A 225,682-nucleotide genomic window follows, 5' to 3' on the forward strand; every position below is an offset into this window, starting at 1 on the left:
ACGGAATATCCAGCGCCAGCGCTTCAATCTGACCCTGCGGCTGTAGCGCCCGCCAGTTATCAAACATCGCCGGAGAGAGGGGCTGGAACAGCGGCACCAGCGGTGCCAGACGTTGCAGATCCAGTTGGGTGGCACGCACGCGGATTTCCGGCGCGTTATTCGCCCCAAGCAACTGTTTATCTTCCGGTCTCCACAGCAGCGAGAAATGTCCCGGTGCCCAGGCGACACCATCGGTGCTGAGACGGGTTTGTGGTACGGACAGCATCCAGCCATTCTGGAAGCGCGACAGATGGGCCGTTAAGCCGTCCACCTGCAACTGATGATCGCCCTGATCGCCACGCCAGCGCGCCCCGCCCTGACGTAACAGCAAATCGCCAGCATAGACATCGCCATCACGCAGGTTGACCCACGCGGCAAGACTGAAACGTGCACTTTCGAGGCTGGTGTTATCACGCAGCCAGCGGCCAATCCACGGGCGCACATCCACGTCATCCGCCTGCATCCAGATACGCCCGGTATCCAGCAAGCCATTATTATCGCTGAGGTCAAGACGTACCTGTACCACGCCATGCTGCCCGGTAAAACTGGACAGGCTCACTTCCCCTTCCGCACGGTGGCGCGTTTTTTCGTTCAACCAGGTCAGGCGAGGGATCGCCAGCTCGGCGTGTTGTCCGGAGGGCGTGAGAAAACGGATACTGCTGTCACGCAGGTCGAAGTGGTCAAACTGCCGCAGGAAAAGTTCGTTGATTTGCGTGGGTTTGAAGCTGTTTTTCTGTTCATCGCTGGTCAGGAGTTGGCGATTGAGTTCAAGGCGCATCTGCCAGAAGGTGAGATCACGAAACTGCCAGCGCCCCTGAAGCAACGACTGCCAGATATTCAGCGCCAGGTTGACCCTACCAATATGCATTTGCCCCTGATCTTTCAGGGCAATGTGCAGATCGCGGATCTGTAACGTGGGGCCGAAGTTTTCCCACCGGCCCTGCAACTCACTGGCCTGTACCGGCACGCCAGTGACGCGCGATACGGCTTGCAAAATGTCGCTGCGGTAGCTGTTGAGATGCGGCATGACGAGGCGCAGCCCGCTGACCAGCAGCGCCACAATAACGATGATTGTGGCGAGCAGCAGTAACAAAATCCTCGGCAACCGCCTCACACACCTCTCCTTGTCTTCCGCCGGATTACGGATCGATACCTCTCATGCCCTGACCGTTATCAGTGCGGAACAATCGGGACGAAAGCGCATGTTAACCCAAAAAAGGGGGTATTTTTAGCCCGATTCCATGACAAAACGTCGTGCAAGGCCAGCATTAACAAGAAAATTACATCATCACAACGTCAAACTGCTCCTGCGTGTATAGCGGCTCAACATGGACTTTCACCTGTTTGCCGACGAAGATCTCAACTTCGGCTAACGCATGTGATTCATCGCTCTTCAGCGCTTCCCCCACCGCCGGTGACACGTACACCAGGAAACGGTCTGAATCGTAGGCATGGTGGACACGCACGATCTCACGCATGATCTCGTAGCAAACAGTTTCCACCGTTTTCAGCGTGCCGCGTCCTTTGCACACCGGACAATCAGCACACAGCACATGCTCGATACTTTCGCGCGTGCGTTTGCGGGTCATCTCAACCAGCCCAAGCGCTGAGAAACCGTTGATCCCGGTTTTAACCCGATCTTTACTCAACGCGCTTTCCAGCGAATGCAACACCCGGCGGCGATGGTCATCGTTACTCATATCGATGAAATCGATGATGATAATGCCGCCAAGATTGCGCAACCGTAGCTGACGAGCAATTGCCTGTGTCGCTTCGATATTGGTGTTGAAAATGGTTTCGTCCAGATTGCGATGGCCAACAAACGCACCGGTATTGATGTCGATGGTGGTCATGGCTTCGGTTTGATCGATGATCAGATAACCGCCGGACTTCAATTCAACTTTGCGATCAAGCGAACGCTGGATCTCATTCTCCACATCGTAGAGATCAAAGATGGGTTGTTTGCCGCTATACAGCTCCAGCTTGCTGGCCATCTCCGGGATATATTCACCGGTGAATTCCACCAGCAGATCGCAGGTCAGACGCGAGTCTACGCGGATGCGGTCCAACGCGGCCCCGGCGAAATCTCGCAACACACGCTGCGCCAGCGCCAGTTCGCCATACAGCAGGCAACGGGTCTGGTTACGCTTTTTGCGCTCACTGACTTTGGTCCACAAACGCTTGAGGAATGCAGCATCCTGCGCCAACTCTTCCTCGCCAATGCCTTCAGCAGCAGTACGGATGATAAAGCCACCAAGATCATCACAATAGGCGGCCACTACCGCTTTCAGGCGTTCGCGCTCCGCTTCGCTTTCAATACGCTGAGAAACGCCAACGTGTGAGGCTCCCGGCATAAATACCAGATAACGCGAAGGCAGGGTAATGTCGGTGGTCAGGCGTGCACCTTTGGTGCCAAGCGGATCTTTGACCACCTGTACCATCAGGTCCTGCCCCTGACGCACCAGTTCGGCAATATCGCGTACGCTGAAATTCTTCTGCTCATCACCGGCAACACATTCGGTGTGCGGCATGATATCGGAAGCGTGCAGAAAGGCAGCCTTATCAAGGCCAATGTCGACAAACGCCGCCTGCATGCCGGGTAGCACACGGCTGACGCGTCCTTTATAGATGTTGCCCACAATGCCACGGCGCGCTTCGCGCTCGATGTGGATTTCCTGCAAAATGCCGCCATCAATATAGGCGACGCGCGTTTCAGAGGGTGTCACATTTACCAGCAGTTCAGCCGTCATCTTGTCCCCTTAGCGCACGCAGCGACTGGAAATTGCTGAGCAACTCTCCGGTCTCAACCAGCGGTAACCCCACCACTGCGTGATAGCTTCCATTAATTTTGCGGACAAAGTTTCCGCCAATGCCCTGTATCCCGTAAGCGCCGGCTTTATCCATCGGTTCGCCACTGGCGATATAGTGCGCAATTTCTTCTGCCGTGATCTTGCGGAAAGTCACGTCTGTAACAACCAGGCAATCCAGCTGTCGCTGACGATCGGCCAACGCCACTGCGGTCATAACCTGATGTGTCTGCCCGGAAAGCTTACTCAGCATCTGCTGAGCATGGTCGGCATCGCGTGGTTTTTCCAGCACTTCGCCATTCAAAACCACGATGGTGTCAGCACCCAGTACCGGCAGATCCTGCAGGGCAACCTTCACACCAGCCGAAGCTTTATCACGCGCCAGACGGCAGACATAGGCTTCAGCAGCCTCTTCAGGCTGACGCTGCTCTTCCACATCCGTGATCAGACGTTCAAATTGCAGGCCAAGCTGCGTCAACAGCTCACGTCGACGCGGTGAACCGGAAGCCAGGTACAGGGTTATCATAGTTTTCCTTACTGAACAGCGAACTGACGGCGAATCTTTCTCATTAATAAGAATAGCCAGGGCCAGAGAATGCCGTCGACAACGCTACTCCAGAAGATTTCCGGACGAAAGGAGACATTGATCACCAAAAATTCCGCCCAGAAAACAATAACATCCACCGCCAGCGATAGCACCATAACCATTAATGCCTGCTGCCACAACGCTAAGTTACGGAAAAGCTGGAATTTAAAGGCTACCAGATAGGCGATGATACTCAACGCCAGCGCACGTACGCCCAGCGTTGAGCCTGCCACCAGGTCCATGATGGCACCCAGCACGAAGCCAGTACCCACATTCACCCGATGTGGCAGCGCCAGTACCCAATAGATCAGGATCAGCAACAACCATGATGGCCGGAACATGTAGATTTGTTCGGGCCAGGGCATGATTTGCAGGATGAGGGCAATCAGAAAGGACAGCCAGATAACCCATCGGCCCTGGCTGCGATAGCTACTCAAGGCTGGCCTCCACGCGAGTTCGCCGGTGTTACCTGCGAACTACTGCCACTATTGGCAGGTGCGGGTGGTCCCATTTGTTGACTGGCTGGTGCAGGTGGCCCCATTTCACCGGCGGGCGGTAACACTTGCGGCATCATCTGCATTAAACGTTCATTAGCGACACGATGCACTTCATCCGGCGCCATTGGCATATCGCCGTTACGATCGGCACCCCACAGCAGCAGCAGATAGCGCAGACGCTGTAAGCCCGCCGTTGGATGGGCCTGGATAATGGTGTACGCACGCTGCGTATCCACTTTCACCGATGACACCACACCCACCGGATAACCTTCCGGGAAGCGACCACCCAAGCCCGAGGTCACCAGCACATCACCCACACGAATGTCGATGTTGCCCGGTAAATGTTCGAGTTGCAGGTCTTCATTACAGCCGTTACCGGCCGCAATCACGCGGATATCATTACGCAGCACCTGAATAGGCAGCGCATGGGAAGCATCACAGATCAGCAGCACACGGCTGGTCACCTGACCTACCGCCACCACCTGTCCGACAACACCTTTATCGCTGATCACCGGCTGGCCTTCGTAAACGCCGTTTACGCTGCCCTTGTCGATAACCACCTGATCGGTGTAGGGATCGGTGCCAGTGGAGATCACCTGCGTCACCATTTTGTGTTCATCCTGACGCAGCGGTGAGCCAAGCAGCTCGCGCAGACGCGCGTTTTCCTGCTTGTATTGCCCCAGCATGAGCAGGTCGCTGTTCTTCAGGAAGAGTTCACGGCGCAGTGCTTTGTTTTCCTGCTCCAACTGCTGGCGAGATGCCAGTGTGGCAGAGACGCCGTCAAGCAGCTCTCTTGGCCCGTTTGCCAGGAAGTAAAAGGGACTGACCGAGGTGTCCAGGTAGTTGCGGATCTGGGAAAAAGAGCCCACGCGACTATCAGCGATAATAATCGCGATCGCCACAATGACTGCCAGAAAAAGGCGCAACTGCAGGGATGGCCCCCTGCTAAAAATCGGCTTCATAAAATCTGCGTGTTCCTCGACATCAGGGAAGAAGCGCGGGTGTTAAGACCTGCGCCTCCATGGCTGGACGCATCATAGTCATATCCCCTTTCTTCAAATTGCAGGTACGCGGATTACATGCGTTCCCACAGCCTGAATAAGGGGTCAGGCGCTAATTCCCTGCGCAATTTGACCAGGGTCACAGCCGATGAGGATTTACTCCTCGCTGAACAAATCGCCGCCGTGCATGTCGATCATTTCCAACGCTTTACCACCACCACGCGCTACGCAGGTCAGTGGATCTTCGGCCACGACCACCGGAATACCGGTTTCTTCCATCAGCAGGCGATCGAGGTTACGCAGCAACGCGCCACCACCCGTCAGCACCATACCGCGCTCGGAAATGTCGGAAGCCAGTTCTGGCGGGCACTGCTCCAGTGCCACCATTACCGCGCTCACGATGCCGGTCAGTGGTTCCTGCAACGCTTCCAGGATTTCATTGGAGTTCAGCGTAAAGCCGCGAGGCACACCTTCAGCCAGGTTACGCCCGCGCACTTCGATTTCGCGCACTTCGTCACCCGGATACGCAGAACCAATCTCATGCTTGATACGCTCAGCGGTCGCTTCACCGATCAGCGAACCGTAGTTGCGGCGTACATAATTAATGATAGCTTCATCGAAGCGGTCACCACCAATACGTACTGAAGAGGAGTAAACCACACCGTTCAGCGAGATGACGGCCACTTCAGTGGTACCACCACCGATATCAACCACCATCGAACCGGTTGCTTCAGATACCGGCAGACCGGCACCAATCGCGGCGGCCATCGGTTCTTCAATCAGGAATACTTCACGAGCACCTGCACCCTGCGCAGATTCACGGATGGCACGGCGTTCAACCTGGGTTGCACCCACCGGCACACACACCAGCACGCGTGGGCTGGGGCGCATAAAACTGTTGCTATGCACTTGCTTGATAAAGTGCTGGAGCATTTTTTCGGTCACGAAGAAGTCAGCGATAACGCCGTCTTTCATCGGGCGAATAGCGGCGATATTGCCTGGTGTACGACCAAGCATCTGTTTAGCGTCATGACCAACGGCGGCTACGCTCTTTGGGGAGCCGGCACGATCCTGACGAATGGCAACCACGGAAGGCTCGTTTAGCACGATGCCTTGTCCTTTTACGTAAATCAGGGTATTCGCGGTACCCAGGTCAATGGACAAGTCATTGGAAAACATGCCACGAAATTTTTTAAACATACTAAGGGATAATCCTGCAAGCTGGGGGCGGAAAATAAAATCCGCCTACTTTACCAACCACGCGAAGCCGCTACAAGGCGCAAAAACGTTCCGCTTCGGTGAAAAAATGTGCTAGCTAAATTTTACAGCATTGTATGCCACGGTTAGCTAACGATAAACGGCGCTAAGCCGCCGCTTTTACGGCTATTCGCCCAGCCAGCACGGGCGATTCTGGACATAAAATCTAACATTTCCCATCATGCTGGAGATCGAGAAACTTCACGTTTACACCTGGAAACAACTATCAGCGTCGTTATCAGGCTTAGAAGGACTATATCCGGTAACGTTGCGAATGCTTTTTCACGTTACTGTTCACCGGCAGCGACGGCGCAAAGAAATCGCCCTGCCCGCCGGATACGCCTAGCCCCGCCAGCGTTTGCCACTCCGCACGCGTACGTACGCCAGCCGCAAATACCTGAGTCGGCGTGGACTTACACACCTCCAACAGGCTTTGCACAAAAAGCTGATTTTCCGTGCGTCGTTCAATATTGCGCACCAGACCGGGGTCCAGTTTGATTAACTCAACGGGAAATTGCTTGATGTAGGCGCTGCTTACTACCGTTAACCCCGCCTGGTTGACGGCGATGCGACAACCAAACGCACTGAGCATTTTGAAAACCGGCACTAAACGGTTGATGTGTTGACAAACATCCGCCTCGGCAAGTTCAAATAAAAAGCGTTTTCTTTGCGATTTACTGCACTGGAGTAAAAGTTTTTGCAACCAGCGCTGAAAAGAACGCTGTACCAGTGAATCAATATTCACCGGCAACGCCAGCGTTTCATCGGGCCACACCTCTGATAACGCAGCGATACGGGTCACCATCTGACGGTCCCAGCTTTCAGCCATGCCCAGTTGCTGTACCAACGGCATGAACTCCGCCGACACCACTTCTTTATCACCATCAAAGACGCGAGCCAGCATCTCACGGTGATGGACTTTACCGTCCAACAACACGGCGGGCTTCTGATACAAACGTGGTCCACCACGGCTCTGGGTGTTCTCCAGCAAGGTGCGCCAGCGCACGCTGCCACGTCCCATCTCAAGAGGGTTGCCCTCGCCAATTGACCAGCTGTTCCCCCCTTGCAACGCCGCACGACGGGTCGCCATTTCAACATTTTCCATCACCTGCGGCACGCTTTGCCCGCTGCGCCAGGCGCTGATACCAATATGGATAAGATCATCGCGATCCAGCATGCGCATCGGTGGCAATGAATCCACCGCATTGATCAGTTGATCGGCAATACTGTTCGCTTCTTTCAGGGTGCGGTGCGGCAGCAGCACCGCGAAGTCGCTGCGGAAATAGCGCGCCAGCAAGGCGCCAGGATAACGCAGCACAAAGGTCGACAACATGTTAATCAGGTCAAAAAGATACTCTTCAGCCAGTGCCGGACCGAGGGTTTCATGATGCGTTTCGAGATCGGGCAAACGTACCATCATCACCACGCCATGCGTGCCGACATCTTCCTGATCTTCTAACAGGGTCGCCAGTTGGTTGTCGAAGAACAATCGATTATTCAGACCGGTACGGGAATCCTGCGCGGCAAAGGTGCGAATTAAAGTGTCGATACGCAGTCGCTGTTCGCCTGCTTCGCGTAAATCATGTAGCAGCAGATCAATGGCGTGGCTGGCTTTGGGCGGCCATTCCGACTCCTCTCCAACGCGCGACTGACGATCGCCCGCCAGAATACGTTCCGAGCGCGCTTCCAACCGCTCCATATTGCGCCAGTGACGGTTCAGCCAGCGATGCGTCATCACCAACAGCGAGGCCATGATCAGCACCACGCTAAAAATAACGATCAAGGTGTAGGCACCCGTGAAGGAACGAAACCAGGTTTTGGCCGGGTCCAGTACCACAACGCGCAGCGACAGACCGGATGAGTGCACCAGCGGCAGATCAAACTGAATAAAGCGGTTTGGCTCATCCTCCAGCATCGGGTTTTCATGGCGAGCCAGGCGAAACAACGTGCGGTCACCGCTGTGTAATTCGAGTTGTTCAGCATTGATAACCGGCATCAGACGCGTCAGCCATTGCGTCAGATCCTGGGGCGACTGGGTGAGCAGGGCTTTGTCGACTTCGGTAGCCAGCGTTTGTACGCGGGTTTCAACGCGCTGCTGTGATAGCCAGATAAAACTAAAAGCGCAGCCGACCAGCATCAGTAACATCGCCAGTAAGCTTAATAATGTAATAAACGCAGAAAACTTCGTGGTTAATCGCATCCCTGTGCCTGTAATCACTGCGGTTATGAATGGAAAAGAACCGTCTGCACGAGCCTCACTGGCGCAAACCTGAGCAAAATAGCATAAATCACCGTCTGAAACAGCGTTCCGCCGAGATCGCGGTGCAGACAAAGGCGAGTATAACGACAAACATCGTCCACCTGACTTTCACCGGATTTTTTTCGTCCTATTCTCAAGATAAGCGCAACCAGGAAATTTCACATTTTGCCGCACTTACTGGCAGGCTGCGCAGGGTTTGATCATGCTTGCTTTATTTATGCAGCCGGAGAATTCCATGAAGACAAAGCATTCCCTTTCTGAAGCTGATGTCACGCCAGAAAGCATCTTTAATATGCAGCGTCGTCAGGTGCTGAAAGCGCTCGGATTAGGTGCCGTTGCTGCCAGCCTGTCGGGCGGCGCCCAGGCCGATGTCCTGAGTTGGTTTAAAGGTAACGATCGTCCCGCAGCCCCGGCCGGTAAAGCGCTGCAATTTAGTAAACCGCCCGCCTGGCAGGCCGATTTGCCGTTAACGCCATTCGATAAAGTCGCAGGCTACAATAATTTCTACGAATTTGGCCTGGATAAGGCCGATCCAGCGGCCAATGCCGGGACATTAAAAACCGATCCCTGGCAGTTACGTATTGAAGGTGAAGTCGCCAAACCGATCACGCTGGATATGGATGACATCTTTAAACGTTTTGCGATGGAGCAGCGGATATATCGCATGCGCTGCGTAGAGGCCTGGTCAATGGTGATCCCCTGGGTGGGATTTGAGCTGAACAAGCTGCTGAAACTGGCAGAACCCACCAGCAACGCCCGTTTTGTTGCGTTCCAGACGTTATATGCCCCGGATCAAATGCCCGGTCAGAAAGACCGCTTTATTGGCGGTGGACTGGATTATCCCTATGTTGAGGGGCTACGTATGGATGAAGCCATGCATCCGCTCACTCTGCTCAGCACCGGCGTGTATGGCAAAGCATTACCTCCGCAAAATGGTGCCCCAATCCGCCTGACGGTACCGTGGAAGTATGGTTTCAAAGGCATCAAGTCGATTGTCAAAATTACCCTGACGCACGATCAGCCGCCCACCACCTGGAACCAGATCGCCGCAAATGAATATGGTTTCTATGCCAACGTTAACCCGCATGTTGACCATCCGCGCTGGTCACAAGCTACCGAGCGTTTTATCGGTCCGGGAGGTATTTTGAAGGTCGAACGGCAACCAACGCTGCTGTTTAACGGTTATGCCAAAGAGGTCGCTTCGTTGTATCACGGGCTGGATTTACGGGAGAACTATTGAGTGCGCCTGACATTACGTCATATCACCTGGCTTAAAGTGGTGCTGCACCTGGCGGCTTTTTTACCGTTCGTCTGGTTGTTTTTCGCCGCTAATCAGGGTTGGTTAAGTGCCGATCCGGCCAAAGATATCCAACATTTTACCGGCAGAATGGCGCTTAAATTGTTGCTGGCGACCTTGCTGGTCAGCCCGTTAACCCGCTATGCCAAACAACCGCTGCTGATTCGTACCCGCCGCCTGCTGGGTTTGTGGTGCTTTGCCTGGGCCTGTCTGCACCTGACAAGCTACTACTTGCTGGAACTTGGCGTCGATAATCTGCGATTACTCGGCAGCGAACTGGTTTCCCGACCCTATCTGACCTTGGGGATTATCTGCTGGATGATCCTGTTCGCATTGGCCGTCACCTCCTTCCAACGCGCACAACGCAAACTGGGACGGCGCTGGCAAACGCTGCATAATGGTATCTATCTGGTGGCGATCCTCGCCCCCATTCACTATCTTTGGTCTGTTAAAGTCCTGTCACCACAGCCGTTGATCTATGCCCTGCTGGCGCTACTACTGTTAGCCTGGCGTTACAATAAGTTGCGAAAACTCCTGTCCAGATAATTCCTGCAAGGTTGTCTTCCGGCTGCAATTTCTGTTAAAAGGTGTGGCCTTCAGGCCGCATCCGATCATCTTCGCAGATAAGACCAGTATTTTGCTGCGAATTGCGACGAAACGGATATAATGCCCGGCTTTATTGCAAGACACGTCTTCTTTTTCACTCCGAAGAGTGACAAAGCAAGAATGTCGCGGTATTTTACGCGATGCCTGAATAATTGCAGGAGATAGCAGCAAGATGGCGCACAAATTTCACATACTGCTTTTGAACGGACCCAACCTGAATTTACTGGGTACGCGCGAGCCTGAGAAGTATGGTCACACGACACTGGCGCAAATTGTCAGCGATCTGACGCAACAGGCCGATCAGCACCATGTGAAATTGAGTCATCTGCAATCGAACGCGGAGTTTCAGTTGATTGATCGTATCCATGAGGCCAGAGGCAATGTGGATTACATCATCATCAATCCTGCCGCGTTCACGCATACCAGCGTCGCGCTGCGTGATGCCCTGCTGGCGGTGAGCATTCCTTTTATCGAGGTGCATCTCACGAACGTGCATGCCCGCGAACCGTTCCGCCATCACTCCTATCTTTCCGATGTATCTGCCGGCGTCATTTGTGGACTTGGCGTTGATGGATACTCGTGGGCTTTACAAACGGCGGTCAAACGCCTGACACATTCCAATTAAACAGAGTACGGAACCACACTCATGGATATTCGTAAAATTAAGAAACTGATCGAACTGGTTGAAGAGTCCGGCATCGCTGAGCTGGAAATCTCTGAGGGCGAAGAGTCCGTTCGCATCAGCCGTTCACCTGCCAATGTCGGTTATCCTGTTATGCAGCAGGCTTATGCTGCACCTGCACCGCAGATGGCTCCTCTGGCCGCTGCTGTTGCCCCAGCTGCTGCCCCAGTAGCCGCTGAAGCTGCCAAACCAGAAATCACTGGTCACATCGTGCGTTCACCGATGGTCGGCACCTTCTATCGTACCCCGAGCCCGGATGCGAAAGCCTTTATCGAAGTCGGCCAGAAAGTTAACGTCGGCGACACCCTGTGCATCGTTGAAGCGATGAAAATGATGAACCAGATCGAAGCCGATAAATCCGGCGTGGTGAAAGCGATTCTGGTGGAAAGTGGCCAGCCGGTTGAATTTGACGAGCCGCTGGTTGTCATCGAATAACGAGGCGAACCATGCTGGATAAAATTGTCATTGCTAACCGCGGTGAGATCGCGCTGCGCATTCTGCGTGCCTGTAAAGAGCTGGGCATCAAGACTGTGGCGGTTCACTCCACGGCAGACCGCGACCTGAAGCACGTACTGCTGGCTGACGAAACCGTCTGCATCGGTCCGGCGCAGTCGGTCAAAAGTTACCTCAATATTCCGGCCCTGATCTCCGCCGCCGAAATCACCGGCGCGGTCGCGATCCATCCGGGATATGGCTTCCTGTCTGAGAACGCCGATTTTGCCGAGCAGGTCGAACGCTCCGGCTTTATCTTTATCGGTCCGAAAGCCGACACCATCCGCCTGATGGGTGACAAGGTATCGGCGATCACCGCGATGAAAAAAGCGGGTGTACCGACCGTACCGGGTTCTGACGGCCCACTGACGGAAGACATGGAGAAAAACCGTGCCTTCGCCAAACGCATCGGCTACCCGGTGATCATCAAAGCCTCCGGTGGCGGCGGTGGTCGTGGTATGCGCGTGGTGCGCAGCGACAAGGATCTTGAGCAGTCCATCAACATGACGAAAGCGGAAGCCAAAGCGGCTTTCAACAACGACATGGTGTACATGGAGAAATATCTCGAGAATCCGCGTCATATCGAAATCCAGGTGATGGCCGACGGTCAGGGCAACGCCATCTATCTGGCGGAGCGCGACTGCTCGATGCAGCGTCGTCACCAGAAAGTGGTGGAAGAAGCGCCGGCACCGGGTATCACCCCGGAACTGCGTAGCTTTATCGGCGACCGCTGTGCCAAAGCCTGTGTCGATATCGGCTACCGTGGCGCGGGCACCTTTGAGTTCCTGTTCGAAAACGGCGAGTTCTACTTTATCGAGATGAACACCCGTATTCAGGTAGAACACCCGGTCACTGAGATGATCACCGGTGTTGACCTGATCAAAGAGCAGCTGCGCATTGCTGCCGGTCAGCCGCTGTCCATCCGTCAGGAAGATGTGGTGATCCGCGGTCATGCGGTGGAATGCCGTATCAACGCCGAAGACCCGAACACCTTCCTGCCGAGTCCGGGCAAGATCACGCGCTTCCACGCGCCGGGTGGCTTCGGAGTGCGCTGGGAATCGCATATCTATGCCGGTTACAGCGTGCCGCCGTACTACGACTCCATGATCGGCAAGCTGATCACCTACGGTGAAAACCGTGACGTGGCGATTGCGCGCATGAAGAATGCGCTGGCGGAGCTGATCATCGACGGTATCAAGACCAACGTCGAACTGCAGATGAAAATCATGTCCGACGAAAACTTCCAGCAGGGTGGGACTAATATCCACTACCTGGAGAAAAAACTCGGCCTGCAAGAGTAATTCTTGCAGCGCAGAGATCCTTTGAGGCCGGTTAAACCGGCCTTTTTCATTTTTGTTGCCTTTGAGGTTGCATGATGGATTGGCGTTTTGTGCAAGCGAATAAAGAGGCGCGCTGGGCGTTGTATCTGGCGCTGGCGTATCTCGCCGTGTGGGGGCTTTCCGCCTGGCTGGGTGGCGATGCCACCGGTATCACCGGGTTGCCACACTGGTTTGAACTCTCCTGCCTGTTTGCCCCTGTGCTGTTTATTGCGTTGTGCTGGCTGATGGTGCGGGTGATTTTCCGCGATATGTCACTGGAGGACAACGATGGAAAGTGAAATCATTCTTCCCCTGCTGGCCTATCTGGTGTTGATCGCCGGATTGTCGGTTTTTGCCATGCGCAAGCAGCGCGCGGGTAACTTCCTCACCGAATATTTCCTCGGCAACCGTTCGATGGGCGGCTTTGTGCTGGCAATGACCATCACCGCTACCTACATCAGCGCCAGTTCCTTTATTGGCGGGCCGGGTGCAGCCTACAAATATGGGCTGGGGTGGGTGCTGCTGGCAATGATTCAGGTGCCTGCCGTGTGGCTGTCGCTCGGCGTACTGGGAAAGAAATTTGCCATTCTGGCGCGCCGCTACAATGCCGTGACGCTCAATGACATGTTATATGGGCGCTACCGCAGCCCGCTGCTGATTTGGCTGGCCAGCCTGAGCCTACTGACGGCGTTTATCGGTGCGATGACAGTGCAGTTTATTGGTGGCGCACGTCTGCTGGAAACCGCTGCGGGCATTCCTTACGACACCGGACTGCTGATTTTTGGTGGCACCATCGCACTCTACACCGCCGTCGGGGGCTTCCGAGCAAGCGTATTGAATGACGCGATGCAGGGGCTGGTGATGCTGATTGGCACCTTCCTGTTGCTGTTTGCCGTTATTCATCAGGCCGGTGGGCTGGAGACGGCCGTCACGAAACTGCGCACCATCGATCCACAGTTGGTATCACCAGAAGGGGTGGGTAATGTCATCACTCCCACCTTCCTGAGTTCGTTTGCCGTGCTGGTGTGCTTTGGCGTGATCGGTCTGCCGCATACCGCCGTGCGCTGTATCTCGTATAAAGACAGCAAAGCGATGCATCGCGGCATTATCCTCGGCACCATTGTAGTGGTGATCCTGATGCTGGGCATGCATCTGGCTGGCGCGCTGGGTCGGGCGATCATCCCGGATCTTACCGTTCCCGATCGTGTGATCCCGACACTGATGATCACCGTTTTACCACCTATGGCCGCAGGGATCTTTCTTGCTGCGCCAATGGCGGCGATCATGTCGACCATTAACGCGCAGCTGCTGCAATCCTCCGCTACCCTGATCAAGGATCTGTATCTGCGCATTGCGCCGCAGCACAGCGAGAATGAGGCGCGTCTGCGTCTGCTCTCCGGCACCATTACCTTTGTGCTGGGCATCATGCTGCTGCTGGCAGCATGGAACCCGCCGGATATGATCATCTGGCTGAACCTGCTGGCCTTCGGCGGCCTGGAAGCGGTGTTCCTGTGGCCGCTGGTGCTCGGTCTGTATTGGCAACGCGCTAACGCTGCCGGTGCGATTAGCGGCATGGTGGTTGGCGCCGCATGCTACACGCTGCTCGCCAGCCTGAAACTGGAGCTGTGGGGCTTCCACCCTATCGTTACTTCCCTGATCCTTAGCCTGCTGGCCTTTCTGGTCGGTAATCTGTTTGGCACCGCGTCTGACCAACCTGACGCGGCCCTGGAATAAAGAGAAACGCTATGCCGTGGATTCAAATTAAAATTAACAGCTCTGGTGAGTACGCCGAGACTCTGAGTGATGCACTGATGGAGAGCGGCGCAGTATCCGTCACTTTTCAGGATACCCACGATAACCCGGTTTACGAACCGCTGCCGGGCGAAACGCTTTTATGGGGCGATACCGATGTGATTGGCCTGTTTGATGCCGAAACTGACATGAGCGACGTGGTTGCAGAGTTAAGCCAGCATCCGCTGCTCGGCCAGGGTTTCCGCCATAAAATCGAGCAGATCGAAGACAAGGACTGGGAACGCGAATGGATGGATAACTTCCACCCCATGCGCTTCGGTGAACGTTTATGGATCTGTCCGAGCTGGCGTGAAGTGCCGGATCCAAACGCCGTCAACGTGATGCTGGATCCCGGCCTGGCATTTGGCACCGGGACACACCCAACCACCTCGTTGTGCCTGAGCTGGCTGGATGGTCTCGACTTGCAGGGCAAAACCGTGATCGATTTCGGCTGTGGCTCCGGCATTCTGGCTATCGCGGCCCTGAAACTGGGTGCAGCCCAGGCGATCGGTATTGATATCGATCCGCAGGCGATTCAGGCCAGCCGTGATAATGCTGAACGCAATGGCGTCGCCGACCGCCTGTCCCTGTACTTACCTCATCAGCAGCCAGAGAACTTGCAGGCCGACGTGGTGGTCGCCAATATCCTTGCCGGCCCGCTGCGTGAGCTGGCACCGTTGATCAGCGTATTGCCAAAAGCCGGTGGACATCTCGGCTTATCAGGCGTGCTGGCCAGCCAGGCGGAAAGCGTGTGTGAAGCCTATACCGAGCGTTTTGCTCTCGACCCGGTGGCCGAAAAAGAAGAGTGGTGTCGCATCACCGGTGTACGTCGCTAATACCGCATAATTAGCACCATTCACTCTTGACTCCCCGCCACATCTCTTGCGAATCCGGTGATGTGGCGTTTTTTATGTTGTGATTTGGCTCAAGTTTTCAGAAAAACTTTTGTTCACAATTTCAGCGTATTTTTTTAATTATATGAATAATATAGGTATTTCTTATAGTTGTTACTGATCGGTCCGATTTCCTTGATCTTTACCTGCTAATTGTTCAAAGTTTGGCCTTTCATCTTCGTGAAAAAATGCGTAATATACGCCGCCTTGCGAACAGTTAGGGTCACTTCTTTTTCATGCGCATTGGACATTATCAGCTTCGTAATCGACTCATCGCTGCGCCTATGGCCGGGGTTACCGACAAGCCATTCCGCACCTTGTGTTACGAGAACGGCGCTGGCATGACAGTCTCCGAGATGTTGTCATCAAACCCGGAAGTATGGGCCAGTGACAAGTCCCGTTTGCGTATGGTGCATAGTGACGAGCCCGGTATTCGTGCCGTGCAAATAGCCGGTTGTGATCCCGATGAAATGGCGGCTGCCGCGCGCATTAATGTAGCGTCAGGCGCGCAGGTCATTGACATCAACATGGGCTGCCCGGCGAAGAAAGTGAATCGTAAGATGGCGGGTTCTGCGCTGCTGCAACATCCGCAACTGGTTGAGTCTATTCTCACCGCGGTAGTAAATGCAGTTGATGTACCCGTTACGCTGAAGATTCGCACTGGCTGGGACAAAGAAAATCGTAATTGTGTAGAGATTGCCCAATTGGCTGAACGCTGTGGCATTCAGGCCCTCACCATTCATGGACGCACTCGCGCCTGTTTGTTTGAAGGGCAAGCTGAATACGACAGCATTCGGACAGTTAAGCAGAGCGTTTCCATTCCGGTTATCGCGAATGGAGACATTACTGACCCGCATAAAGCCAGAGCAGTGCTCGATTATACAGGAGCCGATGCTCTGATGATCGGTCGCGCTGCTCAGGGAAGACCGTGGATCTTCCGGGAAATCCAGCATTATCTGGACACAGGGGAGCTGCTGGCACCGAAGCCGCTGGCTGAAGTGAAGCATATGCTGATTGGACACATACGGGAGCTGCACGACTTTTACGGTCAGCGCAAGGGATACCGTATTGCCCGAAAACACGTTTCCTGGTATTTGCAGGAAAATGCCCCTGATGACCAGTTTCGGCGCACATTCAACGCCATTGAGGATGCCAGCGAACAGCTGGAGGCGTTGGAGGCATACTTCGAAAATCTTGCGTAAACGAAATAAAGAGCTGAAAGAACTATGTTCGAACAACGCGTAAATTCTGACGTACTGACCGTTTCTACCGTTAACTCACAGGATCAGGTGACGCAAAAGCCTCTGCGTGATTCGGTTAAACAGGCACTGAAGAACTATTTTGCTCAACTGAACGGTCAGGATGTTAGTGACCTGTATGAACTGGTACTGGCTGAAGTCGAGCAGCCTCTGTTGGACATGGTGATGCAGTACACCCGTGGCAACCAGACCCGTGCAGCTCTGATGATGGGTATCAACCGTGGTACTCTGCGTAAGAAGCTGAAAAAATACGGCATGAACTGATTTCAGTTTGTTGCTGCGATAACGCCAGCCCTCGGGCTGGCGTTTTTGTTTCTGTTTCCCGCCGTTAACTACGCATGAAACAATTGTCACCATAATGGTAACATTAGTTGCAATTGCTCCAGTGATATTCCACGGCGAAACCCCTTCGCTTAATGTCCCATTTTGGCTCAGTTCTCCTCGACTTTTCTCTGCATCTTTGCCCGCCAGCCCTGTTTCTCTGTGATCCTGAACCGCTCCAGCCGCAAACGTGCAAATTCATACATTTTGTCCTGCGTCCCCGCTCACACTGCTTCCATATAGTGAAACTTTTTGCACTGTTTGTGATCGAGGCGACTCGCTTTGCTTCCTTTTGGTGCGCGATAGTAGTCAGAACTTTCTGAATGCTTCAGGTTATGAAGAGATCTTTCTAATGAATTCAGGATTCTGCAAACCTGGCATCAGCTTTGCAGAGTCTGGAATGGCTGACCGCCACAGACAGGAAAAGCGCACTTAAAAGTGTGCAACACAACCACATAACAACACGATTTCGCCACACAGGATGCTTTATGAAAAAGATGATGCTCTCCACCCTGGTCGCTGCAGCTTCTCTGTTCGCTGTTGCTCAGCAAGCGCATGCAGGCACCACGTTGGATGCAATTAAGAAGAAAGGGTTTGTTCAGTGCGGTATCAGTGATGGCCTGCCTGGCTTCTCTTATGCCGATGCCAGCGGCAAATTCACCGGTATCGACGTTGACGTCTGCCGCGCCGCTGCGGCTGCCGTATTTGGTGACGCCAGCAAGGTGAAATACACCCCGCTGACAGCAAAAGAGCGTTTCACCGCACTGCAATCAGGTGAAGTGGACATTCTGTCCCGTAACACCACCTGGACTTCATCACGCGATGGCGGCATGGGCTTCCTGTTCGCAGGCGTGAACTACTACGACGGTATCGGCTTCCTGACCCATAAAAAAGCCGGTCTCAAAAGCGCTAAAGAGCTTGATGGCGCCACCGTATGTATCCAGGCCGGTACTGATACCGAGCTGAACGTGGCGGATTACTTCAAAGCCAACAACATGCAGTACACCCCTGTGACTTTCGACCGTTCTGATGAGTCAGCGAAAGCGCTCGACAGCGGTCGTTGTGACACCCTGGCTTCTGACCAGTCTCAGCTGTATGCGCTGCGTATCAAGCTGGGCAAACCAGACGAATTTATCGTTCTGCCGGAAGTGATTTCCAAAGAGCCGCTGGGCCCGGTAGTGCGTCGTGGTGATGATGACTGGTTCACCATCGTTAAATGGTCACTGTACGCCATGCTGAATGCGGAAGAGATGGGTATCAACTCTAAAAACGTTGATCAGCTGGCAGCCAAACCGTCTAACCCGGACATGGCGCACCTGCTGGGCGCTGAAGGCGACTTCGGCAAAGACCTGAAGCTCGACAACAAGTGGGCATTCAACATCATCAAACAGGTGGGTAACTACCAGGAAAGCTTTGACCGCAACGTCGGTAAAGACAGTGCTCTGAAAATCGCGCGTGGTCAAAATGCGCTCTGGAATCAGGGCGGTATCCAGTACGCTCCGCCGGTACGTTAATTCTGCCTTCCAGTCGGGCACCGCACCCTGCGGTGCCCAATGCGTTTTCTTCACTGAGGTTTCAACATGTCACAACGCCCAACCGTAAAAAGGGATTTTTCGTTCGGTAATCCTACGGTTCGCGCCTGGCTTTACCAGATCGTCGCGATTGTGGCCGTGCTCGCTGTAGTGGGATATCTCATCCACAATACAGTGATCAACCTGGCCAATCGTGGCATCACATCGGGTTTCGGCTTTCTGGAACGTAGTGCCGGTTTCGGTATCGTCCAGCATCTGATTGATTACACCGAGGGAGATACCTACGCGCGCGTGTTTATGGTGGGGTTAACCAACACCCTGCTGGTTTCCGCACTCTGTATTATCTTCGCTTCTATTCTCGGATTTTTTATCGGTCTCGCGCGTTTGTCAGATAACTGGCTGCTGCGCAGGCTCTCTACGATCTATATCGAGACGTTCCGTAATATTCCGCCGCTGCTGCAAATCTTCTTCTGGTACTTTGCGGTGCTGCGTAATCTACCCGGCCCACGCCAGGCATTGAACGCCTTCGATCTGGCATTTGTCAGCAATCGTGGGCTTTATATCCCCTGGCCGACCTATGCGCCCGGCACCTGGCCATTTGTTATCGCGTTGATGCTGGCGATTGCCGTCAGCGTGGGACTGTTCCGCTTTAACCGCAAACATCAGCTTAAAACCGGTCAGCTGCGCCGTACCTGGCCGATTGCCAGTGCGATGATCATTCTGTTTCCCTTGATCGCTCATGCGATGTTCGGTGCGGCAACGCACTGGGATGTGCCGGAACTGCGCGGGTTTAACTTCCGTGGTGGCTTCGTGATGATCCCTGAGCTGGCTTCGCTCACGCTGGCGCTGTCGATTTATACCTCTTCGTTTATCGCAGAAGTGATTCGTTCAGGTATTCAATCGGTACCCCATGGACAGAATGAAGCTGCCCGCTCGCTTGGTTTGCCAAATCCCGTCACCATGCGCCAGGTGATTATTCCCCAGGCCATGCGCGTGATCATTCCACCGCTGACCAGCCAGTATCTCAACATCGTGAAAAACTCCTCACTGGCGGCCGCTATCGGCTATCCAGATATGGTGTCGCTGTTTGCCGGTACGGTACTGAATCAGACGGGACAAGCGATTGAGACGATTGCGATCACCATGGCGGTCTACCTGATCATCAGCCTGGTCATTTCACTGCTGATGAACCTCTACAACCGCAAAATCGCGCTGGTTGAGCGTTAAGAGAACGGGATTATTATGTCTGTTACCACACACGAAACACCGCCAGTACCAACCAATCCCGTCAGCAAAGCCTGGGTTTGGGCACGTAAAAACCTGTTCTCCAGCTGGTTTAACACGCTGCTGACGCTGCTTTGCTTCTGGATTATCTGGAGCGTGATTCCGCCCGCGCTGAACTGGCTGGTCTTCCAGGCCAACTGGATTGGATCAACCCGAGCCGACTGTACCAAAGAAGGTGCCTGCTGGGTGTTTATCCATGCGCGCTTTGGTCAGTTTATGTATGGGTTGTACCCGCATGAGCTGCGCTGGCGTATTAACCTGGCGCTGGTGATTGGCCTGCTTTCAATCATCCCGATGTTCATCAAATCGATGCCACAGCGTGGCCGCTATATCGCTTGCTGGGCGGTGGCCTATCCGATCATCGTCTGGTTTCTGATGTATGGCGGCTATTTTGGCCTCGACCGCGTTGAAACTCGTCAGTGGGGTGGCCTGACGCTGACGTTAATTATCGCGTCGGTCGGGATCGCCGGTGCCCTGCCTTTGGGTATTTTGCTGGCGCTGGGGCGTCGTTCGAAGATGCCAGTTGTACGCACTCTCTCGGTGATTTTTATCGAGTTTTGGCGTGGCGTACCGTTGATTACCGTGCTGTTTATGTCCTCAGTGATGCTGCCGCTGTTTATGGCAGAAGGCACCACCATCGACAAATTGGTGCGTGCATTAGTCGGGGTGATTTTGTTCCAGTCTGCCTATGTAGCGGAAGTGGTACGCGGTGGCTTACAAGCGTTACCTAAGGGACAGTATGAGGCCGCCGAATCACTGGCGTTGGGTTACTGGAAAACACAGATTCTGGTGATTCTGCCGCAGGCGCTCAAACTGACCATTCCTGGTCTGGTAAACACCATTATCGCGTTATTTAAAGATACCAGCCTGGTGATCATCATCGGCCTGTTTGATCTTTTCAGTAGCGTACAGCAGGCAACCGTTGACCCCACATGGCTTGGGATGTCGACAGAAGGCTATGTTTTTGCTGCCCTCGTCTACTGGATTTTCTGTTTTAGCATGTCGCGCTATAGCCAGTATCTGGAGAAGCGCTTTCACACCGGGCGTAAATCGCACTGAGGTTTTACATGACACAATCTATGACTAATTCTGCTGACGCAATGATGATTACGCTCGAAAACGTGAATAAATGGTACGGCCAATTCCATGTGCTGAAAGACATTAACCTACAGGTGAAGCCGCGTGAGCGTATCGTCCTCTGCGGTCCGTCAGGTTCAGGAAAATCGACTACCATTCGCTGTATCAACCATCTGGAAGAACATCAGCAGGGCCGTATTGTCGTCGATGGCATCCATCTGAATGACGATGTGCGCAATATTGAGCGTGTAAGAACCGAAGTCGGCATGGTATTCCAGCACTTTAACCTTTTCCCACATCTGACCGTGTTGCAGAACTGCACCCTGGCTCCGATTTGGGTGCGTAAAATGCCGAAGAAAGAGGCAGAAGAATTGGCGATGCATTACCTGCAACGCGTACGTATTGCTGAACATGCACATAAATTTCCGGGGCAACTGTCCGGTGGTCAGCAGCAACGTGTAGCCATTGCCCGTTCACTCTGCATGAAACCCAAAATTATGCTGTTTGATGAGCCTACCTCTGCGCTTGATCCGGAAATGGTGAAAGAAGTACTCGATACCATGATTGGTCTGGCAGAAGATGGCATGACTATGCTGTGCGTGACGCATGAGATGGGCTTTGCACGCACCGTGGCTGACCGGGTGATCTTTATGGACCGTGGTGAGATTGTCGAGGTGGCACCACCGCAAGAGTTCTTTGCTAATCCTAAGTCTGAACGTACCCGTGCATTCCTGTCGCAGGTTATTCATTAAGAGAAGTATCTGGCGATGCTTTTTACCAACCCTCTGCTTCGGCAGGGGGTTTTTTATTGTCTGATGGTGTTGCGGCGCGATTTATCGCGCGCATTTCAGCGCAGCTTCACGTAAAACCTGCGCGATAAATCGCGCCGCTACGGGGATATTGACTGGTTTCCAGACGTAAAAAAGCCCTGAACTTTCGTTCAGGGCTTCTTCACTTAATTGATGCCTGGCAGTTCCCTACTCTCGCATGGGGAGACCCCACACTACCATCGGCGCTACGGCGTTTCACTTCTGAGTTCGGCATGGGGTCAGGTGGGACCACCGCGCTACAGCCGCCAGGCAAATTCTTTTGAATCCGAACTCATGCCATAACTGGTGCTGATACCCAGAGTCGAACTGGGGACCTCACCCTTACCAAGGGTGCGCTCTACCAACTGAGCCATATCAGCACACTTAAATTGATGCCTGGCAGTTCCCTACTCTCGCATGGGGAGACCCCACACTACCATCGGCGCTACGGCGTTTCACTTCTGAGTTCGGCATGGGGTCAGGTGGGACCACCGCGCTACAGCCGCCAGGCAAATTCTGTTTATCCGTACCGCCCTCACAGGCCATACGAATCAATCCGTTCGAACAATGCTGAAAATTTTCGCGTCTCTCAACTCAAAACGCCTCTGGCGTTGTAAGGTTAAGCCTCACGGGTCATTAGTACCGGTTAGCTCAATGCATCGCTGCACTTACACATCCGGCCTATCAACGTCGTCGTCTTCAACGTCCCTTCAGGACTCTCAAGGAGTCAGGGAGAACTCATCTCGGGGCAAGTTTCGTGCTTAGATGCTTTCAGCACTTATCTTTTCCGCACTTAGCTACCGGGCAATGCCATTGGCATGACAACCCGAACACCAGTGGTGCGTTCACTCCGGTCCTCTCGTACTAGGAGCAACCCCCCTCAATTCTCCAGCGCCCACGGCAGATAGGGACCGAACTGTCTCACGACGTTCTAAACCCAGCTCGCGTACCACTTTAAACGGCGAACAGCCGTACCCTTGGGACCTACTTCAGCCCCAGGATGTGATGAGCCGACATCGAGGTGCCAAACACCGCCGTCGATATGAACTCTTGGGCGGTATCAGCCTGTTATCCCCGGAGTACCTTTTATCCGTTGAGCGATGGCCCTTCCATTCAGAACCACCGGATCACTATGACCTGCTTTCGCACCTGCTCGAGCCGTCACTCTCGCAGTCAAGCTGGCTTATGCCATTGCACTAACCTCCTGATGTCCGACCAGGATTAGCCAACCTTCGTGCTCCTCCGTTACACTTTGGGAGGAGACCGCCCCAGTCAAACTACCCACCAGACACTGTCCGCAGCCCGGATTACGGGCCTACGTTAGAACATCAAACATTAAAGGGTGGTATTTCAAGGTTGGCTCCACGCAGACTGGCGTCCACGCTTCAAAGCCTCCCACCTATCCTACACATCAAGGCTCAATGTTCAGTGTCAAGCTATAGTAAAGGTTCACGGGGTCTTTCCGTCTTGCCGCGGGTACACTGCATCTTCACAGCGATTTCAATTTCACTGAGTCTCGGGTGGAGACAGCCTGGCCATCATTACGCCATTCGTGCAGGTCGGAACTTACCCGACAAGGAATTTCGCTACCTTAGGACCGTTATAGTTACGGCCGCCGTTTACCGGGGCTTCGATCAAGAGCTTCTCCTTACGGATAACCCCATCAATTAACCTTCCGGCACCGGGCAGGCGTCACACCGTATACGTCCACTTTCGTGTTTGCACAGTGCTGTGTTTTTAATAAACAGTTGCAGCCAGCTGGTATCTTCGACTGGCTTCAGCTCCGGGAGCAAGTCCCTTCACCTAATGCCAGCGTGCCTTCTCCCGAAGTTACGGCACCATTTTGCCTAGTTCCTTCACCCGAGTTCTCTCAAGCGCCTTGGTATTCTCTACCTGACCACCTGTGTCGGTTTGGGGTACGATTTCGTGTTACCTGGAGCTTAGAGGCTTTTCCTGGAAGCAGGGCATCAGTTACTTCATCACCGTAGTGACTCGTCATCACGCCTCAGCCTTAAAGCATTCCGGATTTGCCTGGAATGCAAGCCTACACGCTTAAACCGGGACAACCGTCGCCCGGATAACCTAGCCTTCTCCGTCCCCCCTTCGCAGTAACACCAAGTACAGGAATATTAACCTGTTTCCCATCGACTACGCTTTTCAGCCTCGCCTTAGGGGTCGACTCACCCTGCCCCGATTAACGTTGGACAGGAACCCTTGGTCTTCCGGCGAGCGGGCTTTTCACCCGCTTTATCGTTACTTATGTCAGCATTCGCACTTCTGATACCTCCAGCAGACCTCACAGTCCACCTTCAGCGGCTTACAGAACGCTCCCCTACCCAACAACGCCTAAGCGTCGCTGCCGCAGCTTCGGTGCATGGTTTAGCCCCGTTACATCTTCCGCGCAGGCCGACTCGACCAGTGAGCTATTACGCTTTCTTTAAATGATGGCTGCTTCTAAGCCAACATCCTGGCTGTCTGGGCCTTCCCACATCGTTTCCCACTTAACCATGACTTTGGGACCTTAGCTGGCGGTCTGGGTTGTTTCCCTCTTCACGACGGACGTTAGCACCCGCCGTGTGTCTCCCGTGATAACATTCTCCGGTATTCGTAGTTTGCATCGGGTTGGTAAGCCGGGATGGCCCCCTAGCCGAAACAGTGCTCTACCCCCGGAGATGAGTTCACGAGGCGCTACCTAAATAGCTTTCGGGGAGAACCAGCTATCTCCCGGTTTGATTGGCCTTTCACCCCCAGCCACAAGTCATCCGCTAATTTTTCAACATTAGTCGGTTCGGTCCTCCAGTTAGTGTTACCCAACCTTCAACCTGCCCATGGCTAGATCACCGGGTTTCGGGTCTATACCCTGCAACTTAACGCCCAATTAAGACTCGGTTTCCCTGCGGCTCCCCTATACGGTTAACCTTGCTACAGAATATAAGTCGCTGACCCATTATACAAAAGGTACGCAGTCACACCCGAAGGTGCTCCCACTGCTTGTACGTACACGGTTTCAGGTTCTGTTTCACTCCCCTCGCCGGGGTTCTTTTCGCCTTTCCCTCACGGTACTGGTTCACTATCGGTCAGTCAGGAGTATTTAGCCTTGGAGGATGGTCCCCCCATATTCAGACAGGATACCACGTGTCCCGCCCTACTCATCGGACTCACAATCTGTGCATTTTCATGTACGGGGCTGTCACCCTGTATCGCGCGACTTTCCAGACGCTTCCATTAACACACAAACTGATTCAGGTCCTGGGCTGTTCCCCGTTCGCTCGCCGCTACTGGGGGAATCTCGGTTGATTTCTTTTCCTCGGGGTACTTAGATGTTTCAGTTCCCCCGGTTCGCCTCGTTAACCTATGTATTCAGTTAACGATAGTGCATAAATGCACTGGGTTTCCCCATTCGGACATCGTCGGCTGTTGCGGTTCATATCACCTTACCGACGCTTTTCGCAGATTAGCACGTCCTTCATCGCCTCTGACTGCCAGGGCATCCACCGTGTACGCTTAGTCGCTTAACCTCACAACCCACAGGCGTTTTCACGCATGCAGACTGCAAGCATTTGAGAGACTCGAACACATCGTTTTCATTTCTTATTACGGAGAAATGAAACAACGTGTCGTTTCAAATTTTCAGCTTGTTCCGGATTGTTAAAGAGCAAATACTTCGCAGTATGCTGAATCAGCACACTCTGAAGTATCGTGGGTAACGCCTTTCACTCATTACCAGCAAGTGGCGTCCCCTAGGGGATTCGAACCCCTGTTACCGCCGTGAAAGGGCGGTGTCCTGGGCCTCTAGACGAAGGGGACACAGGGGGTGTCGTCGTCAAGACGGCTTGCTCATGACTTTTATCAGACAATCTGTGTGAGCACTTCGAAGGAAGGTATCTTCAGGTAAGGAGGTGATCCAACCGCAGGTTCCCCTACGGTTACCTTGTTACGACTTCACCCCAGTCATGAATCACAAAGTGGTAAGCGCCCTCCCGAAGGTTAAGCTACCTACTTCTTTTGCAACCCACTCCCATGGTGTGACGGGCGGTGTGTACAAGGCCCGGGAACGTATTCACCGTAGCATTCTGATCTACGATTACTAGCGATTCCGACTTCATGGAGTCGAGTTGCAGACTCCAATCCGGACTACGACGCACTTTATGAGGTCCGCTTGCTCTCGCGAGGTCGCTTCTCTTTGTATGCGCCATTGTAGCACGTGTGTAGCCCTGGCCGTAAGGGCCATGATGACTTGACGTCATCCCCACCTTCCTCCGGTTTATCACCGGCAGTCTCCTTTGAGTTCCCGACCGAATCGCTGGCAACAAAGGATAAGGGTTGCGCTCGTTGCGGGACTTAACCCAACATTTCACAACACGAGCTGACGACAGCCATGCAGCACCTGTCTCACGGCTCCCGAAGGCACTAAGGCATCTCTGCCAAATTCCGTGGATGTCAAGGCCAGGTAAGGTTCTTCGCGTTGCATCGAATTAAACCACATGCTCCACCGCTTGTGCGGGCCCCCGTCAATTCATTTGAGTTTTAACCTTGCGGCCGTACTCCCCAGGCGGTCGACTTAACGCGTTAGCTCCGGAAGCCACGCCTCAAGGGCACAACCTCCAAGTCGACATCGTTTACAGCGTGGACTACCAGGGTATCTAATCCTGTTTGCTCCCCACGCTTTCGCACCTGAGCGTCAGTCTTTGTCCAGGGGGCCGCCTTCGCCACCGGTATTCCTCCAGATCTCTACGCATTTCACCGCTACACCTGGAATTCTACCCCCCTCTACAAGACTCTAGCCTGCCAGTTTCGAATGCAGTTCCCAGGTTAAGCCCGGGGATTTCACATCCGACTTGACAGACCGCCTGCGTGCGCTTTACGCCCAGTAATTCCGATTAACGCTTGCACCCTCCGTATTACCGCGGCTGCTGGCACGGAGTTAGCCGGTGCTTCTTCTGCGGGTAACGTCAATGATGATGCGTATTAAACATCACCCCTTCCTCCCCGCTGAAAGTACTTTACAACCCGAAGGCCTTCTTCATACACGCGGCATGGCTGCATCAGGCTTGCGCCCATTGTGCAATATTCCCCACTGCTGCCTCCCGTAGGAGTCTGGACCGTGTCTCAGTTCCAGTGTGGCTGGTCATCCTCTCAGACCAGCTAGGGATCGTCGCCTAGGTGAGCCGTTACCCCACCTACTAGCTAATCCCATCTGGGTTCATCCGATGGTGTGAGGCCCGAAGGTCCCCCACTTTGGTCTTGCGACGTTATGCGGTATTAGCTACCGTTTCCAGTAGTTATCCCCCTCCATCGGGCAGATCCCCAGACATTACTCACCCGTCCGCCACTCGTCACCCAAGGAGCAAGCTCCTCTGTGCTACCGTTCGACTTGCATGTGTTAGGCCTGCCGCCAGCGTTCAATCTGAGCCATGATCAAACTCTTCAATTTAAAGTTTGATGCTCAAAGAATTAAACTTCGTAATGAATTACGTGTTCACTCTTGAGACTTGATATTTTTTAAGTCCGTAGACTTTTGATATCAATCCTGCGAGTGCCCACACAGATTGTCTGATAAATTGTTAAAGAGCAGTGCGAACAGCGGGTTAACCGTCTGTCGCGAGGTGGCGTATATTACGCTTTCCTCCTTCAGAGTCAATCTCTTTTTCGAGATTTTTCTCTGGCGGGATGAATCACTTCGTCCCTCGCTGACCGTCTGCGTTGCCGCTTTGCCGTGTCAGTGGAGGCGCATTATAGGGATCCGAATTTTTTGCACAACCCCTTTTTTCGATCTTTTCATCCGAGTGGCGAGTTTTCATCCTTTCTGCTGAGATCACGAACGATCCGCTCAAAAATCAGCTTGTCTGCCGCCCTGATCGCGCTCAGGCTAGGGATAAATGAGTAAAAGGAGAAAGATCATGTCAACAGCCTTACGTCCCTATAAAAGCAGCTACCCACAAATTGGCGATCGGGTAATGATCGATAAAAGCAGCGTTGTGGTCGGCGATGTCATCATGGGAGACGATGTCAGTATCTGGCCACTGGTCGCGATTCGCGGAGATGTGAATCAGGTGATCATTGGCGCGCGCACCAACATTCAGGATGGCAGCGTACTTCATGTCACGCATAAATCAGCCAGCAACCCGACAGGCTATCCGCTGGTGATTGGAGAAGACGTTACCGTCGGCCATAAAGCCATGTTGCATGGCTGTACCATTGGTGATCGTGTTCTGGTTGGCATGGGTTCGATTCTGCTGGACGGCGTAATAGTAGAAGAAGATGTGATGATTGGGGCAGGTAGCCTGGTTCCCCCCGGAAAACGCCTGGAAAGTGGCTACCTCTATTTAGGCAGCCCGGTGAAGCAAATTCGGCCACTGAATGAAGCTGAGATTGAAGGATTGCGTTACTCGGCAAACAACTATGTTGGCTGGAAGAATGATTATCTTGCGCAGGAAAGCCAGACCCAACCTTGAGGATCGACTTCATCATTCAGGATAAGCTGTTCGGCTTCCTCTTCCAGATCCCAGCGATTGGCGCTAAACAGCGCCATCGCTTCCCCCTCGCCGAATCTGTCATGCAGTTCATACGCCGAGATCGCACACATCAGTCCCATACCGTTGACCTGTACAGGGAAACATATCGCCAGACGCGCCTGATCCCACTCTTCGCGATCAGGGAACTGGATAGCCTGATTCACGACTGCATCGCTTCTTTTAACTGTTTAATGACAGGCGCGATTTCTGGCATCACACCATGCCACAACTGGAAAGCATGCGCCGCCTGCCCCACCAGCATGCCTAACCCATCGGCGAGTTGCTGCGCTCCGTGTTGCTGACACCAGAGCAAGAATGGCGTCAGACCTTGTTGGTAGAACATGTCATAGCAACGAGTATGGTGAGAAATCAATGAAACCGGTAATGGCGGCACTTTACCCTCCACTCCGCTGGAGGTGGCGTTCACAATCAGATCGAATGACTGCCCCGCCAGTGCCTCGAAACCACAGGCATGGATGGCACCGCTGTGGCGGAAGATTTCTGCCAGCAACTCTGCCTTTTCAACCGTTCTATTTGTGACCGTGAGTGAACAACCTAATGAAAGCAGAGGCAAAATGACACCACGCGCCGCGCCACCCGCTCCCACCAGCAATACACGATCGCCAGGGCGGATCATGTCCAGTCGTTCAAGATCGCTCAGTAAACCAATGCCATCGGTGTTATCACCAATAATCTGCCCCTGCGCATCTTTCTTCAACGTATTGACTGCGCCGGAAAGCGCAGCGCGCTCACTGAGCTCATCCGCAAACTCCCAGGCCTGTTCTTTGAAAGGCAAGGTTACATTGGCGCCCTTCCCTCCTGATGCAAAGAACTCGCTAATGGCCTGTGGGAACCCATCCAATGGCGCACATATCCGGCCATAGCGGTGATCGATACCCGTTTGCTCAGCGAACAAACGATGAATAAAAGGCGATTTGCTGTGCGCGATTGGGTTACCAAAAACGGCAAAGTTGTCCATAAATTAGCCCTGACGGATAAGTTCGCCGCTGATCACATCGCGGATTTCTGAAGGATTGAGACGGCCCCCGGTTTCTCCCACCAGCACCGGAAATTCCGCGCCGAATTGCTGAGCGACCTCAGCTGCGGTGCGGCAAGGCGGCTCGCCGGACAGATTGGCGCTGGTTGAAACCAGTGGTTTACCAAAACGCCGACACAGCGCCTGTACATCAGGGTGATCACTAACACGAATCGCCAACGAGTCAAAACGTCCGGTTAACCAACGTGGCGTATGTGGCGACGCCGGAACCACATAAGTCACCGGCCCAGGCCAGCTGGCAAACATACGCTCACGCTGCACCACCGAAAGCTCCTGATCGGCCACATACGGTTCCAGCTGGGCATAGTCAGCAGCAATCAGGATCAGTCCTTTTTCAACCGGGCGCTGTTTCAATGCCAACAGTGACATCACCGCGCTTTCACTATCCGGGTCACACCCCAGACCAAAGACCGCCTCAGTGGGATAAGCGATAACCGCCTGCTGTTGCAGTTGTTCAATACAGAAATCGACACTGCCCGGTAAAGCATGTTGTTGCGTCATAGTCATCAGTTGTCCTGCACTACGGCTTTGCCGCAGCACTTACTGGCGCAGAAACGTTTCATGCCCTGCGCGGTTTTCTTTTCAATTAATAAAGGGAACTGACAGTGCGGGCAAACACCTTCAACAGGCGTCGCGTTCACGGCAAACTGGCAGTCGGGATAGCGATCACAGGCATGAAAAGTTTTGCCATAACGCGAGCGGCGCTGCACCAGCTTGCCACTTTGACACTGTGGGCACGCGATCGCGGTCTCATCAGGCTTATCGATCGTTTCGGTGTAATCACATTCAGGATAGTGGCTACAACCAACAAACATACCAAACCGCCCCTGACGCAGTACTTTATCAGCACCACATTGTGGACAGGCATGTCCCTCCAGCACTTTGACGATATGACCGTCACCCTGATTTTTCAGCGGGCGAATATAGTCGCAGGTTGGATAGTTGACGCACCCAAGGAATGGGCCATGTTTGCCGGCACGTATCACTAATTCTGCCCCGCAAGCGGGGCAGGGGTCGTGTTTACGCACGGTAAAAAGTGCTGATTTACTCATATAACCCGATGCATTAATCGCAAGTTAATGCAGCATACCTTCATTGACGTCGAATAACAGTTCTTCCATCTGCTGGTAGGCATTTTCACATCCGGGGATGTTGAACAACACCATCAGCACCACCCATTTGAGATCTTCCAGATCAAAATCGAGGGTATCGAGTGCCATCACTCGTTCGATAACCATTTCGCGTGTTTCCATATTCAGCACCTGGATCTGTTCCAGGAACAGAATAAAACCGCGGCATTCAGCATCTAAACGCTGGCCCTCTTCTTCCGTGTAGATACGCATTGAGAGCGGGTCGTTCGCCAGCAATACCGGCGCAACCAAGCCATCCTGGTAATCAGCCAGTCTCTCAAGCCAATTCAACGCATTATAGATATCTTCACGATGAAAACCGGCATCGGTTAAATCATCGGTCAGTTTATCCTGGTCAACGCGCATTTCGGCTTCGTTATGGATATAGGTCTCAAACAAGTACATAAGTACGTCGAACATGGCATGCCCTCCTTAATCGGACATAGCCGCCGGGTACAGCTGCGATCCATCCTGCTAACTCCAGCTCCAGCAACTGGGCTGAGATAACTGGCACAGGTTGGCCGGCACGTTCAGCGACGACGTCAACAGGTGTAACCTCATCACCTACGTTAGCCAACACGTCCGCAAATGGCAATGGAACATCGTCACTGTCTTGTGAATATATTGTTTCTGGTTGAGTTGAGGGGAGCCAGTGAAGGGACGAATGAAGATCGTCGAGAATCTGATCAGGATGGGAGACCAGCAATGCACCTTGCTGTATCAGCCAGTGCGTTCCTGTACTGCCTTCACTCCCCAAGGAACCGGGTAACGCATAGACATTGCGATTTTGTTCCAACGCATAGCGCGCCGTAACCAGTGAGCCGCTTTTCAAGGAGGCTTCCACCACCAATACCCCCATGCTCAAACCACTGATGATGCGATTGCGGCGTGGAAAATTCGTGGCATAAGGAGGCGTATCCAACGGGAATTCGGAGACCAGGGCACCTTCATTGTTCATGATCTCCTGAGCCAAATTTTGATGGTTTCTGGGATAAATGTGCTTCAACCCACTTCCCAGCACGGCGACGGTTTTGCCGGAGGCGTTGAGCGCCGCACGATGTGCAACGCCATCAATCCCCCGCGCCAGCCCACTGGTTAGGGTTAACCCCTTCGCCGCCAGCTGCTGTGAAAACCAACCACCCCACTCCTTGCCATAATGTGAACATTGGCGACTGCCGACAACGGCAAGTTGCGGAGTATGCAAGGCTGCGGCATTGCCCATCACATATAACAAGGGTGGGAAACGGCTGATTTCAGCCAATGCCGGGGGATAAGTATTATCCAGAACAGAAAGCAGCTGATGCTGTGGATTTTCCAGCCAGCGCCGGGTTCGCGTGAGTTGTCGTGGACAGAGTGTATTAAATTGTTTTCGCTGCGTTTCGTTTAGCCGTTGCATCGTCAGCAAATCATCATCCACATGGCTGGCGCTATGCAGCATATTCGCCAGGCGAAGAATTTGATGGCCACTGAGGCCTTTCACATTCGCCAGCCTGAGCATCCACTCAATTTTATCCATGTCTCACTCCCTGTTCGACCTGTGCCTTGATGCGGTGGAATGCTGTCAATCATGCCTCAAAAAGTCTACAATATGAGGCAGTAATCTTTTCTTTAACGCATACAGATCTGGATATTTATGTCAGTTTTGCAGGTATTACATTTCCCTGATGATCGCCTTCGCAAAATCGCGGCGCCGGTAAAAACCGTAGATGCCGGGATACAGCGTATCGTCGACGACATGTTTGAAACAATGTACGCCGAAGAGGGCATCGGCCTGGCGGCAACGCAGGTGGATATTCATCAGCGCATTATCGTGATTGATGTGTCAGAAAGCCGTGAAGAACGCCTGGTTTTGATCAACCCAGAGCTGCTGGAGAAAGGCGGCGAAACCGGTATTGAAGAGGGCTGTCTCTCCATTCCGGAACAACGTGCCTTTGTCCCGCGTGCTGAATGGGTGAAAGTCCGTGCTCAGGATCGTGACGGTAATACTTTCGAACTGGAAACCGATGGCTTGCTGGCGATCTGCATTCAGCACGAAATCGACCACCTCGATGGCAAACTGTTTATTGATTATCTGTCACCGCTGAAACGTCAGCGCATCAAACAGAAACTGGAAAAACTGGCACGCCAGAATGCACGCGCATCCTGAGTGCAAACAGAAGGTTAAACTGTGTCTGCACCGTTAAAAATCATCTTTGCCGGTACACCTGACTTTGCAGCGCGTCATCTTGACGCGCTGCTTGCTTCTGAGCATCAGGTGGTTGGCGTGTTTACCCAGCCCGATCGTCCTGCCGGACGAGGCAACAAACTGACTCCCAGCCCGGTAAAAGTGCTGGCGCTAGCGCATGACGTTCCGGTTTTCCAACCAAAGTCACTCAAACCTGAAGAGAACCAGCAACTGGTTGCCACATTGCAGGCTGATGTGATGGTGGTGGTGGCTTACGGCCTGATTTTACCGAAGGCGGTGCTGGATATGCCGCGCCTTGGTTGTATCAACGTCCACGGCTCATTGCTGCCGCGCTGGCGTGGTGCCGCCCCAATTCAACGTTCACTCTGGGCTGGCGATGCTGAAACCGGTGTGACCATCATGCAAATGGATGTGGGCCTGGATACCGGTGATATGCTGCATAAACTTGCCTGCCCGATTACCGAGCAGGACACCAGTGCCACTCTGTATGACAAACTGGCGCTGCTCGGCCCTGAAGGGATGCTCAAAACGCTGAAGCAGTTGGCAAATGGCAGCGCACAGCCAGAAAAACAGGATGAAGCACTGGTCAGCTACGCAGAGAAACTGAGCAAAGAAGAGGCTCGCCTCGACTGGACGCTTTCTGCCGCGCAACTTGAACGCTGCATTCGTGCCTTTAATCCCTGGCCGATGAGCTATTTCATGGTTGATGATCAACCGGTGAAAGTCTGGCAAGCCAGTGTACTGCCGCATCAGGGAAAACAGCCCGGCGAAATCCTCCATGCCGATAAGCAAGGTATCCAGATTGCGACCGCTGACGGCGTTCTGAACCTGCTCTCGCTGCAACCTGCCGGTAAAAAAGCCATGTCTGCACAGGATCTGCTTAACTCACGTCGTGAATGGTTCTCGCCTGGCAGTATTCTGGCCTGATCCCGTAGCCCGGTTAATACCGGGCTTTTTGTTTAATGAATGAATCGCATGAAAAAAAACACAAACCTGCGTAGCCTCGCCGCGCAATTAATTGAACGCGTAGTGGATAAGGGCGAATCGCTCAGCGCCATTTTGCCCGGCGCACAGAAAAATCTGTCCGATAAGGACGGGGCGCTGCTACAGGAACTCTGCTTTGGTGTAATGCGTACCCTACCGCAGCTCGAAGCATTGATTGGCAAGCTGATGGAGCGGCCTTTAACAGGTAAGCAGCGTGTTCTTCATTATCTGATCATGGTCGGCCTGTATCAGTTGCTTTATACCCGCGTCCCTCCGCATGCCGCACTGGCTGAGACCGTGGCTGGCGCGGAAGAGCTAAAACGCGCAAACCTGAAAGGCTTGCTGAATGGTGTGCTGCGCCAGTTTCAACGGCAGCAGGAAACGTTGGTTGCAGAAGTTGATCAGGGTACGCAACGTTATTTACATCCGGGTTGGTTGCTCAAACGTTTACAAACCGCATGGCCCGAACAATGGCAGCAGATTGTCGAAGCCAACAATCAGCGTCCACCGATGTGGTTGCGCGTCAACCGTCAACATCACGCCCGTGATGCCTGGTTGGCACTGCTTGAAGCGACAGAAAAACATGCCTTCGCCGGAGATGCTCCGGATGCCCTTCGCCTGGAAGCGCCAACCGCAGTCGGCCAACTGCCTGGTTTCGAGCAGGGTTGGGTAACGGTACAGGATTTATCCGCACAACGCTGTGCTTTGCTGCTTGAACCACAAGATGGCGAATCGATTCTTGACCTGTGTGCTGCGCCTGGCGGCAAAACCACCCATATCCTTGAAATTGCACCGCAGGCGAACGTGCTGGCCGTCGATGTTGATGAACAACGTCTGACGCGCGTGAGAGAAAACCTGCAACGTCTCGGCATGCAGGCGGATGTGCGTCAGGGTGATGGGCGAACGCCAGCTGACTGGTGTGGTGAGCAACAATTTGACCGTATCCTGCTGGATGCACCCTGCTCGGCAACGGGTGTGATCCGCCGCCATCCCGATATCAAATGGCTGCGACGCGATCGTGATATCGCTGAGCTGGCCAGCCTACAACAGGAAATCCTCAACGCAGTCTGGCCTCGGCTGAAGCGTGGCGGCACGTTGCTTTATGCAACCTGTTCAGTTCTGCCGGAAGAGAATCATCAGCAAATCAGTGCTTTCCTGGCAGCACATCCCGATGCCATTGCAGAAGCGCTGCCGCAAGGTCAGGATAATGGCTGGCAGGTGTTTCCTGCGACAGATGGCGGGGATGGTTTCTTCTACGCTAAGCTGATGAAAAAATAGTACGGCGCAATCTGACAAGAGCTTAAAGCGATGAAAATTATAATCCTTGGCGCCGGCCAGGTCGGCGGAACCCTCGCGGAAAACCTGGTCGGGGAAAACAATGACATCACCGTGGTGGATAGTGATCCCACGCGTTTACGTCAGTTGCAGGACAAATTCGATCTGCGCGTGGTGCACGGTCATGGTTCTCATCCGCGCATCCTGCGGGAAGCGGGTGCTGAGGATGCTGATATGCTGGTTGCGGTTACCAGCTCAGACGAAACCAACATGATCGCTTGTCAGATCGCTTACTCATTATTCAATACCCCCAATCGTATTGCGCGTATCCGTGCTGCCGACTATTTGCGCGATGCAGACAAGTTGTTCGTGCCAGAAGCTGTCCCTATCGATCATTTGATTTCGCCTGAGCAGCTGGTAATCGACAATATTTACCGTCTGATCCAATATCCCGGCGCTTTGCAGGTGGTTAATTTTGCCGAAGGGAAAGTGAGCCTGGCAGTGGTGAAGGCGTATTACGGCGGCCCGTTGGTCGGTAACCCACTTTCTATTCTGCGCGAGCATATGCCGCATATTGATACGCGTGTGGCGGCGATCTTTCGCCAGGATCGTCCCATTCGCCCGCAGGGTTCGACCATTGTCGAAGCCGGTGATGAAGTCTTCTTTATCGCCGCCAGCCAGCATATTCGCGCCGTGATGAGTGAGATGCAGCGGCTGGAAAAACCGTACAAACGCATTATGCTGGTGGGCGGAGGCAACATCGGCTTTGGCCTGGCACAACGGCTGGAAAAACAGTACAGCGTTAAGCTGATTGAACGAAATCCGCAGCGTGCAGCAGAACTGGCGGAGCAGCTTCAGGATACGATCGTTTTCTACGGTGATGCTTCCGATCAGGAGTTACTGGCGGAAGAGCATGTTGATCAAATCGATCTCTTCATCGCTGTCACCAATGATGATGAAGCCAACATCATGTCAGCGATGCTGGCAAAAAAAATGGGGGCGAAAAAAGTCATGGTGTTGATCCAGCGTCGTGCCTATGTCGATCTGGTGCAAGGCAGCGTGATCGATATCGCCATCTCACCACAGCAAGCCACCATTTCTGCATTGCTCGGGCACGTCCGTAAAGCAGACATTGTCGGTGTTTCCTCATTACGTCGTGGGATTGCCGAAGCGATTGAAGCAATCGCTCATGGTGAAGAAACCACTTCACGCGTAGTTGGACGTCTGATCGAAGACATCAAATTGCCACCGGGTACGATTATTGGCGCAGTGGTACGCGGTGATGAGGTGATCATCGCCAATGCAAATGTGCGTATCGAGCAAGGGGACCATGTGATTATGTTCCTGACCGATAAGAAATTTGTGCCCGATGTGGAACGCCTGTTCCAGCCGAGTCCCTTCTTCCTTTAATCGCCGCGGGCAGGCTTTGGTTGCCCGCCGTGATAATCCAACTTAATCCTTTGTTGTCATGGCAAATGTTAAAAGGTTTGTTAGACTTTAGACATTGGCCAAGGCAAGGAGATAACAATGAGTTTTTTCAAAGAGTTTCGTGATTTTGCGATGCGCGGCAACGTGGTTGACCTCGCAGTCGGTGTAATTATCGGTGCCGCGTTTGGCAAGATTGTTTCATCGTTGGTGGCGAATATTATTATGCCACCGCTGGGGTTACTGATTGGTGGGGTCGATTTTAAACAGTTTAAGTGGATCATAAAACCAGCGGAAGGCACAGCGCCTGCCGTGATCATGGAATATGGTGTTTTTATTCAGAGTATTTTTGATTTCGTAATCGTCGCGTTGGCTATTTTTATCGCCATCAAACTGATGAACAAACTGTACAAGAAGAAAGAAGTAGAAAAAGCCGATCCGAAGCCAACAAATGAAGAGTTGTTACTGACGGAAATTCGTGACCTGCTCAAGCAACAAAACACCAAAATCTGATAGAGAAAACCGCCTGACCAGGCGGTTTTTTTTATCCTTAAAACCAGAAGGCCAGTGGTAAACTTCTTTGCTTACCACTGGCCTCCCAGTTACCTCGCTTCGCGTGTTTGTCTTTACGCCGATAGCTGCCTTTCCCTTTCTGATTCTGCTCAATACGCTGGCGAAACAGCGGGTCGTGTAATAACGCCTCGATGGCGTTGTCTTTTATCTGCCCTTTTTGATGCTGATAACGGCTCATATTTCCTCCAATGATTGACAGCGCAACTATAGGCTTATCCACGTTAAATACAATCCTTGCCACAACAAATTTCCGGATGCGGTTCTTCACCTTTTTCGAGAGCTTCGAGAATTGAGCAGCAAGCGCTGCTATGTAAATCACCGCAGCAGGTTTCAGACAAGCGTTGCAGTGAACGCTGGATCGTTTGTAACTCAACGATCATCGTGCTGACTTCATCAAGGCGCTTCGCCACAATGGCTTTTGACTCCTGGCAAGTGTGATGTTCGGGATCGATACGGATCGATAGCAATCCACGAATAGCATCAAGGCTAAAACCTAGCTGACGTCCGTAACGGATAAAGCGCAGGCGCTGCAAGTCACCGTCACTATACAAACGGAAACCACCTTCAGTGCGTACCTCATGATCCATCATTTGTTGTTTTTCATAAAAGCGGATGGTGTCAGGGGTAACATCAGCCATCTTCGCCAACTGACCGATACGGTACATATTATTTCTCCTGCCTCAGATGCTGCTTAATAGCCTCACAATAATCCCCATGCAGAAATGCAGTACTCATTCCTGCCTGACGCAGTTTCAGTTCCAGTAAGCTCAGTTTCTTCGACAGCTCGCGGGCCTGATGATCGTCAGGATCCAGCTCACGAAGAAGATCTTTTACTTCCAGAGCTTCGCGACGCATTTCCAGCTCTGGCGGCAAAAAACCGGCATTTTTTAATAACCGATATCCCATGCGCAGCTCTTCGGGTATCGCGCTGTCGTCTTCCAACTGCAATGGTGCACCCTCACCACGCAAATTGCTCAGTTCGCCTTTTTCCTGAGCAGCAAGGATGTGTTGTTCTGCGAGTTGATCAATTAGCCACATGAGGTGCTCCTGACAGGGATAACTGCCATCAGCATAGCGGAAGGGGGGAAAATGGGAAGAAACTGCAGGCAATAAAAAACCCGCCGAAGCGGGTTTTTTACGTTACTGCAAATTACTCTGCAGCAGCTTCTGCTTGAGCTTCTGGACGATCAACCAGCTCGATGTATGCCATCGGAGCGTTGTCACCAGCACGGAAGCCACACTTCAGAATACGAGTGTAACCACCGGCACGGCTCGCGAAACGCGGGCCCAGCTCGTTAAACAGTTTTGCCACGATCTCGTTATCACGAGTGCGGGCGAATGCCAGACGACGATTAGCTACGCTGTCGGTCTTGGCAAGAGTAATCAGCGGCTCAACTACGCGACGCAGCTCTTTGGCTTTCGGCAGAGTCGTCTTAATGATCTCATGACGAACCAGAGAACCAGCCATGTTGCGGAACATAGCCTGACGATGGCTGCTGTTACGGTTCAGTTGACGACCACTCTTACGATGGCGCATGACCTTATCCTTCTCAGTGAAACCTTAACCTGTGATCGGGTTATTCATCAGCGATGCTTGCCGGCGGCCAGTTTTCCAGGCGCATGCCCAGAGACAGACCACGAGAGGCCAGCACGTCTTTAATCTCGGTAAGAGATTTTTTACCCAGGTTAGGCGTTTTAAGCAGCTCAACCTCGGTACGCTGTACCAGATCACCGATGTAGTGGATAGCTTCTGCCTTAAGGCAGTTAGCAGAGCGGACAGTCAATTCCAGATCGTCAACAGGGCGCAGCAGGATCGGATCGAATTCTGGTTTCTCTTCTTTCACTTCCGGCTGACGTACATCACGTAAGTCAACGAAAGCTTCCAGTTGTTCTGCCAGGATGGTTGCCGCACGGCGAATCGCCTCTTCAGGATCGATTGTGCCGTTGGTTTCCATTTCGATGACCAGCTTGTCCAGGTCGGTACGCTGTTCAACACGCGCAGCTTCAACATTGTAGGCGATACGGTCTACAGGGCTGTAGCAAGCGTCTACTAACAGACGGCCGATTGGGCGCTCATCTTCTTCCGAATGAATTCGGGCAGAAGCCGGCACATAACCACGACCACGTTGAACTTTGATACGCATGCTAATAGATGCGTTTTCATCGGTCAGGTGGCAGATCACATGCTGCGGCTTGACGATTTCGACATCACCGTCGTGGGTAATGTCGGCTGCAGTCACAGGGCCAATGCCAGATTTATTCAGGGTCAGGATGACTTCATCTTTACCCTGAACTCTTACCGCCAGCCCTTTCAGGTTAAGCAGGATTTCCAGGATATCTTCCTGTACGCCCTCTTTGGTGGAGTACTCGTGGAGCACGCCATCAATCTCAACCTCGGTCACCGCGCAACCCGGCATGGAAGAAAGCAGAATACGGCGCAGTGCGTTGCCAAGAGTATGGCCAAAGCCACGCTCTAACGGCTCAAGGGTCACCTTGGCGTGCGTCGAACTCACTTGCTCGATATCTACCAGGCGCGGTTTTAGAAACTCTGTCACAGAACCCTGCATTGTGTCCTCTCTTTGGTACTAAGCTTTACTTAGAGTAAAGCTCGACGATCAGGTGTTCGTTAATGTCCGCAGACAGATCAGTACGCTCAGGAATACGCTTGAACACACCTTCCATCTTAGTCGCATCAACTTCCAGCCAGGTTGGCTTTTCACGCTGCTCAGCCAGCTCCAGAGCGGCCTTCACGCGAGATTGCTTTTTGGCTTTCTCACGGATGCTTACGACATCATTCGGAGATACCTGATAAGAAGCGATGTTAACAACGCGGCCGTTCACCAGGATAGATTTGTGGCTAACCAGCTGACGTGCTTCTGCACGAGTGGCACCAAAACCCATACGGTAAACTACGTTATCCAGACGACCTTCCAGCAGAGCTAACAGGTTTTCACCGGTGTTGCCTTTCAGACGCGCTGCTTCTTTATAGTAGTTACGGAACTGACGCTCCAGCACGCCGTAGATACGACGAACTTTCTGTTTTTCACGTAACTGACCGCCGTAATCAGACAGACGCGGTTTACGCGCACCATGCTGACCAGGGGCTTGTTCAATTTTGCACTTGGAATCGATCGCGCGAACACCAGACTTAAGGAATAAGTCAGTGCCCTCACGACGGCTCAGCTTGAGCTTAGGACCCAAATATCTTGCCATTTTCTTTCTCCAACTATCCTAAAAACGAGGCGTTATACGCGACGTTTTTTCGGCGGACGACAACCGTTGTGAGGGATCGGAGTCACATCAGTAATGTTAGTGATGCGGAAACCAGCGGCGTTCAGAGCACGAATAGTAGATTCGCGACCCGGACCCGGACCCTTAACCATAACTTCCAGGTTCTTAATACCGTAATCTTTCACGGCTTCTGCACAGCGCTCTGCAGCGACCTGAGCAGCAAACGGAGTAGATTTACGTGAACCGCGGAAACCGGAACCACCGGCGGTTGCCCAACCCAGTGCGTTACCCTGACGATCAGTAATGGTAACGATGGTGTTGTTAAAAGAAGCATGGACATGAGCCACGCCATCTGAGACTTGCTTTCTTACACGTTTACGTGCACGAACTGGTGCCTTTGCCATTATTTACTCACCCCGATTATTTCTTGATCGGTTTACGCGGACCCTTACGGGTACGTGCGTTGGTCTTGGTACGCTGACCGCGTACTGGCAGACCACGACGATGGCGCAAACCACGGTAGCAACCAAGGTCCATCAGACGCTTGATGCTCAGGGTGATTTCACGGCGCAGATCACCTTCTACAACGAATTTAGCAACTGCATCACGCAGCTGATCAATTTGTTCTTCAGACAGCTCACTGATCTTAACATTTTCAGCGATGCCCGTTTCAGCACAGATAGCTTTAGAACGGGTTTTGCCGATACCGAAAATCGAAGTTAATGCGATAACGGTGTGTTTTTGATCAGGAATGTTAATGCCTGCTATACGGGCCACTATGCACTCCTATAATTAAATAAATGCGAACCATGCTGAAAAGCCCGTTTTCAGGATACTCAAATGGAAACGCATCGACATACAAAAGATTGGCTGGCTAATCTAGCCAGCTCAACCCGACTTTGCAAGAAAAATATGTGAGAAAATCAGCCTTGGCGCTGTTTATGCTTAGGCTCGGCACTGCAAATCACACGTACGACACCGTCGCGACGGATGATTTTGCAGTTACGACATAATTTCTTGACGGAAGCACGAACTTTCATTTTTACTCTCCGTAACTTCTCAAGCGCCTGAATTAACGGCCGTAGCCTTTCAGGTTAGCTTTCTTCAATGCAGACTCGTACTGACTTGACATCATCAGAGTTTGCACTTGAGCCATAAAGTCCATGATGACAACCACTACGATGAGCAGTGAAGTACCGCCAAAGTAGAAGGGAACCTTCATGGCATCACGCATGAACTCCGGGATCAGGCAGATAAAAGTAATATACAGTGCGCCGATTAAGGTCAGACGTGTCATTACTTTATCGATATACTTCGCCGTTTGCTCTCCCGGACGAATTCCCGGTACGAATGCACCAGACTTCTTCAGGTTATCTGCTGTTTCACGCGGGTTGAAAACCAACGCCGTGTAGAAGAAACAGAAGAAGATGATTGCAGTCGCATAGAGTAGCACATAAAGCGGCTGTCCTGGCTGCAAATACAGCGAAATTGTTGTCAGCCAGTTCCAACCGGTACCGCCCCCGAACCAGGATGCTATCGTCGCCGGGAACAGGATAATGCTGGAAGCGAAGATTGCCGGGATAACCCCTGCCATATTCACTTTCAACGGTAAATGTGTGCTCTGTGCAGCATAAACACGACGACCTTGCTGACGCTTAGCGTAGTTCACCACAATGCGGCGTTGACCACGTTCTACGAAAACAACGAAGAAGGTCACTGCAAATACGAGAACTGCAACCAACAGCAACAGAAGGAAGTGCAGGTCGCCTTGCCGCGCTTGCTCGATGGTATGGCCAATGGCCGGCGGGAGACCCGCAACAATACCCGCGAAGATAATGATCGAAATACCGTTGCCGATACCCCGTTCAGTAATCTGTTCGCCCAGCCACATCAGGAACATTGTCCCGGTAACCAGACTTACAACAGCGGTAAAGTAGAAGGCAAAGCCCGGATTAATCACCAGGCCCTGCATTCCAGGCATATTCGGCAGACCGGTAGCAATACCGATCGACTGGAATACAGCCAGAACCAGCGTGCCATAACGGGTGTACTGGCTAATCTTACGACGGCCAGCCTCCCCTTCTTTCTTAATCTCCGCTAACGCCGGATGAACCACCGTTAGCAGCTGGATAATAATAGAGGCCGAAATATACGGCATAATACCCAGCGCGAAGATTGAGGCACGACTGAGAGCACCACCAGAGAACATGTTGAACATTTCAATGATGGTGCCACGCTGTTGCTCAAGCAGTTTGGCAAGTACAGTGGCATCGATACCAGGGATCGGAATAAAAGAGCCAATACGGAAGACAATCAGTGCACCGATAACAAACAAGAGTCTGCGCTTCAGTTCACCAAAGCCACCTTTGGCACTTTGAAAATCTAATCCCGGTTGCTTAGCCATCTGCTACTTATTCCTCGATTTTACCGCCAGCAGCTTCGATTGCAGCACGAGCACCTTTGGTGACACGCAGACCACGAACCGTTACCGGTGCAGAAACTTCACCAGACAGAATCACTTTCGCGAATTCAATCTGAACACCGACGATGTTTGCTGCTTTCAGCGTGTTCAGGTCAACAATACCGCCTTCAACTTTCGCCAGGTCAGACAGACGAACTTCTGCAGTGACCATTGCTTTGCGAGAGGTGAAACCGAATTTCGGCAGACGACGGTACAGAGGCATCTGACCACCCTCGAAACCACGACGTACGCCACCGCCAGAACGAGACTTCTGACCTTTGTGACCACGACCGCCGGTTTTACCGAGGCCAGAACCGATACCACGACCCAGACGCTTAGAAGCGTGTTTAGACCCTTCGGCCGGAGACAGAGTGTTTAAACGCATCTCTTACTCCTCCACTTTCAGCATGTAGGAAATCGCGTTGACCATACCGCGTACTGCCGGCGTGTCTTCACGCTCTACGGTGTGACCAATACGACGCAGACCCAGGCCAACCAGAGTGGCTTTATGCTTAGGCAGGCGGCCGATTGAGCTACGGGTTTGTGTAATTTTAATAGTCTTTGCCATCGTGATTACCCCAGAATTTCTTCAACGGATTTACCACGCTTGGCAGCGACCATTTCCGGAGACTTCATGTTGCCCAGGCCGTCGATAGTTGCACGAACCACGTTGATCGGGTTGGTGGAACCATACGCTTTAGCCAGAACGTTATGAACTCCAGCGACTTCCAGAACGGCGCGCATTGCACCGCCGGCGATGATACCGGTACCTTCAGAAGCCGGCTGCATGAACACGCGAGAACCCGTGTGTGCACCTTTAACCGGGTGCTGCAGGGTGCCGTGCGTCAGCGCGACGTTAATCATATTGCGACGGGCTTTTTCCATCGCTTTCTGGATCGCTGCTGGAACTTCACGCGCTTTACCGTAACCAAAACCGACGCGACCGTTACCGTCACCTACCACAGTCAGTGCTGTGAAGGAGAAAATACGACCACCTTTAACAGTTTTAGATACACGGTTTACCGCGATCAGTTTTTCCTGCAGTTCGCCAGCTTGTTTCTCGATGTGTGCCATCTTAGACCTCTACCTTAGAACTGAAGGCCAGCTTCACGAGCAGCATCTGCCAGTGCCTGGACGCGACCATGATATTGGAAACCGGAACGGTCGAAAGAAACATCTTTGATGCCTTTTTCGATAGCGCGCTCAGCCAGAGCTTTACCTACAGCTGCAGCGGCGTCTTTGTTACCGGTATACTTCAGTTGTTCAGCGATAGCTTTTTCTACAGTAGAAGCAGCAACCAGAACTTCGGAACCGTTCGGGGCGATTACCTGTGCGTAAATGTGACGCGGGGTACGATGTACCACCAGGCGAGTAGCACCCAGCTCTTTGAGCTTGCGACGTGCACGGGTCGCACGACGGATACGAGCAGATTTCTTATCCATAGTGTTACCTTACTTCTTCTTAGCCTCTTTGGTACGCACGACTTCGTCGGCGTAACGAACACCCTTGCCTTTGTAAGGCTCAGGACGACGGTAGGCGCGCAGATCAGCTGCAACCTGACCAATCAGCTGCTTATCAGCGCCTTTCAGCACGATTTCAGTCTGAGTTGGGCATTCGGCAGTGATGCCAGCCGGCAGTGCATGGTCAACAGGGTGAGAGAAGCCCAGGGCCAGACTCACAGAGTTGCCTTTTACAGCTGCACGATAACCAACACCAACCAATTGCAGCTTCTTGGTGAAGCCTTCGGTAACACCAATAACCATGCCGTTCAGCAGCGCACGAGCAGTACCTGCCTGTGCCCAACCATCCGCATAACCTTCGCGCGGAGCGAAAGTCAGGGCGTTGTCTGCATGCTTAACTTCAACAGCTTGGTTGATAGTACGAGTCAGCTCGCCGTTTTTACCTTTGATCGAAATTTCCTGACCGTTGAGTTTTACCTCTACGCCGGCAGGAACAACGACAGGTGCTTTTGCAACACGAGACATGTTTTCCTCCGATTACGCTACGTAGCAGATAATTTCGCCACCAAGACCAGCCTGGCGCGCTGCACGATCAGTCATAACACCTTTAGATGTAGAAATTACAGCGATGCCCAGACCAGCCATTACTTTTGGCAGCTCATCTTTTTTCTTATAGATGCGCAGACCTGGACGGCTAACACGCTGAATGTTTTCTACAACAGCTTTACCCTGGAAATACTTAAGAGTCAGTTCCAGTTCCGGCTTGATGTCGCCTTCGATTTTAAAATCTTGAATATAGCCTTCTTCCTTCAGCACGTTGGCAATTGCCACTTTCAGCTTGGAGGAAGGCATAGAGACCGCAACTTTGTTCGCGGCCTGACCGTTACGGATACGGGTCAGCATATCCGCGATCGGATCTTGCATGCTCATCTGTGTTACTCCCGTGATTCAAATGGTGACAATTACCAGCTTGCCTTTTTCAGACCCGGGATTTCACCGCGCATTGCGGCTTCACGGACCTTGATACGGCTCAACCCAAACTTCCGCAGGAAACCGTGCGGACGACCTGTTTGACGGCAGCGGTTACGCTGACGTGAAGGGCTGGAATCACGCGGCAGACTCTGCAGCTTGAGAACGGCATCCCAACGATCTTCGTCAGAAGCGTTCACATCAGAAATGATCGCTTTCAGTTCAGCGCGTTTTGCGAAGAACTTGTCTGCTAATTTCACACGCTTAACTTCGCGTGCTTTCATAGATTGCTTAGCCATGAAGTAACCCTACCTTACTTGCGGAACGGGAAGTCAAAGGCAGCCAGCAGAGCACGGCCTTCATCATCAGATTTCGCAGTAGTGGTAATGGTAATATCCAAACCACGAACGCGATCGACTTTGTCGTAGTCGATTTCTGGGAAGATGATCTGCTCACGAACGCCCATGCTGTAGTTACCACGACCGTCGAAAGACTTCGCAGACAAGCCACGGAAGTCACGGATACGCGGTACAGCAATAGTGATCAGGCGCTCAAAGAACTCCCACATGCGCTCGCCGCGCAGAGTTACTTTACAGCCGATCGGATAGCCCTGACGGATTTTGAAGCCTGCAACTGATTTGCGTGCTTTGGTGATCAGCGGTTTTTGACCGGAGATTGCTGCCAGGTCAGCTGCTGCGTTATCCAGCAGTTTCTTGTCAGCGATCGCTTCACCAACACCCATGTTCAGGGTGATCTTCTCGACCCGAGGGACTTGCATGACAGAATTGTAGCCGAACTCAGTCATGAGTTTCTGGACTACTTCGTCTTTGTAGTAATCATGCAGTTTCGCCATCGTACTACTCCAAATTACTTGATAGTTTCGCTGTTAGATTTGAAGAAACGGACTTTTTTGCCGTCTTCGAATCTAAAGCCTACACGGTCAGCCTTGCCGGTTGCCGCATTGAAGATTGCAACGTTAGAAACCTGAATAGCAGCTTCTTTTTCAACGATGCCACCTGGTTGGTTCAGAGCCGGAACCGGCTTAGAGTGTTTCTTAACCAGGTTGATACCTTCAACGATGACTTTACCAGAAGTCAGGACGTTCTTTACTTTACCGCGTTTACCTTTGTCTTTGCCGGTAAGCACGATAACTTCGTCGTTACGACGGATTTTCGCTGCCATTGTTCGCTCCTTAGAGTACTTCTGGTGCCAGAGAGATAATTTTCATGAACTTTTCAGTACGAAGTTCACGAGTTACCGGCCCAAAAATACGCGTTCCGATTGGCTGCTCAGAGTTATTGTTTAAAATAACGCATGAGTTGCCATCGAAGCGAATGACAGAACCGTCCGGGCGACGAACACCCTTCTTGGTGCGCACCACTACCGCCTTCAGGACATCACCTTTTTTCACCTTACCACGCGGAATTGCTTCCTTGATGGTAACTTTGATGATATCGCCGACGCCTGCGTAGCGACGGTGCGAGCCACCCAGAACCTTGATACACATTACGCGACGTGCACCGGAGTTGTCGGCGACGTTCAGCATAGTCTGTTCTTGGATCATTTTAGTGCTCCGCTAATGTCAACTACTACTTCGGGACCCAAAACCTCAGGTCGTTAAAAAGCCCCATAATTGAGGGCGCGGCATTATAACACCGGTTCCTGCATATGGGTAGAAAAAATGAACGGCTCGCGAGAGCCGTTCATCTTATTTTTTAGAGGAAGCAGATTCTATTACAGAACCGCTTTCTCTACAACGCGAACCAGAGTCCAGGACTTAGTCTTGGACAGCGGACGGCATTCGCGGATTTCAACCACGTCGCCGATACCGCATTCGTTGTTCTCGTCGTGGATGTGCAGCTTAGTCGTACGCTTAATGAATTTACCGTAGATCGGGTGCTTCACGAAACGCTCGATAGCAACAACTGCAGATTTCTGCATTTTGTCACTAACAACACGACCTTGCAGAGTACGGATTTTATCGGTCATTACGCACCCGCCTTCTCAGTCAGTAAAGTCTTAACGCGTGCAACATCACGGCGCACATTCTTCAGCAGATGGGTCTGCTGCAGTTGGCCAGATGCTGCCTGCATGCGCAGGTTAAACTGCTCACGCAGCAGGTTAAGCAGCTCAGCGTTCAGCTCTTCAACGCTTTTTTCACGCAGCTCAGTTGCTTTCATTACATCACCGTCTTAGTTACAAAGGTGGTTTTGATAGGCAGTTTTGCTGCTGCCAGCTTGAATGCTTCACGGGCCAGCTCTTCCGGTACGCCGTCCATTTCATACAGGACTTTACCAGGCTGGATCAGGGCAACCCAATACTCCACGTTACCCTTACCTTTACCCATACGCACTTCCAGCGGCTTCTCGGTGATCGGTTTGTCCGGGAATACACGGATCCAGATCTTACCTTGACGCTTAACTGCACGGGTCATAGCACGACGTGCTGCTTCGATCTGACGTGCAGTCAGACGACCACGGCCAACAGCTTTCAGACCGAAAGTACCGAAGCTAACATCCGTACCCTGCGCCAGACCGCGGTTACGGCCTTTGTGCACTTTACGGAATTTCGTACGCTTTGGTTGTAACATCAGCGACTCTCCTTACTTACGGCCTTTACGCTGCTGCTTTTTAGGTTGAGCAGCCGGTTCCGGTTGTTCAACAGCAGCCATACCACCCAGGATCTCACCTTTGAAGATCCATACCTTAACGCCGATTACACCATAAGTGGTGTGCGCTTCAGAGGTGTTGTAGTCAATGTCAGCACGCAGAGTGTGCAACGGTACGCGACCTTCGCGGTACCATTCGGTACGTGCGATTTCCGCGCCGCCCAGACGGCCGCTAACTTCAACTTTAATACCCTTCGCGCCCAGACGCATGGCGTTCTGAACTGCACGCTTCATAGCACGACGGAACATCACACGACGCTCCAGCTGTGAAGTGATGCTGTCAGCTACCAGTTTCGCGTCCAGTTCCGGTTTACGGACTTCAGCGATGTTGATCTGTGCAGGAACGCCAGCGATATTCGCGACGACCGTACGCAGTTTCTCAACGTCTTCACCTTTCTTACCGATAACGATACCCGGGCGAGCGGTGTGAATGGTCACACGGATGCTCTTAGCCGGACGCTCGATAACGATGCGTGATACAGACGCTTTTGCCAGTTCTTTAGTCAGGAACTGACGTACTTTAAAATCGCTGTCCAGGTTGTCAGCGAATTCTTTGGTGTTCGCAAACCAGGTAGAGTTCCATGGTTTTACAATACCCAGGCGAATACCATTAGGATGTACTTTCTGACCCATTGCTAGTCTCCAGAGTCTCAGCGATCGGACACAACCACAGTAATGTGGCTGGTGCGCTTCAGGATGCGATCTGCACGACCTTTTGCACGAGGCATAATGCGCTTCATGCTTGGGCCTTCATCTACGAAAATTTTCGCAACTTTCAGATCGTCGATATCAGCGCCATCGTTGTGTTCGGCGTTAGCAATGGCAGATTCCAGGACTTTCTTAACCAGTACAGCCGCTTTCTTGTTGGTGTAAGTCAGAATATCCAGAGCCTGCGACACTTTCTTACCGCGAATCAGGTCAGCAACGAGGCGAACCTTCTGAGCAGAAGAACGAGCATGGCGATGTTGAGCAATAGTTTCCATCTCTTCCTCCTACTTATTTCTTCTTGGCTTTCTTATCAGCAGCGTGGCCGCGATAAGTACGTGTCGGTGCAAATTCACCCAGCTTGTGGCCGACCATTTCGTCGGAAACAAAGACAGGAACGTGCTGACGACCATTATGGACAGCGATGGTCAAACCGATCATGTTAGGGAAGATCGTTGAACGACGGGACCAGGTGCGCAGGGGCTTCTTGTCTCCGCTTTCCACCGCTTTCTCTACCTTCTTCAGCAAGTGCAGGTCAATAAAAGGACCTTTCTTGAGAGAACGTGGCATGGCTTATCCTCTAAAATTATTTGCTACGGCGACGTACGATAAATTTATCAGTACGCTTGTTGCTACGGGTCTTCTTACCTTTGGTCTGAACGCCCCACGGAGTTACCGGGTGCTTACCAAAGTTACGACCTTCACCACCACCGTGCGGGTGATCGACTGGGTTCATCGCAGTACCGCGAACGGTAGGACGAACACCGCGCCAACGAGTTGCACCGGCTTTACCCAGAACGCGCAGCATGTGCTCAGCGTTACCGACTTCGCCCAGAGTTGCGCGGCAGTCAGCTTCGACTTTACGCATTTCACCTGAACGCAGACGCAGGGTAACGTAGGAACCTTCACGCGCAACGATCTGCACGTAAGCACCAGCTGAGCGAGCAATCTGACCGCCTTTGCCTGGTTTCATTTCTACGTTGTGAACGGTAGAACCCACTGGGATGTTACGCATCGGCAGGGTGTTACCCGCTTTGATCGCAGCATCAACGCCAGACTGAATCTGGTCGCCAGCTTTCAGGCCTTTAGGGGCCAGGATGTAACGGCGCTCGCCATCTTTGTACAGAACCAGTGCGATGTTCGCAGAACGGTTCGGATCGTACTCAAGACGCTCAACAACTGCCGGGATACCATCTTTGTTGCGTTTGAAGTCAACAATACGGTAAGCCTGCTTGTGACCACCACCGATATGACGGGTAGTGATACGACCATTGTTGTTACGACCACCGGATTTGCTGTTTTTTTCCAGCAACGGAGCAAATGGTTTGCCCTTGTGCAGCTCAGGGTTCACCACTTTAACTACGTGACGACGACCCGGAGATGTCGGTTTACATTTAACAACTGCCATTGTCTTTCTCCTCCGACTTACTCAGCGCCGCCGACGAAGTCCAGGTTCTGGCCTTCTTTCAGGGTGACGTAAGCTTTTTTCCAGTCGCTACGACGACCGATACGCTGTCCGTGACGCTTAACTTTACCCTTAACAACCAGGGTGTTTACGTCTTTAACTTCTACTTCGAACAGTTTCTCAACAGCAGCAACGATCTCTGCTTTGGTCGCGTCTTTAGCAACTTTGAGAACGATGGTATTGGTTTTTTCCATCGCGGTAGATGCTTTTTCAGATACGTGCGGCGCGCGCAGTACTTTCAGCAGACGTTCTTCACGGATCATGCCAGCATCTCCTCAACTTGCTTAACTGCTTCAGCAGTCATAACGACTTTGTCGAAGGCGATCAGGCTAACTGGGTCGATACCTGCTGCATCGCGCACGTCAACCTTGTACAGGTTACGCGCAGCCAGGAACAGATTTTCATCCAGTTCGCCGGTGATGATCAGCACGTCTTCCAGCGCCATGTCTTTCAGTTTCTGTGCCAGCAGCTTGGTTTTCGGTGCTTCAACAGAGAATGATTCGACAACGATCAGACGGTCCTGACGTACCAGCTCGGACAGGATGCTTTTCAGCGCGCCGCGGTACATCTTTTTGTTAACTTTTTGACTGTGGTCCTGAGGACGTGCAGCGAAGGTCACGCCACCTGAACGCCAGATCGGGCTCTTGATAGAACCTGAACGCGCACGGCCGGTGCCTTTCTGACGCCAAGGCTTTTTGCCTGAACCAGTTACTTCAGCACGAGTTTTCTGCGCACGAGTACCCTGACGAGCACCAGCAGCGTAGGCAACAACAACCTGGTGAACCAGCGCTTCGTTGAAATCACGACCGAAGGTAGTTTCGGAAACAGTCAGCGCGCTCTGCGCGTCTTTCAATACTAATTCCATTGCTATCCCCTTACGCCTTCACAGCCGGTTTAACGATCAGGTCGCTACCGGTCGCACCCGGAACTGCACCTTTCACCAGCAGCAGGTTGCGCTCAGCGTCAACACGTACTACTTCCAGGCTCTGAACGGTTACGCGCTCATTACCCAGCTGACCAGCCATTTTCTTGCCTTTGAACACTTTGCCCGGAGTCTGGTTCTGACCGATAGAACCCGGTACGCGGTGAGACAAGGAGTTACCGTGAGTCGCGTCCTGGGTACGGAAGTTCCAGCGCTTAACGGTACCTGCGAAACCTTTACCTTTAGAGGTACCGGTTACGTCTACTTTTTTCACTTCAGCGAAGATTTCAACACTGATGCTCTGGCCAACAGCGAACTCTTCACCTTCGGTGCGGAATTCCCACAGACCACGGCCAGCTTCAACGCCAGCTTTAGCAAAGTGACCAGCTTCAGGTTTGGTCACACGGTTAGCTTTTTTAGCACCGGTGGTAACCTGGATCGCCTGGTAACCATCGTTCTCCAGAGTTTTAACCTGGGTAACGCGGTTTGCTTCAACTTCAATAACGGTTACTGGGATTGAAACGCCATCTTCAGTGAAGATGCGGGTCATGCCCACTTTTTTACCGACTAAACCACTCATTGTATCAACCTCTCAATCGCTCGATGACCTGATTAACCCAGGCTGATCTGCACGTCAACACCGGCAGCCAGATCCAGACGCATCAGTGCATCAACGGTTTTTTCAGTTGGCTCAACGATGTCTACCAGACGCTTGTGAGTGCGGATTTCGTACTGATCACGCGCATCTTTGTTGACGTGCGGAGAGATCAGAACGGTAAAACGCTCTTTGCGAGTCGGCAGCGGGATCGGACCACGTACCTGCGCACCAGTGCGCTTGGCAGTCTCAACGATTTCCGCGGTTGATTGATCGATCAGACGATGATCAAACGCTTTAAGACGGATACGGATTCTTTGGTTCGACATGAGACCAAGGCTCCAAACATTTTATAAACGAAAAAAATTACTACCCACACCCATTACGATTGATGGGGGAGTGTAATCGTTCAGCATATAACTCCCCAATTGGGAGTATTGTCAGGTGGCCTAGCTTAATAACCACCTGCGATTCTGCTCGAATCGCGCCGGCCAATATCGGCAGGCCCGCGCATTATACGCAAATCTGTTCAGGAAGCAACCCATGATGCGTTTTTAACCAGAAAAGGACGTAACGGGAAAAGAAAAGCCCGCAGCGATCACAGAACGCTGCGGGCTGGGCATAGCGTGAGGGTGAAATCAGCCTAACTGTCGCCCTCTTCTTTGATTTGTACCTGCAAGTAATTCTGAATCCCGATTTTATTAATCAGCTCCAGCTCGGTTTCCAGGTAATCAATGTGGTGTTCTTCGTCGGCAAGAATCTCAATCATCATATCGCGGCTGACGTAATCGTGGACTTTATCAGCATAGGCGATGGCTTCACGCAAATCCTTCGCCCCTTCCAGTTCCAGTGCCAGATCGGATTGCAGCATTTCCGGCACATCCTCGCCAATCCGTAACCGGCCAAGATCCTGCAAGTTGGGAATCCCTTCAAGAAACAGAATGCGTTCAATGTACTTGTCCGCATGTTTCATTTCATCAATGGACTCGTGGTATTCCACATCATTGAGGCGTGTTAAACCCCAGTTTTTGAACATACGTGCATGAAGAAAGTACTGGTTGATAGCAACCAACTCATTCCCCAGCAATTTGTTGAGATGATTTATGATTTTAGTGTCGCCCTTCATTTCGCTTCCTCCGCTTCCAGTTAATTAGAGCGTAGATGCGGATAAAAAGAAGTCAAAAAAACGCGACAGTTTTTGTGGTTATTCCATTCCGGTTCGTGAATCAGGCGATCTCTTTATACAGCGGTACCTGCTGGAGTTCGTCATCCATGATTTCACGCGCGACACGGATGCATTTGCCACACTGTTTGCCAATAGGAACCAGTTGGCGCAAATGCTGAATAGATTTGGGCTGATAGCGACGGACTACTTCGCGAAGGGTTTTATCACTCACGGCATTACACAGGCAGACGTACATTTACTACGGACTCCGGTACATTTTCTGATCAAAGTGTAAATGAGAATGGTTTTTATTTCAAACCTGGATTTTGTGTGGGATTAGATATCAGAGGGGGGAAATTCAGGCATAAAAAAAGAGCACCGAAGTGCTCTTCTTTTCGTGCTCAAGTGGCTACCGAAATAGCCACCTGCGTCAGCGCAATTAAGCGATAACTTTAGCAACAACGCCCGCACCAACGGTACGGCCGCCTTCGCGGATTGCGAAGCGCAGACCTTCGTCCATTGCGATCGGGTGAATCAGGGTAACAACCATTTTGATGTTGTCGCCCGGCATTACCATCTCTACGCCTTCCGGCAGTTCTACTGAACCTGTTACGTCAGTAGTACGGAAGTAGAACTGAGGACGGTAGCCTTTGAAGAACGGAGTATGACGGCCGCCTTCGTCTTTAGACAGTACGTACACTTCTGATTCGAACTGAGTGTGCGGCTTGATGGTGCCCGGCTTAGCCAGTACCTGACCACGCTGGATGTCTTCACGCTTGATACCACGCAGCAGAACACCACAGTTCTCGCCTGCCTGACCCTGGTCCAGCAGTTTGCGGAACATTTCAACGCCAGTACAGGTTGATTTCGCAGTCGCTTTGATACCAACGATTTCTACTTCGTCACCAACTTTAACGATACCGCGCTCAACACGACCGGTTACTACAGTACCACGGCCTGAGATTGAGAATACGTCTTCGATCGGCAGCAGGAACGGCAGGTCGATTGCACGAACCGGATCCGGGATGTAAGTATCCAGGTGGCCAGCCAGCTCAACGATTTTCGCTTCCCACTCTGCGTCGCCTTCCAGCGCTTTCAGAGCTGAACCACGAACGATCGGAGTGTCGTCGCCCGGGAAGTCGTACTGTGACAGCAGGTCACGAACTTCCATCTCAACCAGTTCCAGCAGCTCTTCGTCATCAACCATGTCACATTTGTTCAGGAACACGATGATGTACGGAACGCCTACCTGGCGACCCAGCAGGATGTGCTCACGGGTCTGCGGCATCGGGCCGTCAGTCGCAGCAACAACCAGGATTGCGCCATCCATCTGAGCAGCACCGGTGATCATGTTTTTCACATAGTCGGCGTGGCCCGGGCAGTCAACGTGCGCGTAGTGGCGAGTCGGGGTTTCGTACTCAACGTGAGAAGTGTTGATGGTGATACCACGAGCTTTCTCTTCCGGCGCGTTGTCGATCTGGTCGAATGCACGAGCCTGGCCGCCGTAGGTTTTAGCCAGAACGGTGGTGATTGCAGCAGTCAGAGTGGTTTTACCGTGGTCAACGTGACCGATGGTGCCCACGTTTACGTGCAGTTTGTTACGTTGAAATTGCTCTTTCGCCATGGCGATAATCCTTACGTTATGCCTTCATCAGTGATGAAGGCATCAGTTCACAATTTTTAAACCGTAGCCTTATTTGCCACGAGCTTCAATAACGGCCTGAGCGACGTTGTTCGGCGCATCATCGTACTTCAGGAACTCCATGGAGTAAGAAGCACGGCCTTTGGTCAGAGAACGCAACTGAGTCGCGTATCCGAACATTTCAGACAGCGGAACCTCAGCGTGAATCACAACGCCAGTTACGTTGGATTCCTGACCGCGCAGAATACCACGACGGCTGCTCAGGTCACCGATGACGTCACCAGTGTTCTCTTCCGGCGTCTCAACTTCAACCTTCATGATCGGCTCAAGCAGTACCGGCTTCGCTTTCTTAAAGCCATCTTTAAAGGCGATAGAAGCAGCGAGTTTAAATGCCAGTTCTGAGGAGTCAACATCATGGTATGAACCGAAGTGCAGACGAACACCCAGATCAACTACCGGATAACCAGCCAGCGGACCTGATTTCAGCTGTTCCTGGATACCTTTGTCAACCGCAGGGATGTATTCGCCAGGAATCACACCACCTTTGATGTCGTTGACGAACTCGTAGCCTTTCGGGTTTGAACCCGGCTCCAGCGGGTACATGTCGATGATGACATGACCATACTGACCACGACCACCAGACTGCTTGGCGTGTTTACCTTCGATATCGGTAACTTTCGCGCGAATCGCTTCGCGGTAAGCAACCTGCGGTTTGCCCACGTTCGCTTCAACGTTGAATTCACGCTTCATGCGGTCAACGATGATGTCGAGGTGCAGCTCACCCATACCAGCGATGATGGTCTGGTTAGACTCTTCGTCAGTCCATACGCGGAATGACGGGTCTTCTTTCGCCAGACGACCCAGAGCCAGACCCATTTTTTCCTGGTCAGCTTTGGTTTTCGGCTCAACGGCGATAGAGATTACCGGCTCAGGGAACTCCATACGCTCCAGGATGATCGGCGCGTTTGGATCACACAGGGTATCACCGGTGATCACGTCTTTCAGGCCGATTGCTGCAGCGATGTCGCCCGCACGAACTTCTTTGATCTCTTCACGCTTGTTGGCGTGCATCTGAACGATACGGCCAAAACGCTCGCGCGCAGATTTCACTGAGTTCAGCACGGTGTCACCGGAGTTAACCACACCAGAGTACACGCGGAAGAACGTCAGGTTACCCACGAACGGGTCAGTTGCGATTTTGAATGCCAGTGCAGAGAAAGGCTCATCATCGCTAGCGTGACGCTCGGCCGGAGTATCTTTACCATCGTCCAGCATACCGTTAATTGCCGGTACGTCGGTCGGAGCTGGCAGGAACTCAACAACCGCATCCAGCATCGCCTGAACACCTTTGTTCTTAAATGCAGAACCACAGGTCACGAGGATGATCTCGTTGTTCAGTACGCGCTGACGCAGAGCGCCTTTGATCTCTTCTTCGGTCAGCTCTTCGCCGCCCAGGTACTTGTCCATCAGCTCTTCAGAAGCTTCGGCAGCAGAGTCGATCAGGTTTGAACGCCATTCTTCAGCCAGGTCCTGCATGTCAGCCGGGATATCTTCGTAAACGAAGGTAGTACCCTGGTCAGCATCGTTCCAGTTGATAGCTTTCATTTTGATCAGGTCAACAACACCGGTGAAGTTCTCTTCTGCACCGATAGCCAGCTGCAGCGGAACCGGGTTCGCGCCCAGACGGGTTTTGATCTGACCTACAACTTTCAGGAAGTTCGCACCCATGCGGTCCATTTTGTTAACGAACGCAATACGCGGAACTTTGTATTTGTTAGCCTGACGCCATACGGTTTCAGACTGCGGCTGCACGCCACCTACTGCACAGTAAACCATTACTGCGCCGTCGAGCACACGCATGGAACGTTCTACTTCGATGGTGAAGTCAACGTGTCCCGGGGTGTCGATGATGTTGATGCGGTGCGGCTCAAACTGCTTAGCCATACCTGACCAGAACGCAGTAGTCGCTGCGGAGGTGATGGTAATACCACGCTCCTGCTCCTGCGCCATCCAGTCCATTGTTGCTGCGCCATCGTGTACTTCACCGATTTTGTGGTTAACACCGGTGTAGAACAGGATACGCTCGGTAGTGGTAGTCTTACCGGCGTCGATGTGTGCACTGATACCGATGTTACGGTAGCGCGCAATGGGTGTTGTACGAGCCATTTTATTCCTCGGTTTTTCGGACGTTCAAAGTTAGTCGACCCCAGCGGGTTGGCCGTTTGAGCGCCCGCTGGTTTAACAACAACTACGTGGCTGTTACCAGCGGTAGTGAGCGAACGCCTTGTTGGCTTCTGCCATACGGTGAACGTCTTCACGTTTCTTAACTGCAGTACCTTTGTTTTCTGCAGCATCAGAAAGTTCGTTCGCCAGGCGCAGAGCCATAGATTTATCACCGCGTTTACGAGCAGCTTCTACGATCCAACGCATTGCCAGAGCATTACGACGAACCGGACGGACTTCTACTGGTACCTGATAGGTAGAACCACCAACGCGACGTGACTTAACTTCGACAGTCGGACGTACGTTTTCGAGGGCTACTTCAAAGGCTTCCAGCTCGTTTTTACCAGAACGCTGAGCCAGGGTCTCAAGAGCGGTATAAACGATTGATTCAGCGGTAGATTTTTTACCATCTACCATCAGGATATTTACAAATTTAGCCAGCAGCTCTGATCCGAACTTAGGATCCGGCAGAATTTTACGCTGACCAATGACGCGACGACGTGGCATGGAAATACTCCGTTGTTAATTCAGGATTGTCCAAAACTCTACGAGTTTAGTTTGACATTTAAGTTAAAACGTTTGGCCTTACTTAACGGAGAACCATTAAGCCTTTGGCTTCTTCACGCCATACTTGGAGCGAGCCTGCTTACGGTCTTTAACACCTGAGCAGTCCAGCGCGCCACGAACGGTGTGGTAACGCACACCTGGCAGGTCTTTAACACGACCGCCACGGATCAGGATCACGGAGTGCTCCTGCAGGTTGTGACCTTCACCACCGATGTAGGAAGTCACTTCGAAACCGTTAGTCAGACGCACACGGCAAACTTTACGCAGCGCTGAGTTAGGTTTTTTCGGGGTAGTGGTGTACACACGAGTACAAACACCACGTTTTTGCGGGCAAGCTTCCAGCGCCGGCACGTTGCTCTTTGCAACTTTGCGGACGCGTGGTTTGCGAACCAGCTGGTTAACTGTTGCCATTAAATAGCTCCTGGATTTGCTTTAGCTTTTGCTTCGTAAACACGTAATAAATCGCCTCGTATTACTACGAGGAGGCAGAATTTTAGGGCTGTGTCAAAAGGGTGTCAAGAAATAACCAGGTTTTAGCGTACTACCAGGCTATTTGCTGCTGGTGCTTCGCCGTTAAAGCAACGAATTCAGTATAGTCCACGCAGGTTACGCTGGTCGAAATTTGTTCAACCAGGCCACGCGCCACCACATCTTCCTGCAACACCCAAAGTTTTGCCGGGGTGTTTTGTAACTTTTCCAGCATGGCACTACCCAATAACGCGGCCGTCACGCCGTCCTGGAGCAGCAACAGATCATCCTGCGGCTCCAGCAGCAACAATAAGGTATCGATATCGCATTGCCAGGGTGAATGCATAAGGGTGTAGAGCATGGTGAAGTCTCAGAAGCGAATGATGCGATGATAAGTCGCCAGTTTCTGGCGTAGCGCAGCCGCGTCCAGCACCTCAGCGGGTATCACACGCGGTGACGCAGCGTTGAATCCGCGTGTGTGCAGTGATTCCTCACAGACAAAACACTGGTCGATATCATAAAGCGCCAGCACGCCAAAGGTGGCGATATAGTTACGTGCCAGAATCGGCTCAGGCTGTTGATCGCAATTAAGTTGCAGTACCCCATCGCCAATAAAAAACAGCGCAATATCCTCGCTGAGTGCAGCGGTAGCCAGCACCGCATCCAGCCCTTCCCTGCCTGCGCTGCTGCCATGGGGAGGTTGAGTAAAAAGAAAAGCCACACGGTTCATCAGAATTGCACCAAACGGTCACAGGTCAGTGAGGCTTCCGCCAATGCGCCAAGCCCGCTTAATACGAATCCGGGTTGCAGATTACTGCCTGCCAACTGCAAGCGCGCAGCTTCCTGAACGTCAGTGACACCACGCCGCAACGCCGCAGCCACGCAAATATTCAACGCTACACCGTGCGATTGCTGAAGCTGCTGCCACTCGCGCACCATATCGACTTCATCACTGGCGGGTGCCGTCAGTTGATTGGCATTCAGCACACCTTCACGATAAAAAAACACGCTCTCAAGCTGATGCCCGGCCTGTAACAATGCACGGGCGAATAGCAACGCGCTGCTGGCGTGTTGGGTACCGTAAGCCGGGCCGGTGACCAGCAGGGTGTAGCGCATTAACGATCCTGTCCCTGAAAATCGCCGCTTTTAAACTGACGAATATAGAGATACACCGTGTGTTTGGAGATATTGAGGCGATCGGCAACCTGATTAATCGCGTCTTTAATATCGAAAATGCCCTTCTCGTACATGTTAAGTACAATCTGCCGATTCTTGGCATTGTTGGATACATTGCGATCGGCGCTCACTTCCTCAATGGTGAACTCCAACGTTTGCATCACCAGGTCTTCTACCGAGCTGGCAAAGTTTACGTTAGAGTCGACCTGCTGCATCTCTGGCGGCATAAAGGTCGACATAATCTGCGAGAAAGGCACATCAAGGTTCATGTTGATACACAGCAGGCCAATGACCCGCTGCTGGCGATTACGAATAGCAATCGTCACCGACTTCATCAGTACGCCACTTTTGGCACGGGTGAAGTAGGCTTTTGAGACATTACTATCCGCACCGTGCATGTCATGCAACATGCGCAGCGCCAGGTCGGTAATCGGTGATCCGACTTTACGTCCGGTGTGTTCGCCATTGGCGATACGCACAGCGGAGCATTTTAAATCTTCCAGTGAATGCAGCACGATTTCACAGTGCGAGCCAATCAGCATCGCCAGGCCATCGACGACAGCCTCATAGGATTTCAGGATATCGTAGTCTGCTTGCTCAAACGGACGTTGCTCCAGTAAATCGAAGTCAGTCAGTTCACCGGGATTGAATGGATTAGACATCGAAGACATCACCCTAAATGGCTGGAGCCTGTCACGGCAGCTCTGGGGCAGACTCATTTTGATAGTAGTAGTTGTGCAGGCGTTAGTCTGGCAAATGTCGCCGGGTTATGCCAGAGCTTTGTCATCCATCAGAAATGAAACCGCCGCACTGAGGCGGCGGTAGGCAGATTACTGCGCTTTCTTATCAGCAGCGGCCGGAGCCTGTGCTTTTTCATCGGCTTTCGGCGCCGGTTTGATGTCGAGCAGCTCAACATCGAACACCAGCGTAGAGTTCGCCGGAATACCCGGCACGCCGTTTTTACCGTAGGCCAACTGCGGTGGGATGACCAGCTTGATCTTGCCACCTTTCTTCACATGCTTCAGACCTTCGGTCCAGCCTGGAATCACACCATCCAGACGGAATGACAGCGGCTCGCCACGGGTGTAGGAGTTGTCGAACTCGGTACCGTCAATCAGGGTGCCTTTATAGTTCACCACCACGGTATCGCTGTCTTTCGGTGCGTCGCCAGTACCTTCTTTCTCAACCTGGTACAGCAGGCCAGACTCAGTTTTCTTCACGCCTTTCTCTTTGGCGAATTTGTCAGCGAAAGCGGTGCCTTTATCAGCATTCTCTTTCGCGTCTTTTTCCATCTTCGCCTGAGCAGCGCCTTTCACGCGGCCTTCAAACGCCTGCAGAGTTTGCTCGATCTCTTCATCAGAGAGTTTGCTCTTGCCGCCGAACGCGTCCTGAACACCAGCAATCAGCTGTTGCTTGTCCAGTTTGATGCCCAGTTTCTCTTGTTCCTTAAGAGAGTTGTCCATGTAGCGACCCAGAGAAGCACCCAGCGCATAGGCTGATTGCTGATCTTCATTTTTGAAGGCAGCATTTTTCGGTGCCTGTGGCGCAGCCTGAGCAGCATCAGCCGGGGCGGTGGTCGCTTCAGCGGCCATTGCCAGCGGGGCATTCAGTGCGATGGCCATTGTGGTAGCTAACAATGTGACTTTAAACAGTGATTTCATCCTTTCTCCAAAACCGAAGCCTCTCGCCTCGGGAATCATTGCGGACTGTGGCCCACACTATAACTTTACGTGGCAGCGGCGAACACTCCCACAACGTAATTATCCGGTCAACCTCTGACCTTTTTTGCATCAGGAAGTTTCATCAGAGATGGTGGCATAATGTCCAGATTCAAGCACCCCTGTGGATTTACGCAAAAAACCAGACGATTCCGGGGTAAAACACGTAGAATCTCGCCCGCAATACGCAAGCACCGTAATATGAGGAGTGGTGATGGAACAAGCAGAATGGGAGCAACGCCTTGAGGCGCTGGAAAGCAAACTGGCTTTTCAGGAACACACCATTGATCAGCTCAATCAGACGGTGGTTCAACATGAACTGGAGATGAGCAAACTGCGCGAGCAGGTGCGTCTGTTGGTCGATAAAGTGAAGGCAGCCGCGCCATCCATGATTGCATCGCAATCTGAAGAAACCCCACCACCGCACTACTAAAGAAAAGGCCACCGCGAAGGTGGCCCTGAAATACTTAGTGGTTGCAACCGCAACCGCCGTGGCCGCCGCAGCCGCCCTGGCCGTGATCATGACCGTGGTCGTGATCATGATCGTGGTGATGACCGTGTTCACCGTGAACATGACCGTGCGCCAGTTCTTCCGGCGTCGCTTCACGAATCGCGACCACTTCAACGTTGAAGTTCAGGTTCTGACCCGCCAGCATATGGTTACCATCAACCACAACATGCTCGTCTTCAACTTCAGTGATTTCAACCGGTACCGGACCCTGGTCGGTTTCTGCCAGGAAGCGCATGCCAACCTGCAATTCGTCCACGCCCATGAAGACATCTTTCGGTACACGCTGCACCAGATTGTCATCGTACTGACCGTAAGCGTCGTTTGCCGGGATATGCACGTCAAACTTGTCACCTACCGCGTGATTTTCCAACGCTTTTTCCAGACCAGAAATCAGGGAACCATGACCGTGCAGATAGTCCAACGGTGCACTCACCGGTGACTCGTCAACCAACACACCGTCTTCGGTACGAACCTGATACGCCAGGCTCACCACCAGGTCTTTTGCTACTTTCATGATATCTCCTAACCGTTGAGAACTGCGAATCCCGTCTCATTGGTCCATTTTTGCGAGCAAAAACACCAACCAGAAAGGTTCAAGACTGAGGATGCTGACAACGCAATGCCGCATACTGCTCAGCGTTAATGGCGCCGATTGTAGCGGAATTCAATCCCGCTGTAAGTTTAAGCTTAAAAAAAGCTGCGCCATCACGCTACTCGGGATGAAAAATGCCGATCACCTGCTCCTGACTGCGTACCTGATCGCGCACCTGCTTATCGGCTTCGCGCATCTGATGCCCGCACTTCACGCATTCCACCACGTCCACATTGTTTTCACGCCACATCGCCAGCGTGTCCTTCTGCTGACAGTGCGGGCACACCGCACCGGCAATAAAACGTTTACGCATACTGATTCCTGCCCGTTACACACGGATAAGGTAAGTGTAGTTACTCATCATCCCAGCCATCAAACTGACGCTTCTCATGCTGCATTTCGCGCTGGAAGATATCTTCCAGCTCGCGCCGCGCCTCACGCACGCGTGAAACGGTCGCGCTATCGGTTTGCTGGTTAGGCATCAACTCACGCAGCATACGCATATCCAGACGACGGAAATGATGTTGCGCGCGCTGCGCCTGATGCGGATGCATACCCAGCGAGATCAGCGCCTTGCGTCCCAATTCCAGCGCACTGGAGAAGGTTTCACGCGAGAACAGGGTCACGCCCGCCTGCAATAGCTCGTGTGCTTCCACACGACCACGCGCCCGCGCCAAAATCTTCAGTTGTGGGAAATGCTGCTGGCAGAGATGCACAATAGTCATGGCATCTTCCGGCTCATTACAGGTGATAACGATCGATTGCGCCGTTGCCGCACCCGCCGCTCGCAGCAGCTCCAGCTCGGTTGCATCGCCATAATAAACCTTGTAGCCATATTTACGCATCAGGCTGACGGCCGAGATATCGCGTTCCAGCACCGTGATGCGTTTGTTGTTTGCCATCAGCAAACGCCCCACCACTTGTCCGAAACGACCAAAACCGACCACGATCACCTGCGGCTGATCATCTTCAACAAAGGGCTTCTCGCTATCGTCTTCCGCCTCATTAAAGCGATGCGCCAGCAGACGATCAATCCCCTGCATCAGCAGCGGCGTGGTCATCATCGACAGCGTCACCGTCACCAGCAACAACGGCAGTTGATCGCCACTAAACAGCTTCGCCGACGCGGCCGCCGAAAACAGCACAAAGGCAAATTCCCCGCCCTGACTCAGCACCCCGGCAAACTGCTGACGCTCCGAACTGCGCAGGCCATATACCCGCGCCAGCACATACAGCACCAGCGTTTTCACCATCACCAGGATCACCACGCCCAGCAGAATTTCCAGGATGTGGGTGTAGAGCACGCCGAGGTTGAGCGCCATGCCGACGGAAATAAAGAACAACCCCAGCAGCAGCCCCTTAAACGGTTCGATCGCCACTTCCAGTTCATGGCGATACTCACTTTCTGCCAACAAGATACCGGCGATAAAGGTCCCGAGCGCCATCGACAGGCCCAGGGCATCCATAAACAGTGCGGAGCCGAGCACCAGCAACAACGAAGCTGCCGTGAAGACTTCACGCACACCGGAGGCAGCGATAAAGCGGAAAATAGGACGCAACAGGAAACGGCCACCAATCAGCATCCCGGCAAAGGCCAGCACCTTCATGCCAACCTTCAGCCAGTCCACATGGCCGCTGTCGCCACCCGCCAGCAGGGGCACCAGCGCCAACGCCGGGATCACCGCCAGGTCCTGGAACAACAGCACCGAGAAACCGAGCTGCCCGGCTTCACTCCGGTTCATCCCTTTATCGCGCATCAACTGCAACGCCATCGCGGTGGATGACATCGCCAGACCGATACCGCCAATCACCGCCGCCTGCCAGGAGAAATCGGTCAGCCACAGCAGAACACCGAGAATCGCCGCAGAAATCAGCACCTGGGCCGCACCCACACCAAAAATCGAACGCCGCAGCGCCCAGAGTTTTGCCGGGTTCAGCTCAAGGCCGATGATAAACATCAGGAACACCACGCCAAGTTCGGAGAAGTGCAGAATCTCATCCACATCGCTGATGAAACCCAGCCCCCAGGGGCCGATGGCAATACCCGCCAGCAGATAACCCAGCACCGCGCCAATACCCAGCCGCGCGGCGATCGGCACAATCAGCACCGCCGCCACCAGATAGATGACACCCGCAGTCAGCAACGTTTGACCTTCCATCAGACACCTCCCTGCGGCAACGGCGCAGAAAGCCAGTCGCTGTAAGCCTGCGCAAAATTACGCAGCACTGCCGGTGTCTGACGCCGCGCCCAGTAGATCACCATCGGTGTCATCCAGTGCATACGGCACATCTGTGCCGTCAGCTCAAACGGCCGCATGATGTCACTCATCGGGTAGCGGTTCAGTCCCTGTTGCGAATAGGCGGTTTCCGGCTCACCGGTGGTGACCACGCTACGCCAGTATTTCCCCTCCAGCGCATTGCCGTCCACGCCGCTGGCAAAGCCACGCGACAACACGCGATCCAGCCACTCCTTCAGCAGCGCCGGGCAGCTGTAGGTATAAAGCGGATGCTGGAAAACCACGATTTGATGTTCACGCAGCAGTTGCTGCTCATAGTGAATATCGATAAAAAAATCCGGATAGTGGGCGTATAAATCGTGCACCGTGACGTGGTCCAGTTCCATAGCCGACTGCAGCAAAACCCGATTAGCAATCGAATCCTGTGATTCCGGATGGGCGTAAAGCAGCAGGATTTTGGGTGGCTGCGACATCGTTCCCCTCCAAAGCGTCGTCATAGCGCAGGAATTCCGCTACCATGCTCGACGCAACTAACAGTTCATCTAATTATGTTGCCAGTAAATTAACATATTCTGACGATACGGCGCTTATGATTGTCTTCTCCTCGTTACAAATTCGTCGCGGCACCAATGTGCTGCTGGATAACGCAACTGCGACCATTAACCCTGGCCAGAAAGTGGGCCTGGTGGGTAAAAACGGCTGCGGCAAATCCACGCTGTTGTCGCTGCTCAAAGGTGAAATGAGCAGCGATGCCGGTAGCGCCACCTTCCCGGGCAACTGGGCGCTGGCGTGGGTCAATCAGGAAACCCCGGCGCTGAGCAAAGCCGCGCTGGAATATGTTATCGATGGCGACCGCGAATATCGTCAGCTGGAGTCCGAATTAGCCGATGCCAACGCACGCAATGACGGCAATGCCATCGCGCTGCTGCATGGCAAGCTGGATGCCGTACAGGCATGGAGTATCCATGCCCGCGCATCAAGCCTGTTGCACGGTCTGGGTTTCAACCAGGAACAGCTTCAACGCCCGGTGAGTGACTTCTCCGGTGGTTGGCGTATGCGCCTCAACCTTGCGCAAGCGCTGGTGTGCCGTTCCGATTTGCTGCTGCTTGATGAACCGACCAACCACCTCGATCTCGATGCGGTGATCTGGCTGGAACGCTGGCTGAAAAGCTACGAAGGCACCCTGATCCTGATCTCGCACGACCGCGACTTCCTCGATCCGGTGGTGGATAAGATCATCCACATCGAACAGCAAACGATGTTTGAGTACACCGGTAACTACAGCTCGTTTGAACGTCAGCGCGTCGCCAAACTGGCACAGCAGCAAGCGTTGTATCAAAGCCAGCAGGAAAAAGTGGCGCACCTGCAAAGTTATATCGATCGTTTCCGCGCGCAGGCCACTAAAGCCAAACAGGCGCAGAGTCGTATCAAAATGCTGGAGCGCATGGAACTGATTGCCCCGGCACACGTTGATAACCCGTTCAGCTTTAGCTTCCGTCCACCGGAAAGCCTGCCGAATCCATTGTTAAAAATGGAAAAAGTGACTGCGGGCTACGGCGATCGCATCATTCTTGACGCCATCAAACTTAACCTGGTGCCGGGTTCGCGTATTGGCCTGCTGGGGCGGAATGGCGCGGGTAAATCGACGCTGATCAAACTGCTGGCCGGTGAGCTATCCCCCATCGATGGCGAAATTGGTCTGGCGAAAGGCATCAAACTGGGTTACTTCGCGCAGCACCAGTTGGAATTTTTACGTGCCGATGAGTCACCATTGCAGCATCTGGCACGTATCGCGCCGAAAACGCTGGAGCAGCAACTACGTGATTATCTGGGTGGTTTTGGCTTCCAGGGTGATAAAGTCAGTGAAGTGACCGAACGCTTCTCCGGTGGTGAGAAAGCCCGTCTGGTACTGGCGTTGATCGTCTGGCAGCGTCCCAACCTGTTGTTGCTCGACGAACCGACCAACCACCTCGATCTCGATATGCGTCAGGCTCTGACCGAAGCGCTGATTGATTTTGAAGGCGCCCTGGTGGTGGTGTCGCATGACCGCCATCTGCTGCGCGCCACCACTGACGACCTCTATCTGGTACACGATCGTAAAGTGGATATCTTCGAAGGTGACCTGGAAGATTACCAGCAGTGGCTGAGCGACCTGCAAAAACAGCAGGCGCAACAGGATGCCGCTCCCAGGCAGGATAGCGGCAACAGCGCCCAGGCTCGTAAAGATCAGAAGCGCCGTGACGCCGAACTGCGCGCCCAGACTCAGCCGCTGCGTAAAGAGATTGAGAAACTCGAAAAGCAGATGGCCAAGTGGCAGAGCCAGTTGAGTGAAGCTGAGCTGCTGCTGTCAGACAGCGCAATTTATGATCAGAGCCGCAAAGCGGATCTGACCGCTGCGCTTCAGCGCCAGGCAGAGAGTAAATCGGCGTTGGAAGAGGTGGAAATGGCGTGGCTGGATGCGCAAGAGCAGCTGGAGCAAATGCTGGCCGCACCATAACAGCCCATTCCGTATCGGCGCGATTTATCGCGCCGATACGGACGTGTTACACCGGAACATCGCCTAAAACCGTCGCGCGCTGCATCACCCGCCGCGCCGGATAATAATCCGCATTAGCGTAATGCTGCGTCACACGGTTATCCCAAATCGCCACATCATTCTCCTGCCAACGCCAGCGCACCTGAAACTCCGGCTTCGTAATATGGGCGAACAGGAAGCCCAGCAGGGCATCGCTCTCCTTCTCACTCAACCCAATCAGCCGCGTGGTAAATCCTTCATTGACGAATAACGCCTTACGCCCGCTAACCGGGTGAGTACGGATCACCGGATGCGTCACCGGCGGATGTTTCGCCACCGCCTGCTGCCAGCGCTGATGTTCCTCGGCAGTTTTGCGATATTTGAACTCCTGAAAAGACTTTTTAAAATCGTGCTCGGCCCGCAACCCGGCCAACAACGTCTTAAAGGGTTCCGATAACGCCTCATACGCCGCAATGCCGCTGGCCCACAACGTATCACCGCCCCTTTCCGGCAACAGCTTAGAAGCCAGAATGGCAATCGCCGGGGGCGTTTCGATAAAGGTGACATCAGTGTGCCAGTTGTCGTTATCCGGCGGATTATCCTGATGGGTATCCAGCACGATGATTTCCTCCACGCCCGGCGCATGGGGATAGACGGGATGAATATGTAAATCACCGAAGCGTATCGCCAGCGCACGCTGCTGCTCCGGGGTAATCACCTGATTACGCAGGAACAACACCTGATGCCGCAACAGGCCATGATAAAGCTGTTCAAATTGCGCATCGCTCAGCGGGCGACTGAGATCCACATCGCTCACTTGCGCACCGATATTCGGCCCCAGTGCGCTAAAAGTCACACGTTCGTTCATTGCTGCTCTCCATTCCACGGCGTCAGGCGGCGCTGCAAAGCGCGCAGGCCCAGTTCTAAACTAAACGCGATCAACGCAATCACCAGGATGCCCGCCAGCACCACATCCGTCGCCAGAAACTCCCCGGCTGACTGCACCATAAAACCGAGGCCGCGCGTGGCGGCAATTAACTCGGCGGCGACCAGTGTTGACCAACCCACTCCGAGGCCGATACGCAGCCCGGTCAGGATTTCCGGCAACGCCCCCGGCAGAATCACCCAGCGCAACAGTTGCCAGCGCGTGGCACCCAGCGCCTGTGCGGCACGGATACGGACCTGCTGCGCATTTTTCACCCCGGCCAACGTGGACAAGGTGACAGGCGCGAAAATCGCCAGGTAAATCAGTAAGATTTTTGAGGTTTCGCCAATGCCGAACCAGATCACCATCAACGGCAGATAAGCCAGCGGCGGCACCGGGCGGTAGAGTTCAATCAACGGATCGAGCAGCCCACGAATCGCCGGACTCAGCCCCATCGCAATCCCAACCGGAATGCCGATCAGCGCCGCAAAAAACAGCGCCACCAGCATACGCGTCAGGCTGGCACCGAGATGCTGCCAGAGCGTGGCATCCATAAAACCCTGCGGGCTGGCAATCAACAGCAGCTTTTTCAGCACCTGCTGCGGCGCAGGCAGAAACAGCGGCGCAATCAATCCCAATGCCGTAACGCCCCACCACACCAGCAACAGCACCGCGACGCTCAGCAAACTGAGCGACAATTGACGGGAAAACGGCCAACGCAGGCCACGGCGACGGCGCGCCGCCCGTGCTTTGTCATCAATTAATGCGCTCATGCAAACGCCTCCCGCTGGGCAAACACCTGATTCAGCACGTATTCGCGGCGTGCAATAAACGCCGGATCGGATTTGATGCTGCGGCAGGGTTCCCCGTCAGCGAAGCGTTGACCAAAATCGAGCTTCAGCCGCTCCACCACGCGTCCTGGCCCTGGCGACAGCAGCACCAGCTCACTGGCGAGGAACACCGCTTCCTCAATGTCATGCGTAATCAGCAGGATCTGCTTGCCGGTATCGCGCCACAGCGTCAGTAACAGGGTTTGCATCTGTTCACGGGTAAAGGCATCAAGCGCGCCGAAGGGTTCATCTAACAGCAGCAGCTGAGGGTCAGCCGCCAGCGCACGCGCAATCCCCACGCGCTGACGTTGCCCCCCAGAGAGCTGCCAGATAAAACGCTTTTCCGCTCCCTCCAGCCCGACTTTGCGAATCAGACGACGCGCGATGCTATAACGCTCCGCTTTTGCCATCCCCGCCAGTTGCAGACCAAAGGCCACGTTGTCGATCACATTGCGCCACGGCAGCAGCCCTTCGTTCTGAAACACCACGCCACGTTCAGCGCCCGGCCCGTTAACCGATTTGCCATCCAGCGTGATGCTGCCTGACTCCAGCGGCAGGAATCCGGCGATTAAATTCAGCAGCGTGGTTTTGCCACAGCCTGACGGTCCCAGCACCACCAGCAGTTCACGCTGATCCAGTTGCAGATTGATATCCTGCAACGCAGGTTGTCCGGCGTAACGCGCATTAAGATGGGTGATGCTGAGCATAGGACCTCCGGTTATTTCACTAAGGGGGCAACGAAGCGGGTAGTCACGAAGCTGCTGTAATCACTGGCGGCGTCCGGCACCTTGCCCTGCTCTTTCAGGAAGTGCGCGGTATCGACAATCGCCTTGTTCACCGGATTGCCGAGCTGCTCCAGTTGCTGCTGCGCGGTCAGATAGGTGTTGCCTTCCACCAGTCCCGGCACCTGCGCTTCCGGCACGCCGCTCAGACGTGACAGCTTGCTGAGGTTATCCGGCTGCTTCAGCCACTGTTGTGGGTTGTCGATGTAGGCTCTCTGCGCGTCCAGGGCGCTGCGGGCAAAGGCGGTGACAATTTCTGGATGCTGCTGGGCAAAGTCTTTACGCACCACCCAGACATCCAGCGTCGGCGCGCCCCATTTGCCCACCTGCGAGGAATCGGTCAGCACCTTGCCATCCTTCTCCAGTTCGTTAACTGCCGGTGCCCAGACGTAGGCACCATCAATATCGCCACGCTGCCAGGCGGCAATGATCGCGGGGGGTTGCAGGTTCACCAGTTGGACGTACGTGGGTTTGATACCCCAATGTTTCAGCGCCGCCAGCAGGCTGTAATGGGTGGTGGAGATAAAGGGGACTGCAATCCGTTTACCGATGAGATCTTTGGGATTGTTGATGGATTTCTTCACCACCAACGCTTCGGAATTTCCGAGCTGCGAAGCCAACAGGAAGGCCTCGATCGGCAGTTGCTGAGTGGCCGCTACCGCCAGCGGGCTGGAGCCGATGTTGCCAATCTGGACATCGCCAGACGCCAGCGCACGCAACACGCTGGCTCCGCTATCAAACTTACGCCAGTCAACGGTCGCGCCGCTCTGTTTGGCGAAGGTGTTGTCGGCCTGCGCCACTTTGGCCGGTTCCGCCGAAGTCTGGTACGCCACCGTGACGTTAACCGCCTCGACCTGGAAGGTCAGCAACGCCAGCGCTGCTGCCAATGTGGTTATGGTTTTCTTCACTGCCATCATCGTACACCCCAATATTTTTATGTTGGGTGCAGTGTCGCCAGCAGTAATGGTTTCATAAAGGAATTAAAAATTATCCCTAATGAAAATCGGTTCTTAGGCAATCATCGGGCAAGACTATGCAGAATACGCAAATACAAAAAAGGCGCGTCAGACGCGCCTCGGATTGACTTAGTGCCAAATCAACAGCACACAGGCGGCGGTCAGGATTCCCATCGCCAGGTTAAAGATTTTCCACGCACGCGGGCTTCGCAGCAAACGACCAATCAGTGAGCCGAAGCCCATCCAGATCACCCCGGAAACCACATTCACCAACGCCATACCGACGCTAATTGCTACCACCGAGTGCAGGTAAGCGGCCCCCGCCAGGCTAAAGCTGGCTACGGCCCCCAACGCCATCAGCCACGCCTTTGGATTAATCAGTTGCAGTAACCCGCCCTGCCAGAACGGCGTTGGAACCGGCGGGGCCGAATCCGTATCCAGTTGCTCATACTCCGCCGTGGCGATTTTCCATGCCAGCCACAGCAGATAAAGGCTACCGGCGATTTTCAGAACCAGATGTAAGGCAGGATAGAGTAGGATAAGGCCACCCACGCCAAAGGCCACCATCAGCAGCATCGCCTGCATACCGATCATGATGCCGATTAACAACGGGAAAGAACGCAGAAAGCCAAAGTTGGCAGCGGAGGCGGTAAGTAACATATTATTAGGCCCTGGCGTGATCGCAGCGACCCAGAGAAAGCCCAGCATTGACAAAAACAGACTCAGTTCCATGTTGATTCGGGTGCTCCTCACCCAGGAAAGCCAAAAAACCCATCGAAACTATCAGCGAGATATGCATCAGACAAGCGTTTACCACAGTAATTTTGACTCCCCGCCCGAAGAGGACTTCATTCCTCTCAGCGGTTTTCGCAATCCGCATCTGCAAACTCTGCTGCCGCGTCTGCTCAGGCGGCGCGTGACTCTGCGCCCACACTGGCAACGCCTCGATTTACCGGACGGCGATTTTGTCGATCTTGCGTGGAGTGAAGACCCTATTCAGGCCGCGCACAAACCACGCATGGTGCTGTTTCATGGTTTAGAGGGCAGCTTTCACAGCCCCTATGCGCATGGGTTGATGCAGGCATGTCAGGCACGCGGTTGGCTGGCAGTGGTGATGCATTTTCGCGGGTGTAGCGGTGAACCGAACCGCCTGCACCGGATTTACCATTCCGGCGAAACCGAAGATGCCAGCTACTTTCTGCGCTGGTTAAAGCGGGAATGGGGCGATGTCCCCACCACCGCCGTCGGCGTGTCGCTGGGCGGTAATATGCTGGCATGTCTGACCGGGTTGGAGGGACATGATGCGCCGCTGGATGCCGCAGTCGCCATCTCTGCGCCCCTGCTGCTGGAACCCTGTAGCCAGAAGCTGGAGAACGGTTTCTCACGTTTTTATCAGCACTACCTGCTGACGCAGCTGAAAAAGAACGCTAAACGTAAGTTGAAAGCCTGGCCTGGCACCCTGCCGGTCGATTTACGCGAACTGCGCGCCCTGCGCCGCCTGCGCGACTTTGACGATGCCGTCACCTCCAGAGCACACGGTTTTGTCGACGCAGGCGATTATTATCATCGTGCCAGCGCGATGCCGCTGCTGACCGGGGTACGCAAACCGCTGCTGATCATCCATGCTAAGGACGATCCCTTTATGACCGACGCAGTAATACCGAAGCCGGAGCAACTGTCGTCCTCGATTCAATATCAGCTGACGCAGCAAGGCGGCCATGTCGGCTTTGTTGGCGGTACGCTGCTACGACCGCAAATGTGGCTGGAACAACGCGTGCCGCAGTGGTTATCAACTTACCTGGATGTATGATCGTGATTATTCCGTGGCAACAACTTGAAGCTGAAACGCTGGAAAACCTGATCGAAGCCTTTGTATTACGCGAAGGCACCGACTACGGTGAACAGGAGCGCAGTCTGGCGCAAAAAGTCGCTGATGTGCGTCGCCAGCTGGAACGCGGTGACGCAGTACTGGTGTGGTCAGAACTGCACGAAACCGTCAATATCATGGCACGCGGTGAATTTCGCGGCTAATGCACATCCCGGCTTTTCGTGCTAACAATGCTCATCGCCGGACTTCACAGGGAGCTTTGTTATGTCAGCCAGGCATCCGATCATTGCCGTTACCGGTTCCAGCGGCGCCGGAACCACCACCACCAGCCTTGCCTTCCGCAAAATATTCCAGCAGTTGAACCTGCATGCGGCAGAGGTCGAAGGTGACAGTTTTCATCGCTACACGCGCCCTGAGATGGACATGGCGATCCGCAAAGCGCGCGACCTTGGCCGTCATATCAGCTATTTCGGCCCGGAGGCCAACGATTTTGGCCTGCTGGAGCAAACCTTTAAGCAATACGGTAAAACCGGTCTTGGTCAGTCGCGCAAATATCTGCATACCTATGACGAGGCCGTGCCGTGGAATCAGGTGCCGGGTACCTTCACCCCATGGCAGCCGCTGCCGGAAAACACCGATGTGTTGTTTTATGAAGGCTTGCACGGCGGGGTGGTGACGCAGCAGCACAACGTGGCTGAACACGTCGACTTATTGGTAGGTGTGGTACCGATCGTCAACCTTGAGTGGATTCAAAAGCTGATTCGCGACACCAGCGAGCGCGGCCATTCACGCGAAGCGGTGATGGATTCGGTGGTGCGTTCGATGGAAGATTACATCAACTTCATCACCCCGCAGTTCTCACGCACCCATATCAACTTCCAGCGCGTACCCACCGTCGATACGTCTAACCCGTTTGCTGCGCGTGAAATTCCATCACTTGATGAAAGCTTTGTGGTGATCCATTTCCGTGGTCTGGAAGGTATTGCCTTCCCCTATCTGCTGGCGATGATTCAGGATTCCTTTATCTCGCATATGAACACCCTGGTGGTGCCCGGCGGCAAAATGGGTCTGGCGATGGAGCTGATTATGACGCCGCTGGTGCAGCGACTGATTGAAGGCAAACGCATCGAATAATCAAACATAACCGTAACGGCGCGATTTATCGCGCCGTTACGACCGGGCTAGAGTTCAATAACCTCGTAGCTGTGGGTGATTTCTACCCCTTTGCCCAGCATAATCGCTACCGAGCAATATTTTTCAGCCGACAGATCAACCGCCCGCGCCACTGCTTTATCGCCCAGCGCTTTGCCGGTAACAATAAAATGCAGGTTGATATGTGTGAAAATGCGTGGCGCTTCTTCACGACGTTCCGAGGTCAGTTTGACCTCACAATCCTTCACATCATTGCGCCCTTTTTGCAGGATCGACACGACGTCAATCGCGCTGCAACCGCCTGCCGCCATCAGCACCATCTCCATCGGGCTCGGTGCTTTGTCGCCCGAATTGCCATCCATTAATATCTGGTGACCTGATGAGGATTCTCCGAGAAAGGTAAGCCCTTCCACCCATTTAACCCGTGCCTGCATTATTCTTTCTCCTGAATAGGCTGATTTGCCGCCAGAGTACGCTTTCACCTGAGAAACAGCAATCCAGACTAATCGCCCTTTTGCTGAAGCGAGACAACAGAAGACAGCTAGCAAAAGCTGTGCTACAAACAGAGCTGAAAATATTTTCGTCGCAATAGACGAAGGCGGGAAGAATCAGAAGCCTGGCTTAAGAGTCCACCCGAATAATTTTCCTTAACAGGAAGCGCTCTACGATTTCACCGCCTGACAGGGAAAACTGCCCCCTGTGTTTTGGGCACGATTACAACAGAGGATAATAGCGAATGGTTCTCGGCAAACCGCAAACAGACCCTACACTCGAATGGTTCCTGTCCCATTGCCATATTCACAAATATCCATCCAAAAGCACCCTGATTCATCAGGGTGAGAAAGCGGAAACGCTCTACTACATCGTGAAAGGTGCCGTTGCGGTGCTGATCAAGGATGAAGAAGGCAAAGAGATGATTCTCTCCTACCTCAATCAGGGGGATTTCATCGGCGAGCTTGGCCTGTTTGAAGAAGGTCAGGAACGTAGTGCCTGGGTACGAGCCAAAACTGCCTGCGAAGTGGCTGAAATTTCCTACAAAAAATTCCGTCAGCTGATTCAGGTAAACCCGGATATTTTAATGCGTCTTTCGGCGCAGATGGCGCGTCGCCTACAGGTGACATCAGAAAAAGTGGGCAACCTTGCCTTCCTTGATGTGACCGGTCGCATTGCGCAGACGCTGCTCAATCTGGCCAAACAGCCCGATGCCATGACCCACCCGGACGGGATGCAGATCAAAATCACCCGTCAGGAAATTGGTCAGATCGTCGGATGCTCACGCGAGACAGTTGGCCGTATTCTGAAAATGCTGGAAGATCAAAACCTGATCTCCGCACATGGTAAAACCATCGTCGTTTACGGCACCCGCTAATTTCTTCTCACCCACGGCGTGATGGCAGCATCACGCCGTTTTTGTCTGCGATGAGCTGATGTGGCGTCGAATCATCTATCATCCCGAAGTGAACTATGCCCTGCGGCAAACGCTGGTGCTGTGCCTGCCCGTGGCCCTCGGCTGGCTGTTTGGCGACCTGCAAAAAGGCTTGCTGTTCTCCTTAGTGCCCGCCTGTTGCAACATCGCCGGTCTTGATACGCCCCATAAACGCTTTTTTAAACGCCTGATTATTGGCGGTTCCCTGTTTGCGACCGGCAGCTTTCTGATCCAGTGGCTGACGGATTATCACGTCCCCCTGCCGCTGATTCTGCTGGTGCTGCCACTATTAGTGGGCGTGACGGGTGAGATCAGCCCGTTGCATGGCCGCTTGTTACCCGCCACGCTGATTGCCTCCATCTTTACCCTGAGCCTGGTGGGACGTATGCCGATCTGGGTGCCTCCGCTGCTCTATATCGGCGGGACCTTGTGGTATGGGTTGTTCAACTGGTTCTGGTTTTGGCTGTGGAAAGAGCAGCCGATGCGCGAGTCGCTGAGCCTGCTGTACCGTGAGCTGGCGGATTATTGCGATGCCAAATATACCCTGTTGACGCAGCTGACCGACCCGGAGAAAGCGCTGCCGCCGTTGCTGGCACGCCAGCAAAAAGCGGTAGATCTGATCACCACCTGCTACCAGCAAATGCATATGCTGTCGGCCAGCCGCGATAACAGCCATAAACGCCTGACGCGTGCCTTTCAGGTGGCACTCGATTTGCAGGAACATATCTCCGTCAGCCTGCATCAGCCGGAAGAAGTGCAAAAGCTGGTGGAGCAGAGCCATGCTGAAGCGGTGATTCGCTGGAATGCCAAGACCATCTCCGCCCGTCTGCGCTTGCTGGCCGATGCCATTTTGTATCACCAACTGCCGGAACGGTTTCAAATGGATAAGCAGCTGGGTGCGCTGGAAAAAATTGCCCGCCAGCACCCGGACAATCCGGTGGGGAATTTCTGCCTGTATCACTTCAGCCGCATTGCGCGCGTGCTGCGCACCCAGAAACCGCTGTATACCCGTGATCTGATGGCCGATCGCCAACGGCGTCTGCCGTTTTTTCCGGCGCTGCGCAGCTATCTGTCGCTGAAATCCCCCGCCTTACGCACCGCTGCACGTTTTGCCGTGATGCTGATGTTTGGTAGCGCGCTGGCGCTGTTCTTCAACATCCCCAAACCTTACTGGATTCTGATGACCACCATGTTCGTCAGCCAGAATGGCTACAGCGCCACGCGGGTAAGAATTCAACACCGAGCGCTCGGCACCTTTGCCGGGCTGTTGATTGCTGCCGCCTCGTTACGCTTTGACGTACCGGAATCCATCACCCTGTTGTTTATGCTGGCGATCACCCTCGCCAGCTATCTGGTGACACGTAAATATTACGGCTGGTCAATGATTGGCTTTACGGTGACGGCGGTGTATTCGCTCCAGTTGCTGTCACTGAATGGCGCGCAGTTCCTGCTGCCACGCATGATGGATACGCTAATGGGATGTCTGATTGCCTTTGGCGGCATGATTTGGCTGTGGCCGCAGTGGCAGAGCGGCTTACTGCGTAAGAATGCGCACGATGCGCTGGAAGCCGACCAGGAAGCGATGCAATTATTGCTCGGACCGGAGCAGTCACCGGAGAAACTGGCGTATCAGCGCATCAAGGTCAACCAGGCGCATAACGCCATGTTTAACTCGCTGAATCAGGCGATGACCGAGCCGGGCTTCAATTCGCAGTACCTGAAAGATATGCGGCTCTGGGTGACGCACAGTCAGTTTATTGTCGAACACATCAACGCCATGACTATCCTGGCACGCGAACATACCATGCTGACGCCTAAGTTGGCGGAAAGGTATCTGCAATCCTGTGAGATCGCGCTGCAACGCTGTCAGCAGCGGCTGGAGCATGATGGCCCCGGTAACGACAGCAATATTCTGGAAGCACCGGAAAACATCAATGAGGGGGCGGTAACGATTGTCGAGCAGCATGTGAAGCGCATTCTGCAACACCTGAACGTGATGCACACCATCTCTTCTCTGGCATGGAGCCAGCGACCACATCATGGCCGCTGGCTGACCGGACTACGGGTGAAAAACTGAGTTACGCCGCCAGCACCTTCTCGATAGCCACTGCGAACCGCGCCATACCCTCTTCGATATCGGTCGGTTCAATCACCAGTGACGGTACAAAACGGATCACATCATTGCCAGCAGTCAGGATCATCAGACCTTCGGCGGCAGCGGCATGCAGAATGTCACGCGCCTTGCTGGCATGCTGCGGCTTCAATGCCGCACCGATCAACAGACCTTTGCCACGAATATCCGTGAACAGGTCAAATTTGCTATCCAACGCTTTCAAGGCTTCCACAAACTGCTGACGGCGTGATTCAACACCGTCCAGCACGTCAGGGGTGTTGATGATGTCGAGCGCCGTTTCGGCAATCGCACAGGCCAGCGGGTTGCCGCCGTAAGTGGTGCCATGCACGCCGGGAGCCATCACCGAGGCGATTTCATTGGTGGTCAGCATCGCGCTTACCGGGAAGCCGCCGCCCAGCGCTTTCGCGGTGGTGATGATATCCGGGGTGATGCCGTAGTGTTCGTAAGCGAACAGCTTGCCGCTACGGCCCATGCCGCTCTGCACTTCGTCCAACACCAGCAGCGCGTTGTGCTCATCACACAAGGCACGCAGGCCCTGCATAAACTCAGGAGTGGCAGGCATCACACCGCCTTCGCCCTGAATCGGTTCGACCACGATGGCGCAGGTGTGATCGTCGATCACCGCTTTTACCGCCGCCAGATCGTTGAAGGGAACATGCACGATATCAGCCGGTTTCGGGCCAAAGCCGTCGGAGTATTTCGGCTGACCACCCACTGATACGGTAAACAGCGTGCGCCCGTGGAAAGCGTTATGGAAGGCGATGATTTTGCTTTTGAACGGACTGTGTTTTTTGCAGGCGTAGTAGCGCGCCAGCTTAAACGCGGCTTCGTTAGCTTCGGCACCGGAGTTACCAAAGAACACGCGATCAGCAAAGGTCGCGGCAATCAGTTTACTCGCCAGACGCAACGCCGGTTCATTGGTGAACACATTGCTGGTGTGCCACAGGGTTTCCCCCTGGGTTTTCAGTGTTTCCACCAGCGCCGGATGGCAGTGGCCCAGCGCAGTCACCGCGATGCCGCCAGAGAAATCGATATATTCTTTGCCCTGTTGATCCCAGACTCGGCTGCCCTTGCCTTTTACCGGCACAAACTGCGCTGGTGCATAAACAGGCAAAATAACGTTATCGAACGTTTCCCGGGTTACCGCTAGCTTTTCTGCTGCCATTGCCTACCTCATCGGATTATTTGTTGAGCTGACGTGAAATTATAATCACAAAATATGCATAAAAAATCACACAAAGGCAAACACAACTTAAGTCTTCAGGAAATTCGCCAGAAGCTGATGGCCCTGCTCGCTGAGGATGCTTTCCGGGTGAAATTGCACCCCCTCGAGTGGCAGCGTTTTATGGCGGAATCCCATGATCTCATCCGGTTCACCATCACGCAGGCTCCAGGCGGTAATTTCGAACTCTTCAGGGAGGGTCGCGCGCGCCACAATCAGCGAATGGTAACGGGTGACGTTGAGCGGATTATTTAACCCACGAAAGACACCGCTGTCGTTATGGCGAATCGCCGACGTTTTGCCGTGCATCACCTGACGCGCGCGTACCACCTGCGCGCCATACACCTGGGCAATGGCCTGATGGCCAAGGCATACGCCAAGGATCGGTAAGCGGCCAGCAAAACGGCGGATCGCCGCCAACGAGATGCCGGACTGATCCGGAGTGCAGGGGCCAGGCGAAATCACCAGATGAGTGAGCGGTAGCGCCTCCATTTCGTCGAGGGTGATGGCATCGTTGCGCACCACCCTGACGTCAGCACCCAATTGGCAAAAGTATTGGTAGAGATTCCAGGTGAAGGAGTCGTAATTATCGATTAACAGCAGCATAGCGCCCTCAGGCAGGTCAAACCGCCGCTATTCTACGCATTTTAGCGGGCGGGGCTTACCACTTTTGCAAACTGCGCACTGAGCAGAGTTAAATCGCCACCTACCGCCTCGCGAATCGCCGCACGCCAGCTATCACGGTCCAGTTTATCCCACGTCAGCAAATAGCCTGCGTGCAACGCCAGTTGCTCGAAGAAGATGCGTTGTGCGCGGCCATTCCCGGCCCGGAACGGATGCAGCACATAAATCTCGCAGTAGTAATGTGCCAGACGCCTGACAAATTCATCCTGCGCCAGATGGCTCAACCCGTCTTCATCCGCCAGTGCACTCATCAGGTTGTTACCCTCTTTCTCGATGTAGGCGCAGTGACAATATGGCGTCTCGTCGCTCCAGATATCTACCGTGCGCAGCTCACCGGCCCAACTGTAGAGATCCTGAAACAGGGTGCGATGAATATGACACAGCCATGGCATCCCCCTGCGCTGCGGCCCCAACTCCAGGGTGGCAAGCCGTGCCGCGCTGAACGCCAGTTCGGCTTTACGCAATTGGGCGCTGTCGTGAATATCCAGGCGATTCTTCAGCACGCTGTCGTTATGCCACAGATAGGGATCGCGTACCGCCAGTGAGTTATCCGCCATATTGCCTCCTTAACGAGGTCAGCCGTTCGTCGGCCTGTTCAAGCGTGATGGCCGGTTCGCTCAGCATATAGCCCGCCAGACGGCAGCTGGCCTGATAGCTGGCAGCACGGCGCTGTTGCCACAGCGTGGCTTTCTGTTTGTCGGTCAGTTTGCTGGTCATAGAGCCTCCGGCAAGCAATTTGCCCTAAGTATAAGCAGCAAATATTCGCTTTGCCGGAGAGCGGCAGGAGGCGCCATCGCAAAATGGCGCGCAAAAAAATCAGGGCAGAACTTTGGCGGAGAGGATAACGATCGGTTTTGACGGCACATTCTGGTACGGACCCACATCTTTGGTCGGCACCTGAGAAATCTTATCGGCCACGTCCATTCCTTTCACAACTTTACCAAATACGGCATAGCCAAAATCACGCTGTCCGTGATCAAGGAAGGCGTTGTCGGTAACGTTAATAAAGAACTGGCTGGTTGCGCTGTCTTTCTCCGCAGTACGCGCCATCGCGATGGTGCCGCGCAGGTTACGCAGGCCGTTATCTGCCTCGTTTTTGATTGGCGCGTTGGTTTGCTTCTGCTGCATATCCGTGGTGAAACCGCCCCCCTGCACCATGAAGCCAGGGATCACGCGATGGAAAATGGTGTTGTTGTAGAAACCATTGTTGACGTAATCAACAAAGTTTTTCACCGACACCGGGGCTTTCTGGTTATTCAGTTCGAGTTCGATATTACCCGCAGAGGTGGTGAGCAGAACGTGAGTATCGCCTTTTGCCGCCAGGGCAGAAACGGAAACAGATGAGAGCGCTAACAGGGCAACTGCCGCTGTCAAAGTACGTTTAAACATGAAAGATTCCTTACCATGAAGTGCAAGCTCAAAACGAGATTGATTGTAAAGAGCATGTAATACAAGAGCCAGCGTTTTACCTATATTTACGCGGCAGCGGCAAATGCCCGAAATTCGGGGCTACGCAATCATTTGCGTGACGCAAATCACACTATTAGTGAAATCTAATAACCTTATTTCACTCTTTGTTTATTAAGATCACAGTTGCATTTACAATTCATGACACTTTTTGCCAACTTCGGTGCTCAAAACAGGTCCCCCACATGACAAACCGTAATCGTATTGGCCTTACCTGGATCAGCTTTTTCTCTTATGCGCTGACGGGCGCACTGGTGATTGTGACCGGGATGGTACTGGACAATATTGCACAGTATTTCCAGCTGCCGATCTCGGAAATGAGTAACACCTTCACCTTTCTCAATACCGGTATTCTGGTCGCGGTATTCCTTAACGCCTGGCTGATGGTGATTGTGCCGTTAAAACGTCAGTTGATCTTTGGCTTCGTGCTAATGGTACTGGCGGTGTTTGGTCTGATGACCAGCCACAACCTGTCGGTGTTCTCACTGTGCATGTTTGTGCTTGGTGTGGTGAGCGGCATTACCATGTCGATCGGCACCTTCCTCATTACCCATCTGTACGATGGTCGCCAGCGCGGTTCACGCCTGCTGTTTACTGATTCCTTCTTCAGCATGGCCGGTACGCTGTTCCCGATTATCGCTGGCATCCTGCTGGCGCGCGCCCTGCCGTGGTACTGGGTTTACGCCTGCATTGGCGTTATTTATATCGCCATCTTCGTGCTGGCGCTGTGCGTTGAGTTCCCGGTTTTGAAAAACAACACCGAAACGCAGGCGGCGGAAAAAGAGAAATGGGGTATCGGCGTGCTGTTCCTGTCGATTGCCGCGCTGTGCTACATCCTCGGCCAACTGGGCTTCATCTCCTGGGTGCCGGAATACGCCACCAAAACCATGGGGATGGATATCGCTGCTGCCGGCCAGTTAGTAGGTAACTTCTGGACCGCCTATATGGTCGGCATGTGGGTGTTCAGCTTCCTGCTGCGCTTCTTCGATCTGCAACGTATCCTGATGGTACTGGCGGCGATTGCCACCGTGTTGATGTACTGGTTTGTCAGCACCAATGACGCCAATATGCTGCACTGGATCATCATGACACTCGGCTTCAGCTCCAGCGCTATCTACACCACCATCATCACCCTGGGTTCACTGCAAACCAAAGCCTCATCACCGAAGCTGGTCAACTTTATCCTGACTTGCGGTACCGTCGGTACCATGTTGACCTTTGTGGTCACCGGTCCGATTGTGGCGAAAGGCGGTGCGCATGCGGCACTGGCGACTGCTAACGGCTTATACGCCGTGGTGTTTGTGATGTGTGTACTGCTCGGCTTTGTCACTAAACATCGCCAGCACGGCCATATTACGCACTAACCTGCGCGGGCGGACGTCAGTCCGCCCTGCAACTCAACGCCGAAAGGTTACCGCTTCCGTTTCCCCCAGATAGATCTCACTGCTTGCAGGCTCTGTTGCTGCCACCAGCTCGCCTTTACGCAACGAATAACGCACCGGCACCTGACGTCGCACCGCATCAAATCCGCTTTCGGCTGGCAGGATAATCAGGCTGGCATCATTACCCGGCTCCAGGCCATAACCGCTAAGTTGCATGGTTTTGGCGCTGTTGGTGGTGATTAGCTGCAACCCCGCATCAATCTGTTCATAACCCATCAACTGGCAGACATGCAGCCCCATATGCAGCACCTGCAACATGCTGGCGGTACCGAGCGGATACCAGGGATCAAACACATCGTCGTGACCAAAACAGACGTTGATATTCGCCTCCAGCAACTCCTTAACCCGGGTAATGCCGCGCCGTTTGGGGTAGCTGTCAAAACGGCCCTGCAAATGAATATTTACCAACGGGTTGGCGACAAAGTTGATACCTGACAGGCGCAGCAGACGGAACAGACGTGAGGTATAGGCATTGTTGTAGGAATGCATCGCCGTGGTATGACTGGCGGTCACTCTGCCCCCCATGCCATCGCGATGAGCCAGTGCCGCGACGGTTTCTACAAAACGCGACTGCTCATCATCGATTTCATCGCAATGCACATCCACCAGCCGGTCGTAGCGATTCGCCAGCGCAAAGGCCTTGTGTAATGACTCAACGCCATACTCACGGGTAAATTCGTAATGGGGGATCGCTCCCACCACGTCTGCGCCGAGGCGCAGTGCCTCTTCCAGCAGGGCTTCGCCATTGGGATAAGAGAGAATACCTTCCTGCGGAAAGGCGACTATCTGGATATCAATCCACGGCGCCATCTCCGCTTTCACTTCCAGCATGGCTTGCAGCGCGGTCAGCGTCGGGTCTGAAACATCCACATGGGTACGCACATGCTGGATACCGTTAGCGATTTGCCATTTCAACGTCTGCTTTGCACGCTGCTTTACGTCATCATGACTCAGCAAAGCCTTACGCTCGGCCCAGCGTTCAATGCCTTCGAACAGCGTTCCGGATTGATTCCACGCCGGTTCACCCGCGGTTTGCGTGGTATCGAGATGGATATGCGGTTCAATAAAGGGGGCGCTTGCCAGGCCGCCTTCGGCGTCGAGTACACCTTCCTGGGCGCTGCACTCGGCCGATTGTGGGACAATACGGGAAATTTTCCCCTGCCCGATTTCGATTTGCCACAACCCCTGCTGGCCGGGTAAACGCAGATTGTTGATCCATTGCAGCGACGTCTTAGCCATGCCCTTCTCCTGTAGAAACGCGACATCTTAAAATAGCGTCAATACCCGTCCCTTGCACATCCCCTGGCCGCACGATTTACCGCCCAGAGGTGAATGTTTTTAATATCAGTAACATACCTCTAAATGAGTATATAAAGGGGTATTTGATATGCATCAATAACCCCATTCTTGTAACGGCTAAGGTAGCCGCATACACCTTCGTTTTGGGGAAAATATGAGCAAACATCAGGTCGTCATTATTGGCAACGGCATGGTCGGTCACCGCTACATAGAAGAATTAATTGATAAGGCAGAACCCAGTCAATTTGCCATCACCGTTTTTTGTGAAGAACCGAGGGTCGCTTATGATCGCGTCCACTTGTCCGCTTATTTCACCCACCACAGCGCGCAAGCGCTTTCGCTGGTCAGTGCAGGCTACTACGAAAAACATCAGATCAACCTGCTGCTGGGTGAGCGCGCCATTGCTGTTGACCGCGACAAGCAGCGGATTCATTCCAGTACTGGCCGTGTTGTGCCCTATGACACGCTGATCTTCGCTACCGGTTCTTACCCGTGGATCCCCCCGATTCAGGGAGCGGATGGCAGCGACTGCTTTGTTTATCGCACCATCGAAGACCTCGATGCGATTGCAGCCTGTGCACAGCGCAGTCAACGCGGGGCCGTGATTGGCGGTGGCCTGCTCGGACTGGAGGCCGCTGGCGCATTACAAACTCTCGGTATTGAAACCCATGTGATCGAATTCGCGCCAGTGCTGATGGCAGAACAGCTCGATCGTCAGGGTGGCGAACAGTTGCGCCATAAGATTGAGCAGATGGGCGTAAAGGTGCACACCGGTAAGAATACGCACGAAATTGTCCACCACAGCCACGGGGGTAAAACGCTGCACTTCAAGGATAACAGCTCACTGGACGTCGATTTTATTGTGTTCTCGACCGGTATTCGCGCGCAGGACCAACTGGCGAAGCACTGTGGCCTGCCACTCGGCCCACGCGGCGGTATCGCCATTGACGATCGCTGTCAGACCCGCGATCCGGCCATCTTTGCCATCGGCGAATGCGCGGCATGGCAGAATCAGGTATTTGGCCTGGTGGCACCAGGCTACAAAATGGCCCAGGTAGCCAGCGATACCTTGCTGGGCCGCGACAATGCCTTCACCGGTGCCGATATGAGCGCCAAACTCAAGTTGTTGGGGGTAGATGTCGGCGGCATTGGCGATGCGCATGGCCGCACGCCAGGCGCACGCAGCTATGTCTGGCTCGACGAACAACAATCCATCTACAAACGCCTGATCGTCAGCGAAGATAACCAAACCCTGCTCGGCGCGGTGCTGGTGGGTGACACCAGCGACTACGGCAACCTGCTGCAACTGGCGCTGAATAAAATCCCCCTGCCAGCGCGCCCTGAGTTGCTAATCCTGCCCGCAGGTAGCGGTGAAAAACCGGCCATTGGGGTCGATGCACTGCCTGATAACGCACAGATTTGCTCCTGCTTCGACGTCAGCAAAGGCGATATTGTCAGCGCCGTGAAAAAGGGCTGTCACACCGTGGCAGCACTCAAGGCAGAAACCCGCGCAGGAACCGGTTGCGGTGGCTGCCTTCCACTGATCACCCAGGTGTTGAATGCCGAGCTGAGCCGTCAGGGCGTCGAGGTGAAAAACCATCTGTGCGCTCACTTCCCTTACTCACGCCAGGAGTTGTACCACCTGATCCGCGTGGAAGAGATAACCTCGTTCGACGCGCTACTGGCGAAGTACGGGCAGGGTTATGGTTGTGAAGTGTGTAAACCCACCATCGGTTCGTTGCTGGCCTCCTGCTGGAATGAGCACATCCTTCAGCCGCAGCTGACCCCCTTGCAGGACAGCAACGATCTGTTCCTCGGCAATATCCAGAAAGACGGTACCTACTCAGTGATCCCGCGCTCACCCGGCGGGGAAATCAGCCCGGATGGGTTGATGGCAATTGGCCAAGTGGCGCGTCAGTACCATCTCTACACCAAAATCACCGGCTCACAGCGTATTGGCCTGTTCGGCGCACAGCGCGACGATCTTCCGGCTATCTGGACACAGCTGATCGCCGCAGGCTTTGAAACCGGGCAAGCCTACGCTAAAGCGTTACGTATGGCGAAAACCTGCGTTGGCAGCACCTGGTGCCGCTACGGTGTCGGTGACAGCCTTGGCTTCGGCATCGAACTGGAAAACCGCTACAAAGGCATCCGTACCCCACACAAAATGAAGTTCGGCGTCTCCGGTTGCACACGCGAATGCGCTGAAGCCCAGGGCAAAGACGTTGGTGTGATCGCCACTGAAAAAGGCTGGAACCTGTATGTCTGCGGCAACGGCGGCATGAAACCACGCCATGCCGACCTGCTGGCCGCTGACCTCGATCGTGACACGCTGCTGCATTATCTGGACCGCTTTATGATGTTCTACATCCGCACCGCTGACCGCCTGCAACGAACCTCGGTATGGCTGGAAAATATGGAAGGCGGCATTGATTATCTGCGCAGCGTCATCGTCGATGACAAGCTCGCCCTGAACAGCCAACTGGAGAGCGAAATTACGCGTCTGCGCAGCCTGGTGGAATGCGAATGGGCCGCAACGGTCAGGGATGCGAAGCCGCAGGCGCACTTCGCCACCTTTATCAACAGCAGCCAACGCGATCCGTTGATACAGAATATCAACCTGCGCGATCAACATCGCCCGGCGCGCCCTGCCGAACGCATTGCCGTTAACCTGATTGAGGAGGCCGATCTGTGAGCCAGTGGCATGCCGTATGTGAACTTAACCAAATTCTGCCCGCCACTGGCGTATGCGCACTGGTGCGAGGGCAACAAATTGCCATTTTCCGTCCCCACGATGATGAGCAACTGTTTGCCCTGAGCAACATCGATCCCTTTGCCGCAGCGAGCGTATTGTCGCGCGGCATCATTGCTGAGCATCAGCAGACGCTATGGGTTGCCAGCCCGCTGAAAAAACAACGTTTCCGCCTGAGCGACGGATTGTGTCTTGAGGATGAAGCGCGGTCAGTGGCGAGCTATCCGGTGCGCGTCAGCCAGGGCCGGGTTGAAATCTGCGTCTGAAAAAATTCTTTTACTTTCTGAGACATGACTATGTTTACTGACACCCTGGAAAAATGCGCCGCCAATGCGGCGCGCATTGCGCGCACCACCCAACACAATCCACTGGCCTTCTGGATCAGTGCTGCGATGGCAGGTGCCTACGTCGGGCTGGCGATTATCCTGATCTTCACTCTGGGCAATCTCGCCGATCCGGCCTGGCGACCACTGATTATGGGGGCGACCTTTGGCCTGGCATTGACGCTGGTCATCATCGCCGGTTCGGAGTTGTTTACCGGTCACACCATGTTCCTCACCATTGGCGTCAAAGCAGGCAGCATTCGCGCCGGTCAGATGTGGTGTATTCTGCCGCAAACCTGGCTCGGCAACCTGATCGGTTCGGTGGCCGTAGCGTTGATGTATTACTACGCGGCGGGCGCGCTATTGCCCAATGCGGGTTCATTGATCCACAGCGCGGCTCTGGCGAAAACCACGCAAACCGCCAGCGCATTGTTCTTTAAGGGTGCGTTGTGTAACTGGCTGGTTTGCCTCGCGATCTGGATGGCAGTTCGCACCGAGGGGACCGCGAAGTTCCTCGCTATCTGGTGGTGTCTGCTGGCCTTTATCGCCTCTGGCTATGAACACTCTGTCGCGAATATGACGCTCTTTGCGTTGTCATGGTTTGGTCAGCATAATGCCGACCTGACTTTAGCGGGTATCGGTCACAACCTGTTGTGGGTAACGCTGGGTAATATGTTCTCCGGCATGGTGCTGATGGGGCTCGGTTACTGGTACGCCACGCCGCAGGCACAACGACCACGGGCAGCATCCCAGACCAGTGAACTTAAATCCGCATAATATTTTTCACACCAATGTCCGTAGCGGCGCGATAAATCGCGCCGCTACGGATCACAGCAGCACTCTTTTAGGATGAGCTATGGATTACTTTCCCCTATTTTGCCGTCTTCAGGGCAAACGTTGTTTGCTGGTCGGCGGCGGTGATGTCGCGGAACGCAAAGCACGCTTGCTGCTGGAGGCCGGTGCTGATTTGCACGTTGGCGCGCTGGATTTTTCCCCTGCTTTCTTACAGTGGGAACAACAGGGGAAAGTGGTGTTATGGCAAGGCGCGTTCACTGAAGAGTGGCTGGCAGACTGCTGGCTGGTGATTGCCGCCACCAACGATGATGCAGTGAATCAACAGGTGGGCGCAGCCGCCGAAGTTCGCCGTATCTTTTGCAATCTGGTCGATGCCCCTGAGCAAGCCAGCGCCATCATGCCCTCCATCGTCGACCGTTCACCGTTGATGATCGCCGTATCGAGCGGTGGTCGCGCACCGGTGCTGGCTCGTCTGTTGCGAGAGAAGCTGGAGGCGATGCTGCCACAGCATCTGGGCCAACTGGCTACACTGGCCGGTTCACTGCGCCAGCGGGTGAAAAATCGCTTTAGCAGCATCGCTCAGCGTCGTCATTTTTGGGAACGCTTCTTTGCCAGCGATCGTCTGGCGCAAACGCTGGCAAACGGTGATCATCCCCGCGCGGAGGCGCTGGTCAAGACGCTGTTTGATGCGCCGCTGTCACAACAAGGTGAGGTGGTGCTGGTCGGTGCCGGGCCTGGCGATGCGGGACTGCTGACGTTGAAAGGCCTGCAACATATCCAGCAGGCGGATGTGGTGGTGTATGACCGTTTGGTATCCGATCCGATACTCAATCTGGTACGACGCGATGCGGAGCGTATTTTTGTCGGCAAACGCGCCGGTCACCACTGTGTGCCGCAGGCGGAAATTAATCAGTTGCTGTTGGACCAGGCGCAGCGTGGTAAACGCGTGGTGCGCCTCAAAGGTGGCGATCCCTTTATCTTTGGTCGTGGCGGCGAGGAGCTGGAGGTGTTGGCGCAGCATCATATCCCGTTTAGCGTGGTGCCAGGGATTACCGCAGCATCGGGTTGTGCGGCTTACAGCGGCATCCCGCTCACCCACCGCGATCATGCGCAGAGCGTGTGTTTTGTCACCGGCCATTTGCAGCAGCATGGTGACATTGAGTGGCAAAAATTGGCCGCCGAGCAGCAAACGCTGGTGTTTTATATGGGTCTGACGCAGGCACCTGAGATCCAGCGCCAATTGATGTCACATGGCATGGACGCGGAGATGCCGGTAGCGCTGGTGCAAAACGGTACCACCCCACAGCAGCGCGTTGCCACCGGCACGCTGGGTGCACTGGCCGCGCTGGCGCAGCAGTTTACCAGCCCGGCGCTGATTATTGTCGGTCGCGTGGTCGGACTGCGCGATCGGCTACGCTGGTTCTGAGAAACAAAAACGGCGGATCCTCATGGCCCGCCGTTTCACCTTTGCTGCGTTAGCGCTTATGGCTGAGCAACAAAGCCAACCGCTTCGTATACCTTCTTCAGCGTCTCCTGCGCATGTGCACGGGCTTTGGCCGCACCATCACGCATCACCTGATTGAGGAATTCTTCATCATTGCGGTAGCGGTTGTAACGCTCCTGCAACTCGGTCAGCATGCCTGAAACCGCATCAGCAACGGCGCCTTTCAGGTGGCCATACATCTTACCTTCGAACTCCTGCTCAAGTTCCGGGACGGGTTTGCCCGTTACACCCGAGAGAATATCCAACAGGTTCGATACCCCGGCCTTCTCTTTGATGTCGTAGCGCACCACTGGCGGCTCTTCAGAATCGGTCACCGCGCGCTTGATTTTCTTCACCACCGATTTCGGATCTTCCAGCAGGCCGATCACGTTGTTACGGTTGTCGTCGGATTTCGACATCTTCTTAGTTGGCTCCAGCAGCGACATCACGCGTGCACCCGATTTCGGAATAAAGGGCTCCGGCACTTTGAAGATGTCGCCATACAGCGCGTTAAAACGCTGGGCGATGTCACGGCTCAGCTCCAGATGCTGCTTCTGATCTTCACCCACCGGGACCTGGTTGGTTTGATACAGCAGGATATCGGCCGCCATCAGCACCGGATAGTCAAACAGACCGGCATTGATGTTCTCTTCATAGCGTGCAGATTTGTCTTTGAACTGCGTCATGCGGCTCAACTCACCGAAGTAGGCGTAGCAGTTGAGGATCCAGCTCAGCTGAGCATGCTCCGGGACATGCGACTGAACAAAGATGGTGCTTTTGTTCGGATCGATGCCACAGGCAAGATACAGCGCCAGAGTATCCAGCGTCGCTTTACGCAGCGCGGCGGGGTCCTGGCGAACGGTAATGGCGTGCAGATCGACGATGCAGTAAATGCAGTGGAAATCATCCTGCATCTGCACCCACTGACGCAGCGCACCCATGTAGTTGCCAATGGTCAGTTCACCGGAAGGCTGGGCGCCGCTGAAAACGATGGGTTTGCTCATGCTTATATCCTGATAATCACAGCCCGAGTGCGGGCAAAAGTTCGTCAAAAGAGTCGAGTGTTAAATCGGGTTGGCTGCTGGCGATGGGTTCGCCGTAGTTGTAACCAAAGGTCATGCCAATGTTCGGTACGCCTGCTGCCTGGGCTGCGAGGATATCATTGCGTGAATCGCCAACAAACAGCAATTGCTGTGGCAACACACCAAATCGTCCCAGTACGAGGAAAATCGCTGCCGGATGCGGTTTTTTCACTACCACATCATCGCCACCAATAATCAGAGAGAAGTAGTCAGCGATGCCCAGCGAAGCCAGCAGAGGGGCAACAAACGGCGTCGGTTTATTGGTGACGATCGCCAGCGGCAAGCCCTTATCTGCCAATTTTGCCAGTGTGGCTTTTACCTGGGGGAACAGCGTACTGCCCGCTTCCACGGTTTCGGCGTAATACTTATCGAACAACGTGCGCGCATCACGCTGTTCATTTTCCTGCGGTTCGCGGCCCAGTGCCCAGGTCAGCGCACGGGTCATCATCACATCGGCACCGTTACCAATCCAGGTTGAGGCACGCGCTACACCTGGCGGCGGCAACTGCAAATCACCCAGGGCATGATCGATGGCTTGGGCCAGGCCCGGCGCGCTGTCCACCAGCGTACCATCCAGATCAAACGCCAGGGCGCGAATATCAGTGAAATGAGCCATTTACCTTCTCCAGTTCGCTGCGCATCGCATCGATCACTTTTTTGTAATCGGGGTGACCAAAAATGGCGGAACCGGCGACAAACATATCCGCACCGGCTGCGGCAATCTGACCGATGTTGTCGATCTTCACACCGCCATCCACTTCCAGACGGATATCGTAGCCGCTCTGATCAATGAGACGACGCGCCTGACGCAGTTTATCCAGCGTACCGGGAATGAAAGACTGACCGCCAAAGCCAGGGTTAACCGACATCAGCAGGACGATATCCAGCTTATCCATCACATAATCGAGATAGCTGAGTGGCGTTGCCGGGTTAAACACCAGACCCGCTTTACAACCGTGTTCTTTGATCAGTTGCAGCGTGCGGTCAACATGTTGGCTGGCTTCGGGGTGAAAAGTAATGTAGCTGGCACCGGCTTTGGCAAAGGCCGGGATGAGTTCATCCACCGGTTTAACCATCAGATGCACATCGATCGGTGCGGTGATGCCGTAATCGCGCAATGCTTTCAGCACCATCGGCCCCATCGTCAGATTGGGAACGTAGTGGTTATCCATCACATCGAAATGCACCACATCGCCGCCTGCCGCCAGCGCTTTGGCGGTGTCTTCACCCAGACGGGCAAAGTCAGCAGACAGGATTGAAGGGGCCAGTAAAAATTGTTTCATCCGATTCTCCCAATTTTGTGCGCCAGCACGAGCTGGCGTAATGCGTTGGTCGCGGACGAAACAGGCTAGCGGAAAAGCGCCAGCAGTTCGTCAACCTGAGTGCGACCACTTATGCTTCGGCTGATGGAACGCCGGGCTTTAACAACATGTAATACCGCATTCCGATACCACTCACGCGTCAGCAGGGTATCGTGGTTGGAAATTAATACCGGAATCTGATTCTCTTTTGCCAGCTGGGCCGCCAGTTCTGCCAAATGCTGCTGCTCGCGCATACTGAAGCTGTTGGTATGGTAGGCAGTAAAATTGGCCGTCGCCGACAAGGGCGCATACGGCGGATCGCAGTACACCACCGAGCCTTTATGTGCGCGGTTCAGAGTAACATCGTACGATTCGCAGACAAAAGTGGCTTTTTGCGCCCGTTCAGCAAACCACAGCAGTTCCGCTTCAGGAAAATAAGGTTTGCGATAACGGCCAAAAGGCACATTAAACTCACCGCGCAAATTGTAGCGGCACAGGCCGTTATAACCGTGACGATTGAGATACAGAAACAGCAAGGCGCGCTGATACACATCACGACTGGCGTTAAAGGCCACCCGCTGCGCGTAGTAGAACTCTGCGTTGTTGACTTCCGGTGTGAATAACTTACGCGCATCGTCGATAAATTCCGTGGTGCGGGTTTTGACGATGTTGTACAGGTTGATCAGGTCACTGTTGATGTCAGCCAGATGATAACGGTCATAATCCGTGTTGAGAAACACAGAACCGGCACCAACAAATGGCTCAATCAGGCAGTCGCCTTGCGGCAAGTGACGACGAATGTCATCAAGGAGCGGGTATTTCCCTCCGGCCCATTTCAGGAAAGCGCGATTTTTTTTCATGCTGTCGTGGTTATTACATCTTAATTATTGGCTGTGGCGGTACCGACAGCAGCTTTGCGCTTAAAACGGGGCCACAGTGACGCGGCCCCACAATGATTACTCGCTTTCTTTTTTCACCTGGCTCAGGGGTTTCACCCACGGGTTCTGCGCGCGCACTTCGGCAGGCAGCGAAGAGACTGCACGTTTGGCATCTGCGGGGGTAGCGTAGGAGCCACTTACCAGCACATACCAGGGCTGACCATTACGGGTGGTTTTATACACATGATAGCCGCTCAGATTCTGTTTCTTCGCCCAGGCATTCAAGCTTTCCGCTTTCGAAGCGCCACTCAACTGCAACGTATAGTTACCGCCAGGCAGAGACTTACTGGCTCCACTGCTGACCGGTGCGGCGTTATGCGTGACTGTCGACTGCGGTTTGCTCTCGCGTACGGCTGGCTTGCTGGCCGTCGGGGCTTTATGCGTTGGGGTATGGGTTTCACGCTGGCTGCTGGCACGCGGCTTTTCTTCACGCGCGATCGGCGGGGAAATGGCTTTACCACTGCCGCTTACCGTCGCGGGAGCCGTAGGCAATGAACTGTTGCCCTGCGCACCCTGTGCTGCGCTATCCACCTGGCCCTGCTGATTATTCAGTGCAGTATTGAGATCGCCTGGCAGGGTCACACGTTGCTGATTCGCCGGCGTGTCTACCGGTGCAGCCTGCGTCGGCGTTGATGACACAGGAGGCATAGTGATGGATTGTGAGCCGTTGTCAGCGGTTGGCGCATTCGCGGCGGGTTGTGACGCGCTGCCTTCCGGCGCTGGCGTCGTGTTCTGCTGGCCGCTCATGGAGGTGGAACCGGAGAGATCAATATTCTTTTCCGCGCCGCCAGAAGCCGGAGCTGGGCTGTTACTTCCTGCGGTATTCGCTGGCTTGCTTTCATCCGGGCCGTTCAGTGCCGAACCAATACCCAGTACCAGCAATAACAGAACCAGAATCCCGATACCCATCATCATATGCTGACGGGAAACCGGTACTTTTACTTTTGGCGCAGACGACGATTTGCGGGGCCGTGTGGGGCGACGGTCACTGGCATCAGGTTTTAACTCGTCTTCCGGTTTAAACTCATCCATTTAGCCTCCTCCGTAAAACGGCACGCATCCGACGCGCCGCATCACCACTCTTTTCTTTACCCGGCGGGTATTATAATGATTTCTGACAATCGTTAATTGCAGCCAGCACCATATCATGTGCTACGCCTGCACGCACTTCAGAGCGACCGATAGCGAGAGGCAGCACCAGACGCAGTTCGCCCGCCAGTACTTTTTTATCACGCATCATATGCGGCAAATACTCTTCCGCCGCCATGCTTTCCGGACCATGCACCGGTAAACCGGCACGCAGCAACAACGCAATAATGCGATCGGTATCCGCCGCACTGAACTGACCAAGACGTTCAGCGGTACGCGCAGCCATCACCATGCCTGCGGCAACCGCTTCACCGTGCAGCCAGTTGCCGTAACCCATATGGGCTTCAATGGCATGACCAAAAGTATGGCCCAGATTCAGCAACGCGCGCAGACCGGTTTCACGTTCATCAGCGGCCACGACTTCGGCTTTCAGCTCGCAGCAACGGCGAATACAGTAAGCCATGGCTTTTTCATCCAGCGCCAGCAGAGCATCAAGATTTTGCTCCAGCCACTGGAAAAAATCACCATCAAGAATGATGCCATATTTGATCACTTCCGCCAGACCTGACGCCAGTTCGCGCGGCGGCAGTGTGGCAAGGCAATCGGTATCAACCACCACGGAGGCAGGCTGATAAAACGCGCCTATCATGTTTTTGCCGAGCGGATGGTTAACGGCGGTCTTACCACCAACGGAAGAATCCACCTGAGAAAGCAAGGTCGTCGGTACCTGAATAAAACGCACGCCGCGCTGATAGCTGGCCGCAGCGAAACCGGTGAGATCACCAATCACACCACCGCCCAGCGCAATCAGCGTGGTATCGCGGCCATGCGGCTTCTGCAACAAGGCGGTAAACACCTCATCCATCACCGCCAACGTTTTATACTGCTCACCATCGGGCAGGATCACCTGATCCACTTTCACCCCTGCTGCACTCAGCAGTGCCGACAGCTTCTGCAAATAGATCGGCGCCAGCGTCTGGTTGGTGACCAGCATCGCATTGTCACCGGCTTTCAGCGGCCAAAAAGAAGCCGGATCGTTAAACAGCCCAGCAGCAATGGTGATGGGATAACTACGATCCCCGAGCGAGACAGTGATCTTCTCCATGATGACCGATACCTATGACTTAGCCCTCAGGCGCTGGATCAACTCTTTTCCAGCATATTGATGATCTGATTTGCCACTACTTTTGCACTTTGATCGTCAGTGCGGATAGTGACATCAGCGATCTCTTCATAAAGCGGGTTACGTTCGTCTGCCAGCGCTTCCAGTACTTCACGCGGCGGCGAGTCAACTTGCAGTAATGGGCGCTTTTTATCACGCTGCGTACGAGCAAGTTGCTTTTCGATGGTGGTTTCGAGGTAGACGACCACACCGCGGGCGGAGAGACGATTACGGGTTTCTCGGGATTTGACGGAACCGCCACCGGTAGCCAGCACGATGCCCTGCTTCTCGGTCAGTTCATTGATAATTTTTTCTTCACGATCGCGGAAACCCGCTTCGCCTTCAACGTCAAACACCCAGCCCACATCCGCTCCGGTACGTCGCTCAATTTCCTGATCGGAATCGAAAAATTCCATATTGAGTTGCTGAGCTAACTGACGACCAATAGTGCTTTTGCCGGCACCCATCGGCCCAACCAGAAAGATATTGCGTTTCTCTGCCATTTTGTCGGTATTACTAAGAATTCGTTGATGATACCCCGCGTTCAGCTTTAGCTGGCGGGACAGGAACTGAGACCTCATGAGCGTTAGCAAGAGTCAGACGAAAAATTATCTCAACACTCATGGCCGTTTGGCAACCGAATAAATTGCCCCCGGCGACCTCATAACAGGACCGGTCTGTGGTTCGCGAGACGGTAACGCACCTCCGCTACCCCTTGAACTTCAGGATATATGTTCATCTGACGCCAGTATCGCTTGTGACTGACGCCCATCGGGAGATTTTTTGTCGCGTTCCGTTACACCGTTTAAAAATCGCTAAACCTTGTAAGCTAATTCCTGTCCTGCGTCAACGCAGTTGGCATCACAGAGCGAATTTTCCTCTTTATCCGGTCGTAAGCGCTGCTTCCCTGACCAGTCTGGGAGTAATGAAGATCACCAGTTCCTTTTTCTTCCGCTCATCCGTTTGATGACGAAAAAGATTTCCCACCACCGGTAACTGACCCAGCCAGGGGACGCGATTTTCGTTTTGCGCCCGCTGCTGCTGAAAAATTCCCCCCAGAGCCAGGGTTTCACCATCACGCAGCGTGACCTGGGTGTCGATTTCCTGCTTATCAATACTTAAGGTTTGATGCTCACCCGTGTTGATACTGCGGCCCGGCATGTTCTGGCTCAGGCGAAGTTTTAACTGAATACGGCCATTGCCCAGTACCACCGGCGTCACCTCCATACCCAGGACCGCCTCCTTAAATTCGATGGCAGTCGCTCCGCTGTTACCGGATTTCACCTCATAAGGAATTTCCGTTCCCTGTTTAATGGTGGCGGTTTGCTGATGCGAGGTAAAAAGCCGTGGGCTGGCGATGATTTCAATCTGGCTTTCCTGCTCCAGCGCACTCAGTTCAAGATTGAGCAACTCACCTCCCACCTGTCCCAGTGTCACCCCCATGCGAAAGGCGGGATTGCTTACCGCCAGCGGAATCGCCAACTGCGGATTACGCAGGGCTTGCGTGACCTCTTCCGCCGGTGAGATCCCCCAATTTACCCCCAGCTCGCGCAAATGCTCCTCGCTGATGGTCACGATATGGGCTGATAACTCGACCTGCTCCAGTGGCAGGTCCAGCGCTTTGAGCCAGCTTACGGTGTTCTGCAACGCCTCGGGCGTGTCGCGCAGCAACAAACTGTTGGTGCGGCTGTCCACGGTGACACTGCCGCGCGAGGTCATTAGCGAGCGCTCGGTTTGCAAGCTACGTGCAGCATCACTGGCATTGGCGTAATAAAAAGTGACCGTCTGCTGTGTCAATGCGATGTGTTGCTGTTGTTCCTCACGTTCCGCCTGGATTTTTTGCGCCTGCCACTGCTGCCAGCTTTCCGGATAAACCAGCAGCACGTCTTCTTCCTGTACCACACTCAGTCGCGCCAGTCGGGCAACCAGCGCCAGAGCACGTTGCCAGTCGACATTTTCCAGTCGTAGGGAGAGCCGCCCTTCAACCCCCGGAGCAATCAGCAAATTAGTTTGCTGATAATCCGCCAGCGCCTGAAAAATGTTTTCAACTGGGGCATCGTCAAAAACCAGACTCAATCTCTGTTCACTGGCGTGCAATGGCGCGTTCAGACACAGCACCACCAGCATCCATAGCGTCTTCCGTGACATAGAAACCTCCTTTTATACGAAACTGTATTTGCTGTGGTGAACAACTCTGTTCAGCCAGCAATAGTAATGAGCGTGCCGTGAGGTGTTGCACACGCCAGGGCGTTTGGGGCAACTGCATCTGTTGCTCCAATCTGACATTTTTACCCTGTGGTGAGCGCAGCCAGGCAACATAGTGATCAGGGATACCGACGATGCCTTGCAACCGCCACCCTTGCGGTGGGTCTATCGTGGACTGGCAGAATACAGGTGCCATCGGTTGGAAAGGGTCCCGCGCCAGTACCGCTGGACTGCCCAACAGGAAACACAGCAGCACGCTAACCCTCATCGCGGCTCTCCAGCCAAAGTTGCGTCATCAGTGTTCCCTGATCTGCCTGAAGTTGAAAACGTTCCGGCACGGGCAACGCCGTATGCGCCAGTTCAGCAAACAGCGGCGTAAATTGCTGCCAGTTCAGTTTGAGGACAATATGCTGCGGCTGGTTTTCCGGCTGCCAGGCTTCCAGTTGCGTTCCCCTTGCCGCCAGTAGAGTTTCAAGTAATTGGGGTGGACTGAAGGTGGCAGGTTGTTGCAGCTCACTGATCTCAACCAGCAACTCAGCAACGGTCGGATGCAACGCAAGTTGTTGCAAGCGCTGCTGCTCAAGTTGTGCCTGCTGTACCAATTGGCGCTCTTGCCCGGCACGCGTCTGTTGTTGCGGTAATAGCACCACCAACCACCCCAGCGCCAAAACCAGCAGTGGCAACGCCAACAGCAAGGCGGCACGCCACGGTAGCGCCAGATGCATCAGGCGCTGAAGCCCTTCATTCACCTTTCACCTCCACCACCTGTGCGCGTAAGGTAAAACGGTAATGGCCATCTGGCTGACGCTGCACGTTCCCCTGACGAATCACCGGGAACAGTGGCACTTTCGCCAGCAGGCGGCGAAAATCGCCAATCGCCGCCATGCTCGACGCCAGCCCTTCCAGCACCAGTTGCCCTTGCCTGCGCTCCATGCGGCTCAGCCACAACGTTTCCGGCATCAGTTCGGGTAATTGCTGCCAGAACTGCTGCCAGGCCAAATGCTGCAATTGCCGCGTCTGTTGCTGGCGTTGCGTTTGTATTAAAGCATCACGTTGCAGCCGCAACCGCTGTTGATCACTTAGCTGTTGATCAAGCTCGCCAAGTCGTTGTGCGAGTTGTTGTTGCTCAGCCTGGTGCTGCTGACTGACGAGATATCCGCGCCAGCCACACAGCAGTAAAATCAGCAGGCTGATACCAAAACCACTCGCCAGGAACATCAGGCTCTGTTGACGCTGACGCCGCCACTGTTGGAGACGCCAGGGAAGTAGATTAACCGTCAGCATCAGGCATCCTCCGGGCGTAATGCCAGACCGAGTGCGAGAGTGTAATCCCCTTCGTTGTCCGGGAGGGGTAACTGCAAATAATGCAGCAGCGAAAAGGGTTGAACCGCGGTGAATCCCGTCATGGGTGTGGTACTTCACGCGGATTCCATCTCTGGAAATGTCGCTTGCAAATACGCCAGAGATAGGGGTTCCGTACTCGCCCCCGAAGTAGCCGTAGAGCCTGCCAGATACCACAGCCAGTGGTCAGTTAATGGGTGAATCAATAATTGCTGATGACGCAAAGGTAAACGCCATGCCACCTGTGCCAGTGCGAGGTTGTTTAATTCGAACACATCAGGTTGCAAACCGGCCTGCTGCAATGGTTCGAGCCATTGCGTGATCACTTCACGCCGTGCCGCAGTGATGCATAACTGGGTTGATGCGGAAGATGCACGATAATCCAGAGCCAACGATGCCGGTTCTACCGGGAATAAGCGCTGCGCCGATGCCTGAACATAACGATTTAGCGCCGGTTCACGTAGCGTGACGTCAGGTAGCGGCAACGAGCGTTGCAGAACCAGCTGTGGCGGCAAGCCAACGCGCAATGAATATCGACCTGGCAACTGACATCGCCACTGCTTCAGCGCCGCCAATAACGCGGGGGATGACTGGAGCACGCCATTTTTCAACGTATCTTCAGGCAGCGTCCGCTGTTGCCAGGACCTGAGCTGCCAACCCAGGCGGCGGCGCTGGATCGCCACCGCACAAAATTTCCCATTCTGAATATCCAGGCCAATTTGCCAGCGCTGAAAAGCCATGCGCGCGATCTCCTTATCGTTAGAGGTAAATAGCCGAAATATCTCGTGTCCTCGGAGGGGCGCTGCTGCCTAAACTCTCAGGTTAGCCGTCAGGGGCCAGTGCGCCTGTCTCAAAAGTCGTCCCCTGGAGGACTTGAAGTATGCCGGGTATATCAAAGCGTCAGGCTTGCCTTTATACTACCGCGCGATTGTTTATAAACTGCCCAAACGACAACAGATGGGAAATCTCAGGTGAAGTTCGTAAAGTATTTATTAATCCTTGCAGTGTGTTGCATCTTGCTGGGAGCCGGCTCGATTTATGGTTTGTACAAATACATAGAGCCGCAGTTGCCCGACGTGAACACATTAAAAGATGTGCGCCTGCAAACCCCGATGCAGGTTTACAGTGCGGATGGCGAGCTTATCGCCCAGTACGGTGAAAAACGCCGTGTGCCGCTCACCCTGCAACAAATGCCGCCTGAGCTGATCAAAGCGTTCATTGCCACCGAAGATAGCCGTTTCTACGAGCATCATGGCGTTGATCCAGTGGGTATTTTCCGTGCTGCCAGCATTGCGCTGGTGTCCGGCCATGCCTCTCAGGGTGCCAGTACCATTACCCAGCAGCTCGCACGTAACTTCTTCCTCAGTCCGGAACGCACACTGATGCGTAAGATTAAGGAAGCGTTTCTGGCGATTCGCATCGAACAGCTGCTGAGCAAAGATGAAATTCTGGAGCTGTACCTCAATAAAATTTACCTCGGTTACCGCGCCTACGGCGTCGGTGCTGCCGCTCAGGTTTATTTTGGCAAGTCAGTCGATCAACTGTCGCTGAGTGAGATGGCGATGATTGCCGGTCTGCCGAAAGCGCCCTCCACTTTCAACCCGCTTTACTCGCACCAACGTGCGCTGGCGCGTCGTAACGTGGTGCTGTCGCGTATGCTGGATCAGAAATACATCACCCAGCAGCAGTATGACGACGCCCGTAACACCCCGCTGGCGGCCAGCTATCACGGCCCGGAAATCGCCTTTGCTGCACCTTATCTGAGTGAGATGGTGCGTCAGGAAATGGTGAAACGTTACGGTGACAGTGCCTACGAAGATGGTTACAAGGTCTACACCACCGTGACGCGTCGTTTACAGGAAGCGGCACAGCAGGCGGTACGCAATAACGTGATGGCGTATGACATGCGCCACGGTTATCGCGGCCCCACCAACGTGTTGTGGAAAGTGGGTGAAGCCAGTTGGGATAAAACCCGCATTCAGAATGCCCTGAAAGACCTGCCGCTGTATGGCCCACTTAACCCGGCGGTTGTCACCAACGTCAGCAATGATGAAGCCACTGCGATGCTGAAAGATGGCAGCAGCGTGTCACTGACGATGGCAGGTGTGCGCTGGGCGCGTGCTTACAAATCCGACATGCTGCAAGGCCCTACGCCGCGTAGCGTGTCGCAGGTGTTGCAAACGGGTCAGCAGATTTGGGTGCGCAAAGTCGACAACGACTGGTGGCTGGGTCAGGTACCTGTGGTGAACTCCGCACTGGTGTCGCTCAATCCTGAAGACGGTGCGGTTCGCGCGCTGGTGGGTGGTTTTGACTTTAATCAGAGCATGTTTAACCGCGCTACCCAGGCACTGCGTCAGGTCGGTTCCAACATTAAACCGTTCCTGTACACCGCAGCGATGGACCGTGGTCTGACACTGGCGTCAATTCTCAACGATGTCCCAATTTCTCGCTGGGATGCGGGTGCCGGCACCGACTGGCGACCGAAAAACTCGCCGCCAACCTATGACGGACCGATTCGTTTGCGCCAGGGCTTAGGCCAGTCGAAAAACGTGGTAATGGTGCGTGCCATGCGTGCGATGGGCGTTGATTACGCTGCACAGTATCTGCAACGTTTCGGCTTCCCGGCGCAGAATATTATGCATACCGAATCGCTGGCGCTGGGTGCAGCTTCGTTCACTCCAATGCAGGTGGTGCGCGGCTACTCAGTGATGGCAAACGGTGGTTTCCTGATTGATCCCTATTTCATCACCAAAATTGTGAATGAACAGGGGACCACGGTGTTTGAAGCCAAACCGAAGATCGCCTGCCCGCAGTGCAATCTGCCTGTGATTTATGGCGACACGCAGAAATCCCTCGCCCTGAACGAAGAAAGCGTTGAAAACGTTGCGGTGTCTAATCAGGCGCAAAACCAGACCGTGCCGCAGCCTGAGCTGGAGCAAGTACCCGCTCAGCCGCAACCGGCAGGCGACCAGCAGTATGCGCCGCATGTGATCAACACACCGCTGTCGTTCCTGATTAAAAGCGCCCTGAACACCAACATCTTTGGTGAACCGGGTTGGATGGGAACGGGCTGGCGCGCCAGTCGTGACCTGAAACGTAACGACATCGGTGGTAAAACCGGTACAACCAACAGCTCGAAAGACGCCTGGTTCTCCGGTTATGGTCCAGGTGTGGTGACCTCGGTCTGGATCGGCTTTGATGATTCACGCGCGCTGGGCCGCACCACCGTTTCCGGTGCTATCCCGGACCAGATTTCTGGCTATGAAGGTGGCGCGAAGAGTGCGCAACCGGCGTGGGATGCGTATATGAAAATCGCGCTGGATGGTGTGCCGGATCAACCGCTCACACCACCTGATGGCGTGGTGACAGTGACCATTGATCGCAGCACCGGCAAGTTAGCCAATGGCGGCGGTAATTCGCGTCAGGAGTATTTCATCAACGGCACCCAGCCGACGGAATACTCGGTGCATGACGTGGGCACCACCATCATGGACAACGGACAAAGTCACGAATTGTTCTGATCGAAAAAGCCGGCACAGATTGCCGGCTTTTTTATGGTCATCGAATAAAACTGGCGCGATAAATCGCGCCGCTACAGATGACACCTTCATCAATAAGTCAAACGCCCCTGCTTCACCAGCCACTCGCGCACCATAAACAGCGCGCTGACATTACGGGCTTCGCGAAAATCAGGCTCATCAAGCAACGCCAGCAGATTATTCAGCGGCCAGCGACGCACAATCAACGGCTCAGGTTCATCCCCTTCCAACTTTTCTTCATACAAGCCTTCCGCCACCACAATGTTCATTTTGCTGGAGAAATAAGAGGGCGCCATGGTCAGTTTGCCAAGCGTTTCCAGTTTAGCGGCACCGAACCCCGCTTCTTCTTTTAACTCGCGATCCGCCGCTTCAAACGCGTTTTCACCGGGATCAATCAACCCTTTGGGGAATCCCAACTCATAGCTTTCCAGTCCAACGGCATATTCCTGAATCAGGATTACGTCATCGCCAAGAATCGGCACAATCATCACCGCCTCGCGTTCGGACGGTTTCATCCGTTCATACACCCGCCGCGCGCCATTACTGAAAGCGAGATCGACAGCTTCAATGGTAAATAACCGGGAGCGAGCCACCGTCTCGACGTTGAGGATGTCAGGTTTTTTCTGTGGAGTTTTCATATCAACCTCAAACTTTACACAACCTTGTGATGCGATAATGCCAGCATCGGCACAGCATACCGAAGCCCAAACAATTGTGCGACTAACAGCGCAGGTAAACTATGCTGTCATATATTTGCTAACGGGTACTAACAACATATTGTTATTTCTGCATTAAAATTCTCACAATAAGTCAATGACAGCAGGGGAAATTCAGAAAATACCGATATTTAATTGAGTGGAGTCCCGATAACATTCCAGTAAGGAATAATCTAATAATTTATAATTCAATGATTTTGCGCGTTATTTTATCTGACATTTCACTTGTCAGAATGACATCAGCTCGCCAAAATTGACCTGTATTGATCATTCATCGGGAGCGGATCGTTAACGTGAAGGCAGTTTTTTGGCTGAACTGAGCAGAGCATGAGCACAATTATCATTATTTTGGCCATTGTGATGGCTTGCTCCATGCTCGCGGGCATAGGTTATTGGTACGCTATGCGGCATCGTCCGCCGTTGGCGAAACCTCTGCCGTTCATTAATCCGCCCTACCGAAAACTCACCGATGAAGAACGCGCTGCCGTTGAAAAGTATATTGCTGCCCTGACAAAACAGCGTCAGCAGCCCGCAGCCCGGCCAGGTAAAAAGCAGCAGGAACCGGAAGGCCTGACGCTGACCGCGCAAAGTAATAACGTCTACCCCGTCACCCGCGCTATCACCCGTTATGGTTTATCCACCGATGATCCACAAAAGTGGCGCTACTATCTGGATGCCGTCGAAGTTCATCTGCCACCGCTGTGGGAACAGTACATTGCCGATGAAAACTATGTTGAACTAATCCGCACTCAGACCATGCCACTGGTCATTTCACTCAATGGCCATTCCCTGGTGAATTACGTGGTCGAGCAACCCGCCCTGCCTCCGCTGGTGCGAACCATGTCGACCAACGCTTCGATTCGCAAAGAAGAGAGTGAAAACGTCGAGTTACTTCGCGTACGGAAAGAGACATCGGAAGAGTACCAACTGTCACGCCCCGATGGCACCCGCGAAGCCGCCACCATCTGTTTCGCCTTTTTGTTGTTCTTCCTCAGTCTGATATTACCCGGCAGCATGATGATCTGGATGGTTCTGCTGGGTAGCGCGTTGATCGCCGTCAGCCTGTGGTTCCTGTACCGTTTCCCTGGCGAAAATGGCCTGCGCGAGGTGCACTGCCTGCGCGGCGCACCGAAACGCTGGGGTTTGTTTGGTGAGTCAAATCAGGAACAGAGCAACATCTCGCTGGGCATTATCGATTTGATCTACCCGTCACACTGGCAGCCCTATGTAGCGCATGATTTAGGCCAGGTCACGGATGTCGATATTTACCTGAACCGTCAGGTGGTACGCCAGGGACGCTTTCTGTCGTTACAGGATGAAGTTCGTAACTTCCCGGTACAGCGCTGGCGCAAGAATCTGGTACTGGCCTGTGGTTCGCTACTGGTGTTGGTGATGTTGGTAAGCTGGATACCTCTCAGCATGCCGATCAAACTCAGCCTTGCCTGGGTCAAAGGCACCGAAAGCCTGGAAGTGAATAGCGTCGATAAACTCAATGCGATGCCACTGCATATTGGTGACAGCCTGAAGGTCAGCGGCACCGGCATGTGTTCTGTACCCGGCAACTATCAAAGCAATCGCAGCTACGCGTTTATGCCGTTCGACTGCTCCGCTATTTACTGGAACAACGCCACACCGCTGCCACAACCGCAGTCCGATATTATCGATAAAGCAGCCGCACTGCTCGACACCACCACACGTCAGCTGCATCCCGAAACCAATACCGATCCGAAACTCAATCCGCAGCTCGCCTCAGCCATTCAGAAATCGGGGATGATTTTGCTGGATGATTTCTCCGACCTGGTGTTAAAAACCCAGGACCTGTGCAGCCAGCAGCAGGATTGCGTGCGCCTGAAAAACGCGCTGGTCAATCTGGGTAATGCGAAAGATTGGGATACATTGATTCATCGTGCGGATTCCGGTCGCCTGAATGGCATGAACGTGTTGCTGCGCCCGGTTAGCGCTGAGGCGTTGGAAAACCTGGTTAACACCGCTACCTCCACCTTCTTCTCGCGTGAAACACGCCGCGCAGCGGAAAACCTTAACAGCCCGCCACCGGGTGGTTTTCTGATCATCAGCGATGAAGGTCGTCAGTTGGTCAATCAGCCACAGCCATCCGTTCCCTTGTTTGATCTGGATGCCCCCTCGCAATGGCGCGAGCTGCAACATATGTCCGGCATGCTGCTGCACACCCCCTTCACCGCCAGCGGCATCATTACCAGCATCACCACCGATGCCAATGGCACCCGTCATATCGCGCTGCATAATGAACCGGATGCCCTGGCGCAGTGGCGCTATCTCGGCACCGCCTTGTTGATGGTGGTCCTGGCCGGTTGCGCATTGATTAATGGGCTGCTGGCGATGCGTCGCGTCCATCGCAATCGCCTGCGGATGGCCGAGATTCAGCAATACTACGACAAATGTTTTAACCACAATCTCAGTACTATGCAGAGCGTGCGCTCACTGTTCTGAGCCTTTCCCTTCTGTGCTACCCTGTCGCCCTGTTTTCAGGGCGGGGAAAAAACATGCAAGTTACGCTTAACTGGACCGGTATCGATACCGTGCTGCTGGATATGGACGGCACCTTGCTCGATCTCGCTTTTGATCGCCACTTCTGGCTGGAACATGTCCCGGAAACCCTGAGCCGCCAGCGCGCCATCACGCTGACCGAAGCGCATCAACTGATTCGGGAAAAATATCACGCCGTTGCGCATACGCTAAACTGGTACTGTCTGGATTATTGGTCGCAGGAACTGGCATTGGATATCCGCGCCATGACCTTCGCACAGCGCGATCGCGCCGCTTTGCGCGAGGATACGCTGCCGTTTTTGCAGGCTCTGCGTGCGGCAGGAAAACGTACCATCCTGCTGACCAATGCCCATCCTTACAATCTGGACGTCAAACTGGCGCAGACCGGATTGGCTGCCCACCTTGATTTATTACTTTCTACCCATACCTTTGGGTATCCGAAAGAGGACCAGCGTCTCTGGCAAGCGGTACAGCAGCAAACCGGCTTCAATAATGCGCGCACGCTGTTTATTGACGACAGCGAACCGATTCTGGATGCCGCAACGCGTTGGGGCATCGGTTGGTGTTTAGGCGTCAGCAATCCGGACTCAGGCCAGCCGGATCAATCTTTCAGCCGTCATCCGGCAGTGCGAGATTATCGGGAGCTACTGGAGACGCTGCGTTAAATCAGGAGCCGCAATGAAAGAAAAAATCAGCGAAGGCGTGCGCCTCGACAAATGGCTGTGGGCGGCGCGCTTTTACAAAACCCGTGCCATCGCACGCGAGATGATTGAAGGCGGTAAGGTGCATTACAACGGCCAGCGCAGTAAACCCAGTAAGCTGGTGGAGCTGGATGCAGAGCTGACGCTACGTCAGGGCAATGATGAGCGCACCGTCATTATCACCGCCATCAGCGATCAGCGTCGCCCGGCCACTGAAGCCCAGGCGCTGTATGCTGAAACGGCTGTCAGCATTGAGAAACGGGAAAAGCTGGCGCTGGCACGCAAGATGAACGCGCTCAGTATGCCGCACCCGGATCGCCGCCCGGATAAGAAGGAGCGCCGCGATCTGATGAAATTTAAATTGTCGGGCGATGAATAAGTCGCGCCCCAACGAGAGAAAACCTATGTCTGTTCAAGATCAACTGCATCGTTATCTGTTTGAAAATGTGGCCGTGCGCGGCGAGCTGGTGAATGTCTCCCAAACCTGGCGCGACATCGTGGAAAACCACGACTACGCTGAGCCGGTGAAAAACCTGATGGGCGAACTGCTGGTGGCCACCAGCCTGCTGACCGCAACGCTGAAATTCGAGGGTGATATTACCGTGCAGTTGCAGGGCGATGGCCCATTGTCGCTGGCAGTGATCAACGGTAACAACCGTCAGGAGCTGCGCGGCGTGGCTCGCGTGAAGGAAGAGATCGCCCCTGGCAGCAGCCTGAAGCAGATGGTTGGCAATGGTTATCTGGTGATCACCATCTCCCCGGAGAAAGGTGAGCGTTATCAGGGCGTCGTCGGTCTGGAAGCCGATACGCTGGCCGGTTGCCTGGAAGATTACTTTATGCGTTCTGAGCAGTTGCCGACTCGCCTGTTTATTCGTACCAATGAAAAAGGTGCCGCCGGTATCCTGTTGCAGGTACTGCCTGCCCAGGAACCGCATCTCGACGACTTCAACCATCTGGCAACCCTGACCGAAACCGTGAAAAGTGAAGAGTTGATTGAGATGTCTGCGACTGACGTTCTGTGGCGTCTCTACCACCAGGAAGAAGCGACGGTGTTCGATCCGACCACGGTCAGTTTCAAATGCACCTGCTCACGCGAACGCTGCGGCGAAGTATTGAAAACGCTGCCAATTGAAGAGGTCGATGAGATCCTCGAAGAAGACGGTGAGATCGACATGCACTGCGACTATTGCGGCGCACATTACGTTTACGATGCGGTCGATATCGCAGCCATACGCAATACGCCGACGGGCAGCAGCGATCAACTGCATTAAGGGTTATCCGGGCGGCCAGCCGCCCTTTTACATCCCCTTCATTTTCAAAGAAATTACCTTCTTTTCCCTAACTTTAGTTTCATAAGTGGCATATTTATCCGCTTAACACGCCCTGAGTCGCATTTCTGACTGACAAGCCTTTTCCGGCCCGCCAACTCGGGTACACTGCGCGCGATCATCCTCGGCCCCTGACCGGGCCGACCTGCAGGATCATCTTTCATAATTACAAATAGAACAGACCCCGATGAGGAGCATTCACATGCGCGTTAACGGCCTGACATCGCACGATCTTGCCGCTTTGGGCATCAATGGCACTACGGAAGTGGTGTACAACCCTGATTTCGATACTCTGTTTCAGGAGGAAACGCGCCCCGAACTGGAAGGTTTTGCGCGGGGCATCCTGACGCAAAGCGGGGCTATCGCTGTCGATACCGGTATTTTCACCGGTCGATCCCCCAAAGATAAATACATCGTGCGTGATGACACCACGCGCGACACGTTGTGGTGGAACGACACCGGCGAAGGCAAGAATGACAACCAGCCACTCTCAACAGAAACCTGGCAGGCGCTGAAGCAGTGCGTAACTGAACAGTTATCGGGCAAGCGTCTGTTTGTGGTTGATGCATTCTGTGGTGCCAATCCGGATACGCGCCTCAGCGTGCGCTTCGTGATGGAAGTGGCGTGGCAGGCGCACTTTGTCAAAAACATGTTTATCCGCCCGAGCGACGCAGAGCTGGCACAGTTCACGCCCGACTTCGTGGTGATGAACGCCGCTCAATGCACTAACCCGAACTGGCAGGCTCAGGGGTTGCATTCAGAAAACTTTGTCGCCTTTAACCTGACCGAACGCATGCAGTTGATTGGCGGTACCTGGTACGGCGGTGAGATGAAGAAGGGCCTGTTTGCCATCATGAACTATCTGCTGCCGCTGAAAGGCATTGCCTCGATGCACTGCTCAGCCAACGTGGGCAAATCCGGCGATGTGGCGGTATTCTTCGGCCTTTCTGGCACAGGAAAAACCACGCTGTCGACCGATCCGGATCGTCAACTGATCGGTGATGATGAACACGGCTGGGATGATGACGGCGTCTTCAACTTTGAAGGGGGCTGCTACGCGAAAACCATCAACCTGTCGGCCCAGGCCGAGCCGGAGATCTACAACGCGATTCGCCGTGATGCGTTGCTGGAAAACGTGGTGGTACGCGGTGATGGCAGTGTCGATTATGCCGACGCCAGCAAAACCGAAAACACCCGCGTCTCCTATCCGATTGAGCATATTGAAAACATCGTGCGTCCGGTTTCCAAAGCGGGCCATGCGAAGCGGGTGATTTTCCTCACCGCCGATGCCTTCGGGGTGCTGCCGCCAGTCTCGCGTTTAACACCAGAACAGACGCAGTACCATTTCCTGTCAGGCTTTACCGCCAAACTGGCCGGTACGGAACGCGGCGTCACTCAGCCGACCCCCACCTTTTCTGCCTGTTTTGGTGCCGCATTTCTCACCCTGCATCCAACGCAGTACGCCGAGGTGCTGGTAAAACGTATGGAAGCAGCAGGCGCACAAGCGTATCTGGTGAATACGGGCTGGAACGGCAGTGGCAAACGTATTTCGCTGAAGGAGACGCGCGCCATCATCAATGCGATTCTGGCGGGTGAACTGGATGATGTGGAGACGCAGACGCTGCCGATCTTTAATCTGCAAATCCCCACCACCCTGGCCCAGGTGAGCGACGAGATTCTGGATCCTCGCGCCAGCTGGTCCAGCCCGAACGCATGGCAGGAAGCGGCACAGGATCTGGCACAGCGTTTTATCAACAACTTCGGAAAATACACAGACAACGCTGCCGGGGCCACGTTGGTGCAGGCGGGTCCACAACTGCCGTAAAACGTACTCGTAGCGACGCGATTTATCGCGCACGTTGACAGTAAAGGTCAAAGGCGCGCGATGAATCGCGCCGCTGCGTCAGACGTTATGGTTGCTGTTGACCAGCGCGGTTCCGGTTCCCGGTACGGGCAGCCAGGCGCGGATGCGCAGGCCCCCGCGCTCGCTGACACCAATCTCCAGCGAGCCGTCATGCGCATCAATAATACGTTGCACAATCGCCAACCCAAGACCGGTGCCGCTGGTGCTTCGGGCACTGTCGCCGCGAACAAAAGGCTGGAACAGATGCTGCAACTGTTCCGGCTTAATCCCCGGACCGTCATCTTCGACCTGGAACCAGGCGCGATTCAGCTCCTGACCGCTGCTGACTTTAATCCAACCATTGCCGTAGCGTGCCGCATTCACTACCAGATTCGCCACTGCCCGTTTAATCGACAGCGGATTGATATCCAGTATCAACTCCTCTGGCATCACCGCGTTCTCAATCTCGCGCTCGTAGCCACTTTCCGCTGCAACCACTTCACCCAGCACGCTATTCAGATCGGCGCGCTCAGTCTGCATTTCCTGGCCGGTACGCAGATAGTCGATAAACTGCTCGATAATCGCATTGCACTCCTCGATATCTTTGTTGATCGACTCCGCCAGATAGCCATCTTCCTCGCTCATCATCTCGGTGGCGAGACGAATACGCGTCAACGGGGTGCGCAGATCGTGACTGACACCCGCCATCAGTAAGGTGCGGTCATCGGCTAATTGCTTCACACCCGCGGCCATCTGGTTAAAGGCCCGTGTCACCGAACGCACTTCGGATGCGCCATACTCACGCAATGGAGGGGGAATAATTCCTTTACCCACCTGCAAAGCGGCATGTTCAAGGTCAACCAGCGGTCGGTTCTGAATCCGGATAAACAGCCAGGCTCCACCTATCGCCAGGAGCATAATCGCCAGCGTGTAGCGGAACAGCGGTGAAAAATCGCCCTGGTGAATTTCGGTCAACGGCACGCGAACCCAGATATCGGGAGACAACCAGGTTTTCAGCCACACCACCGGGGAGTTTTTATTTACCTCAACCCGCACATCAGTTGGCCCGCCAAGCTGCTGCGCCATCTGCTCACTGAGAAACTCGTAATGCTGTGCCCAGCGCAACCCACTCTCTTCCGCGGCCGCATTGGTATACAGCGAAATGCCCAGTTCACGATAGATTTCACGCCGGAAGGCCGGTGGCACCTCCAGCTGGGTACCATCCTCCAGTTGCAGGCGGTCCGTCATCAGCATACGAACTTCATAAGCGAGGACTTTGTTGAACTGCTGCAAACTGGGAAGAATGGCGAAATTGAGCACCACCAGATAGGTCGTTACCAGGCTGACGAACAGCAAGGTAACGATCAATAACAGGGTGCGGGCAAACGAACTGCGAGGTGAGAAGCGCAATCGCCTCATGCTTTACTGCCGTCCGGAACGAAGACGTAGCCAAGACCCCAAACGGTCTGAATGTAACGCGGATGTGCCGGATCTTCTTCTACCATGCGGCGCAGACGGGAAATCTGCACGTCGATAGAACGTTCCATCGCGCTGTATTCACGACCACGCGCCAGGTTCATCAGCTTATCGCGGGACAGCGGTTCACGCGGATGGCTAACCAACGCTTTAAGCACAGCGAATTCCCCACTGGTGAGCGGCATCGGCTCATCTTCACGGAACATTTCACGCGTACCAAGGTTCAGTTTGAATTTACCAAACGCAATCACCGCTTCTTCCTGAGACGGTGCGCCCGGCAATTCATTGGCCTGACGACGCAGCACGGCACGGATACGCGCCAGCAGCTCACGCGGGTTGAAAGGTTTCGGAATATAGTCGTCAGCGCCGATTTCCAGCCCAACGATACGGTCCACTTCTTCCCCTTTCGCCGTAACCATAATGATCGGCATCGGGTTGCTTTGGCTACGCAGGCGGCGGCAAATTGACAGGCCATCTTCGCCCGGCAGCATCAGGTCAAGGACCATCAGATGGAAAGATTCGCGGGTTAACAGACGATCCATTTGCTCGGCGTTGGCAACGCTGCGCACCTGAAAGCCCTGTTCGGTGAGATAGCGTTCGAGCAACGCGCGCAAACGCATATCATCATCGACGACCAGAATTTTGTAGTTCTCTTGCATGTTCAACTCCCAAAGGCGCCATTGCCTGAGCCAATATTGTTAAAAAAAGATGCCTTACAGTGACAGTCATTAATGGTTTATATTCTAGCCGAAATTGTTACAAAGCATATTAAACAGCAGCTTATCTTTAATTTCACCGCATAATTGTGGCGCATTTCGCGCTTTTTGCTCGGCTGATCAATATGTTTAAGGGATCTCTGAAAAATCAGCGCATTTTATGATTGTTGCTGGCTCTGCCTTCCTGACGGCCTTTTTTGTACACATTCCTGTTGAGAATAGGCCATCGAACCCTGCCGGGGGGATAAAATGTGGCGTTTGTTTATTACGCCGCCCTTACGCTCTCGGATGAATCCCACCCCGAATATGAAATAAAGACCATCATTAAATAAAGCAATAAAAATCAATCATTAACATCCACTTTCTTCTCCCGACACAATCTCCGACACTGCCCTCATGGCGGGTGAAATTGCGTTCATGTGGAGAGAAAGAAGATGAAAAAAATCGCCGTTCTGCTGGGCATATTGATCCTGACGGGCTTCACCCAGGCTAAGGCCGCAACTGCCATCGGTGAAGCCGCCGGTATGCAGGCATCCACAAACGCAAAAGGCACCTCAGAAGCGATCGGGGTTGGTGCCCTTGCCGCATTATTGGGTGTTGCCTTAGCCTCCGCAGGCGGCGGAGGTCATGGCACCAACACCTCGACTTCGACCACCACAACCACGATGCCCGCTAAGTAATGAAATCAGGCGCGGCAGGAACGCGGCGCCTTCCTTGTTGTTTACCAGCCCTTTCGCCACCGGAGAATAAGTGTCACCCCCGGCTTTCTTACAAAAGCTATTATTCTCCGCCTCTTTTTTCTTCCGCGTCTCGCAGATACTCGATACGGTTCACAAACCACAACTTTTGGCCTTCCGGCGTATTCACCGTCACTTCGTCATCGACTTCTTTCTTGATCAAGGCGCGCGCCATTGGCGAATCAATCGAGATGTAATCCTTTACCTCACCATAAATTTCATCCGGGCCGACAATACGAAAGCGTTTTACTTCGCCCTGCTCATTCTCCACCTCGACCCAGGCGCCAAAAAACACCTTCCCCTCCTGTTGCGGGGCGTAATCGACGATCTTCAGTTCTGCCAAACATTTGCGCAGATAGCGCACGCGGCGGTCGATTTGCCGCAGCAGACGTTTGTTATAGGTGTAATCGGCATTTTCCGAGCGATCGCCCAGGCTAGCGGCCCAGGAGACAATTTTGGTGATTTCCGGACGCTTTTCATTCCACAAATGATCGTGCTCAGCACGCAGTTTGTTATAGCCCTCGCGGGTAATCAGTTGGGTTTTCATAGCGTCAACTCGTGATACAGGTCTGATTTAGCATAGTGGAGGCTAACAATATGCGACCAGCCGAACATCAGCAAGGTAAGCGCGATGTTCTGCGCGCCGCATTCAGAAAATGACGGATTCACCTGCCGCCGTCTGGCAATTTTCAGCCTCAGCCCGTATAACTGTCCCCTGTTTCTTAACCCCGTGTAAGCAAGACAGTAACTGATGATGAAAGATTCGCTGAGCCAGATTATCGCAAGTGAGCTGAAGGCGCGTGACGAACAGGTTGACGCCGCCATCCGCTTGCTTGACGAAGGGAATACCGTGCCGTTTATCGCGCGCTATCGTAAGGAAGTCACCGGCGGACTGGATGATACCCAGTTGCGTCAGCTGGAGAGCCGTCTTGGCTATCTGCGTGAGCTGGAAGAGCGCCGCCAGTCGATTCTGAAATCTATCGACGAACAGGGCAAACTCACCGCCGACCTCGCCAGCGCCATTAATGGCACCCTCAGCAAAACTGAGCTGGAAGACCTTTACCTGCCGTATAAACCGAAGCGTCGCACCCGTGGACAGGCAGCCATTGAGGCCGGTCTGGAACCGCTGGCCGACACGCTGTGGCAAGACCCGTCGCACGATCCTGAGCAACTGGCTGCCGGCTATGTCGATGCCGACAAAGGTGTCGCCGATGTGCGCGCCGCGCTGGATGGCGCACGCTATATCCTGATGGAACGTTTCGCCGAAGACGCCACGCTGCTGGCGAAAGTGCGTGATTATCTGTGGAAAAACGCCCACCTGGTTTCACGCGTGGTTGAAGGCAAAGAGGAAGAAGGTGCGAAGTTCCGCGACTACTTCGATCATCACGAAGCACTCAGCACCGTGCCTTCACACCGTGCGCTGGCGATGTTCCGTGGCCGCAATGAAGGTGTGCTGCAACTGTCGCTGAATGCCGACCCGCAATTTGACGAAGCACCGCGCGAAAGCCACGGTGAAACGCTGATTGCCAGCCACCTGAATCTGCGTCTGAATAACGCCCCGGCAGACAGCTGGCGTAAAGCGGTAGTGAGCTGGACGTGGCGTATCAAGGTATTGCTGCATCTGGAAACTGAACTGATGGGCACCGTGCGCGAACGCGCCGAAGATGAAGCCATCAACGTCTTTGCCCGTAACCTGCACGACCTGCTGATGGCGGCACCGGCAGGCATGCGTTCCACGATGGGCCTCGATCCCGGCCTGCGTACCGGTGTGAAAGTGGCGGTGGTCGATGCCACCGGCAAACTGGTCGCGACCGATACCATCTATCCGCATACCGGACAGACCGCCAAAGCGGCGACCGCTGTCGCAGCGCTGTGCGCCAAACATCAGGTTGAGCTGGTGGCGATTGGCAACGGCACCGCATCGCGTGAGACTGAACGTTTCTTCCTTGATGTGCAGAAACAATATCCGCAGATCAAAGCGCAGAAAGTGATTGTCAGCGAAGCCGGTGCTTCGGTCTATTCCGCCTCAGAACTGGCCGCGCTGGAATTCCCGGACCTCGACGTCTCGCTGCGTGGTGCGGTTTCCATCGCTCGCCGTTTGCAGGACCCGCTGGCTGAGCTGGTGAAGATCGATCCCAAATCTATCGGTGTCGGCCAGTACCAACATGACGTCAGCCAGAGCCAACTGGCGAAGAAACTGGATGCGGTGGTGGAAGACTGCGTGAACGCCGTGGGGGTTGATCTCAACACCGCCTCGGTGGCGCTGCTGACCCGTGTGGCCGGTTTAACCCGCATGATGGCGCAGAACATTGTCAGCTGGCGTGACGAGAATGGCCGCTTCCAGAACCGTCAGCAGTTGCTGAAAGTCAGCCGTCTCGGCCCGAAAGCCTTTGAACAATGCGCAGGCTTCCTGCGTATCAATCACGGTGACAACCCGCTGGATGCCTCCACCGTCCACCCGGAGGCTTATCCGGTAGTTGAGCGCATTCTGGCAGCCACCGAGCAGGCGCTCGGTGAACTGATGGGTAATCCGGGTAGCTTGCGGAATCTCAGCGCGCGTGATTTCACCGATGAGCGCTTCGGTCTGCCTACCGTCACCGACATTATCAAAGAACTGGAAAAACCAGGCCGCGACCCACGTCCTGAGTTCAAAACCGCGCAGTTTGCAGAAGGCGTGGAGACACTCAATGACCTGTTACCCGGCATGGTGCTGGAAGGTGCTGTCACCAACGTCACCAACTTTGGCGCTTTTGTCGATATTGGCGTGCATCAGGATGGCCTGGTTCATATTTCATCGCTGTCGGATAAGTTTGTCGAAGATCCGCACCAGGTCGTCAAAGCCGGTGATATCGTCAAAGTTAAAGTGATGGAAGTTGACCTGCAACGTAAGCGTATTGCCCTTACCATGCGTCTGGACGAGCAGCCGGGCGAGAACAATGCGCGCGGTGGTGGCAACCGCAGTGCCGATAAAGAGTCGGCACGCCCGACACAGGCGAATAAGGGCCGGGCCAAACCGGCCAGTCAGCCTGCCGGTAACAGCGCAATGGGCGATGCACTGGCTGCCGCCTTCGGCAAAAAACGCTAACCCCTGCGTTAAAAAGCGCGGTGGCCGCCAGGCCATCGCGTACATCAGGTTGATAAATCGTCCCATCCAGCTACGCTGAAAAAATCCGTGTGAAAAAATGACCCTCCGCGTGGCACAGCGATCTGATGGATATTATCAACGCCTTACTTGATGAGATTTATGCAGGCACTTTCCCTGTGGCGGCTCGTGAGCGTCTGCTTTCCCACATACGTGCGGCACGGGATACGGTCAAAATCCCACGGAAACCGCGCTGGGATGAGAAAGATGTGGTGCTGATTACCTACGCCGACCAATTGCGTGAACCAGATGTCCCTACCCTTGCCACCTTCTCGCGTTTTTATCAGCAACATTTGCAAGACACATTTTCTCTGGTCCATCTGCTGCCGTTCTTTCCTTATTCATCGGATGATGGTTTTTCGGTTATCGACTATCACCAGGTCAACCCGATTTGCGGCGACTGGCAGCATGTCGCGGCGCTACACACCCATACCCGGCTGATGTTCGATTTTGTTTGCAACCATATGTCAGCGCACAGCAGTTGGTTTCGCCATTTTCTGGCGCAGGACCCCGGCTGGGATGACTTTTTTATCAGCATGCCACCCGCCACCGATCTCAGTGCCGTGACCCGGCCTCGCACCTCGCCGCTGCTGACGCCATTCGAAATGGCGGATGGCGCAACGCGCTATATCTGGACCACCTTCAGCGCTGATCAGATTGACCTCAACTTCGCCAACCCGGAAGTCCTCATCCGTATGGTCAACGTGTTGCTCGATTATCTGAAGAAAGGCGCCGACTACGTGCGCCTCGATGCGGTGGGTTATATGTGGAAAACGCCTGGCACCAACTGTATCCACCTGCCCAAGACTCATCAGCTGGTGAAATTATTTCGCGCGATTGCCAACGTGGTCGCGCCGGGTACGGTGATCGTCACAGAAACCAATGTGCCGCACAAAGACAATATCAGTTACTTTGGCAACGGCCACGACGAAGCGCAGATGGTATATCAATTTTCCCTGCCGCCGTTGGTGCTGCATGCCATTCATTCCAGCTCCGGCCGCGCGCTGCGTCAGTGGGCCAGCACGCTGGACACCGGTAGCGGTGATACCACCTTTTTTAACTTTCTCGCCTCACATGATGGCATTGGCCTCAATCCCGCGCGCGGTATTTTATCGGAAGTAGAAATTGTGGCGTTGGTGCGTGACCTGGCGCTGGAAGGGGCGCTGGTTTCTTACAAAAACAATCCGGATGGCACCACCAGCCCGTATGAAATTAACGTTACCTATCTGGATGCGCTAAATCGTCAGGACGACGATGACAACACGCGACTACGCCGTTTCCTGCTGGCACATGCCATCCTGTTGGCCTTTCCCGGCGTGCCTGCCATCTATATTCAAAGCATCCTCGGTTCACGTAACGACAACGAAGGCGTGCATGTCGCCGGGCACAACCGTGCCATCAATCGCGAGAAGTTCAGTGTGCGTGATATGGAACAGTTGCTGAGCGGCGGCAATGCGCTTCGTCAGCAGGTGTTTGAACGCCTGAGCGCGCTGATTCAACTGCGCACACGTCAACCTGCGTTCCATCCCGACAATCCGATGACATTATTCGACAGCGATAACGCGTTGTTGGTCCTGCGTCGTCACCAGCCCGATAACCAGGAAGCGGTTCTTTGCGTATTTAATCTTAGCGGTCGCGAGATTGAGACGATGTTGCCGCAGGCTCGGCAATTTCACGATTTAATCAATGGTGGGAATATTGATGGCAACCAGTCGGTGCGACTGGCTGCCTGGCAATTTATGTGGCTGAAGGGTTAATTATTTATACACATCCGCGACGGCACTGAACTTGCCATGTTCACGGCCCGCAATCACCAGAAAATATTTTCCGCCCTTCTCATCCGCCAGTTTTGACAACTCTTTTTTGGCATCCATCGGCGAGGTGGTTTCTGCCGTGGTGGTCACCGTACCGATTTTCTCCAGATTCATTTTCTGCACTTCTTCTTTAGTCACCTCTTTGGCTGCCAGTGCCGAAAAGGAAATCGCGCCCATCACCATCGCCGCCACAACCGTGTTGATAACTTTCATGTAATCATCCTCAGTTATTATTTGATTTGCAGAGATGTCGGCAGGAAGTTGATTGCAGAGGTAAAGCATTCCTGCCCACCCGGAAAGTATTGACCTTTCCGGGAGAATTGCCAGCTAGCGCGGCAGACGGTCACTAAAGCTAAGAATATGCTGACAAAATGCTTCCGGGTGCGAGATGAATGGCGCATGGGCCGCTTTCTCCATCACCACCGATGGCGATTGTGGCCAGCGCACATCCAGTTCTGCCGCGATACGACGAGGCACCAGTCCGTCCAGATAGCCATACAGGCGCAGGAATGGCAGCTGGAGAGCATCCAGCGACGCACGCAAATCACAGTGACGCAGAATCTCCAGACCGCCTTCCAGTACCGCCACTGACGGCATTGGCTGCGATAACACCACTTCTTTCAGTTGGCGAGCATCCTGGCGCGCGCTTTCCGTTCCCAGCGTCTGCAAAGCCAGAAAACGTTCCACGGTGCGTTGAAAATCATTACTTAATTGCTGCTGAAAGCCATGCAGCGTTTCCGGCTTAATACCGGGCCATTCTTCGCTGGCGGTAAAGCATGGCGACGAAGCCACACTGATCAGCCCCCGAATGGATTCCGGCACCGTAAGCGCCAGTTGACTGGCGACCAGACCACCCAGCGACCAACCCAGCAGCAGGCTGCGTTCCGGCAAATGCTCCACCAGATGCTGTGCCATAGCGGGCAGTGTCATGGCACCAAATCCCTGGCTGCGACCAAAACCCGGTAGATCGACCAGGTGCAAGCGAAAATGCGGACTGAGTCGCGGAATGATGTTTTGCCACACTTCGGCATTCAATCCCCAGCCGTGCAGCAGCACAAGATCGCAATCCCCCGTGCCGGTGGTGTGCCACCAGATCGAACTCATCGGTTATTATCCTGAAAGTGAAAAGGAGGTTGCTATGCTATCAATCCCTGCCCTGTGTTGGCTATGCCGTTTGCCGCTACGCATGGCGCAACACGGTCTGTGCAACGGGTGTTTGCGTCAGTTGCCGGTGTTACCCGAACTTTGCCCACGCTGTGGCCTGCCCGCCCGTGCCGATCAGGTTTGTGGGCGCTGCCTGCAACGACCGCCACCGTGGCAACAACTGATCTGCGTCAGCGGTTATCAACCCCCGCTCAGCCACTGGGTTCATCAGTTGAAGTTTTGCCGCGCTACCGCACTCAGGGTGATGCTGGCGCGGCTACTTTTGCTAAAGTGGTTAGCCATGCGGCGATGTTATGGGCTTCCCCGACCAGATATCATCTTCAGCGTGCCCCTGCATCAGCGTCGCCACTGGCGACGTGGCTACAATCAGGCGTCGCTGTTGGCGCAACCGCTGGCGCGCTGGCTAAGTTGTGACTACAGGGAAGGCATAAGTCGCGTACGTCAGGCTGCGGTGCAGCATGAGCTGAGCGCATCGGCGCGTAAAAAGAACCTGCGCGGCGCGTTTCAGCTTGAAATCCCGGTAGAGGGACGCCATATCCTGCTTATCGACGATGTGGTGACCACCGGCAGTACGGTGGCTGAAATCAGCCGCATGTTGCAGGCCGCAGGCGCGGCCAGCGTACAGATTGGATGCCTTTGCCGTACCTTGTAGAGCGTCGGCGTTGGGCGTATTATAACCAACTAAATTAGTCAACTATTGAGCAATCGCCATGATCCGTATTACTGATGCTGCCCAAGAGCACTTCTCAAAACTTCTGTCAAAACAGGAAGATGGCACCCAGATCCGCGTATTCGTGATTAACCCGGGTACACCAACCGCCGAGTGTGGCGTATCTTACTGCCCGCCCGATGCCGTTGAAGCGACGGATACCGAGCTGAAGTTTGAAAAGCTGTCAGCCTATGTTGACGAGCTGAGCGCCCCTTACCTGGAAGACGCGGAAATTGACTTCGTCACTGACAACCTCGGTTCCCAGCTGACGTTGAAAGCGCCAAACGCCAAAATGCGTAAAGTCTCTGACGATGCGCCAATGGTAGAACGCGTGGAATACCTGTTGCAGGCACAGATCAACCCGCAGCTGGCAGGCCACGGGGGTCGCGTTTCACTGATGGAAATCACCGATGACGGTTACGCCATTCTGCAATTTGGCGGCGGCTGCAACGGTTGTTCGATGATTGACGTGACGCTGAAAGACGGTATCGAGAAAGAGCTGCTGGCAGCCTTCCCGGAACTGAAAGGCGTGCGCGATCTGACCGAGCACCAGCGCGGCGAGCACTCCTACTACTGATTCCCAACGCGCGACCGCGACCCGACGCTGTCGCGCGTTAAACCCGCTTCCTGCCGATACTCACAGCCTTCAGCAATCGTTGCACTTCCCCCTCTGCAAACATCGCCTCCAGCGTGGTACTGAGCTTACGACGCCAGTTAGGATACTGTTCAACTGTGCCTGGCACATTCACCGGTGAGTCCATACCCAACCAATCTTCCGGTTGCAGGCCCAGCAACGCGCTGTCGGTAGCCGTCAGAAAACGGTGCATCGCCAGATTGAGCGCGGGTGACATCCCCCGATTGGCCGCCTGTTTACCGCTGGGTTTGGCTAACGCCCCGGCCTGATGCAATGCATCCAGCAGCGCCTGCTTCTGTTTTTCCCGCTGCTGCTGCAATGACTGCAACACGCTTTCACCAGGATACAACCCGAGCTTATTTCCCAGCAGCAAGTCACCCGCCTCCCAGAATCCGGTCAGGGTTGGCAGATCGTGGGTGCTGGCACTGGCAATTGACTGGCGCGGATACTCCTCTGGCTGACGATAACGCCCATCACGATGTTGCTCAAACCACAACACCTTCCATGAAAAGATGCCGCTGTTGCGCAGCAGGCTGACAATCTCAGCAGGTACCGTACCGAGATCTTCACCAATGACCATGCAACGATGGCGCTGACTTTCCAGCGCAAGGATCGCCAGCAGGTCCTGCACCGGATAAGCGACATAGGCCCCTTTATCCGCCGTCTCACCCCAGGGAATCCACCACAGGCGCAGCAACCCCATCACATGATCGATACGCAACGCGCCGCAATCGCGCATGTTGGCTCGCAGCAGATCGATGAACGGTTGATAGCCGCGCGCACGCATTACATGAGGATCGAGCGGCGGCAGCGACCAGTTTTGCCCGAGTGGACCGAGGCGGTCTGGCGGTGCCCCAACCGACGCACCTAACTTGTAGAGCTGAGGATCCTGCCAGGTTTCTGCACTGCCCTGGGCCACACCGACCGCCAGATCGCGATACAACCCTACCGCCATCCCCAACTGCTGGCTACGCTGCCAGCACTGCGCAAATTGCTGCTGCGCCAGCCACTGCAACCAGCTCCAGAACTGAATCTCGTCCTCATGCTGCATACACCATTGCTGGACCTCGGTCTGCTGCGCATTGCGCCAGCCTTCTGGCCAACCCGTCCAGCCCCACGCCTGTTGATCGTCGGTGTGCCGTTCTGCCTGAATGCCGTCAAACGCGGCCTGGTAGCGCAGGTGCTCGCCCCCCTCCACCACAAACTGCTGAAACGCATCCTGCTGGACGCCATGCCGACGAAATGCCTGCCATGCGAGACGTAGCGCGTGGATTTTCAGCTCTGCCACCGTGCTGTAGTCCACCCATTCGCTGACGCGGGCTTTCTCCAGCATCCGCCGCGTTTTGGCGCTGTTCCACCAGCGCTGCGCCGCGTGGCTTTGCTGGAAATCTGTCAGTTGGCTGACATCGATATACAGCACGTTCAACCAGCGGCGTGAGGTGGGACTATAGGGGCTGGCCATCTCTGGCTGTGCCGGGTAAAGCGCGTGCAGCGGATTGAGCCCAACGAAATCACCCCCCTGTGCCGCCACCTGTTCCAGCATGCGCTCCAGATCGCCAAAATCCCCCATGCCCCAGTTGTGTTCGGAACGCAGGGTATAGAGCTGAACCAGCGCCCCCCAACGTTTTTCACCTTGCTCCAATGGCGCAGGCAGGTAACAACGGCGCGGGGCGAGGATGATACGGGTCTGCCACTGCTGGCGGCCTTTACGCAAGATAAGCTGATGGTAGCCCTGTGGTAACCGGGGAGGCAGCGTCAACGGTTCGCCCCCCTGCACGCTGCCGTGAAATTGCTTACCTTGTTCGGAAATCAACTGCCAGTGGAATTCGCCACTGCCTTGCGGCGTCACTTGGCGCTGCATCCGTCCACTGAATACCTGGACCGGCGGTAACGGCGGTGCTTTGCCCGTTGGCGCGTCCATCATCGCCAACAGCGCCCGCTTGGTGTCATCACTGATGGTTGCAGGCTCGCCGTTGGCATTGATAAAACGCAGTGCGATGCCCGCAGCCTGTGCGGCTTGATCCAACTTGTTCAACGTCATTGCTGCTCCTGAATCGCGTAAGGCACATTCGGTAGCGGCGCGATTTATCGTGCAAAATCAATCAGCGCGATAAATCGCGCCGCTACGAGACGTGCAGGTTTACCGTTTCGCCTGCCAGATGCGTTTCTGGTAATCACGGATAGAGCGATCGGAGCTGAACATCCCATTGCGGGCAGTATTGAGGATGGCCGCTTTGGTCCAGGCTTCCTGATCCTTCCACAGTGCCTCAACGCGCTGTTGCGCCTCGACGTAAGCATCGAAATCGGCCAACACCAGCCAGGGATCGCCGTTTTTCGTCAGGCTGTTTAGCAACAAATCAAAGGCGTGTTTGTCGCCATCGCTGAATTTGCCCTTTTCCAGTTCTTTCAACAGCCCGTCGAGATGTTTATTGGCCTTACGCAGTTTTTTCGGATGGTAACCCTCGGCCTTCAACGCTTTAACCTCATCCACGGTATGACCAAAGATAAAGATATTCTCCTCGCCAACTTCCGCCGCAATCTCAACGTTGGCACCATCCAGCGTACCGATGGTGAGCGCACCATTCAGCGCCAGTTTCATATTGCCGGTGCCGGAAGCTTCATATCCGGCGGTCGAAATCTGTTCGGAGAGATCAGCCGCCGGGATCATCAGTTCAGCGGCGGTAATTCGATAGTCAGGAATAAACACCACCTTCAACTTATCGCCCACCTTCGGGTCGTTATTGACCACCTCAGCGACCTTGTTGATGGCATAGATAATATTTTTTGCCAGGTAATAACCCGGCGCGGCTTTCGCGCCAAACAAGAACACCCTCGGGACAAAGTCAGGATTTTTTGGGTCATCGCGCAGTTGACGGTAGCAATGGAGGATATGCAGCAGGCTGAGATGCTGACGTTTGTATTCGTGCAGGCGTTTGATCTGTACGTCAAACAGCGCCTCGGGATTCACCTGAATGCCGGTCACCTGACGGATGTACTCGGTCAGTTGCTGCTTATTGGCCTGCTTGATTTTGCGGTACTTCTGGCGGAACGCTTTTTTAGCGGCAAAAGGCTCCAGCGCTTTTAGCGCCTCAAGATTGTTGGCCCATTCCACCTGCAATGTCTCGTCAAGCAACGCCGACAACCGTGGGTTACATTGCTGGAGCCAGCGACGCGGGGTGATGCCGTTGGTGACATTATGGAATTTCTTCGGCCAAAGCTGGTGATATTCCGGGAACAGATCTTTCACCACCAACTCGGAATGCAGCGCCGCCACGCCGTTGACGGCGAAGCCACTCACCACACACAAATTGGCCATCCGTACCTGACCCTCCGCAACCACCGCCAGCTTCTGCCACACCGCCTCATCATCCGGCCACTGACGTTGCACCAGTTTCTTCAGACGTCGGTTAATCTCACGGATGATCTGCATATGGCGCGGCAACAAACTGCGCACCAGGCGCTCGTCCCAGCGCTCCAGCGCCTCCGGCATCAGCGTATGGTTGGTATAAGCAAACACGCGGCTGGTGATGTGCCAGGCGTCATCCCAGCTCAGCTGATGTTCGTCCAGCAGCAGGCGCAACATCTCTGGAATCGCAATGGTCGGGTGGGTGTCATTCAGTTGAATCACTTCGTAGTCTGGCAGGTCATGCACCGAACGCCCGGCCAGATGATGCCGCCGCAGAATATCGCCCACCGCGCAGGCACACTGGAAATATTGCTGCATCAGGCGCAGGCGTTTACCTTCCTGATGGTTGTCATTGGGATAGAGCACCTTGGTGAGTTTGGCCGCCTCAATGCCCGACTGCTCCGACTGGAGAAACTTTCCGTCATTGAACAGCGTCAGATCAAACGGGTGATCGCTGGTCGCTTTCCATAACCGCAGCGGTAAGGTCACGCCATTACGATAGCCTACCACCGGCAAATCCCAGGCTTCCCCTTTTAACCAGAAAGCGGGCTGCCAGTACCAACCGCCGTTTTCCGTTTTCTCAACTTTGCCGCCAATACCGACCTGCACATCATGCGCTGCGTTATGGCGAAACCACGGGTAGCGATCGCGCTGCCAGTCATCCGGCGCTTCTTTTTGCTGGCCATCATCAAACGACTGACGAAACAGGCCATATTGATAATTAAGGCCATGCCCCATCGCCGCCTGACCTACGGTGGCCATTGAATCCATATAGCAAGCGGCTAAACGTCCCAGCCCACCGTTACCGAGCGCCGGATCGACCTCTTCTTCCAGTAACTCGCTTAACGAAACCTGATAAGTCGCCAGCGCTTCCTGCACCTCCTGATACCAGCCGAGATTCATCAGGTTGTTGCCGGTCAGACGGCCAATCAGAAATTCCATCGACAGATAATTAACATGGCGCTGGCCTTTGCGTGGTGTCAGTGGGGGTTGCGTCGCCAGCAGCTCCGCCAGCGCAGCGCTTAGCGCCTGCCACCATTGATGCGGCGTCATTTGTTGTGCTGAAGAAAGTCCAAGATATTGCCACTGGCGGGTAAGTGCGGCGTCAAAACGCGCTTTATTGAATTTTTGTTGCGACATATCAATCCCTTCCGAGTCCGGTAACGGTGAAGCGAAATTGGGGAGCGCATGGCCGGATGCTGGCCTGAATGGATAAGTAAAGACGGGTCAGGGGAAAAAAGCGACAGAAAAACAAGGCGGGAGAGAAAAAAACCCGCCTCGTGCAGATTTAGCAGAGTTCGAGTTGTACTTCGTGTTGCTCAATCACCTTCATCACGCTGGCAGGTGGCGTGAGGTCGGTATACAGATAGTCGATCAGGCTCATGTTGCCCAGGTTCACCATCGCGTTGCGACCAAATTTTGAGTGATCCACCACCAGCATCACGCAACGCGAGTTTTCAATGATCGCGCGCTTGGTGCGAACTTCGTGGTAGTCGAACTCCAGCAACGAGCCATCCATATCAATACCGCTGATACCAAGAATGCCGTAATCCAGGCGGAACTGGGAGATAAAGTCGAGGGTGGCTTCCCCCATAATGCCGCCATCGCGGGTACGCACTTCGCCACCGGCAATGATGACGCGGAAATCCGGTTTCGCCATCAGCAGCATCGCGACGTTGAGGTTGTTGGTGACGACACGCAGATTGCTATGATTGAGCAACGCATGCGCCACTGCTTCAGGCGTGGTGCCAATATCGATAAATAATGTCGCCCCATCGGGGATCTGGCTGGCAACGCGCTCGGCAATACGCGCTTTTTCAGCCGACCACATCATTTTTCGGTCCTGCCAGGCGGTATTTTCCGAGCTGGAGGGTAGCGCTGCACCGCCGTGATGACGCTGAATTTTGTTTTGATCGGCCAGATCGTTCAAATCGCGCCTGATGGTCTGTGGGCTGACTTCAAAGTGATCCACCAGCTCTTCCGTGCTGACATATCCCTGACGCCGGACCAGATCGATAATGGCGTCATGACGTTGCGTCTGCTTCACATCTCTCTCCTGTTCACGGCTTGATGCCGCGTTTTTCTTCTTCTGGTATTAACGGCGCACCACTTTCTTACGCGTATCAACAAACGCCATCGCTAACCCAACCAGCAGGCCGGTAACGTGTGCCGCATTGGCAATCGACAGACCAAATGCGCCGTACCAGCCAATAATCAACCACACAATAGCGAACCCCATCAAACCGCGCTCGAGATAAATACCACTTTCGGGATCGCGCTCGCCTCGCAACCAGCAATAACCCATCAACGCATACACCACGCCAGATAAACCGCCAAACAGCACGCCGCTAAATTTAGCCTGCATCCAGCCGGTAAGTAGCGCGGAAATGAGCATGATGACAAATAACTTGCCGCTCCCGAGACGCTTTTCGACTGCCCCGCCGAGATACCACCACCACATCAGGTTGAACAAAATATGCAGCAGGGAAAAATGCAGCAGCGCATGACTGAACCAGCGCCACACCTGGAAATATTGCTGCGGCCCATCAGGCCAGCCCAACCAGCCAAGCAGGGTTTCATCACCGAAAATCTGCATCAGGATAAACACCGCGACACAGGCCATCATCATGCTCATGGTGAGCGGGCCTGCGCGTTCGCGAATGTTCGCCCAAATATGGCTTCGCTCATAACGCAGCCCACTTTCCGTGCTGCCGGTATGCCAGCTGGCGGCCTGATAACGTGGATGGTTGGGATCACGCACGAACTGCGCGAGTTCGTTTTCGACCATATCCAGCTTGCTTTCGTCTTCCAACAGAATGACAAAATGGCTTTCACGTTCAATCGTTAACCTGACGCCACGCGTCGCCATATAGTCCACAAACGCCTGGGCCATGCGCGGATTATTGAACTGGGTAATGCGCATCATGCGGTGCTCTCCGTACCTTTATCAAAAGGCTCACATCGTACCAGTTGTCACCTGAGCCGGAAACGCCGCACGCCAGGCGTCAAATCCCCCATCAATACTGTAGGCCGCACTAAACCCTTGTCCCAGCAGGAACTGCGCGGCACCTTTGCTGCTATTGCCGTGGTAGCACATCACCAGCACTGGCAGGTCATGATTGGCCTGGCTGATAAAATCGGCGAGGTTGTCATTCGACAGGTGTAGCGCACCTGCGGCATGGCCCAGAGAGAAGCTTTGCGGATCGCGGATGTCCACCAGCTGCGCACCTTGTGTCAGATGCTCCTGAGCCTGTAGGACGTTAATACATTCGAAGGTTTCCATGGTTTCTCTCATCACATCGTCACAATTAACGCCTAGTTTACCCTGAGTTGCGAGCGCCATAACCTGATAAAGCATGTGGCTTTGTGTTTTTTTTCCTGCCGGAATGTTAGCTGTATCACGCAAAGATGTTTTTATTAGGTTAACCGCTGGCATCAATGTTGGTTTCCGATTATTATTATGCTCGAAAACGAACATTTAAGAACGATTCCGAACATCGGAGGAGATGACGTGGAAACCAAAGACCTGATCGTTATCGGCGGCGGCATCAACGGTGCCGGCATTGCAGTGGACGCTGCAGGACGCGGACTGTCGGTGCTAATGCTGGAGGCGCGGGATTTGGCCTGTGCAACCTCCTCTGCCAGTTCCAAACTCATTCACGGTGGCCTGCGCTACCTTGAACACTACGAATTTCGCCTGGTGGGCGAAGCGTTGGCGGAGCGTGAAGTGCTGCTGAAAATGGCACCGCATATTGCTTTCCCGATGCGCTTTCGTCTGCCACACCGCCCGCATTTACGCCCGGCTTGGATGATCCGCATGGGCTTGTTTATGTATGACCATCTCGGCAAACGCACCAGCCTGCCGGGTAGCAAAAGTCTGCGTTTTGGCGCGGATTCGGCACTTAAGTCTGAAATCACGCGCGGATTCGAATATTCCGACTGCTGGGTGGATGATGCGCGCATGGTGGTGCTCAATGCTCAGGAAGTGGTGAAACAAGGTGGCGAAGTACGCACCCGTACCCGCGTAACCCGTGCCTGGCGTGAGGCTGGCCTGTGGATGGTGGAAGCCGAAGACATTGATACCGGCAAAACCTACACCTGGCGCGCCAAAGGGCTGGTGAATGCTGCTGGTCCGTGGGTTAAACAGTTCTTTGACGACGGCCTGAAACTGAAATCGCCTTATGGCATCCGTCTGATCAAAGGCAGCCATATTGTGGTGCCGCGCGTACATCGTGAAAAACAGGCCTATATCCTGCAAAACGAAGATCATCGTATCGTGTTTGTCATTCCGTGGATGGATGAGTTCTCAATCATCGGTACCACAGACGTCGAATATAAAGGCGACCCGAAAGACGTGAAGATCGACGATAACGAAATCAACTATTTGCTGAAGGTGTATAACGCGCACTTCAAAAAACAGCTGACGCAGGAAGATATCGTCTGGACCTATTCCGGTGTACGTCCGTTGTGTGACGACGAATCCGATTCACCGCAGGCCATCACCCGCGATTACACGCTGGATGTCCATGACGATAATGGTCAGGCTCCGCTGCTGTCGGTATTTGGCGGCAAGCTGACCACCTACCGTAAGCTGGCGGAACACGCGCTGGAAAAACTGGCGAAGTATTATCCGAACGCTGGCCCGGCCTGGACCAAAAATGCGGTGCTGCCGGGAGGCAATATCGCCGGTTCGCGCGAAGATTACGCCGCCAGCCTGCGTCGCCGCTATCCATTTATCAGCGAAGGTATGGCGCGTCATTATGCCCGCACCTTTGGCAGCAACACCGAAGTGTTGCTGGAAGGTGCACAGAGTCTGGAAGATCTCGGCGAGAATTTCGGTCATGAGTTTTATGAGGCCGAACTGCGTTATCTGGTGAAACACGAATGGGTGTATGAACTGGATGATGCCATCTGGCGTCGTACCAAACAGGGGATGTGGCTGAGCGACGCCGAGCAGGCGCGCATTCGCGAATGGTTGGCAACTCACCGCCAGAAACCGACGCTGTCGCTGGCATCCTAAGCCGTAAAGTCAGATAACAGGCCGTAACCCTCTCCAGGGTTACGGCCTTTTTTTGCGCTTTAAATCGCGCTGGTGCAGTCTGTAGCGGCACGATTCATCGCGCTGGCGCAGTCTGTAGCGGCGCGATTCATCGCGCGTTTTTACCTTAAAGACCGGTATTCTCGCGAATATATTTCCGCGCTTTCACCGCATATTCAAACGGGTTAGCCAGCGCCGGGTCCTGTTCCGCTTCCACCACCATCCAGCCTTTATAGCCGAAATCATCGAGGATTTTGAACACCGGTTGGAAATCGATGACGCCATCGCCCGGCACAGTAAAGGTGCCTTTCTTCACGCCATCGAGGAACGACAACGAATTCGCGCGCACTTCCGCCACCACGCTGTCGCGCACGTCCTTCAGATGCACATGGAAAATGCGTGGCAGGTATGTGGTCAGCACATCCAGCATCGCCTGTTGCGAACCTTCTGAGTAGTAGATGTGGCCGGTGTCGTACAGCAAGCCAACATTCTCATTGGTCGACGCCATAAAGCGGTCGATTTCCGCCGGGGTCTGAATCGCCGTGCCCATATGGTGATGCAGACACACACGCATCCCTTTCTTTGCCGCAATCTCCGCCAGCTCGTTATAGCCTTCGGCTGTCAGACGCCACTCTTCATCGCTAAAAATTGGCTTCTGCTCCAGAACCGGCAAGCTGGTGCCCTGAATACTTTTGCTCTGCTCGGAGCAACCAATCACGCGCGCCCCCATAGCATGCAGGAAGTTCATATGGTTGGTGAATTCGTCGATAGTTTTCGCTTTATCGCCATTAGCGAAGAAGGTACTAAACCAGGCGTTACAGATCTGAATGCCGCGAATATCCAGCATGGGTTTCAGCACCGCCGGATCGCGCGGGTATTTGCTACCCACTTCGCTACCGGTAAAGCCCGCCAGCGCCATTTCGCTGACCGTCTGCTGGAAGGTGTTTTCGCTGCCCAGTTCCGGCATGTCATCGTTGGTCCAGCCAATCGGCGCAATCGCCAGTTTTACATTGTCTTTGTTCATGGGAAGCCCTGATTATTTGTTGTAGAAAGTCGGACGCGGTGGCATTTCAACCGCTTCGATAGCCCCGCTGTTCTGCGCTTTCAGACAGGCATCCGCCGCCACTGAGGCCGCAAAACCATCCCAGGCAGAAGGCCCGGTCAGTTGGCCGGCTTTCACATCATTGATAAACGCCTGCAACTCCACGTCGTAAGCCTCGATAAAACGATCTTTCCAGTCAGTCAGAATGGCGTTGCCAAGACGGGCGTTTTTACGCATCTGAATCGCTGAAGGTTCCGGCAGTTTCGCAATGCCCTCTTCCCCCACCACCTCGCACTGGATGTCGTAGCCGTACGCACAGTTCACAAAGATTTCCACGTCGATGCGGATCCCTTTCTGCGTTTCAAACAACACGATTTGCGGATCTTTCAGCTTCGCATGCGTTTTCGAGGTCACGCGCGGGAACACCACCTGCACCGTTTTGTAGTCGTCTTCCGTCAACCAGCGCAGCACGTCCAGCTCATGAATCAGGGTATTGGTAATGGCCATGTCGGTGGTGTAGTTCTCGCCAACGCTCTGGTTGCGATGCGCGCAGTGCAGCATCAGTGGCTCGCCGATTTCACCGTCGGTGATGACCTTTTTCAGTGCGCGGTAACCAGCATCATAAGGGCGCATAAACCCGACCTGGACCAGGCGTTTGCCGTGTTTGATTTCTGCATCGACAATGCGGCGACAACCCTCGGCGCTCAGTGCCAGCGGCTTTTCACAAAACACCGGTTTGCCCGCAGCAATCGCCGCGAGGGTAAATTCTTCATGTGTCGGATCCCATGAAGTGACCAGCACCGCATCAACTTCTGGCGAGTTGATCACCTGATGACCATCCTGATAAACCTCGGCATCAATATTCAGACGTTGCAGCGCAGCACGCGCGCCTTCCACATTAATATCTGAAACCGCCACCACCTTCGCACCCTGTAGCACATTGTTGCAGCGGCGGATATGTTCCTGACCAATTGCACCGGTACCGATAACACCGAGTTTGAGCGTCATAATTACACCTGTAGAGTCGGATAAGGGTAAATAAAGGCCGGAGAAGTCCGGCCTGAAGATCAGTACTTACGCGCCTGTTCGATATGCGCGTTAAGGTTGTCAGCCACCTGTTGCGTACGCTCGGAAGTGGACGCTTGCGCGACCCCGACGTGCCACCAGCTGAAGTATTTGTGGACCATAGTTTTCGGCAGCACTTTAATATCGATAAGCGTTGAGACCGTCTGCTTCTGCGCATCGGCCAGTGCGGCCTTCAGCTGCTCCAGGCTGGTGACGCGATAGGTTTTGCAGCCGTAACCTGCGGCAATCGCCGCAAAATCCACCGGAACAAAGCCACCGTCCAGCTTGCCGCCTTCCGGGTTACGGAAGCGGAACTCGGTGGTGAAGCTGTCCATACCGTGTTCCATTTGCAGGTTGTTGATACACCCGTTGGTCATGTTATCCAGCAGGATGACGTTGATTTTCGCCCCTTCCTGAACTGAGGTGACCAGCTCGGAGTGCAGCATCATGAAAGATCCGTCACCGACCATGGCGTAGACTTCACGCTGCGGCTCAGCCAGCTTCACCCCCAGCGCGGCATTCACCTCGTAGCCCATGCAGGAGTAGCCATACTCAACGTGGTACGAGTTGTAATCTTTGGTGCGCCACACGCGTTGCAGGTCGCCCGGCAGACTGCCCGCGGCCGCGACAATCACCGCATCCTTTGGGAGTTGCTCGTTTAAGGTGCCCAGCACGCTGCTCTGCGTCAGTACCGACTGCGTCAGGCGCTGGAATTCGGCAAACAACGCTTCACGGTCGATATGGTCGGCGATTTCTGGGATGAAATCGTCGGTGTTATAGGTCGCGGCATACACGCGCTGCGTCTCTTTCAGCAGCTTACTTTGCGCCTGATCGATCTGGCCGCCCCAGTGACTTTCAAAGCCCTGCAAACCCTTATCCAGCGCGGTCAGCGCTTCGCGGGCATCGGCCAGCAGTTGCACTGCATCCAGCTTGTAGCTGTCGAAGTTGTTGACGTTGATATTGAGATAGCTAACGTCCGGGTTCTGGAAAATCCATTTCGAAGCGGTGGTAAAATCGGTGTAGCGCGTCCCCACGCCAATCACTAAATCCGCCTCTTTCGCCAGCAGGTTAGCCGCCAGACAGCCGGTTTCACCGACGCCGCCGACATTTAGCGGATGGTCAGAGACAATGGTGCCTTTCCCCGCCTGCGTTTCGGCAAACGGAATGTTGAAACGCTCAGCAAACTGGCGCAGCGCTTCACCCGCTTCGGAATATTTCACGCCGCCACCGCATACAATCAGTGGCTTATGTTTACGCACAATCAGTGCCAGTGCCTCTTCCAACTGGGCCACGGTGGGTAGACGGCGATCCAGACGATGAACGCGCTTCTGGAAGAAATATTCCGGGAAATCCCAGGCTTCACCCTGCACATCCTGCGGCAGCGCAATGGTCACCGCACCGGTTTCCGCCGGATCGGTCAACACGCGCAATGCGTTTATACAGGCGGTCATCAGCTGCTCCGGGCGGCTGACGCGGTCCCAGTATTTGCTGACGGCACGGAAAGCATCGTTGGTGCTGATGCTGAGATCGTGGCTTTGCTCGATTTGTTGCAACACCGGGTCCGGCTGGCGCGTGGCGAACACATCGCCCGGCAGCAGTAATAAAGGAATACGGTTGGCGGTTGCGGTCGCGGCGGCGGTGATCATGTTGGCTGCGCCCGGTCCGACCGACGAGGTACAGGCAATAATCTGGCGGCGCAGCGACTGCTTGGCAAAACCGATGGCGGCATGCGCCATACCTTGCTCGTTACGGCCCTGATGCACCACCAGATCGCCGCTGTCCTGTTCCAGCGCTTGCCCCAGCCCCAGCACGTTGCCGTGACCGAAAATAGCGAAAATGCCTTTCACAAACTTGGTTTCAACGCCATCAACGTTCAGATACTGGTTATCAAGAAATTTCACCAGCGCCTGTGCCGTGGTTAATCTGATTGTGCCCATATGCTCATCCTTTACATGCTGGTACCTGTGAACCAGGTACAACGCGGTTGACGTCAACGCACCGGAAATGGCGACCGCGGATAAGTGAAACGTGAGGCGATTATAAACAAATATTTTTTCCATAAAATACGATTACAGAAGAAACATTTCATTTTGCGATGGAGATCAAATTCAGGGATGGAACGGACCCAGACACAGGCCAAAAAGGGGGAAAAGTGGAACAACAATAAAGCAAAGAAGCCTCATAAAGAAATTTCATTTCACTTCAGCAGCTTCCATTATTTTTCAGGGTTTTCCTGAGAGCTGGCTCACAAGCCAGAGCATCCGTGAAACTTGTCTTGCCACTCTCCCCTGCACGCTACGTTGTTCAGAGTTTTACCTGGTTCACAAAATCGTGACAGATATTTCATTTCATATTGAATTTGGAATTTTTATTCCCCATACTGCGACCATAGCCAATCAGGCACCTTGAGAACCCGGAAGCACAGCGCCCGAAGTGTCTGCTTATCACAGAAGGAAACCACAAGTATGAGTACACAACAGAAGCGGCTTGATGTGATTTGTATCGGACGCATCGCCGTCGACCTCTACGGTCAGCAAATTGGCGCGCGACTGGAAGATATGAGCACCTTCGCTAAATACCTCGGCGGATCTTCCGGCAACGTTGCCTATGGCACGGCCATCCAGGGGTTGAAATCCGCCATGCTGGCACGCGTCGGGGACGAGCATAATGGTCGCTTTCTGCGTGAAACCCTGCAACGCGTGGGTTGCAGCACTGAGGGGTTGATTACCGATAAACATCGCCTGACCGGGCTGGTGATCCTCGGTATTAAAGATGAAGAGACTTTCCCGCTGATTTTCTACCGTGACAACTGCGCGGATATGGGGCTGGTACCCGAAGATATTCAGGAAAATTTCATTACTTCCTCACGCGCTGTCGCCGTAACCGGTACTCACCTGTCGCATCCTCATACCCGTGCCGCGGTATTGAAAGCGCTGGATATCGCCAGGCGAAACGGCCTGCGCACTGCGCTGGACATCGACTATCGCCCGGTGCTGTGGGGGCTGACCTCACTCGGCGACGGTGAAACGCGTTTCATCGAGTCCAGCCAGGTTACAAAACAGCTTCAGGAAGTGGTGCACTATTTCGATCTGATTGTCGGAACAGAAGAAGAGTTTCATATCGCCGGTGGTAGCACCGATACCCTGACCGCGCTGAAAAACGTGCGTCAGGCCAGCCAGGCGACGCTGGTGTGCAAACGCGGCCCGCTGGGTTGCGTGGTATTTGAAGGCGCGATCCCGGATAGCTGGGAGCAGACCAAACTGCACAGCGGCGTGCGCGTAGAAGTGCTGAACGTACTGGGCGCGGGTGATGCCTTTATGTCTGGCCTGCTGCGTGGTTGGCTGAACGATGAAGGCTGGGAACAGGCGTGTCGCTATGCCAATGCCTGCGGCGCACTGGTGGTATCTCGCCACGGCTGCGCGCCAGCGATGCCGACCAAAGAGGAACTTGATGATTTCCTCAGCCGCGATCAAGAGGTAAAACGCCCGGACCTCGATACCCGTCTCAATCACCTGCACCGTGTCACCTCGCGCACCCGTGAGTGGCCGGAACTGAACGTGTTCGCTTTCGACCATCGTAAGCAGTTGGCCGATATGGCGCGCGAGGCCGGTGTCGATGAAAGCCGCATCCCACAACTCAAGCTGCTGTTGTTGCAGGCAGCACAAGAGGCGTCGCAACAGGCCGGTCTGGACAGCAAAAGCGGCATCCTCGCGGATACCACCTACGGCCAGAAAGCGTTGAACGCCATCACCGGTAAAGGCTGGTGGATTGGTCGCCCGATTGAGTTACCCAGTTCGCGCCCGTTGCGTCTGGAGCACGGCAATATCGGCTCCCAGTTGATCGACTGGCCGCAGGAACATGTGGTGAAATGCCTGGTGTTTTACCACCCACATGACAGCGCGGAACTGCGTAAAGAGCAGGACGATCTGCTGCTGGATGTGTGGAAGGGTTGTAACAAAAGCGGGCACGAGCTGCTGCTGGAAGTGATTTTGCCGGAGAGTAACCCGGATAAAAAAGAGTCTTACTATGTCGATATGTTGAGCCACTTCTATCGCCTCGGCATCCAGCCCGACTGGTGGAAGTTACCGCCGCTGTCGGCAGAAACCTGGCAGGCGGTAAGCAGCCTGATCGAACAGCAGGATCCTCACTGCCGTGGCATTTTGCTGCTCGGCCTTGATGCACCGGAAGAGAAGCTGAAAGCCGGTTTCGCGGCGGCGGCCCAGGCACCGTGGGTGAAAGGTTTTGCAGTAGGTCGCACCATTTTCGGCCAGCCATCACGCCAGTGGTTGCAGGGCGAGCTGGATGACCAGGCGCTGATTGAAACAGTGAAAGGCAATTATCTGCGCCTGATTGAGTACTGGCGCGCGGCACGCGGTTAAACAGTACCCGCATAGTGCACGAACGTAGCGGCGCGATTTATCGCGCCGCTACGATTACCCCCTGCATTTTGTGAGGCGTTTCATAAACCGATGAAATAACCGTCACGATGCTGCCAAACAAATGAAATTTTCCATCCATCTGGTACTATAGCGCTCATTATCCAGCCACAATGTTTATTAGCAGGCCGAAGTAATGACCAATAACCCCACCCAACTGACTTTGTTACAGGACGACATTCGTCGTCGTTATGAGACGCTGAGTAAACGCCTGAAACAGGTGGCGCGTTATATTCTTGATAACAGCAATAGCATCGCTTTCGACACCGTGGCCTCAATCGCGCAGCAAGCGGATGTCCCCCCTTCTACGCTGATCCGCTTTGCCAACGCCTTTGGTTTCAGTGGTTTTAACGAGATGAAGCAGGTTTTCCGTCAGCACCTGATGGAAGAGACGGTGAACTACACCGAACGCGCCCGCCTGTTCCGTCAGACCGCCACCGACGACAGCGCCTCTTCGCCGGAAAGCCCGGTCGAAATCCTCAACGTCTTCACTATGGTCAACAGCCAGGCGCTGCAACAGCTGGCGATGCAGGTTAACCCTGACCAGCTCAACAAAGCGGTGAAGATGCTGAATGAAGCGGAAAATATTTACATCATTGGTCTGCGCCGCTCGTTCAGCGTGGCGTCGTATCTGGTGTACGCGCTGCGCCATCTGGAGCGTCGCGCGTTCCTGATCGATGGCCTCGGCGGCATGTTCACCGAACAGCTAAGCATGGTGAACCCGAAAGACGTGGTGATTGCCATCAGCTATTCACCGTACGCGCGTGAAGCGGTGGAACTGGTGGAACTGGGTGCCAAACGTGGCGCGCACCAAATCGCCATCACCGACAGCCAGGTCAGCCCGCTGGCGGCCTTCAGCGATGTCTGCTTTGTGGTACGCGAAGCGCAGGTTGATGGCTTCCGCTCACAGGTGGCGTCTCTGTGCCTGGCACAAACCCTCGCGGTTTCCCTGGCCCTGAATAACGTCGAAAAAGCCTGACCCTGCGGCTGGCAGCGAGACGCTTGCCAGCCTCCCCCGCGATGGTTAGTGTGTGAGGATCGCGACCGCTGCGGCGGCGCATTCTCCCCCGTACCGAGGCAGGATTGATGCAGATCGAACCTTTACCGCCCCTCAACACGCTCATTGCCTTCGAGTGTGTGGCGCGCTACGGCAATATTTCGCGCGCGGCTGAAGAACTTAACCTGACGCAAAGCGCCACCAGCCGCCAGATTTTGCAGCTGGAAGAGATGCTCGGTTGCAAACTCTTCACCCGCACGCAACGCCGGGTGTTACTGACGCCACGCGGCGAGGCTTATGCCACCCAGGTACGTCAGCAGCTCTCCGCCCTGTCCCACGCCACCGCTGAAGTGATGGGCTGGAACGGTCTGCCGCAGGTGACGATTGCCTGCACCAGCGCGATGGGATCGCTATGGTTAGCCCCACGACTCTCCGCGCTGCACCGCGAATTACCCGATTTGCAAATCCGTATGAAAATCTCCGACAGCTTCGCCGATATGCGCTCGTCGGAGTTTGACCTGGCAATTTTCTATCTACGCGAAGCCCCGCCAGGCTTTCAGGCCACCCCGCTGTTTGACGAAATCTGTTATCCGATGTGCGCCCCTGAGTTTCTGACCAGGCTGGAGGATAATGCCTCCGCCGAATCATTACTCCACCATATGTTGCTGATTCAGGACGACCCGCAACGTGAATGGACCGGCTGGAGTGACTGGTTCGCCTCGCAAAATGTGTTGAGTTTTGTACCACGCCAGACCTGGCGGGCGAATAACTATCCGTTTCTGGTGCAGGCGGCGGTGCGGGGTGACGGGATATTACTCGGCTGGGAAGGCTTAGTGCAGGATCATCTCAACCGGGGTGAGCTGGTGCCGGCCCATAGCGGCAAGCTGGCTGCCAACGGCAAATGTTTTCTGCTGATCCCGCAGGACCGCTATCTCAAGCCGATTGTGCGCCATGTTATGAGCTGGCTCCAGCACCAACATCAGACTGAAATGTTGCCATTATAAAAAAACGGTGATGCAGCAGATTATTTGCCACATCACCGTTTATACAAAACATAAGTAAATTAATATCACGCCATAGGTTTTTCTTATATATAAAATAAAAGCCTATGCCGCTATTTCCCTTTCTTTATTGCTGGGTATCCATCGGCGGAAGTTTATTTTTTAGCGCGCCGCGTCGACGATGTGAAGAATGCATACCAACCAGCGTAAAAATTAACCACATCGACTGGGAAATCACCATCGCCAAATTAAAATCATGACTCAATGAATAGAGGCCACAAACCCCTCCCGCGATATTCAGACAAGCATAAATATCTGAATCAATGACTAATTTACGCAACTGAACCAGTGCGTAAGCCAGTAAGTAACAAAAAACGCCAATTAGCCCAACTATCGTATGCAGTTCCACATGCATTTTCCCTGGTGTTGCCTGATGATCAGGAAATTATCTTTTTTGTGGGTGTTCTGCTGCGCGTTTTTCGCATAGTCTGATACGAAAATCTCATACATCAGGTTTTATTGGTTTTGATATAAATCAGAAATAACTGCGCTAAGGCTCAGGGTGATTAGTAAAACAGGGCGAATAACAACGGAGAAAAATAAATGAAAGACGAGCAGGACAAATTTAACAAATATCTTCAGGGCGCGAATTTAAGCCGCCGTTCATTTATCAATACTGCCGCGCTGATTGGTGCGGGTACGGCATTATCACTTTCTCCTTTCGCCGGTTTTGCGGCTGAGGCCACCCCGAAAAAAGGCGGCGTGCTGAAACTCGGTATGTCCGGCGGCAATACCAGCGATTCACTGGACCCAACGTTGTTCAGTGACTGGGTGCCGCTCAACCAGGCTTACATGCTGATGAACGGCCTGATCGAGATTGATGAGAACAACCAGGCGACGCCAGAGCTGCTGGAAAGCTGGTCGGCAAAACCTGGCGCGCAGGAGTGGACCTTTAAAGTACGCCAGGGCGTGACCTTCCATAACGGTAAGACCCTGACGGTAGAAGATATTCTCTACTCCATTAACCTGCATCGCGGCGACCAGTCGCGCAGCGCCATCAAAACCCAACTGGCGAGCATCACCGAGCTGAAGAAAAGCGGTGATAACGAAATCACCCTGACGCTGGACAGCGGCAACGCCGACTTACCTTATCTGCTGGCGGATTACCATCTGGTGGTGGTGCCGGACGGCTTCACCGACTGGAAACACCCGATCGGCACCGGCGGCTTTGTCTTTGATCAGTACCAGCCTGGCGTGCGTTCTTACTTCAAACGTAACCCGAATTACTGGAAACCGAATCGCGCCTTTGTTGATGCGGTCGAAGTGCTGGTGATCAACGATGCCACCGCACGTACCAACGCACTGATCTCCGGTCAGGTCCATGCCATTAACCGCGTGGATTTCAAAACCGTTGATTTCCTGAAACGCAGCCCGGCGCTGAACATCATCCGTTCGTCTGGCGGCCAGCACTTTACCTTCCTGATGGATTGCCGCGTTGCGCCGTTTAATAACAACGACGTACGTATGGCGATTAAATACGGTATCGACCGTGAAAAACTGTTGGCGACCGTACTGCGTGGCTACGGCTCACTGGGTAATGACCATCCGATCCCGAAAACTGACCGCTTCTTCAACAAAGCGCTGCCCCAGCGTGCTTATGATGCCGACAAAGCGAAGTTCTATTTGAAGAAAGCCGGACTGACCAGCCTGCCGGTCGAACTCTCCTCTTCCGATGCCGCCTTTGCCGGTGCGCTCGATGCTGCTGCGCTGTTCCAGAGTCAGGCCGCACCGGCGGGGATTCAGGTCAGCATCAAACGTCAGCCTGCCGACAGCTACTGGGACGACGTGTGGATGAAAGCCCCGTTCAGCATGGGTTACTGGGGTGGTCGTCCAACCGCTGACCAGATGTTCTCCACCGCATGGCAATCCACCGCCAAGTGGAACGATACCCACTGGAAGAACGAGAAATTCGACAGCCTGCTGATTCAGGCACGTTCGCTGCTGGATGAGCAGAAACGTGCCGAGATCTATGGCGAATTGCAGCAAATCGCCAGCGATGATGGTGGTGCGATGATCCCGCTGTTCGGTGACTACCTTGATGCCACCAGCAAAAAACTGGGCGGCGTAAAACCACATCCGATGTTCAACTTTATGGGTGGTCGCCTGGCTGAACGCGTCTGGCTGGAGTCGTAATGAAAAAGCAGATTTTACATCGCCTGCTGCTGGGCTTACTCACGCTCTGGCTGGTGTCGTTACTGATTTTTGTCGGTACGGAATTGCTGCCTGGCGATGTCGCCAGCGCAATTCTCGGACAAAACGGTACGCCGGAAACCATCGCCGCGCTGCGCACGCAGCTCGGACTGGATCAGCCCGCCATCTGGCGCTACCTGCACTGGCTGGGTGGCGTTTTGCACGGCGATCTCGGTAACTCGCTGGCGAACAACCAGCCGATTAGCGCGGAGCTATTACCGCGTCTGGCGAATACGCTGTTCCTCGCCGGTTATGCCGCCATCATCGCCATTCCGCTGGCGGTGCTGCTGGGTATCGCCTCGGCGGTGTGGCGTGGTTCCTGGTTTGATCGTCTGGCTAACTCGCTGACCTTGCTGAGTATTTCCGTGCCGGAATTCTTTGTCGGTTATGTGCTGGTGATTTTCTTCGCCATCCGCCTGGCGTGGTTTCCCAGCCTGGCGCTGGTCGACCCGGATGCCGGTTTCCTTTCACGCCTGTACGCCTGCACTCTGCCAATGTTGACGCTGGTGCTGGTGGTGCTGGCGCATATGTTGCGGATGACCCGCGCCTCCGTGGGCGCGGTGATGTCGAGCAGCTATATCGAAACCGCGCTGCTGAAAGGCCTGTCGCGCTGGCGCATTGTGCTGGGCCATGCGCTGCCGAATGCGCTGGCACCGATCATCAACGTCATCGCCTTCAACCTCGCCTATCTGGTGGTGGGAGTGATTCTGGTCGAAGTGGTGTTTGTATATCCGGGCATTGGGCAACTGATGGTGGATGCGGTGACCAAGCGCGACCTGCCGGTGGTGCAGGCTTGCGGGCTGCTGTTTGGCGGCACCTACATTCTGCTCAACACCGCCGCCGATTTGCTGGCGATTTGGTGTAACCCACGACTACGCCACGCGAGGTAAGCAATGAAAAAACTGAAAAGCCGCGCGGTGCCGTTTTCCGCCATGCTCGGCCTGGCGATCATCGCCATTAACCTGATTGCCGCATTGTTTGCGCCGTGGCTGGCACCGCACAGCGAAACCGCACAGGTGGGCGATATCTGGATGCTGCCCTCCGGCGCGCTGCCGCTCGGCACTGACAGCCTTGGCCGCGATATGTTGTCGCGTATTTTGTTTGGCGCACGTACCACCATCGCCATCGCGCTGGCCATCACCGCCATCTCGTTTGTCATCGGTATTCTCACCGGCTTCACCGCCGCCATTTATGGCCGCTGGGTCGATGTGGTGCTGACGCGCATCGTCGATACCCTGATGTCGATCCCGGTACTGATTCTGGCGCTGATCGTGTTGTCGGTACTCGGCACCTCGATTCCGGTGCTGGTCGGCACCATCGCCTTGCTGGATGCCACCCGCGTTTATCGTCTGGCGCGTCTGGTGGCGCAGGGCATTGTCTGCCAGGAATATGTCGAAGCGGCGCGTCTGCGCGGTGAGGGCCTCGGCTGGATCGTGCGTAAGGAGATTTTGCCGAATGCCATCCCGCCACTGCTGGCGGAATTTGGCATGCGTTTCTGCTTCACCTTTCTGTTTATCGCCGGTTTGAGCTTTCTCGGTCTGGGTATCCAGCCGCCGTGGGCCGACTGGGGCAGCATGGTGCGTGACAACGCCCAGGCAATTAACTTCGGCCAACTGGCCCCGCTTTACCCGGCTGCCGCTATCGCCCTGTTGACCATTGGCGTCAACCTGGTGGTTGACTGGCTGCTGGTGCGCAACAACCTCTCGCTGGGGGAAGAAGGATGATTCAACCGATTCTGGAAATGCGCAATCTGCGCATTGAAACCGACCAGGGCATTCCACTGGTACAGAACATTTCACTCAGCCTGAAACCCGGCGAGGTGCTGGGACTGATTGGCGAATCCGGTGCCGGTAAATCCACCATCGGCCTCGCCGCACTGGGCTATGCCCGTTCCGGCTGCCGTATTGCCGGTGGCGAGGTGCGTATCGCCGGACAGGATATCGTGCCACTCTCCAGCAAAGAGAAGCGTGAAATTCGCGGCAGACGCGTGGCCTATGTGGCGCAAAGCGCCGCCGCCGCGTTTAACCCGGCGCTGACCATCGGTAAACAGGTGTGCGAAGGCCCGATCCGTCACGGCCTGATGAACGCCGAAGAAGCGCAGGCCTGGGCAGTGACGCTGTTCCGGGCGCTGGATCTGCCGCAGCCGGAAACCATCGGCCAGCGCTATCCGCATCAGTTGTCGGGCGGCCAGTTGCAGCGCGCGATGGCAGCGATGGCGATGTCCTGCAAACCTGACCTGCTGGTGATGGATGAACCCACCACCGCGCTGGATGTCACCACCCAGATTGAAGTGCTGGTGATGCTGCGCAAGCTGGTACGCGAGTTCAACACCGCCGCGCTGTATATCACCCACGATCTGGCGGTGGTGGCGCAAATCGCTGACCGCATCATGGTGCTGCGTCAGGGCAGCGAAGTGGAATGCGGCAGCACCGCTGACATTCTGCAAAATCCGCTGGAAACTTATACCCAACGGTTGGTATCGGAGCGCGCCCATGCGCTGACGTCGGTGCACGCCGAGAACACCGCGCAGGGTCAACTGCTGAGCCTGCAAAATCTCTCCACCGGTTACAACGGCAACACCGTGGTTCACGGCGTTTCGATGAGCATTGCCAAAGGGGAAACCCTGGCGATTATCGGCGAATCCGGCAGTGGCAAAAGCACCCTGGCACGCGCGCTGTGTGGATTGCTGGGCGATACCGCGGGCAACGTCAGCTTTGCCGGTCAGGTGCTGGCGAATCGCTACCAGCAGCGCGACAAAGAGACGCTGCGCCGCATCCAGATGATTTATCAATTGCCGGATGTGGCGCTCAACCCACGCCAGACCATCCTTGAAGCGATTGGCCGCCCGATTGCCTTCTATTTCGGACTGGATAAACGCCAGGTACGGGCACGCGTGGAAGAATTGCTGCGCCTGACCGAGCTGCCGCTCACCCTGATCGATCGCTACCCCGCCGCGCTGTCGGGTGGTCAAAAGCAGCGTGTTTGTATCGCCCGCGCACTGGCCGCCGAGCCGGACTTGATCATCTGCGATGAAGCCACCTCGGCACTTGATCCGCTGGTGGCGGAAGAGGTGCTGAATCTGCTGCGTCGTTTGCAGGAGCAACTGGGGCTGTCGTACCTGTTTATCACCCACGATCTCAGCACCGTGAAGCGCATCGCGCAGCAGGTGGCGGTAATGTACCAAGGCAACGTGGTGGCGCAGGGGCCGACCGAGCAAGTGTTCAGCGCCCCGATGCACAGCTACACCGAAAAACTACTGACCTCAGTGCCGGAAATGCGCACCACCTGGCTGGATGAGGTGCTGGGTCAGCGTCAGAACAACGCAATGGCAGGAGCCTCATGAAAACCTTCGTAACGCAATTCCCCCACAGCGTCAGCGTGACGGAACATCTCTGGATTACCCTGAAAGACGGCACGCGCCTGGCCGCGCGCATGTGGCTGCCGCTCTCCGCCAGCCAGCAGCCGGTGCCCGCCATTCTCGAATACATCCCCTACCGCAAGCGCGACGGGACACGTACCCGCGATGAGCCGATGCACGGTTATTTCGCCGGTCAGGGTTATGCGGTGCTGCGCGTCGATATGCGCGGTAGCGGCGAATCAGACGGCTTACTGGAAGATGAATATCTGTTGCAGGAGCAGGAAGATGCGCTGGAGGTGATTGACTGGATTAGCCAGCAATCCTGGTGCAGCGGTGCGGTTGGCATGATGGGCAAATCCTGGGGTGGTTTTAACTGCCTGCAACTGGCGGCGCGCCGCCCACCTGCGCTGAAAGCCATCATTACCGTATGTTCTACCGACGATCGTTACAACGATGATATCCACTACAAAGGCGGCTGCCTGCTGAATGACAACCTGTGGTGGGGCGGCATCATGCTGGCTTACCAGAGTCGCCCGCAGGACCCGGCCCTGGTAGGGGAAAGTTGGTATCAGGACTGGCTGAATCGGCTGGAAAACATGCCATTCTTCCCGGCGCTGTGGATGGATCATCCGCTGAAAGATGCTTACTGGAAACACGGTTCGGTCGGTGAAGACTGGTCGGCAATTCAGTGTCCGGTGATGGCGGTTGGCGGCTGGGCGGATTCCTACAGCAACGCGGTGTTCCGTCTGATGGACAACCTCGACGTGCCGCGCAAGGCGATTATCGGCCCGTGGGCGCATATCTATCCGCAGGATGGCACGCCGGAACCGGCAATTGGTTTCCTCCAGGAAGCGGTGACCTGGTGGGATCGCTGGCTGAAGCAGGTGGATAATGACGCACTGGCTGGCCCGCGTGTGCAGGCCTGGCTGAACGACAGCCAGCGTCCGGGGTCACAGCGTCCCCAGGCGTTTGGCGAGTGGATTGCTATCGACGGCGATACCGACGCGGTGACCCAGCCGCAACGCTGGCATGTGCAACCAGGCAGCCTGACCACCACGCCGCTGGCGCAGGAGAGCTGGCAAGCCATCTGTACCCAGCAGAACCACGGCCTGTTTGCCGGTGAGTGGATGGGGGCGGGCGTGTTGGGCGAAAGCCCGAGCGACCAACGTATGGACGACGGATTGGCAGAGAGTTTTGACAGCGCGCCGTTAAGCGAAAGCCTGAGCATTTACGGTTTCCCGCAGTTCAGCGTCAAACTGAGCAGCGACAAACCGGCGGCGATGCTGTATGTCCGTCTCTCCGATATCGCACCGGATGGCGCATCAACCCGCGTGACACACGGCTGGGTTAACCTGAGCCATTTGCAGGGGCAGGATAAAAACGTGCCACTGACGCCGGGTGAAGTGGTGGATGTGCAGGTGCAACTGGACGGTATCGCCTGGCGCTTTGCCGCCGGACATCGTCTGCGCATTTCGCTGGCGACCACCTTCTGGCCAATGATCTGGCCGATGGCGGAAGTCGCCACCTTGAGGGTGAATCTGGCGAGCGCCGCACTCGACCTGCCGGTATGTCGTCAGGTGACAGCGATTGACGGCCCCAACCCGCAACCGACCACCGCAGCCAATACGCCACTGACGTTACTGTCGCCGGGACGTGTCGAACGTGAGTTGCGTTATGACGTGGTCAACGATAGCTGGGAAAGTGTCACCCACGGTATCGGCGGGGTGTTCGGTGAGGGCGTCTATCGTTTTGATGATATCGATACCACCGTTGATCACAGCCTGCGCCGTCAGTTGACCTGTCATAACGATGATCCGCTGTCAGCCCATTATCTGCTGACGCAGAGCATGAAGATTGGCCGGGAAGGTTGGTGGACGGAAACCGATATTGAGCTGGAAATGCGCAGCGATTTGACGCATTTCATCATCAGCGGCGAGATGAAGGTGCAGCATAACGGTGAAGCGGTGTTTAATCGCCGTTGGGATCGACGGATTAAACGTTAAATCCGCACATCAAAAAAAGCGCGATAAATCGCGCCGCTACAAATACATGCAAATATCGTAGCGGCGCGATTCATCGCGCGGTTTGCGCGATTTAAACGCGCGGATACTTGTCGCTATTCACCCAGGCGTGATCTTTCTCCCAGGTAAATTTCCACAGACGTACCGGACCCGCCATCACGTTCAGGTAATAATTATCGTACCCCGCCAGCGTTGCCACCGGATGGTAGCCGCGCGGCACCGTCACCACATCCCGGTTATACGGTGCCATACATTCGTCGAGTGAACGATCGTCGGTATACACGCGCTGCATGGCAAAACCCGGCTCCGGATCGAAACGGTGGTAATACGTCTCTTCCAGGTAGGTTTCGTCCGGGCTGTCCTTCTGGTCGTGCTTGTGGCTTGGGTAAGAACTGGTCGCGCCTTCGTCGGTGTAGACTTCCACCACCAGCAGGCTATCAGCTGGCTGAGTGTCCGGCAGAATGTTATGCACCAGACGCTGGTTGCGTCCCTTGCCACGATGTTCGACCCCGACATCTTCCGGCGCAATCAGGCGCGCCGGTAAGTTGCCCTGGCTGGGAGCGTTGCACACCGCCAGCTCCAGATCGCTATCGGCGTAGACTTCCACCTCATCGTTATGCGGCACATACACCGAATACGGCGGAATACGCTCGAACGGTGACAGACGCTTACCGAGATTGGGGAACTCCGCATGACGGGTTTTCACCGAAGCAAAACCTGCCACCAGCACCAGACACAGCTCTTTATCGCCGCTGCTGAGTTTCAGCGTCTGTCCCTTCTTCAACAGATAAGCATCAAAACCGACATATCCCCAGCCCGCGCTTTCCGGCGTAACATGCTGGATACGGCCATTGCTGTCTGGCTGCTGCGCTTTCGCAAGTAGTGACATCACCCTCCTCCTCTGTTGGCAGATTAACCCAGGGTCGGCATGCTGAATTCAGACACCGTCTGCTGACCGCTCGGCCAGCGCACAGTGGCGGTTTTCATACGGGTATAGAAACGAACGCCGTCCGGACCGTGCACGTTCAGCGCGCCAAACACCGAACGTTTCCAGCCGCCGAAGCTATGGAACGCCATCGGTACCGGCACCGGAACGTTGACGCCGACCATGCCCGCTTCCACATCCTGCACAAACTCACGCGCGGTGTGGCCGTTGCTGGTGAAGATGGCGCTACCGTTGCCGAATTCATGGCTATTGACCAGTTGCAGCGCGCTGTGGAAATCCGGGGAACGCATGATGCTCAGCACCGGTCCGAAGATCTCTTCGCGCCAGATGGTCATCTCTGAGGTCACATTGTCGAACAGCGTACCGCCCACGTAATAACCTTCCGCATGGCCCGGCACCTGATAGTTACGACCATCCACCACCAGTTTCGCGCCTTCCTGCTCACCTTTGTCGATATAACCCAGCACTTTTTTCTGGTGCGCGGCAGACACCACCGGCCCCATTTCATTCTCTTCCGCACCCTTCTGGATACCCGGACCGACGCGCAGCGCTTTGATCAGCGGCGTCAGGCGTGCAATCAGTTTATCGGCGGTGCCTTCACCCACGGCCACCACCACCGGCAGTGCCATGCAACGCTCACCGGCCGAACCAAATGCGCCGCCCATAATGGCGTTCACGGTGGCATCAAGATCCGCATCCGGCATCACGATGGCGTGGTTTTTCGCTGCGCCAAACGCCTGAACACGTTTGCCGTGGGCGCTGGCGGTTTTGTAGATATGCTCGGCCACGCCGGATGAACCGACGAAGCTCACCGCCGCAATGCGCGGATCTTTATACAGCTGCTCAGCATCTTCGTTGGAGGAGTGCACCACGTTGAACACGCCATCTGGCAGACCCGCTTCTTTCAGCAGCTCCGCCATGCGCACAGAGGCTGACGGGTCGAGCGCCGGTGGCTTAAGCACAAAGGTGTTACCGCAGGCCAGCGCAATCGGGAACATCCACAACGGCACCATCGCCGGGAAGTTGAACGGCGTAATACCCGCCACCACGCCCACCGGCTGCATCAGCGAGTAGCTATCAACGCCGCCGCCCACGTTGGGTGAATTTTCGCCTTTGATCAGATGCGGGATTCCGCAGGCAAACTCAATCACTTCAATACCGCGCGTCAGCTCGCCCAGCGCATCAGACCAGACTTTACCGTGTTCAGAGACAATCAACGCCGCCAACTCCTCACGGTGTTGTTCCATCAGAGCTTTGAAGTTGAACATCACGCGGGCACGACGCAGCGGAGAGGTCTTCGACCATTCCGGGAAGGCCGCATGCGCGACTTCAATCGCCTGAGCGACTTCGTCCGAGGTGCTCTGCGTCAGCTCGCGTATCACTTTGCCGGTCGCCGGATCGTAAACAGGGATAGTTTCGTTGCTGGCGCTGTGGGTAATCTGGCCGCCGATAAAGTTTCCTACGATGTTCATGTCGTTGCCTCTTTAATGTGTAAACCAGCTAAGACTAAAAGCGTGATATGAAGCTATTACAATGAAATAAATTTTTCAAATACTTATTTTTGGAAAATTTCCTTTTAGCGGGCTGGATCGCATTTTTCCTCGCGTCCCATCCACGATGGCCGCCGCACAGATCGGGTATACAAAACGAAATATGAAATTTTTGCGAGGCAGATCCAATATCTGATATTTCATAATTCACTAATAATGAAATAAATGTTTTCTTTGGCTCCATCTTACCCGCACATCATTACAGGAGCCGCAGCATGGCCATCGATCCCACCCGTTTCTGTATTAACCGTAAAATTGCTCCAACGCTGTCGCTGGAAGCGTTCTTCCAGCTGGTGCAGCGTCTGGGACTGAACAAAGTCGAACTGCGTAACGATATGCCGAGTGGCAGCGTCACCGATGGCCTCAGCGCCGCCGCGCTGCGCGCGCTGGCCGACAAATACCACATTGAAATCGAAACCATCAACGCGCTCTATCCGTTCAACCGCGTTGATGACGCGCTGCTGGCGAAAACCGAAGCCCTGTTGCAGGAAGCGCAGCAGATCGGGGCCAAAGCGTTGGTGATGTGCCCACTGAACGAAGGGATCGCCATCTCCCCGGAACAGACGTTGGCAGCGCTGCAAACGCTAGCGCCGCGCTTTGAACATTACGGTATTCAGGGACTGGTGGAACCGCTTGGCTTCCCGGTCAGCTCGCTGCGTTCGGCGGTGAAAACCCAGCAACTGATCCGCGATGCGCAGGTACCTTTCAAACTGCTGCTGGATACCTTCCACCATCATCTGTACGAAAACGCTGAGCTGGAGTTCCCGCAGGAGATTGATGTGAATCAGATCGGTCTGGTGCACCTGTCGGGTGTGGAAGATCGTCGCCCGACGGCGCAGCTCACCGATGAAGAGCGCATCATGCTGAGTGATAAAGATGTCCTGAACAGCGTGGCGCAGGTGAAGCGTCTGGAGAGACTGGGCTACAAAGGCATCTATGCCTTTGAACCCTTCTCTTCCGAGCTTGAGAAGTGGAGCGCGCAAGACATCGAACGTGAAATCCGCGCCAGTATCGAATTGCTACAAGCCTGACCGAAACGAACCCTTATCTGTGTCTCTGACACAACTTTGTAGTGATTGGCCTCGGTCGGAGGCCTCTTTTTAATTCTCTTTGATTTCAATGGGCGGGCTGGCGGGCTGACGTCGGCTCATGCGCAGCGTACATACCAGCGCCAGACACACCAGTAGCGCAGTGAGGAAGTAGACCAGCGGCACTCCCGCGAAGCTCATAATAAAACCGGCAATCGGGCCGGTGATCCCCAACGACAAATCCATAAACGCGGTATAGGTGGCGAGCGCGCTGCCCTGATTCTGCTGCGGCACCACTTTGACCGCCACCACGCCAATCGCCGGGAAGACTAACGAGAAGCCTGCGCCGGTAAAGAACGCGCCAACCTTTGCCATCCAGGGATCAAACGACGCCGCAACCAGGAACAGGCCCACCGCCTCCACCGCAAAGCAGATGCTGGCAACCCGTAGGCCGCCGAGGCGGTTGATGGCATTCGGGAACAACAAACGGGTGCCGACAAAGGCAGCGCTGAATAGCGTCAGGGCAAATGCCGCGCCATCCCAGCCTTTATCTTTATAGAACAAGGTAATAAAGGTAGCGATCACCCCGAAGCCCGCCGATCCCATCGCCAGGATCAGGCCAAAACCGTAAATCTTGCCCAGGACATCACGGAATGGCAGCGGTTTGGCTTTGCTGCCTTTCACCGGCGCACGCGGTAACGCCAGCGCAATCGCCAGCACACAGATGGCGATGATCACCCCGGAGAGCAGCAACAGCCCGCCGCTGTGGAAAATCACCACGCCAAGCGGTGCCCCAATCGCCATCGCCCCATAGGTGACAATGCCGTTCCATGAGATCACCCGACCAATATGCAATGAGCCAACCCGTGCCACGCCCCACAGCGAGGTGCCGGTGCCGGAGAAACTCTGGCCGATACCAAGAATCACCCTGCCCAGGCACAGCAACCCAAGACTGAGCACCGTCCAGCTTTCGGTCAAGGCCGAAAGCAGAATGCATAACCCGCTGATAAAACAGCCGAACAGGCCGATCACCACCACTTTTTTCGGTCCCCACTGGTCGGCATAGCGTCCGGCATGGGGGCGGCTCAGCAGCGTGGCGAGATATTGCAGGCTAATCACCAGTCCGGCCCAGAAGGCACTATAGCCGAGGCCGTCATGGACAAAGCCGGGCAGCACCGCCAATGGCAAACCAATGGTGAGATAGCTGGCAAAGTTGAACATCACGATGGAGAGAATCAGTAAATTCAGACGGAAAGGCGTTAAAGCAGGTTCCGCAGCAGGCTGGTCAGGCATGAGTAATTGCGCTCGTGTTTGACGGAGTTTTTATAACAGAACCTTTACTATACGCCTTTTATGCCGCGGCGCATCATAGCCTCTGATGATATTTGGTCATCATTCCGTCATATCTCCACCGTACACTCGCCGCCAGTGAAATCCCAAAGAGGATAACAATCTGATGCCGCTCCTGATAGACCATCGGGTGCGCGTGGCGTGCTGTCGCTTCCTGTTGTTAGCGGGAGGTGGTCAATGACGCGTGTCGCGCAACCCATCGAACTGAAAAACCTGAGCTGGTCAGCGGGTAACCTGACCATTCTGCACGATCTCTCCCTGACCATTCCGGCCGGACAAACGCTGGCGCTGCTCGGCCCTTCTGGCTGTGGCAAAAGTACGCTGCTGAAACTGCTGGCGGGTTTGCTGCAACCCACGTCCGGCGAAATCTGGCTGGGCGACCAGTGCGTCGCCTCCGCCACCCACTGCGCAGCGCCGGAAGCGCGCAACCTCGGCATGGTGTTTCAGGATTACGCGCTGTGGCCGCATATGAGCGTGGCGCAGAACGTGGCCTTTCCGTTGCGTATGCGCGGGGTAAAAAAAGCAACGGCGCTGGAGCAGGCACAAGCCGCGCTGACGCAGGTGGAACTGAGCGGATTTGGCGATCGTAAACCCGCGATGTTGTCGGGCGGTCAGCAGCAACGCGTCGCGTTAGCGCGTGCGCTGGTCGCACAACCGGCGATTCTGCTGTTCGACGAACCCTTATCCAATCTCGACCGCGAACTGCGTGAAACCCTCGCACAACATATGGCGCAGTTGCTGCGCGCCGCCGGGATCACCGCCGTATACGTCACCCATGACCGCGAGGAGGCCAATACCCTCGCCGACCGCATTATCCATCTGGCGCAGGGCCAGATGGTTTCAGTCACTGACCTCTCAGGGGAAAACCATGCCATCTCTCAAGTCTGTTAAAACAGGAGCCATCAGCGCGATGATTTTGACTTCCGCCATGATGATGAACGATGCCGAGGCACTGACGGTGTACACCGCCGGGCCGGGATCGCTGGCAAAAAGCCTCGCCGCCGGGTTTGAAAAACAAACCGGGGTCAAGGTGAATATATTCCAGGCCACCACCGGCAAGGTGATGGCGCGCCTGGAAGCCGAACAGGCAAATCCGCAGGCCGATGTGCTGATCTCCGCCTCCTGGGATACCGCCGAAGACCTGCAACAACGTGGTTGGTTGCTGCCTTACCAAAGCCCCAACGCGGCCAACGTCCCGGCGGCGTTTAAAACCGATGCTTACGTGGCACAAGGCATTTCCGCGCTCGGTATCGTCTGGAACACCAATAGCCATACCCCGGAACCGAAAACCTGGCAGGACCTCACCGGCCCGGCATTTAAAGATCAGGTCACTACACCCGATCCAGCGCTGTCCGGGGCGTCCCTCGATCTGTTAATCGGTTTGCAGAACGGCGAAGGTGAAAAAGCCTGGCAGTTGTTTGATCAACTCAAAGCCAACGGTATGGTGATCAGCGGCCCGAACGCCCAGGCGGTGACGCCGGTGTTGCAGGGTGCGAAGGCGGCGGTATTTGGTGCGGTGGATTACGTGACCTACAACAACATCGCGCAAGGTGAGGCGGTGAAAGTGATTTTCCCGGAAAACGGCACGGTGGTCGCGCCGCGTCCGATGATGATCCTGAAAACCAGCCAACATGCTGCGGATGCCAAAGCCTTTATCGATTATGTGTTGTCGGATGAGGGCCAGCAGCAAGTGGCGAAGGCCTGGCTGATGCCAGCGCGTACCGATATCAAGGCACAACGCCCGCTGATCACCGAGATTAAACTGTTGCCGGTGAATCAGGAGGGGGGCAGCGAACGCGCGGCAGTGCTGAAACGCTTTGCTACGCTGTTCGGGCAATAAGTCATGGCGCGTGCCCTGTTTAACGGTTTGATCCTGCTGGCGTTGCTGGTGCTGGTGGCGCTGCCGCTGCTGTTTATCGTGCTCCAGGCGCTGTTTCCGCATCTGAGCGAGGGAGAGTGGCGTGGCGCTTTCAGCGCGCTGCCGACCCTGCTGGAGGACCCGCAGTTAGTCCCGATGTGGCTGGGTACGCTGAAAATTGGCCTGGGAGTGGCACTCGGCAGCCTGCTGCTCGGACTACCCCTTGGCGCGCTGCGTGGGCTGTTTCGCCTGCCCGGCGCGGCGCTGTGGGATCTGTTGTTTCTTATCCCCTTCCTGACGCCACCTTACATCGTCGCGCTGGCCTGGACGCTGGCGCTACAACGCAATGGTTACGTTGCCCAGCTCACCGGGCTGAATTTTGACAGCCTGCTGTTCAGCAGCAGCGGCATGATGCTGGTGATGACGCTGAATATCTTTCCGGTGGTTTACTTCGCGGTGTCGCGTGCGCTGATGACAAGTGGGCAGCGTCTGGCCTGGGTGGCGCGGGTGCATGGTGCTTCCGCATGGCGTGCTTTCTGGCAAATCACCCTGCCCCTGACCTTACCGGCGTTGGCGGGTGGTGTGCTGCTGGCGTTTACCCTGGCGATTGAGGAGTACGGCGTCCCGGCGGCGCTCGGTGCACGCGCCGGATTAACCTTGATGACGGTGGGCATTGAACAGAAGCTGGCCGACTGGCCCATCGATTTGCCAGGGGCCGCCTCGTTGTCGCTGATGTTAAGCGTGGTGGCGCTGCTGGCGTGGTTTTGCCAGCGCAAACTGACCGGCAGCAGCGATGTCACGGCAGTGAGCGGCAAACCGGTGTCACAGGACGCCGCCGATCCTGGTGGCTGGCAATGGCCAATGCTGCTGCTGTTCACCGGGACCACGTTGCTGGCAGTAGCGTTACCGCTGGGGGCCATGACGCTCAGCGGCCTGTTAAATACCTTGTCCGGTGGCATTCATACCAGCAACCTGACGCTGCGCCATTTCGCCGCGCTGTTCAGCCAGCAGGGGGATGCGCTGACAGCCTTCTCCACCAGCATCGGGCTGGCGCTGGGGGCGGCGTTGCTGACCGGGCTTCTTGGCTTTCTCATCGCCTGGCGCGTTGCCGAGGGCAAAACCCGTCTGCTGGCGCTGATGGATGGTCTGGCGCTGCTACCGGCGGCCATGCCGGGGGTGGTGATTGGCGTGGGGTTGATTCTGCTGTGGAATCGCGGTTTCTGGCCAGTTTCACCTTACAACACGCTGGCGATTTTGCTGCTTTCCTATAGCTGCCTGCTGCTGCCGTGGCCGGTGCGCTATGTCAGCAGCGCCCTGCGCCAGCTTGGCCCAACGCTGGAACCCGCCGCCCGCGTGCATGGGGCGACGCGTATCCAGGCGCTGCGTTTGATTGTGTTACCGCTGGTGGCACCGAGCCTGCTGGCGGCCATGATGATGGTGTTTGCCGTCGCCTCGCGCGAACTGGTGACTTCACTGATTCTGGCTCCGGCAGGCACGCAAACCGTAGCGATATTTATCTGGCGACAGTTTGAGCAAGGCTCCGTCGGACAGGGCATGGCAATGGCCACCCTGACGCTGCTCGCCAGCCTCAGCCTGATGCTCGCCGCGCTGACGTTGCTGCGCGGAAAATCGGGCTAGCCTGTTTTTGCGTGATAAATCACGCCGCTACGTCAGGTAGCGGCGCAATTTATTGCGCTTTCAATCAATACTGCCCGCCGTCAGCAAACACCTGTGTATCGGTAATCGCCTGCACATCTACCTTATTCGGCAGAATATGCAGCGCGCTGAACAGGTCAGATACCTGCTGCACCTGGGCGATATCATCCGGTGTCACCGCGCGAATACCGTGGGAGATACGCGCGGTGATTTTCCCGGCATCAGCCGGTTGCAGGCGCGTCAGTTGCGCATACACCTGGTTGTATTCTTGCGGGTGCGCCAGCGCCCACTCACGCGCCTGTGCCAGACGATGAGTGAAATCGGCAATCGCCGCGCGCTTCAATGGATCATCGAGCGAGCTTTGTGTCGCGGTGACAAAGGAGAGTGCCGTGGTCAGCCCTTTGCCATCACGCAGCAGGCGTGCGCCATGCTGCTCCGCAATACCTAAATAGGGATCAAAGGTGGCCCAGGCGCTAATCTGCCCTGAGTTAAACGCCGCGCTGGCATCGGTTGGCAGCACAAAACGCACCGGTACGGCATCCCGTTGCACATCTGCTTCCTGCAAAGCCTGATACAACAGATGCTGTGAGATGCTGCCGCGCGCAGATGAAACCACCACCTCTTTACCCACCAAATCCTTAACGCTGTGGATTGGGGAATCCGCCGGGACAATCAGCCCGTTGGAGCCGCCGTCACCGACGTTGGTGGCGATGATTTTCAGCGGAACACCGCCAGATGCCGCCATCAGCACCGGTAAATCACCGGCGTAGGAGGTGTCCACGGCCCCGGCGCGTTGCGCTTCAAACAACGGTGCCGCCCCCTGAAAATTCGCCCAACGGTACTGATAAGGCGCATCTTTCATCACTCCGGCCGCTTCAACCAGCGAGCGCAGGTTTCGCGCCTGATCGCCCAGCACCAGCGTGACGTGACTTAAATCAGGCGCAGCCTGACTGCCAAACGCCGCGCACAGCAGCAGCGCAGCAACAACGGGTTTCTGCCATTTCATCGGTGAGACTCTCAGAGGGCGTTGCGGTTGAGCTGACGGATGTAGGCATCCCAGTGCAGCAGATATTTTTGGTTGCGGATGCTGTTATCAAATGCCTGCGCAGCTTTCTCCGCCACCGCATCCGGCAGGATAATCAGTTCAGCACCGCCCGCTTGTGCCGCCAGCTGTGCCTGACAGGCGCGTTCGAGATAATAGAGGTTATAAAATGCCTCTTCGATGCTGCCGCCGCTGGTGAGCAGGCCATGATTGCGCAAAATCAACGCGTTACGCGTGCCAAGATCGGCCACGATACGTTGCTGCTCATCCAGATCCAGCGCAATACCTTCGTAATCGTGATAGCCAAGGCGCTGATGGAAGCGGGTGCTGTGCTGCGAAATCATCAACAGCCCGTGCTTCTGTGCCGACACCCCAATGCCCGCGGCGGTATGGGTATGCAGCACCGCATGCGCATCCGGGCGGGCGCGATGGATCGCGCTGTGAATCACAAATCCGGCCGGGTTAATACCCAGTCCGGTCGGATCATCAATGATGTTGCCATCGATGTCGATCTTCACCAGCGTCTCCGGCTGGATTTCATCGAAGGTCTGCCCGTAAGCATTAATCAGGAAATGCGGTTTTTCGCCGGGTACGCGCAGTGAGAAATGGGTGTAAATATGATCCGTCCAACGCAGCTTTGCCGCCAGATGATAAGCCTGCGCCAGTTTGACGCGTGCCTGCCATTCTCCCTCGCTAATGCGCTGCCGTAATGCGCTGATATCCAGGATTGCCGTACTCATTTTCTGCTCCTTTGCCGGGTCGGTTTGCCTGCAAATCATCCTGACACAGCGCTTTTCACCCTGGGAAATGCCAATAACGGCAAAACAATGTCAATAAACGCAAAGCGGAGTCGATAATTGACCTGGGTCAGTTTGGTTGAAAATCAAAACGCTAACATGCACGGCCCCGGGAAGTGCTATGCTGCTGAAGCCGCAGCTTATCGCCCTTCCCGCTGCTTAAACCTGACGAGGGATGCCTGGTGCCACCGCAGAGACGAAACCGCGATTTTGGTTGGCTGTTGATTGTTTGTGCCGGGCTGCTGCCGCTGGTGCTTGGCATCCTCTGCACGGCCATTGAAGCACGCCACACCGTGCATCAGCAGCAAATCACCACTGCTAACTCCCTACTGGCTCAGGCAGAAAGAATGAGCGACAGCGCCTGGGACATGATCACCGAGTTGCGCCAGTTCCACTATCAACCCTGTTCGGCGATTGAAGACAAGCTGCAACGTGAAGGTAACCTGAACGCCTATTTTCGCTCCATCGGCAAGCTGGAAGGCGATAACGTGACCTGCTCCTCGGCATACGGGATGAATCCCGGTTCCCTGAGCGAAATGATGCTGCGTCACCCCCCCGTAACCGGCAAAGCCTGGTGGAGTATCTCAATCCGTGGGACATTTGGCGTGCCAAACCGCCCGGCAGTGATCTTTGTGCGGCAACTGCCTGATGGTGAAGGCTTTTGGGCGGTGATTGATGGTCAGTATTTGATGGATTTTATGCGCGCATTGGGCGAGTCGCGTGGCTATCGCATGACCATGCGGTTTAATGACGGTGCCCCCATCACCAGCGGGCCGGCGGAGCAGTTGCCGGAAACCTACCTGAAAAGTGAACCCTGGCGGGCAGAATCCAGCCGCTATCCCATCAGCGTCGAAGTGGTGGTCCCTCCCAGCGAACTGTTGAAGGCGTGGCGGCAGGCGTTGTTTATTTTCCTGCCGATGGCGGCGATTTTTTCCATTTTGCTGATGATTCTCACCGCCAACTGGTTGCGTCGTCGTATCTCCTGGCGGGATGAAATTCGTCGCGCGATGCGCAACCGCCAGTTTTCGGTCCATTATCAGCCGGTCTACAGCATGGCCGCGCAGCACTGCAACGGTGTCGAAGCGTTGCTACGCTGGCATTTGCCAAACGGCGATACCATCCGGCCTGACATTTTTATCAGCGCAGCAGAAGAGGAAGGCATGATTGTGCCGCTGACGCGTCATTTGCTGGAGCTGATGGCGGAAGACATTCAGAGCTGGCAAGTGGAACCGGGGTTCCATATCGGGTTGAACCTGGCGGCAGAACATTTGCAACACCCGGAGTTTGTCGCAGATATCCAGCTGTTCGCCAGACGCGTGCAGAACAAAAAATTGCAGATAACCCTGGAGCTGACCGAGCGCAGTTTGATTCACGACGGTGAGGATGTGGCGCGTAAGTTGCGATTGCTACAGTTGCAAGGGATGAAGGTGGCAATCGACGATTTCGGTACTGGTCACTGCTCGCTCAGTTATCTGCAAACTTTTCCACTCGATTATCTGAAAATTGATCGCGGCTTTATCAACGCGATTGAACGGCTGGATGGCGAAACCCCGGTACTGGACGCGATTATCAATCTGGCGCACAAGTTGCAGCTTGAGGTGCTCGGCGAAGGCGTTGAAACCTCGTTACAATTCCAGTACCTGCAACAGCGTGGTGTGGTATTTATTCAGGGCTATTATTACGCCTGGCCAATGGATAATGACCGGCTGCGCGCATGGCTCAATGAGCAGGGGCAGCAGCCGCTACTTGCTGAGGAATCCCATGAGTCTGAACTGCATCATTCTTGATGATTACCAGAATGTCGCCCTGACGCTTGCCGACTGGGCGACGCTGGAACCCCTGGTCCACACCACCGCCCTCACCACCCACATCGACGATCCCGACACGCTGGTCAGCCAAATTGAGCACGCCGATATTCTGGTGGTGATGCGTGAACGTACTCCGCTCAGCGCTGAGCTGATTGGCCGCCTGCCTAAACTGAAGCTGGTGGTCACGTCCGGCATGCGGAACGCCTCTATCGATCTCGATGCCTGCCGCGAACGTTATATCGCGGTATGCGGTACTGGCAGCAGCAGCGCACCGCCGCTGGAGCTGACCTGGGGACTCGTGCTGGGGCTGGCGCGTCATCTCGTCAGCGAGAATCAGGCGCTACGCAGCAATGGGCCGTGGCAGCAGACGCTGGGCATCGGGTTGCAGGGCAAAACCCTGGGATTGATTGGGCTGGGGAAAATTGGCGGCGAGATGGCGAAGGTGGCACAGGCATTTGGTATGCGAGTATGCGCCTGGAGCCAGAATCTGACCGCAGAGCGCGCGGCTGCCTGTGGGGCAGAAAAGATGAGCACGCTGCCCGCCTTGTTGCAGGCGAGTGATGTCGTCTCACTTCATCTGGTACTGAGCGATCGCACCCGCCATCTGCTGGATGCCGACGCGCTGGCGCAGATGAAAGCGGGCGCGCTGCTGATCAATACTTCGCGTGCTGCCCTGGTCGATCAGCCGGCAATGATCGCCGCCTTGCAAAGCGGGCAACTGGCGGGTGCCGGGCTGGATGTGTTTGATCAGGAACCGCTGCCAGCCGACCATCCGTTGCGCCAGTTAACGAACGTCCTCGCCACGCCACACCTGGGTTACGTGGCCGATAATAACTACCGCACCTACTTCACCGAAGCCGTAGAAAATATCAATGGTTGGGTAAAAGGCGCACCGCTGCGGTCCCTGCTGTAAACCTGCGTTTTACGCCCATTCATAGCCATAGTTTCAGCCACAAACTCGCTGGTTTTTGGCTGAAACATGACAAATATCACAAAAAAACGGTATACTCTGTCGCGGGATGCAATAATTGCCAGCGTAATTATTGCTGTAGCAAGCCGGAGAAACGCACTTTTTACGGCTATGCTTTAATTTTCTCAACGCCGCGGACTGACTGCTGTAACCCGGTCCGCGCCGTTGAGGACTTTCTGATTCCAGGACAGGGTAACCTCATGAAAATTCGTAGGAAACGTGTAAAACCGATCGGGCTGGATGATGTCACCATCATCGACGATAGCCGTTTACGTAAGGCCATCACCGCGGCATCTCTGGGTAACGCGATGGAATGGTTCGATTTTGGTGTGTATGGCTTCGTGGCGTATGCGCTGGGTAAGGTGTTTTTCCCGGACGCGACGCCCGGTATTCAGATGATCGCCGCGCTGGCGACCTTCTCCGTCCCCTTTCTGATCCGTCCGCTGGGTGGCCTGTTCTTCGGCATGCTGGGGGATAAATACGGTCGTCAGAAAATTCTCTCGATAACCATAGTCATTATGTCGATCAGTACCTTCTGTATCGGCCTGATACCTTCGTATGCGTCTATTGGCATCTGGGCGCCGGTGTTACTGCTGCTCGCCAAAATGGCGCAGGGCTTCTCGGTGGGCGGTGAATATACCGGCGCGTCGATCTTCGTCGCCGAATACTCGCCGGACCGTAAGCGTGGCTTTATGGGAAGCTGGCTGGATTTCGGTTCCATTGCCGGTTTCGTGCTGGGTGCCGGTCTGGTAGTACTGATCTCCACCATTATCGGCGAAGACCGCTTTCTGGAGTGGGGCTGGCGTCTGCCGTTCTTCCTTGCGCTGCCGTTAGGCATCATCGGGCTGTATCTGCGCCATGCGTTGGAAGAGACTCCGGCCTTCCAGCAGCATGTGGACAAGCTGGAACAGGGCGATCGTGAAGGTTTACGTGACGGCCCGAAAGTCTCGTTTAAAGAGATCGCCAGCAAACACTGGAAAAGCCTGCTGGCTTGCGTAGGTCTGGTGATTGCCACCAACGTGACCTATTACATGCTGCTGACCTATATGCCGAGCTACCTGTCGCATAACCTGCACTACTCGGAAGATCACGGTGTGCTGATTATCATCGCCATTATGATCGGGATGCTGTTTGTCCAGCCGGTGATGGGGATGCTGAGTGACCGTTTTGGCCGCCGCCCGTTTGTCATTATTGGTAGCATCGCGCTGTTCATCTGCTCCATTCCGGCGTTTATGCTGATTAACAGCGGCGTGATTGGGCTGATTTTTGCCGGTCTGCTGCTGCTGGCGGTGATCCTGAATGCCTTTACCGGTGTGATGGCCTCCTCGCTGCCCGCGATGTTCCCGACCCATATCCGCTACAGCGCACTCGCCAGTGCCTTCAACATCTCGGTGCTGATTGCCGGTCTGACGCCGACCGCCGCCGCCTGGCTGGTGGAGTCCACCAACAATCTCTACATGCCGGCTTATTATTTGATGGTGATTGCGGTGATTGGTTTGGTCACCGGCCTGTATATGAAAGAGACGGCGAATAAACCGTTGATTGGCGCAACGCCTGCGGCATCTGACATTGAAGAAGCGCGTGAAATCCTCCAGGAACATCACGACAACATCGAGCAGAAAATCGAAGATATCGATGCCGAGATCGCGAAACTGGAAGCGAAGCGTAAAAACCTGGTGCAGCAGCACCCGGATATCAACGAGTAATTCTCCCTCCACTCCCGCTTCGGCGGGAGTTTTCATTTGCTGCGCAGCACACAAACCTTCATCCACCGCCGTGAAAAGGAGTAGACTGGCGCTACTTTTTTCACCTGTAAGTAAGAATGAGCATGTCTGATTTTTCTCTTATCCAGCGTCCAAGAAGGCTGCGTAAAAGCGCCGCGATGCGTGAAATGTTCCAGGAAACCAGCCTGAGCCTCAGCGATTTGGCGCTGCCCATCTTCGTTGAAGAAGGGGTGGATGATTACAAACCCATTACCGCCATGCCAGGCGTGATGCGTATTCCCGAAAAACGTCTGGCGTATGAAATCGAGCGTATTGCCAAAGCGGGTATCCGTTCGGTGATGACCTTTGGTATTTCGCACCACACCGATGCCACCGGCAGCGATGCATGGAACGAAAACGGCCTGGTGGCGCGTATGTCGCGCATCTGCAAAGACACCGTGCCAGAGATGATCGTCATGTCTGACACCTGTTTCTGCGAATACACCAGCCACGGCCACTGCGGCGTGCTGTGCGACCACGGTGTCGATAACGACGCCACCCTGATTAACCTCGGCAAGCAGGCAGTGGTTGCCGCGCAGGCCGGTGCTGATTTTATTGCGCCGTCAGCGGCAATGGATGGTCAGGTTAAAGCGATTCGTCAGGCGCTCGACGCCGCCGGATTTACCGATACCGCCATCATGTCTTACTCCACCAAGTTCGCGTCTTCGTTCTACGGTCCGTTCCGTGAAGCGGCGGGTACGGCGCTGAAAGGCGATCGCAAAACTTATCAGATGAATCCGATGAACCGCCGTGAAGCGATTCGCGAATCGCTGATTGATGAAGCGGAAGGTGCCGATTCGCTGATGGTGAAACCGGCTGGAGCCTACCTTGATATCCTGCGTGATATCCGCGAGCGTACCACGCTGCCGCTGGCTGCCTATCAGGTAAGCGGTGAGTACGCGATGATCAAATTCGCCGCGCAAGCCGGTGCCATTGATGAACGCAATGTGGTACTGGAAAGCCTTGGTGCCATTAAGCGCGCCGGTGCTGATTTGATTTTCAGCTATTTTGCCCTTGATCTCGCCGAGCAAAAAATGCTCTGATCACCGTTACGCTTATCAGCCGTTGTTTGGCGGCTGATAAGTTATTACGGCCATCTTTTGTTGTGGCACAACACCAGTTCTGTAGCACCTGCATCCTATAAGAAGAGTAACGCGATGAAAGCACCTGCACTGCCCGCAGACGAGTCATATCGTCTGGCTCAGTTACGTGCGCTCAACATTCTGCATACCCCGGCAGAAGAGCGTTTTGACCGTCTGACCCGCCTCGCCCGTCGTCTGTTTGGTGTGCCGATTGCGCTGGTAAGTCTGCTGGAGGAGGACCATCAATGGTTCAAATCTATCGCGGGACAATCCGGTGAAACCGCGCCGCGCAATACCTCCTTTTGCGGCCATGCCATCTTACAGGATGATGTGATGGTGGTGGAGAATGCGCTGGAAGACGAACGTTTCCACGATAATCCCTTAGTCACTGGCGAGAACCCAGTACGCTTCTATGCGGGTTGCCCGCTGCGTACCCCTGCCGGTGCCAAAGTCGGCACCCTGTGCATTGTCGACCACCATGCCCGTGCGTTTGATGCCGAGGATTGCCACACGCTGCGCGATCTGGCGGCGATGGCGGAAGCTGAGCTGGTGGCTTTCCAGACCGCCACCTCCGACGAGCTGACACAAATCACCAATCGCCGTGGCTTTATGACGCTGGGGCAACTGGCGTTGAACGAATGTCAGTTGAAGCAGTTGCCCGCCAGCCTGACGTTTCTCGACCTCGACCGCTTTAAAGAGATCAATGACACCCTCGGCCATCGTGAAGGCGATCGGGCGTTGATGGATTTTGCCGATGCAATGAAGGTGAGTTTCCGTCATGCGGATCTGTTCGCGCGTCTGGGCGGTGATGAATTTGTGGTGCTGTTTAACGGCCTGCAACAAGCAGATGCCGAGGGAGTACTGGAGCGCTTTGATCGGTTGCTGCAAAAACAGACGCGCGATCTGAACCGGCGCTATCAACTACATTTTTCGTCCGGCATCGTCGAGTTTGATCCACACCACCCGTTGTCGCTGGAGCAACTGCTGGAAAACAGCGACGAACGGATGTATGCCGCGAAAAAACTGCGTAAACAGACGCGATAAACCGCAAACAACTTGCGCGATAAATCGCGCCGCTACGGAATAGGTGAAATCGGTAGCGGCGCGATTCATCGCACGGTGTTGACCTTACCGCGCCAGGTCATCAATCAACGTCTGATTAAACTTCTGCGGTTCTTCCATCTGCGGCGCATGCCCCATGCCGGGGAATTCAATCAGGCGCGCGCCAGGGATCAGTTTTGCCACCTGTTTACCCAGCACATTGTAATGCCCCAACTGCGCTTTCACCGCTGGCGGTGCGATATCGCTACCGATGGCGGTGGTGTCGGAGGTGCCGATCATCAGGGTGGTCGGCACTTTCAGATCTTTAAATTCGTAGTACACCGGCTGGGTAAAAATCATGTCGTAGATCAGCGCTGAGTTCCAGGCGACCTTTTTATGCCCCGGACCGCTGTTTAACCCGGCCAACATATCCACCCATTTGTCATATTCCGGCTTCCACTGGCCGACGTAATAGGTTTGCTGCTCATACTTTTTGATACCGGCGGCGTTGAGCTTCAGCTCGCGTTGATACCACTGATCCACCGAACGCCAGGGCGCGCCTTTGGCTTTCCAGTCTTCCAGACCAATCGGGTTCACCAGCACCAGTTTTTGCGTCTGCTGTGGATACATCAGCGCATAGCGCGTAGCCAGCATGCCGCCGGTCGAGTGGCCGACAATCACCGCCTTATCGACACCCAGTTGCTGCAATAACTGATGGGTGTTCTGCGCCAGTTGCTGGAAGGTGTATTGATAATTCGCGGGTTTGCTGGAACTACAGAAACCAATCTGGTCCGGTGCCACCACGCGATAGCCCTGCTGGCTCAGTGCCTTGATGGTGTCTTCCCAGGTGGCACCGCAGAAGTTTTTGCCATGCATCAGCACCACCGTCTGCCCATTGGCATGCTGCGCGGGCTGCACATCCATATACCCCATGCTGAGCGTCTGCTGCTGGGAGGCGAAGTTAAAGTGCTGCAACGGATAAGGGTACTGGAATCCTTCCAGTTGTTCTCCATAGACGTTGGCGGCAAGCGCTGATGCGCTGCTCATCAGCATCAGCGAAGAGATCAATAACTTCACGGGAAAACGTAACGCCATCAGGACATCTCCTGTCAGATCAAAAGATCGAGTGTGGCATGTTACGCGTATCGCTGTATTGATGGGCCGTGCCATCAGTAAATTTCCCTGATGTATGGCAACCGATGTGGCGCAAAAAATCAGGTTATGGGATTTACGTTAACTAATTAGGGTTAAATCAGGATATTCCCTCAACAAATAAACAACATATAACGGTCAAATCTCACGAGTTGCGAGAATAGTCTGATAGCAGAAAAATAAACCTCAACTTCCTGATAAAACTTTACGTAACAAGGCACACGGAAAGATAAGTTAAATTACACTGTGCGCACTGACCTGGAGGTGCTATATGCAAGAGAGAAAATACAATGAAGGTGTCATTCTCGCCGTAACTGAATGGATTGTTGAAAACTTAGATCAACGCTTAAGCATTGATGATATTGCGCAAAAATCTGGTTATTCAAAATGGTATTTGCAGAAACTTTTCGCCCGTTGTCATAATGAAACTCTGGCACGTTTTATTCGCAAAAAGAAACTGGCCGCCAGCGTTGTCGAGCTGAAAAACAGCGAAGCAACGATTATCAGCCTGGCCGTAAAATACCATTTTGAAAGCCAGCAATCTTTTACCCGTTCATTTAAACAAATGATGGGTTGTACCCCGCTTGCATGTCGTAAAAAACAATTAAGCGGCGAACGGCAACAGCAACTGACAGAATGTGAAGATCCTTGCGTCTTGTGTCGCCTGGAATCTGTCGCCAACAGCAAAGTGATGCCAGAGATTCTGCCACCACCGATGCGGTCGGGTCAGTTTCCGGTGCGCCGTATTGACTGTGTGATGCAATGAGACAAAGCGCGATAATCGCGCTTTTTTTTATCGTGTCTTTCAGGCAAAAAAAAGCCCCTTCCGGGGCTTTTCGCATTATTTGTAGACCTGGGCTACCGCGTCGAAATTATTTCCGTGTTGGCGTGCAGCCTCGACCACATAATATTTTCCGCCTTTCTCATCAGCCATCTCTGACAAACGTTGATGCAGATCCATCGGCGAGCTGATGGCACCGCCAGTATCGGATACGCTAATATTTCCCAGCGACTCAAGTTTAAAGTGTTCCGCTTCCTGCGCAGAAATATTATTGGCGGCCATAACCGGTACGCTCGCACCAAGCAGCAACGCAGACAGAATATATTTTTTCATCAGCTCGTCCTCTTCAATTGTCGTGGTAATTTTCTATGGCTATTGTCCAATTAATCGCCACCCGACATTGATCTTTTTGAGCACTTATTATTCGTAGCTAAACGATTTATCGCGCCAAACCATTTAGCCCTGTAATTCCTGACCCGGTAATAATTTTTCCGACATCAAACGGCGGCATTGGGTACGGTCCTGATGGGCTTGCTGTTGCAGTTCAGGCGACAAGCCTTGCCACACCATTTGCAGATGCTCACCGAGACCGCGCTGGAAGTGAATTTTTTGCAGCGCATAGTCTGAATTACTGCCTTCAATAATCTGCTGCATATCCTGCACCGAATTACTGCGCCCATCATGGGTTAAGGTACAAAACATGGCGATGTAATACGCCTTGTCCTCGTCACTGTAATGCGGCGTAAACCACCAGACCAAAGCGCTGATAATGATCAGCAACGGCAGGATAAATTTCAGTTTTAACATGGGGAAAATAACCAAATGGAAAAAAACGCCGCGATGTTAACAGATTCGCGGCGTTGCGGTTTAGTGCAGGATGCCACTTAACCCGTGATAACCCATATAAAGTGCCACCAGCGCGATCAGGGTGCCGGAGAACCAGGGCGCACGGCGTGCCAGCGTATCCAACCCCTGCCAGCGCTGGGTGGCTTTTTGTACGCTTAACGCGGCAGCGGCCCCCACCCCTACCAGCGTCAGTGCCAGGCCAATGCTGAAACACAGCACCAGCGCAGCGCCAAGGCTGAAGGCTTTCACCTGAATGCACAACAACAGTACCGTGATGGCCGCCGGACAGGGGATCAGGCCGCCGGTTAAACCAAACAGGATAATCTGCCCGTTGGTCACTTCACGGCTGGCAAAACGCTTTTTGATATCGCTGGCATGGGCACGCTCATGCGCATCCTGAAAACTGCCATCATGCTCGCCAGGTGCGCGCTGGACCTCCCCCTGCTGCCATGCCACATCGTAATCATGGGAATGACCAGCATGACCGAGTGACAGACGCGCATTGAAGGTATGCGGTTGTGGCACCGCCAGTGTCGATTGCAGGACACCGTCCTGTGCGGCGAAGGTAAAGATTTGCGAGAACCCCATTCCGCGCCGGGTCGCGAGGCTAACCTGGCTGGCCTGCCATGCCGCGCCATCCAGAGTACGCAGTTGCCAGTGGCCCTGATGCAGCGCCAGTTCAATATGGCCGTGCCCGGTGTCGAGCACCTGCGCATCTGCCCGCTGCTCGTGCTGATGTTGCTTGCGCTGCTGCTCGCTTTGCCAGGTACGCCAAATCATCCAAAGCGCGGTTGCCAGAATGATAATGGCGGAGATCAGTTGGAACCAAGGTTCGGCAGTATCGGCCGTCAGCTTGCGGCTGACATACATCCCCCCTAACGCGACCAGCCAGACAATCAAGGTATGCGACAGGGTTGCCGCCAGCCCCAGCATCACTGCCTGTTTAACCGTGCCGCGAATCGCCACGATAAACGCCGCCATCATGGTTTTTGAATGTCCCGGCTCCAGGCCGTGTAATGCCCCCAGCAAAATTGCACTGGGGATAAACAGCCAGGCGCTGGAGGTGCCCTGGCTGATCAGGACGGCAAAATCAGTCATATTTTCTCTCATTGTCACGGTGCGGCAGATGCAATTGTCTGACACTGCGAATATACTATACCCCACTATAGTATTGATCAACGGATGTCACGCCATGTCTCATACCCTGAAAGACCAAAAGAAATTGCTGGCGCGCGTACGCCGCATCAAAGGCCAGACCGAATCACTGGAAAAAGCGCTGGTGGGCGGGGAAGAGTGTCTGAAGGTGTTGCAGCAGGTCGCAGCGGTGCGGGGGGCGATTAACGGATTAATGAGTGAGTTGCTGGAAGGACATATTCGCGAGCACCTGATGAACCCACACGCCAGCGAGCAAGAGCGCAACGCCGATATGGAACAGATTATTGCGGTGGTGCGCAGTTATATGAAGTAACAACATCGCGCGATAAATAGGTGTGGATTACGTAGCGGCGCGATTTATCGCGCCTTTTTCCTCAAAATCGCTCAAACCGATACGGCGTGGGGTCGATCAGCGGCGTATGACCGGAGACCAGATCGGCCGCCAGTTGCCCGGCTGCCGGTGACGTACCGAAACCGTGACCGGAAAAACCGGTCGCCAGCGTCAGACCCGGCAAGCTGGCAACCGGGCCGATGACCGGGTTCGAATCGGGCGTCACATCAATCACCCCAGCCCAGGCCTGCGCCAGCTCGGCTTGCTCAAACACCGGCCAGGCCGCACGCAGGTTACGCATCGCCTCCTGATTGAGCGCCGGGTTAGCCGCCGGATCGAGCGTACGAACACGTTCGAACGGCGAACGTCGATCGCCACGCCAGCGTCGAGCCAGCGCCAGGTCTTTAACAAAATAGCGGCCAAGCGAGATACGCAGATTGTCCCGCGCATGACGCAATTGGGGTAAATAGCGCGTCCCCAGCAGCAGATGGTCGAGGGTCAGCGGCGCATCCAACGCGCCACGCTGAGTAATAACAAATCCACCATCCTGGTGTTTGCGGAACGAGAAATCCGGCGCACCCACGGCGATATGGGTTGGCCCCTCCATCGGTTTAGTGCGCATCACCGAACAGATCAATGGCAGTGTCGGCAGCGCAATCCCCTGGTTGCCAAGGAAACGCCGCGACCAGGCTCCCGCCGCCAGCAGCACCTGGTCACAGCGAATTTCGCCACGTTCGGTAATCACCCCGCTAACCTTGCCGTCGCTGGTTTCCAGCGTGCGCACCGCGCACTGCTCAACAATGATCGCCCCGCGCGCGATAGCCGCTTTCGCAATCGCGCTGGCAGCGAGCGTCGGTTCTGCCCGACCATCGGAGGCGGTGAAAATCCCCCCCGCCCAATGCCCCTGCCCTCCCGGCACCCGTTGTGCAATCTCCGCTTTGCTCAGCAATTGCGTATCCAGCGCCAGCGGCGCTACCGCCTTAAACCAGCTTTCATGCAGCGCCATCTGGGCTTCGTTGCGGGCGATAAACATAATGCCCGCCTGACGATATCCCACATCGCTGCCAACACGCGCCGCCATGCCCGCCCACAGACGATCGGCAGCCTGCGCCAGTGGAATATCATCGGCAGCACGGCTGGTTTTACGAATCCAGCCCAGATTACGCGATGACTGCTCGCCCGCGATGCGGCCTTTTTCCAGCACCACCACCGGGATGCTGCGCTCCGCCAGCGTTAGCGCGGCGGTTAAACCGACAATGCCGCCGCCAATAATCACCACCGTGGTGGCGGAGGGGAAAGCGGCAGAGGTGGTAACGGGGGTAATTTGCGGTGACATAACGCGCCTCCTGTGATGCCTTACAGCGCCACGGTGATTTCCTGTATTGCGGCCTGACCGGCCCCACGGTATGCCGTAACCTCCAGCTCCACCTTGTAAACCGTGGAACCCAGCGGCGGGCAAGTCACGGTGGTGGCCGGGTTGATGCCACGAAACTTCTCGCCGATGATGGCCATTACCGTCGGCACATCGTCCGGTTCCTGAATAAACACCCGCGAGAACACCACATCCTTGAGCGAGGCATCAATCGCCGCCAGCGCCGCTTCGATATTGGCAAACACCTGCAAGGTTTGCTCCGTGACATCGGCCGGAATCTCCTTGCTGACCGGGTTGCGGCCTGCGGTATTGGAGACATAAATCCAGTTATCCACCGCGACAATGCGTGAATAACTGCCCATCTCTTCAAATTTTGAACCGGTTTTTACTTTAATAATCTGCGTCATGCTGGTTTCCTTGGTTAGCTGAGTACCGGGGTTTCCCACAGGTTTAATTTCACGCCGATGCCTTTTGCGATCGCGTTGCGATACACCACCGTGCCCCAGGCAACATCTTCCACCGGCATACCACCGACGGACATGATGATGATCTCTTCATCGTTTTGGCGGCCAGGTGCATCACCGGCAACGATTTTGCCAATATCTTCCAGTTGCTCCGCTGCCAGCTTGCCTTCGGCGATCATGTCCATAAAACGCACGCCGATAACCGGGATGGTTTTATGGGCGGGTTTCGGCACCTCCTCGAACCACGCCTGATACAGGCCGGTGTTATCCAGCACTTTGCGCACGTCGGGTTGCTCCATCCCGACGTCGATGTTGCACAGCGCAGGCATGGCAAGAAACGCCCCTGGCTTTACCCACTCGCGTTTGACCAGTGGATAGCTGTCCGGGTCGCCCACCTCGCCGGAACTGCAATAGGTCACGATGTCGGAGTCACGCACCACCGCTTCGAGGGTATCGACGATTTCGATATGTTTGATTTGCGGATACGTCTCCTGCACCCAGGTGAGGAAGTTATCGAGGCTACGCTGCCCACGCCCCTTCACTTTGATGGTGTCGATCAGCGGGCACACCGCGATAAACGCGGCGACGGCGGTTTTACCCATCACCCCGGGTCCCAGCAGGCCAATTACGCGGGAATCCTTGCGTGCCAGATGGCGCGCGCCCACGCCGGGTACTGCGCCGGTACGATATGCCGACAACAGGTTCGCTGACATATGCGCCAGCGGTGCGCCGGTATCCGCATCGTTAAGGGTGAACATCAGAATCGAGCGCGGCAGTCCTTTTTCGCGGTTGGCGATATTCGAGCCATACCATTTCACCCCGGCGGTACAGAAGCTGCCGCCGAGATAGGCGGGCATCGCCATTAAACGTCGGTCAGCCGTGGGCTTCGGCATCGTGGGAAAGGGCGAGTTTTCCGGGAAGGTCACCATCGCGCCGTGCGAATCGTTATTGGCCCCGGCCATGCGGTAGTCGCCTTGATACAGCAGGCCAAACATCTCCTCCATGGTATCGACACAGGCAGGCATGTCGGTGACGCCTGCGCGGATCATGTCCCGCTCCGACAGGTAGATAAAATCAATCCGGGTTGAATCTGTCATGGCTAACCCCTTTTCAGTCTTCGTTCGTATTCCCGCCAGCGCAGTGTGTCTGGCGTGCAGGTGGATGCCTTTAGGAATACGTGACTGGATTCGGGCTGTATTGAATATTTGCGACATCCGCGTGGCACAGCGCTTGCATGATCCCGCTATCCCTGTTCAGCCTGTAGCGGAGCGCGCGATGTCTGAGAATTCCCTTTATCGTCATGGCGGCAGCTTTCACCCGGAACAGCCGTTTTTCGTGCTGAATGCCGCGCAACATTACTCCGTGATCGCCTCAGAAAACCCGGCGATTTCACACTTTTACAGCTTCGATGTCGCGCAATCGGCAGGCATGACGCTGGCGATTCCCGATGGCTGCGTCGATATCGTGTTTGATTGCGATCCGCTCAACCCGAAAGGGCGCGTGTGCGGCACCACGCTGGAAGCACGCGGCGCCGACATGCTGCACAACCATCATTATTTTGGCGTGCGGTTCGCGCCAGGCGTTATCCCCGACTTCCTTGATGTGATGGCAGAGGAGATCCCCGACCATGAATTCAGCTTTCTTGATGTGGTACCTGATGCCCGACTGGCGTTTGAACAAATTGTGCAAAGCCACAGCTTTTCACAGCAAATTTCGTTATTTAACGCCCACTTCACGCCACGGCTGGTGCGCAAAGCCTCATCGGTAACTGCCTTTATCATCCACGCGATGCGCCAGCAAAAGGGCAATATTCGCGTCGATCAACTGGAAGCCCTGACCGGTTATACCTGCCGCACCATTCAGCGGCAGTTCCGCCAGGATACCGGTTTGTCGCCCAAAGCCTTCAGCCGCATTCTGCGCTGCCAGTCGGCGCTAACCAGCATCCATGCGCAGGGTAATATTTCCTTTAGCGATCTGGCGTTTAACCTCGGGTTCAGCGACCAGTCCCACTTCCTGCGTGAATTTAAAAAGTTCGTCAGCACCACGCCCTGCGACTATCAACGCCGGATTGCCCACGACGCGTTGTTCCATCGCTTGCGCTATCACTGAGCACTAAAACGGTGCAACTCTGCACCGTTGCTCTGTCCGATTTTTTCTATCTGTCATCGTCATCGCTGAGAAATGATGCAGCGAAGTTACCTGCTTCAGGCGACGCAGATCGCCTGAGAAATTTCACTCTCTCCATAGAGGCGCTGGCGATGAACAACGATACCGGTTTACGCAAAAATACGTTGGGCTTGTTTTCTCTGGTCTTTTTTGTGGTGGCGGCGGCGTCGCCGCTGACTGGCGTGGTCGGTGGCCTGCCGGTGGCGATTATTTCCGGCAATGGCGGTGGCATTCCGGTGTTTTACATCCTGTCGTGCGTCATTTTGATGCTGTTCGCGGTGGGCTTTATCGCCATGAGTCGCCACGTCAATAACGCCGGTGCCTTCTATACCTATATCTCCAAAGGTCTGGGAGAAAACTGGGGCGCATCGGCGTCGGTACTGGCGTTAATGGCCTACTTCTCCATCCAAATCGCGATTGTCGCCATGCTCGGCTTCTTTACCCAGCTGTTCCTTGAAGAACATCTCAGCACCCATATTCCCTGGTGGGCGCTGAGTATGTTGTTTGCGGTGATTGCCTGGGTTCTGGGCATCAAACGGGTTGAGGTGGGCGGTAAGTTACTGGGCGTGCTGATGCTGGCCGAGGTCGCGATCGTGCTGCTGACCGATGTGATGCTGCTGGTGAAAAAAGCCGGTCCTTACACCTTCCAGTCGTTTGAGCCGTCCGTGTTTATGCAAGGCAACCTCGGTATCGCCTTTATCTTTACCATCGCCGCCTTTATCGGTTTTGAATCAACGGCGATCTATGCCGAAGAGTGCCGCGATCCACAGAAAACCGTGCCACGCGCCACCATTTGCGCCCTGCTGCTCATCACCGCCTTTTTCTGCTTTACCAGTTGGTCGCTGGTGCAGGCCTATGGCTTCGATGAAATTGTGGCCATCGCCAGCAAAGATCCCGGCAATTTTGTCTTCAACATCACCCGTCAGTATGTCGGCCAGTGGGCGGTGGATACCATGTCGGTGTTGTTGATCACCAGCCTGTTCGCCGCCACCCTGGCGTTTCACAACAATATCTCCCGCTATCTGTTTAGCATCAGCCGTGATGGTCTGATCTGGAAAGAGCTGTGCAAAACCCATCCCACCAACGGTACGCCACATAACGCCAGCCATCTGCATAGCGTGATTCTGTTGCTGTTACTGGCGGGGATGGGCAGCGCCGGGCTGGACCCGATGGTGCACATCTTTGCCATCGGTTCGGCGGTCGCTACCCTGTGTATCCTGATTCTGCAATTGGGCGTGTCAGCGGCGGTGGTGCTGTTTTTCCGTCGCGTCGTAACGGATGACAGCCGGTTTCAGGTGTTCTGGGCACCGCTGCTGTCGATTATTTGTATGACCCTCACCATCATTCTGGTGGTGAACAATCTGCAATCCCTGAGTGGCAGCGATTCCAGCGTGGTGAAGATGATCCCGTGGTTTATCGCCGCCTGTGCGCTGGCGGGTTACGGCATGTCATTGAAGCGTGGAATGAAAGTGGCGGTGATAAAAAAATAATCTGCCTTAGCTGCTTTAACTCAGTTTCCCCCTGAATATCCCTATATGTAGCGGCGCGATTTATCGCGCTCTTTTCAGGCTGTGGCATGACCTGCAAAGACCCGCGCGATAAATCGCGCCGCTACTCAATGCACCATCGTTTCCCGCCCCACGCTTCCCAACATTGGGCAACATCATTCAGTTTCAGAATCATCCTAATAAAATCGTTAACACTGTTAATTTATTGACATGAAGCCGTGTTAAATTTTACTAATGTATTACGGTGCCATCGCGTATTTACGCGATGATAATCAGATCCAATCTCTACACAAATAAGTGACATATCAGCTTTAGCAGGCCGCAATATCACCTCGGTTTATTCAGATAATCGGGTGAAAAGTGACATTGCGGTGACAGAATTATCTCCATATTAACTGGCTTGACACCATTTTCACGTAACCGAGTGAGATGCGTATCTCATTTATCTTTCATGGAAAAAACAATCAGGAAATCAGGTAATGGCTATTGATATTTATTTGAAAGTTGACGGAACAACCGGTGAGTCCCAGGACAGCAATCACAAAGGATGGACCGATGTACTCTCCTTTACATGGGGGGCTGCACAACCGGGAAATATGTCAGTTGGCGGCGGCGGTGGTGCTGGCAAAGTGGCTTACCGTGATCTGAATATTAAGGCGTTGATTGATAAATCCACCCCGGCGATTTTGAAGTTCTGCTCCAGCGGTAAACATGTCGACAAAGTCGAGCTGTCAGTTTGTAAGGCCGGTGGCAACCAGGTTGAATATTCAAAGATCACTCTTGAAGACGTGCTGGTTACGCAAACCGACTTCAACGGCGTGGGTCAGAGCGACACCATCGTAGTGGATTACGCCTTCCAGGCGGCCAAAGTCTCCATGAGCTATTGGGAACAGGGCGAGAGTGGTACCAAAGGTGCCGAAAGCAAAGTGAGCTGGGACATTAAGCAAAACAAAGAAAGCTAAACACGCATGACACCCTGATATCACGACAAGGCGATGGTAAACACAATGGCGATAGATATTTTTTTAAAAGTGGATGGCATCAATGGTGAATCGCAAAATGCGAATCACAAGAACTGGATCGATGTGTATTCATTTAGCTGGGGTGCAAAGCAACCCGGTAATATGGCGGTGGGTGGTGGTGGTGGCGCAGGTAAAGTGAATTATCGTGACCTTACTGTGCAGGCGCTGGTTGATAAAGGTACCCCGGCGTTACTGAAATATTGCTCCAGCGGCAAACATATTGCCAAAGTTCAACTGTCAGTCTGCAAAGCCGGCGGTCAGGAAGTCGAATATACCCTTATTACGCTGGAAGATGTGTTGGTAACACAAACCGATTATATCGGCGTAGCACATGGATCAACCCTGGGTATGGAATACGCATTTCAGGCCAGTAAGGTGGCGATGGAATATTGGGAACAGACTTCGCAGGGGAATAAAGGCGCGTCAGTGCAGATGGGTTGGGATATCAAACAAAACAAAGAAGTCTAACCACGCTCGGGGGCGTTATGGCATTTCCGAAATCACATGAAATATTAGCACTGACATCACAACCCGAATTAAATAATCGTGTGTCAGCAAACTATCTGACCACTGAAATTCTGGACGAAGCTTTGATTCTCGTCCGTTCGTTATCCACGGATGAAGTCTTCAGACTGGCTAAATCGGAAACCAGTCAGATTGCTTATACCCTGAAAGATTACAAAGACGAGAATAACCGCCGCCTGGCTTCAGGCGATGTCGAGTCAGGGCAGTTACCACTGGGGAGGATTAACCATCTGGATAACCGGGTAGCCGGTGTGCGCGTCCAGCATGTGGATAATGCCGCCAAAAGTGCGTTGGGGGGAACCGCAATATTTCTCGGTGCCGGGCTATGGGCGGGATTAGGTTCCAGTGTGGGCAGCATCATTGGCAGGAATGCCGTACAGTTCGGCGTCACCGCCGCCTCCGCGTGGGGAACACGTTTTGTGACCCAGAAAGTCGTGGCGGTGAATCAGATGGCGTCACATATCAAAAATCTCGCCGATATGTTCAATACCACCCACAATGCATTTTCTGAATTCCGCAATGACGTCTATGTCAAACGCGTACAGTACAAACCTGATGAAGACAGCCCTCCCCTGACTTTTGAACAAAATGTCACCGGTAAAAATGCACTTCCGGGCGATCAGGCCGCGGCAATTCAGCAGATACTGACCCGATTTATCAGCTCAGCCTATCAGCGCGTTGATATTGTTGGCCGACCTGCCGAGTTTATGAAGGTCTATTTTGAAGGCGGGGCCCCGCTGGATATTTCACGTATTCAGTATGATTACCTGATCAATCTCAAGTTGCCGTAATCAGGATGACAACGCCTGCGCGCACGCCCAGGCGGAACTCCACGCCCACTGGAAGTTATAGCCACCCAGCCAGCCGGTCACATCCACCACTTCGCCGATAAAATATAATCCGGGCACATCGCGTGCTTCCAGGGTTTTTGACGATAACAGGGTGGTATCCACGCCGCCCAGCGTCACTTCAGCTGTGCGGTAGCCTTCGGTGCCGTTTGGCTGTACCCGCCACTGATGCAGGGTTTGCACCAGTTCGCCCTGCTGCTTGCTGTTGAGCTGCTTCAGGGTGACGTCAGGGATCTGGTTCAGCGCCTGCAACACTTCCACCAGGCGCTTCGGCAAAATTTTCGCCAGGCTGTTTTTCAGGCTGAGATTCGGATGGGCGTCACGCTGGATATTAATAAACCCATCCAGCGGCGTTGCCGGGGATAAATCCACCGTCACGAACTCGCCGGGCTGCCAGTAACTGGAGATTTGCAACACCGCCGGGCCAGATAAACCGCGATGGGTAAACAACAACGCCTCTTTAAATAAGGTGCCGTCCTGCGCAGTGATGGTGGTGGGTAACGCCACGCCGGATAAGGTGTTCAATTGTTCCAGCAGCGGTTTATGCAGAGTAAAAGGCACCAGCGCAGCGCGCGTCGGGAACACTTTCAAACCAAACTGCTCCGCCACTTTATAACCGAACGGTGAAGCTCCCAGCCCCGGCATCGATAAGCCACCGCTGGCGATCACCAACTTCTCCGCCTGCACCGTCATGCCGTTCAGTTGCAGGGTGTAGCCTGCGTCGTCACGCTGCACGCTCAGCACTTCGCTGCGCAACCGGAGCGTCACCTGTCCGGCTTCACACTCGGCCAGCAGCATATCCACGATTTGCTGCGCCGAATCATCGCAGAACAACTGGCCCAGCGTTTTCTCGTGATATGCGATGCCGTGACGATTGACCAGATCGATAAAGTCCCACTGGGTATAGCGCGCCAGCGCAGATTTACAGAAATGCGGGTTGTGCGACAGGTAAGCTGCGGGTTCGGTATACATATTGGTGAAATTGCAGCGTCCGCCGCCCGACATCAGAATTTTGCGGCCCGCTTTTTTGCCGTTATCAAGCAGCAGCACACGCAGGCCACGCTGTCCGGCCTGTGCAGCACAGAACATGCCCGCAGCACCCGCGCCAACAATGATAACGTCAAACTTTTCCACTGCTTTTTCTCACTTCACCCGAAAGGCGCTGATTGTAGTGATCTGTCCTCTTTGACGCCAGTGTCAAAAAAATGCCGTAAATATGTCATATTGTAAATGACTCATATTTCGGCATTTTTCCCTTGTTTAGGCGTGTGACTGGCAACATTAAGACAAAAAAAGACTATATTTCCCTTTCCCATACAGCACGTTGTCGCGGATAATGCGCCGCGTTCATGTCCTCCAAAATGGCGTAACGTTTATGCTACATCTGTTTGCTGGTCTTGACCTGAGTACCGGCCTGTTATTGGTTCTTGCCCTGCTGTTTGTATTGTTTTACGAAGCAATCAACGGTTTCCACGACACAGCCAACGCGGTCGCGACAGTTATCTACACCCGTGCGATGCGGGCGCAGCTGGCGGTTGTGATGGCAGGTGTTTTCAACTTTTTCGGTGTTTTGCTGGGCGGTTTGAGCGTGGCCTATGCCATTGTTCATATGCTCCCCACCGATCTGCTATTAAATGTTGGTTCAGCTCACGGCCTGGCTATGGTGTTCTCCATGCTGCTGGCTGCGATTATCTGGAACCTCGGCACCTGGTATCTTGGCCTGCCGGCGTCCAGCTCCCATACCCTGATTGGTGCCATTATTGGTATCGGTCTGACCAATGCTCTGATGACCGGAACGTCGGTGGTTGATGCGCTCAACCTGCCAAAAGTTCTGAATATCTTCCTTTCCCTGATCCTGTCGCCGATTGTCGGTCTGGTGATTGCCGGTAGCCTGATTTTCCTGCTGCGCCGCTACTGGAGCAGCACCAAGAAACGCTCGCGTATTCATATGACGCCAGCCGATCGCGAGAAAATCGACGGCAAGAAAAAGCCGCCATTCTGGACGCGTATCGCCCTGATTGTTTCCGCCATTGGCGTAAGCTATTCACACGGTGCGAACGATGGTCAGAAAGGCATTGGCCTGATCATGCTGGTGCTGATTGGTGTCGCACCTGCGGGTTTCGTGGTCAACATGAATGCCTCCGGTTATGACATCACCCGTACCCGTGATGCCGTCAACCATCTGGAGCAGTACTACCAGCAGCACAGCGAAACCCTGACGCACATCGTGCAGATGGTGCCGCCTGCGGTGCCTGCGCCAGAAGAGTCCATCAATGGCCCGCATGAATTCCACTGCGATAGCGCCCGTGCGCTGCCAGCGATTCAGCGAGCTCAGGGCTTACTGAACAATCTGCAAAGCTACAGTGACCTGACACCTGACCAGCGCAGCCAGATGCGTCGTCTGCTGCTGTGCATCTCCGATACCGCCGATAAAGCGGCGAAGCTGCCGGAAACCAGCGCTGACGACCAGCGTTTCCTGAACAAGCTGAAAAGCGATCTGTTGGGAACCGTTGAGTATGCGCCGGTGTGGATCATCATGGCCGTAGCCCTGGCGCTTGGCGTCGGCACCATGATTGGCTGGCGTCGTGTGGCGACCACTATCGGTGAGAAGATTGGTAAGAAAGGCATGACCTACGCGCAGGGTATGTCAGCGCAGGTGACGGCAGCGGTGTCGATTGGCATTGCCAGCTACACCGGGATGCCGGTTTCCACCACGCACATTCTGTCGTCGTCAGTCGCCGGGACCATGTTGGTTGATGGTGGCGGTCTGCAAAGCCGTACCATCAAGAATATCGCGATGGCGTGGGTGTTTACCCTGCCGGTGTGTATTCTGTTGTCCGGTTCCTTGTACTGGATTGCGCTGAAGCTGGTGTAATCACCGCTTCAGACACCGAAGGGCGACAGCAATGTCGCCCTTTTTTTATTGCCAGACTGCCATCGCGATCAGGCTGACAACCACCAGCCCACACAGCCCGCTGGTCAAAATAAATTGCCCGCGTACCCGTTCACAGCGACGAATAAACTCTTCGTCGTGATGGTCACGATAGCGCTTCTCCCAGATATAGCGCACCAGGCGCACCTGTTTGCTGGGCTGACCGTGCGACGTAAAGAAGCCAGCACCATCCACATATTGATATAACAGCGGATCGCAACCACGTAGCACCGCCAATAACGAGCGCAGAGAAGAGAAATAGCGCGCCATATTCACCAGACAAACTACACAAAGAGCCCAAAAAAGCGCGATAGTGCTAATCATGATCCCCTCCCGGCTGGAGACGTGGAGACGCAACGCTGTAAACGCTCCACGAGAAAGCCTTCCACTGAATGAATCGAATTGCGTTGTTTTTTTGCGAGTCCGGCGGTAAGTCATCAGGAGATGTATGACCGTCATTTTCAGTGTAGGAGATTTGGTAAAAATTTTTCCAGCGATGATTTTCGTTCACCGCGAGCGAAAAAAGCGATAACCCTTGATCTTCCTCACAGCGGCGCAGCGCCTTGCAGCATTTGTTAACAACTCTGGCTATACTGGGGGTATAACAACAAACCGCCTGCAAAGCATAAATCTCGATGGGTGGCGCTTATCGCCGTTATGCGCAAAGGATTTCGCCAGCCGTGACGTGGCAGGAATTCGGGTTGCCCCCAGAATCTTGTGAAAGGAGTTATATCATGGCTTATAAACACATCCTGATTGCAGTAGACCTTTCCCCTGAAAGCCAGTTACTGGTTGAAAAAGCCGTCTCACTGGCACGTCCTTATGATGCGAAAATCTCATTAATCCACGTTGATGTGAATTATTCAGACCTCTACACCGGGCTGATTGACGTCAATTTAGGTGATATGCAGAAACGCATCTCTGAAGAGACGCATACCGCACTGAAAGAACTTTCGACCAACGCCGGATACCCCATCAGTGAAACCCTGAGCGGTAGCGGTGACCTCGGTCAGGTGCTGGTGGATGCGATTAGAAAATATGATGTGGATTTGGTGGTATGTGGCCACCATCAGGACTTCTGGAGCAAGCTGATGTCCTCAGCGCGCCAGCTCATTAATACGGTGCATATTGATATGTTGATTGTGCCGTTGCGCGATGACGACGAATAACAAAACAGGCCGGGAAACCGGCCTGTTTTTTTGTAGCGGATAGGTGCAAATATCAGCTTAGCGGCGGATAGATATCAAAACGATGGCTTTTGGTCACCACCGCTGACTGTGTCACCACACCCGCTAACGGCGGGGCGTAATCCGGGCGCTTCACCACAATACGTTTTTTCGCCAGACGCCGCGCCGGTTCCAGCAGTGCATCAGCATCCTCATCCGCGCCTACCAGAGACTGGAATACCCGCATCTCCTTTTTCACCATCGCGCTTTTTTGCCGGTGAGGATACATCGGGTCGAGATACACCACATCTGGCGCGGGAGTGATTTCACTCAGCGCCTGCTGGCTGACGACATGCAGCAGCGTTAATCGCTCGCGCAGCCAGCCGCCGATTTCCGCATCGTCATAACCCCGACGCAAACCATCCTCCAGCAACGCCGCCACCACCGGATGACGTTCCAGCATGCGCACCCGGCAGCCCAGCGCGGCCAGAACAAAGGCATCGCGTCCTAATCCGGCCGTGGCATCGACCACATCCGGCAGGTAATCACCCTTGATACCCACCGCTTTCGCCACTGCTTCACCGCGCCCACCGCCAAAACGACGCCGGTGCGCCATCGCGCCAGAGACGAAATCAACAAAAATGCCGCCCAGCTTTGGCTCGTCGCGTTTACGCAGCTCAAGATGGCTGGCAGTCAGCACCAGCGCCAGTGGCGACTGCTCATCCTGCTCCAGTCCCCAGCGCTGGGCCAAATGTAATAAGGCGCCGTCTCCGGCGCCTGTTTCATCAATTAAACCGATTTTCACAAGCAGGCTTATCCCTGAATCCCGTAATGTTCCAGCATCGCATCGAGCTGCGGTTCACGGCCACGGAAGCGTTTAAACAGCTCCATTGGCTCCTCAGAACCACCACGCGTCAGGATGTTGTCGAGGAACGACTGACCGGTTTCACGGTTAAAGATACCCTCTTCTTCAAAGCGTGAGTACGCATCGGCAGCCAGCACGTCGGCCCACAGGTAGCTGTAGTAACCTGCGGCATAGCCACCCGCAAACACATGGCTGAAGGCGTGCGGGAAACGGCCCCATTCCGGGCTGGGTACCACCGCCACCTGCTTCTTCACTTCACGCAGGGTTTCGAGGATTTGCGCGCCCTGCTGCGGGTTAAACTCGGTGTGCAGACGGAAATCGAACAGGCCGAACTCCAGCTGACGCAGGATAAACAGCGCTGCCTGGTAGTTTTTCGCTGCCAGCATTTTATCCAGCAGTTCTTTCGGCAGCGGCTCGCCAGTTTCATAGTGGCCGGAGATAAACGCCAGCGCGTCCGGTTCCCAGCACCAGTTCTCCATAAACTGGCTCGGCAGTTCCACCGCATCCCACGGCACACCGCTGATACCGGACACGCCAGGGGTTTCGATACGCGTCAGCATATGATGCAGACCATGACCAAACTCGTGGAACAGCGTGGTCACTTCATCATGGGTGAACAACGCAGGCTTGCCCTGCACCGGACGGTTGAAGTTACAGGTGAGGTAAGCCACCGGCTTTTGCAGGCTGCCATCGGCTTTGCGCATCTGGCCGACACAGTCGTCCATCCAGGCTCCGCCGCGTTTGTGCTCACGCGCGTAGAGGTCGAGGTAGAAGCTACCGCGCAGTTCGCCGGTTTCATCAAACAGGTCGAAGAAACGCACATCCGGGTGGTAAACGTCGACATCTTTACGCTCTTGCGCGCTGATGCCGTAGATACGTTTCACCACTTCAAACAGGCCATTCACCGCACGCGCTTCCGGGAAATAGGGACGCAGTTGCTCATCGCTGATGGTGTAGAGATGCTGCTTCTGCTTTTCGCCGTAGTAAGTCAGATCCCACGGATTCATCTCGTCGACGCCGAACTCTTTTTTGGCGAAGGCGCGCAGTTGGGCCAGCTCTTTCTCACCCTGTGGACGGGCGCGTTTAGCAAGGTCAGTGAGGAAATCGATCACCTGAGACGGGCTTTCCGCCATTTTGGTCGCCAGCGATTTATCCGCAAAGGAATCAAAGCCGAGCAACTGGGCCAGTTCGTGGCGCAGCGCCAGTTCTTCTGCCATCACCGGGCCGTTATCCCATTTACCGGCGTTCGGGCCTTGATCAGACGCACGGGTTGAGTAGGCGCGATACATCTCTTCACGCAGCGCCGCGTTGTCGCAGTAGGTCATCACCGGCAGATAGCTCGGGATATCCAGCGTCAGCAACCAGCCTTCCTGCTCTTTGGCTTCCGCCATCGCTTTGGCTGCCGCCAGCGCGCTTTCCGGCATACCGGACAGCTCCGCTTCATCGGTGATCAGTTTGTTCCAGCCCTGAGTGGCATCGAGGACGTTGTTGCTGTAGGTCGAACCCAGCTCAGACAGACGCGCGGCAATCTCGCCATAGCGTTTCTGTTTTTCTTTATCGAGTCCGATACCCGATAACTCGAAATCACGCAGGCTGTTATCCACCGCTTTCTTCTGGGCGATATCCAGCGCCGCATAGTTGTCACCCTGCTTCAGGTCACGATACGCCTGGTACAGTCCTTCATGCTGACCAACCCAGGTGCTGTATTCGGACAGCAGCGGCAGCGTCTGCTCATAAGCCTCACGCAGTTCCGGGCTGTTTTTTACCGAGTTCAGATGGCTGACCGGCGAAAAAATACGCCCGAGGCGATCATCCACTTCTGCCAGCGGTTGTACCAGGTTATCCCAGCTATAAGGCGCGCCCTGTGCCACTACGCGCTCCACCGCCGCACGGCAGTCGTCCAGTGCGGCGGTTACCGCAGGAACAACGTGCTCAGGTTTGATGGCAGAAAAAGGCGGAAGGGTAAAAGGCGTAAGTAACGGATTGGTCATAAGCGCAGTCCTTTTATGGAGTATGGGGCGCGATCGGTCGCGCAACGCAATCTTACTAACATGCGGCCTGATTAGCGGAAAATCAATGCTGCCCCGAAACGTCAGCAATTTTTATCCAGCGCGGCTATAATCCCGCCACATACGATGTAGTGAATTCTTTGATCCAACCGCGGACCCCTCTTTTTTATGCTGAGTTATCGCCACAGTTTTCATGCCGGCAACCATGCCGACGTGCTCAAACACACCGTTGAGAGCCTGATCCTGACCGCCCTGATGGAGAAGGAGAAGCCTTTCCTCTATCTGGATACCCACGCCGGTGCCGGACGTTACCAGCTGAGCGGTGAGCACGCCGAGCGTACCGGTGAATATCTGGAAGGCATCGCGCGTATCTGGCAGCAGCCGGATGCGCCGGAACTGCTGAAGCCTTACTTCTCGGCGATCCGTAACCTGAACCCTAACGGCACCCTGCGCTACTATCCGGGTTCACCGCTGATTGCCCGCCATCTGCTGCGCCAGGACGATAAACTGCAACTCACCGAGCTGCATTCCAGCGATTATCCGCTGCTGCGCAATGAATTCAGCAAAGACAGCCGTGCGCGTGTCGAGCGTGCCGATGGTTATCAGCAGTTGAAAGCCAAGCTGCCACCGCCAACGCGCCGTGGCCTGATCCTGATCGACCCGCCGTATGAGCTGAAAAGCGATTATCAGGACGTGGTGAAAGGCATTCAGGAAGGTTACAAGCGTTTCAGTACCGGTATCTACGCGTTGTGGTATCCGGTGGTGCTACGTCAGCAAATCAAACATATGACCAAAGATCTGCAAGCCACCGGCATTCGCAACATTTTGCAGATTGAGCTGGCCGTCCGCCCGGACAGCGACCAGCGTGGTATGACCGCTTCGGGGATGATTGTGATTAACCCACCGTGGAAGCTGGAGCAGCAGATGAAAGAACTGCTGCCGTGGCTGCATCAGAAACTGGTGCCAGCAGGCACCGGTCATACTCGTATTGAGTGGATTGTCCCGGAGTAAGGCGCACTAAATCTCGAACACCGCAAAATCATGTGCCAGCTCCGTCGCCGCAAAGATGGACTGGCACTCCGCCAGCAATCTCTCCCGATCCTGTGACAAATAGCGCGAGCTAAAATGGGTGGCGATCAACCGCTTAGCCCCGGCCTGTTTTGCCACTTCTGCCGTTTGTATCGTGGTGGAATGGCCGCGACTGTTGGCCTTCTCCGCCAGCGCCGCCTCGAGCGTGGTTTCGTGCACCATCACATCGGCATCAGCCGCCAGTTGCAACGCCACCTCAGTCGGCCCGGTATCGCCAAAAATCGCCACCACCTTGCCTTTGGTGGACGGCCCCAGATATTCAGCACCATTAATTTCGCGCCCATCCTCCAACCGGACACGCTCGCCCTGCTTCAGTTGCTGATACCACGGCCCACGCGGCACCCCTTCCGCTTTCAGGCGCGGAGCATCAAGAAAACCGGGGGTATCATGCTGTTCGATGCGGTAGCCGTAGCACTCCACAATATGATTCATCGGCCAGGCGGTGACACGGAAATCACCGTCGTCAAACACCAGCCCGGCGGCGATTTCCACGATTTCCAGCGGAAAGCTGGTATAGGAGCCGCTCAGGTTCAGCGCCGTCTCGATGAATTGACGGATACCTGACGGACCATAGATGGTCAGTGGTTCTTTCAAGCCCGCCATCGAGCGACTGGTGAGCAATCCGGGCAGACCAAAAATATGGTCGCCGTGCAGATGGGTAATAAAGATTTTTTCCAGCTTGCTCGGTTTCAGCGCCGAACGCATGTATTGATGCTGCGTCGCCTCACCACAATCGAACAACCAAGTGTCACCCCGTTTGGATAAGGTCAACGCAATGGCGGTGACGTTACGTTGCAGGCTTGGCGCACCTGCGCCGGTGCCAAGAAATGTCAGTTGCATACGGTGCTTCCCTGTAATGGGTGTTGATCCAACCCTATCACAATCATAGGTGCAATCTTTGCGCCCTTTCCCCTGTCAGCGTTACACTCTAACCCAATTTTTCTTCCTGCAAATGGACACATCTGATGACCAGACATTTTGACTACCTTGCCATTGGCGGCGGCAGCGGCGGAATCGCCTCCATTAACCGTGCAGCGATGTACGGCCAGAAATGCGCCCTGATTGAAGCCAAAGAGCTGGGCGGCACCTGTGTCAACGTAGGTTGCGTACCAAAAAAAGTGATGTGGCACGCGGCGCAGATTGCCGAAGCTATTCACCTGTATGGCCCGGATTACGGCTTCGACACCACGGTTAACCGCTTCGACTGGTCAACCCTGGTGAAAAATCGCAGCGCCTATATCGATCGTATCCACACCTCATACGACAACGTGCTGGGCAAGAATAAGGTGGAAGTAATCAAAGGGTTCGCCCGTTTTGTTGATGCGCACACCGTGGAGGTGAACGGCGAAACCATTACCGCTGATCATATCCTGATCGCCACTGGTGGCCGTCCAAGCCATCCCAACGTGCCGGGAGCAGAATACGGCATCGACTCCGACGGCTTCTTTGAGCTGGATGCGCTGCCAAAGCGTGTGGCGGTCGTCGGAGCCGGTTATATCGCCGTGGAGCTGGCAGGTGTGGTCAACGCGTTGGGCGCGGAAACCCACCTGTTTGTGCGTAAGCACGCGCCGCTGCGCAGCTTTGATCCGCTGATCACCGATACGCTGGTTGAAGTGATGCAGGCTGAAGGCCCGTCATTGCATACCGATTCCATCCCGCAAGCGGTGATCAAAAACGCTGACGGCAGCCTGACGCTGCAACTGGAAAACGGTCAGGAGCAAACCGTAGATTGCCTGGTATGGGCGATTGGCCGTGAGCCAGCCAACGATAACTTCAATCTGGCCGTCACTGGCGTGGCGCTGGATGAGAAAGGTTATATCAAGGTGGATAAGTTCCAGAACACCAGCGTGCCGGGCATTTACGCAGTGGGCGACAACACTGGTGCGGTGGAGCTGACACCGGTAGCGGTAGCAGCAGGCCGTCGCTTGTCTGAGCGTCTGTTCAACAACAAGCCGGACGAACATCTGGATTACAACAATATCCCGACCGTAGTATTCAGCCACCCGCCAATTGGCACCGTCGGTCTGACCGAACCCCAGGCGCGTGAGCAGTACGGCGATGATCAGGTGAAAGTGTACAAATCGGCCTTCACCGCCATGTACACCGCCGTCACCCAACACCGTCAGCCATGCCGGATGAAGCTGGTCTGCGTAGGACCGGAAGAGAAAATCGTCGGTATCCACGGTATCGGTTTTGGCATGGATGAGATGCTGCAAGGCTTTGCAGTGGCGCTGAAAATGGGTGCCACCAAAAAAGACTTCGACAACACCGTGGCGATCCACCCGACCGCAGCGGAAGAGTTTGTGACGATGCGCTAACTAACCCGGCCAGCATGTTACAGCATGCTGGCTTTCCTCCCTTTCCCTTCCAGACAAAAACTCTGTTTCTTTACTACTCAATCCTCGCTCGCCGGGATAACATTTCTCTCTTTGCAGACGCTAACGCATTTATCGCGTGGCTGTTTTTTGGTGAATTATTTGGCAGAGGGAGGCTGGCGTGAATATTTATTTTGCGCAGCGGGGATTAAGTAGCAAGGAACAGAATCAGGCATGAATATCATCAGTATTATTATGTCGGCGGGCAAAGCCTCGGTGGATGTGGCGCTGTATACGCTGATTCCCATCATGGTTGTTATGTTATTTGTGATGAAATATCTGGAGGCAAAAGGCGTACTCGATTTTATTGTTCGTCATACCACGCCGTTATTAAAACCTTTGGGTATTACCGGGCTGGCGTTATTTGCCCTCATCCAGTTAAATTTTGTCAGTTTCGCCGCTCCGCTCGCCGCCCTGGCGATTATGGAAAAACGTGGCACCTCCGATCGCCATATGGCTGCCACGCTCAGCATGTTATTTGCCATGGGCCAGGCAAATGCCTTTTATCCTTTGATTCCTGCCGGTCTGCATTGGGGGGCGGCCATACTGATCTCGATTTGTGGGGGCATCGTGGCGGCTTCCACCACTTACCACTTTTTTGGTCGTAAGCTCCCTGCCGTCGCGCTGCGTGATGAAGACGAAGGGATCAGTCATAACGAAGCGAAGCCCGGCCTGATTGCCATTATCAATAATGCCGGTTCCGATGCGATTCGTCTGGCGCTTGGCTCGCTACCGATGTTGATCCTCTCCTTATCGGTAGTCGGCATTCTGAAAGAGGCCGGTGGCGTAGAATTGCTGACCCGGTGGTTGTCTCCGTTGCTGGATCGGCTGAATATTTCCGAGGTCTACATTCTGCCCGCGCTCACCAAATGCCTGGCAGGCGGCACGGCCTACTATGGCGTCATTGCGGGTCTGGTGGAAAAAGGGTTGTACAGCGCCCACAATATTAACGCGTCGGCAGGTTTGCTTATCCAGACCTTCGACCTGCCCGGCATCGGCATTTTCCTCGGGCTGTCCAGTCGCTTCCCACGACTGTTCCGTTTCGCCGTACCGGGTATTCTGTTAGGTATCGCGCTGCGCGCCACGGCGCATTCTCTCCTTTTTTAAACGCAACGCTAAACCGGTAACCACCTGTTTAGCGCTTCAATTTTCTAAATAACACCACAGTTCTTAAGCGTTATTTAAAATTAACCCTATCTATTTTATCGTTATTTTCATCAGTTGCATGACGGTTATTGTTAGTATTATTATCCCGAGACGATTATTGCTAAACGCTGCAATTAACCCTATAACTCTAATGGTTTGCCTGCTAATAAATAATGACAGAGCATATCCTGAAGAAATATCGGGTTAATAACGTAATCCCTTATATTCATCGCAGGTAATATTCCTGTGCGTCATATTTTGTATGCAGATAGGGTCTTTCCATGAGCGGTAAAAAAATAACCTGGAATGGCGGGTTACAGCACGAAGCCATCGACATTCTGGCCAAAGAGGGCGGCATGATCGTCAGCCCCACCAAGGTCGGCTACATCATTATGACCTCCGATAAAGCCGGTCTGGAGCGCAAGTTCGAGGCGAAAAACCGTAATCGCAACAAGCCAGGCGTGGTGCTGTGCGGCTCGCTGGAGCAACTGCGTTCCCTGGCACAGCTCAACCCGGAAATCGACGAACTGTATCAACGCCACTGGGATCAGGACATTTTGCTGGGCTGCATCTTACCGTGGCGTGAAGATGCGTTGTCGCGTATTCCGGCTGACGGTTCCAAAGCGTTAATGATGGATGGCCGCCAGACCAGCTGTTTCGTGATTAAATTCGGCAAGCCGGGTGAAATACTGGCAAAAGAATTGTGGGAAAAACACGGTAAATTCTCCTTTGCCAGCTCCGCTAACCCATCCGGTCAGGGTAACCGCGGTCTGGTTGAAGGTATTGGCGAACGCATTGAATCCCGTGCCGATTTAATTATTGCTGCCAACGATTACGTGAAATCCATTCAACCCAATGACGACAACAAAGTGCGTTATGAGCAGGGAGTGATGGTGTCGATGGTGGATAATGAAGGTCGTTTAATCCCGGAGCAAAAAGGCGAGCGCAAAATCACACCCTGTCCGGTGCTGATCCGCAAAGGTCTTGATGTTGATAAGATTATGTCGCTGCTGTCCGATATTTTCCCTTCGTGGGATTATCGTCACGGCGATTATTATTAATTTGTAGCGCGATGAATCGCGCCGCTACGAAATTTTGCAGATATTGTTCATAACAGCGCGATGAATCGCGCCGCTACGAAACCTTGCACATATTGTTCATTACAGCGCGATGAATCGCGCCGCGACGAAACTTTGCACATATTGTTCATTACAGCGCGATGAATCGCGCCGCGACGAAACTTTGCACATATTGTTCATTACAGCGCGATGAATCGCGCCGCTACGAAACTTTGCAGATATTGTTCATAACAGCGCGATGAATCGCGTCGTTATGAAACTTTGCAGATACGGTAGCGGCGCGATTTATCGCGCAATGAAATTTACCACTCCACCGTAATCTTGCCGAAGTGACCGGCGTTTTGTTGATGCTGAAACGCGGCCGGTAGATCTCCCAGGGTGCCGTAACTGTCGCTGATCACCGGACGAATGCCGGTCTGCTCCAGTGCGCGCACAAAGTCCTGCTGCTGGCGGCGATGGCCGACAATCAATCCCTGAATGCGCGCCTGCTTTGCCATTAACAGCGAGGTAGGGATCACGCCTTCACGCCCGGTCAGCACACCGATCAACGCAATATGACCACCGACACGCACCGCTTCGATCGATTGCGCCATCGTGCCGGGACCGCCCAGCTCAATCACCACATCCGCACCCTGACCCTGCGTCAATTGCTGCACCGCTTTGCCCCACTCCGGCGTGCTGCGATAGTTAATCACCTCATCCGCGCCCAGCTCGCGCGCACGCGCCAGCTTTTCATCGGACGAGGAGGTGACGATCACCCGAGCGCCCATGCTTTTGGCAATTTGCAGCGCGGTGATGGACACGCCACCGGTACCCAACGTCAGAATGGTATCACCCGCTTTGATCTGCGCATCACCCACCAAGGCGCGCCAGGCCGTCAGACCGGAGGTAGTGATGGTCGCCGCTTCCGCATGTCGCCAGCCTTTTGGTGCCAGGGTGAAGTGGCTGGCCGGACGCACCACCACTTCTGCGGCAAAACCGTGCGCACCATCGCCCGGTGTTTGGGCAAAGTTTCCGACCTGAGCCGAGGATAATCCGTCTTGCCACTGCGGGAAGAAGCCGGATACCACATGATCGCCCACCTTAAATTCGCTGACGCCAGCGCCAATCTCTTCCACCACCCCCGCGCCGTCTGCCATCATAATGCGGCCATCAGCGGTCGGAATGGCCCCCTGGGCGACCAGTAAATCGTGGAAATTCAGTGAAGTGGCATGAATTGCCACCCGGATTTCACCCGGCCCAGGTTTGCCGGGGTCCGGCAGGTCCACCAATTGCAAATTCTCCAGTCCACCGGGGCTTTTTAAGATCATCGCTTGCATTGTCAGTCATCCTCGTCAGCAAAAAGGTAAGTGTGGCAGTGATAGCGAATCCCTGCCTTTTCCGATGGTGCTCAGCATGACAAAGGAGAAGACATCACGGAAATCGTGATTTTTGATTTTAGATATCGCCAGAAATGATACCTTTCAGCGCAATGGCTGATAAAACGCCCGAATCTCCTGCGCCAACAACTCTGGTTCCTCCATCGCGGTAAAATGCCCACCGCGTGGCAATTCATGCCAGTGCCGAATAGCCAGATTCTGCTCTGCCCAGTGGCGCGGCGGCGGCATCAGGTCATACGGAAAACGCGTCAGCCCGGTCGGCACGGTGATTTTCGCCATCGGCGGAAGCGAGTGGCTGTTTTCGTAATAGAGGTTGGCTGAGGTGCCGAAGCTAGCGGTAAGCCAGTACAACATGATGTTATTGAGCAACTCATCTTTGCTGAAGCGGCCAAACACATTGCCCTGGCAATCACCCCAACTGTGGAATTTCTCCAGAATCCAGCTTGCCAGTCCGACCGGAGAATCATTGAGCGCGAATGCCAGGGTTTGCGGTTTGGTGGATTGCAGCGCCATATACGCCCCTTCCTGCGTAATCCATTTCATCGCTGCCGCCTGATAGTCGCGCGCTTCATCGGTAAGATCTGCACCGGTCGCCTGCATCAACGGGCGTACCAACCCGATATCGGTGAGGTGAATACCCACCAACCTGTCGGGATGCTGCACCGCAAGGTAGCGGGTGACGCCAGAACCAATATCGCCCCCACTGGCGGCGAAACGCGGGTAGCCCAACTCGGTCATCAACTGCGCCCAGAGATCAGCGATTTGCGCGTTGTTAACCCCGCCCGGCGGGCAGGCCGAAAAGGCAAAGCCCGGTAGCGATGGCACGATAACATCGAACGCATCCTCCGCCTTGCCACCAAAACGTGCCGGATCGGTCAACAGCGGGATAATTTTCTGGTAGCGCAAAAACGAATCGGGCCAGCCGTGAGTCAACAACAGCGGCAACGGGTCAGGCCCGTTGCCGCGTTGATGGACAAAATGGATCTGCGTCTCATCCTGCCGCCAGTAATAATGCCCAAGCTGGTTAAGGTCGCGCTCCTGCTGACGCCAGTCATACTGATGCAGCCAGTAATCCACCAACGCTTTCAGCTCATCAGGCGCGGTGCCTTTCTGCCACGCAGCGCCGGGCAGGGTCGCCGCCCAGCGCGTCTGGCGCAGACGCCATTCGAGGTCATCCAACTGTGATTGCGCGATATCAATCTGAAACGATTGCACAGACATAGCAACTCCTGGAGTTTAATCAGGCTCTGCCTCTACTGTAGTCTGCTCAGGCATCCGCGCCATAGGCCAGTGCTTTTTGCGTATGCAACTCCGCCAGACGATTTTGTAAGGCCATATCAATGTGCTGATAAGCGGTGCTGCCAAGTGCCAGTCGCAACGGCATCTGCGGCTGTTCCAGGGTGGCGATCATCGCTGTCACACATTTTTCTGCATCACCGAGGATGACAAACTCCCCTGACTGCAACCTGCGTCGCAGCTCGCCCGAGGCGGTAGCGCGATAGCATTCCAGCGCCGTAGCCACATCCAGTCCGGCACCAAAGTTGGTCGCTGTCGGGCCAGGTTCCACCAACAAAAAGTCGATGCCAAAGCTCACGACCTCCTGGCGTACCGCCTCAACAAAACCCTCAATGCCCCATTTGGTGGCGTGATACAGGCTGAAGTTGGGATAAGCCACCTGGCCGCCTTCCGACGACAATTGGGCAATGCGACCGCCGCCCTGCTGACGCAGCAGCGGAATCGCTGCACGAATCAGCTGAATCGAGCCGGTGAGGTTGGTGGCAATTTGCCGTTCAATTTGCGCATCACTCAGCTCCTCGGCGGCACCAAACAGGCCGTAAGCGGCGTTGCTCACCACCACATCAATGCGCCCGGCGCTGGCAAAAGCTTGCGTGATGGCGGGTGCAATGGTGGCGGTCTGCGCCAGATCCAACGCGATAACCTGCAAACGTTCAGCGTAGCGTTGTTGCAGGTCAGCCATCGCCGCCACCCGACGAACGCAGGCAATCACAACATCACCACGCGCAAGTAAGCGTTCACTCATCAAACGACCCAGCCCATTGCTGGCACCGGTAATTAACCAGGTTTTCATCTTTGTTTCCTCCTGTTGAAAACCTGATGGTAGATCGCTTTACTGGTGGTTATCGTCTCCCTAATCGCGCATGACCTGGTGAGGAAAAACCACCAATGAGAAGACCTTCGTGGCATGAACTGCAAGCCATCAGAACGCTGGCGGAGCAGCGCAGCTTTCGCCGCGCCGCCGAAATGCTCGGGCTAAAACGTTCCTCACTCAGCCATCTGGTAAAAGGGTTGGAACACAATCTGGGTGTGCAGTTGTTTCAGCGCACCACGCGGAGCGTGGCACTGACCGAGGCCGGTCAACGGTTACTCAGTCGGCTGACGCCGCTATTGAATGAGATGGACGAGGTGCTGTTTGACGTCAGCGCTCAGCGCCAGCAGCATTCCGGCACGCTACGTATCAGCGCCAGCGATGCGGCAATTGGCTTACTGCTAACGCATGTTATTCCGGCGTTCAGCGTCCAATATCCGCAAATAGAACTGGACCTCGCCGCGCAGGGTGCACTGGTGGATATCACCGCGCAGGGTTTTGATGCCGGCATTCGGCTGATTGAAGACGTGCCGCAGGATATGGTGGCAGTGCCGCTTGGCGGCCCGCTGACGTTTGTTACCGTGGCAGCCGGGGCTTACCTCGCTGATCATCCGCCGGTACAGCATCCGCAGGATTTACAGCAGCACCAGTGCATCCGCCAGCGGCTGCCGAGTGGCAAACGCTATCGCTGGGAATATCAACGGCAGGGGGAGTCGCTGGAAATGGATGTGCCGGGTACGCTGACACTCGACAGTAACGCGCTGATGGCCCAGGCGGCTATCAGCGGTTTAGGTATCGCTTACCTGCCGCTGCCGTACGCCAGCGCAGGATTAGCCAACGGCCAGCTGGTGGAGTTGCTGGCCGAGTGGCGTGTGCAGTCGGCGGGCATCGCCTTGTGGTTTCCACCTAACCGCCATCAGTCGATGGCGCTACGGCTGTTTATCGATGCCCTGAAAACGTATCTGCCCTATTACAGCTGACGTTGCGGCGCTTTATGCACCATAGTGTAGGCATAATCAACGCCCATACCGTAGGCACCGCTGTGCTCACGCACCAGGTCCATCACCGCGTCATAGGTCTCTTTGCGTGACCAGTCGCGCTGGTACTCCAGCAGCACCTGCTGCCAGGTCACCGGCACCGCACCCGCCTGCACCATCCGTTGTACCGAACGTTCGTGGGCATCCACGCTGGTGCCGCCTGAGGTGTCAGTCACCACATAGACTTCATAACCCGCTTTCAGCGCCATCAGTGCCGGGAAGGTCAGGCACACTTCGGTCCACAGCGCAGAGATAATCAGCTTTTTACGTCCGGTTTTTTCTACCGCGGCAACAAATTTGGCATCTTCCCATGAGTTCATTGAGGTTCGCTCAATCGGCTTCGCTTCCGGGTGTACCGCCAGCAGTTCCGGCCAGATGTAGCCGCTAAAGCTTTCGGTTTCCACCGAGGTGTAAATCACCGGCACGTCGAAAATCTTGCCCGCTTTTGCCAGGGCAACGGTGTTATTTTTGAGCTGCTGGCGATCGATATTGGCCACGCCAAATGCCATCTGCGGCTGGTGGTCGATGAAGATCAGGGTAGAGTTTTGCGGGTCGAGCAGGTCAAGTTTAGACATGGTAAATTCCTCAGCGGTATAGGTTTTGTGTGTTGTGTCGTTGAGATGAACTTTAAAAAAAGCCGTGCTGAAGAGATAACGGAAAGAATTTTATAAGTTGTTCAAAACGATTTTAGAAGATTGATTTAATTGAAAAAAACAACCTCCCCCTCGCCAAAAGCCTGCGAAACAACGTTGATCAGTCGGTGAAGACAGGCGTAACCTGTGATCACAAAATCAAAAATTCACCATCGCAAAAATGATTGTTCGCCCCCACCAGCATTGGTTCCTGCGGCTGTTTGACTGGCATGGTTCGGTGCTCACCAGCATCCTGTTCCGTCTGTCACTCAACCTGCTGATGTCGCTTGTCGCCATCCTCGGTTTTCCCTGGTATGAAACGCTCGGTATCCATCTGACCACCGCGCCGTTTAGCCTGATTGGTGTGTCGATCGCCATCTTCCTTGGCTTTCGTAACAACGCCAGCTACGCACGCTTTACCGAAGCCCGCACCCTGTGGGGGACATTGCTGATTACCCAGCGCTCCCTGTTGCGCCAGGTAAAAAGTATTCGCACGCTCAGCCTGGATCAGGCGCGTGAATTTGCCGATCTGCAAATTGCCTTCAATCTGAGCCTGAAACATCAACTTCGCCGCACGGACCCGCTGACGGATTTGCAGCGCACCCTGCCGCCGCGCTGGCACAATGCGGTGCTACATCAGCCGCTGGCGACCACGCAGATTTTGATGTGTATGGGGGAGTGGCTGGCGCAACAACGGCATGAAGGTCATGTGTCGGATATTGTCTGGCAAAGCATCGATGAGAACCTGAATCATCTTTCCACGATACTGGGCGGATGCGATCGTATCGCCAGCACGCCGATTCCTTTTGCCTACAGTTTGATTCTGCACCGTACCGTGTATCTGTTCTGCACCCTGCTGCCTTTTGCGCTGGTGTCAGATCTGCACGCCATGACGCCACTGGTGTCGGTGTTTATCTCCTACACCTTTTTGTCGCTGGAATCGTTGGCGGAGGAACTGGAAGACCCGTTTGGTACCGCGCCGAATGACCTACCGTTGGACGCCATTTGTGTGGCGATTGAGCGTAACCTGAAGGCGATGAACGGTGATCCGTTGCCGGAACCGTTGCAGCCGGATAAATATTTTAATCTTACGTAAGCCACAGCTTAGCCCAGATGGTCCAGCCAGCGCGTATAAGCCTGATCCCACAGTGCCGCTGGCGTTCCCGCTTTACCCAGGCCAAAACCGTGCCCGCCACTGCTCAGCTCGATCAGCTCCACTGGCACGCGCATACGGCGGCAGGTATCACGCATTAATTCGGTGTTATACGGATTAGAGGTGTGGTCATCTTCCGCCTGCGCCAGAAAGGTGGGCGGATAGTTGTGGGTAACAAAGTTCTGTACCGACCAGTTGGCCTCTTCCGCCGGGGTGGCGTTTTTCCCCACCATCATCAAATGGGTGTTGGTGTGCTGATACGGTGCTTCAAGGGTGATCACCGGATAGATCAGGCCGACGCTGTCCACTTTCGGCACCACCTCATCAAGCGGGTCCTGCGCCGGATAGCTGTCGAAATCAGGGCGAGCCGCCGCCATTCCCAGCAGATGACCGCCCGCCGAGAATCCCAGCACATGGACTTTGCGTTCAAAGGAACGGACCAGACGAATCGCGCGCTGCGCATCCTGCAACGGGGCCAGATGGCCCGCCTGCCACTTCTCGCCCGGTAAGCGGTAACTCAGCACATAGGCGGTGTAGCCGTTGGCATTGAGCCAGCGCGCTACGGGCCAGGCCTCGCGCCCCATACCGATCCATTTATAACCGCCGCCCGCCGCAATCAGCACCGCTTCGCCATTGGGATTTTCCGGGCGAAAACGCTGGATAGCCGGGGAAACAATGTTGGACCAGGAACCGTTGGCACTGACACGCAGCAAACCCGATGGGCCTCCGCCGCCGGGCGGATCTTCCGGCCAGAGAGGGATAATGTCATCACGGGCAAACAGTTTGCCTGTGGTCATCGAAAGTACTGTTGCCCCGGTTGCCAGCAAAAGGCGGCGACGCGTTATCATCATGCTGTGAAGCCACTGTCAGGAAAGGGACAGCCTTGAGGCTGTGTCTCGTTATGGTGATGCAAGTCCAATGCCAAACGCTGGCGATTATGTACGCAATCTGTACAAAAAAGCTATAAAAAACGCGCCAAAAATGGCGCGAATTTTAGGGCTACCCCGGTCGAGAAAAAGATTTAATCTTCCTGCTGAAATTGCGTCATCACCGTCTGTTCGCATTGCTGCTGGTTATGACGCAACTGGCTGCGTTCATCCTCGCCCAACTGTAACCAACCGCTGATCACTTCCTGCGCCATCTCTTCATCGAATTCCGACTGACCGCTGGCGATTTGCGCCTTCATTTTTGTCACATAACTGTCCATCGTTCCGGTGCTTTTTTCGCTGCTTACCAGATGGCACAACTGGCTGGCATAGACGTTTTGTTCCGCGTCTGCGTTGGGATCTTCCGCCAGCGCACTGGTCGACAGTGACAGCCCAATGAGGGCGAGCAACCAAACTTTCATAACAGGCTCCTGTAGTTGCCAGAAATTGCGATGCCCCATGTTGCGCACCTGTTGCCATCCATGCAACTAAATTCATCAGGCAGCCTGCCACATCAGTTTTTCAGGTGACGGCTCGCCAGACGAATCATCAGGCTTATCGCCGCCGCCAGGGTCGAGAGCGCTACCACACCGGTCCAGCCCCAGTGCGCCAACGCCAGACTACCCAACGCGGCACCGGTTGCCATACCGATAAACACCACGGTGAACATCAGGGCGTTAAGACGGCTACGCGCTTCCGGTGCGAGGCTGTAGACCAGCGTCTGATGCGCCACCAGCGTCGCCTGTACGCCGAGGTCAAAACCGACGGTACTGATGATGATTAACCCAAGCTGGGCGGATACCGGCAACACCGGCAACAGGAACATCAGCGCAAAAGACACCATGACCAGCGTGGCACCATATTGGGTCACACGGGCCGGACCAATGCGGTCGGCAAAGCTCCCCGCCAGCGGTGCGGCCAGCGCACCGGCGGCACCCGCCAGGCCAAAGGCACCTGCCACTGCGCTATCCAGATGGAAGCGATCGCTCAGCATCAGCGCCAACGTTGACCAGAAGGCGCTAAAACCTACGGACAGCAAGCCTTGCGCCAGTGCGGCACGGCGCAGCGTCTGGTGATGCTGCCACAGATGCGCCAGCGACAGCAGCAGACGCGGATAACTCACCGAGGTGCCCGGTGTAAAGCGTGGCAGTACGCGCCACAGGGCGAGGCTGATCATCAGTACCGCTGCGGCGGCCACCAGGTACATGGTGCGCCAGCCGAAGTACTCCGCCACCACGCCGCTCACCACCCTGGAGAGCAGGATGCCGACCAACAGCCCGGTCATCACCGTACCCACGGTTTTCCCCCGGCTACGTTCCGGGGCCAGCGCTGCCGACGCCGGAACGATATCCTGCGCCACGGTGGCGGTTAAGCCGGTAACAAAGCTGGCGATCAGCAGCGCGTTCAGGCCGCCGGAGAAACCACACAGCAGCAGCGCCGCCATCAGCAGCAAACCTTTTATCAGGATGATGGTACGACGATCGTGGCGGTCGCCAAGCGGGGCCAGCAGCAGGATGCCCAGCGCATAGCCTGCCTGCGTCAGCATCGGCACCATGCCGACACTGCCAATGCTGGCGTTAAATTGTTTGCTGATGATATCCAGCATCGGCTGGCTGTAGTAAATCGATGCGACACTCAGACCGGCACCCGCCGCCAGCGTAAAGACCAGCGGTGTGGGCAGTGACTCAGTGATCTGTTCAGATGATTGCGTCATGGCAGACATATTCGGTTCCCCCGTGAAAGTGCGTTTATTAAAGCGCGTCACAGCCATACGCGGTAGACTGATGAAAAGCAAAACCGTTATACGTGGTACGTATGAGCAATCTTTCCAGCGTTGATCGCATCGAGCTGATGCAAACCTTTATTCGCATCGTGGAGAGCGGCTCCTTGTCGGCTGCTGCCGCGCAACTCGGCACCACCCAACCGACCATCAGCCGCCGTTTGCAGGCGCTGGAGCAGCGGCTGGGGCTAAAGCTGATTCTGCGCACCACCCATGCGCTGAAACTCACCGATGACGGCGAGCGTTGCTACCAGCAGGCACGCCAACTGCTCGCCACCTGGTACGCGCTGGAAGATGAGTTGACCGGTGCCAGCGATGATCCGGTGGGCACACTACGGGTGCGAGCGCCACATGCGTTTGGCCAGGATCAGTTGGTCGCGCCGCTGGTGGATTATCTGCAACGCTATCCGCGTCTGAATGTGGAGTGGATGCTGAACGACCGCACGCCCGATTTTGTCGCCGAAAACGTCGACTGTGCCATTCAGGTCGGTGCGCCGACCGACCCTTCAGTGGTGGCCATTCTGCTGGCGGAGGTGCCGCGTTTTGTCGTGGCGGCCCCGTCGTTACTGGCCGCGCATCCGCCGGTGGAAAAGGTTGAACAGTTACCGCATCTGCCGTGGCTGGCACTCACCAGTTTTTATCACGGCGAGATAGCGCTCCAACGCCTGAGCGACGGGCATCCGGTGAATCTGGCAATCAGCCCACGCCTGGCCAGCGACAGCCTGTACGCGGTTCGCAAAGCCGCACTGGCGGGCATGGGCGCGGCCGTGGTGTCGTCATGGGTGGTGCAGGAGGATTTGGCGCGCGGCGATTTGATTCAACTGGTGCCAGAGTGGCAGGCACCGCCGTTACCGGTATGGCTAACCTATCCGTGGGCCAGTTACTACCCGGCGAGGTTGCAGAAGTTTTTTGCCATGATTCGCGAGGTGATGCCGCAGTTAGCGGGGACACAACCCGCAGGCAGGTAGCGGCGCGATTTATCGCGCAATTTCGTGCGCGGTGCGGGAAAAAACGCGCGATAAATCGCGCCGCTACGTCATTATTTTTTGTCTGCTTTGGACATATTGTCCAGATAACCCATGACAAACGCCGACAGCACAAACGTCAGGTGGATAATCACAAACCACATCAGTTTATCATTGGCGACGTTGCGCGCTTCCATAAACACCCGCAGCAGGTGAATTGAGGAAATCGCCACAATCGACGCCGCCACTTTATTCTTCAGCGAACCGGAATCCATCTTGCCGAGCCAGCTCAGCTTCTCTTTGTGTTCAGCGATATCCAGCTTAGAAACAAAGTTCTCATAACCGGACAGCATCACCATCACCAGCAGGCCACCAACCAGCGTCATATCCACCAGCGACAGCAGCAGCAGAATCAGGTCGTTTTCACCGATGCTGAGGATGTCAGGCAACAGGTGAAAAATCTCCTGGAAAAACTTAATCGTTAGCGCCAGCAATCCCAGTGAAAGTCCGATGTAAACCGGTGCCAGCAACCAGCGCGATGCATACATCAGGTTCTCGGTAAAACGTTCCATAATTTCCCATTAATCAACCGACAAGCCGGCGATTATAACCGAACAAATGTGAAGTTATTTCAGCCCGTCTTCAGAAATTTCAGGAGGCGGCGGCAGCGGCAGCGAGAGCCGGAACGAAGCGCCGCCTTCGGGACGGTTCTCCGCCCAGATGCGTCCACCGTGAGATTCGACAATGGTTTTGCAAATCGCCAGTCCGAGACCCACGCCCGGCACGGCCGATTCTTTATCGCCACGGGCAAACTTATCAAAGATGCGTGTCAGGGCATCCGGCGCAATCCCCGGGCCGCTATCCCAAATGGCGATTTCCAGCCGGGTATTTTCACGCCAGGCGCGAATGCCATGCTGTGCCGCGTTCCCGGCATATTTCAGGCTGTTTTCGATGATATTGGTAAACACCCGCTCCAGCATGCTGCTGTCGCCTTTGATCAACACCAGCTCAGCAGGCAGATCGAGGGTGAAGTCATGGCCTTTCAGCGAGGGGCCCATGCTGCTCAGCGCCCCACCGATCACCTCATCCAGCGCCACCCACTCTTCACGCAGATTCAACCCGCCAGACTGGATGCGCGCCATATCCAGCATGTTGCTGACCAGCCGGATGGTACTTAGCGTCTGCTCGCGGATCTGATTTGCCTGTGCGACATATTTCGGCTGTTCGCTGGCAAGGTCGAGCATCAGCATTTCCGCCTGACCGAATAACACCGTCAGCGGCGTGCGCAGGTCATGCGACAGCGCCGACAGCAACGCGTTACGCAGTTGCTCGCGCTCCGCCGCCAGGCGCGAAGCGGCTTCGCTTTGCGACAGCGCCATCCGTTCCAGTGCGTTGGCGATCAATACGGTGAAGGTTTCCACCAGCCTCTGCTGTTCCGGGATCATCAGCTGACGTAAATTCTCTGGCTCCACCACCAGCAGGCCACGGCAGTGGTTACCGCTTTTTAGCGGCAGAATCTGGTACGGCACCGCCGGTAAGGTATCGGTGCCGGCCCCGGCGGGTTGCCCTTTGCTGTAGCTCCACTTAGCAATGCCCAGGTCCGGTGGCGTGCCCATGCTGCTTTCCCCCACCGCCTGCAACTCGCCCTGCTCATCCGGCAGCAGCAGCAGACTGCGTGCCTGAAGCGTCACCTCAATCACCCGCTGGCTGGTGCTGGCGATATCCTGTGGCGTCAACGCGCTGCCAAGCGACTTCGCCATCTCATACAGATGGCGTGCCCGCTGCTCGCGATAACGCGCCACCCTCGCCTGGTAACGCACACCTGCCGTCAGATTACCGACAATCACCCCCACCGCCAGCATCACCCCGAAAGTCACCAGATATTGCAGATCCGACACCGCCACGGTGCCGGTCGGTGCCACAAAGAACAGGTCAAAGGCGAGGATGTTGATCACCGTGGCGAAGACCGACGGCCAGCGACCAAAGCGCAGCGCGACAATCACCACCGCCAGCAGATAGATCATCACGCCATTGGCCGGGGCAAACTCAACCAGCAACCAGCGACCTGCGGCGGTAACCAGGATGCACAACACCAGCGCCATCAGGCAGCCGCGGAGCTGCATACGCCATTTTTCCGCGCTGGCGCGCTGACCATTTAGCTGCGAAGGGGCATCACGTACCGGTTCATCCAGCGCCACCACCAGCAAATCGAGGTCTGGCCCCAGTTCACCGAGCCGCTGGGCAAAACTGTCACGCCGCCAGCGCCGCTGTGGCTGGCGGCCGGTGACGATCTTGCCGAGGTTGTGTTCACGGGCGTAGCGCAGTACCGCGCGTGCCTCGTCGGGATCGGACAAAGTGGCGGTTTCCGCCCCCAGCTCCTGCGCCAGTTGCAGCGTGCGCAGAATGGCGCGGCGACGCGCTTCCGGCAGGCGATTCAGGCGTGGCGTTTCCACGTACACCGCGTGCCACTCGCTGCCAAGCCGTGCCGCCAGCCGTGCAGCGGTACGCACCAGCTTTTCACTGCCGGTGTCATCGCCTATGCACAACAGAATGGCATCACGCGTGTGCCACACCTTGTCGCGTCCCTGTTGATCGCGCCAGGCACGCATCTGGTCATCGACCCGGTCAGCGGTACGGCGCAGCGCCAGTTCACGCAGGGCAAACAGATTGCCTTTACGGAAGAAGTTTTCGATAGCACGTTCGGCGCGGTCGCCAACGTAGACTTTGCCCTCCTTCAGCCGCTGACGCAGATCATCGGGAGGCAGATCCACCAGCACCACTTCGTCCGCGGCATCGAAGAAGGGATCGGGCACGGTTTCGCGCACCTGAATACCGGTAACGCCACCGACCACATCGTTCAGGCTTTCCAGATGCTGCACGTTGACAGTGGTGATCACATCGATACCGGCATCGAGCAACTCTTCAATGTCCTGCCAGCGCTTCGGATGGCGTGAACCCTGCACGTTGGTGTGCGCCAGTTCATCCATCAGGATCACCGCTGGATGGCGTGCCAGCGCGGCATCCAGATCGAACTCCGCGTGCCGTGAACGGCCGGTGGCGCGACGTGGCAAAACCGCCAGCCCCTGCAACAGGGCGGCGGTTTCATCACGGCCGTGGGTTTCGACCACGCCCGCCAGCACATCCAGTCCCTGGGCACGCAGACGTTGCGCCTCCTGGAGCATGGCGTAGGTTTTCCCCACCCCGGCACAGGCACCAAAGTAGATTTTGAGTTTGCCGCGATGGCTATCGCTGTGGTTCAGCAGCAGCGCATCGGGGTCCGGGCGCGGCAGTTCGTCGTTCATGTTCAGTCCGTTATCTCTCCGATCCGTAGCGGCGCGATTTATCGCGCAGATTTTTCCCACCGCGTGCACAAAACCGCGCGATAAATCGCGCGCTACGGTGTTAGTTGTTTAATGCATCCAGTGCCATATTTAACCGCAGCACGTTCACCGTCTCTTCGCCAGTAAACGGCAGCAACGGACGTTCAGTATGGCGTGCAATCAAGGCTTCAACCTCCTGCAACGGCATCTGGCGCGCTGCTGCAATGCGCGGTGCCTGCCACAGCGCAGCTTTCGGGGAGATATCCGGGTCGAGGCCGCTGGCCGAAGCGGTCACCAGATCAACCGGAACCGCCGTCGGGGCCTGTGGATTGGCGGCACGCAGCGCCGCGACGCGCTCCGCCACCGCTTTATCCAGCGCCGGGTTGTTGCCTGCCAGATTGCTGCCACTGGAAGCCAGCGGATTATAGGCGCTGTCGCCAGTGGCCGACGGGCGGCCCCAGAAATGACCGGGCTGGCTGAATGCCTGACCAATCATGGCAGAACCTCGCACCTCACCATTCTGCTCCAGCAGCGAACCATTGGCCTGCGTCGGGAACCACCATTGCGCCAGGCCGGTGGTGAGTAGCGGATATACGCCACCCGTGATGACCGCCAGCAGCACTAACAATACAATAGCCGGACGTAACTGACTCATTTCTCTTCTCCTTACGCCAAGCCCAACAGGGTCAGCAACACATCAATCGCTTTGATGCCGATAAACGGCACCACCAGCCCACCCACCCCGTAAATCCACAGGTTGCGGCGCAGCAACGCAGCGGCACTCAGCGGGCGGTAGCTCACCCCTTTCAGGGCCAGCGGGATCAGGAATACAATCACCAGCGCGTTAAAAATTACCGCAGACAAAATGGCGGAGTTGGGGGAGTGCAGCTGCATCACATTCAGCATGTTGAGCTGCGGATAGGTGGTGGCAAACGCTGCCGGGATGATGGCGAAATATTTCGCCACGTCGTTGGCGATACTGAAGGTGGTCAGTGAGCCGCGTGTCATCAGCATCTGTTTCCCGATGTGCACCACCTCCAGCAGCTTGGTCGGGTTGGAGTCGAGATCGACCATATTCCCCGCCTCTTTCGCCGCCTGGGTGCCGGAGTTCATCGCCACCGCGACGTCAGCCTGCGCCAGTGCCGGGGCATCGTTGGTGCCATCGCCAGTCATCGCCACCAGCCGCCCTTCCGCCTGATACTGGCGAATCAGCGCCAGCTTGGCTTCCGGGGTCGCTTCCGAGAGAAAATCGTCCACGCCCGCTTCAGCCGCAATCGCGGCAGCGGTTAACGGGTTATCACCGGTGATCATCACGGTCTTGATGCCCATTTTGCGCAGTTCGGCAAAACGCTCTTTGATGCCACCTTTTACGATATCTTTCAGCGCCACCACGCCCAGCACCTGAGCGCCTTCCGCCACCACCAGCGGTGTCCCACCGGCACGCGCCACCTCTTCCACCGCGGCATTCACCTCCGCCGGGAAGCGGCCATTGCTGGCTTCGATATGGCGGCGCACCGCATCCACCGCCCCTTTACGAATCAGGCGATCCTGCACGTTCACGCCGCTCATACGCGTTTGCGCTGAGAACGGGATAAAGCTGGCCCCCATGCTGCTGAGGTCACGCTCACGCAGGTTAAACTTCTGCTTTGCCAGTACCACAATGCTGCGCCCTTCCGGCGTCTCATCGGCCAGCGAGGCCAGTTGCGCTGCATCGGCCAGTTGCTGTTCGCTGACGCCGGGCGCTGGCAGGAACTGCGTCGCCTGACGGTTGCCGAGGGTGATGGTGCCGGTTTTGTCCAGCATCAACACATCAACGTCACCCGCCGCTTCCACCGCACGGCCACTGGTGGCGATAACATTCGCGCCGAGCATACGGCTCATTCCCGCCACGCCGATTGCCGACAATAAGCCACCGATGGTGGTGGGGATCAGGCACACCAGCAGCGCGACCAGCACGGTGATGCTGACCGGCGTACCGCCCCAGGCAGAGAATGGCCACAAGGTTACGGTCGCCAGCAGGAACACGATGGTGAGCGACACCAGGAGAATGGTCAGCGCAATTTCATTCGGGGTTTTACGGCGTTTGGCACCTTCCACCATAGCGATCATGCGGTCGAGGAAGGTTTCCCCCGGATTAACGCTGCACTGGATCACCAGCCAGTCGGAAAGTATGCGCGTGCCGCCGGTCACCGAGGCAAAATCACCGCCGGATTCACGGATCACCGGGGCCGATTCGCCGGTAATGGCGCTTTCGTCCACCGATGCCCCCCCTTCCAGCACTTCGCCATCGCACGGAATGATGTCACCCGCTTCCACCAGCACCACATCGCCTTTGCGCAGGCTATCCGCCGAAGCGGCTTTCCAGGCGGCTCCGTAGTGCGGCTCCGCCAGTTTTTTCGCATCGACGCTTTTTTTCACCCCTTTCAGGCTGTTGGCCTGGGCTTTGCTTCGCCCTTCCGCCAGCGCTTCCGCGAAGTTGGCGAACAGCACGGTAAACCACAGCCAGACCGCCACCCCGGCGGTAAAACCGGCGCTACCGTTTAATTGCCCTGCGGCCATGCCGATCGCCAGTACGCTGGTCAGCACGCTACCGAGCCACACCAGAAACATCACCGGGTTGCGAAACTGCACGCGTGGATCGAGTTTTTTCACCGCATCCAGCATAGCGACGCGCGTCAGTCGCGCATCAAACAGGGCCAGTTGTTGACGACTCATGATTCCGTTATCCCTGAATTAATTGCAGATGTTCCGCCACCGGACCAAGCGCCAGTGCGGGGATGAAAGTCAGCGCACCCACCAGCAGCACGGTGCCAATCAGCAGGGCGACAAACAGCGGGCCGTGCGTCGGCAGTGTCCCGTTACCCACCGGTTGCACTTTTTTCACCGCCAGCGAACCGGCAATCGCCATCACCGGAATGATGATGCCGAAACGACCAACAAACATGCAGACCGCCAGCAGCAGGTTCCAGAATGGCGTGTTGGCGCTCAAACCGGCAAAGGCGCTGCCGTTGTTGTTGGCAGCCGAAGAGACGGCGTACAGCACCTCGCTGAAACCGTGGGTGCCGGGGTTAGCCATACCGGCCCGGCCCGCTTCGGTCATCATCGCCAGCGCCGTGCCGATCAACACCAACGTCGGCGTCACCAGAATCGCCAGCGCGGTCATCTTCATCTCCCAGACGTCGATTTTTTTACCGAGGAATTCCGGGGTACGGCCAATCATCAGGCCCGCGATAAACACCGCCAGCAGCACGAACAACAACATGCCGTACAACCCGGCCCCCACGCCGCCGAACACCACTTCACCCAGTTGAATCAACCACATCGGCACCATGCCGCCCAACGCGGTGAAGGAGTCGTGCATCGCATTCACCGCACCACAGGAGGCCGCCGTAGTGATCACCGCAAACAGGCTGGAATTGAGGATGCCAAAGCGCGTCTCCTTGCCTTCCATGTTGATGGCACTGTCAGCTCCCAGCGTCAGGAAGTGCGGATTACCGCGCAGCTCAGCCCACATCACCGTGACCACCGCCAGCACAAACATCAACGTCATCGCCCACAGCAACATATGCCCCTGACGACGATCGCCCACCTGCTGACCAAACGCGAAACACAGCGCCGCCGGGATCAGGAAGATACTCAGCATCTGCACGAAGTTGGTCAGCGCATTGGGGTTTTCAAACGGGTGCGCCGAGTTAGCGTTGAAGAACCCCCCGCCGTTGGTGCCGAGCATTTTGATCGCTTCCTGCGACGCTACCGGACCGAGCGACAAGGTTTGCTGCGCCCCTTCCAGCGTGGAGATCGCATGATAGGGTTCAAAGGTCTGAATGCTGCCCTGACTGACGAAGAACAGCGCCATCAGCAGGCTGATGGGGAGCAGCACATAAACCGTGATACGGGTCAGATCACGCCAGGCGTTACCCAGGGTCGCCAGCGAGCGATTGGCAAAACCACGAATCAACGCAAACGCTACGGCGATACCGGTGGCTGCCGACAGGAAGTTTTGCACCGTTAATCCCGCCATCTGGCTGAAGTAGCTCATGGTGCTTTCACCGCTGTAAGCCTGCCAGTTGGTGTTGGTGACAAAGCTGATGGCGGTGTTCAGCGCTAAATCCCAGCTCAGCCCCGGCAAGTGCTGCGGATTGAGCGGCAATGCGCCCTGCATCATCAGCATCACCAGCAACAAGACAAAGCCCAGCGCGTTAAACAGCAGAATCGCCAGCAGATAATGCGGCCAGCGCATCGCCTCGCCGTCAGCACCCGCCAGCCGCCACAGCGCGCGCTCGGTGCGCGGCAGCAGCGGTTTATCGGCAATCATCAGCGCCAGAACGCGTCCAAGCGGCTGCGCCAGCACCATCAGCACCAGCAGAAACACCGCGATCAGCAGAAATGCATTGGCAGCCATCAGAATGCCTCCGCGTTAAGCAGGGCATAAAACAGATAGCCCAGTAATAAAAACACCAGCACGATGCCGGTTATCACGCCCACACTCACAGCGACCTCCAGAGGATTTGGTTGTGCTGCAAGCATGCGCGCGGCGATATAAAGAAGAGGTAAAAAGGCGATTGGCGGGCGTAAAAAAAGTATAAAAATGGTCGAAAATCAGGCGCTTTCCAGCGCCCAGATACGATTGAGATCGATGTTATGCCACATGCTGCTGTCTTCGGCACCGGTGATGCTGTCGGTACAAAAGCTGTCGCCGAGATCAAGCTCTTCTGGTTTGATTTCCCGCTGCGCATGCAGCGACCAGAAGACATGCACTTTCGGCTTCAAGAGCGATTGCTCACCGGCTTGTACCACCAGCGCTACCCGCCCGGAGGCCAGCCGCACCAGCGATCCCACCGGATAGATACCAATGGAACGCACAAAGGTTTGCAGCAATTTGATATCGAAGTGGCCACGCCAGCTCAGCATGTTGTGCATCGCTTCAGCCGGGGTCCAGCCTTTACGGTAGGGGCGATCGGAGGTCACGGCATCGTACACGTCGCACACCGCTGCCATACGTGAAAAAAGGCTGATCTCTTCCCCTTTCAGGCCGTGCGGATAGCCGCTGCCATCCATTTTTTCATGATGATGGAGCGTAATATCCAGTAAATCCTCATCCGCGTCGGCTTCCATCAGCATCTGCGCGCCGACAATCGGATGTTGGCGCATGATCGCCATCTCTTCCGGGGTGAGCCTGCCAGGTTTGTTGAGAATCTCCAGCGGCACCGCCGCCTTGCCGACATCATGCAGCAATCCGCCCATGCCTACGCGCCGCTGCTGTTGTTCATCCAGCCCGAGTTTTTTACCGAGCGAAATCATCAAACCACATACCGCCATCGAGTGCAGATAGGTGTAGTCGTCATGGTTTTTCAAGCGCGCCATGCTGAGTAACGCGGTGGGTTCACGCGTCAGCGATCCGGCGATTTCGTCCACCAGGTTCAGGGTATAGTTGAGGTCGAGGCCCTGCCCAAGGCGCGCTTCGTTGAACATTGCCAGCACCTGGGGTTTACCCTGGGTAAAGATCGCCTGCGCCTGGTCAATTTCGTGAAAAAACGGCGTTTGCGGAATTTCTTTTTTCGGTTCAGGTGGCTTCTGTGGTGCCTGCACCGATTTATCAAGATCGATCCAGACTTCAAGGATCCCTTCATTACGGATCCAGGCGATCTGGCGTTTATCAGTGATCAGCATCTGGTTGCGAATGCGTTTGTCTTTGATCCACCACACCTCCAGTTTGTGGACAAACATCCCCGGCCGCAGTTCGTCAACGGTTATCAGCTTTATCACGATATCTCTCCTTAATATCAGTGGATGGTAGAGAGATATCGGCAGCTGAACAAAATATCTTCAGGCGGTTTTGTGCGATCTGCGGAGTAGCGCGATAAAGTCAGTGATACCGGGAGGTTTTGGCACATACCGTAGCGGCGCAATTTATTGCGCAAATCCGTGCATGTTGCGCGATAAATCGCGCCGCTACTTCGGTCAAACCACCCTGGTCAGCACCGCTTCGCCTTGTGCAAAGGCCAGCAGATTTTCAAATACCAAATCTGCCATCGCCGCCATCGTCTCCTCGGTGCTGCTGGCGAGATGCGGAGTGATGACCACATCATCACGCTGGCGCAGCGCCGCGGGCACGGCGGGTTCCTGTTCAAACACGTCCAGCCCGGCCCCGGCGATTTCACCGGCTTCCAGCGCGGCGATCAGCGCCTGTTCATCCACCACGCTGCCGCGTGCGATGTTGATAAGAAAGCCTTTGGGTCCGAGCGCACGCAGTACCCCGGCATCCACCAGATGATGGGTCGCCGCGCCACCCGGCAGCGTCAGCACCAAAAAGTCGGCGCGCTGTGCCAGCGACAACAACGAATCATGGCGGGTATAAGGGACATCCGGGCGTGAACGTGGGTTGTAGTAATGAATATCCATATCAAAGGCCTGGGCGCGCTTCGCCAGCGCTTTGCCAATGCCCCCCAAGCCGACAATGCCGCACACCTTGCCCCCTACTTTGGTGGTGAGCGGATAACGCCCCTGGCTCTGCCATTGTCCTGCGCGCGTGTAACGATCCGCCGCGCTGATCCGGCGTGCTACATCGAGCAGTAGCGCCATGCCGGTGTCGGCGACGCAGGCGTTGAGCACACCAGGAGTGTTGGTCACCACGATACCGCGCGCCTCGGCTGCTGCGATGTCGATGGCGTCATAGCCCACACCGTTGCTGCAAATCACTTTCAGGTTGGGCAGTTGGTCCATCAACTCGGCGCTGGCGCCCATCAACGCGTTGCCGCTGGTAACCAGCGCGTCAATTTCCGCGCCGTGCTGTGCCAACCAGGCGGCCTGATCATCCTGCTGCCACAGGCGGTAAGTGGTAAACTGCGCATCCAGGTTGTCCTGCAAGCGTACCGGCAGTAACGGACCTTTCATCAATACCTTAAACTGCGTTGATGCCATCTTCTTTCCCCTGTTTTTCATACGATGTAACGCCAGATTCCTGCTCCTCGCCGACACGTTCGATCGGTCCCATCACCAGCCAGAACAGCAAGGCAGCGACCACGCAGTGCGCGCCGACAAACACCAGGCCGATGCTATAGCTACCGGTCACGCCAACGATGATGCCGAACAGCAGCGGCGTGAGAAAACCCGCGATATTGCCGATGCCATTGAAGATCGAACCGGCCAGGCCCACCGCTTCTTTCGGCGCGGTATCGCTGACTATCGTCCAGGTACCCGCTCCGGCGGCGACCCCTTTGCCAAAGAAGGCGAAGGACATGATGGCGATGATGCCGACGTTGCTCGGGATCACCGCCGCGAGAATCAGCGTCGCCGCCATCAGCATGCCGACGATATAGGGCGTTTTACGCGCCCAGGAGATGCTCCAGCCACGCGCCAGCAGCTTATCCGAGATGAAGCCCCCGCTGATGCCACCGGCAAAACCAAACAACGCCGGAGCAATGGTGGCAAACCCGGCATCAAGAATGTTCATACCGCGCGCCTGCACCAGGTAGATCGGGAACCAGGTGATAAAAAAGTAACTCAGCGCGATGATGCAGTACTGACCGATGTAGGCGCACCACAGCATCCGGTTGCTGAGCAGTTTTTTGAACATCGCTTTGCTCAGTGCCGGGCGGGCTTTGAGCGTTTGCGCCGCATCGATATCCACCAGCGCGCCACCGTCCACGATATGGCGCAGTTCGTTTTCCGACACCTGCGGGTGCTGTTTCGGGCTGCGCATGTACGCCGCCCAGACAAACACCGCCAGCACGCCGATGCCGCCCAGCACAAAGAACGGCCACTCCCAGCCATAGCGCGAAACCAGCCAGCCGGAGAGCGGTGAGAAGATCGCCACGGCAAAATATTGCGCCGAGCTGAAGAGCGACGAGGCGCGCCCACGTTCCGCGCTGGGGAACCACATGATCACCACGCGAGCGTTGGCCGGAAAGCTGGGTGCCTCGATCAGACCGAGGACAAAGCGCAACGCAAACATCAGCGCCAGCGCCGCCGTCATGCCGCTGGAAAACTCACCAACAAAACCCATCGCAAGGGTGGCAAGCGACCAGAGCGCCAGCGTCACGCCATAAACCTTTTTGGTGCCGAAGCGATCGAGGAACAATCCTCCGGGAATCTGGCCGATCACGTAGGCCCAGCTAAAGGCGGAGAGGATCAGCCCCAGTTGGATCGCCGATAGCCCAAACTCCTCTTTGATCGCTGAACCAGAGATCGACAGGATCGAGCGGTCGGCGTAGGCCACGACGGAAAGAAACAGGATCAACATCAGGACCCAGATACGGACATGGCTGGTACGGCCAGCGTTTTTTTGTTGTGACATGGGGTGAATTCCTTAATCAGGGGGAGCCTCCTGCCCCGGATGATGTATTCAGGAATACCGCTTAAATTTCCCTGTTGAGAAAATATAGAGAGCCGGACATGGCGCGGTCATTGTGCGGATGGGGGAATTGCACGGGGAATTTCGCACGCGTTTTGGCGGATGCCACAAAGGAGGGTGCGGTGCTGCACAGAACCCTAAATCTTCCGACAGCAAAAGCCGGGAGTGTGCGCCAGGTCGAAGAAAATCATTCGTGATGCAACTATGAGCAGGCTAACACATTACGTAGCGGCGCAATTTCGTGCGCGTTGTAGGAAAATCCGCGCGATAAATCGCGCCGCTACGGATCGGTGTGAGCGGTAGCGGCGCAATGCATTGCGCAATTTCGTGTGCGCTGTGGGAAAAATCCGCGCGATAAATCGCGCCGCTACGGATCGGTGTGAGCGGTAGCGGCGCAATGCATTGCGCAATTTCGTGCGCGCTGTGGGAAAAATCCGCGCGATAAATCGCGCCGCTACGGATCGGTGTGAGCGGTAGCGGCGCAATGCATTGCGCAATTTCGTGTGCGCTGTGGGAAAAATCCGCGCGATAAATCGCGTTGCTACGGACCGGTGTGATCGGTAGCGGCGCAATTCATTGCGCAATTTCGTGTGCGCTGTGGGAAAAATCCGCGCGATAAATCGCGCCGCTACGGATCGGTGTGAGCGGTAGCGGCGCAATGCATTGCGCAATTTCGTGCGCGCTGTGGGAAAAATCCGCGCGATAAATCGCGCCGCTACGGATCAGTGTGAGCGGTAGCGGCGCAATGCATTGCGCAATTTCGTGTGCGCTGTGGGAAAAATCCGCGCGATAAATCGCGCCGCTACGGATCGGTGTGAGCGGTAGCGGCGCAATGCATTGCGCAATTTCGTGCGCGCTGTGGGAAAAATCCGCGCGATAAATCGCGCCGCTACGGATCGGTGTGAGCGGTAGCGGCGCAATGCATTGCGCAATTTCGTGCGCGCTGTGGGAAAAATCCGCGCGATAAATCGCGCCGCTACGGATCGGTGTGAGCGGTAGCGGCGCAATTCATTGCGCCCACTCTTCCCGCAACACCGACATCACCACGATATCGTGGTACTCGCCATTTCGCAGGCAGGCTTTGCGCCGCACCCCTTCGTGCTGAAAACCGAGACGCTGGTACAAGCGCAGCGCGCGGTGATTATCGTGAAACGCCTCCAACTCCATACGCTGCACGCCCAGCCAGTTAAAGGCATAATCCATGCCGGTACGGATCAGTTTTTCACCAATACCGCGCCCACTGAATGCCGGGTCAACGCTGATGCCAAAGCTGATGCTGTGGCGGGTGCGGGGCCGATGTTCAACAAACAACGTCAGCTCCCCCACCAGGTTGCCGTCGATTTCCGCCACAAACGCAATGAAGCCTTCCGCATCCATTTTCTCAAATTTTTTCTCCCAGGTAGCAACGCTGGGAAAGGGTAGCTGCGTGGTCCATTCATAAACCGCCGGTTGGCTAAACAACCTTTGGTATGCCGCCGCATCACGCGGTTCACGGCCACGGATAATCAAATCCATATCGCTATTCTCCTGGAAATTACACTAAGCTGAATGATTCAATGAGACGGAAAGAGTGACGCTATGCTGTATCGCCGTTTTGAACGTTTTATCAATATTTTCCAGGATGCACCAACGGATTCTCCCCCTTCCACTGTCTGGCCGTTTTATCTCTACTATCTGCGTCAGGTCTGGCCGAGTTTTCTCGCCCTGCTGATTGTCGGGCTGGTGCAGGCGCTGATTGAAGTGGCGCTGTTCAGCTACCTCAGTCGCATTATCGATCTGGTTAACCACTCGACTCCGGCGACGTTGTTTACTGATAACTGGCAGATTTTGCTGTGGATGGCGGCGGTGGCGCTAATTTTCCGCCCCATCGTGATTGCCTTGCACGATCTGCTGGTGCATCAAAGCATCAGCCCCAGCATGACCAGCCTGATCCGCTGGCAAAATCATAACTACGTGCTGCGCCAGAGCCTGAACTTTTTCCAGAACGATTTTGCCGGACGTATCGCGCAACGCATTATGCAGACCGGTAACTCGCTGCGTGATTCGGCGGTGCAACTGGTGGATGCCATCTGGCACGTTTTGATCTACGCCATCACCTCGCTGGTGCTGTTTGCCGAGGCCGACTGGCGGCTGATGATCCCGCTGATTATCTGGCTGGTCGCCTATAGCCTGTCGTTGCGTTTCTTTGTGCCGCGCGTGAAACAGCGTTCGGTGGTGTCTTCCGAGGCGCGCTCGAAGCTGATGGGCACCATTGTCGATGGCTACACCAATATCGCCACCATCAAGCTGTTCGCCCATAACGATCTGGAAAAACGTTATGCGCGCGAAGCGATTCAGGAGCAAACCGACAAAACCCAGCACGCCAGCCGCATGGTCACCAGCATGGATATCACGCTGTCGACCCTGAACGGCATGCTGATCGTCAGCACGTCCGGTCTGGCGCTGTGGTTATGGAGCCAGTCGCTGATTAGCGTCGGCGCGATTGCGCTGGCAACCGGCCTGGTGATTCGCCTGGTAAACATGTCCGGCTGGATCATGTGGGTGGTGAACGGCATCTTCGAAAATATCGGCATGGTGCAGGATGGGTTGAACACCATTTCCCAGCCGCTCAGCGTGCAGGACGCGCCCGCCGCACAGCAGATGCAGGTGACGCGCGGCCAGATCCGTTTTGAGGATGTGCGCTTCGATTACGGCGGCGGTCGTCAGGTGATCAATCGCCTCAACCTTAACATCAAGCCGGGGGAGAAAATTGGTCTGATCGGCCCGTCCGGTGCCGGTAAATCGACGATGGTGAATTTGCTGCTGCGGCTGTATGACCTGAACGGTGGCCGCATCCTGATTGACGACCAGAACATCGCCAACGTCACTCAGGAAAGCCTGCGTGGTCAGATTGGCATGATCACCCAGGACACCTCACTGCTGCACCGTTCGATTCGTGAAAACCTGTTATATGGTCGTCCGGATGCCACCGAAGCGGAGCTGATGCAGGCGATTCGTCGTGCGCGTGCCGACGAGTTTATTCCGCTGCTGTCTGACCCGCAGGGCCGCACCGGGCTGGATGCGCACGTCGGCGAACGTGGCGTGAAGCTGTCGGGAGGGCAACGCCAGCGTATCGCCATCGCTCGCGTGCTGCTGAAAGATGCGCCGATTCTGATCATGGATGAGGCCACCTCGGCGTTGGATTCGGAAGTCGAAGCGGCCATTCAGGAGAGCCTGGAAACGCTGATGCAGGGCAAAACGGTGATTGCCATCGCCCATCGTCTCTCCACCATTGCCAAAATGGATCGTCTGGTGGTGCTGGAGCAGGGGCAAATTGTCGAGATGGGTAATCACCGCGAGCTGCTGGCGCACAACGGTTTGTACGCGCGCCTGTGGCAGCATCAGACCGGAGGTTTTGTCGGCGTGGATTAATCGCCGCGTCGATACGGCAGGGCGTCGCGCGCCTCAACCTCCCAGGCGCGTATCCCTGCCCGCTCCTGTTGCAGAAAATCGTCCACCGCCGCCCGTAACCCCGCATGGCTGAGATAATGCCACGAGTGGGTGATCTGCGGCTCGAAACCTCGCACCAGTTTGTGTTCGCCCTGCGCACCCGCATCAAAGCGCGCTAGCCCCTCGGCCATCGCGTAGTCCATTCCCTGATAAAAACAGGTTTCGAAGTGCAGCCGGTCAAACTCCGCCAGGCAGCCCCAGTAGCGGCCATACAACGTCTCACCATCCACCAGGCAGAACGCCATCGCTGCCTGCTGTCGTTGCAGCGAAGCGATGCACACCCGGATGCTGTGCGGCATCCGTTCGGCCAGCAGGCTGAAAAAATCCCGCGTCAGGTAGGGACGCTGACCGCGTACCGCATAGGTATTGGCGTAGCAGGTATAAATAAAATCCCACTGATCTTCACGCAGTTGATCGCCACGATACCAGTCAAAAGCAAAGCCGTTACTCGCCACCTGCTCGCGTTCTTTGCGTAGCTGTTTACGTTTACGCGACATCAGGGTATCGAGAAAATCCTGGAAATCCCGGTAGCCCCGGTTGTGCCAGTGATACTGAATGCCAAGACGTGCCAGCCAGTCCGGGGCCTGTTCGAGCAAGGCATTGGCGTGCGGCGTGGTGAAGTTGATATGGGCGCTGCTCAGACCGTGCTGATGCAGGTAATCCGGTAACTGTGCGATTAATGGGGCGGCATCGCCCAGCAGGCGCGCACCGGTCACCGGGCTGAACGGAATCGCCCCCAGCCATTTGGGATAATAAGGAATACCCGCCCGCTGGCAGGCATCGGCCCAGGCGTGATCGAACACATATTCGCCCCACGAATTGCGTTTGCGATAGCCCGGCAGCGCGGCACGCACTTCACCCTGTTCGCGCCAGATAAGGTGATCCGGCTGCCAGCCACTTTCCGGCCGCACGCTGCCGCTCTCTTCCAGCGTCAGCAGAAAAGCGTGGCGTAAAAACGGTTGATCGTCAGGTAACAATGCATCCCACGCGGCGGCGCTAATCTCCGCCAGCGATGACAGGTGAAGCAAGGACATCCACGGCTCCCGGCCAGATAACAGCAAACCTGTAGTCAAACAGGTTTTGCCGCCGGGGGAAAGGTGCAGCGCACCGAATGCGAACTTAAACCAGAGCACTGTACCGGAAAAAAGCGCGCGATAAATCGCGCCGCTACGGATCCATCAGACGTTATATACTCCGCTTTTGTTTGCCATCAGGAAGCATCATGGATCGTCTTGATTGTGACCGTATGTTTGTTGCCGTGCTGGAAGTCGGCAGCTTTGCCGGTGCCGCCGCGCGGCTTGGTACCAGCAGCGGCCAGGCGTCAAAGCTGGTATCCAAACTGGAGCAGGAGCTGGGTGTGCAGTTGTTTAAACGCAGCACACGCGCCCTCTCTCCCACTGAAGTGGGGCGCGCTTATTACGAACGGGTAAAAAGCCTGCTGGAAGCCTTCGATACCCTCGATGCCACGGTGCGTGAAAGCGCAACGACTCCCACCGGACGCCTGAAGATCAGCGCCCCCGGCACCTTTGGCACCGCCGTGCTCGCCAGCGTGCTGGTGGAGTTCGCCCGCACCTATCCGCAAATCGAACTGGACGTGAACTTCTCCGATCGGGCGGTGAATATCGTCGATGAAGGGTTTGATATGGCGATTCGGATTGGCAAGCTGGATGACAGCAGCCTGATTGCCCGCCGCCTCGGTGATGTGCCGGTGCGCGTGGCGGCTTCGCCGGGGTATCTCCAGCAACACGGCACGCCGCAGCACTGGCGCGATTTGGCGGCACACCAATGTATCAGCGACACCAATTTCCGCGATCCCTGGCACTGGCCGTTCGTCACCCCATGCGGCGATAGCGTTAATATGCCAATTCGCGGTCGCCTGTGTTTTTCCAATACCGAAGCCTGTTTACAGGCGGCACTGGCCGGGCTGGGCATCGCGCGCTTACCGGGTTTTATTGCCGCGCCGGCCCTGCAACGCGGTGAGATCGTCTCGCTGCTGGATGCCTTTGCCACCCCGCCGCTCGGCCTGTTTGCGCTTTATCCTCCGGCCCGCCATCTGGCACAGAAAACTCGTCTGCTGATCGACTTTCTCGCCGAGCATTTCCGTCATTATCCACCGGGCTGATTCCTTCCATTCTGGAAGCAATGAAAGCCATTTTGCCCGGATTATCACCCATCCGGCAGCGGGTTAAGCTAACCAACATCACCACAGAGGAGCAGAGCGATGTTGGTAAACGGTAAGTGGAGCGCAGAGTGGCATCCGGTACAGGCCACCGATAAACAGGGCGGCTTTGTCCGTCAGACATCCAGTTTTCGCCATTGGATCACCGCCGATGGTTCCAGCGAGTTTGCCGCCGAGCCGGATCGCTATCACCTCTATGTGGCGCTGATTTGCCCGTGGGCTTCACGTACCCTGATTGCCCGCAACCTCAAAGGATTGGAGCAGGTAATCAGCGTGTCGGTGGTGGAGCCACAACTGGGTGACCAGGGTTGGCATTTCGGCGATTATCCCGGCGCCGATCGCGATACGCTGAATAACGCCGAATATCTGCACGAGCTGTATACCCGCGCCGCGTCTGATTTCACCGGTCGTGCCACGGTGCCGGTGTTGTGGGACAAAAAAACCGGAACCATCGTGAATAACGAATCCGCCGACATCCTGCGGATGCTGAACAGCGGATTCGGCGATCTGGCCGAGAACAGCCTCGATCTGTATCCGCAGGATCTGCGCAGCGAGATCGATGCGATCAACGAATCGATCTATCCGCGTCTGAATAACGGCGTGTATCGCACCGGTTTCGCCACCACGCAAATCAGCTATCAGCAGGCGTTTCAGGATGTTTTCAGCCAACTGGATGAGCTGGAGGAACGCCTGAGCGATGGCCGTACTTTCCTGCTGGGTGAGCGCCTGACCGAAGCCGATATCCGCCTGTTTGTGACGCTGATCCGCTTTGACGCGGCTTACCACGGCCTGTTCAAATGCAACCTGCGCCGCCTGCGCGACTATCCGCTGCTCGATCGCTACCTGAAGAGTATGCTGTCGGTGTCCGGCGTGCGTCAGACAGTGAATATCGACCATATCAAACAGGGCTACTATTCCATCAAAGCACTGAACCCGAATGGTATCGTGCCGGTTGGCCCGGATATGGCGGAATACGGTTTTTAAGGAGCGGTAAGATGGCAAAAGCGTTAGTGATTTTTCTGCACGGCGTCGGCAGCAATGGTGACGATTTGGCGGTACTCGGCCAGCATTGGGCCAGCCTGTTGCCGGATGTGGCGTTCGCCTCACCGAATGCGCCTTATCCGTTTGAACACGGCATGGGTTATCAGTGGTTTAGCCTGAACGGCGTCACCGTGGAAAACCGTCCGGCACGGGTGCGCGAAGCGCGCGCTGCGTTCGATGCCACGCTACAGCAATTAATGGCACAGCATGGCTTTACCGATGCCTGGGATAAAGTGATTCTGGTGGGCTTTTCGCAGGGGTCGATTATGGCGCTGGATGCGCTGGCGTCGGGTCGTCATCCGCTGGCGGGTGTGGTGGCATTCTCTGGCCGTCTGGCCTTTGACGGTGCCCTGACGCCGCAGCCGCTGACGCCTGCGCTGTTGATCCACGGCCACGCTGACGGCGTGATCCCCTGGACCGAGAGCGAATCCGCCGCGCTGCGCCTGAAAACCGCGGGTGTGACGCTGGAAACACGTTTTGAACCGGCCACCGGCCACACCATTTCTTCGCAGGGCGCGATGCAGGCGGCTGCCTTTATCGCGCAATGTTTGCAGGATTAAGGCCAGTAGCGATTCAGCGCAGTCCACGCCTGTTGCGCCGCCACTGCCGGTGGCTGCGCTTTTAACGCATCGTTAAACACCTCGATGCCAACCGGGCCGTTGTAACCGGCACTCTTCAGCTTATCGACAAAACGCTCCACCTCGATGATGCCGTCACCCGGTAATAAACGCTGATGACGCGCAATATCGATAATGGCGTCATTGTTCTGCGGCGGCAGTGCCGCCATATCGCACAGCTGCACTTCATAGATGCGATCGGCGGGGATACCATCCAGCTGCGAAGCATCGCCGCCCCGCGCACAGATGTGGAACAGATCGACCACCAAACCAATGTTGGGTTGATCCAGCCGTTGCAGGCGCTCCCACGCCAGCGGCAGGGTGTTATCGACGCTGCACCACGCCATTGGCTCGTACATGATACGCATTTTGTAGCGCGCGGCTTCTGACGCCATCCACTGCAAATCCTCATCGATACGTTCCGCGAGGCAATCTTCACGCGTGGTGGCCGGTGCCTGAATGGTGTCGCAGCCCAGCGCCTGAGCGACCTGAATAAACTGACGCAGTTCTTCGCGTTTCTGCTGACGTTCACGATCCGGCGCACCGGTAAAATCGCGTAATACCTGCAAGTTGGTAAACGTAAGCTGCTGCTGAGCGGCCAATTGCGCCAGCGCCAGGGTGCCCTGCGCGCTGGCCTGAACATCTTCACGCCAGATTTCAACCTGATCAAAGCCCGCGGCATGCGCTGCTCGCAATTTCTCTTCGGGCTCACCGTTTAACAACACCAGGTTAAGGAATTTGGGGTGACTACTCATCAACGTGCTCCTTAATCGTCCGGATAAATCGGTGACACGTTCTGTGCGTCACACGCACAGAACTCTGACCAGTATCTACCTCTTAAAGGTTATTTCAAGCGCTCCGTTTAGCCCAGCAGATTGACCACGGCGAAACCGGCAAAGGTCATCAATAAAGAACCGATCACATGCACCATCACGCTCGACATCGCCCAGAAATATTTGCCTGCCTGGATCAGCACGACAATTTCTGCCGAGAAGGTGGAGAAGGTGGTCAAACCGCCACACAAACCGGTGACAATCAGCAATTTCCAGGCCGGATCAAGCTGTGGATTCTTTAAAAACCAGGCCAGTGCAGCACCAATAATAAATCCACCAATCAGATTCACCATTAAGGTGCCGGGCGGCAGATTGGGGAATAGCGTGTTAAAACGGAGGGAAATCAGCCAGCGCAGTGTACAACCCACGGCACCACCGAGCATAACAGCCAACAGCGACTTCAACATAAATGTGTAGCTCCTGATGTTTGAAACGCGCAGGGCCGCGGCAGGACAGAAAAACACCTGACACACCGCCGTCTCCCGCGCAGGGATAAGAGTGTTGTCAGGCGTCATCAGCCGTCTGTTGCCAGAACGGCGGTTGGGGAAGGTGGCACGCCATCACCTTGAGGGGGTTGATAATACGATGGCTGGCGCTGGCAAACAATATGTGACGTTGCGCAAGGTAATCGTCCGGACAAATTGGTGTATCACCCAACACATTTATGTTTTAACCTGGACGGCAGCGATTAACTGGAGATCCTCATGCGCACCCTGATTTTTGATACTGATATCGGCGTGGATGACGCCTTTGCGCTGGCGTATGCCGCGCGCACCCAGAAATTGCTGGGTATCACCACGGTATTTGGCAATGTTCCGGTGGGCCAGGCGGTGAAAAACGCCCGGCTGTTTTGCGAGAAAATGGCTATTGATGCCCCGGTGTATCGCGGGTGTTCACGTCCGCTGGCGCTGACCCCTTCTGAACCGGCGCGTCTGCATGGGGAAGATGGTTTGGGCGATGCCTTCCCTAACCCGCACAGCGATCAGGCCCCCAGCGCGGTACAATTTATTATCGACAGCGTACGCGCTCACCCGCATGCCATCACCCTGGTGGCGATTGGCCCGCTGACCAATATTGCCAGCGCGATCAATCAGGCCCCGGATATTATTCCGCTGGTGAAAGAGTTGGTGATCATGGGTGGCGCATTCGGCACCGACGGACACAGCGGCAACGTTACGCCGTTCGCCGAGTTCAACATCTGGAAAGACCCGCATGCCGCCGACCAGGTGCTGTCCTCGGCGTTAAAAGTGGTGGTACTGCCGCTGGATGTCACCCATAAGGTGTTGATTACCGCAAATGAAGTACATCAACTTAATCAACCGGTGTTGAGCGCCATCTGCCGTCCCTATCTGGCGTATAGCCTGGAAAAAGAGGGGTTTGCGGGTATGGCACTGCACGACACCCTGACCCTTTCCTGGCTGGCGCTGCCGCACGCCTTTCACGTCACGGAAGCGCCGGTACGCGTGGTGACGGAAGGTATCAGCAGCGGTCAGACGTTACGCCGCCTCAACGCCCTCGCCTCACGCCATGATCCCTTTGCCGGGTTGCATGCCCAGCGCCTGTGTCTTGGGGTGGAGGCTGACGCAGTGCGCCAGCACTTTTTCGCCACATTGCAGGCGTAAAGACGCGCGATAAATCGCGCCGCTACTGGGATGATTGATGGCCTGTAGCGGCGTGATTTATCACGCGATTTTTGCGGCACCGCACACCCACGGTGCGGTGCCCGATGAAAACTTAACGGGCGAAGTGGATGACGCCTTTGATGAGTTCGCGATTGTTGATCACCTCGGGTTCAAAGGTTTCCGCCAGGGTGGAGAAGTCATAATGCCGATTGAGCATCATGTCAGCACGTAGCTGGCCGCTCGCCATCAGTGCGCGCACTTTGTCGAAATCTTCGCGCGTAGCATTGCGGCTGCCCATCAGCGTGGTTTCTTTTTTGTGGAATTCGGTATCGGGGATCACCAGGTCGCCTTTGTGCAGGCCGACAAACACAATAGTGCCGCCGTGACGAATCAGTTTTACCGCGCCGTTCATTGCTGCCGGGCTGCCGGTGGCATCGATCACTTTGGCTGCCAGGCGTCCACCGAACTGCGCGCGCAGCGTGGCGTCAAAATCCGCATCCAGCGGGTTGATGGTTGCCAGCCCCAGTTGCTGCGCGACATGCGCCCGCCGCTGCTCGCTGGTATCCGCCACCACCACCTGCGCGCCCGCTGCTGCGGCAATTGCCGCCACACCCAGGCCAATCGGCCCGGCACCGACCACCAGCACCTGCTCATCCGGCATCACCGCAGCCCGGCGCACCGCATGGGCGCTGATGGCGAATGGCTCGATCAAGGCTGCCGCTTCCGGTGCGACATCATCCACCGCCAGTAAATTGTTTTGCGGTACGCTGAGCAGTTCGCAGAAACCACCATCCTGATGCACGCCAATCACCGAGATGTTTTCACAGCAGTTAGTTTTGCCGCTCTGACAAGCGTCGCACTGCTGGCAGGCGACGTACGGGATCAACGCCACACGTTGCCCCGGCGTAAAGCCGCTCGCCTCAGCGCCCAGCGCCACCACTTCGCCGCATAGCTCATGGCCCAACACGCGTGGATAACTGAAAAACGGCTGGTTCCCCGCCCAGGCATGGATATCGGTGCCGCAAATCCCGGCGGTAATCGGTTTGATCAGAACCTCGTGGGCGGCCGGGGTCGGTCTGGCACGCTGCTGCCACACCATGCTACGCGGTTCCGCCACCACCAGGGTTTTCATGCTTGTCATAGGTTTCTCCTGTGCTGATGTCACAGTTATGGCGAGAATCGATGTTAACGGCTTGTTGCGCACGCAAAAGTGTGAGGCAGAACGATTTTTTTGGGCTTTCGATGGTTTTTAATAAATAAAAAACCGGAGCCTGTTATGAGCCGAAACCAGAATCTGCGTCAGAACGTTATCAACCAAATGCTGGAAGGCATCGCGCAGCGCCATATCCGTTCGCCTTTACCCCCGCAGGCGGCGCTGGCGGAGATGTTCAATATCAGCCGTACCACGGTGCGCCACACCCTGCATTACCTGCACCAGCGCGGCATTCTGGATAAAGTGGATGAGACGTATGTCATCGTGCGTAACCCCAGCGATGAAGATGGCTTCAGTGCCCTCACTCCACCGATTGAGCAGCAGGCCACGCAATTCGAGCAGGCATTTTTTAATTTGATCAACCAGCGGCTACTGATGCCGGGTGATACCTTTACCGAGCTGCAACTGGCGCAACGGGTGAAGGTCAGCCCGGTGGTGGTGCGTGAGTTTTTGCTGCGTTTTATGCGCTACAACCTGCTGGAGCCGGTGAAGCGCGGTCAGTGGCGCATGAAAAAGTTCGACCAGAATTACGCGGAAAAACTGTTTGAGCTGCGTGAAATGCTGGAAACCCACGCGTTAAATCGCTTTCTCAATCTGGCATCGGAGGATGAGCGCTGGATTCAGGCACGCGATTTACTCGACCGGCACCGTGCGATGCGAGACACCATTGCCAGCGATTACCGCCACTTCGCCGCACTGGATAAGGAGATGCATTCGTTGATTCTTTCCGCCGCCAACAACCCATTTTTTAATCAATCGCTGGAGATCATCTCGGTGATTTTTCATTCGCATTATCAATGGGATGAAAGCGATTTAAAGCAGCGTAATATCGTGGCACTGGAGGAACATATGGCGATCCTCACCGCGTTGATTAGCCGTCAGGATGTGGAAGCGCTGTGTGCATTGCATGCCCATCTCGACACCGCCAAAACCTCGATGATCCGATCGATCCGTCAGTACAATTAAAAACCGATTAAAAACCACAAAGCATTAGCTCCCGCACGAATCAGAAACATCTTTGCAACATCCTGTCATCTTTGCTTCTAGTCTCGGAACCATCTGTTGAGGTCGCATCGGTTGGCGACCACAGAACCCCACACTGACTGATAACGATAAGTACCCAGATCCGGGAGGTTGCAATGGAAAATACGTCGGCTCGTGGTCGCGAGACAGCGCCAGCCCCAGCCGCAGATGGACGCGAATTTGTCCCTGCACGCGGCGATGTGGTGCGCTCACCGCGCATCAGAAAGATTCAGATGACAGCGATGTTGTTGCTGCTGTTCGCCGCCATTATTAACTATCTTGACCGCAGTTCCCTGTCCGTCGCCAATATGACCATTCGCGGCGAGCTGGGTTTGTCGGCCACCGAGATTGGCGTACTGTTGTCAGCGTTTTCGCTGGCGTATGGTCTGGCGCAGCTGCCGTGCGGTGCACTGCTGGACCGCAAAGGCCCGCGCATTATGCTGGCGATTGGCATGTTCTTCTGGTCGTTGTTCCAGGCCGCCGCCGGTATGGTGCATAACTTCACCCAATTTATCCTCGTGCGTATTGGCCTGGGTATTGGCGAAGCGCCGATGAACCCGTGCGGCGTGAAGGTGATCAACGACTGGTTCAACATCAAAGATCGCGGTATGCCGATGGGGATGTTTAACGCCGCCTCGATGATTGGCCTTTCGATTGCCCCGCCCATTCTGGCAGCGATGATGCTGGTGCTGGGCTGGCGCGGTATGTTTGTCACCATCGGCGTATTGGGTATGTTCCTCGCTATCGGCTGGTATCTGACCTACCGCGATCGCGACAACAACAAACTGAGCGCGGAAGAGATCCATTATTTACAGGCGGGTAGCGTGGCATCACGCAAGGAGCCGATCAGTTTTGCCGAGTGGCGTGGTCTGTTTAAGCAACGCACCATGTGGGGCATGATGATTGGTTTCAGCGGCATCAACTACACCGCGTGGCTGTATATCGCCTGGCTGCCGGGCTACCTGCAATCCACCTATAACCTCGACCTGAAAAGCACCGGTTTACTGGCGGCGATTCCGTTCCTGTTCGGTGCCGCCGGGATGTTGCTCAACGGCTATGTGGTGGATGCGCTGGTGCGTCGTGGGATAAATGCAGTGAAGGTGCGTAAGGTGAGCATTGTCAGCGGTATGTTGCTGTCAGCTGCATTTACCGCCTTCGTCACCCGTGCCACTGACACCACCAGCGCGGTGACGCTGATTGGTATGGCGCTGTTCTGTATCCATTTTGCCGGTACGTCCTGCTGGGGATTGATTCATGCCAACGTGACTGCACGCATGACGGCGTCGGTCGGCAGTATCCAGAACTTTGCCAGCTTTGTGTTCGCTTCGTTTGCACCGGTCGTGACGGGCTGGGTGCTGGACACCACCAAATCCTTCAGCCTGGCGCTGATGATTTGTGCCGGTGTGACGGTGGTAGGGGCGCTGGCGTATCTGTTGTTGGTGCGTAAACCGATTACGGATGGGGTTTGATTCTGGAAAGGTTCCGCCCGCCGCAGCGGTTTGACTATGAGTAGGTTCCGCCCGCCAGACATGGTGGAGTTTCAGCTGCATCGTGCAGGCGGACGGCACGCGCGGATTCGCCATCCCTGGCTCATTCCGCTCTCTCGCCGCATCCATGCGGCTCGGCCTGGCCTTCCCTCTGCGCTCGGCGCTGCGGATGCCACCCACCCCACCGTCTGCAAAACCGCAGAAAAAAAGAGAAAAAAATAAAGGGCAAAAAGCAAAAAGATAGAGACTGATAAGCACAGGTCGTGCAGCGAGGGTGGGGCGCCATCCGGACTCGCTGAGCGAATGAATGCTGCCAGGATGAGCCGCATGGATGCGGCGAAAGGCGGCGTTGAGCAGGAGCGAATCGCCGCCGGTCCGTCGGCAGTTGTAGCGGCGCGATTTATCGCGCAAAAAGCACCGCGTAGCGGCGAGGGAGGCTGGCGCAAGGCCCGGGATTGCAAAGGGTGCGGCCAGGCACCCTTTGCTCGGTCGCCGCACCGGCGAACTGAAACTGCATCAGCCTGTGGCGAACGAAACCACCCCGGAGCCAAAACATCGCCAAGGCGAACGCCCCCCTACGGCTTCACCGTAAAAAACCGTGATTCACATTGCCGCGCAATCTCCCACAACTTATTACGAATCACCTGTTTCAGTTGCAGGGTCGATTGCGACTGAGGCCGGTCACGGCGGCTAATCAGCATCACCTCAAACGGCAACGGCTGTGCCACTGGCAGCAGCTTCAGCTGATCGGCATAACGACAGGCGGTAAACAGATCCACGATCCCCACGCCGCCGCCCGCCAGCACCATGTCGGCAATCACCGAGTAGGTTTTAATCGACAACGACACCCCCGGATTTAACCCCTTATCCCGCAGCGCGCGATGCAGCACACGGCCCAACGGGTCCTGGCTTTGCATCATCAGCAGGTTATTGGCGCACAGCCATTCAAGGGTGACCGGTTCATTGTGGGTATGATGCAGCGGCAGCAGCGCCACCATTGAGGATTGAAACAAAGGTTCCGCCAGCAGGTCAGCATCCACCTGCTGACCAAATACCAGCGCGAAATCGAGCTGATTATCGAGAATGCTGCGACACAGGGTGCTGAAATGTTCGGTGACCAACTCCACGCTGACCGATGCCGCCTGTTGTCGCCAGGTGACCAGCGCCGGGGCCAGCACCATCTGACCAAAAGCATGCGCCGCACCAACGCGCACCGTCTGTCCTTCGCCACGCCGCAGTTGCTCCGTCAGCTCGGTGATGGACTGTAAGCGTTGATACAGTTCTTCCACTTCCGGCAGCAAACGCCGCCCTTCCGCCGTCACAATCATCCCCTGGGCGCGCCGTTCAAACAGCGCAAAACCAAGCTGCTGCTCGGCGTGGTTCAACACCCGGCTGACATTCGGCTGCGACACATTAAGCAGGCGCGCCGCACCGCTGATGCTGCCGGTCTGCACAATCGCCTGAAACACCTCAATATGTCGCAATCGCACGATTATTCGCCCCAGGTGGCTTCAAGCACACGCAGCCAATTGCCGTAGCAAATTTTCTCCAGCAACTCTTGCGAATAACCGCGCGCCGCCAGCGCATCCACCACCAGCGGGAAACCGGCCACGTCTTTCATATCGCCCGGCATGGTCGCGCCATCCAGATCGGAACCAAAGCCGACGCCATCTTCACCCACTTTTTCCAGCAGATATTCCACATGCCGCACGATGGCGTCCACCGTGGTGGGCGCGTGACGATCGCCGTCTTCACGCAGGAACGGCACCGCAAAGTTCACGCCGACAAAACCCTGAGTTTCCGCAATCGCTGCCAGTTGACGATCGGTGAGATTGCGTGACTGGGCACTCAGCGCATGCGCATTGGAGTGGCTCGCCACCAGCGGCGCATCGCTGATCTCAGCGGTGTGCCAGAAACCTTTTTCATCCATATGTGACAGATCCACCATGATGCGGCGCTGGTTACAGTCACGCACCAGTTGTTTACCTGCCGCCGTCAGACCATTGCCGATATCAGGCGAGGAGGGATAACGGAAGGGGACGCCGTCGCCAAACTGGTTCGGACGGCTCCATAGCGGCCCCAGGGTACGTAACCCGCTGGCGTAGAGGATGTCCAGCAGCTCGCCATGCGTATCCAGCGCTTCCGCCCCTTCAACATGCATCACCACCGCCAGAACCCCTTTACTCATGCATTCACGAATATCACGCACGCTGCGGCAGATTTTTACCTGGCCCTGCGACGCCTGCTCAATCCGCAGCAATAACGCCAGCATGGAGAAGGTGGCATCGCGCGCAGTGCTGATAATTTCATGAGGAAAATCTGAGAGGTCTGGCGCACTTCTTGCAACTAGCGGGTGTGATGGCACCCAGGTGGCAAAAATCCCACCTACCATATTTCCGTGCCGGATGCGGGGAAAGTCCATCTGGCCTGATTCAGTGCCGTTGAAAAAAACATTCACGGCATCGGGCTGATGGTGTTGCCACAGTTTGTTGAGGACATCGTTGTGACCATCAAAAACCGGGATGGCAATCCGGTTGGCGTTCGGCGAGTCAGACATGTTGTATCCGTTTCTTGTTCAGGGGAAAGCGCAAACGCTGCCAGTTGACGGGGCACAATGCACCGAAATAGGGCAAGCGGCTGCGTATGAAACAAAAGGCTTAATGCCTGTTATTAATCCTCCTGCCCGGCGGGAATGTCAAGACAAAAAACAGCAAATAATAATTTTTTTATTTTAATAATCAATAAGTTGGAGTTGTCATGGTAACCAGAAGACGTTTTCTTGCAGGATGCACCGCAGTGCCCTTCCTTTCGTATCTCAGCCTCAATTCTGCCTTTGCTGCCACGCCCCCCAGCATGCTGGTGATGGCGATGCAGCTGGATAACATGACCAGCCTCGACCCGCATGAAAGCTTTGAAGCTATCGGCGGCCAGATCTGCGGCAACCTGTATCAGAAGCTGGTCATGCCGGACCCTCAGCAGGCCGACAAAGTGATTGGCGCGCTGGCAAAAAGCTGGGAAGTGAACGCCGACAACAGCGTTTATACCTTTCACATCGATCCGGCGGCTAAATTCGCCGACGGCACGCCCGTTACTGCCGAAGATGCAGCGTTCTCCATCGAACGTATCGTGAAACTGGATAAAAGCCCGGCGTTTATCATTAACCAATTTGGCTTTACCAAAGATAACGTCACCCAGTTGGTGACAGCGAAAGACACCCATACGCTGGAGATGAAACTGGGCGCACCGGCCGCTGAAAGCTTCCTGTTGTATTGCCTGTCAGCCACCGTCGGCAGCATCGTATCGAAGAAAGCGTGCCTGGCGAACCAGCAGAACAACGACTTCGGTAACGCCTGGCTGAAACAGCACAGCGCCGGTTCCGGTGCCTTTACCCTGCGCACCTGGAAAGCCAGCGAAACCGTTATTCTGGAACTCAGCCCGCAATTTGCCAACCAAAGCAAAATTAAACGCGTGATCCTGAAGCATATTGCCGACCCGGCGGCCCAGGCACTGATGCTGAAAAAAGGCGATGTCGATGCCGCTTATGACCTGACCACCGAACAACTGTTGCAGGTAAAAAACGATCCTGCGGTCAATCTGGTCAATCAGTCCCTCTCGTCCGTGATGTTGATGTCGTGCAACACCAATAACGAATACCTGAAAAAACCGCAGATATGGCAGGCCCTGAAATGGGCGCTGGATTACGACAGCATCCAGAAAAACATTCTGTCGATGAGCTTCACCACCCATCAGAGTTTCCTGCCGAGTGGTTTCCCGGCAGCGCTGGACGACAACCCATTCCATAAAGATGTCGCCAAAGCCAAAGCGTTGCTGGCGGAAGCGGGTTATCCGGACGGGTTTGAAATCACCCTCGACCACTACTCGATGCAGCCCTACCCGGATATCGCCCAGGCGATTCAGACCCAACTGGGCGCGATTGGCATCAAAGTGTCGCTGATTGCGGCGGAAAACCGTCAGGTACTGACCAAAATGCGCGCCCGTCAGCATCAACTGGCGCTGACCGTATGGGGTGCGGATTACTTCGACCCGAACTCCAATACCGAAGCCTTCTGCGTTAACACCGACAACAGCGACAACGCGCGCAACCGCACGCTGGCCTGGCGTTGTAGCTGGTCTGATGATGAGTTCAACAAGCTGACCGAGCAGGCGCTGCACGAAGCCGATCCGGCCAAACGTATTGCGTTGTATCACCAGATTCAGCAGTTGGGTCGCGAGAAGAGTCCGTTTATCTACATGATGCAGAAAACCAAAAACGTCGCCGTCGGCAAAAATATCAGCGATGTCCATATGACGGTGCTGGAACAATGGCCGTATGAGCAGGTGAAAAAAGCCTGATGCCGTTACTGAAGAAAATCGTCAGCACCCTGAGCAGCCTGGTGCTGACGCTGTTTGGCCTGTCGGTTTTGACCTTTTTCATTGGCCGCGTGATGCCCACCGATCCGGTGCTGGCAGCGGTCGGTGATAACGCGCCTCAGTCCGTTGTGGAGCGCGTACGTGCGGAGATGGGGCTGGATCAGCCCCTTTACATCCAGTTTGGTCATTACCTCAATCAGCTGTTACATGGCGATCTCGGCAAATCGATTCTGACCTCCAATCCGGTCACCACCGATATCGCACGTTTCTTCCCTGCCACTATGGAGCTGGCAACGGCGGCGATTATTATCGCCGCGTTGATCGGTATCCCGCTGGGCGTGTGGGCGGCGGTGCGGCAAAGCACCTGGGTGGATCAAACCATCCGCGTAGTGTGCCTCGCCGGCCACTCGCTGCCGGTGTTCGTGCTGGCGTTACTCAGTTTGCTGGTGTTCTACGCGGTGCTGGGTATCGCGCCAGGACCGGGACGTCAGGACATCATCTGGCAGGATATGGTGCCGCAGGTCACCGGTTTCCTCACCATCGACTCGCTGCTGGCAGGTGAATATGACGCTTTCCGCGATGCGCTGGCGCATATGGCGCAACCGGTGTTGATCCTCGCTTATTTCAGCATGGCCTACATCACGCGTATGACGCGTACCTTTATGCTCAACGCCCTGAGCGGCGAGTTCGTGATTACGGCACGCGCCAAGGGCTTATCTGCGGCTCGGGTGATCTGGCGTCACGCCTTCCCCACCGTGGCGGTGCAACTGGTGACGGTGCTGGCGCTGACCTATGCCGGACTGCTGGAAGGCGCGGTGGTAACGGAAAACGTCTTTGCCTGGCCGGGCCTCGGGCAGTATCTCACCACCTCGCTGATGAATGCCGACATGAACCCGGTGGTGGGCGCAACCTTGCTGGTCGGCACCGTGTATGTGCTGCTAAACCAGTTGGCTGACCTTCTCTATCGACTTTGGGACCCGCGCGTAAAATGATCTTTTTCTCTCGTGACTGGCTACTTGATGACACGCCAGCTAACCGCCGTCAGGCGGTGTGGGGCCGTCGCTATCGTCTGTGGCTCAGCCTGCGCAGTAACCCGCTGGCGATGGCGGGGCTGCTGGTCATTTTCCTGATGTTGCTGCTGGCGCTGTTTGCCCCGCTGCTGACACCGTTCGATCCTGGCGCGCAGCATCTGGATAACCGCCTTGCGTTACCGTCCTGGGCACACTGGCTCGGCACCGATGAACTGGGGCGCGATGTCTGGACGCGCATCATTTATGGCGGGCGCACCACGCTTGGCATGGTGATCGCCGTGGTGTTGCTGACCGCCCCGCTCGGCCTGTTAATTGGCTGTATCGCCGGGTATGCCGGTGGATTTGTCGACAAGGCGCTGATGCGTCTGACCGATATCTTCCTCGCCTTCCCGCGCCTGATTCTCGCGCTGGCATTTGTCGCCGCACTGAAACCGGGTGTCGAAAGTGCGGTGCTGGCCATCGCCCTCACCGCGTGGCCGCCCTATGCGCGCCTGGCGCGTGCGGAGACGTTGCAGTTCCGCAACAGCGATTTTATCGCAGCCAGTCGTCTGACCGGGGCAGCGCCATTACGCATTATTCTGCGCCATATCATGCCGTTGTGCGTGCCAAGCCTGATTGTGCGCGTCACCCTCGACATGAGTTCGATCATCATCACCGCTGCCAGCCTTGGCTTTCTCGGTATGGGGGCACAGCCACCTTCACCGGAATGGGGCACGATGATCGCGACCGCGCGCCGTTTCCTGTTCAGCGAATGGTGGGTGCCGCTGATGCCGTGTATCGCTATTTTTCTGACGTCGCTGGCGTTCAACTTTCTTGGCGACGGTCTGCGCGACGTGCTGGACCCGAAGGAGCGCTAAATGTTGGTGGAAATTGAAAATCTGC

The 225,682-nt window shown here is 55.1% G+C and carries 226 protein-coding genes, 2 tRNA genes, 4 rRNA genes, 1 pseudogene and 1 riboswitch (2 of these 234 only partly in view); of the genes and pseudogenes, 89 read left to right on the forward strand and 144 right to left on the reverse strand.

Going from position 1 to position 225,682, the window contains the following annotated elements; genetic code table 11:
- The 7 genes from yhdP to csrD form a co-directional block, all read right to left on the reverse strand.
- Positions 1-1,153, reverse strand: partial view of an AsmA2 domain-containing protein YhdP gene (gene yhdP / locus AC6I8T_RS18660; protein WP_497834232.1) — the start only. It extends 2,663 nt beyond the left edge of the window; only the first 1,153 of its 3,816 coding nucleotides appear in the window; its start codon is at positions 1,151-1,153; its stop codon lies beyond the left edge, outside the window.
- A gap of 166 nt (positions 1,154-1,319) precedes the next feature.
- Positions 1,320-2,789, reverse strand: a complete 1,470-nt coding sequence (gene rng, locus AC6I8T_RS18665; protein ID WP_021183595.1) for a ribonuclease G — start codon at positions 2,787-2,789, stop codon at positions 1,320-1,322.
- Entirely contained in the window at positions 2,779-3,372 is a 594-nt protein-coding gene (locus tag AC6I8T_RS18670) for a Maf family protein (RefSeq protein WP_497834233.1), read from the reverse strand. Before AC6I8T_RS18670 ends, rng begins: the two co-directional genes overlap by 11 nt.
- Positions 3,373-3,380: 8 nt before the next feature.
- Positions 3,381-3,869, reverse strand: a complete 489-nt coding sequence (mreD, locus tag AC6I8T_RS18675; RefSeq protein ID WP_013510723.1) for a rod shape-determining protein MreD — start codon at positions 3,867-3,869, stop codon at positions 3,381-3,383.
- Positions 3,866-4,891, reverse strand: a complete 1,026-nt coding sequence (gene mreC, locus AC6I8T_RS18680; RefSeq protein ID WP_021183597.1) for a rod shape-determining protein MreC — start codon at positions 4,889-4,891, stop codon at positions 3,866-3,868. The genes mreD and mreC overlap by 4 nt, the downstream gene beginning before the upstream one ends.
- Before the next feature lie 195 nt (positions 4,892-5,086).
- A complete protein-coding gene (gene mreB / locus AC6I8T_RS18685) occupies positions 5,087-6,130 on the reverse strand; it encodes a rod shape-determining protein MreB (protein ID WP_003855260.1) in 1,044 nt (347 codons plus the stop codon).
- 310 nt (positions 6,131-6,440) lie between these two features.
- Positions 6,441-8,387: an RNase E specificity factor CsrD gene (gene csrD / locus AC6I8T_RS18690; protein ID WP_415174783.1), complete on the reverse strand. Its 1,947-nt coding sequence runs from the start codon at positions 8,385-8,387 to the stop codon at positions 6,441-6,443.
- 29 nt (positions 8,388-8,416) lie between these two features.
- Here csrD and AC6I8T_RS18695 point away from each other — a divergent pair, with 29 nt between their 5' ends.
- From AC6I8T_RS18695 to AC6I8T_RS18765, 15 genes are all read left to right on the forward strand, one after another.
- On the forward strand, positions 8,417-8,647 hold the full coding sequence (locus AC6I8T_RS18695; protein WP_208724277.1) for a hypothetical protein: 231 nt from the start codon (positions 8,417-8,419) through the stop codon (positions 8,645-8,647).
- A gap of 35 nt (positions 8,648-8,682) precedes the next feature.
- A complete protein-coding gene (gene msrP / locus AC6I8T_RS18700) occupies positions 8,683-9,687 on the forward strand; it encodes a protein-methionine-sulfoxide reductase catalytic subunit MsrP (RefSeq protein WP_208724278.1) in 1,005 nt (334 codons plus the stop codon).
- Complete coding sequence (gene msrQ, locus AC6I8T_RS18705) at positions 9,688-10,290, forward strand: protein-methionine-sulfoxide reductase heme-binding subunit MsrQ (RefSeq protein WP_497834234.1); 603 nt, start codon at positions 9,688-9,690, stop codon at positions 10,288-10,290.
- 232 nt (positions 10,291-10,522) lie between these two features.
- Complete coding sequence (aroQ, locus tag AC6I8T_RS18710; protein ID WP_021183601.1) at positions 10,523-10,975, forward strand: type II 3-dehydroquinate dehydratase; 453 nt, start codon at positions 10,523-10,525, stop codon at positions 10,973-10,975.
- A gap of 21 nt (positions 10,976-10,996) precedes the next feature.
- Positions 10,997-11,467 (forward strand): acetyl-CoA carboxylase biotin carboxyl carrier protein, encoded by a 471-nt coding sequence (accB, locus tag AC6I8T_RS18715; RefSeq protein WP_021183602.1) that lies wholly within the window; start codon positions 10,997-10,999, stop codon positions 11,465-11,467.
- A gap of 11 nt (positions 11,468-11,478) precedes the next feature.
- Positions 11,479-12,825, forward strand: a complete 1,347-nt coding sequence (gene accC, locus AC6I8T_RS18720) for an acetyl-CoA carboxylase biotin carboxylase subunit (protein ID WP_021183603.1) — start codon at positions 11,479-11,481, stop codon at positions 12,823-12,825.
- A gap of 74 nt (positions 12,826-12,899) precedes the next feature.
- A complete protein-coding gene (locus tag AC6I8T_RS18725) occupies positions 12,900-13,142 on the forward strand; it encodes a YhdT family protein (protein ID WP_208725593.1) in 243 nt (80 codons plus the stop codon).
- On the forward strand, positions 13,132-14,577 hold the full coding sequence (panF, locus tag AC6I8T_RS18730) for a sodium/pantothenate symporter (protein WP_497834235.1): 1,446 nt from the start codon (positions 13,132-13,134) through the stop codon (positions 14,575-14,577). The genes AC6I8T_RS18725 and panF overlap by 11 nt, the downstream gene beginning before the upstream one ends.
- 11 nt (positions 14,578-14,588) lie before the next feature.
- Positions 14,589-15,470: a 50S ribosomal protein L11 methyltransferase gene (gene prmA / locus AC6I8T_RS18735; protein WP_497834236.1), complete on the forward strand. Its 882-nt coding sequence runs from the start codon at positions 14,589-14,591 to the stop codon at positions 15,468-15,470.
- Between the two features lie 293 nt (positions 15,471-15,763).
- Positions 15,764-16,729, forward strand: coding sequence for a tRNA dihydrouridine synthase DusB (gene dusB, locus AC6I8T_RS18740; protein ID WP_036625605.1), 966 nt, complete (start codon positions 15,764-15,766; stop codon positions 16,727-16,729).
- 24 nt (positions 16,730-16,753) lie between these two features.
- Positions 16,754-17,050 carry a DNA-binding transcriptional regulator Fis gene (gene fis / locus AC6I8T_RS18745; RefSeq protein WP_003855228.1) on the forward strand — a complete coding sequence of 99 codons (297 nt, stop codon included), beginning with the start codon at positions 16,754-16,756 and terminating at the stop codon, positions 17,048-17,050.
- Positions 17,051-17,595: 545 nt separating this feature from the next.
- The gene (locus tag AC6I8T_RS18750) at positions 17,596-18,621 is read left to right on the forward strand and encodes an amino acid ABC transporter substrate-binding protein (protein ID WP_013510735.1); all 1,026 of its coding nucleotides are present in this window, start codon (positions 17,596-17,598) and stop codon (positions 18,619-18,621) included.
- Between the two features lie 66 nt (positions 18,622-18,687).
- Positions 18,688-19,866: an amino acid ABC transporter permease gene (locus AC6I8T_RS18755; RefSeq protein WP_021183608.1), complete on the forward strand. Its 1,179-nt coding sequence runs from the start codon at positions 18,688-18,690 to the stop codon at positions 19,864-19,866.
- 15 nt (positions 19,867-19,881) lie between these two features.
- Positions 19,882-20,982: an amino acid ABC transporter permease gene (locus AC6I8T_RS18760; protein WP_021183609.1), complete on the forward strand. Its 1,101-nt coding sequence runs from the start codon at positions 19,882-19,884 to the stop codon at positions 20,980-20,982.
- An 8-nt stretch (positions 20,983-20,990) separates the two neighbouring features.
- The gene (locus AC6I8T_RS18765) at positions 20,991-21,752 is read left to right on the forward strand and encodes an amino acid ABC transporter ATP-binding protein (protein ID WP_021183610.1); all 762 of its coding nucleotides are present in this window, start codon (positions 20,991-20,993) and stop codon (positions 21,750-21,752) included.
- A 212-nt stretch (positions 21,753-21,964) separates the two neighbouring features.
- Here the strand turns inward: AC6I8T_RS18765 and rrf (AC6I8T_RS18770) are convergent.
- The 6 genes from rrf (AC6I8T_RS18770) to AC6I8T_RS18795 form a co-directional block, all read right to left on the reverse strand.
- Positions 21,965-22,080, reverse strand: a 5S ribosomal RNA gene (gene rrf / locus AC6I8T_RS18770).
- A gap of 33 nt (positions 22,081-22,113) precedes the next feature.
- A tRNA-Thr gene (locus tag AC6I8T_RS18775) sits at positions 22,114-22,189 on the reverse strand.
- 14 nt (positions 22,190-22,203) lie between these two features.
- Positions 22,204-22,319: ribosomal RNA gene (gene rrf / locus AC6I8T_RS18780) — 5S ribosomal RNA — on the reverse strand.
- 105 nt (positions 22,320-22,424) lie between these two features.
- Positions 22,425-25,327 (reverse strand): 23S ribosomal RNA (locus tag AC6I8T_RS18785).
- A gap of 213 nt (positions 25,328-25,540) precedes the next feature.
- Positions 25,541-25,616 (reverse strand) — tRNA-Glu (locus AC6I8T_RS18790).
- Between the two features lie 85 nt (positions 25,617-25,701).
- Positions 25,702-27,243, reverse strand: a 16S ribosomal RNA gene (locus tag AC6I8T_RS18795).
- Together the 16S, 23S and 5S rRNA genes with 2 tRNA genes alongside form the textbook arrangement of a ribosomal RNA operon.
- Before the next feature lie 466 nt (positions 27,244-27,709).
- Here AC6I8T_RS18795 and AC6I8T_RS18800 point away from each other — a divergent pair.
- Positions 27,710-28,264: a gamma carbonic anhydrase family protein gene (locus tag AC6I8T_RS18800; RefSeq protein ID WP_021186388.1), complete on the forward strand. Its 555-nt coding sequence runs from the start codon at positions 27,710-27,712 to the stop codon at positions 28,262-28,264.
- Here AC6I8T_RS18800 and AC6I8T_RS18805 read toward each other — a convergent pair.
- Genes AC6I8T_RS18805 through dprA form a run of 6 tightly spaced genes read right to left on the reverse strand, consistent with a single transcriptional unit; the run spans position 28,231 to position 32,027 of the window.
- Positions 28,231-28,488, reverse strand: a complete 258-nt coding sequence (locus AC6I8T_RS18805) for a DUF1488 family protein (protein ID WP_497834237.1) — start codon at positions 28,486-28,488, stop codon at positions 28,231-28,233. The genes AC6I8T_RS18800 and AC6I8T_RS18805 overlap by 34 nt on opposite strands.
- On the reverse strand, positions 28,485-29,303 hold the full coding sequence (gene aroE / locus AC6I8T_RS18810) for a shikimate dehydrogenase (protein WP_208724282.1): 819 nt from the start codon (positions 29,301-29,303) through the stop codon (positions 28,485-28,487). Before aroE ends, AC6I8T_RS18805 begins: the two co-directional genes overlap by 4 nt.
- Positions 29,304-29,306: 3 nt before the next feature.
- Positions 29,307-29,882 (reverse strand): L-threonylcarbamoyladenylate synthase type 1 TsaC, encoded by a 576-nt coding sequence (gene tsaC / locus AC6I8T_RS18815; protein WP_208725594.1) that lies wholly within the window; start codon positions 29,880-29,882, stop codon positions 29,307-29,309.
- Between the two features lie 5 nt (positions 29,883-29,887).
- Positions 29,888-30,433 carry a DNA topoisomerase family protein gene (locus AC6I8T_RS18820; protein WP_036628123.1) on the reverse strand — a complete coding sequence of 182 codons (546 nt, stop codon included), beginning with the start codon at positions 30,431-30,433 and terminating at the stop codon, positions 29,888-29,890.
- Between the two features lie 24 nt (positions 30,434-30,457).
- Entirely contained in the window at positions 30,458-30,931 is a 474-nt protein-coding gene (gene smg / locus AC6I8T_RS18825) for a DUF494 family protein Smg (RefSeq protein WP_021186393.1), read from the reverse strand.
- Positions 30,903-32,027 carry a DNA-protecting protein DprA gene (dprA, locus tag AC6I8T_RS18830; protein WP_208724283.1) on the reverse strand — a complete coding sequence of 375 codons (1,125 nt, stop codon included), beginning with the start codon at positions 32,025-32,027 and terminating at the stop codon, positions 30,903-30,905. The genes smg and dprA overlap by 29 nt, the downstream gene beginning before the upstream one ends.
- 117 nt (positions 32,028-32,144) lie before the next feature.
- Between dprA and def the strand changes: the two genes are divergently transcribed.
- The 5 genes from def (at position 32,145) to mscL (ending at position 36,893) form a co-directional block, all read left to right on the forward strand.
- Positions 32,145-32,657 (forward strand): peptide deformylase, encoded by a 513-nt coding sequence (def, locus tag AC6I8T_RS18835; protein WP_021186395.1) that lies wholly within the window; start codon positions 32,145-32,147, stop codon positions 32,655-32,657.
- Positions 32,658-32,678: 21 nt separating this feature from the next.
- Positions 32,679-33,623 (forward strand): methionyl-tRNA formyltransferase, encoded by a 945-nt coding sequence (gene fmt, locus AC6I8T_RS18840; protein WP_208724284.1) that lies wholly within the window; start codon positions 32,679-32,681, stop codon positions 33,621-33,623.
- 48 nt (positions 33,624-33,671) lie between these two features.
- On the forward strand, positions 33,672-34,958 hold the full coding sequence (rsmB, locus tag AC6I8T_RS18845) for a 16S rRNA (cytosine(967)-C(5))-methyltransferase RsmB (protein ID WP_208724285.1): 1,287 nt from the start codon (positions 33,672-33,674) through the stop codon (positions 34,956-34,958).
- Positions 34,959-34,988: 30 nt separating this feature from the next.
- The gene (trkA, locus tag AC6I8T_RS18850; protein ID WP_021186398.1) at positions 34,989-36,365 is read left to right on the forward strand and encodes a Trk system potassium transporter TrkA; all 1,377 of its coding nucleotides are present in this window, start codon (positions 34,989-34,991) and stop codon (positions 36,363-36,365) included.
- Positions 36,366-36,482: 117 nt separating this feature from the next.
- Complete coding sequence (gene mscL, locus AC6I8T_RS18855; RefSeq protein ID WP_208724286.1) at positions 36,483-36,893, forward strand: large-conductance mechanosensitive channel protein MscL; 411 nt, start codon at positions 36,483-36,485, stop codon at positions 36,891-36,893.
- Positions 36,894-36,930: 37 nt separating this feature from the next.
- Here the strand turns inward: mscL and AC6I8T_RS18860 are convergent, their stop codons facing one another.
- From AC6I8T_RS18860 to fkpA, 42 genes are all read right to left on the reverse strand, one after another.
- Positions 36,931-37,131, reverse strand: a complete 201-nt coding sequence (locus tag AC6I8T_RS18860; protein ID WP_208724287.1) for an alternative ribosome-rescue factor A — start codon at positions 37,129-37,131, stop codon at positions 36,931-36,933.
- 43 nt (positions 37,132-37,174) lie between these two features.
- The gene (gene zntR / locus AC6I8T_RS18865; protein WP_208724288.1) at positions 37,175-37,618 is read right to left on the reverse strand and encodes a Zn(2+)-responsive transcriptional regulator; all 444 of its coding nucleotides are present in this window, start codon (positions 37,616-37,618) and stop codon (positions 37,175-37,177) included.
- Between the two features lies 1 nt (position 37,619).
- Positions 37,620-37,991 (reverse strand): DnaJ family domain-containing protein, encoded by a 372-nt coding sequence (locus tag AC6I8T_RS18870; protein WP_021186402.1) that lies wholly within the window; start codon positions 37,989-37,991, stop codon positions 37,620-37,622.
- A 112-nt stretch (positions 37,992-38,103) separates the two neighbouring features.
- A complete protein-coding gene (rplQ, locus tag AC6I8T_RS18875) occupies positions 38,104-38,490 on the reverse strand; it encodes a 50S ribosomal protein L17 (RefSeq protein WP_003850180.1) in 387 nt (128 codons plus the stop codon).
- A gap of 40 nt (positions 38,491-38,530) precedes the next feature.
- Complete coding sequence (locus AC6I8T_RS18880; RefSeq protein WP_007891688.1) at positions 38,531-39,520, reverse strand: DNA-directed RNA polymerase subunit alpha; 990 nt, start codon at positions 39,518-39,520, stop codon at positions 38,531-38,533.
- A 25-nt stretch (positions 39,521-39,545) separates the two neighbouring features.
- Entirely contained in the window at positions 39,546-40,166 is a 621-nt protein-coding gene (gene rpsD, locus AC6I8T_RS18885; protein ID WP_013510754.1) for a 30S ribosomal protein S4, read from the reverse strand.
- A 32-nt stretch (positions 40,167-40,198) separates the two neighbouring features.
- Positions 40,199-40,588: a 30S ribosomal protein S11 gene (gene rpsK / locus AC6I8T_RS18890; protein ID WP_004160563.1), complete on the reverse strand. Its 390-nt coding sequence runs from the start codon at positions 40,586-40,588 to the stop codon at positions 40,199-40,201.
- Between the two features lie 16 nt (positions 40,589-40,604).
- Positions 40,605-40,961 (reverse strand): 30S ribosomal protein S13, encoded by a 357-nt coding sequence (gene rpsM / locus AC6I8T_RS18895; protein ID WP_013510755.1) that lies wholly within the window; start codon positions 40,959-40,961, stop codon positions 40,605-40,607.
- Positions 40,962-41,107: 146 nt separating this feature from the next.
- On the reverse strand, positions 41,108-41,224 hold the full coding sequence (gene rpmJ, locus AC6I8T_RS18900; protein ID WP_004160566.1) for a 50S ribosomal protein L36: 117 nt from the start codon (positions 41,222-41,224) through the stop codon (positions 41,108-41,110).
- A gap of 32 nt (positions 41,225-41,256) precedes the next feature.
- Positions 41,257-42,588, reverse strand: coding sequence for a preprotein translocase subunit SecY (secY, locus tag AC6I8T_RS18905; RefSeq protein WP_013510756.1), 1,332 nt, complete (start codon positions 42,586-42,588; stop codon positions 41,257-41,259).
- 7 nt (positions 42,589-42,595) lie between these two features.
- Positions 42,596-43,030, reverse strand: coding sequence for a 50S ribosomal protein L15 (gene rplO / locus AC6I8T_RS18910; RefSeq protein WP_013510757.1), 435 nt, complete (start codon positions 43,028-43,030; stop codon positions 42,596-42,598).
- Positions 43,031-43,033: 3 nt separating this feature from the next.
- Positions 43,034-43,213, reverse strand: coding sequence for a 50S ribosomal protein L30 (gene rpmD, locus AC6I8T_RS18915; protein ID WP_021186404.1), 180 nt, complete (start codon positions 43,211-43,213; stop codon positions 43,034-43,036).
- A 5-nt stretch (positions 43,214-43,218) separates the two neighbouring features.
- Positions 43,219-43,719: a 30S ribosomal protein S5 gene (gene rpsE, locus AC6I8T_RS18920; protein ID WP_013510759.1), complete on the reverse strand. Its 501-nt coding sequence runs from the start codon at positions 43,717-43,719 to the stop codon at positions 43,219-43,221.
- Positions 43,720-43,733: 14 nt separating this feature from the next.
- Entirely contained in the window at positions 43,734-44,087 is a 354-nt protein-coding gene (gene rplR / locus AC6I8T_RS18925; protein ID WP_013510760.1) for a 50S ribosomal protein L18, read from the reverse strand.
- A gap of 9 nt (positions 44,088-44,096) precedes the next feature.
- Entirely contained in the window at positions 44,097-44,630 is a 534-nt protein-coding gene (gene rplF / locus AC6I8T_RS18930; RefSeq protein ID WP_013510761.1) for a 50S ribosomal protein L6, read from the reverse strand.
- 12 nt (positions 44,631-44,642) lie between these two features.
- On the reverse strand, positions 44,643-45,035 hold the full coding sequence (gene rpsH / locus AC6I8T_RS18935; RefSeq protein WP_013510762.1) for a 30S ribosomal protein S8: 393 nt from the start codon (positions 45,033-45,035) through the stop codon (positions 44,643-44,645).
- A gap of 32 nt (positions 45,036-45,067) precedes the next feature.
- Positions 45,068-45,373 (reverse strand): 30S ribosomal protein S14, encoded by a 306-nt coding sequence (gene rpsN / locus AC6I8T_RS18940; protein WP_006120592.1) that lies wholly within the window; start codon positions 45,371-45,373, stop codon positions 45,068-45,070.
- Between the two features lie 14 nt (positions 45,374-45,387).
- On the reverse strand, positions 45,388-45,927 hold the full coding sequence (gene rplE, locus AC6I8T_RS18945; protein WP_013510763.1) for a 50S ribosomal protein L5: 540 nt from the start codon (positions 45,925-45,927) through the stop codon (positions 45,388-45,390).
- Positions 45,928-45,941: 14 nt separating this feature from the next.
- Positions 45,942-46,256 (reverse strand): 50S ribosomal protein L24, encoded by a 315-nt coding sequence (gene rplX, locus AC6I8T_RS18950; RefSeq protein ID WP_013510764.1) that lies wholly within the window; start codon positions 46,254-46,256, stop codon positions 45,942-45,944.
- 10 nt (positions 46,257-46,266) lie between these two features.
- The gene (rplN, locus tag AC6I8T_RS18955; RefSeq protein ID WP_013510765.1) at positions 46,267-46,638 is read right to left on the reverse strand and encodes a 50S ribosomal protein L14; all 372 of its coding nucleotides are present in this window, start codon (positions 46,636-46,638) and stop codon (positions 46,267-46,269) included.
- Positions 46,639-46,808: 170 nt separating this feature from the next.
- A complete protein-coding gene (gene rpsQ / locus AC6I8T_RS18960; RefSeq protein ID WP_013510766.1) occupies positions 46,809-47,063 on the reverse strand; it encodes a 30S ribosomal protein S17 in 255 nt (84 codons plus the stop codon).
- Positions 47,063-47,254, reverse strand: coding sequence for a 50S ribosomal protein L29 (gene rpmC, locus AC6I8T_RS18965; RefSeq protein WP_021186407.1), 192 nt, complete (start codon positions 47,252-47,254; stop codon positions 47,063-47,065). Before rpmC ends, rpsQ begins: the two co-directional genes overlap by 1 nt.
- Complete coding sequence (gene rplP, locus AC6I8T_RS18970) at positions 47,254-47,664, reverse strand: 50S ribosomal protein L16 (protein WP_002438716.1); 411 nt, start codon at positions 47,662-47,664, stop codon at positions 47,254-47,256. The genes rpmC and rplP overlap by 1 nt, the downstream gene beginning before the upstream one ends.
- A 12-nt stretch (positions 47,665-47,676) precedes the next feature.
- Entirely contained in the window at positions 47,677-48,375 is a 699-nt protein-coding gene (gene rpsC / locus AC6I8T_RS18975; protein ID WP_009087585.1) for a 30S ribosomal protein S3, read from the reverse strand.
- A gap of 17 nt (positions 48,376-48,392) precedes the next feature.
- Entirely contained in the window at positions 48,393-48,725 is a 333-nt protein-coding gene (gene rplV, locus AC6I8T_RS18980) for a 50S ribosomal protein L22 (protein WP_007891659.1), read from the reverse strand.
- A 13-nt stretch (positions 48,726-48,738) separates the two neighbouring features.
- Positions 48,739-49,017 carry a 30S ribosomal protein S19 gene (gene rpsS, locus AC6I8T_RS18985; protein WP_001138115.1) on the reverse strand — a complete coding sequence of 93 codons (279 nt, stop codon included), beginning with the start codon at positions 49,015-49,017 and terminating at the stop codon, positions 48,739-48,741.
- A 16-nt stretch (positions 49,018-49,033) separates the two neighbouring features.
- Positions 49,034-49,855, reverse strand: coding sequence for a 50S ribosomal protein L2 (gene rplB / locus AC6I8T_RS18990; RefSeq protein WP_013510768.1), 822 nt, complete (start codon positions 49,853-49,855; stop codon positions 49,034-49,036).
- A 17-nt stretch (positions 49,856-49,872) separates the two neighbouring features.
- Positions 49,873-50,175, reverse strand: a complete 303-nt coding sequence (gene rplW, locus AC6I8T_RS18995) for a 50S ribosomal protein L23 (protein ID WP_010618574.1) — start codon at positions 50,173-50,175, stop codon at positions 49,873-49,875.
- A complete protein-coding gene (rplD, locus tag AC6I8T_RS19000) occupies positions 50,172-50,777 on the reverse strand; it encodes a 50S ribosomal protein L4 (RefSeq protein WP_013510769.1) in 606 nt (201 codons plus the stop codon). The genes rplW and rplD overlap by 4 nt, the downstream gene beginning before the upstream one ends.
- 10 nt (positions 50,778-50,787) lie before the next feature.
- Positions 50,788-51,414: a 50S ribosomal protein L3 gene (gene rplC, locus AC6I8T_RS19005; RefSeq protein WP_021186408.1), complete on the reverse strand. Its 627-nt coding sequence runs from the start codon at positions 51,412-51,414 to the stop codon at positions 50,788-50,790.
- 32 nt (positions 51,415-51,446) lie between these two features.
- The gene (rpsJ, locus tag AC6I8T_RS19010) at positions 51,447-51,758 is read right to left on the reverse strand and encodes a 30S ribosomal protein S10 (protein ID WP_006120582.1); all 312 of its coding nucleotides are present in this window, start codon (positions 51,756-51,758) and stop codon (positions 51,447-51,449) included.
- Between the two features lie 314 nt (positions 51,759-52,072).
- Positions 52,073-52,555: a bacterioferritin gene (gene bfr, locus AC6I8T_RS19015; RefSeq protein WP_021186409.1), complete on the reverse strand. Its 483-nt coding sequence runs from the start codon at positions 52,553-52,555 to the stop codon at positions 52,073-52,075.
- Between the two features lie 100 nt (positions 52,556-52,655).
- Complete coding sequence (gene bfd / locus AC6I8T_RS19020; protein WP_021186410.1) at positions 52,656-52,850, reverse strand: bacterioferritin-associated ferredoxin; 195 nt, start codon at positions 52,848-52,850, stop codon at positions 52,656-52,658.
- A 183-nt stretch (positions 52,851-53,033) separates the two neighbouring features.
- The gene (gene tuf / locus AC6I8T_RS19025) at positions 53,034-54,218 is read right to left on the reverse strand and encodes an elongation factor Tu (RefSeq protein WP_013507398.1); all 1,185 of its coding nucleotides are present in this window, start codon (positions 54,216-54,218) and stop codon (positions 53,034-53,036) included.
- Positions 54,219-54,287: 69 nt separating this feature from the next.
- Positions 54,288-56,402 carry an elongation factor G gene (gene fusA / locus AC6I8T_RS19030; RefSeq protein ID WP_013510773.1) on the reverse strand — a complete coding sequence of 705 codons (2,115 nt, stop codon included), beginning with the start codon at positions 56,400-56,402 and terminating at the stop codon, positions 54,288-54,290.
- A gap of 93 nt (positions 56,403-56,495) precedes the next feature.
- Positions 56,496-56,966, reverse strand: coding sequence for a 30S ribosomal protein S7 (gene rpsG, locus AC6I8T_RS19035; RefSeq protein WP_013510774.1), 471 nt, complete (start codon positions 56,964-56,966; stop codon positions 56,496-56,498).
- Between the two features lie 96 nt (positions 56,967-57,062).
- Positions 57,063-57,437 (reverse strand): 30S ribosomal protein S12, encoded by a 375-nt coding sequence (rpsL, locus tag AC6I8T_RS19040; protein ID WP_003852912.1) that lies wholly within the window; start codon positions 57,435-57,437, stop codon positions 57,063-57,065.
- A 130-nt stretch (positions 57,438-57,567) separates the two neighbouring features.
- The gene (tusB, locus tag AC6I8T_RS19045; protein ID WP_208724290.1) at positions 57,568-57,855 is read right to left on the reverse strand and encodes a sulfurtransferase complex subunit TusB; all 288 of its coding nucleotides are present in this window, start codon (positions 57,853-57,855) and stop codon (positions 57,568-57,570) included.
- 9 nt (positions 57,856-57,864) lie between these two features.
- Positions 57,865-58,224: a sulfurtransferase complex subunit TusC gene (gene tusC, locus AC6I8T_RS19050; RefSeq protein WP_021184808.1), complete on the reverse strand. Its 360-nt coding sequence runs from the start codon at positions 58,222-58,224 to the stop codon at positions 57,865-57,867.
- Positions 58,224-58,610, reverse strand: a complete 387-nt coding sequence (gene tusD, locus AC6I8T_RS19055) for a sulfurtransferase complex subunit TusD (RefSeq protein WP_497834238.1) — start codon at positions 58,608-58,610, stop codon at positions 58,224-58,226. The genes tusC and tusD overlap by 1 nt, the downstream gene beginning before the upstream one ends.
- Positions 58,610-59,332, reverse strand: a complete 723-nt coding sequence (locus tag AC6I8T_RS19060) for a helix-turn-helix transcriptional regulator (protein ID WP_013510778.1) — start codon at positions 59,330-59,332, stop codon at positions 58,610-58,612. The genes tusD and AC6I8T_RS19060 overlap by 1 nt, the downstream gene beginning before the upstream one ends.
- A gap of 168 nt (positions 59,333-59,500) precedes the next feature.
- Entirely contained in the window at positions 59,501-60,331 is an 831-nt protein-coding gene (gene fkpA / locus AC6I8T_RS19065; protein WP_021184810.1) for an FKBP-type peptidyl-prolyl cis-trans isomerase, read from the reverse strand.
- A 271-nt stretch (positions 60,332-60,602) separates the two neighbouring features.
- Between fkpA and AC6I8T_RS19070 the strand changes: the two genes are divergently transcribed.
- Positions 60,603-60,821, forward strand: a complete 219-nt coding sequence (locus tag AC6I8T_RS19070) for a protein SlyX (protein WP_013510780.1) — start codon at positions 60,603-60,605, stop codon at positions 60,819-60,821.
- A 34-nt stretch (positions 60,822-60,855) separates the two neighbouring features.
- Here the strand turns inward: AC6I8T_RS19070 and slyD are convergent, their stop codons facing one another.
- The 4 genes from slyD to kefG all read right to left on the reverse strand — a co-directional run bounded on the left by slyD (position 60,856) and on the right by kefG (position 64,201).
- Positions 60,856-61,413 carry a peptidylprolyl isomerase gene (slyD, locus tag AC6I8T_RS19075; protein WP_021184811.1) on the reverse strand — a complete coding sequence of 186 codons (558 nt, stop codon included), beginning with the start codon at positions 61,411-61,413 and terminating at the stop codon, positions 60,856-60,858.
- 196 nt (positions 61,414-61,609) lie between these two features.
- A complete protein-coding gene (locus AC6I8T_RS19080) occupies positions 61,610-61,810 on the reverse strand; it encodes a YheV family putative zinc ribbon protein (protein WP_152521888.1) in 201 nt (66 codons plus the stop codon).
- A 34-nt stretch (positions 61,811-61,844) separates the two neighbouring features.
- Positions 61,845-63,650, reverse strand: a complete 1,806-nt coding sequence (gene kefB, locus AC6I8T_RS19085) for a glutathione-regulated potassium-efflux system protein KefB (RefSeq protein ID WP_021184812.1) — start codon at positions 63,648-63,650, stop codon at positions 61,845-61,847.
- Positions 63,650-64,201, reverse strand: a complete 552-nt coding sequence (gene kefG, locus AC6I8T_RS19090) for a glutathione-regulated potassium-efflux system ancillary protein KefG (protein WP_208724291.1) — start codon at positions 64,199-64,201, stop codon at positions 63,650-63,652. Before kefG ends, kefB begins: the two co-directional genes overlap by 1 nt.
- Positions 64,202-64,317: 116 nt before the next feature.
- On the opposite strand from kefG, the gene AC6I8T_RS19095 reads away from it, so the two are divergent.
- Positions 64,318-66,225, forward strand: a complete 1,908-nt coding sequence (locus AC6I8T_RS19095; protein WP_208724292.1) for an ABC transporter ATP-binding protein — start codon at positions 64,318-64,320, stop codon at positions 66,223-66,225.
- A 46-nt stretch (positions 66,226-66,271) separates the two neighbouring features.
- Here the strand turns inward: AC6I8T_RS19095 and tauD are convergent, their stop codons facing one another.
- The 5 genes from tauD to AC6I8T_RS19120 all read right to left on the reverse strand — a co-directional run bounded on the left by tauD (position 66,272) and on the right by AC6I8T_RS19120 (position 70,468).
- A complete protein-coding gene (tauD, locus tag AC6I8T_RS19100; RefSeq protein WP_497834239.1) occupies positions 66,272-67,111 on the reverse strand; it encodes a taurine dioxygenase in 840 nt (279 codons plus the stop codon).
- Positions 67,108-67,941: a taurine ABC transporter permease TauC gene (gene tauC / locus AC6I8T_RS19105; RefSeq protein ID WP_021184816.1), complete on the reverse strand. Its 834-nt coding sequence runs from the start codon at positions 67,939-67,941 to the stop codon at positions 67,108-67,110. The genes tauD and tauC overlap by 4 nt, the downstream gene beginning before the upstream one ends.
- Entirely contained in the window at positions 67,938-68,705 is a 768-nt protein-coding gene (gene tauB, locus AC6I8T_RS19110) for a taurine ABC transporter ATP-binding subunit (protein ID WP_208724295.1), read from the reverse strand. Before tauB ends, tauC begins: the two co-directional genes overlap by 4 nt.
- An 11-nt stretch (positions 68,706-68,716) precedes the next feature.
- Positions 68,717-69,697 (reverse strand): taurine ABC transporter substrate-binding protein, encoded by a 981-nt coding sequence (tauA, locus tag AC6I8T_RS19115; RefSeq protein WP_437180265.1) that lies wholly within the window; start codon positions 69,695-69,697, stop codon positions 68,717-68,719.
- Between the two features lie 168 nt (positions 69,698-69,865).
- Positions 69,866-70,468: a LysE family translocator gene (locus AC6I8T_RS19120; RefSeq protein ID WP_021184819.1), complete on the reverse strand. Its 603-nt coding sequence runs from the start codon at positions 70,466-70,468 to the stop codon at positions 69,866-69,868.
- A 61-nt stretch (positions 70,469-70,529) separates the two neighbouring features.
- Between AC6I8T_RS19120 and AC6I8T_RS19125 the strand changes: the two genes are divergently transcribed.
- The 3 genes from AC6I8T_RS19125 to AC6I8T_RS19135 all read left to right on the forward strand — a co-directional run bounded on the left by AC6I8T_RS19125 (position 70,530) and on the right by AC6I8T_RS19135 (position 72,698).
- Complete coding sequence (locus AC6I8T_RS19125) at positions 70,530-71,546, forward strand: hydrolase (RefSeq protein WP_208724296.1); 1,017 nt, start codon at positions 70,530-70,532, stop codon at positions 71,544-71,546.
- A gap of 2 nt (positions 71,547-71,548) precedes the next feature.
- Positions 71,549-71,767 (forward strand): YheU family protein, encoded by a 219-nt coding sequence (locus tag AC6I8T_RS19130; RefSeq protein WP_036626752.1) that lies wholly within the window; start codon positions 71,549-71,551, stop codon positions 71,765-71,767.
- A gap of 61 nt (positions 71,768-71,828) precedes the next feature.
- Entirely contained in the window at positions 71,829-72,698 is an 870-nt protein-coding gene (locus AC6I8T_RS19135; RefSeq protein ID WP_021184822.1) for a phosphoribulokinase, read from the forward strand.
- 47 nt (positions 72,699-72,745) lie between these two features.
- On the opposite strand, the gene AC6I8T_RS19140 is transcribed toward AC6I8T_RS19135, so the two are convergent.
- Positions 72,746-73,150: an OsmC family protein gene (locus AC6I8T_RS19140; protein ID WP_021184823.1), complete on the reverse strand. Its 405-nt coding sequence runs from the start codon at positions 73,148-73,150 to the stop codon at positions 72,746-72,748.
- A 302-nt stretch (positions 73,151-73,452) separates the two neighbouring features.
- On the opposite strand from AC6I8T_RS19140, the gene crp reads away from it, so the two are divergent.
- Together crp and AC6I8T_RS19150 are read left to right on the forward strand one after the other, a co-directional pair.
- Entirely contained in the window at positions 73,453-74,085 is a 633-nt protein-coding gene (gene crp / locus AC6I8T_RS19145) for a cAMP-activated global transcriptional regulator CRP (protein WP_013510795.1), read from the forward strand.
- A gap of 58 nt (positions 74,086-74,143) precedes the next feature.
- Positions 74,144-76,219 carry a YccS/YhfK family putative transporter gene (locus AC6I8T_RS19150; protein ID WP_021184824.1) on the forward strand — a complete coding sequence of 692 codons (2,076 nt, stop codon included), beginning with the start codon at positions 74,144-74,146 and terminating at the stop codon, positions 76,217-76,219.
- A gap of 1 nt (position 76,220) precedes the next feature.
- On the opposite strand, the gene argD is transcribed toward AC6I8T_RS19150, so the two are convergent.
- The 5 genes from argD to ppiA all read right to left on the reverse strand — a co-directional run bounded on the left by argD (position 76,221) and on the right by ppiA (position 79,571).
- Entirely contained in the window at positions 76,221-77,441 is a 1,221-nt protein-coding gene (argD, locus tag AC6I8T_RS19155) for a bifunctional acetylornithine/succinyldiaminopimelate transaminase (RefSeq protein WP_021184825.1), read from the reverse strand.
- A gap of 87 nt (positions 77,442-77,528) precedes the next feature.
- On the reverse strand, positions 77,529-78,104 hold the full coding sequence (locus AC6I8T_RS19160) for an aminodeoxychorismate synthase component II (RefSeq protein WP_208724297.1): 576 nt from the start codon (positions 78,102-78,104) through the stop codon (positions 77,529-77,531).
- Positions 78,105-78,145: 41 nt separating this feature from the next.
- Positions 78,146-78,739, reverse strand: a complete 594-nt coding sequence (locus AC6I8T_RS19165) for a putative adenosine monophosphate-protein transferase Fic (RefSeq protein ID WP_021184827.1) — start codon at positions 78,737-78,739, stop codon at positions 78,146-78,148.
- Entirely contained in the window at positions 78,729-78,899 is a 171-nt protein-coding gene (locus AC6I8T_RS19170) for a YhfG family protein (RefSeq protein WP_208724298.1), read from the reverse strand. The genes AC6I8T_RS19165 and AC6I8T_RS19170 overlap by 11 nt, the downstream gene beginning before the upstream one ends.
- Before the next feature lie 99 nt (positions 78,900-78,998).
- Positions 78,999-79,571: a peptidylprolyl isomerase A gene (gene ppiA, locus AC6I8T_RS19175; protein ID WP_208724299.1), complete on the reverse strand. Its 573-nt coding sequence runs from the start codon at positions 79,569-79,571 to the stop codon at positions 78,999-79,001.
- Between the two features lie 263 nt (positions 79,572-79,834).
- Here ppiA and tsgA point away from each other — a divergent pair, with 263 nt between their 5' ends.
- Entirely contained in the window at positions 79,835-81,013 is a 1,179-nt protein-coding gene (gene tsgA / locus AC6I8T_RS19180; protein WP_021184830.1) for an MFS transporter TsgA, read from the forward strand.
- A gap of 33 nt (positions 81,014-81,046) precedes the next feature.
- On the opposite strand, the gene AC6I8T_RS19185 is transcribed toward tsgA, so the two are convergent.
- The gene (locus AC6I8T_RS19185; protein WP_208724300.1) at positions 81,047-82,330 is read right to left on the reverse strand and encodes a cytosine deaminase; all 1,284 of its coding nucleotides are present in this window, start codon (positions 82,328-82,330) and stop codon (positions 81,047-81,049) included.
- Positions 82,331-82,544: 214 nt separating this feature from the next.
- Between AC6I8T_RS19185 and nirB the strand changes: the two genes are divergently transcribed.
- The 4 genes from nirB to cysG all read left to right on the forward strand — a co-directional run bounded on the left by nirB (position 82,545) and on the right by cysG (position 87,686).
- On the forward strand, positions 82,545-85,085 hold the full coding sequence (gene nirB / locus AC6I8T_RS19190) for a nitrite reductase large subunit NirB (protein ID WP_208724301.1): 2,541 nt from the start codon (positions 82,545-82,547) through the stop codon (positions 85,083-85,085).
- Positions 85,082-85,408, forward strand: a complete 327-nt coding sequence (gene nirD / locus AC6I8T_RS19195; protein ID WP_021184833.1) for a nitrite reductase small subunit NirD — start codon at positions 85,082-85,084, stop codon at positions 85,406-85,408. The genes nirB and nirD overlap by 4 nt, the downstream gene beginning before the upstream one ends.
- Before the next feature lie 30 nt (positions 85,409-85,438).
- The gene (nirC, locus tag AC6I8T_RS19200; protein ID WP_208724303.1) at positions 85,439-86,242 is read left to right on the forward strand and encodes a nitrite transporter NirC; all 804 of its coding nucleotides are present in this window, start codon (positions 85,439-85,441) and stop codon (positions 86,240-86,242) included.
- Positions 86,243-86,321: 79 nt separating this feature from the next.
- Positions 86,322-87,686, forward strand: a complete 1,365-nt coding sequence (gene cysG, locus AC6I8T_RS19205) for a siroheme synthase CysG (protein WP_497834240.1) — start codon at positions 86,322-86,324, stop codon at positions 87,684-87,686.
- Between the two features lie 56 nt (positions 87,687-87,742).
- Here the strand turns inward: cysG and trpS are convergent, their stop codons facing one another.
- The 12 genes and pseudogenes from trpS to pilM all read right to left on the reverse strand — a co-directional run bounded on the left by trpS (position 87,743) and on the right by pilM (position 97,601).
- Complete coding sequence (trpS, locus tag AC6I8T_RS19210; protein WP_021184836.1) at positions 87,743-88,747, reverse strand: tryptophan--tRNA ligase; 1,005 nt, start codon at positions 88,745-88,747, stop codon at positions 87,743-87,745.
- 16 nt (positions 88,748-88,763) lie between these two features.
- Entirely contained in the window at positions 88,764-89,441 is a 678-nt protein-coding gene (locus AC6I8T_RS19215) for a phosphoglycolate phosphatase (RefSeq protein WP_208724305.1), read from the reverse strand.
- On the reverse strand, positions 89,425-90,108 hold the full coding sequence (rpe, locus tag AC6I8T_RS19220) for a ribulose-phosphate 3-epimerase (protein WP_497834241.1): 684 nt from the start codon (positions 90,106-90,108) through the stop codon (positions 89,425-89,427). The genes AC6I8T_RS19215 and rpe overlap by 17 nt, the downstream gene beginning before the upstream one ends.
- Positions 90,109-90,173: 65 nt before the next feature.
- Complete coding sequence (gene dam, locus AC6I8T_RS19225; RefSeq protein WP_021184839.1) at positions 90,174-90,986, reverse strand: adenine-specific DNA-methyltransferase; 813 nt, start codon at positions 90,984-90,986, stop codon at positions 90,174-90,176.
- A gap of 96 nt (positions 90,987-91,082) precedes the next feature.
- Complete coding sequence (locus AC6I8T_RS19230) at positions 91,083-92,096, reverse strand: SPOR domain-containing protein (protein WP_208724306.1); 1,014 nt, start codon at positions 92,094-92,096, stop codon at positions 91,083-91,085.
- A gap of 70 nt (positions 92,097-92,166) precedes the next feature.
- Entirely contained in the window at positions 92,167-93,258 is a 1,092-nt protein-coding gene (aroB, locus tag AC6I8T_RS19235) for a 3-dehydroquinate synthase (protein ID WP_021184841.1), read from the reverse strand.
- Between the two features lie 38 nt (positions 93,259-93,296).
- The gene (aroK, locus tag AC6I8T_RS19240; RefSeq protein ID WP_021184842.1) at positions 93,297-93,818 is read right to left on the reverse strand and encodes a shikimate kinase AroK; all 522 of its coding nucleotides are present in this window, start codon (positions 93,816-93,818) and stop codon (positions 93,297-93,299) included.
- 379 nt (positions 93,819-94,197) lie between these two features.
- Complete coding sequence (gene hofQ, locus AC6I8T_RS19245) at positions 94,198-95,463, reverse strand: DNA uptake porin HofQ (RefSeq protein WP_208724307.1); 1,266 nt, start codon at positions 95,461-95,463, stop codon at positions 94,198-94,200.
- Positions 95,399-95,788, reverse strand: coding sequence for a HofP DNA utilization family protein (locus AC6I8T_RS19250; RefSeq protein ID WP_208724308.1), 390 nt, complete (start codon positions 95,786-95,788; stop codon positions 95,399-95,401). Before AC6I8T_RS19250 ends, hofQ begins: the two co-directional genes overlap by 65 nt.
- On the reverse strand, positions 95,778-96,269 hold the full coding sequence (locus tag AC6I8T_RS19255; RefSeq protein WP_208724309.1) for a HofO family protein: 492 nt from the start codon (positions 96,267-96,269) through the stop codon (positions 95,778-95,780). The genes AC6I8T_RS19250 and AC6I8T_RS19255 overlap by 11 nt, the downstream gene beginning before the upstream one ends.
- A complete protein-coding gene (locus AC6I8T_RS19260; protein ID WP_208724310.1) occupies positions 96,262-96,804 on the reverse strand; it encodes a PilN domain-containing protein in 543 nt (180 codons plus the stop codon). The genes AC6I8T_RS19255 and AC6I8T_RS19260 overlap by 8 nt, the downstream gene beginning before the upstream one ends.
- Positions 96,804-97,601, reverse strand: a pseudogene (pilM, locus tag AC6I8T_RS19265) (type IV pilus biogenesis protein PilM). Before pilM ends, AC6I8T_RS19260 begins: the two are co-directional and overlap by 1 nt.
- 231 nt (positions 97,602-97,832) lie before the next feature.
- Between pilM and mrcA the strand changes: the two are divergent.
- Positions 97,833-100,382, forward strand: coding sequence for a peptidoglycan glycosyltransferase/peptidoglycan DD-transpeptidase MrcA (gene mrcA, locus AC6I8T_RS19270; protein ID WP_208724312.1), 2,550 nt, complete (start codon positions 97,833-97,835; stop codon positions 100,380-100,382).
- An 89-nt stretch (positions 100,383-100,471) separates the two neighbouring features.
- On the opposite strand, the gene nudE is transcribed toward mrcA, so the two are convergent.
- Complete coding sequence (gene nudE / locus AC6I8T_RS19275) at positions 100,472-101,038, reverse strand: ADP compounds hydrolase NudE (protein ID WP_208724313.1); 567 nt, start codon at positions 101,036-101,038, stop codon at positions 100,472-100,474.
- 405 nt (positions 101,039-101,443) lie between these two features.
- Here nudE and AC6I8T_RS19280 point away from each other — a divergent pair, with 405 nt between their 5' ends.
- The 5 genes from AC6I8T_RS19280 (at position 101,444) to pckA (ending at position 107,496) form a co-directional block, all read left to right on the forward strand.
- The gene (locus tag AC6I8T_RS19280; RefSeq protein WP_208724314.1) at positions 101,444-103,585 is read left to right on the forward strand and encodes an intracellular growth attenuator family protein; all 2,142 of its coding nucleotides are present in this window, start codon (positions 101,444-101,446) and stop codon (positions 103,583-103,585) included.
- A 53-nt stretch (positions 103,586-103,638) separates the two neighbouring features.
- Positions 103,639-104,307 carry a GMP/IMP nucleotidase gene (yrfG, locus tag AC6I8T_RS19285; protein WP_208724315.1) on the forward strand — a complete coding sequence of 223 codons (669 nt, stop codon included), beginning with the start codon at positions 103,639-103,641 and terminating at the stop codon, positions 104,305-104,307.
- 13 nt (positions 104,308-104,320) lie between these two features.
- Positions 104,321-104,722, forward strand: a complete 402-nt coding sequence (hslR, locus tag AC6I8T_RS19290) for a ribosome-associated heat shock protein Hsp15 (RefSeq protein WP_021184851.1) — start codon at positions 104,321-104,323, stop codon at positions 104,720-104,722.
- 25 nt (positions 104,723-104,747) lie between these two features.
- On the forward strand, positions 104,748-105,614 hold the full coding sequence (hslO, locus tag AC6I8T_RS19295; RefSeq protein ID WP_208724316.1) for an Hsp33 family molecular chaperone HslO: 867 nt from the start codon (positions 104,748-104,750) through the stop codon (positions 105,612-105,614).
- A gap of 259 nt (positions 105,615-105,873) precedes the next feature.
- Complete coding sequence (pckA, locus tag AC6I8T_RS19300) at positions 105,874-107,496, forward strand: phosphoenolpyruvate carboxykinase (ATP) (RefSeq protein WP_208724317.1); 1,623 nt, start codon at positions 105,874-105,876, stop codon at positions 107,494-107,496.
- A gap of 78 nt (positions 107,497-107,574) precedes the next feature.
- On the opposite strand, the gene envZ is transcribed toward pckA, so the two are convergent.
- The gene (gene envZ, locus AC6I8T_RS19305; RefSeq protein WP_036626728.1) at positions 107,575-108,933 is read right to left on the reverse strand and encodes a two-component system sensor histidine kinase EnvZ; all 1,359 of its coding nucleotides are present in this window, start codon (positions 108,931-108,933) and stop codon (positions 107,575-107,577) included.
- Positions 108,930-109,649: an osmolarity response regulator transcription factor OmpR gene (gene ompR, locus AC6I8T_RS19310; RefSeq protein ID WP_001157751.1), complete on the reverse strand. Its 720-nt coding sequence runs from the start codon at positions 109,647-109,649 to the stop codon at positions 108,930-108,932. The genes envZ and ompR overlap by 4 nt, the downstream gene beginning before the upstream one ends.
- Before the next feature lie 491 nt (positions 109,650-110,140).
- Between ompR and yjbE the strand changes: the two genes are divergently transcribed.
- Positions 110,141-110,386, forward strand: coding sequence for an exopolysaccharide production protein YjbE (yjbE, locus tag AC6I8T_RS19315; protein WP_497834242.1), 246 nt, complete (start codon positions 110,141-110,143; stop codon positions 110,384-110,386).
- Positions 110,387-110,486: 100 nt separating this feature from the next.
- Here the strand turns inward: yjbE and greB are convergent, their stop codons facing one another.
- The gene (greB, locus tag AC6I8T_RS19320) at positions 110,487-110,990 is read right to left on the reverse strand and encodes a transcription elongation factor GreB (protein ID WP_208724318.1); all 504 of its coding nucleotides are present in this window, start codon (positions 110,988-110,990) and stop codon (positions 110,487-110,489) included.
- A 207-nt stretch (positions 110,991-111,197) separates the two neighbouring features.
- Between greB and AC6I8T_RS19325 the strand changes: the two genes are divergently transcribed.
- Both AC6I8T_RS19325 and AC6I8T_RS19330 read left to right on the forward strand, forming a co-directional pair.
- Positions 111,198-113,528: a Tex family protein gene (locus tag AC6I8T_RS19325; protein ID WP_497834314.1), complete on the forward strand. Its 2,331-nt coding sequence runs from the start codon at positions 111,198-111,200 to the stop codon at positions 113,526-113,528.
- Between the two features lie 125 nt (positions 113,529-113,653).
- Positions 113,654-115,342, forward strand: coding sequence for a sugar phosphorylase (locus AC6I8T_RS19330; RefSeq protein WP_208724319.1), 1,689 nt, complete (start codon positions 113,654-113,656; stop codon positions 115,340-115,342).
- On the opposite strand, the gene AC6I8T_RS19335 is transcribed toward AC6I8T_RS19330, so the two are convergent.
- The gene (locus AC6I8T_RS19335; RefSeq protein WP_021184860.1) at positions 115,343-115,612 is read right to left on the reverse strand and encodes a YdgH/BhsA/McbA family protein; all 270 of its coding nucleotides are present in this window, start codon (positions 115,610-115,612) and stop codon (positions 115,343-115,345) included. It lies immediately after the preceding gene.
- 114 nt (positions 115,613-115,726) lie between these two features.
- On the reverse strand, positions 115,727-116,503 hold the full coding sequence (gene bioH / locus AC6I8T_RS19340; protein WP_208724320.1) for a pimeloyl-ACP methyl ester esterase BioH: 777 nt from the start codon (positions 116,501-116,503) through the stop codon (positions 115,727-115,729).
- A 34-nt stretch (positions 116,504-116,537) separates the two neighbouring features.
- Between bioH and gntX the strand changes: the two genes are divergently transcribed.
- Both gntX and nfuA read left to right on the forward strand, forming a co-directional pair.
- The gene (gene gntX, locus AC6I8T_RS19345) at positions 116,538-117,215 is read left to right on the forward strand and encodes a DNA utilization protein GntX (protein WP_208724321.1); all 678 of its coding nucleotides are present in this window, start codon (positions 116,538-116,540) and stop codon (positions 117,213-117,215) included.
- A 58-nt stretch (positions 117,216-117,273) separates the two neighbouring features.
- Entirely contained in the window at positions 117,274-117,849 is a 576-nt protein-coding gene (nfuA, locus tag AC6I8T_RS19350; protein ID WP_013510835.1) for a Fe-S biogenesis protein NfuA, read from the forward strand.
- Positions 117,850-117,886: 37 nt separating this feature from the next.
- Here nfuA and malQ read toward each other — a convergent pair whose 3' ends face one another.
- The 5 genes from malQ to glpE all read right to left on the reverse strand — a co-directional run bounded on the left by malQ (position 117,887) and on the right by glpE (position 124,595).
- A complete protein-coding gene (gene malQ, locus AC6I8T_RS19355; protein ID WP_497834243.1) occupies positions 117,887-119,947 on the reverse strand; it encodes a 4-alpha-glucanotransferase in 2,061 nt (686 codons plus the stop codon).
- Between the two features lie 99 nt (positions 119,948-120,046).
- On the reverse strand, positions 120,047-122,452 hold the full coding sequence (gene malP, locus AC6I8T_RS19360; RefSeq protein ID WP_208724323.1) for a maltodextrin phosphorylase: 2,406 nt from the start codon (positions 122,450-122,452) through the stop codon (positions 120,047-120,049).
- Between the two features lie 148 nt (positions 122,453-122,600).
- The gene (locus tag AC6I8T_RS19365) at positions 122,601-123,359 is read right to left on the reverse strand and encodes a DeoR/GlpR family transcriptional regulator (protein ID WP_013510838.1); all 759 of its coding nucleotides are present in this window, start codon (positions 123,357-123,359) and stop codon (positions 122,601-122,603) included.
- A 48-nt stretch (positions 123,360-123,407) separates the two neighbouring features.
- Entirely contained in the window at positions 123,408-124,235 is an 828-nt protein-coding gene (glpG, locus tag AC6I8T_RS19370) for a rhomboid family intramembrane serine protease GlpG (RefSeq protein WP_497834315.1), read from the reverse strand.
- A gap of 33 nt (positions 124,236-124,268) precedes the next feature.
- Positions 124,269-124,595 carry a thiosulfate sulfurtransferase GlpE gene (gene glpE / locus AC6I8T_RS19375; RefSeq protein WP_021184866.1) on the reverse strand — a complete coding sequence of 109 codons (327 nt, stop codon included), beginning with the start codon at positions 124,593-124,595 and terminating at the stop codon, positions 124,269-124,271.
- Between the two features lie 228 nt (positions 124,596-124,823).
- Here glpE and glpD point away from each other — a divergent pair, with 228 nt between their 5' ends.
- On the forward strand, positions 124,824-126,332 hold the full coding sequence (gene glpD, locus AC6I8T_RS19380; protein WP_021184867.1) for a glycerol-3-phosphate dehydrogenase: 1,509 nt from the start codon (positions 124,824-124,826) through the stop codon (positions 126,330-126,332).
- Between the two features lie 145 nt (positions 126,333-126,477).
- On the opposite strand, the gene iolE is transcribed toward glpD, so the two are convergent.
- From iolE to iolD, 3 genes are read right to left on the reverse strand one after another with little or no spacing between them, the layout of a single operon-like run.
- Complete coding sequence (iolE, locus tag AC6I8T_RS19385) at positions 126,478-127,374, reverse strand: myo-inosose-2 dehydratase (protein ID WP_021184869.1); 897 nt, start codon at positions 127,372-127,374, stop codon at positions 126,478-126,480.
- Between the two features lie 12 nt (positions 127,375-127,386).
- Positions 127,387-128,400: a bifunctional inositol 2-dehydrogenase/D-chiro-inositol 1-dehydrogenase gene (gene iolG, locus AC6I8T_RS19390; RefSeq protein WP_021184870.1), complete on the reverse strand. Its 1,014-nt coding sequence runs from the start codon at positions 128,398-128,400 to the stop codon at positions 127,387-127,389.
- Positions 128,401-128,459: 59 nt separating this feature from the next.
- Positions 128,460-130,394: a 3D-(3,5/4)-trihydroxycyclohexane-1,2-dione acylhydrolase (decyclizing) gene (gene iolD / locus AC6I8T_RS19395; RefSeq protein ID WP_208724324.1), complete on the reverse strand. Its 1,935-nt coding sequence runs from the start codon at positions 130,392-130,394 to the stop codon at positions 128,460-128,462.
- Between the two features lie 528 nt (positions 130,395-130,922).
- Between iolD and AC6I8T_RS19400 the strand changes: the two genes are divergently transcribed.
- The 3 genes from AC6I8T_RS19400 to AC6I8T_RS19410 all read left to right on the forward strand — a co-directional run bounded on the left by AC6I8T_RS19400 (position 130,923) and on the right by AC6I8T_RS19410 (position 134,894).
- Positions 130,923-132,836, forward strand: a complete 1,914-nt coding sequence (locus tag AC6I8T_RS19400) for a bifunctional 5-dehydro-2-deoxygluconokinase/5-dehydro-2-deoxyphosphogluconate aldolase (protein WP_497829682.1) — start codon at positions 130,923-130,925, stop codon at positions 132,834-132,836.
- A 193-nt stretch (positions 132,837-133,029) separates the two neighbouring features.
- Positions 133,030-133,872 carry a MurR/RpiR family transcriptional regulator gene (locus AC6I8T_RS19405; protein ID WP_013510847.1) on the forward strand — a complete coding sequence of 281 codons (843 nt, stop codon included), beginning with the start codon at positions 133,030-133,032 and terminating at the stop codon, positions 133,870-133,872.
- A gap of 107 nt (positions 133,873-133,979) precedes the next feature.
- Positions 133,980-134,894, forward strand: coding sequence for a LysR substrate-binding domain-containing protein (locus tag AC6I8T_RS19410; protein ID WP_208724326.1), 915 nt, complete (start codon positions 133,980-133,982; stop codon positions 134,892-134,894).
- A 124-nt stretch (positions 134,895-135,018) separates the two neighbouring features.
- On the opposite strand, the gene AC6I8T_RS19415 is transcribed toward AC6I8T_RS19410, so the two are convergent.
- Positions 135,019-135,300: a CBU_0592 family membrane protein gene (locus AC6I8T_RS19415; protein ID WP_021184874.1), complete on the reverse strand. Its 282-nt coding sequence runs from the start codon at positions 135,298-135,300 to the stop codon at positions 135,019-135,021.
- A 194-nt stretch (positions 135,301-135,494) separates the two neighbouring features.
- On the opposite strand from AC6I8T_RS19415, the gene AC6I8T_RS19420 reads away from it, so the two are divergent.
- From AC6I8T_RS19420 to AC6I8T_RS19440, 5 genes are read left to right on the forward strand one after another with little or no spacing between them, the layout of a single operon-like run.
- Positions 135,495-137,084 (forward strand): ABC transporter substrate-binding protein, encoded by a 1,590-nt coding sequence (locus AC6I8T_RS19420; protein ID WP_497834244.1) that lies wholly within the window; start codon positions 135,495-135,497, stop codon positions 137,082-137,084.
- Positions 137,084-138,031, forward strand: a complete 948-nt coding sequence (locus tag AC6I8T_RS19425) for an ABC transporter permease (RefSeq protein WP_021184877.1) — start codon at positions 137,084-137,086, stop codon at positions 138,029-138,031. The genes AC6I8T_RS19420 and AC6I8T_RS19425 overlap by 1 nt, the downstream gene beginning before the upstream one ends.
- 3 nt (positions 138,032-138,034) lie before the next feature.
- Positions 138,035-138,865, forward strand: coding sequence for an ABC transporter permease (locus AC6I8T_RS19430; RefSeq protein ID WP_021184878.1), 831 nt, complete (start codon positions 138,035-138,037; stop codon positions 138,863-138,865).
- Positions 138,862-140,484 (forward strand): ABC transporter ATP-binding protein, encoded by a 1,623-nt coding sequence (locus AC6I8T_RS19435; protein ID WP_208724327.1) that lies wholly within the window; start codon positions 138,862-138,864, stop codon positions 140,482-140,484. The genes AC6I8T_RS19430 and AC6I8T_RS19435 overlap by 4 nt, the downstream gene beginning before the upstream one ends.
- On the forward strand, positions 140,481-142,502 hold the full coding sequence (locus AC6I8T_RS19440; protein WP_497834245.1) for a CocE/NonD family hydrolase: 2,022 nt from the start codon (positions 140,481-140,483) through the stop codon (positions 142,500-142,502). The genes AC6I8T_RS19435 and AC6I8T_RS19440 overlap by 4 nt, the downstream gene beginning before the upstream one ends.
- A 91-nt stretch (positions 142,503-142,593) precedes the next feature.
- On the opposite strand, the gene iolB is transcribed toward AC6I8T_RS19440, so the two are convergent.
- Together iolB and AC6I8T_RS19450 are read right to left on the reverse strand one after the other, a co-directional pair.
- Positions 142,594-143,409: a 5-deoxy-glucuronate isomerase gene (iolB, locus tag AC6I8T_RS19445; protein WP_021184881.1), complete on the reverse strand. Its 816-nt coding sequence runs from the start codon at positions 143,407-143,409 to the stop codon at positions 142,594-142,596.
- A 23-nt stretch (positions 143,410-143,432) separates the two neighbouring features.
- A complete protein-coding gene (locus tag AC6I8T_RS19450; RefSeq protein ID WP_021184882.1) occupies positions 143,433-144,938 on the reverse strand; it encodes a CoA-acylating methylmalonate-semialdehyde dehydrogenase in 1,506 nt (501 codons plus the stop codon).
- A 293-nt stretch (positions 144,939-145,231) separates the two neighbouring features.
- Between AC6I8T_RS19450 and AC6I8T_RS19455 the strand changes: the two genes are divergently transcribed.
- On the forward strand, positions 145,232-146,047 hold the full coding sequence (locus AC6I8T_RS19455) for a TIM barrel protein (RefSeq protein ID WP_208724329.1): 816 nt from the start codon (positions 145,232-145,234) through the stop codon (positions 146,045-146,047).
- 69 nt (positions 146,048-146,116) lie between these two features.
- On the opposite strand, the gene AC6I8T_RS19460 is transcribed toward AC6I8T_RS19455, so the two are convergent.
- Positions 146,117-147,337, reverse strand: a complete 1,221-nt coding sequence (locus AC6I8T_RS19460; protein WP_021184884.1) for an MFS transporter — start codon at positions 147,335-147,337, stop codon at positions 146,117-146,119.
- Between the two features lie 234 nt (positions 147,338-147,571).
- Here AC6I8T_RS19460 and AC6I8T_RS19465 point away from each other — a divergent pair, with 234 nt between their 5' ends.
- The 3 genes from AC6I8T_RS19465 to AC6I8T_RS19475 are packed head-to-tail and all read left to right on the forward strand — an operon-like array spanning position 147,572 to position 150,890.
- Positions 147,572-148,285, forward strand: coding sequence for an ABC transporter ATP-binding protein (locus AC6I8T_RS19465; protein ID WP_021184885.1), 714 nt, complete (start codon positions 147,572-147,574; stop codon positions 148,283-148,285).
- Entirely contained in the window at positions 148,263-149,234 is a 972-nt protein-coding gene (locus tag AC6I8T_RS19470) for an ABC transporter substrate-binding protein (RefSeq protein WP_208724331.1), read from the forward strand. The genes AC6I8T_RS19465 and AC6I8T_RS19470 overlap by 23 nt, the downstream gene beginning before the upstream one ends.
- A 3-nt stretch (positions 149,235-149,237) precedes the next feature.
- A complete protein-coding gene (locus AC6I8T_RS19475) occupies positions 149,238-150,890 on the forward strand; it encodes an ABC transporter permease (RefSeq protein WP_497834246.1) in 1,653 nt (550 codons plus the stop codon).
- Positions 150,891-150,954: 64 nt separating this feature from the next.
- Here the strand turns inward: AC6I8T_RS19475 and AC6I8T_RS19480 are convergent, their stop codons facing one another.
- Together AC6I8T_RS19480 and AC6I8T_RS19485 are read right to left on the reverse strand one after the other, a co-directional pair.
- Complete coding sequence (locus AC6I8T_RS19480; protein WP_208724333.1) at positions 150,955-151,914, reverse strand: ABC transporter substrate-binding protein; 960 nt, start codon at positions 151,912-151,914, stop codon at positions 150,955-150,957.
- Between the two features lie 11 nt (positions 151,915-151,925).
- Positions 151,926-152,690 carry a class II aldolase/adducin family protein gene (locus AC6I8T_RS19485; RefSeq protein WP_208724334.1) on the reverse strand — a complete coding sequence of 255 codons (765 nt, stop codon included), beginning with the start codon at positions 152,688-152,690 and terminating at the stop codon, positions 151,926-151,928.
- Between the two features lie 239 nt (positions 152,691-152,929).
- On the opposite strand from AC6I8T_RS19485, the gene AC6I8T_RS19490 reads away from it, so the two are divergent.
- From AC6I8T_RS19490 to AC6I8T_RS19510, 5 genes are all read left to right on the forward strand, one after another.
- Complete coding sequence (locus AC6I8T_RS19490; protein WP_208724335.1) at positions 152,930-154,534, forward strand: EAL domain-containing protein; 1,605 nt, start codon at positions 152,930-152,932, stop codon at positions 154,532-154,534.
- Positions 154,509-155,468, forward strand: a complete 960-nt coding sequence (locus AC6I8T_RS19495) for a D-2-hydroxyacid dehydrogenase family protein (RefSeq protein ID WP_208724336.1) — start codon at positions 154,509-154,511, stop codon at positions 155,466-155,468. Before AC6I8T_RS19490 ends, AC6I8T_RS19495 begins: the two co-directional genes overlap by 26 nt.
- Before the next feature lie 257 nt (positions 155,469-155,725).
- Positions 155,726-157,231 (forward strand): glycine betaine/L-proline transporter ProP, encoded by a 1,506-nt coding sequence (gene proP / locus AC6I8T_RS19500; RefSeq protein WP_021184892.1) that lies wholly within the window; start codon positions 155,726-155,728, stop codon positions 157,229-157,231.
- 122 nt (positions 157,232-157,353) lie between these two features.
- Positions 157,354-158,331 carry a porphobilinogen synthase gene (gene hemB / locus AC6I8T_RS19505; protein ID WP_021184893.1) on the forward strand — a complete coding sequence of 326 codons (978 nt, stop codon included), beginning with the start codon at positions 157,354-157,356 and terminating at the stop codon, positions 158,329-158,331.
- A 114-nt stretch (positions 158,332-158,445) separates the two neighbouring features.
- On the forward strand, positions 158,446-159,414 hold the full coding sequence (locus AC6I8T_RS19510; protein ID WP_497834247.1) for a GGDEF domain-containing protein: 969 nt from the start codon (positions 158,446-158,448) through the stop codon (positions 159,412-159,414).
- Positions 159,415-159,498: 84 nt separating this feature from the next.
- Here the strand turns inward: AC6I8T_RS19510 and AC6I8T_RS19515 are convergent, their stop codons facing one another.
- The gene (locus tag AC6I8T_RS19515) at positions 159,499-160,506 is read right to left on the reverse strand and encodes an alpha/beta fold hydrolase (RefSeq protein WP_208724338.1); all 1,008 of its coding nucleotides are present in this window, start codon (positions 160,504-160,506) and stop codon (positions 159,499-159,501) included.
- Positions 160,507-160,834: 328 nt separating this feature from the next.
- Here AC6I8T_RS19515 and AC6I8T_RS19520 point away from each other — a divergent pair, with 328 nt between their 5' ends.
- The gene (locus AC6I8T_RS19520; RefSeq protein WP_208724339.1) at positions 160,835-161,329 is read left to right on the forward strand and encodes a helix-turn-helix domain-containing protein; all 495 of its coding nucleotides are present in this window, start codon (positions 160,835-160,837) and stop codon (positions 161,327-161,329) included.
- Positions 161,330-161,404: 75 nt separating this feature from the next.
- Here AC6I8T_RS19520 and AC6I8T_RS19525 read toward each other — a convergent pair whose 3' ends face one another.
- From AC6I8T_RS19525 to AC6I8T_RS19535, 3 genes are all read right to left on the reverse strand, one after another.
- Positions 161,405-161,677, reverse strand: coding sequence for a YdgH/BhsA/McbA family protein (locus AC6I8T_RS19525; RefSeq protein ID WP_021184897.1), 273 nt, complete (start codon positions 161,675-161,677; stop codon positions 161,405-161,407).
- Positions 161,678-161,800: 123 nt separating this feature from the next.
- Entirely contained in the window at positions 161,801-162,151 is a 351-nt protein-coding gene (locus AC6I8T_RS19530; RefSeq protein WP_021184898.1) for a hypothetical protein, read from the reverse strand.
- Between the two features lie 60 nt (positions 162,152-162,211).
- Positions 162,212-163,288 (reverse strand): nickel/cobalt efflux transporter, encoded by a 1,077-nt coding sequence (locus tag AC6I8T_RS19535; RefSeq protein WP_208724340.1) that lies wholly within the window; start codon positions 163,286-163,288, stop codon positions 162,212-162,214.
- Positions 163,289-163,382: 94 nt separating this feature from the next.
- Between AC6I8T_RS19535 and AC6I8T_RS19540 the strand changes: the two genes are divergently transcribed.
- Entirely contained in the window at positions 163,383-163,658 is a 276-nt protein-coding gene (locus AC6I8T_RS19540) for a metal/formaldehyde-sensitive transcriptional repressor (protein ID WP_208724341.1), read from the forward strand.
- A 61-nt stretch (positions 163,659-163,719) separates the two neighbouring features.
- Here AC6I8T_RS19540 and AC6I8T_RS19545 read toward each other — a convergent pair whose 3' ends face one another.
- Genes AC6I8T_RS19545 through AC6I8T_RS19555 form a run of 3 tightly spaced genes read right to left on the reverse strand, consistent with a single transcriptional unit; the run spans position 163,720 to position 166,609 of the window.
- The gene (locus AC6I8T_RS19545) at positions 163,720-165,012 is read right to left on the reverse strand and encodes an NAD(P)/FAD-dependent oxidoreductase (protein WP_497834248.1); all 1,293 of its coding nucleotides are present in this window, start codon (positions 165,010-165,012) and stop codon (positions 163,720-163,722) included.
- Between the two features lie 20 nt (positions 165,013-165,032).
- Positions 165,033-165,455, reverse strand: coding sequence for a RidA family protein (locus AC6I8T_RS19550; RefSeq protein WP_208724343.1), 423 nt, complete (start codon positions 165,453-165,455; stop codon positions 165,033-165,035).
- Positions 165,456-165,469: 14 nt separating this feature from the next.
- Complete coding sequence (locus AC6I8T_RS19555) at positions 165,470-166,609, reverse strand: ornithine cyclodeaminase family protein (protein WP_497834249.1); 1,140 nt, start codon at positions 166,607-166,609, stop codon at positions 165,470-165,472.
- Between the two features lie 178 nt (positions 166,610-166,787).
- On the opposite strand from AC6I8T_RS19555, the gene AC6I8T_RS19560 reads away from it, so the two are divergent.
- The 5 genes from AC6I8T_RS19560 to AC6I8T_RS19580 all read left to right on the forward strand — a co-directional run bounded on the left by AC6I8T_RS19560 (position 166,788) and on the right by AC6I8T_RS19580 (position 171,524).
- The gene (locus AC6I8T_RS19560; protein WP_415173638.1) at positions 166,788-167,621 is read left to right on the forward strand and encodes a helix-turn-helix domain-containing protein; all 834 of its coding nucleotides are present in this window, start codon (positions 166,788-166,790) and stop codon (positions 167,619-167,621) included.
- Positions 167,622-167,770: 149 nt separating this feature from the next.
- A complete protein-coding gene (locus tag AC6I8T_RS19565; RefSeq protein ID WP_036626733.1) occupies positions 167,771-169,168 on the forward strand; it encodes an APC family permease in 1,398 nt (465 codons plus the stop codon).
- 497 nt (positions 169,169-169,665) lie between these two features.
- Positions 169,666-170,148: an Hcp family type VI secretion system effector gene (locus tag AC6I8T_RS19570; RefSeq protein ID WP_021184906.1), complete on the forward strand. Its 483-nt coding sequence runs from the start codon at positions 169,666-169,668 to the stop codon at positions 170,146-170,148.
- 45 nt (positions 170,149-170,193) lie between these two features.
- Entirely contained in the window at positions 170,194-170,676 is a 483-nt protein-coding gene (locus AC6I8T_RS19575; protein WP_021184907.1) for an Hcp family type VI secretion system effector, read from the forward strand.
- A gap of 17 nt (positions 170,677-170,693) precedes the next feature.
- The gene (locus AC6I8T_RS19580) at positions 170,694-171,524 is read left to right on the forward strand and encodes a hypothetical protein (protein WP_021184908.1); all 831 of its coding nucleotides are present in this window, start codon (positions 170,694-170,696) and stop codon (positions 171,522-171,524) included.
- On the opposite strand, the gene AC6I8T_RS19585 is transcribed toward AC6I8T_RS19580, so the two are convergent.
- On the reverse strand, positions 171,525-172,715 hold the full coding sequence (locus tag AC6I8T_RS19585; protein WP_208724346.1) for a BaiN/RdsA family NAD(P)/FAD-dependent oxidoreductase: 1,191 nt from the start codon (positions 172,713-172,715) through the stop codon (positions 171,525-171,527).
- 241 nt (positions 172,716-172,956) lie between these two features.
- Between AC6I8T_RS19585 and pitA the strand changes: the two genes are divergently transcribed.
- Complete coding sequence (pitA, locus tag AC6I8T_RS19590) at positions 172,957-174,456, forward strand: inorganic phosphate transporter PitA (RefSeq protein ID WP_021184910.1); 1,500 nt, start codon at positions 172,957-172,959, stop codon at positions 174,454-174,456.
- Positions 174,457-174,501: 45 nt separating this feature from the next.
- Here pitA and uspB read toward each other — a convergent pair whose 3' ends face one another.
- Positions 174,502-174,837, reverse strand: coding sequence for a universal stress protein UspB (gene uspB, locus AC6I8T_RS19595; RefSeq protein ID WP_036626735.1), 336 nt, complete (start codon positions 174,835-174,837; stop codon positions 174,502-174,504).
- 410 nt (positions 174,838-175,247) lie between these two features.
- On the opposite strand from uspB, the gene uspA reads away from it, so the two are divergent.
- Complete coding sequence (gene uspA / locus AC6I8T_RS19600) at positions 175,248-175,682, forward strand: universal stress protein UspA (RefSeq protein WP_013510885.1); 435 nt, start codon at positions 175,248-175,250, stop codon at positions 175,680-175,682.
- Between the two features lie 52 nt (positions 175,683-175,734).
- Here uspA and rsmJ read toward each other — a convergent pair whose 3' ends face one another.
- A complete protein-coding gene (gene rsmJ / locus AC6I8T_RS19605) occupies positions 175,735-176,484 on the reverse strand; it encodes a 16S rRNA (guanine(1516)-N(2))-methyltransferase RsmJ (RefSeq protein ID WP_208724347.1) in 750 nt (249 codons plus the stop codon).
- 8 nt (positions 176,485-176,492) lie between these two features.
- Entirely contained in the window at positions 176,493-178,535 is a 2,043-nt protein-coding gene (prlC, locus tag AC6I8T_RS19610) for an oligopeptidase A (RefSeq protein WP_021184913.1), read from the reverse strand.
- Between the two features lie 186 nt (positions 178,536-178,721).
- Here prlC and AC6I8T_RS19615 point away from each other — a divergent pair, with 186 nt between their 5' ends.
- Entirely contained in the window at positions 178,722-179,564 is an 843-nt protein-coding gene (locus AC6I8T_RS19615; protein WP_021184914.1) for a 23S rRNA (adenine(2030)-N(6))-methyltransferase RlmJ, read from the forward strand.
- A gap of 6 nt (positions 179,565-179,570) precedes the next feature.
- On the opposite strand, the gene rnz is transcribed toward AC6I8T_RS19615, so the two are convergent.
- Positions 179,571-180,482, reverse strand: a complete 912-nt coding sequence (rnz, locus tag AC6I8T_RS19620; RefSeq protein ID WP_208724348.1) for a ribonuclease Z — start codon at positions 180,480-180,482, stop codon at positions 179,571-179,573.
- A 125-nt stretch (positions 180,483-180,607) separates the two neighbouring features.
- Here rnz and gorA point away from each other — a divergent pair, with 125 nt between their 5' ends.
- The 3 genes from gorA to AC6I8T_RS19635 all read left to right on the forward strand — a co-directional run bounded on the left by gorA (position 180,608) and on the right by AC6I8T_RS19635 (position 184,224).
- Positions 180,608-181,960, forward strand: coding sequence for a glutathione-disulfide reductase (gene gorA / locus AC6I8T_RS19625; RefSeq protein WP_208724349.1), 1,353 nt, complete (start codon positions 180,608-180,610; stop codon positions 181,958-181,960).
- A gap of 231 nt (positions 181,961-182,191) precedes the next feature.
- Positions 182,192-183,124: a nucleoside recognition domain-containing protein gene (locus AC6I8T_RS19630; protein ID WP_208724350.1), complete on the forward strand. Its 933-nt coding sequence runs from the start codon at positions 182,192-182,194 to the stop codon at positions 183,122-183,124.
- Between the two features lie 320 nt (positions 183,125-183,444).
- Complete coding sequence (locus tag AC6I8T_RS19635) at positions 183,445-184,224, forward strand: L-threonylcarbamoyladenylate synthase (protein WP_021184918.1); 780 nt, start codon at positions 183,445-183,447, stop codon at positions 184,222-184,224.
- 320 nt (positions 184,225-184,544) lie between these two features.
- On the opposite strand, the gene AC6I8T_RS19640 is transcribed toward AC6I8T_RS19635, so the two are convergent.
- The 3 genes from AC6I8T_RS19640 to AC6I8T_RS19650 form a co-directional block, all read right to left on the reverse strand.
- Entirely contained in the window at positions 184,545-185,561 is a 1,017-nt protein-coding gene (locus AC6I8T_RS19640; protein ID WP_208724351.1) for a zinc-dependent alcohol dehydrogenase family protein, read from the reverse strand.
- Between the two features lie 144 nt (positions 185,562-185,705).
- The gene (locus AC6I8T_RS19645) at positions 185,706-186,842 is read right to left on the reverse strand and encodes an epoxide hydrolase family protein (RefSeq protein WP_208724352.1); all 1,137 of its coding nucleotides are present in this window, start codon (positions 186,840-186,842) and stop codon (positions 185,706-185,708) included.
- A 46-nt stretch (positions 186,843-186,888) separates the two neighbouring features.
- The gene (locus AC6I8T_RS19650; RefSeq protein ID WP_497834250.1) at positions 186,889-187,710 is read right to left on the reverse strand and encodes an SDR family oxidoreductase; all 822 of its coding nucleotides are present in this window, start codon (positions 187,708-187,710) and stop codon (positions 186,889-186,891) included.
- 95 nt (positions 187,711-187,805) lie between these two features.
- Between AC6I8T_RS19650 and AC6I8T_RS19655 the strand changes: the two genes are divergently transcribed.
- A complete protein-coding gene (locus tag AC6I8T_RS19655) occupies positions 187,806-188,708 on the forward strand; it encodes a LysR family transcriptional regulator (protein ID WP_497834251.1) in 903 nt (300 codons plus the stop codon).
- On the opposite strand, the gene AC6I8T_RS19660 is transcribed toward AC6I8T_RS19655, so the two are convergent.
- A complete protein-coding gene (locus AC6I8T_RS19660; RefSeq protein WP_021184923.1) occupies positions 188,699-189,340 on the reverse strand; it encodes a hydrolase in 642 nt (213 codons plus the stop codon). The two genes, AC6I8T_RS19655 and AC6I8T_RS19660, sit on opposite strands and share 10 nt — an antisense overlap.
- A 238-nt stretch (positions 189,341-189,578) precedes the next feature.
- Here AC6I8T_RS19660 and AC6I8T_RS19665 point away from each other — a divergent pair, with 238 nt between their 5' ends.
- Positions 189,579-190,493 (forward strand): bestrophin family protein, encoded by a 915-nt coding sequence (locus tag AC6I8T_RS19665; RefSeq protein ID WP_208724354.1) that lies wholly within the window; start codon positions 189,579-189,581, stop codon positions 190,491-190,493.
- An 8-nt stretch (positions 190,494-190,501) separates the two neighbouring features.
- Here AC6I8T_RS19665 and AC6I8T_RS19670 read toward each other — a convergent pair whose 3' ends face one another.
- From AC6I8T_RS19670 to AC6I8T_RS19680, 3 genes are all read right to left on the reverse strand, one after another.
- A complete protein-coding gene (locus tag AC6I8T_RS19670) occupies positions 190,502-191,398 on the reverse strand; it encodes an alpha/beta hydrolase (RefSeq protein WP_208725596.1) in 897 nt (298 codons plus the stop codon).
- 173 nt (positions 191,399-191,571) lie between these two features.
- The gene (locus AC6I8T_RS19675; RefSeq protein ID WP_021184926.1) at positions 191,572-191,898 is read right to left on the reverse strand and encodes a hypothetical protein; all 327 of its coding nucleotides are present in this window, start codon (positions 191,896-191,898) and stop codon (positions 191,572-191,574) included.
- A 92-nt stretch (positions 191,899-191,990) separates the two neighbouring features.
- Positions 191,991-193,199, reverse strand: coding sequence for an MFS transporter (locus tag AC6I8T_RS19680; RefSeq protein WP_208724355.1), 1,209 nt, complete (start codon positions 193,197-193,199; stop codon positions 191,991-191,993).
- Positions 193,200-193,291: 92 nt separating this feature from the next.
- Here AC6I8T_RS19680 and AC6I8T_RS19685 point away from each other — a divergent pair, with 92 nt between their 5' ends.
- Positions 193,292-194,224, forward strand: a complete 933-nt coding sequence (locus AC6I8T_RS19685) for a LysR family transcriptional regulator (RefSeq protein ID WP_208724356.1) — start codon at positions 193,292-193,294, stop codon at positions 194,222-194,224.
- Between the two features lie 71 nt (positions 194,225-194,295).
- On the opposite strand, the gene AC6I8T_RS19690 is transcribed toward AC6I8T_RS19685, so the two are convergent.
- The 10 genes from AC6I8T_RS19690 to AC6I8T_RS19735 form a co-directional block, all read right to left on the reverse strand.
- The gene (locus AC6I8T_RS19690) at positions 194,296-194,793 is read right to left on the reverse strand and encodes a TIGR00645 family protein (RefSeq protein WP_208724357.1); all 498 of its coding nucleotides are present in this window, start codon (positions 194,791-194,793) and stop codon (positions 194,296-194,298) included.
- Positions 194,794-194,847: 54 nt separating this feature from the next.
- Positions 194,848-197,523 (reverse strand): two-component system sensor histidine kinase KdpD, encoded by a 2,676-nt coding sequence (kdpD, locus tag AC6I8T_RS19695; protein WP_021184929.1) that lies wholly within the window; start codon positions 197,521-197,523, stop codon positions 194,848-194,850.
- 100 nt (positions 197,524-197,623) lie between these two features.
- Positions 197,624-198,196: a potassium-transporting ATPase subunit KdpC gene (gene kdpC / locus AC6I8T_RS19700; RefSeq protein ID WP_021184930.1), complete on the reverse strand. Its 573-nt coding sequence runs from the start codon at positions 198,194-198,196 to the stop codon at positions 197,624-197,626.
- Between the two features lie 11 nt (positions 198,197-198,207).
- The gene (gene kdpB, locus AC6I8T_RS19705; RefSeq protein WP_208724358.1) at positions 198,208-200,256 is read right to left on the reverse strand and encodes a potassium-transporting ATPase subunit KdpB; all 2,049 of its coding nucleotides are present in this window, start codon (positions 200,254-200,256) and stop codon (positions 198,208-198,210) included.
- Positions 200,257-200,263: 7 nt separating this feature from the next.
- On the reverse strand, positions 200,264-201,943 hold the full coding sequence (gene kdpA, locus AC6I8T_RS19710) for a potassium-transporting ATPase subunit KdpA (protein WP_208724359.1): 1,680 nt from the start codon (positions 201,941-201,943) through the stop codon (positions 200,264-200,266).
- The gene (gene kdpF / locus AC6I8T_RS19715; protein WP_071783594.1) at positions 201,943-202,032 is read right to left on the reverse strand and encodes a K(+)-transporting ATPase subunit F; all 90 of its coding nucleotides are present in this window, start codon (positions 202,030-202,032) and stop codon (positions 201,943-201,945) included. The genes kdpA and kdpF overlap by 1 nt, the downstream gene beginning before the upstream one ends.
- A gap of 108 nt (positions 202,033-202,140) precedes the next feature.
- The gene (locus AC6I8T_RS19720) at positions 202,141-203,307 is read right to left on the reverse strand and encodes an HD-GYP domain-containing protein (RefSeq protein WP_497829706.1); all 1,167 of its coding nucleotides are present in this window, start codon (positions 203,305-203,307) and stop codon (positions 202,141-202,143) included.
- 195 nt (positions 203,308-203,502) lie between these two features.
- On the reverse strand, positions 203,503-204,462 hold the full coding sequence (locus tag AC6I8T_RS19725) for a 2-hydroxyacid dehydrogenase (protein ID WP_021184935.1): 960 nt from the start codon (positions 204,460-204,462) through the stop codon (positions 203,503-203,505).
- Positions 204,443-205,837 (reverse strand): MFS transporter, encoded by a 1,395-nt coding sequence (locus AC6I8T_RS19730; RefSeq protein ID WP_208724362.1) that lies wholly within the window; start codon positions 205,835-205,837, stop codon positions 204,443-204,445. The genes AC6I8T_RS19725 and AC6I8T_RS19730 overlap by 20 nt, the downstream gene beginning before the upstream one ends.
- A 1,065-nt stretch (positions 205,838-206,902) precedes the next feature.
- Positions 206,903-207,409, reverse strand: a complete 507-nt coding sequence (locus AC6I8T_RS19735; RefSeq protein WP_021184937.1) for a GNAT family N-acetyltransferase — start codon at positions 207,407-207,409, stop codon at positions 206,903-206,905.
- A 63-nt stretch (positions 207,410-207,472) separates the two neighbouring features.
- On the opposite strand from AC6I8T_RS19735, the gene AC6I8T_RS19740 reads away from it, so the two are divergent.
- Positions 207,473-209,305, forward strand: a complete 1,833-nt coding sequence (locus tag AC6I8T_RS19740; RefSeq protein WP_208724363.1) for an ABC transporter ATP-binding protein — start codon at positions 207,473-207,475, stop codon at positions 209,303-209,305.
- Here the strand turns inward: AC6I8T_RS19740 and AC6I8T_RS19745 are convergent.
- Positions 209,302-210,417 carry a GNAT family N-acetyltransferase gene (locus tag AC6I8T_RS19745; protein ID WP_208724364.1) on the reverse strand — a complete coding sequence of 372 codons (1,116 nt, stop codon included), beginning with the start codon at positions 210,415-210,417 and terminating at the stop codon, positions 209,302-209,304. The two genes, AC6I8T_RS19740 and AC6I8T_RS19745, sit on opposite strands and share 4 nt — an antisense overlap.
- 188 nt (positions 210,418-210,605) lie before the next feature.
- Here AC6I8T_RS19745 and AC6I8T_RS19750 point away from each other — a divergent pair, with 188 nt between their 5' ends.
- From AC6I8T_RS19750 to AC6I8T_RS19760, 3 genes are all read left to right on the forward strand, one after another.
- Entirely contained in the window at positions 210,606-211,505 is a 900-nt protein-coding gene (locus AC6I8T_RS19750) for a LysR family transcriptional regulator (RefSeq protein ID WP_021184940.1), read from the forward strand.
- Positions 211,506-211,604: 99 nt separating this feature from the next.
- The gene (locus AC6I8T_RS19755; RefSeq protein ID WP_208724365.1) at positions 211,605-212,546 is read left to right on the forward strand and encodes a glutathione S-transferase family protein; all 942 of its coding nucleotides are present in this window, start codon (positions 211,605-211,607) and stop codon (positions 212,544-212,546) included.
- Positions 212,547-212,557: 11 nt separating this feature from the next.
- Positions 212,558-213,163: an alpha/beta hydrolase gene (locus tag AC6I8T_RS19760; RefSeq protein ID WP_021184942.1), complete on the forward strand. Its 606-nt coding sequence runs from the start codon at positions 212,558-212,560 to the stop codon at positions 213,161-213,163.
- On the opposite strand, the gene AC6I8T_RS19765 is transcribed toward AC6I8T_RS19760, so the two are convergent.
- Positions 213,160-213,975, reverse strand: a complete 816-nt coding sequence (locus AC6I8T_RS19765) for a sugar phosphate isomerase/epimerase family protein (RefSeq protein ID WP_208724366.1) — start codon at positions 213,973-213,975, stop codon at positions 213,160-213,162. The genes AC6I8T_RS19760 and AC6I8T_RS19765 overlap by 4 nt on opposite strands.
- Positions 213,976-214,082: 107 nt before the next feature.
- Complete coding sequence (gene crcB, locus AC6I8T_RS19770) at positions 214,083-214,460, reverse strand: fluoride efflux transporter CrcB (protein WP_021184944.1); 378 nt, start codon at positions 214,458-214,460, stop codon at positions 214,083-214,085.
- A 91-nt stretch (positions 214,461-214,551) separates the two neighbouring features.
- A riboswitch (Fluoride riboswitch) is annotated at positions 214,552-214,627 on the reverse strand.
- 130 nt (positions 214,628-214,757) lie between these two features.
- Between crcB and AC6I8T_RS19775 the strand changes: the two genes are divergently transcribed.
- The gene (locus tag AC6I8T_RS19775) at positions 214,758-215,675 is read left to right on the forward strand and encodes a nucleoside hydrolase (RefSeq protein ID WP_021184947.1); all 918 of its coding nucleotides are present in this window, start codon (positions 214,758-214,760) and stop codon (positions 215,673-215,675) included.
- 112 nt (positions 215,676-215,787) lie between these two features.
- On the opposite strand, the gene AC6I8T_RS19780 is transcribed toward AC6I8T_RS19775, so the two are convergent.
- The gene (locus AC6I8T_RS19780) at positions 215,788-216,816 is read right to left on the reverse strand and encodes a zinc-binding alcohol dehydrogenase family protein (RefSeq protein WP_021184948.1); all 1,029 of its coding nucleotides are present in this window, start codon (positions 216,814-216,816) and stop codon (positions 215,788-215,790) included.
- 135 nt (positions 216,817-216,951) lie between these two features.
- On the opposite strand from AC6I8T_RS19780, the gene AC6I8T_RS19785 reads away from it, so the two are divergent.
- Positions 216,952-217,854, forward strand: coding sequence for a GntR family transcriptional regulator (locus AC6I8T_RS19785; RefSeq protein WP_497834252.1), 903 nt, complete (start codon positions 216,952-216,954; stop codon positions 217,852-217,854).
- A 173-nt stretch (positions 217,855-218,027) separates the two neighbouring features.
- The gene (locus tag AC6I8T_RS19790) at positions 218,028-219,380 is read left to right on the forward strand and encodes an MFS transporter (protein ID WP_208724368.1); all 1,353 of its coding nucleotides are present in this window, start codon (positions 218,028-218,030) and stop codon (positions 219,378-219,380) included.
- Positions 219,381-219,973: 593 nt separating this feature from the next.
- Here the strand turns inward: AC6I8T_RS19790 and AC6I8T_RS19795 are convergent.
- Positions 219,974-220,888 (reverse strand): LysR family transcriptional regulator, encoded by a 915-nt coding sequence (locus AC6I8T_RS19795; protein ID WP_497829713.1) that lies wholly within the window; start codon positions 220,886-220,888, stop codon positions 219,974-219,976.
- Positions 220,889-220,890: 2 nt separating this feature from the next.
- A complete protein-coding gene (locus tag AC6I8T_RS19800) occupies positions 220,891-221,955 on the reverse strand; it encodes a dipeptidase (RefSeq protein ID WP_021184952.1) in 1,065 nt (354 codons plus the stop codon).
- Positions 221,956-222,155: 200 nt separating this feature from the next.
- Here AC6I8T_RS19800 and AC6I8T_RS19805 point away from each other — a divergent pair, with 200 nt between their 5' ends.
- The 4 genes in view from AC6I8T_RS19805 to AC6I8T_RS19820 are tightly spaced (each overlapping or abutting the next) and all read left to right on the forward strand, a layout consistent with a single transcriptional unit that may run on beyond the window.
- Complete coding sequence (locus tag AC6I8T_RS19805; RefSeq protein ID WP_208724370.1) at positions 222,156-223,751, forward strand: ABC transporter substrate-binding protein; 1,596 nt, start codon at positions 222,156-222,158, stop codon at positions 223,749-223,751.
- Positions 223,751-224,761 carry an ABC transporter permease gene (locus AC6I8T_RS19810; RefSeq protein ID WP_021184954.1) on the forward strand — a complete coding sequence of 337 codons (1,011 nt, stop codon included), beginning with the start codon at positions 223,751-223,753 and terminating at the stop codon, positions 224,759-224,761. The genes AC6I8T_RS19805 and AC6I8T_RS19810 overlap by 1 nt, the downstream gene beginning before the upstream one ends.
- Positions 224,758-225,657 (forward strand): ABC transporter permease, encoded by a 900-nt coding sequence (locus AC6I8T_RS19815; protein ID WP_021184955.1) that lies wholly within the window; start codon positions 224,758-224,760, stop codon positions 225,655-225,657. Before AC6I8T_RS19810 ends, AC6I8T_RS19815 begins: the two co-directional genes overlap by 4 nt.
- Positions 225,658-225,682, forward strand: partial view of an ABC transporter ATP-binding protein gene (locus tag AC6I8T_RS19820; protein WP_021184956.1) — the 5' end (the start) only. 803 nt of this gene lie beyond the right edge of the window; the window shows 25 of its 828 coding nt (coding positions 1-25); its start codon is at positions 225,658-225,660; its stop codon lies off the right edge, out of view.

The sequence above is a fragment of the Pantoea sp. X-Soil-OKNW-556 genome, assembly GCF_059730695.1.

What these genes read in the sequence shown, in the direction of transcription:
- rng (WP_021183595.1), bottom strand. Translation starts at nt 2,789, where the DNA reads ATGACGGCTGAACTGCTGGTAAATGTGACACCCTCTGAAACGCGCGTC.
- argD (WP_021184825.1), bottom strand. Translation starts at nt 77,441, where the DNA reads ATGGCAGCAGAAAAGCTAGCGGTAACCCGGGAAACGTTCGATAACGTT.
- smg (WP_021186393.1), bottom strand. Translation starts at nt 30,931, where the DNA reads ATGTTCGACGTACTTATGTACTTGTTTGAGACCTATATCCATAACGAA.
- AC6I8T_RS19775 (WP_021184947.1), top strand. Translation starts at nt 214,758, where the DNA reads ATGCGCACCCTGATTTTTGATACTGATATCGGCGTGGATGACGCCTTT.
- aroK (WP_021184842.1), bottom strand. Translation starts at nt 93,818, where the DNA reads ATGGCAGAGAAACGCAATATCTTTCTGGTTGGGCCGATGGGTGCCGGC.
- AC6I8T_RS19465 (WP_021184885.1), top strand. Translation starts at nt 147,572, where the DNA reads ATGACGCGTGTCGCGCAACCCATCGAACTGAAAAACCTGAGCTGGTCA.
- AC6I8T_RS19125 (WP_208724296.1), top strand. Translation starts at nt 70,530, where the DNA reads ATGCATCAGACAAGCGTTTACCACAGTAATTTTGACTCCCCGCCCGAA.
- msrP (WP_208724278.1), top strand. Translation starts at nt 8,683, where the DNA reads ATGAAGACAAAGCATTCCCTTTCTGAAGCTGATGTCACGCCAGAAAGC.
- AC6I8T_RS19735 (WP_021184937.1), bottom strand. Translation starts at nt 207,409, where the DNA reads ATGGATTTGATTATCCGTGGCCGTGAACCGCGTGATGCGGCGGCATAC.
- nirB (WP_208724301.1), top strand. Translation starts at nt 82,545, where the DNA reads ATGAGCAAACATCAGGTCGTCATTATTGGCAACGGCATGGTCGGTCAC.
- AC6I8T_RS19685 (WP_208724356.1), top strand. Translation starts at nt 193,292, where the DNA reads ATGAGCAATCTTTCCAGCGTTGATCGCATCGAGCTGATGCAAACCTTT.
- fusA (WP_013510773.1), bottom strand. Translation starts at nt 56,402, where the DNA reads ATGGCTCGTACAACACCCATTGCGCGCTACCGTAACATCGGTATCAGT.
- aroB (WP_021184841.1), bottom strand. Translation starts at nt 93,258, where the DNA reads ATGGAGAAGATCACTGTCTCGCTCGGGGATCGTAGTTATCCCATCACC.
- AC6I8T_RS19670 (WP_208725596.1), bottom strand. Translation starts at nt 191,398, where the DNA reads ATGATAACGCGTCGCCGCCTTTTGCTGGCAACCGGGGCAACAGTACTT.
- AC6I8T_RS18695 (WP_208724277.1), top strand. Translation starts at nt 8,417, where the DNA reads ATGGAAAAGAACCGTCTGCACGAGCCTCACTGGCGCAAACCTGAGCAA.
- kdpA (WP_208724359.1), bottom strand. Translation starts at nt 201,943, where the DNA reads ATGGCTGCCAATGCATTTCTGCTGATCGCGGTGTTTCTGCTGGTGCTG.
- iolB (WP_021184881.1), bottom strand. Translation starts at nt 143,409, where the DNA reads ATGTCACTACTTGCGAAAGCGCAGCAGCCAGACAGCAATGGCCGTATC.
- rpsD (WP_013510754.1), bottom strand. Translation starts at nt 40,166, where the DNA reads ATGGCAAGATATTTGGGTCCTAAGCTCAAGCTGAGCCGTCGTGAGGGC.
- AC6I8T_RS19725 (WP_021184935.1), bottom strand. Translation starts at nt 204,462, where the DNA reads ATGGCATCAACGCAGTTTAAGGTATTGATGAAAGGTCCGTTACTGCCG.
- AC6I8T_RS19635 (WP_021184918.1), top strand. Translation starts at nt 183,445, where the DNA reads ATGAGCGGTAAAAAAATAACCTGGAATGGCGGGTTACAGCACGAAGCC.
- tusC (WP_021184808.1), bottom strand. Translation starts at nt 58,224, where the DNA reads ATGAACCGTGTGGCTTTTCTTTTTACTCAACCTCCCCATGGCAGCAGC.
- AC6I8T_RS19525 (WP_021184897.1), bottom strand. Translation starts at nt 161,677, where the DNA reads ATGAAAAAATATATTCTGTCTGCGTTGCTGCTTGGTGCGAGCGTACCG.
- bfr (WP_021186409.1), bottom strand. Translation starts at nt 52,555, where the DNA reads ATGAAGGGCGACACTAAAATCATAAATCATCTCAACAAATTGCTGGGG.
- AC6I8T_RS19250 (WP_208724308.1), bottom strand. Translation starts at nt 95,788, where the DNA reads ATGAGGGTTAGCGTGCTGCTGTGTTTCCTGTTGGGCAGTCCAGCGGTA.
- AC6I8T_RS19545 (WP_497834248.1), bottom strand. Translation starts at nt 165,012, where the DNA reads ATGTCACCGCAAATTACCCCCGTTACCACCTCTGCCGCTTTCCCCTCC.
- AC6I8T_RS19530 (WP_021184898.1), bottom strand. Translation starts at nt 162,151, where the DNA reads ATGTTAAAACTGAAATTTATCCTGCCGTTGCTGATCATTATCAGCGCT.
- iolE (WP_021184869.1), bottom strand. Translation starts at nt 127,374, where the DNA reads ATGAACAAAGACAATGTAAAACTGGCGATTGCGCCGATTGGCTGGACC.
- rnz (WP_208724348.1), bottom strand. Translation starts at nt 180,482, where the DNA reads ATGCAACTGACATTTCTTGGCACCGGCGCAGGTGCGCCAAGCCTGCAA.
- AC6I8T_RS19410 (WP_208724326.1), top strand. Translation starts at nt 133,980, where the DNA reads ATGCAGATCGAACCTTTACCGCCCCTCAACACGCTCATTGCCTTCGAG.
- tauA (WP_437180265.1), bottom strand. Translation starts at nt 69,697, where the DNA reads ATGATGGCAGTGAAGAAAACCATAACCACATTGGCAGCAGCGCTGGCG.
- AC6I8T_RS19640 (WP_208724351.1), bottom strand. Translation starts at nt 185,561, where the DNA reads ATGCAAGCGATGATCTTAAAAAGCCCCGGTGGACTGGAGAATTTGCAA.
- cysG (WP_497834240.1), top strand. Translation starts at nt 86,322, where the DNA reads ATGGATTACTTTCCCCTATTTTGCCGTCTTCAGGGCAAACGTTGTTTG.
- glpE (WP_021184866.1), bottom strand. Translation starts at nt 124,595, where the DNA reads ATGGAAACCTTCGAATGTATTAACGTCCTACAGGCTCAGGAGCATCTG.
- tuf (WP_013507398.1), bottom strand. Translation starts at nt 54,218, where the DNA reads ATGGCGAAAGAGCAATTTCAACGTAACAAACTGCACGTAAACGTGGGC.
- AC6I8T_RS19680 (WP_208724355.1), bottom strand. Translation starts at nt 193,199, where the DNA reads ATGTCTGCCATGACGCAATCATCTGAACAGATCACTGAGTCACTGCCC.
- rplX (WP_013510764.1), bottom strand. Translation starts at nt 46,256, where the DNA reads ATGGCAGCGAAAATCCGTCGTAACGACGAAGTTATCGTGCTTACCGGC.
- AC6I8T_RS19745 (WP_208724364.1), bottom strand. Translation starts at nt 210,417, where the DNA reads ATGTCCTTGCTTCACCTGTCATCGCTGGCGGAGATTAGCGCCGCCGCG.
- AC6I8T_RS19645 (WP_208724352.1), bottom strand. Translation starts at nt 186,842, where the DNA reads ATGTCTGTGCAATCGTTTCAGATTGATATCGCGCAATCACAGTTGGAT.
- AC6I8T_RS19455 (WP_208724329.1), top strand. Translation starts at nt 145,232, where the DNA reads ATGGCCATCGATCCCACCCGTTTCTGTATTAACCGTAAAATTGCTCCA.
- kdpB (WP_208724358.1), bottom strand. Translation starts at nt 200,256, where the DNA reads ATGAGTCGTCAACAACTGGCCCTGTTTGATGCGCGACTGACGCGCGTC.
- AC6I8T_RS19565 (WP_036626733.1), top strand. Translation starts at nt 167,771, where the DNA reads ATGAACAACGATACCGGTTTACGCAAAAATACGTTGGGCTTGTTTTCT.
- tauB (WP_208724295.1), bottom strand. Translation starts at nt 68,705, where the DNA reads ATGCTCAGCATCACCCATCTTAATGCGCGTTACGCCGGACAACCTGCG.
- tusD (WP_497834238.1), bottom strand. Translation starts at nt 58,610, where the DNA reads ATGCGCTACACCCTGCTGGTCACCGGCCCGGCTTACGGTACCCAACAC.
- AC6I8T_RS19570 (WP_021184906.1), top strand. Translation starts at nt 169,666, where the DNA reads ATGGCTATTGATATTTATTTGAAAGTTGACGGAACAACCGGTGAGTCC.
- iolG (WP_021184870.1), bottom strand. Translation starts at nt 128,400, where the DNA reads ATGACGCTCAAACTCGGTGTTATCGGTACCGGTGCAATTGGTCAGGAA.
- rplO (WP_013510757.1), bottom strand. Translation starts at nt 43,030, where the DNA reads ATGCGTTTAAACACTCTGTCTCCGGCCGAAGGGTCTAAACACGCTTCT.
- hemB (WP_021184893.1), top strand. Translation starts at nt 157,354, where the DNA reads ATGTCTGATTTTTCTCTTATCCAGCGTCCAAGAAGGCTGCGTAAAAGC.
- zntR (WP_208724288.1), bottom strand. Translation starts at nt 37,618, where the DNA reads ATGTACCGTATCGGTCAGTTGGCGAAGATGGCTGATGTTACCCCTGAC.
- rplD (WP_013510769.1), bottom strand. Translation starts at nt 50,777, where the DNA reads ATGGAATTAGTATTGAAAGACGCGCAGAGCGCGCTGACTGTTTCCGAA.
- slyD (WP_021184811.1), bottom strand. Translation starts at nt 61,413, where the DNA reads ATGAAAGTAGCAAAAGACCTGGTGGTGAGCCTGGCGTATCAGGTTCGT.
- AC6I8T_RS19520 (WP_208724339.1), top strand. Translation starts at nt 160,835, where the DNA reads ATGCAAGAGAGAAAATACAATGAAGGTGTCATTCTCGCCGTAACTGAA.
- dam (WP_021184839.1), bottom strand. Translation starts at nt 90,986, where the DNA reads ATGAAAAAAAATCGCGCTTTCCTGAAATGGGCCGGAGGGAAATACCCG.
- AC6I8T_RS18670 (WP_497834233.1), bottom strand. Translation starts at nt 3,372, where the DNA reads ATGATAACCCTGTACCTGGCTTCCGGTTCACCGCGTCGACGTGAGCTG.
- AC6I8T_RS19790 (WP_208724368.1), top strand. Translation starts at nt 218,028, where the DNA reads ATGGAAAATACGTCGGCTCGTGGTCGCGAGACAGCGCCAGCCCCAGCC.
- trpS (WP_021184836.1), bottom strand. Translation starts at nt 88,747, where the DNA reads ATGAGCAAACCCATCGTTTTCAGCGGCGCCCAGCCTTCCGGTGAACTG.
- pckA (WP_208724317.1), top strand. Translation starts at nt 105,874, where the DNA reads ATGCGCGTTAACGGCCTGACATCGCACGATCTTGCCGCTTTGGGCATC.
- bioH (WP_208724320.1), bottom strand. Translation starts at nt 116,503, where the DNA reads ATGAGTTCGATCTGGTGGCACACCACCGGCACGGGGGATTGCGATCTT.
- AC6I8T_RS19810 (WP_021184954.1), top strand. Translation starts at nt 223,751, where the DNA reads ATGCCGTTACTGAAGAAAATCGTCAGCACCCTGAGCAGCCTGGTGCTG.
- hslO (WP_208724316.1), top strand. Translation starts at nt 104,748, where the DNA reads ATGTCTGTTCAAGATCAACTGCATCGTTATCTGTTTGAAAATGTGGCC.
- rpsN (WP_006120592.1), bottom strand. Translation starts at nt 45,373, where the DNA reads ATGGCTAAGCAATCTATGAAAGCACGCGAAGTTAAGCGTGTGAAATTA.
- aroE (WP_208724282.1), bottom strand. Translation starts at nt 29,303, where the DNA reads ATGGACAACTTTGCCGTTTTTGGTAACCCAATCGCGCACAGCAAATCG.
- AC6I8T_RS19815 (WP_021184955.1), top strand. Translation starts at nt 224,758, where the DNA reads ATGATCTTTTTCTCTCGTGACTGGCTACTTGATGACACGCCAGCTAAC.
- prmA (WP_497834236.1), top strand. Translation starts at nt 14,589, where the DNA reads ATGCCGTGGATTCAAATTAAAATTAACAGCTCTGGTGAGTACGCCGAG.
- glpG (WP_497834315.1), bottom strand. Translation starts at nt 124,235, where the DNA reads ATGCGCATTACCCAGTTCAATAATCCGCGCATGGCCCAGGCGTTTGTG.
- hslR (WP_021184851.1), top strand. Translation starts at nt 104,321, where the DNA reads ATGAAAGAAAAAATCAGCGAAGGCGTGCGCCTCGACAAATGGCTGTGG.
- rplW (WP_010618574.1), bottom strand. Translation starts at nt 50,175, where the DNA reads ATGATCCGTGAAGAACGTCTGCTGAAAGTACTGCGCGCGCCGCACGTA.
- rpsQ (WP_013510766.1), bottom strand. Translation starts at nt 47,063, where the DNA reads ATGACCGATAAAATCCGTACTCTGCAAGGTCGTGTTGTTAGTGACAAA.
- AC6I8T_RS19580 (WP_021184908.1), top strand. Translation starts at nt 170,694, where the DNA reads ATGGCATTTCCGAAATCACATGAAATATTAGCACTGACATCACAACCC.
- gntX (WP_208724321.1), top strand. Translation starts at nt 116,538, where the DNA reads ATGCTATCAATCCCTGCCCTGTGTTGGCTATGCCGTTTGCCGCTACGC.
- def (WP_021186395.1), top strand. Translation starts at nt 32,145, where the DNA reads ATGTCAGTTTTGCAGGTATTACATTTCCCTGATGATCGCCTTCGCAAA.
- rpsJ (WP_006120582.1), bottom strand. Translation starts at nt 51,758, where the DNA reads ATGTCGAACCAAAGAATCCGTATCCGTCTTAAAGCGTTTGATCATCGT.
- crcB (WP_021184944.1), bottom strand. Translation starts at nt 214,460, where the DNA reads ATGTTGAAGTCGCTGTTGGCTGTTATGCTCGGTGGTGCCGTGGGTTGT.
- tauC (WP_021184816.1), bottom strand. Translation starts at nt 67,941, where the DNA reads ATGAGCGCATTAATTGATGACAAAGCACGGGCGGCGCGCCGTCGCCGT.
- fkpA (WP_021184810.1), bottom strand. Translation starts at nt 60,331, where the DNA reads ATGAAATCACTGTTTAAAGTCACATTGTTAGCTACCACAATGGCCATC.
- rplN (WP_013510765.1), bottom strand. Translation starts at nt 46,638, where the DNA reads ATGATCCAAGAACAGACTATGCTGAACGTCGCCGACAACTCCGGTGCA.
- AC6I8T_RS18755 (WP_021183608.1), top strand. Translation starts at nt 18,688, where the DNA reads ATGTCACAACGCCCAACCGTAAAAAGGGATTTTTCGTTCGGTAATCCT.
- AC6I8T_RS19690 (WP_208724357.1), bottom strand. Translation starts at nt 194,793, where the DNA reads ATGGAACGTTTTACCGAGAACCTGATGTATGCATCGCGCTGGTTGCTG.
- AC6I8T_RS19510 (WP_497834247.1), top strand. Translation starts at nt 158,446, where the DNA reads ATGAAAGCACCTGCACTGCCCGCAGACGAGTCATATCGTCTGGCTCAG.
- AC6I8T_RS19325 (WP_497834314.1), top strand. Translation starts at nt 111,198, where the DNA reads ATGAAAGATTCGCTGAGCCAGATTATCGCAAGTGAGCTGAAGGCGCGT.
- AC6I8T_RS18725 (WP_208725593.1), top strand. Translation starts at nt 12,900, where the DNA reads ATGGATTGGCGTTTTGTGCAAGCGAATAAAGAGGCGCGCTGGGCGTTG.
- malQ (WP_497834243.1), bottom strand. Translation starts at nt 119,947, where the DNA reads ATGACGTTGAACAAGTTGGATCAAGCCGCACAGGCTGCGGGCATCGCA.
- AC6I8T_RS19185 (WP_208724300.1), bottom strand. Translation starts at nt 82,330, where the DNA reads ATGGCTAAGACGTCGCTGCAATGGATCAACAATCTGCGTTTACCCGGC.
- AC6I8T_RS19330 (WP_208724319.1), top strand. Translation starts at nt 113,654, where the DNA reads ATGGATATTATCAACGCCTTACTTGATGAGATTTATGCAGGCACTTTC.
- AC6I8T_RS19665 (WP_208724354.1), top strand. Translation starts at nt 189,579, where the DNA reads ATGATTGTTCGCCCCCACCAGCATTGGTTCCTGCGGCTGTTTGACTGG.
- ompR (WP_001157751.1), bottom strand. Translation starts at nt 109,649, where the DNA reads ATGCAAGAGAACTACAAAATTCTGGTCGTCGATGATGATATGCGTTTG.
- AC6I8T_RS19575 (WP_021184907.1), top strand. Translation starts at nt 170,194, where the DNA reads ATGGCGATAGATATTTTTTTAAAAGTGGATGGCATCAATGGTGAATCG.
- AC6I8T_RS19560 (WP_415173638.1), top strand. Translation starts at nt 166,788, where the DNA reads ATGTCTGAGAATTCCCTTTATCGTCATGGCGGCAGCTTTCACCCGGAA.
- kefB (WP_021184812.1), bottom strand. Translation starts at nt 63,650, where the DNA reads ATGGAAGGTCAAACGTTGCTGACTGCGGGTGTCATCTATCTGGTGGCG.
- tsaC (WP_208725594.1), bottom strand. Translation starts at nt 29,882, where the DNA reads ATGACGCAACAACATGCTTTACCGGGCAGTGTCGATTTCTGTATTGAA.
- AC6I8T_RS19165 (WP_021184827.1), bottom strand. Translation starts at nt 78,739, where the DNA reads ATGGCGGATAACTCACTGGCGGTACGCGATCCCTATCTGTGGCATAAC.
- AC6I8T_RS18800 (WP_021186388.1), top strand. Translation starts at nt 27,710, where the DNA reads ATGTCAACAGCCTTACGTCCCTATAAAAGCAGCTACCCACAAATTGGC.
- AC6I8T_RS19785 (WP_497834252.1), top strand. Translation starts at nt 216,952, where the DNA reads ATGAGCCGAAACCAGAATCTGCGTCAGAACGTTATCAACCAAATGCTG.
- AC6I8T_RS19650 (WP_497834250.1), bottom strand. Translation starts at nt 187,710, where the DNA reads ATGAAAACCTGGTTAATTACCGGTGCCAGCAATGGGCTGGGTCGTTTG.
- rplR (WP_013510760.1), bottom strand. Translation starts at nt 44,087, where the DNA reads ATGGATAAGAAATCTGCTCGTATCCGTCGTGCGACCCGTGCACGTCGC.
- AC6I8T_RS18765 (WP_021183610.1), top strand. Translation starts at nt 20,991, where the DNA reads ATGACACAATCTATGACTAATTCTGCTGACGCAATGATGATTACGCTC.
- AC6I8T_RS19425 (WP_021184877.1), top strand. Translation starts at nt 137,084, where the DNA reads ATGAAAAAGCAGATTTTACATCGCCTGCTGCTGGGCTTACTCACGCTC.
- AC6I8T_RS19485 (WP_208724334.1), bottom strand. Translation starts at nt 152,690, where the DNA reads ATGAGTACGGCAATCCTGGATATCAGCGCATTACGGCAGCGCATTAGC.
- rpsS (WP_001138115.1), bottom strand. Translation starts at nt 49,017, where the DNA reads ATGCCACGTTCTCTCAAGAAAGGTCCTTTTATTGACCTGCACTTGCTG.
- malP (WP_208724323.1), bottom strand. Translation starts at nt 122,452, where the DNA reads ATGTCGCAACAAAAATTCAATAAAGCGCGTTTTGACGCCGCACTTACC.
- AC6I8T_RS19655 (WP_497834251.1), top strand. Translation starts at nt 187,806, where the DNA reads ATGAGAAGACCTTCGTGGCATGAACTGCAAGCCATCAGAACGCTGGCG.
- rplF (WP_013510761.1), bottom strand. Translation starts at nt 44,630, where the DNA reads ATGTCTCGTGTTGCAAAAGCACCTGTCGTTGTTCCTGCCGGCGTAGAG.
- AC6I8T_RS19615 (WP_021184914.1), top strand. Translation starts at nt 178,722, where the DNA reads ATGCTGAGTTATCGCCACAGTTTTCATGCCGGCAACCATGCCGACGTG.
- AC6I8T_RS19675 (WP_021184926.1), bottom strand. Translation starts at nt 191,898, where the DNA reads ATGAAAGTTTGGTTGCTCGCCCTCATTGGGCTGTCACTGTCGACCAGT.
- AC6I8T_RS19450 (WP_021184882.1), bottom strand. Translation starts at nt 144,938, where the DNA reads ATGAACATCGTAGGAAACTTTATCGGCGGCCAGATTACCCACAGCGCC.
- AC6I8T_RS19095 (WP_208724292.1), top strand. Translation starts at nt 64,318, where the DNA reads ATGATTGTCTTCTCCTCGTTACAAATTCGTCGCGGCACCAATGTGCTG.
- rplQ (WP_003850180.1), bottom strand. Translation starts at nt 38,490, where the DNA reads ATGCGCCATCGTAAGAGTGGTCGTCAACTGAACCGTAACAGCAGCCAT.
- rplB (WP_013510768.1), bottom strand. Translation starts at nt 49,855, where the DNA reads ATGGCAGTTGTTAAATGTAAACCGACATCTCCGGGTCGTCGTCACGTA.
- AC6I8T_RS19230 (WP_208724306.1), bottom strand. Translation starts at nt 92,096, where the DNA reads ATGGATGAGTTTAAACCGGAAGACGAGTTAAAACCTGATGCCAGTGAC.
- rpsC (WP_009087585.1), bottom strand. Translation starts at nt 48,375, where the DNA reads ATGGGTCAGAAAGTACATCCTAATGGTATTCGCCTGGGTATTGTAAAA.
- rpsH (WP_013510762.1), bottom strand. Translation starts at nt 45,035, where the DNA reads ATGAGCATGCAAGATCCGATCGCGGATATGCTGACCCGTATCCGTAAC.
- kefG (WP_208724291.1), bottom strand. Translation starts at nt 64,201, where the DNA reads ATGTCGCAGCCACCCAAAATCCTGCTGCTTTACGCCCATCCGGAATCA.
- mscL (WP_208724286.1), top strand. Translation starts at nt 36,483, where the DNA reads ATGAGTTTTTTCAAAGAGTTTCGTGATTTTGCGATGCGCGGCAACGTG.
- greB (WP_208724318.1), bottom strand. Translation starts at nt 110,990, where the DNA reads ATGAAAACCCAACTGATTACCCGCGAGGGCTATAACAAACTGCGTGCT.
- nudE (WP_208724313.1), bottom strand. Translation starts at nt 101,038, where the DNA reads ATGAAAACTCCACAGAAAAAACCTGACATCCTCAACGTCGAGACGGTG.
- AC6I8T_RS19140 (WP_021184823.1), bottom strand. Translation starts at nt 73,150, where the DNA reads ATGCAGGCACGGGTTAAATGGGTGGAAGGGCTTACCTTTCTCGGAGAA.
- nfuA (WP_013510835.1), top strand. Translation starts at nt 117,274, where the DNA reads ATGATCCGTATTACTGATGCTGCCCAAGAGCACTTCTCAAAACTTCTG.
- proP (WP_021184892.1), top strand. Translation starts at nt 155,726, where the DNA reads ATGAAAATTCGTAGGAAACGTGTAAAACCGATCGGGCTGGATGATGTC.
- AC6I8T_RS19215 (WP_208724305.1), bottom strand. Translation starts at nt 89,441, where the DNA reads ATGGCTCATTTCACTGATATTCGCGCCCTGGCGTTTGATCTGGATGGT.
- AC6I8T_RS19475 (WP_497834246.1), top strand. Translation starts at nt 149,238, where the DNA reads ATGGCGCGTGCCCTGTTTAACGGTTTGATCCTGCTGGCGTTGCTGGTG.
- fis (WP_003855228.1), top strand. Translation starts at nt 16,754, where the DNA reads ATGTTCGAACAACGCGTAAATTCTGACGTACTGACCGTTTCTACCGTT.
- rplP (WP_002438716.1), bottom strand. Translation starts at nt 47,664, where the DNA reads ATGTTACAACCAAAGCGTACGAAATTCCGTAAAGTGCACAAAGGCCGT.
- AC6I8T_RS19400 (WP_497829682.1), top strand. Translation starts at nt 130,923, where the DNA reads ATGAGTACACAACAGAAGCGGCTTGATGTGATTTGTATCGGACGCATC.
- AC6I8T_RS19470 (WP_208724331.1), top strand. Translation starts at nt 148,263, where the DNA reads ATGCCATCTCTCAAGTCTGTTAAAACAGGAGCCATCAGCGCGATGATT.
- AC6I8T_RS19120 (WP_021184819.1), bottom strand. Translation starts at nt 70,468, where the DNA reads ATGGAACTGAGTCTGTTTTTGTCAATGCTGGGCTTTCTCTGGGTCGCT.
- AC6I8T_RS19660 (WP_021184923.1), bottom strand. Translation starts at nt 189,340, where the DNA reads ATGTCTAAACTTGACCTGCTCGACCCGCAAAACTCTACCCTGATCTTC.
- AC6I8T_RS19170 (WP_208724298.1), bottom strand. Translation starts at nt 78,899, where the DNA reads ATGACCAGCAAACTGACCGACAAACAGAAAGCCACGCTGTGGCAACAG.
- AC6I8T_RS19765 (WP_208724366.1), bottom strand. Translation starts at nt 213,975, where the DNA reads ATGAGTAGTCACCCCAAATTCCTTAACCTGGTGTTGTTAAACGGTGAG.
- AC6I8T_RS19460 (WP_021184884.1), bottom strand. Translation starts at nt 147,337, where the DNA reads ATGCCTGACCAGCCTGCTGCGGAACCTGCTTTAACGCCTTTCCGTCTG.
- kdpC (WP_021184930.1), bottom strand. Translation starts at nt 198,196, where the DNA reads ATGAGTCAGTTACGTCCGGCTATTGTATTGTTAGTGCTGCTGGCGGTC.
- AC6I8T_RS18880 (WP_007891688.1), bottom strand. Translation starts at nt 39,520, where the DNA reads ATGCAGGGTTCTGTGACAGAGTTTCTAAAACCGCGCCTGGTAGATATC.
- AC6I8T_RS19535 (WP_208724340.1), bottom strand. Translation starts at nt 163,288, where the DNA reads ATGACTGATTTTGCCGTCCTGATCAGCCAGGGCACCTCCAGCGCCTGG.
- AC6I8T_RS19070 (WP_013510780.1), top strand. Translation starts at nt 60,603, where the DNA reads ATGGAACAAGCAGAATGGGAGCAACGCCTTGAGGCGCTGGAAAGCAAA.
- AC6I8T_RS19430 (WP_021184878.1), top strand. Translation starts at nt 138,035, where the DNA reads ATGAAAAAACTGAAAAGCCGCGCGGTGCCGTTTTCCGCCATGCTCGGC.
- AC6I8T_RS19060 (WP_013510778.1), bottom strand. Translation starts at nt 59,332, where the DNA reads ATGTCTAATCCATTCAATCCCGGTGAACTGACTGACTTCGATTTACTG.
- AC6I8T_RS19800 (WP_021184952.1), bottom strand. Translation starts at nt 221,955, where the DNA reads ATGTCTGACTCGCCGAACGCCAACCGGATTGCCATCCCGGTTTTTGAT.
- AC6I8T_RS19730 (WP_208724362.1), bottom strand. Translation starts at nt 205,837, where the DNA reads ATGTCACAACAAAAAAACGCTGGCCGTACCAGCCATGTCCGTATCTGG.
- crp (WP_013510795.1), top strand. Translation starts at nt 73,453, where the DNA reads ATGGTTCTCGGCAAACCGCAAACAGACCCTACACTCGAATGGTTCCTG.
- kdpD (WP_021184929.1), bottom strand. Translation starts at nt 197,523, where the DNA reads ATGAACGACGAACTGCCGCGCCCGGACCCCGATGCGCTGCTGCTGAAC.
- AC6I8T_RS18820 (WP_036628123.1), bottom strand. Translation starts at nt 30,433, where the DNA reads ATGAGTAAATCAGCACTTTTTACCGTGCGTAAACACGACCCCTGCCCC.
- AC6I8T_RS19440 (WP_497834245.1), top strand. Translation starts at nt 140,481, where the DNA reads ATGAAAACCTTCGTAACGCAATTCCCCCACAGCGTCAGCGTGACGGAA.
- accB (WP_021183602.1), top strand. Translation starts at nt 10,997, where the DNA reads ATGGATATTCGTAAAATTAAGAAACTGATCGAACTGGTTGAAGAGTCC.
- mreC (WP_021183597.1), bottom strand. Translation starts at nt 4,891, where the DNA reads ATGAAGCCGATTTTTAGCAGGGGGCCATCCCTGCAGTTGCGCCTTTTT.
- rplC (WP_021186408.1), bottom strand. Translation starts at nt 51,414, where the DNA reads ATGAGTGGTTTAGTCGGTAAAAAAGTGGGCATGACCCGCATCTTCACT.
- rpsG (WP_013510774.1), bottom strand. Translation starts at nt 56,966, where the DNA reads ATGCCACGTCGTCGCGTCATTGGTCAGCGTAAAATTCTGCCGGATCCT.
- AC6I8T_RS19480 (WP_208724333.1), bottom strand. Translation starts at nt 151,914, where the DNA reads ATGAAATGGCAGAAACCCGTTGTTGCTGCGCTGCTGCTGTGCGCGGCG.
- prlC (WP_021184913.1), bottom strand. Translation starts at nt 178,535, where the DNA reads ATGACCAATCCGTTACTTACGCCTTTTACCCTTCCGCCTTTTTCTGCC.
- AC6I8T_RS19760 (WP_021184942.1), top strand. Translation starts at nt 212,558, where the DNA reads ATGGCAAAAGCGTTAGTGATTTTTCTGCACGGCGTCGGCAGCAATGGT.
- trkA (WP_021186398.1), top strand. Translation starts at nt 34,989, where the DNA reads ATGAAAATTATAATCCTTGGCGCCGGCCAGGTCGGCGGAACCCTCGCG.
- AC6I8T_RS19750 (WP_021184940.1), top strand. Translation starts at nt 210,606, where the DNA reads ATGGATCGTCTTGATTGTGACCGTATGTTTGTTGCCGTGCTGGAAGTC.
- AC6I8T_RS19805 (WP_208724370.1), top strand. Translation starts at nt 222,156, where the DNA reads ATGGTAACCAGAAGACGTTTTCTTGCAGGATGCACCGCAGTGCCCTTC.
- rsmB (WP_208724285.1), top strand. Translation starts at nt 33,672, where the DNA reads ATGAAAAAAAACACAAACCTGCGTAGCCTCGCCGCGCAATTAATTGAA.
- iolD (WP_208724324.1), bottom strand. Translation starts at nt 130,394, where the DNA reads ATGGGCACAATCAGATTAACCACGGCACAGGCGCTGGTGAAATTTCTT.
- AC6I8T_RS19555 (WP_497834249.1), bottom strand. Translation starts at nt 166,609, where the DNA reads ATGACAGATTCAACCCGGATTGATTTTATCTACCTGTCGGAGCGGGAC.
- tauD (WP_497834239.1), bottom strand. Translation starts at nt 67,111, where the DNA reads ATGAACGAACGTGTGACTTTTAGCGCACTGGGGCCGAATATCGGTGCG.
- AC6I8T_RS19540 (WP_208724341.1), top strand. Translation starts at nt 163,383, where the DNA reads ATGTCTCATACCCTGAAAGACCAAAAGAAATTGCTGGCGCGCGTACGC.
- gorA (WP_208724349.1), top strand. Translation starts at nt 180,608, where the DNA reads ATGACCAGACATTTTGACTACCTTGCCATTGGCGGCGGCAGCGGCGGA.
- AC6I8T_RS19405 (WP_013510847.1), top strand. Translation starts at nt 133,030, where the DNA reads ATGACCAATAACCCCACCCAACTGACTTTGTTACAGGACGACATTCGT.
- yjbE (WP_497834242.1), top strand. Translation starts at nt 110,141, where the DNA reads ATGAAAAAAATCGCCGTTCTGCTGGGCATATTGATCCTGACGGGCTTC.
- AC6I8T_RS18860 (WP_208724287.1), bottom strand. Translation starts at nt 37,131, where the DNA reads ATGAGCCGTTATCAGCATCAAAAAGGGCAGATAAAAGACAACGCCATC.
- tsgA (WP_021184830.1), top strand. Translation starts at nt 79,835, where the DNA reads ATGACAAACCGTAATCGTATTGGCCTTACCTGGATCAGCTTTTTCTCT.
- rpe (WP_497834241.1), bottom strand. Translation starts at nt 90,108, where the DNA reads ATGAAACAATTTTTACTGGCCCCTTCAATCCTGTCTGCTGACTTTGCC.
- rpmC (WP_021186407.1), bottom strand. Translation starts at nt 47,254, where the DNA reads ATGAAAGCAACTGAGCTGCGTGAAAAAAGCGTTGAAGAGCTGAACGCT.
- AC6I8T_RS19150 (WP_021184824.1), top strand. Translation starts at nt 74,144, where the DNA reads ATGTGGCGTCGAATCATCTATCATCCCGAAGTGAACTATGCCCTGCGG.
- rplV (WP_007891659.1), bottom strand. Translation starts at nt 48,725, where the DNA reads ATGGAAACTATTGCTCAACATCGCCATGCTCGTTCTTCTGCTCAGAAG.
- AC6I8T_RS18870 (WP_021186402.1), bottom strand. Translation starts at nt 37,991, where the DNA reads ATGTGGCTAATTGATCAACTCGCAGAACAACACATCCTTGCTGCTCAG.
- AC6I8T_RS19740 (WP_208724363.1), top strand. Translation starts at nt 207,473, where the DNA reads ATGCTGTATCGCCGTTTTGAACGTTTTATCAATATTTTCCAGGATGCA.
- AC6I8T_RS19420 (WP_497834244.1), top strand. Translation starts at nt 135,495, where the DNA reads ATGAAAGACGAGCAGGACAAATTTAACAAATATCTTCAGGGCGCGAAT.
- AC6I8T_RS19755 (WP_208724365.1), top strand. Translation starts at nt 211,605, where the DNA reads ATGTTGGTAAACGGTAAGTGGAGCGCAGAGTGGCATCCGGTACAGGCC.
- hofQ (WP_208724307.1), bottom strand. Translation starts at nt 95,463, where the DNA reads ATGTCACGGAAGACGCTATGGATGCTGGTGGTGCTGTGTCTGAACGCG.
- AC6I8T_RS19160 (WP_208724297.1), bottom strand. Translation starts at nt 78,104, where the DNA reads ATGCTGCTGTTAATCGATAATTACGACTCCTTCACCTGGAATCTCTAC.
- csrD (WP_415174783.1), bottom strand. Translation starts at nt 8,387, where the DNA reads ATGCGATTAACCACGAAGTTTTCTGCGTTTATTACATTATTAAGCTTA.
- rpsL (WP_003852912.1), bottom strand. Translation starts at nt 57,437, where the DNA reads ATGGCAACAGTTAACCAGCTGGTTCGCAAACCACGCGTCCGCAAAGTT.
- AC6I8T_RS19135 (WP_021184822.1), top strand. Translation starts at nt 71,829, where the DNA reads ATGTCAGCCAGGCATCCGATCATTGCCGTTACCGGTTCCAGCGGCGCC.
- AC6I8T_RS19280 (WP_208724314.1), top strand. Translation starts at nt 101,444, where the DNA reads ATGAGCACAATTATCATTATTTTGGCCATTGTGATGGCTTGCTCCATG.
- AC6I8T_RS19550 (WP_208724343.1), bottom strand. Translation starts at nt 165,455, where the DNA reads ATGACGCAGATTATTAAAGTAAAAACCGGTTCAAAATTTGAAGAGATG.
- panF (WP_497834235.1), top strand. Translation starts at nt 13,132, where the DNA reads ATGGAAAGTGAAATCATTCTTCCCCTGCTGGCCTATCTGGTGTTGATC.
- accC (WP_021183603.1), top strand. Translation starts at nt 11,479, where the DNA reads ATGCTGGATAAAATTGTCATTGCTAACCGCGGTGAGATCGCGCTGCGC.
- AC6I8T_RS19335 (WP_021184860.1), bottom strand. Translation starts at nt 115,612, where the DNA reads ATGAAAGTTATCAACACGGTTGTGGCGGCGATGGTGATGGGCGCGATT.
- AC6I8T_RS19495 (WP_208724336.1), top strand. Translation starts at nt 154,509, where the DNA reads ATGAGTCTGAACTGCATCATTCTTGATGATTACCAGAATGTCGCCCTG.
- rpsE (WP_013510759.1), bottom strand. Translation starts at nt 43,719, where the DNA reads ATGGCACACATCGAGAAACAAGCTGGCGAACTGCAGGAAAAACTGATC.
- ppiA (WP_208724299.1), bottom strand. Translation starts at nt 79,571, where the DNA reads ATGTTTAAACGTACTTTGACAGCGGCAGTTGCCCTGTTAGCGCTCTCA.
- rpmD (WP_021186404.1), bottom strand. Translation starts at nt 43,213, where the DNA reads ATGGCAAAGACTATTAAAATTACACAAACCCGTAGCTCAATCGGCCGC.
- pitA (WP_021184910.1), top strand. Translation starts at nt 172,957, where the DNA reads ATGCTACATCTGTTTGCTGGTCTTGACCTGAGTACCGGCCTGTTATTG.
- nirC (WP_208724303.1), top strand. Translation starts at nt 85,439, where the DNA reads ATGTTTACTGACACCCTGGAAAAATGCGCCGCCAATGCGGCGCGCATT.
- rpsK (WP_004160563.1), bottom strand. Translation starts at nt 40,588, where the DNA reads ATGGCAAAGGCACCAGTTCGTGCACGTAAACGTGTAAGAAAGCAAGTC.
- aroQ (WP_021183601.1), top strand. Translation starts at nt 10,523, where the DNA reads ATGGCGCACAAATTTCACATACTGCTTTTGAACGGACCCAACCTGAAT.
- rpmJ (WP_004160566.1), bottom strand. Translation starts at nt 41,224, where the DNA reads ATGAAAGTTCGTGCTTCCGTCAAGAAATTATGTCGTAACTGCAAAATC.
- AC6I8T_RS19515 (WP_208724338.1), bottom strand. Translation starts at nt 160,506, where the DNA reads ATGGCGTTACGTTTTCCCGTGAAGTTATTGATCTCTTCGCTGATGCTG.
- envZ (WP_036626728.1), bottom strand. Translation starts at nt 108,933, where the DNA reads ATGAGGCGATTGCGCTTCTCACCTCGCAGTTCGTTTGCCCGCACCCTG.
- uspA (WP_013510885.1), top strand. Translation starts at nt 175,248, where the DNA reads ATGGCTTATAAACACATCCTGATTGCAGTAGACCTTTCCCCTGAAAGC.
- AC6I8T_RS18760 (WP_021183609.1), top strand. Translation starts at nt 19,882, where the DNA reads ATGTCTGTTACCACACACGAAACACCGCCAGTACCAACCAATCCCGTC.
- tusB (WP_208724290.1), bottom strand. Translation starts at nt 57,855, where the DNA reads ATGCTCTACACCCTTATGCATTCACCCTGGCAATGCGATATCGATACC.
- rplE (WP_013510763.1), bottom strand. Translation starts at nt 45,927, where the DNA reads ATGGCGAAACTGCATGATTACTACAAAGACGAAGTAGTCCAGAAACTC.
- uspB (WP_036626735.1), bottom strand. Translation starts at nt 174,837, where the DNA reads ATGATTAGCACTATCGCGCTTTTTTGGGCTCTTTGTGTAGTTTGTCTG.
- bfd (WP_021186410.1), bottom strand. Translation starts at nt 52,850, where the DNA reads ATGTACGTCTGCCTGTGTAATGCCGTGAGTGATAAAACCCTTCGCGAA.
- AC6I8T_RS19780 (WP_021184948.1), bottom strand. Translation starts at nt 216,816, where the DNA reads ATGACAAGCATGAAAACCCTGGTGGTGGCGGAACCGCGTAGCATGGTG.
- dprA (WP_208724283.1), bottom strand. Translation starts at nt 32,027, where the DNA reads ATGGATAAAATTGAGTGGATGCTCAGGCTGGCGAATGTGAAAGGCCTC.
- AC6I8T_RS19260 (WP_208724310.1), bottom strand. Translation starts at nt 96,804, where the DNA reads ATGCTGACGGTTAATCTACTTCCCTGGCGTCTCCAACAGTGGCGGCGT.
- yrfG (WP_208724315.1), top strand. Translation starts at nt 103,639, where the DNA reads ATGCAAGTTACGCTTAACTGGACCGGTATCGATACCGTGCTGCTGGAT.
- secY (WP_013510756.1), bottom strand. Translation starts at nt 42,588, where the DNA reads ATGGCTAAGCAACCGGGATTAGATTTTCAAAGTGCCAAAGGTGGCTTT.
- AC6I8T_RS18750 (WP_013510735.1), top strand. Translation starts at nt 17,596, where the DNA reads ATGAAAAAGATGATGCTCTCCACCCTGGTCGCTGCAGCTTCTCTGTTC.
- AC6I8T_RS19630 (WP_208724350.1), top strand. Translation starts at nt 182,192, where the DNA reads ATGAATATCATCAGTATTATTATGTCGGCGGGCAAAGCCTCGGTGGAT.
- AC6I8T_RS19435 (WP_208724327.1), top strand. Translation starts at nt 138,862, where the DNA reads ATGATTCAACCGATTCTGGAAATGCGCAATCTGCGCATTGAAACCGAC.
- dusB (WP_036625605.1), top strand. Translation starts at nt 15,764, where the DNA reads ATGCGCATTGGACATTATCAGCTTCGTAATCGACTCATCGCTGCGCCT.
- mreB (WP_003855260.1), bottom strand. Translation starts at nt 6,130, where the DNA reads ATGTTTAAAAAATTTCGTGGCATGTTTTCCAATGACTTGTCCATTGAC.